Annotated in this window: 187 protein-coding genes and 15 pseudogenes (1 of these 202 cut by a window edge); 92 read left to right on the forward strand and 110 right to left on the reverse strand. The window is 69.8% G+C overall.

The genetic code is table 11. The features are described from left to right. Positions 1-390: 390 nt before the first annotated feature. Both ACFYZB_RS22760 and ACFYZB_RS22765 read right to left on the reverse strand, forming a co-directional pair. On the reverse strand, positions 391-1,122 hold the full coding sequence (locus ACFYZB_RS22760; RefSeq protein ID WP_388761479.1) for an AMP-binding protein: 732 nt from the start codon (positions 1,120-1,122) through the stop codon (positions 391-393). A gap of 488 nt (positions 1,123-1,610) precedes the next feature. After that, a pseudogene (locus ACFYZB_RS22765) lies at positions 1,611-1,772 on the reverse strand (IS5/IS1182 family transposase); the annotation flags it as partial. On the opposite strand from ACFYZB_RS22765, the pseudogene ACFYZB_RS22770 reads away from it, so the two are divergent. The 3 genes and pseudogenes from ACFYZB_RS22770 to ACFYZB_RS22780 all read left to right on the forward strand — a co-directional run. Beyond that, a pseudogene (locus tag ACFYZB_RS22770) lies at positions 1,773-2,052 on the forward strand (LacI family transcriptional regulator); the annotation flags it as partial. A gap of 1,237 nt (positions 2,053-3,289) precedes the next feature. Beyond that, a complete protein-coding gene (locus ACFYZB_RS22775; protein ID WP_388761481.1) occupies positions 3,290-3,847 on the forward strand; it encodes a hypothetical protein in 558 nt (185 codons plus the stop codon). A gap of 56 nt (positions 3,848-3,903) precedes the next feature. Further along, positions 3,904-4,365, forward strand: a complete 462-nt coding sequence (locus ACFYZB_RS22780; RefSeq protein ID WP_388761484.1) for a hypothetical protein — start codon at positions 3,904-3,906, stop codon at positions 4,363-4,365. 1,057 nt (positions 4,366-5,422) lie between these two features. Here the strand turns inward: ACFYZB_RS22780 and ACFYZB_RS22785 are convergent. Then, positions 5,423-5,938: an EF-hand domain-containing protein gene (locus ACFYZB_RS22785; RefSeq protein WP_388761486.1), complete on the reverse strand. Its 516-nt coding sequence runs from the start codon at positions 5,936-5,938 to the stop codon at positions 5,423-5,425. 240 nt (positions 5,939-6,178) lie between these two features. Between ACFYZB_RS22785 and ACFYZB_RS22790 the strand changes: the two genes are divergently transcribed. Further along, positions 6,179-6,712, forward strand: coding sequence for a hypothetical protein (locus ACFYZB_RS22790; RefSeq protein WP_388761488.1), 534 nt, complete (start codon positions 6,179-6,181; stop codon positions 6,710-6,712). 571 nt (positions 6,713-7,283) lie between these two features. Here the strand turns inward: ACFYZB_RS22790 and ACFYZB_RS22795 are convergent. Together ACFYZB_RS22795 and ACFYZB_RS22800 are read right to left on the reverse strand one after the other, a co-directional pair. Next, positions 7,284-7,661, reverse strand: coding sequence for an STAS domain-containing protein (locus tag ACFYZB_RS22795; protein WP_388761491.1), 378 nt, complete (start codon positions 7,659-7,661; stop codon positions 7,284-7,286). 709 nt (positions 7,662-8,370) lie between these two features. Then, positions 8,371-8,592: a CarD family transcriptional regulator gene (locus tag ACFYZB_RS22800; protein ID WP_381143138.1), complete on the reverse strand. Its 222-nt coding sequence runs from the start codon at positions 8,590-8,592 to the stop codon at positions 8,371-8,373. Positions 8,593-9,003: 411 nt separating this feature from the next. Between ACFYZB_RS22800 and ACFYZB_RS22805 the strand changes: the two genes are divergently transcribed. Next, positions 9,004-9,417: a hypothetical protein gene (locus tag ACFYZB_RS22805; RefSeq protein WP_388761493.1), complete on the forward strand. Its 414-nt coding sequence runs from the start codon at positions 9,004-9,006 to the stop codon at positions 9,415-9,417. A gap of 390 nt (positions 9,418-9,807) precedes the next feature. On the opposite strand, the gene ACFYZB_RS22810 is transcribed toward ACFYZB_RS22805, so the two are convergent. Further along, entirely contained in the window at positions 9,808-10,122 is a 315-nt protein-coding gene (locus ACFYZB_RS22810; protein WP_388761496.1) for a hypothetical protein, read from the reverse strand. A gap of 272 nt (positions 10,123-10,394) precedes the next feature. On the opposite strand from ACFYZB_RS22810, the gene ACFYZB_RS22815 reads away from it, so the two are divergent. After that, the gene (locus tag ACFYZB_RS22815; RefSeq protein ID WP_388761499.1) at positions 10,395-10,934 is read left to right on the forward strand and encodes a hypothetical protein; all 540 of its coding nucleotides are present in this window, start codon (positions 10,395-10,397) and stop codon (positions 10,932-10,934) included. A gap of 283 nt (positions 10,935-11,217) precedes the next feature. Here the strand turns inward: ACFYZB_RS22815 and ACFYZB_RS22820 are convergent, their stop codons facing one another. The 7 genes from ACFYZB_RS22820 to ACFYZB_RS22850 form a co-directional block, all read right to left on the reverse strand. Then, positions 11,218-12,138, reverse strand: coding sequence for an IS3 family transposase (locus ACFYZB_RS22820; protein WP_388761501.1), 921 nt, complete (start codon positions 12,136-12,138; stop codon positions 11,218-11,220). Next, complete coding sequence (locus tag ACFYZB_RS22825) at positions 12,135-12,443, reverse strand: transposase (RefSeq protein WP_388761504.1); 309 nt, start codon at positions 12,441-12,443, stop codon at positions 12,135-12,137. The genes ACFYZB_RS22820 and ACFYZB_RS22825 overlap by 4 nt, the downstream gene beginning before the upstream one ends. 226 nt (positions 12,444-12,669) lie before the next feature. After that, positions 12,670-13,941 carry a TIGR02679 family protein gene (locus ACFYZB_RS22830; RefSeq protein ID WP_388761507.1) on the reverse strand — a complete coding sequence of 424 codons (1,272 nt, stop codon included), beginning with the start codon at positions 13,939-13,941 and terminating at the stop codon, positions 12,670-12,672. Further along, positions 13,938-18,176, reverse strand: a complete 4,239-nt coding sequence (locus ACFYZB_RS22835) for a TIGR02680 family protein (protein ID WP_388761510.1) — start codon at positions 18,174-18,176, stop codon at positions 13,938-13,940. Before ACFYZB_RS22835 ends, ACFYZB_RS22830 begins: the two co-directional genes overlap by 4 nt. Next, positions 18,173-19,498 (reverse strand): TIGR02678 family protein, encoded by a 1,326-nt coding sequence (locus tag ACFYZB_RS22840; RefSeq protein ID WP_388761512.1) that lies wholly within the window; start codon positions 19,496-19,498, stop codon positions 18,173-18,175. Before ACFYZB_RS22840 ends, ACFYZB_RS22835 begins: the two co-directional genes overlap by 4 nt. After that, positions 19,495-21,135 carry a TIGR02677 family protein gene (locus ACFYZB_RS22845; RefSeq protein ID WP_388761515.1) on the reverse strand — a complete coding sequence of 547 codons (1,641 nt, stop codon included), beginning with the start codon at positions 21,133-21,135 and terminating at the stop codon, positions 19,495-19,497. The genes ACFYZB_RS22840 and ACFYZB_RS22845 overlap by 4 nt, the downstream gene beginning before the upstream one ends. Before the next feature lie 233 nt (positions 21,136-21,368). Continuing rightward, positions 21,369-22,007, reverse strand: coding sequence for a hypothetical protein (locus tag ACFYZB_RS22850; RefSeq protein ID WP_388762096.1), 639 nt, complete (start codon positions 22,005-22,007; stop codon positions 21,369-21,371). Positions 22,008-22,281: 274 nt separating this feature from the next. Between ACFYZB_RS22850 and ACFYZB_RS22855 the strand changes: the two are divergent. Next, a pseudogene (locus tag ACFYZB_RS22855) lies at positions 22,282-22,643 on the forward strand (TerD family protein); the annotation flags it as partial. Between the two features lie 21 nt (positions 22,644-22,664). Here ACFYZB_RS22855 and ACFYZB_RS22860 read toward each other — a convergent pair. Then, positions 22,665-22,931, reverse strand: coding sequence for a GlsB/YeaQ/YmgE family stress response membrane protein (locus ACFYZB_RS22860; protein WP_069779704.1), 267 nt, complete (start codon positions 22,929-22,931; stop codon positions 22,665-22,667). A gap of 234 nt (positions 22,932-23,165) precedes the next feature. Between ACFYZB_RS22860 and ACFYZB_RS22865 the strand changes: the two genes are divergently transcribed. The 5 genes from ACFYZB_RS22865 (at position 23,166) to ACFYZB_RS22885 (ending at position 29,448) form a co-directional block, all read left to right on the forward strand. After that, positions 23,166-24,242 carry a TerD family protein gene (locus ACFYZB_RS22865; RefSeq protein WP_388761519.1) on the forward strand — a complete coding sequence of 359 codons (1,077 nt, stop codon included), beginning with the start codon at positions 23,166-23,168 and terminating at the stop codon, positions 24,240-24,242. Positions 24,243-24,341: 99 nt separating this feature from the next. Continuing rightward, on the forward strand, positions 24,342-24,704 hold the full coding sequence (locus ACFYZB_RS22870; protein ID WP_351215127.1) for a metalloregulator ArsR/SmtB family transcription factor: 363 nt from the start codon (positions 24,342-24,344) through the stop codon (positions 24,702-24,704). Beyond that, entirely contained in the window at positions 24,697-27,399 is a 2,703-nt protein-coding gene (gene mgtA, locus ACFYZB_RS22875; protein ID WP_388761522.1) for a magnesium-translocating P-type ATPase, read from the forward strand. The genes ACFYZB_RS22870 and mgtA overlap by 8 nt, the downstream gene beginning before the upstream one ends. 54 nt (positions 27,400-27,453) lie before the next feature. After that, the gene (locus ACFYZB_RS22880) at positions 27,454-28,131 is read left to right on the forward strand and encodes a lytic transglycosylase domain-containing protein (protein ID WP_388761525.1); all 678 of its coding nucleotides are present in this window, start codon (positions 27,454-27,456) and stop codon (positions 28,129-28,131) included. Positions 28,132-28,671: 540 nt separating this feature from the next. After that, a complete protein-coding gene (locus ACFYZB_RS22885) occupies positions 28,672-29,448 on the forward strand; it encodes a hypothetical protein (RefSeq protein ID WP_388761528.1) in 777 nt (258 codons plus the stop codon). A gap of 48 nt (positions 29,449-29,496) precedes the next feature. Here ACFYZB_RS22885 and ACFYZB_RS22890 read toward each other — a convergent pair whose 3' ends face one another. From ACFYZB_RS22890 to ACFYZB_RS22900, 3 genes are all read right to left on the reverse strand, one after another. Then, the gene (locus ACFYZB_RS22890) at positions 29,497-29,916 is read right to left on the reverse strand and encodes an STAS domain-containing protein (RefSeq protein ID WP_388761531.1); all 420 of its coding nucleotides are present in this window, start codon (positions 29,914-29,916) and stop codon (positions 29,497-29,499) included. An 844-nt stretch (positions 29,917-30,760) separates the two neighbouring features. Further along, positions 30,761-31,027, reverse strand: a complete 267-nt coding sequence (locus tag ACFYZB_RS22895; RefSeq protein WP_388761534.1) for a hypothetical protein — start codon at positions 31,025-31,027, stop codon at positions 30,761-30,763. Positions 31,028-31,229: 202 nt separating this feature from the next. Then, positions 31,230-32,384, reverse strand: a complete 1,155-nt coding sequence (locus tag ACFYZB_RS22900) for a pentapeptide repeat-containing protein (RefSeq protein WP_388761537.1) — start codon at positions 32,382-32,384, stop codon at positions 31,230-31,232. Positions 32,385-32,483: 99 nt separating this feature from the next. Between ACFYZB_RS22900 and ACFYZB_RS22905 the strand changes: the two genes are divergently transcribed. Further along, complete coding sequence (locus ACFYZB_RS22905) at positions 32,484-33,461, forward strand: transposase family protein (RefSeq protein WP_388761539.1); 978 nt, start codon at positions 32,484-32,486, stop codon at positions 33,459-33,461. A gap of 96 nt (positions 33,462-33,557) precedes the next feature. Here ACFYZB_RS22905 and ACFYZB_RS22910 read toward each other — a convergent pair whose 3' ends face one another. Next, positions 33,558-35,273: an LCP family protein gene (locus tag ACFYZB_RS22910; protein ID WP_388761542.1), complete on the reverse strand. Its 1,716-nt coding sequence runs from the start codon at positions 35,271-35,273 to the stop codon at positions 33,558-33,560. Positions 35,274-35,615: 342 nt separating this feature from the next. After that, complete coding sequence (locus ACFYZB_RS22915) at positions 35,616-37,016, reverse strand: LCP family protein (protein WP_388761545.1); 1,401 nt, start codon at positions 37,014-37,016, stop codon at positions 35,616-35,618. Between the two features lie 618 nt (positions 37,017-37,634). Here ACFYZB_RS22915 and ACFYZB_RS22920 point away from each other — a divergent pair. Further along, a complete protein-coding gene (locus tag ACFYZB_RS22920; RefSeq protein ID WP_351215147.1) occupies positions 37,635-38,555 on the forward strand; it encodes an undecaprenyl-diphosphate phosphatase in 921 nt (306 codons plus the stop codon). Positions 38,556-38,571: 16 nt separating this feature from the next. On the opposite strand, the gene ACFYZB_RS22925 is transcribed toward ACFYZB_RS22920, so the two are convergent. Continuing rightward, positions 38,572-40,062 (reverse strand): LCP family protein, encoded by a 1,491-nt coding sequence (locus tag ACFYZB_RS22925; RefSeq protein WP_388761548.1) that lies wholly within the window; start codon positions 40,060-40,062, stop codon positions 38,572-38,574. Between the two features lie 162 nt (positions 40,063-40,224). On the opposite strand from ACFYZB_RS22925, the gene tatA reads away from it, so the two are divergent. Then, entirely contained in the window at positions 40,225-40,515 is a 291-nt protein-coding gene (tatA, locus tag ACFYZB_RS22930) for a Sec-independent protein translocase subunit TatA (protein ID WP_388761551.1), read from the forward strand. Positions 40,516-40,661: 146 nt separating this feature from the next. Here the strand turns inward: tatA and ACFYZB_RS22935 are convergent, their stop codons facing one another. After that, on the reverse strand, positions 40,662-41,096 hold the full coding sequence (locus ACFYZB_RS22935; RefSeq protein ID WP_388761554.1) for a sec-independent translocase: 435 nt from the start codon (positions 41,094-41,096) through the stop codon (positions 40,662-40,664). Between the two features lie 158 nt (positions 41,097-41,254). Between ACFYZB_RS22935 and ACFYZB_RS22940 the strand changes: the two genes are divergently transcribed. Next, a complete protein-coding gene (locus ACFYZB_RS22940; RefSeq protein WP_351218367.1) occupies positions 41,255-41,830 on the forward strand; it encodes a TerD family protein in 576 nt (191 codons plus the stop codon). Positions 41,831-41,902: 72 nt separating this feature from the next. On the opposite strand, the gene ACFYZB_RS22945 is transcribed toward ACFYZB_RS22940, so the two are convergent. The 5 genes from ACFYZB_RS22945 to ACFYZB_RS22965 all read right to left on the reverse strand — a co-directional run bounded on the left by ACFYZB_RS22945 (position 41,903) and on the right by ACFYZB_RS22965 (position 46,456). Then, positions 41,903-42,391, reverse strand: coding sequence for a hypothetical protein (locus tag ACFYZB_RS22945; protein WP_388761557.1), 489 nt, complete (start codon positions 42,389-42,391; stop codon positions 41,903-41,905). Positions 42,392-43,062: 671 nt separating this feature from the next. Continuing rightward, positions 43,063-43,677 carry a TetR/AcrR family transcriptional regulator gene (locus tag ACFYZB_RS22950; RefSeq protein ID WP_351218371.1) on the reverse strand — a complete coding sequence of 205 codons (615 nt, stop codon included), beginning with the start codon at positions 43,675-43,677 and terminating at the stop codon, positions 43,063-43,065. 67 nt (positions 43,678-43,744) lie between these two features. Next, positions 43,745-44,626 (reverse strand): SDR family NAD(P)-dependent oxidoreductase, encoded by an 882-nt coding sequence (locus ACFYZB_RS22955; protein WP_351218373.1) that lies wholly within the window; start codon positions 44,624-44,626, stop codon positions 43,745-43,747. A gap of 6 nt (positions 44,627-44,632) precedes the next feature. Further along, positions 44,633-45,517, reverse strand: a complete 885-nt coding sequence (locus ACFYZB_RS22960) for a short-chain dehydrogenase/reductase (protein ID WP_388761560.1) — start codon at positions 45,515-45,517, stop codon at positions 44,633-44,635. Between the two features lie 12 nt (positions 45,518-45,529). After that, positions 45,530-46,456, reverse strand: coding sequence for an alpha/beta fold hydrolase (locus ACFYZB_RS22965; protein ID WP_351218377.1), 927 nt, complete (start codon positions 46,454-46,456; stop codon positions 45,530-45,532). A 336-nt stretch (positions 46,457-46,792) separates the two neighbouring features. Between ACFYZB_RS22965 and ACFYZB_RS22970 the strand changes: the two are divergent. After that, positions 46,793-47,129 (forward strand): annotated as a pseudogene (locus ACFYZB_RS22970) (transposase); the annotation flags it as partial. A 15-nt stretch (positions 47,130-47,144) separates the two neighbouring features. Here ACFYZB_RS22970 and ACFYZB_RS22975 read toward each other — a convergent pair. From ACFYZB_RS22975 to ACFYZB_RS22985, 3 genes and pseudogenes are all read right to left on the reverse strand, one after another. Beyond that, complete coding sequence (locus ACFYZB_RS22975) at positions 47,145-47,573, reverse strand: hypothetical protein (protein WP_388761563.1); 429 nt, start codon at positions 47,571-47,573, stop codon at positions 47,145-47,147. Further along, positions 47,570-48,399 (reverse strand): annotated as a pseudogene (locus tag ACFYZB_RS22980) (IS5 family transposase). Before ACFYZB_RS22980 ends, ACFYZB_RS22975 begins: the two are co-directional and overlap by 4 nt. 88 nt (positions 48,400-48,487) lie before the next feature. Next, positions 48,488-48,619 carry a hypothetical protein gene (locus ACFYZB_RS22985; protein WP_388761565.1) on the reverse strand — a complete coding sequence of 44 codons (132 nt, stop codon included), beginning with the start codon at positions 48,617-48,619 and terminating at the stop codon, positions 48,488-48,490. Positions 48,620-48,738: 119 nt separating this feature from the next. Here ACFYZB_RS22985 and ACFYZB_RS22990 point away from each other — a divergent pair. Further along, positions 48,739-48,939 (forward strand): annotated as a pseudogene (locus tag ACFYZB_RS22990) (hypothetical protein); the annotation flags it as partial. 486 nt (positions 48,940-49,425) lie between these two features. Here the strand turns inward: ACFYZB_RS22990 and ACFYZB_RS22995 are convergent. Continuing rightward, positions 49,426-49,770 (reverse strand): annotated as a pseudogene (locus ACFYZB_RS22995) (MerR family transcriptional regulator). Positions 49,771-50,407: 637 nt separating this feature from the next. Between ACFYZB_RS22995 and ACFYZB_RS23000 the strand changes: the two are divergent. Beyond that, positions 50,408-50,782 carry a hypothetical protein gene (locus tag ACFYZB_RS23000; protein WP_351218385.1) on the forward strand — a complete coding sequence of 125 codons (375 nt, stop codon included), beginning with the start codon at positions 50,408-50,410 and terminating at the stop codon, positions 50,780-50,782. A 127-nt stretch (positions 50,783-50,909) separates the two neighbouring features. On the opposite strand, the gene ACFYZB_RS23005 is transcribed toward ACFYZB_RS23000, so the two are convergent. The 4 genes and pseudogenes from ACFYZB_RS23005 to ACFYZB_RS23020 form a co-directional block, all read right to left on the reverse strand. Continuing rightward, a complete protein-coding gene (locus ACFYZB_RS23005; RefSeq protein WP_351216175.1) occupies positions 50,910-51,224 on the reverse strand; it encodes an SCO5918 family protein in 315 nt (104 codons plus the stop codon). A gap of 61 nt (positions 51,225-51,285) precedes the next feature. Continuing rightward, positions 51,286-51,537, reverse strand: coding sequence for a CBS domain-containing protein (locus ACFYZB_RS23010; RefSeq protein ID WP_388761568.1), 252 nt, complete (start codon positions 51,535-51,537; stop codon positions 51,286-51,288). A 198-nt stretch (positions 51,538-51,735) separates the two neighbouring features. Continuing rightward, positions 51,736-52,586 (reverse strand): annotated as a pseudogene (locus ACFYZB_RS23015) (helicase-related protein); the annotation flags it as partial. A gap of 204 nt (positions 52,587-52,790) precedes the next feature. Continuing rightward, positions 52,791-53,195 carry a nuclear transport factor 2 family protein gene (locus tag ACFYZB_RS23020; protein ID WP_351216176.1) on the reverse strand — a complete coding sequence of 135 codons (405 nt, stop codon included), beginning with the start codon at positions 53,193-53,195 and terminating at the stop codon, positions 52,791-52,793. 992 nt (positions 53,196-54,187) lie between these two features. On the opposite strand from ACFYZB_RS23020, the gene ACFYZB_RS23025 reads away from it, so the two are divergent. Continuing rightward, positions 54,188-54,877, forward strand: coding sequence for a GAF and ANTAR domain-containing protein (locus ACFYZB_RS23025; protein WP_388761571.1), 690 nt, complete (start codon positions 54,188-54,190; stop codon positions 54,875-54,877). A 110-nt stretch (positions 54,878-54,987) separates the two neighbouring features. Here ACFYZB_RS23025 and ACFYZB_RS23030 read toward each other — a convergent pair whose 3' ends face one another. After that, positions 54,988-56,184: a PP2C family protein-serine/threonine phosphatase gene (locus ACFYZB_RS23030; RefSeq protein WP_388761574.1), complete on the reverse strand. Its 1,197-nt coding sequence runs from the start codon at positions 56,182-56,184 to the stop codon at positions 54,988-54,990. A gap of 179 nt (positions 56,185-56,363) precedes the next feature. Between ACFYZB_RS23030 and ACFYZB_RS23035 the strand changes: the two genes are divergently transcribed. The 3 genes from ACFYZB_RS23035 to ACFYZB_RS23045 all read left to right on the forward strand — a co-directional run bounded on the left by ACFYZB_RS23035 (position 56,364) and on the right by ACFYZB_RS23045 (position 60,087). Continuing rightward, entirely contained in the window at positions 56,364-56,942 is a 579-nt protein-coding gene (locus ACFYZB_RS23035; protein ID WP_388761577.1) for a hypothetical protein, read from the forward strand. Positions 56,943-57,089: 147 nt separating this feature from the next. Beyond that, the gene (locus ACFYZB_RS23040) at positions 57,090-58,637 is read left to right on the forward strand and encodes an SDR family oxidoreductase (protein ID WP_388761580.1); all 1,548 of its coding nucleotides are present in this window, start codon (positions 57,090-57,092) and stop codon (positions 58,635-58,637) included. Positions 58,638-58,710: 73 nt separating this feature from the next. After that, positions 58,711-60,087: a cryptochrome/photolyase family protein gene (locus ACFYZB_RS23045; RefSeq protein ID WP_388761583.1), complete on the forward strand. Its 1,377-nt coding sequence runs from the start codon at positions 58,711-58,713 to the stop codon at positions 60,085-60,087. 94 nt (positions 60,088-60,181) lie between these two features. On the opposite strand, the gene ACFYZB_RS23050 is transcribed toward ACFYZB_RS23045, so the two are convergent. Together ACFYZB_RS23050 and ACFYZB_RS23055 are read right to left on the reverse strand one after the other, a co-directional pair. Then, positions 60,182-60,421: a hypothetical protein gene (locus ACFYZB_RS23050; RefSeq protein ID WP_388761586.1), complete on the reverse strand. Its 240-nt coding sequence runs from the start codon at positions 60,419-60,421 to the stop codon at positions 60,182-60,184. Positions 60,422-60,481: 60 nt separating this feature from the next. Further along, complete coding sequence (locus ACFYZB_RS23055; RefSeq protein WP_388761589.1) at positions 60,482-61,456, reverse strand: L-threonylcarbamoyladenylate synthase; 975 nt, start codon at positions 61,454-61,456, stop codon at positions 60,482-60,484. Positions 61,457-61,546: 90 nt separating this feature from the next. On the opposite strand from ACFYZB_RS23055, the pseudogene ACFYZB_RS23060 reads away from it, so the two are divergent. Further along, positions 61,547-61,851, forward strand: a pseudogene (locus tag ACFYZB_RS23060) (transposase); the annotation flags it as partial. Between the two features lie 77 nt (positions 61,852-61,928). Here the strand turns inward: ACFYZB_RS23060 and ACFYZB_RS23065 are convergent. Next, on the reverse strand, positions 61,929-62,786 hold the full coding sequence (locus ACFYZB_RS23065; RefSeq protein ID WP_388761592.1) for an SDR family oxidoreductase: 858 nt from the start codon (positions 62,784-62,786) through the stop codon (positions 61,929-61,931). A gap of 666 nt (positions 62,787-63,452) precedes the next feature. Between ACFYZB_RS23065 and ACFYZB_RS23070 the strand changes: the two genes are divergently transcribed. After that, complete coding sequence (locus ACFYZB_RS23070; RefSeq protein WP_388761595.1) at positions 63,453-63,719, forward strand: hypothetical protein; 267 nt, start codon at positions 63,453-63,455, stop codon at positions 63,717-63,719. 469 nt (positions 63,720-64,188) lie between these two features. Here ACFYZB_RS23070 and katG read toward each other — a convergent pair whose 3' ends face one another. From katG to ACFYZB_RS23085, 3 genes are all read right to left on the reverse strand, one after another. Then, positions 64,189-66,381 carry a catalase/peroxidase HPI gene (katG, locus tag ACFYZB_RS23075; RefSeq protein WP_351216203.1) on the reverse strand — a complete coding sequence of 731 codons (2,193 nt, stop codon included), beginning with the start codon at positions 66,379-66,381 and terminating at the stop codon, positions 64,189-64,191. 315 nt (positions 66,382-66,696) lie between these two features. Beyond that, the gene (locus ACFYZB_RS23080) at positions 66,697-68,403 is read right to left on the reverse strand and encodes an alpha-keto acid decarboxylase family protein (RefSeq protein WP_388761598.1); all 1,707 of its coding nucleotides are present in this window, start codon (positions 68,401-68,403) and stop codon (positions 66,697-66,699) included. Positions 68,404-68,628: 225 nt separating this feature from the next. Then, positions 68,629-69,066, reverse strand: a complete 438-nt coding sequence (locus ACFYZB_RS23085; RefSeq protein WP_388761601.1) for a hypothetical protein — start codon at positions 69,064-69,066, stop codon at positions 68,629-68,631. Between the two features lie 703 nt (positions 69,067-69,769). On the opposite strand from ACFYZB_RS23085, the gene ACFYZB_RS23090 reads away from it, so the two are divergent. The 5 genes from ACFYZB_RS23090 to ACFYZB_RS23110 all read left to right on the forward strand — a co-directional run bounded on the left by ACFYZB_RS23090 (position 69,770) and on the right by ACFYZB_RS23110 (position 74,576). Next, positions 69,770-69,988 carry a ferredoxin gene (locus ACFYZB_RS23090; protein WP_031168355.1) on the forward strand — a complete coding sequence of 73 codons (219 nt, stop codon included), beginning with the start codon at positions 69,770-69,772 and terminating at the stop codon, positions 69,986-69,988. Next, positions 69,985-71,388 carry an NAD(P)/FAD-dependent oxidoreductase gene (locus ACFYZB_RS23095; RefSeq protein WP_388761604.1) on the forward strand — a complete coding sequence of 468 codons (1,404 nt, stop codon included), beginning with the start codon at positions 69,985-69,987 and terminating at the stop codon, positions 71,386-71,388. The genes ACFYZB_RS23090 and ACFYZB_RS23095 overlap by 4 nt, the downstream gene beginning before the upstream one ends. 60 nt (positions 71,389-71,448) lie before the next feature. Then, positions 71,449-72,723, forward strand: a complete 1,275-nt coding sequence (locus tag ACFYZB_RS23100) for a cytochrome P450 (RefSeq protein ID WP_388761607.1) — start codon at positions 71,449-71,451, stop codon at positions 72,721-72,723. 23 nt (positions 72,724-72,746) lie between these two features. Continuing rightward, complete coding sequence (locus tag ACFYZB_RS23105) at positions 72,747-73,793, forward strand: NAD(P)-dependent alcohol dehydrogenase (RefSeq protein WP_388761610.1); 1,047 nt, start codon at positions 72,747-72,749, stop codon at positions 73,791-73,793. Between the two features lie 105 nt (positions 73,794-73,898). Then, a complete protein-coding gene (locus ACFYZB_RS23110; protein ID WP_388761613.1) occupies positions 73,899-74,576 on the forward strand; it encodes an HdeD family acid-resistance protein in 678 nt (225 codons plus the stop codon). Between the two features lie 513 nt (positions 74,577-75,089). Here the strand turns inward: ACFYZB_RS23110 and ACFYZB_RS23115 are convergent. Both ACFYZB_RS23115 and ACFYZB_RS23120 read right to left on the reverse strand, forming a co-directional pair. After that, a complete protein-coding gene (locus ACFYZB_RS23115) occupies positions 75,090-77,408 on the reverse strand; it encodes a SpoIIE family protein phosphatase (RefSeq protein WP_388761616.1) in 2,319 nt (772 codons plus the stop codon). Between the two features lie 212 nt (positions 77,409-77,620). Continuing rightward, positions 77,621-80,095 (reverse strand): SpoIIE family protein phosphatase, encoded by a 2,475-nt coding sequence (locus ACFYZB_RS23120; protein WP_388761619.1) that lies wholly within the window; start codon positions 80,093-80,095, stop codon positions 77,621-77,623. Positions 80,096-80,473: 378 nt separating this feature from the next. Here ACFYZB_RS23120 and ACFYZB_RS23125 point away from each other — a divergent pair, with 378 nt between their 5' ends. Further along, entirely contained in the window at positions 80,474-81,109 is a 636-nt protein-coding gene (locus ACFYZB_RS23125; protein ID WP_388761622.1) for a TetR/AcrR family transcriptional regulator, read from the forward strand. Positions 81,110-81,390: 281 nt separating this feature from the next. Here ACFYZB_RS23125 and ACFYZB_RS23130 read toward each other — a convergent pair whose 3' ends face one another. After that, complete coding sequence (locus ACFYZB_RS23130; RefSeq protein ID WP_388762080.1) at positions 81,391-81,465, reverse strand: ferredoxin; 75 nt, start codon at positions 81,463-81,465, stop codon at positions 81,391-81,393. 226 nt (positions 81,466-81,691) lie between these two features. On the opposite strand from ACFYZB_RS23130, the gene ACFYZB_RS23135 reads away from it, so the two are divergent. Both ACFYZB_RS23135 and ACFYZB_RS23140 read left to right on the forward strand, forming a co-directional pair. Continuing rightward, on the forward strand, positions 81,692-83,845 hold the full coding sequence (locus ACFYZB_RS23135) for a SpoIIE family protein phosphatase (protein WP_388761625.1): 2,154 nt from the start codon (positions 81,692-81,694) through the stop codon (positions 83,843-83,845). Between the two features lie 192 nt (positions 83,846-84,037). Beyond that, entirely contained in the window at positions 84,038-85,453 is a 1,416-nt protein-coding gene (locus ACFYZB_RS23140) for a hypothetical protein (protein ID WP_388761628.1), read from the forward strand. A gap of 848 nt (positions 85,454-86,301) precedes the next feature. On the opposite strand, the gene ACFYZB_RS23145 is transcribed toward ACFYZB_RS23140, so the two are convergent. Further along, entirely contained in the window at positions 86,302-86,766 is a 465-nt protein-coding gene (locus ACFYZB_RS23145) for a hypothetical protein (RefSeq protein WP_388761631.1), read from the reverse strand. Positions 86,767-87,136: 370 nt separating this feature from the next. Here ACFYZB_RS23145 and ACFYZB_RS23150 point away from each other — a divergent pair, with 370 nt between their 5' ends. The 16 genes from ACFYZB_RS23150 (at position 87,137) to ACFYZB_RS23225 (ending at position 102,471) form a co-directional block, all read left to right on the forward strand. Then, a complete protein-coding gene (locus ACFYZB_RS23150; protein WP_388761634.1) occupies positions 87,137-87,814 on the forward strand; it encodes a response regulator transcription factor in 678 nt (225 codons plus the stop codon). 352 nt (positions 87,815-88,166) lie between these two features. Next, positions 88,167-89,633 carry an FAD-dependent monooxygenase gene (locus tag ACFYZB_RS23155; RefSeq protein WP_388761636.1) on the forward strand — a complete coding sequence of 489 codons (1,467 nt, stop codon included), beginning with the start codon at positions 88,167-88,169 and terminating at the stop codon, positions 89,631-89,633. A gap of 30 nt (positions 89,634-89,663) precedes the next feature. After that, positions 89,664-89,993, forward strand: a complete 330-nt coding sequence (locus ACFYZB_RS23160; protein WP_388761640.1) for a TcmI family type II polyketide cyclase — start codon at positions 89,664-89,666, stop codon at positions 89,991-89,993. Next, positions 89,990-91,261 carry a beta-ketoacyl-[acyl-carrier-protein] synthase family protein gene (locus tag ACFYZB_RS23165; protein ID WP_388761643.1) on the forward strand — a complete coding sequence of 424 codons (1,272 nt, stop codon included), beginning with the start codon at positions 89,990-89,992 and terminating at the stop codon, positions 91,259-91,261. Before ACFYZB_RS23160 ends, ACFYZB_RS23165 begins: the two co-directional genes overlap by 4 nt. Then, positions 91,258-92,475, forward strand: a complete 1,218-nt coding sequence (locus ACFYZB_RS23170; RefSeq protein ID WP_388761646.1) for a ketosynthase chain-length factor — start codon at positions 91,258-91,260, stop codon at positions 92,473-92,475. The genes ACFYZB_RS23165 and ACFYZB_RS23170 overlap by 4 nt, the downstream gene beginning before the upstream one ends. 43 nt (positions 92,476-92,518) lie before the next feature. Continuing rightward, positions 92,519-92,788 (forward strand): acyl carrier protein, encoded by a 270-nt coding sequence (locus tag ACFYZB_RS23175; RefSeq protein ID WP_388761649.1) that lies wholly within the window; start codon positions 92,519-92,521, stop codon positions 92,786-92,788. A gap of 46 nt (positions 92,789-92,834) precedes the next feature. Further along, complete coding sequence (gene fabG / locus ACFYZB_RS23180; protein WP_388761652.1) at positions 92,835-93,620, forward strand: 3-oxoacyl-ACP reductase FabG; 786 nt, start codon at positions 92,835-92,837, stop codon at positions 93,618-93,620. Positions 93,621-93,657: 37 nt separating this feature from the next. Next, positions 93,658-94,602, forward strand: a complete 945-nt coding sequence (locus ACFYZB_RS23185; RefSeq protein ID WP_388761655.1) for an aromatase/cyclase — start codon at positions 93,658-93,660, stop codon at positions 94,600-94,602. 2 nt (positions 94,603-94,604) lie between these two features. Further along, positions 94,605-96,071: an FAD-dependent monooxygenase gene (locus tag ACFYZB_RS23190; RefSeq protein ID WP_388761657.1), complete on the forward strand. Its 1,467-nt coding sequence runs from the start codon at positions 94,605-94,607 to the stop codon at positions 96,069-96,071. Between the two features lie 33 nt (positions 96,072-96,104). Beyond that, positions 96,105-96,866 (forward strand): SDR family oxidoreductase, encoded by a 762-nt coding sequence (locus ACFYZB_RS23195; RefSeq protein ID WP_388761660.1) that lies wholly within the window; start codon positions 96,105-96,107, stop codon positions 96,864-96,866. Positions 96,867-96,901: 35 nt separating this feature from the next. Next, positions 96,902-97,222: a VOC family protein gene (locus ACFYZB_RS23200; RefSeq protein WP_388761663.1), complete on the forward strand. Its 321-nt coding sequence runs from the start codon at positions 96,902-96,904 to the stop codon at positions 97,220-97,222. A 33-nt stretch (positions 97,223-97,255) separates the two neighbouring features. Further along, on the forward strand, positions 97,256-98,392 hold the full coding sequence (locus ACFYZB_RS23205) for a glycosyltransferase (RefSeq protein WP_388761665.1): 1,137 nt from the start codon (positions 97,256-97,258) through the stop codon (positions 98,390-98,392). 43 nt (positions 98,393-98,435) lie between these two features. Continuing rightward, positions 98,436-98,843 carry a cobalamin B12-binding domain-containing protein gene (locus ACFYZB_RS23210; RefSeq protein WP_388761667.1) on the forward strand — a complete coding sequence of 136 codons (408 nt, stop codon included), beginning with the start codon at positions 98,436-98,438 and terminating at the stop codon, positions 98,841-98,843. 75 nt (positions 98,844-98,918) lie between these two features. Continuing rightward, a complete protein-coding gene (locus tag ACFYZB_RS23215; protein WP_388761669.1) occupies positions 98,919-100,088 on the forward strand; it encodes a nucleotide disphospho-sugar-binding domain-containing protein in 1,170 nt (389 codons plus the stop codon). A gap of 26 nt (positions 100,089-100,114) precedes the next feature. Then, entirely contained in the window at positions 100,115-101,512 is a 1,398-nt protein-coding gene (locus tag ACFYZB_RS23220) for an NDP-hexose 2,3-dehydratase family protein (protein WP_388761672.1), read from the forward strand. Continuing rightward, the gene (locus tag ACFYZB_RS23225; protein WP_388761675.1) at positions 101,509-102,471 is read left to right on the forward strand and encodes a Gfo/Idh/MocA family protein; all 963 of its coding nucleotides are present in this window, start codon (positions 101,509-101,511) and stop codon (positions 102,469-102,471) included. Before ACFYZB_RS23220 ends, ACFYZB_RS23225 begins: the two co-directional genes overlap by 4 nt. A gap of 14 nt (positions 102,472-102,485) precedes the next feature. Here the strand turns inward: ACFYZB_RS23225 and ACFYZB_RS23230 are convergent, their stop codons facing one another. Beyond that, a complete protein-coding gene (locus tag ACFYZB_RS23230) occupies positions 102,486-103,079 on the reverse strand; it encodes a TetR/AcrR family transcriptional regulator (protein WP_388761678.1) in 594 nt (197 codons plus the stop codon). 122 nt (positions 103,080-103,201) lie between these two features. Between ACFYZB_RS23230 and ACFYZB_RS23235 the strand changes: the two genes are divergently transcribed. The 17 genes from ACFYZB_RS23235 (at position 103,202) to ACFYZB_RS23315 (ending at position 121,329) form a co-directional block, all read left to right on the forward strand. Next, positions 103,202-104,800: an MDR family MFS transporter gene (locus tag ACFYZB_RS23235; RefSeq protein ID WP_388761681.1), complete on the forward strand. Its 1,599-nt coding sequence runs from the start codon at positions 103,202-103,204 to the stop codon at positions 104,798-104,800. Positions 104,801-104,847: 47 nt separating this feature from the next. Beyond that, a complete protein-coding gene (locus ACFYZB_RS23240) occupies positions 104,848-105,429 on the forward strand; it encodes a dTDP-4-dehydrorhamnose 3,5-epimerase family protein (RefSeq protein ID WP_388761684.1) in 582 nt (193 codons plus the stop codon). A 394-nt stretch (positions 105,430-105,823) separates the two neighbouring features. Beyond that, positions 105,824-107,005, forward strand: coding sequence for a nucleotide disphospho-sugar-binding domain-containing protein (locus ACFYZB_RS23245; protein ID WP_388761687.1), 1,182 nt, complete (start codon positions 105,824-105,826; stop codon positions 107,003-107,005). Between the two features lie 64 nt (positions 107,006-107,069). After that, positions 107,070-108,137 carry a glucose-1-phosphate thymidylyltransferase gene (locus tag ACFYZB_RS23250; protein WP_388761690.1) on the forward strand — a complete coding sequence of 356 codons (1,068 nt, stop codon included), beginning with the start codon at positions 107,070-107,072 and terminating at the stop codon, positions 108,135-108,137. After that, positions 108,134-109,114 (forward strand): dTDP-glucose 4,6-dehydratase, encoded by a 981-nt coding sequence (rfbB, locus tag ACFYZB_RS23255; RefSeq protein ID WP_388761693.1) that lies wholly within the window; start codon positions 108,134-108,136, stop codon positions 109,112-109,114. Before ACFYZB_RS23250 ends, rfbB begins: the two co-directional genes overlap by 4 nt. Beyond that, positions 109,111-110,079, forward strand: a complete 969-nt coding sequence (locus ACFYZB_RS23260; protein ID WP_388761696.1) for an NAD-dependent epimerase/dehydratase family protein — start codon at positions 109,111-109,113, stop codon at positions 110,077-110,079. The genes rfbB and ACFYZB_RS23260 overlap by 4 nt, the downstream gene beginning before the upstream one ends. Before the next feature lie 28 nt (positions 110,080-110,107). Then, entirely contained in the window at positions 110,108-111,415 is a 1,308-nt protein-coding gene (rfbH, locus tag ACFYZB_RS23265) for a lipopolysaccharide biosynthesis protein RfbH (protein WP_388761699.1), read from the forward strand. 31 nt (positions 111,416-111,446) lie between these two features. Next, positions 111,447-112,202 carry an NAD-dependent epimerase/dehydratase family protein gene (locus ACFYZB_RS23270; RefSeq protein ID WP_388761703.1) on the forward strand — a complete coding sequence of 252 codons (756 nt, stop codon included), beginning with the start codon at positions 111,447-111,449 and terminating at the stop codon, positions 112,200-112,202. Between the two features lie 35 nt (positions 112,203-112,237). Continuing rightward, positions 112,238-113,491, forward strand: coding sequence for an activator-dependent family glycosyltransferase (locus ACFYZB_RS23275; RefSeq protein WP_388761706.1), 1,254 nt, complete (start codon positions 112,238-112,240; stop codon positions 113,489-113,491). 30 nt (positions 113,492-113,521) lie between these two features. Beyond that, positions 113,522-114,106, forward strand: a complete 585-nt coding sequence (locus ACFYZB_RS23280) for an NADPH-dependent FMN reductase (RefSeq protein ID WP_388761709.1) — start codon at positions 113,522-113,524, stop codon at positions 114,104-114,106. Next, a complete protein-coding gene (locus ACFYZB_RS23285; RefSeq protein ID WP_388761712.1) occupies positions 114,103-115,248 on the forward strand; it encodes an acyl-CoA dehydrogenase family protein in 1,146 nt (381 codons plus the stop codon). Before ACFYZB_RS23280 ends, ACFYZB_RS23285 begins: the two co-directional genes overlap by 4 nt. Further along, on the forward strand, positions 115,249-115,986 hold the full coding sequence (locus tag ACFYZB_RS23290) for a 4'-phosphopantetheinyl transferase family protein (protein ID WP_388761715.1): 738 nt from the start codon (positions 115,249-115,251) through the stop codon (positions 115,984-115,986). Between the two features lie 140 nt (positions 115,987-116,126). After that, positions 116,127-117,104: a ketoacyl-ACP synthase III family protein gene (locus ACFYZB_RS23295; RefSeq protein ID WP_388761717.1), complete on the forward strand. Its 978-nt coding sequence runs from the start codon at positions 116,127-116,129 to the stop codon at positions 117,102-117,104. Further along, entirely contained in the window at positions 117,101-117,745 is a 645-nt protein-coding gene (locus ACFYZB_RS23300; RefSeq protein ID WP_388761720.1) for a hypothetical protein, read from the forward strand. The genes ACFYZB_RS23295 and ACFYZB_RS23300 overlap by 4 nt, the downstream gene beginning before the upstream one ends. Then, the gene (locus tag ACFYZB_RS23305; protein ID WP_388761723.1) at positions 117,732-119,429 is read left to right on the forward strand and encodes a GH3 auxin-responsive promoter family protein; all 1,698 of its coding nucleotides are present in this window, start codon (positions 117,732-117,734) and stop codon (positions 119,427-119,429) included. The genes ACFYZB_RS23300 and ACFYZB_RS23305 overlap by 14 nt, the downstream gene beginning before the upstream one ends. Further along, positions 119,426-120,601, forward strand: coding sequence for a hypothetical protein (locus ACFYZB_RS23310; RefSeq protein WP_388761726.1), 1,176 nt, complete (start codon positions 119,426-119,428; stop codon positions 120,599-120,601). Before ACFYZB_RS23305 ends, ACFYZB_RS23310 begins: the two co-directional genes overlap by 4 nt. Beyond that, positions 120,601-121,329 (forward strand): DUF6182 family protein, encoded by a 729-nt coding sequence (locus ACFYZB_RS23315; protein ID WP_388761729.1) that lies wholly within the window; start codon positions 120,601-120,603, stop codon positions 121,327-121,329. The genes ACFYZB_RS23310 and ACFYZB_RS23315 overlap by 1 nt, the downstream gene beginning before the upstream one ends. A gap of 158 nt (positions 121,330-121,487) precedes the next feature. Here ACFYZB_RS23315 and ACFYZB_RS23320 read toward each other — a convergent pair whose 3' ends face one another. The 5 genes from ACFYZB_RS23320 to ACFYZB_RS23340 all read right to left on the reverse strand — a co-directional run bounded on the left by ACFYZB_RS23320 (position 121,488) and on the right by ACFYZB_RS23340 (position 125,498). Continuing rightward, the gene (locus ACFYZB_RS23320) at positions 121,488-122,906 is read right to left on the reverse strand and encodes an aldehyde dehydrogenase family protein (RefSeq protein WP_388761732.1); all 1,419 of its coding nucleotides are present in this window, start codon (positions 122,904-122,906) and stop codon (positions 121,488-121,490) included. 77 nt (positions 122,907-122,983) lie between these two features. Further along, on the reverse strand, positions 122,984-124,138 hold the full coding sequence (locus ACFYZB_RS23325; protein WP_388761735.1) for an MAB_1171c family putative transporter: 1,155 nt from the start codon (positions 124,136-124,138) through the stop codon (positions 122,984-122,986). After that, complete coding sequence (locus ACFYZB_RS23330) at positions 124,131-124,640, reverse strand: regulator component (RefSeq protein WP_388761738.1); 510 nt, start codon at positions 124,638-124,640, stop codon at positions 124,131-124,133. The genes ACFYZB_RS23325 and ACFYZB_RS23330 overlap by 8 nt, the downstream gene beginning before the upstream one ends. Continuing rightward, positions 124,637-124,927, reverse strand: a complete 291-nt coding sequence (locus ACFYZB_RS23335; protein WP_388761741.1) for a hypothetical protein — start codon at positions 124,925-124,927, stop codon at positions 124,637-124,639. Before ACFYZB_RS23335 ends, ACFYZB_RS23330 begins: the two co-directional genes overlap by 4 nt. A gap of 277 nt (positions 124,928-125,204) precedes the next feature. Continuing rightward, a complete protein-coding gene (locus tag ACFYZB_RS23340; RefSeq protein WP_388761744.1) occupies positions 125,205-125,498 on the reverse strand; it encodes a hypothetical protein in 294 nt (97 codons plus the stop codon). A gap of 135 nt (positions 125,499-125,633) precedes the next feature. Between ACFYZB_RS23340 and ACFYZB_RS23345 the strand changes: the two are divergent. Further along, positions 125,634-125,879, forward strand: a pseudogene (locus tag ACFYZB_RS23345) (SDR family NAD(P)-dependent oxidoreductase); the annotation flags it as partial. Positions 125,880-126,011: 132 nt separating this feature from the next. On the opposite strand, the gene ACFYZB_RS23350 reads toward ACFYZB_RS23345, so the two are convergent. From ACFYZB_RS23350 to ACFYZB_RS23360, 3 genes are all read right to left on the reverse strand, one after another. Continuing rightward, on the reverse strand, positions 126,012-126,467 hold the full coding sequence (locus ACFYZB_RS23350; RefSeq protein WP_388761747.1) for a DUF6884 domain-containing protein: 456 nt from the start codon (positions 126,465-126,467) through the stop codon (positions 126,012-126,014). A 353-nt stretch (positions 126,468-126,820) separates the two neighbouring features. Then, positions 126,821-128,281, reverse strand: a complete 1,461-nt coding sequence (locus ACFYZB_RS23355; protein ID WP_388761750.1) for an MFS transporter — start codon at positions 128,279-128,281, stop codon at positions 126,821-126,823. Positions 128,282-128,552: 271 nt separating this feature from the next. After that, on the reverse strand, positions 128,553-129,281 hold the full coding sequence (locus ACFYZB_RS23360; protein ID WP_388761753.1) for a DNA-3-methyladenine glycosylase: 729 nt from the start codon (positions 129,279-129,281) through the stop codon (positions 128,553-128,555). 230 nt (positions 129,282-129,511) lie between these two features. On the opposite strand from ACFYZB_RS23360, the gene ACFYZB_RS23365 reads away from it, so the two are divergent. Continuing rightward, positions 129,512-129,688, forward strand: a complete 177-nt coding sequence (locus tag ACFYZB_RS23365) for a hypothetical protein (protein WP_388761756.1) — start codon at positions 129,512-129,514, stop codon at positions 129,686-129,688. 72 nt (positions 129,689-129,760) lie between these two features. On the opposite strand, the gene ACFYZB_RS23370 is transcribed toward ACFYZB_RS23365, so the two are convergent. Continuing rightward, entirely contained in the window at positions 129,761-130,765 is a 1,005-nt protein-coding gene (locus tag ACFYZB_RS23370; protein ID WP_388761759.1) for a GlxA family transcriptional regulator, read from the reverse strand. A gap of 569 nt (positions 130,766-131,334) precedes the next feature. On the opposite strand from ACFYZB_RS23370, the gene ACFYZB_RS23375 reads away from it, so the two are divergent. Beyond that, positions 131,335-132,414, forward strand: coding sequence for a TDT family transporter (locus ACFYZB_RS23375; protein WP_388761762.1), 1,080 nt, complete (start codon positions 131,335-131,337; stop codon positions 132,412-132,414). A 115-nt stretch (positions 132,415-132,529) separates the two neighbouring features. Here the strand turns inward: ACFYZB_RS23375 and ACFYZB_RS23380 are convergent, their stop codons facing one another. From ACFYZB_RS23380 to ACFYZB_RS23395, 4 genes and pseudogenes are all read right to left on the reverse strand, one after another. After that, on the reverse strand, positions 132,530-134,062 hold the full coding sequence (locus ACFYZB_RS23380; RefSeq protein ID WP_388761765.1) for a DUF488 family protein: 1,533 nt from the start codon (positions 134,060-134,062) through the stop codon (positions 132,530-132,532). 219 nt (positions 134,063-134,281) lie between these two features. Then, a pseudogene (locus tag ACFYZB_RS23385) lies at positions 134,282-134,650 on the reverse strand (1-deoxy-D-xylulose-5-phosphate synthase); the annotation flags it as partial. Beyond that, a complete protein-coding gene (locus tag ACFYZB_RS23390) occupies positions 134,644-134,790 on the reverse strand; it encodes a 1-deoxy-D-xylulose-5-phosphate synthase N-terminal domain-containing protein (protein WP_388761769.1) in 147 nt (48 codons plus the stop codon). The gene ACFYZB_RS23390 and the pseudogene ACFYZB_RS23385, both read right to left, overlap by 7 nt. Before the next feature lie 67 nt (positions 134,791-134,857). Next, complete coding sequence (locus ACFYZB_RS23395; protein WP_388761772.1) at positions 134,858-137,602, reverse strand: multifunctional oxoglutarate decarboxylase/oxoglutarate dehydrogenase thiamine pyrophosphate-binding subunit/dihydrolipoyllysine-residue succinyltransferase subunit; 2,745 nt, start codon at positions 137,600-137,602, stop codon at positions 134,858-134,860. 380 nt (positions 137,603-137,982) lie between these two features. Here ACFYZB_RS23395 and ACFYZB_RS23400 point away from each other — a divergent pair, with 380 nt between their 5' ends. Next, complete coding sequence (locus ACFYZB_RS23400) at positions 137,983-138,399, forward strand: MarR family transcriptional regulator (protein WP_388761775.1); 417 nt, start codon at positions 137,983-137,985, stop codon at positions 138,397-138,399. Between the two features lie 369 nt (positions 138,400-138,768). Beyond that, positions 138,769-139,157, forward strand: a pseudogene (locus tag ACFYZB_RS23405) (MOSC domain-containing protein); the annotation flags it as partial. Positions 139,158-139,804: 647 nt separating this feature from the next. Here the strand turns inward: ACFYZB_RS23405 and ACFYZB_RS23410 are convergent. The 8 genes from ACFYZB_RS23410 to ACFYZB_RS23445 form a co-directional block, all read right to left on the reverse strand. After that, a complete protein-coding gene (locus ACFYZB_RS23410) occupies positions 139,805-140,683 on the reverse strand; it encodes an ABC transporter substrate-binding protein (protein WP_388761779.1) in 879 nt (292 codons plus the stop codon). 58 nt (positions 140,684-140,741) lie between these two features. Next, entirely contained in the window at positions 140,742-141,497 is a 756-nt protein-coding gene (locus ACFYZB_RS23415) for an SDR family oxidoreductase (RefSeq protein ID WP_351207782.1), read from the reverse strand. Next, positions 141,494-142,183 (reverse strand): TetR/AcrR family transcriptional regulator, encoded by a 690-nt coding sequence (locus ACFYZB_RS23420; protein WP_388761782.1) that lies wholly within the window; start codon positions 142,181-142,183, stop codon positions 141,494-141,496. The genes ACFYZB_RS23415 and ACFYZB_RS23420 overlap by 4 nt, the downstream gene beginning before the upstream one ends. A gap of 80 nt (positions 142,184-142,263) precedes the next feature. Then, positions 142,264-144,441 (reverse strand): SpoIIE family protein phosphatase, encoded by a 2,178-nt coding sequence (locus ACFYZB_RS23425; protein ID WP_388761785.1) that lies wholly within the window; start codon positions 144,439-144,441, stop codon positions 142,264-142,266. A 101-nt stretch (positions 144,442-144,542) separates the two neighbouring features. Continuing rightward, positions 144,543-145,745, reverse strand: a complete 1,203-nt coding sequence (locus ACFYZB_RS23430; RefSeq protein WP_388761788.1) for a thiolase family protein — start codon at positions 145,743-145,745, stop codon at positions 144,543-144,545. Then, entirely contained in the window at positions 145,742-146,386 is a 645-nt protein-coding gene (locus ACFYZB_RS23435; RefSeq protein ID WP_388761791.1) for a CoA transferase subunit B, read from the reverse strand. Before ACFYZB_RS23435 ends, ACFYZB_RS23430 begins: the two co-directional genes overlap by 4 nt. Then, complete coding sequence (locus tag ACFYZB_RS23440; protein ID WP_388761794.1) at positions 146,386-147,141, reverse strand: CoA transferase subunit A; 756 nt, start codon at positions 147,139-147,141, stop codon at positions 146,386-146,388. The genes ACFYZB_RS23435 and ACFYZB_RS23440 overlap by 1 nt, the downstream gene beginning before the upstream one ends. 149 nt (positions 147,142-147,290) lie before the next feature. Then, positions 147,291-148,151 (reverse strand): DMT family transporter, encoded by an 861-nt coding sequence (locus ACFYZB_RS23445; protein WP_388761797.1) that lies wholly within the window; start codon positions 148,149-148,151, stop codon positions 147,291-147,293. Between the two features lie 515 nt (positions 148,152-148,666). Between ACFYZB_RS23445 and ACFYZB_RS23450 the strand changes: the two genes are divergently transcribed. From ACFYZB_RS23450 to ACFYZB_RS23465, 4 genes are all read left to right on the forward strand, one after another. Continuing rightward, positions 148,667-149,800, forward strand: a complete 1,134-nt coding sequence (locus ACFYZB_RS23450; protein WP_388761800.1) for a maleylacetate reductase — start codon at positions 148,667-148,669, stop codon at positions 149,798-149,800. After that, positions 149,793-150,662 carry a dioxygenase gene (locus ACFYZB_RS23455; protein ID WP_388761803.1) on the forward strand — a complete coding sequence of 290 codons (870 nt, stop codon included), beginning with the start codon at positions 149,793-149,795 and terminating at the stop codon, positions 150,660-150,662. The genes ACFYZB_RS23450 and ACFYZB_RS23455 overlap by 8 nt, the downstream gene beginning before the upstream one ends. A gap of 106 nt (positions 150,663-150,768) precedes the next feature. Continuing rightward, complete coding sequence (locus ACFYZB_RS23460; protein WP_388761806.1) at positions 150,769-151,257, forward strand: flavin reductase family protein; 489 nt, start codon at positions 150,769-150,771, stop codon at positions 151,255-151,257. 133 nt (positions 151,258-151,390) lie between these two features. Then, positions 151,391-153,604 (forward strand): AAA family ATPase, encoded by a 2,214-nt coding sequence (locus ACFYZB_RS23465; protein ID WP_388761808.1) that lies wholly within the window; start codon positions 151,391-151,393, stop codon positions 153,602-153,604. A 19-nt stretch (positions 153,605-153,623) separates the two neighbouring features. Here the strand turns inward: ACFYZB_RS23465 and ACFYZB_RS23470 are convergent, their stop codons facing one another. After that, on the reverse strand, positions 153,624-155,159 hold the full coding sequence (locus ACFYZB_RS23470) for a 4-hydroxyphenylacetate 3-hydroxylase family protein (RefSeq protein WP_388761811.1): 1,536 nt from the start codon (positions 155,157-155,159) through the stop codon (positions 153,624-153,626). 158 nt (positions 155,160-155,317) lie between these two features. On the opposite strand from ACFYZB_RS23470, the gene ACFYZB_RS23475 reads away from it, so the two are divergent. Beyond that, a complete protein-coding gene (locus tag ACFYZB_RS23475; protein WP_388761814.1) occupies positions 155,318-158,170 on the forward strand; it encodes an AAA family ATPase in 2,853 nt (950 codons plus the stop codon). A 353-nt stretch (positions 158,171-158,523) separates the two neighbouring features. Then, positions 158,524-158,619 (forward strand): annotated as a pseudogene (locus ACFYZB_RS23480) (nitroreductase family protein); the annotation flags it as partial. Between the two features lie 37 nt (positions 158,620-158,656). Here ACFYZB_RS23480 and ACFYZB_RS23485 read toward each other — a convergent pair. Both ACFYZB_RS23485 and ACFYZB_RS23490 read right to left on the reverse strand, forming a co-directional pair. Then, the gene (locus ACFYZB_RS23485; protein WP_388761817.1) at positions 158,657-159,172 is read right to left on the reverse strand and encodes a hypothetical protein; all 516 of its coding nucleotides are present in this window, start codon (positions 159,170-159,172) and stop codon (positions 158,657-158,659) included. A 141-nt stretch (positions 159,173-159,313) separates the two neighbouring features. After that, positions 159,314-159,592, reverse strand: coding sequence for a hypothetical protein (locus tag ACFYZB_RS23490; protein WP_388761819.1), 279 nt, complete (start codon positions 159,590-159,592; stop codon positions 159,314-159,316). A gap of 314 nt (positions 159,593-159,906) precedes the next feature. Between ACFYZB_RS23490 and ACFYZB_RS23495 the strand changes: the two genes are divergently transcribed. Together ACFYZB_RS23495 and ACFYZB_RS23500 are read left to right on the forward strand one after the other, a co-directional pair. Continuing rightward, positions 159,907-160,695: an alpha/beta hydrolase family protein gene (locus ACFYZB_RS23495; RefSeq protein WP_388761822.1), complete on the forward strand. Its 789-nt coding sequence runs from the start codon at positions 159,907-159,909 to the stop codon at positions 160,693-160,695. Positions 160,696-160,756: 61 nt separating this feature from the next. Then, complete coding sequence (locus tag ACFYZB_RS23500; protein WP_388762083.1) at positions 160,757-162,331, forward strand: FMN-binding glutamate synthase family protein; 1,575 nt, start codon at positions 160,757-160,759, stop codon at positions 162,329-162,331. Positions 162,332-162,502: 171 nt separating this feature from the next. Here ACFYZB_RS23500 and ACFYZB_RS23505 read toward each other — a convergent pair. Continuing rightward, a pseudogene (locus ACFYZB_RS23505) lies at positions 162,503-162,886 on the reverse strand (transposase family protein); the annotation flags it as partial. Positions 162,887-163,040: 154 nt separating this feature from the next. Between ACFYZB_RS23505 and ACFYZB_RS23510 the strand changes: the two are divergent. Then, positions 163,041-163,982 carry a tetratricopeptide repeat protein gene (locus tag ACFYZB_RS23510; RefSeq protein ID WP_388761825.1) on the forward strand — a complete coding sequence of 314 codons (942 nt, stop codon included), beginning with the start codon at positions 163,041-163,043 and terminating at the stop codon, positions 163,980-163,982. A gap of 797 nt (positions 163,983-164,779) precedes the next feature. On the opposite strand, the gene ACFYZB_RS23515 is transcribed toward ACFYZB_RS23510, so the two are convergent. The 3 genes from ACFYZB_RS23515 to ACFYZB_RS23525 form a co-directional block, all read right to left on the reverse strand. Beyond that, positions 164,780-164,962, reverse strand: coding sequence for a hypothetical protein (locus ACFYZB_RS23515; protein WP_388761828.1), 183 nt, complete (start codon positions 164,960-164,962; stop codon positions 164,780-164,782). A gap of 1,090 nt (positions 164,963-166,052) precedes the next feature. After that, on the reverse strand, positions 166,053-166,454 hold the full coding sequence (locus tag ACFYZB_RS23520; RefSeq protein ID WP_388761831.1) for an NAD(P)H-binding protein: 402 nt from the start codon (positions 166,452-166,454) through the stop codon (positions 166,053-166,055). A 395-nt stretch (positions 166,455-166,849) separates the two neighbouring features. Continuing rightward, complete coding sequence (locus tag ACFYZB_RS23525; protein WP_285555029.1) at positions 166,850-167,440, reverse strand: TetR/AcrR family transcriptional regulator; 591 nt, start codon at positions 167,438-167,440, stop codon at positions 166,850-166,852. Positions 167,441-167,525: 85 nt separating this feature from the next. Here ACFYZB_RS23525 and ACFYZB_RS23530 point away from each other — a divergent pair, with 85 nt between their 5' ends. After that, positions 167,526-168,425: an alpha/beta fold hydrolase gene (locus tag ACFYZB_RS23530; protein WP_388761835.1), complete on the forward strand. Its 900-nt coding sequence runs from the start codon at positions 167,526-167,528 to the stop codon at positions 168,423-168,425. A 67-nt stretch (positions 168,426-168,492) separates the two neighbouring features. Here ACFYZB_RS23530 and ACFYZB_RS23535 read toward each other — a convergent pair whose 3' ends face one another. Together ACFYZB_RS23535 and ACFYZB_RS23540 are read right to left on the reverse strand one after the other, a co-directional pair. Next, positions 168,493-168,753, reverse strand: a complete 261-nt coding sequence (locus ACFYZB_RS23535; RefSeq protein WP_388761837.1) for a hypothetical protein — start codon at positions 168,751-168,753, stop codon at positions 168,493-168,495. Positions 168,754-169,334: 581 nt separating this feature from the next. Further along, the gene (locus ACFYZB_RS23540) at positions 169,335-170,744 is read right to left on the reverse strand and encodes a carboxypeptidase regulatory-like domain-containing protein (RefSeq protein ID WP_388761840.1); all 1,410 of its coding nucleotides are present in this window, start codon (positions 170,742-170,744) and stop codon (positions 169,335-169,337) included. A 256-nt stretch (positions 170,745-171,000) separates the two neighbouring features. Here ACFYZB_RS23540 and ACFYZB_RS23545 point away from each other — a divergent pair, with 256 nt between their 5' ends. Then, the gene (locus tag ACFYZB_RS23545) at positions 171,001-171,570 is read left to right on the forward strand and encodes a TetR family transcriptional regulator (RefSeq protein WP_351207737.1); all 570 of its coding nucleotides are present in this window, start codon (positions 171,001-171,003) and stop codon (positions 171,568-171,570) included. 220 nt (positions 171,571-171,790) lie between these two features. On the opposite strand, the gene ACFYZB_RS23550 is transcribed toward ACFYZB_RS23545, so the two are convergent. The 7 genes from ACFYZB_RS23550 to ACFYZB_RS23580 all read right to left on the reverse strand — a co-directional run bounded on the left by ACFYZB_RS23550 (position 171,791) and on the right by ACFYZB_RS23580 (position 182,022). Next, on the reverse strand, positions 171,791-172,372 hold the full coding sequence (locus ACFYZB_RS23550; RefSeq protein WP_388761843.1) for a hypothetical protein: 582 nt from the start codon (positions 172,370-172,372) through the stop codon (positions 171,791-171,793). A 245-nt stretch (positions 172,373-172,617) separates the two neighbouring features. Continuing rightward, complete coding sequence (locus tag ACFYZB_RS23555; protein WP_388761846.1) at positions 172,618-173,301, reverse strand: TetR/AcrR family transcriptional regulator; 684 nt, start codon at positions 173,299-173,301, stop codon at positions 172,618-172,620. Positions 173,302-173,342: 41 nt separating this feature from the next. Beyond that, positions 173,343-175,046, reverse strand: a complete 1,704-nt coding sequence (locus ACFYZB_RS23560) for an allophanate hydrolase (RefSeq protein ID WP_388762085.1) — start codon at positions 175,044-175,046, stop codon at positions 173,343-173,345. A gap of 5 nt (positions 175,047-175,051) precedes the next feature. Then, a complete protein-coding gene (uca, locus tag ACFYZB_RS23565; protein ID WP_388761849.1) occupies positions 175,052-178,645 on the reverse strand; it encodes an urea carboxylase in 3,594 nt (1,197 codons plus the stop codon). Next, positions 178,642-179,442, reverse strand: a complete 801-nt coding sequence (locus ACFYZB_RS23570) for an urea amidolyase associated protein UAAP2 (protein WP_388761852.1) — start codon at positions 179,440-179,442, stop codon at positions 178,642-178,644. Before ACFYZB_RS23570 ends, uca begins: the two co-directional genes overlap by 4 nt. 1 nt (position 179,443) lies before the next feature. Continuing rightward, positions 179,444-180,355, reverse strand: a complete 912-nt coding sequence (locus tag ACFYZB_RS23575) for an urea amidolyase associated protein UAAP1 (RefSeq protein ID WP_388761855.1) — start codon at positions 180,353-180,355, stop codon at positions 179,444-179,446. A gap of 62 nt (positions 180,356-180,417) precedes the next feature. After that, a complete protein-coding gene (locus ACFYZB_RS23580) occupies positions 180,418-182,022 on the reverse strand; it encodes an amino acid permease (protein WP_388761858.1) in 1,605 nt (534 codons plus the stop codon). A 545-nt stretch (positions 182,023-182,567) separates the two neighbouring features. On the opposite strand from ACFYZB_RS23580, the gene ACFYZB_RS23585 reads away from it, so the two are divergent. The 3 genes from ACFYZB_RS23585 (at position 182,568) to ACFYZB_RS23595 (ending at position 184,629) form a co-directional block, all read left to right on the forward strand. Continuing rightward, the gene (locus tag ACFYZB_RS23585; protein ID WP_388761861.1) at positions 182,568-182,810 is read left to right on the forward strand and encodes a hypothetical protein; all 243 of its coding nucleotides are present in this window, start codon (positions 182,568-182,570) and stop codon (positions 182,808-182,810) included. 1 nt (position 182,811) lies between these two features. After that, complete coding sequence (locus tag ACFYZB_RS23590) at positions 182,812-183,309, forward strand: hypothetical protein (RefSeq protein ID WP_388761863.1); 498 nt, start codon at positions 182,812-182,814, stop codon at positions 183,307-183,309. Positions 183,310-183,519: 210 nt separating this feature from the next. After that, positions 183,520-184,629: a hypothetical protein gene (locus tag ACFYZB_RS23595; protein ID WP_388761866.1), complete on the forward strand. Its 1,110-nt coding sequence runs from the start codon at positions 183,520-183,522 to the stop codon at positions 184,627-184,629. A gap of 99 nt (positions 184,630-184,728) precedes the next feature. Here ACFYZB_RS23595 and ACFYZB_RS23600 read toward each other — a convergent pair whose 3' ends face one another. The 3 genes from ACFYZB_RS23600 to ACFYZB_RS23610 form a co-directional block, all read right to left on the reverse strand. After that, positions 184,729-184,962: a hypothetical protein gene (locus ACFYZB_RS23600; RefSeq protein WP_388761868.1), complete on the reverse strand. Its 234-nt coding sequence runs from the start codon at positions 184,960-184,962 to the stop codon at positions 184,729-184,731. A 213-nt stretch (positions 184,963-185,175) separates the two neighbouring features. After that, positions 185,176-186,435 carry an MFS transporter gene (locus ACFYZB_RS23605; RefSeq protein ID WP_388761870.1) on the reverse strand — a complete coding sequence of 420 codons (1,260 nt, stop codon included), beginning with the start codon at positions 186,433-186,435 and terminating at the stop codon, positions 185,176-185,178. 167 nt (positions 186,436-186,602) lie between these two features. Next, positions 186,603-187,190: a rhodanese-like domain-containing protein gene (locus tag ACFYZB_RS23610; RefSeq protein ID WP_388761873.1), complete on the reverse strand. Its 588-nt coding sequence runs from the start codon at positions 187,188-187,190 to the stop codon at positions 186,603-186,605. 99 nt (positions 187,191-187,289) lie between these two features. Between ACFYZB_RS23610 and ACFYZB_RS23615 the strand changes: the two genes are divergently transcribed. Beyond that, on the forward strand, positions 187,290-187,577 hold the full coding sequence (locus tag ACFYZB_RS23615) for a metal-sensitive transcriptional regulator (RefSeq protein ID WP_362124633.1): 288 nt from the start codon (positions 187,290-187,292) through the stop codon (positions 187,575-187,577). A gap of 9 nt (positions 187,578-187,586) precedes the next feature. On the opposite strand, the gene ACFYZB_RS23620 is transcribed toward ACFYZB_RS23615, so the two are convergent. The 8 genes from ACFYZB_RS23620 to ACFYZB_RS23655 form a co-directional block, all read right to left on the reverse strand. Then, on the reverse strand, positions 187,587-188,333 hold the full coding sequence (locus ACFYZB_RS23620) for a sulfite exporter TauE/SafE family protein (protein WP_388761877.1): 747 nt from the start codon (positions 188,331-188,333) through the stop codon (positions 187,587-187,589). Beyond that, entirely contained in the window at positions 188,330-188,719 is a 390-nt protein-coding gene (locus tag ACFYZB_RS23625; protein WP_388761880.1) for a rhodanese-like domain-containing protein, read from the reverse strand. The genes ACFYZB_RS23620 and ACFYZB_RS23625 overlap by 4 nt, the downstream gene beginning before the upstream one ends. 38 nt (positions 188,720-188,757) lie before the next feature. Continuing rightward, a complete protein-coding gene (locus tag ACFYZB_RS23630) occupies positions 188,758-190,122 on the reverse strand; it encodes a rhodanese-like domain-containing protein (protein ID WP_388761883.1) in 1,365 nt (454 codons plus the stop codon). Positions 190,123-190,714: 592 nt separating this feature from the next. Further along, positions 190,715-191,605 (reverse strand): bile acid:sodium symporter family protein, encoded by an 891-nt coding sequence (locus ACFYZB_RS23635; protein ID WP_388761885.1) that lies wholly within the window; start codon positions 191,603-191,605, stop codon positions 190,715-190,717. Between the two features lie 607 nt (positions 191,606-192,212). Further along, positions 192,213-192,689, reverse strand: a complete 477-nt coding sequence (locus ACFYZB_RS23640; protein ID WP_388761888.1) for a GAP family protein — start codon at positions 192,687-192,689, stop codon at positions 192,213-192,215. Positions 192,690-192,935: 246 nt separating this feature from the next. Further along, entirely contained in the window at positions 192,936-194,642 is a 1,707-nt protein-coding gene (locus tag ACFYZB_RS23645) for an alpha/beta hydrolase (RefSeq protein ID WP_388761891.1), read from the reverse strand. A gap of 140 nt (positions 194,643-194,782) precedes the next feature. After that, positions 194,783-195,499 (reverse strand): CPBP family intramembrane glutamic endopeptidase, encoded by a 717-nt coding sequence (locus ACFYZB_RS23650; protein ID WP_388761894.1) that lies wholly within the window; start codon positions 195,497-195,499, stop codon positions 194,783-194,785. Positions 195,500-195,970: 471 nt separating this feature from the next. Continuing rightward, the gene (locus ACFYZB_RS23655) at positions 195,971-197,305 is read right to left on the reverse strand and encodes a diacylglycerol/lipid kinase family protein (RefSeq protein WP_388761897.1); all 1,335 of its coding nucleotides are present in this window, start codon (positions 197,303-197,305) and stop codon (positions 195,971-195,973) included. Positions 197,306-197,853: 548 nt separating this feature from the next. Between ACFYZB_RS23655 and ACFYZB_RS23660 the strand changes: the two genes are divergently transcribed. After that, complete coding sequence (locus ACFYZB_RS23660) at positions 197,854-197,991, forward strand: hypothetical protein (RefSeq protein WP_388761900.1); 138 nt, start codon at positions 197,854-197,856, stop codon at positions 197,989-197,991. A gap of 456 nt (positions 197,992-198,447) precedes the next feature. Here the strand turns inward: ACFYZB_RS23660 and ACFYZB_RS23665 are convergent, their stop codons facing one another. The 16 genes and pseudogenes from ACFYZB_RS23665 to ACFYZB_RS23740 form a co-directional block, all read right to left on the reverse strand. Next, positions 198,448-199,059: a GAF domain-containing protein gene (locus ACFYZB_RS23665; RefSeq protein WP_388761903.1), complete on the reverse strand. Its 612-nt coding sequence runs from the start codon at positions 199,057-199,059 to the stop codon at positions 198,448-198,450. Continuing rightward, positions 199,025-199,645, reverse strand: coding sequence for an ATP/GTP-binding protein (locus ACFYZB_RS23670; RefSeq protein ID WP_351207693.1), 621 nt, complete (start codon positions 199,643-199,645; stop codon positions 199,025-199,027). Before ACFYZB_RS23670 ends, ACFYZB_RS23665 begins: the two co-directional genes overlap by 35 nt. Further along, positions 199,623-200,009, reverse strand: a complete 387-nt coding sequence (locus ACFYZB_RS23675) for a DUF742 domain-containing protein (protein WP_388761906.1) — start codon at positions 200,007-200,009, stop codon at positions 199,623-199,625. Before ACFYZB_RS23675 ends, ACFYZB_RS23670 begins: the two co-directional genes overlap by 23 nt. A 3-nt stretch (positions 200,010-200,012) precedes the next feature. After that, positions 200,013-200,405 carry a roadblock/LC7 domain-containing protein gene (locus ACFYZB_RS23680; protein WP_276108296.1) on the reverse strand — a complete coding sequence of 131 codons (393 nt, stop codon included), beginning with the start codon at positions 200,403-200,405 and terminating at the stop codon, positions 200,013-200,015. A 74-nt stretch (positions 200,406-200,479) separates the two neighbouring features. After that, entirely contained in the window at positions 200,480-202,003 is a 1,524-nt protein-coding gene (locus ACFYZB_RS23685) for an ATP-binding protein (protein WP_388761909.1), read from the reverse strand. A gap of 537 nt (positions 202,004-202,540) precedes the next feature. After that, positions 202,541-205,855, reverse strand: a complete 3,315-nt coding sequence (locus tag ACFYZB_RS23690; protein WP_388761911.1) for a choice-of-anchor D domain-containing protein — start codon at positions 205,853-205,855, stop codon at positions 202,541-202,543. A gap of 601 nt (positions 205,856-206,456) precedes the next feature. Then, positions 206,457-207,116 carry a zinc ribbon domain-containing protein gene (locus tag ACFYZB_RS23695; RefSeq protein WP_388761914.1) on the reverse strand — a complete coding sequence of 220 codons (660 nt, stop codon included), beginning with the start codon at positions 207,114-207,116 and terminating at the stop codon, positions 206,457-206,459. A 125-nt stretch (positions 207,117-207,241) separates the two neighbouring features. After that, positions 207,242-207,376 carry a hypothetical protein gene (locus tag ACFYZB_RS23700; protein ID WP_388761916.1) on the reverse strand — a complete coding sequence of 45 codons (135 nt, stop codon included), beginning with the start codon at positions 207,374-207,376 and terminating at the stop codon, positions 207,242-207,244. Between the two features lie 228 nt (positions 207,377-207,604). Then, entirely contained in the window at positions 207,605-209,356 is a 1,752-nt protein-coding gene (locus ACFYZB_RS23705) for a cellulase family glycosylhydrolase (protein WP_388761918.1), read from the reverse strand. Between the two features lie 47 nt (positions 209,357-209,403). Beyond that, the gene (locus ACFYZB_RS23710; RefSeq protein WP_388761921.1) at positions 209,404-210,915 is read right to left on the reverse strand and encodes a glycoside hydrolase family 43 protein; all 1,512 of its coding nucleotides are present in this window, start codon (positions 210,913-210,915) and stop codon (positions 209,404-209,406) included. Between the two features lie 85 nt (positions 210,916-211,000). Continuing rightward, positions 211,001-212,716 carry a cellulose binding domain-containing protein gene (locus tag ACFYZB_RS23715; RefSeq protein ID WP_388761924.1) on the reverse strand — a complete coding sequence of 572 codons (1,716 nt, stop codon included), beginning with the start codon at positions 212,714-212,716 and terminating at the stop codon, positions 211,001-211,003. A 1,207-nt stretch (positions 212,717-213,923) separates the two neighbouring features. Next, on the reverse strand, positions 213,924-215,909 hold the full coding sequence (locus ACFYZB_RS23720) for a beta-galactosidase (protein WP_388761927.1): 1,986 nt from the start codon (positions 215,907-215,909) through the stop codon (positions 213,924-213,926). Positions 215,910-215,936: 27 nt separating this feature from the next. Continuing rightward, positions 215,937-216,964, reverse strand: a pseudogene (locus ACFYZB_RS23725) (LacI family DNA-binding transcriptional regulator). 95 nt (positions 216,965-217,059) lie between these two features. Then, positions 217,060-218,034 carry a carbohydrate ABC transporter permease gene (locus ACFYZB_RS23730; RefSeq protein ID WP_351207670.1) on the reverse strand — a complete coding sequence of 325 codons (975 nt, stop codon included), beginning with the start codon at positions 218,032-218,034 and terminating at the stop codon, positions 217,060-217,062. Continuing rightward, entirely contained in the window at positions 218,031-218,978 is a 948-nt protein-coding gene (locus ACFYZB_RS23735; protein WP_388761929.1) for an ABC transporter permease, read from the reverse strand. The genes ACFYZB_RS23730 and ACFYZB_RS23735 overlap by 4 nt, the downstream gene beginning before the upstream one ends. Beyond that, on the reverse strand, positions 218,975-220,654 hold the full coding sequence (locus tag ACFYZB_RS23740) for a Tat pathway signal sequence domain protein (RefSeq protein ID WP_388761932.1): 1,680 nt from the start codon (positions 220,652-220,654) through the stop codon (positions 218,975-218,977). Before ACFYZB_RS23740 ends, ACFYZB_RS23735 begins: the two co-directional genes overlap by 4 nt. A gap of 221 nt (positions 220,655-220,875) precedes the next feature. Here ACFYZB_RS23740 and ACFYZB_RS23745 point away from each other — a divergent pair, with 221 nt between their 5' ends. From ACFYZB_RS23745 to ACFYZB_RS23765, 5 genes are all read left to right on the forward strand, one after another. Further along, positions 220,876-223,722: a glycoside hydrolase family 3 C-terminal domain-containing protein gene (locus ACFYZB_RS23745; protein WP_388762088.1), complete on the forward strand. Its 2,847-nt coding sequence runs from the start codon at positions 220,876-220,878 to the stop codon at positions 223,720-223,722. 145 nt (positions 223,723-223,867) lie between these two features. Continuing rightward, positions 223,868-224,911, forward strand: a complete 1,044-nt coding sequence (locus ACFYZB_RS23750) for an acetylxylan esterase (protein WP_388761934.1) — start codon at positions 223,868-223,870, stop codon at positions 224,909-224,911. Positions 224,912-224,952: 41 nt separating this feature from the next. After that, complete coding sequence (locus ACFYZB_RS23755) at positions 224,953-226,353, forward strand: GH1 family beta-glucosidase (RefSeq protein WP_388761937.1); 1,401 nt, start codon at positions 224,953-224,955, stop codon at positions 226,351-226,353. Beyond that, complete coding sequence (yicI, locus tag ACFYZB_RS23760) at positions 226,350-228,632, forward strand: alpha-xylosidase (protein WP_388761940.1); 2,283 nt, start codon at positions 226,350-226,352, stop codon at positions 228,630-228,632. The genes ACFYZB_RS23755 and yicI overlap by 4 nt, the downstream gene beginning before the upstream one ends. Before the next feature lie 397 nt (positions 228,633-229,029). Beyond that, positions 229,030-230,686, forward strand: partial view of a TIM-barrel domain-containing protein gene (locus ACFYZB_RS23765; protein ID WP_388761943.1) — the 5' portion only. The gene runs 326 nt beyond the window's last position; the window shows 1,657 of its 1,983 coding nt (coding positions 1-1,657); the start codon lies at positions 229,030-229,032; its stop codon lies beyond the right edge, outside the window.

Genomic DNA, 230,686 nt, shown 5'->3' on the forward strand with positions numbered 1-230,686 from the left:
GCCAGTTCCCTGCGGATCGCGATGATGTGCATCGGGGGGAAGATCCCGGTGCGGCGGTAGTAGTCGCGCTCCACGGCCTCGTAGTCGGGGAACAGTCGGGCGACCTTCGGGGAGCCGTCCAGCACGGCCTGCGGTACGTCGACGGAGATCAGTGCGTCGATCTCGCCGGATTCGAGCATGGTGCTCAGGGCCGAGCAGGTCAGGACAACGGCAGTACCATGAGGCTGGTAGCGGCTCCAACGGCAGTTGGGCGGGGAAAGAGATGGAACAGTCTGAGCCCATCGCGCCGGGTTCAAAACGTCTTCCCCCCGCAGTGCTGGATAGAGAACAGCTAGTGGTTTCGGCGGCCAAGAGCGTTGTCGGCGAACTGGGCGCGTCGGCTGCGGCGATCTACCTCAAAGTGCCGGGCACCTCGGATCTGCATGCTGCTCTCGTGACCGTCACGGGAGTCGGAGCGACGGCAAGGAACGAGGCCGCTTGGGCTCCGCTGCCTACGGTTCTCGGCGGCGGGATCTCGGCAGTGACTGCGGTCAGCCTCTCGGCCGTGATGGCGCACGCTCCCGCATCACGGCCGGCCGCGATGGAGCAGTTATGAGTGAGGTTGCCGTGCGTCAGCTCGGACCCTTTCGGCTCGCCTGTGGTGCCCGAGGTGTCGAGCACCACGGCGGTGTCGTTCTCGTGCCGGTCGGCCATGTCCGAGGCGGAGGGTCCGGACGCAGGGAGTTCATCGAAGCCGCCGGCGTCGACGACGACCGCTTCGGCACCGGCCTGTTGTGCACCGGCCCGTGCCTCGTCGGCGAAGTCGTGCCAGGCGAACAGCAGCCGGGCCCCCGAGTCACCGAGGTGGTAGGCGACCTCGCTGGACTTCAGCAGAAAGTTCATAGGGACGACGACGCCACCGGCCCGGAGCACACCGAAGTAGGCGAACGCGAACTCCGGCGTGTCGGTCAGCATGAGCCCGACATGGTCTCCCGGCCGCACGCCGCGGTTGCGAAGCATTGCGGCCACACGGGCAGTGCGCTGGTCGAGCGTGCGATAGGTGACGATGTCGTCCCCGAGCCGCAGCGCAGTTCGGTCCGGATATACCCGGGCGCTGTTCACCACATGCGATGCGAGGTTCATGCCGGATCCAACTCCTCAGCGCCCTGGGCACTTCGGCCATACAGGCTGGAGCGCTCGAAGGAGCTTCCGGCGCGGCCCCTGCCTTTCATGGAACCAGGAACGGATCCCCGCCCGGAGCAGCCTCCAAGCCGGGGACTCGTCCTCCCGGTCTTCCGTGCGATGCCCCGCGGCGCCGGCCCGCCCGAGCCTGCTCGAAAGAGCTTTTCTCGGGCTGACGCTACGCGCGGCGCCGGTGCCATGCCACCGCACAGCGGCACCGGCGGCATCAGTAGGAACTCATCCAGCGTTCGAGGCGAGGGGTCCGTGAAGTGGGCCGAGGGCGTCGTGATCGGGGCGCGTCGTTTCTACTACTCCTGTCGCCTACTCCTGGTCGCCCTCCCGCCGCCAGGGGCGGCGGGAGGGCGCGAGATCTTCGACGCACGCACGAACAGACCGCTGTGGTCCCAGGCGCCTGCGGCGCCTCTCAGAGGTCGTTTTTTCCCGATGTTTCATCCCGGAATTGGTGTTTTACCCCGTGGTGTCGGGTCGCGCGAGGAGATGGTGGCTTCGCCGGTGAGGCGGCGGGCCATCAGGTCGGTCATGGCGAGGTGGATCACAGCTTCGGAGCGGGCGGGCAGGGTCTCGTAGTCGCGGGCCAGGCGGCGGTGGATGCCAAGCGCGCTGAGGCCTGCTGGGTGCCGATCGCTCCGGGGCTGACACCGCACGGGCTCCGTCACACTCACAAGACCCTCATGAGGGAAGTGGGGACCCCGCCGAAGCTCATGGACGAACCGCATGGGCCACGAGGACGGCTCCGTGCAGTCCCGCCATGACTACATCACGGCCGGGATGCGGAAGGTATTGATGAGCGCGCTCACTGAGATGCGGGAGGCGTTGGAAGCACGTCGGGCGATGAGTCCCGGCTCGCCGGTGGCTGTCCTGGACGCGTTGTCTTCTAGTCCACGGCAGGCACGTAAACGCCCCAGACCAGCGGTTTCCCATTGGTCTGGGGCTGCTGCCTGTCTCGATTACGAGGAGGGCGCCGTCGGAGAGGTCGGCGATGGCGACGGCTTCTTCGTCCCCGTCATTGTCGGCGATGGGGACGCAGTCTTCGTCATCGTCACTGTGGGTGATGGCGACGGCTTCTTCGTCATCGTCACTGTCGGCGACGGCTTGTTCGGCTTGGTCACTGAAGCAGTCGGTGAGGGCTTCTTCGTCGGCTTGGCCGTTCCTGTCGACGTGCAGACCTTGTGGCCTTGGACCCAGACGCGCTTTTTGTGCTGGCCCTTTCCCTTGTCTTCCCAGTGCCCATTCACCCAGTGGCACTTGGGTTTGGCTGGAGTGGCGTGCGTGCTCACATCAGCGGAGTGTTGCGCGGTAGCGACTCCAGCCGCTCCGCTGAGCGCCAGGACGGGCACCGCTATTGCCGCAACTGCAGCCGCTCTCCCGCGAGTTCGCATGGCAGCTCCTTCTCGCCTTTGGGTTTCCAGTCCCTGCCCACCCCTCCGGTTCAAGGCTGACACGACGCGAAATACCTCGCAAATTCTGACAAAAACGCCCATGTTCCCAAGGTGTCGACGAGGTGAATCCTCTCTGTGCGAGCCGGTGCGGCCGTCACGTCTCTGGGCAGAACTTGCTCCGTGTACTACAGCCGGAGATCTTTTGAAGGGGCCCGCGTGCTGTCGTTGACCGGGTGTGATGGCAAGTGTGACGGCTGCGTAGATAGCCGGGTGCGATGCTGAACTGGCCGCGGTGGCTCGTTCGTTGCGATACTCGCTCAACCGGCCGGAGCCTCGGGGTGTTCGCTCGCGCAGTTCGTTTGGGGCTGCTGGCGGAGCTGCCGAAGGAGAACAACTGGACGGTGTCGGAGCGCCCCCATCGACCCTCAAGATCTCCGGCTGTAGTGCTTGCTGCTGCCCAGGTGAGCGCTCAAAGGTATCTCGCCACCGCAGTGTCCGCTTCGGCGCTGCGTGGGCCGTACCACCCAAGGTGTGTCCAGGTCTGTCCTCCGTCACCCGGCACGGCCACTTCGTTGGCTGAAAAATCGAACACATGCATGAATTTGGCCATGCGACTGTTTCCCGCTGCCGCCGTTGGGTGGCGCACTGAACCCCGTTTTGGCCGCTATACCAGGGGTACGCGGGGCCTAAGTGGTACATAACGGGCAAGTCAAGGGGGCTCGGCCGCAATGTCAACAGGGACGCTTCTAGCGATCATCATCCCCGTCGTAGTGGTGATCGCTCTCGCTGCGACGGCGGCCTGCTTCTTCATGCGCCGCCGCCACCTGCGCGAACGCTTCGGACCCGAGTACGAACGAACAGTCGAGGGCGCCGACAACAGATTGGCCGCCGAGCGCGAGCTCAGTGCACGTGAGAGGCGCCATGACTCCCTCGACATCAAGCCGCTGCCCAGCAGCGTGCGAGAACGGTACGCCCGGGACTGGACGAGCGTGCAGGACGAGTTCGTGGATCGGCCCAACGATGCCGTGCATGACGCCGACCGTCTGGTCACTTCTCTGATGCACGAGCGCGGCTACCCGACCGGGGAATTCGAGCAGCGCGTGAAGGATCTTTCAGTCGAGCACGGCCGCACGCTCGAGCATTATCGGGCCGCCCACGAGATCGACACGCTCAGCACCCAGCACAAGGCCACAACCGAGCAACTACGCGGCGCCATGGTGCATTACCGCGAGCTCTTCGACGAGCTGCTCTCCGACGGTGGTCAACCTCGCCACGCCCGGGCCTGAACCCGCTCACCACCGCAATGCCGACAGATCCCGAAGGACGAAGGGACGGAGGAGACATGGAACGCGAACACGCATCGGGCCCCGAGAGGGAACTGTCTACCGAAGACCTGGCCCAGCCCCGCGCCGGCACCGGGGGTGAACCGCGGGCGCAGTCCGAGGCGCCCGTCTACCCCGGCGAGAGCACAGCCCCGCCTCAAGAGACTGCCGAAGGGCAGGGGCGTGCGGCTGCCGCAGCACCGGGCGACGAGACTCTTCACCTCCTCGCGCCGGAGGAAGAGGAGCATCTCCGCGAACGGTGGCAGGAGATCCAAAACGAGTTCGTCGACGACCCCCAAGATGCCGTACACACGGCCGACTCCCTGGTCGCCGACGTCATGCAGCAGCTGGCCGAGACGTTCGCCGAGCAGAAGCACGAGCTGGAAGGCCAGTGGAACCGGGGCGAGCAGGCGGACACCGAAGATCTGCGTAGGGCCCTGCAGCACTACCGCTCGTTCTTCAACCGCCTGCTCACCGCATGACGGAACCCGGCCCCCGGCGGCTCCTCTTGCGTTCACGGCGGACAACCGGAAGCTGAGTCATGTCGCCGCGCCTGCCACGGTCGCTCGGATGTCGAGGACCGCATCTGCTCCTGTAGTTGGTGCAGCGGCGACGGCCTAGCTGCGCCACCACCCTTCCCAGCTCCCATCCCGTACGCCGCCGACCCACACACCGTGGAGCGGGCGTGGTTCCTGGCGCCCAGGTGGAGCGCGCGGCCGGGAAGCGCGCCCGGCGGAACGGAGCGCAGCCCGGGCTTGATGAGGTGGAGCAACCTGCAACAGATCTCCGGCGTGAACTGCCGCCGCTGTCGTGGATGCGTTGCTCAGGCCTCGTAGGTAGGCACAGGTCTGGAGACGATTTCCAAGATCTTCTCCAGGATTTCTCCAGAGAGCCTCCCGGAAACAGGTCAGGCCCGACGCTGATCTCTCAGCACCGGGCCTGACCTGGTGTTTCTCTGTCGGGGTGGCGGGATTTGAACCCACGACCTCTTCGTCCCGAGGCAACTTGGGCGGGCGCCCGACCTTGGACCGGTGCGCTTCTCACCCGCGGCGACAGTCCATGGGCGTTCGCGGTTGTCCGCCGTTGTGGGCGGGCACTCACCTTCCCCCACGGCGGTGTCGTAGGGCTCGGTTAAGTTGCCTGCATGGTTGACAGGGATCCGCTTGTGCCGGCACTCACCGGCCTGCTCGCCGACGTCATGTGGTGATTGGACAGCTGCGGGGACGAGGAAGTGGATCCCGACTCCGCGGTGAAGATGATGGAGAGCGTGGGCTGGGTGCTCCTGCAACTGCCCTCGGGCCAACGCCAACGGCTCTTGCAGGTGCTCGCGGACCTGGCCGTGAGGGAAAGCAACTTGGGTGAGCGCCGGACCATGGGCTGGTGACCCGCTCACCTGTGCTGATGGTCCGCAGGCGTCCGTGCTTGTTCGCCGAGGTGCATCAGCGTTGTCACGTAGTTAGACACGTACCCCTCCTCCCGCTGGCGCCATCTCGGGGAGCTGGGTTTTTGCTGGTCGGGGCCGCGCTCCCGTGCACCCGCCTAATACAGGGCATCGCCCATGGGGGACGTGTCGCCGATGACGTAGGAGCGGATCGACGCCAGGTACTCATCACGACCCACCCGGCCGTCGCCGTCGGCATCCAGTGCTTTGAATGCGGCAGCAGCGTTTCCGGGTGCATTGTTCAGTGCGGTGCGCAGCATCGTGAATGCGGCCTTGTCCAGGGCGCCGTCCCCGTCGGCGTCTGCGAGGTCGAACAGTGCACCCAGTGCGAATCGGCAGATGTTGTCGAACTTGTCGGCGCCGACCCATGCGTCGTATTCCTCGAAGGTCAGCTTCCCGTCGCCGTTCGCGTCCATCGCCCCCCATGCCTTGTGGGCTTGTCCGCGGGCGGCGACGACGAGCGGGTCGTCCTCCGAGCGTCCCGTGGCCTGGACGGCCCGGTCGACCCGGGAGAGGTAGTCGTGCGCCGAGATGACCCCGTCCCCGTCCGCGTCCATCATGGCGAAGATACGCCCTCTCGCGACGGTGGCGGCTGCAACGGTGGTACGGCCCACTAGAGATCTCCTCCTGCTCGTTTCCTACTCGACGAGGACTCGTCCGGCGCTTGCTACCCGCCGTGTTCCAAGTTCCATGCGACCGCAGCCGAACCTAAGAAGTCCGGCGGGAGTACCAGCGCGCGTGACCGCGCACAGATCGAGGCGTGCGCGGTCACGCACTCTGAGACGCGGGGTGCGGGATGCGCCCCTGGGTAGGCCAATGGCCGTTAGCGATAGCAAGACGTATCGGGAGGGAACATGTTCGGTAGGCGTGGTGTCGCAGTGGCCCTGGGGTCTGTGGTGCTGGCGGGTTCGTCGTTGGTGTGGGCGCCGGCCGGTCAGGCCATGACGGGTGAGGAGGGGAGCGTCGGCTGCATCGGGCACAGTGAAAGCCGTTACGACCCCCCGCTCACGCTCCTGGCTCGGCCGACCCATGTTCACGCGGACATCACGTACACCTGCGGTGCCCACGGCCGGACCGTCCCCGCTACCGGCTCCTTCAACTCGGACGCACCAGCGGCCTCCTGCGTCGCGGTGTCCGGCGGGAGCGGGACGGAAACCGTCCGGTATGCCGACGGTGGCAGGTCGCAGATCGCCTACGACAGCGCCACGACCGTCCGCGTCGCGGGGGTCCTGGTCGTGATTCAGCGAGGCCGGGTCGTCGAGGGACGTGACCAAGGACATCCCGTACAGCGGACTATCACCGGGCTGCCCCGCGAACTGCCCACGGAATGCCTCACGTCCGGCCTCCAGGGTGGCGGCAACGAGGTTCAACTGGAGATTGAGCCGTAGCGTCGAGGCCAGCGGTCAGTGTGGAACCCTGATTCCAAGGCGGCCTGACAACTAGCGGTGGCCGTGGCTAACCCCGCGTCCGCCTCGCATCCCAAGGTGAACAGATACCGGACTGGCCAGACCCGCTAACGCCCACGCCGCCTGGCTATCACGTGATCCGCCGGACAGGTCCTGCCTAGTCGCTACTCATGGTGCGGAGTGGTGCGTAGCCCGCCCACTGGTCAAGACAATAAGGAACCCCCGGGTCTCCGACCTGGGGGTTTCACGTGGGACGGGTGACGAGAATCGAACTCGCGCTCTCAGCTTGGGAAGCTGAGGTGAGCCCTGGCTTGCCATGGATCTGACCTGCGGAACAGGTGCCTCGACGTCTGGTGGCCGGTCCGTTGATTCCCCGGTGTTCCCCGCGGTTCCCCGTGCGACCTGGCACGTGTCTGGCACGACCTCTTCGTCCCGAACTATGGGCATGGTGGTCGCTGAGGTCGATCGGGCACGTCAGCTGGTTGCTTGGGGTGGCGGCGGTCGGTCCTGGCCGCAGAGGTTGCTGTACCCCCGTGCTGTACGGGGCGCTTCCTTACGATGCGGTGGCTTCCTCGACTGAGTCTCGAACATCAAGTACAGAGCCGGCCCCGGTCAGTTCGAGCACTCTCAGAAGCTGAGGCGCCGGCTCAGCCACACGCAACGCGGTCATGGGACGGACGCGGAGTAGCAGGTTCAAGAAGGTTGAATCTGCAAAGGTTACCCGGGAGGCGTCCACCACGACCTTGGAGTACTTTTCCGACGCGTCTTCCAAGGCCTCAGCCAACGGCGCGATGTTCTGCATGTCGTAGTGGCCGTGCGCGACGATCATCCACGCACCGTCCCACTCGTACTGAAGAACTGCAGCTGACTCCGGAACAGGCCCATTGACCTGCTCCTTCGACTGTTCGCTGGTTGCGTCTGCCGGACTCACGTTCTCAGTATGGAGGCCTGGTGGGGCAAGCTGAAGCCCGGAAGATTAAAGATCGAGAGGCCTCAGCGGGCGAAACCGGACCCCTACACACCAGCTATTGGGCCTGGCCTCATCCTTATCAGGTCGATCACAGCCCCCGTGAAGACTGGAAAGCTCCCAGCCTGACGCCCCCCGTCGACCGCTGGGGACTGCTCTCGTCCGGCCGCGTTCGCCGATGTGGGTGTCAGCCGTTGGTGTCACCAGGTGCACTCTTTCCAAGTCTGTTGGCGCCTAGCCAAGGCGCGTACAGGGCCGTTCACCTGCGTTCATGGGTGGCCTGACTACGGGAAGGACCCGGCACACGGTCTCGTCCGAACGACGGTAACGGGGCTGAATGAGAGGGAAACTGAGACGGCCGCACTCTTCACCGCAGCACGGGAGACGGCCCGCGGCCAGTTGGCCGGAGCCGCCGTCATTCGTGGACCTAAGCGGCCTTGGGCCGCGCCGCACGTAGGCCCGAGGCGGGCTCCTGTACGTCGAGTGGCAGGGTCTCGTCTTCCCGGAAGTCAGGGGCCTGGAAAGGGTTAGTCGTCGGAGGCGGCGATGCTGCAGTGGCGCAGCGGGGTTGCCCTTCCAGGGCGGAAAACAGCGACGTCACGTCGATGAGAGGACTCTCTTTCGTTACAGGTCTCTGAAGGGGCCTGGTGTGCCGTGACCGGGCACAGCGGTCCTACAGCTTGGTCATCTTGGCGTACGGGCTCAAGATCCGCATTTGCGCCGAGCGGAAATCCACGAGCGCCGCGACTCCGTCCTCGATGCCGACTACTCGGCCGAGGCCGTACATGTCGTGTGTGACCTGGTCGCCCACGGCGAAGTGCTTGGGAGCCGGTGTGACCGGGGCCTTGAAGGGGCTGGTAGGCAAATGACGCTTCGGCGCAGCAGGCTTTGTCATGACTCAATATGAGCCTACGTCTATACCCGTTCGCTGTGGCCGTCGGCACAGATCCGGACGGGAACAACCGTCTCATGCCGCTGACCTGGTGGTTTGAGACCTGGTGAGGCGAAACTGGACCGTAGGTCCCCAATCACTGACCGTGGCTGACCCGCCGCATACGTCGCCATCGACCTGCACCGACGTGGGTTTGTGCGTCAAGCGGGTTTTGTTCGCCTGGTTAAGGAGCGCCGTCCGCGATGTGCCCCTTCCGCGTCACTCGTCTGCGCTGTCGGGGGCGACGGCGAGCAGTAGTCCGCCGAGGCTGGAGGTGACACCAGGGGGGCGCAATGTCGGTCCGCAAGCCCGACCCTATGTCGGAAACGCGGCGCCACAGACACACATTGCTGACGGAGGGAAAGGGCGCGCCCCATGTCACAGCACAATGCGAGGGGGTCGGGGGCCACCTGGGTGGCCAGGCTGGCGGGAGCTCTGCTGTGCCTCGCGGTGGCCGTCATCCATGTCAAGGATCAAGGCGGCGTCACGACGACGAGGGACCCTCACTACATCGGTGTGGCCTATCACGTCCTGGAGATCGCTGCCGTCGTCGCTGCTGCGCTGCTTCTCGTCGGTCTCGTCCGACCGGGGTGGCTGCTGGCGGCCGGGGTCGCCGTGGGCCCCCTGCTGGGATACATCCTTTCCAGGGGCCCGGGACTGCCCGACTACAGCGACGACGTCGGCAACTGGACGGAACCGCTCGGGCTGGTCAGTCTGGCCGTTGAAGGGGCCCTCCTGCTGCTGTCGGTCCTGCTCTTTGCGCAACGCCTGCGTCGGAGGAACTACTAGCGCTGCGCCGAGTGACCTTGGTAAGGGCGGACCGCCAGCCGACAGGGACGGTGCCCCCGCGAGGCCAAAACTCTGAGGCCGGTGCTCATCCTTATCAGGTCGATCACGTGTCTCCGGGGCAGGTCCACCAGCTGCGTGCCTCGATCCGGAGTCCGCGGCCCTCCCTGGCTGACCGCCGCCGTTCGCTACTGTTGGTGTCAGGCGTTGGTGTCAGCTTCAGCCGATGACCTTGACGAATGCAAGATCTCCGAGCTTAGGCATGGCGCTGCCAGTGTCGCAGATCCAATTGGGTGACCTGTGGCTGTCGGCCGCTACGACTGCCGTTACGTAGTCGTCGTCACCGGTCGCCAGTGAGCGGCCTCGGACGGCCCAGAGACGGCCCAGCGAAGATCACTCGTCGGCCGCCAGCCACTCATCGAGCCGCACCTTGACCTGGTGGTGGGCGGCGTGCCAGATGACCTCCCCACTGACGAAGGCCCCGAGGGCCGGGAGGTCCATCCCGTGCGGCATGGCCGTGATCTCGGCCAGCGCTATGGCGTTCGGCACGCTGTCTATACGTATGAAGACCCCGAAGCGCTGGCGACCGATGACCTCGCCGATGATCCGGGCCTCGACGGGCAGAGCCGCGACGGTTGCCTCCCAGCTCTCCCGCACCAAGTCCGCGGCCGGCACTTCAGGGCCCGTGGGCCAGGCGTACTCATCCATCGGTAGATCATGACGCCCTGGAACCGGTGCTTAGAAGATGCGGGCATGCCCTGCAGGCCCGGCCCGGCGGCTCCCCGTCACCTCCGAGACGAGCTGCCGGCGGCCGTCGCCGTCCGTGGGCGTTGCCGTCAGCATTGCCGTCATTGCCCTGCGCCTAGGAGCTGGGCCCGACAGTCTTGGTGATGTTCTGGCACGCGGTCTGTTGACGCCGCGCTCCATACGGCGTTGGATCTTCCCTGCCCGTGCGGGTGTACGGGTAGAGAGCTGGGACGATGACCGAGGACGCCAGACCCGGGCTGATAAGGGTGGTGTACTTCCAGCAGACGTGCGCATTGATGATGGGCGGCGGCGCGGTACTGTCCGAAGGGTTGCTCCTGATCTTGATCGGTACGGCTCACCGGTTGGAGACCCTCCTGGTGGGAGCAGTTGCGGTGGCTCTTGTGTCCCTGGTCCTACTGCTGCTGCGCTTCCGTCTCCGCGCCCGGCTTCGCCGCACGTACGAGCATGCCGTGCGGATCGACAGCGCCGAAGAACAACCGCATACCGGCCAGGACGCGGCGCAGCGGCTGTCGCTACGGCGCACGGCCGGATTCGTGGGTGGAGCGGTCTGTTGGATGATGCTCATCGGCCTGGCATCGCATCAGCTGATGCCGCCGCTCATGCTGGTTCCGGTGGCCGTGGCCCAGTGGGCGCAGTCCCGGGCGACCGCGAAATGGGAGCGGGTGAACGGGGCAGATCTGTGGCAGACCGTGCCCGGGCTGCTGGGTGCCCGAGGCCCGGTGTTTCGTGTGCCGGCAGAGCGCGGTATTTGAAGCCACGGCCTTAGCTTGACGTTTATCGTCCGGGGTCGAACACGGCCTCGAACTTGCTGACGTCTTCGTCTGAGTGTCTGACGTGAGAGCGGCCTTCGCCTGATCCTGTGCTCCGTCACAGAGGCACTTGACCAGTACGAAGGCCGTAGCAATGAGTCTGCTGCAGCGGGATGTCCCGCGGGATGCGTTTGCCGAACTGTCATGCTTCCGGTCGGAGTTCTATGCCTGCCTGATCCAGCGGCCCGACGCCTTTGAGGTTCCCCCGCTGTGTGGGAGTGGCTGACTAGCTGGTCAGGGCGGGTTGACGTGGTTTCAGGTTCACTTGTTCGGCCGCTGCCTGGCTGGCGTAGTGCTTCACCTCGAACTCGATCGGGCTGAGGTAGCCGAGGCGTTTCTGGATGCGGCGGGGGTTATAGAAGCCGTCGATGTACTCGAAGAGCGCGAGGTTCGCTTCGGCCCTGGTCGCGAAGACCCGGCCGCGGATGCACTCGGTCTTGATCACCATCCATAGGTTCTCCGCCAGGGCGTTGTCGAACGAGTCGCCGACCGAGCCCATGGACGCCTGGATCCCGGCCCTGACCAGGCGTGTTGTCAGCTTCACAGAGGTGTATTGGGTGCCGTGGTCCGCGTGGTGAACAAGCTCACCGGGCGCGACTTCGCGGCTGGCCAGGGCATACTCCAGCGAGGTCAGGACCAGGTCCGCGTCCGCACGGGCGGAGGTTTCCCAGGCCACGACCCGGCGGGAGAACGCGTCGCGGATCGCGGAGAGCCACAGCGGGCCCTCCAAAGTCGCGATCATGGTCAGGTCGGTGACCCACAACCGGTTCGGCACGTTCGCGGTGAAGTCGCGTTGCACCAGGTCAGGAGCGGGATCGGCGTCCGGGTCACGTCGGGTGAAGCCCTTGCCCCGGCGGGGGCTGATTCCGGCGAGGCCGGCCTGGCGCATGAGCCGTTCGACGCGCTTGCGGCCGACGCGGACACCCTCACGCTTGAGGACGGCATGCACGCGGGGCGAGCCGTAGATCCCGCCGGACTCGGCGTGGACCTGCCGAATCATGCCCGTCAACTCGGCGTCCCGGCGGCGGTGTTCGCACGGCTCCTTCTCGGCCTGGCGCCAGCGGTAGTAGGTGGAGGTGGGGATGTTCAGTTCCCGGAGTACAGGCTCGACCCCCAGATGCGGGTGCTCGTCGACGAGCACCGTCACCTGGGCCGGGTCGGGTCGAGCTGGGCCGCGAAAAAAGCGGAAGCCGTCCGCAGGACCTCGTTCGCCCGCTTGAGCTGGGCATTCTCCTTCCGCAGAGCCGCCAGCTCCTCCCGTTCGGCGGTGGTGAGCATGTCGTCCCGCTCGCCGGCGTCGGCCTCGGCCTGTCGGATCCAGTTGCGCAGGGCCTCGTGGTGCACGCCGAGATCCTCGGCCATGCGGCGGATGACGGGCTTCGGCTCGGCGGCGCGGTACATCCGCACCGCACGCTCACGCAACCCCAACGGATATTTCCTCGGGGCAGGCATCGTCAGATCTCCTCTCACGAGATCTATCTGACCCGCTGTCACCCCTCCTCGCATCTCGGGGGAAGCTCACTTGTTCGAGCTGGGTGACGCCTTGCTGTGTTCGGACGGCCCGGTGAAGACGCTGGTCGAACTGTCCTTGGCAGGGGCTCGGGGAGCGGGACGGCTCCCAGACGGCTCCCAGCACCGGGACTCCTCCCTCAGCACCTGCGCATGTCCCGCGGCGTTCCTACGTCTGACCCAACAGGTCGTCCACCAGAAGGTCGAGGGTGATCTCCTCATGGAGCGCGACCCCGAGAGAGGTCATGGCAGGGGCGAGGCCGGGGTCCCAGGCCGCGCTGACGGGCTGGCCGTCGAGCGGCAGCTGAGGGATTCCCTCGGCCTGGCTTCGAGCGGCCAGGTGCTCGTAGTCCTCGGCGCCCATGCGCCATGGCTGGGCTTCGTAACGGCGGATGATCCGGTTGGCCAGAGCGATGCCCGGCCAGTCGAAGTCGCCGTGGTACGCGAAGCGGCAGCCGGTGGTGGCGAGAGCGTCGAGGAGTGTGAGCACCACGGTGGCGGCGCTGCCGGACGTGCACACCAATGGCCGGACGCAGGCAGCGTCCGCCGCAGCTTCCACCACGCGCGGATTCTCACAGATGTGGACCACTTCTCCGGCAGGTAGTCTCAGCTGGAGGTCGTGAAGATCGCGCGGCGTGAGGTGGGCTTCGGCGTGATGGTCTGCCCGCTCCCGCAGGGCCTGCTCCCGCCAGCCCCCGCCGACGGGCCGCAGCCCGTAGGTCAGCACTGTGCTGGAGACTTCGTCCGGTGTGACGGACACCAGCCGCCACAGCGCACGTCGGCTGGCCGCGTCACCGGGGAACTCAGTGCTGTGGGCGAGGGCGATACCGCGTTGGACGAGGCGTGCGAGCCAGGTGCCGTCGTCCAGGCCGTGTGCGGACCCGGTCGCCATGGCGGCGAGTTCTCCTCGGCCTCGGCTGCCACCCGCCTCCGGGCCGAGCAGTACGGAGAGGACCTGGACAGCCTGCTGAATCGTGCGTACCGCCGTTTCGGGTGTCACTCCTGTCGGTACGCCGGTGCGGCGCAGCAGGTCGTACCACCGGCCGGTCCACTCCTGGCCGACGAGCGGAGAGGTGTCCAGCGCGGAGGCGAGCGACGACCAGACGTGCTCGCGCCGTGCCGCGATACCCGCGCGGACGGCACGGCGGTCGGTGAGCGGAGGCCCGAGTTCCTCCAAGACGTCTCTGAGCCCGAGTCCGGCCGCCGAGGCGCGCAGCCGGGTGTCGAGTGCATCGAGGCGCACAGTTGCGACAGCACCCGTGACGGGTTTGCCCAGCAGGAGCGAAAGGTCGGTGCGTTCTTGGGCGCTCACTGAGGTCAGCCGGACGGAACCGGTGGCCTGCACGCCATTGCTTTCCAGGCGCTTGCGTACCGCTTCCCAAAGCCGGGTGAGCCCGGGACCGGCCAGCCAGTCCCGTGTCGCCGTGGGCAGTTTGCTCATACGGACACCAGCCGCCGGTGCCGACCGTTCCAGGTGTAGTGCAGGGTGGCCACCCCGCGCACATGGGGATCGCGGAGGCACTCGTAGATGTGCAGGGACGGCACCTCCGGCCAGTTGCCCATGAGCCGTTCGCTGGTGAGGACGAAGTCGAGATCGAGGTCGACGAGGATGCGTCCCAGCCTCCCGTGGGTGGGTTCGTCGACCTTGGCGAAGGCGTCGTCGAGCAGGATCAGCCGCGGGGCGTGGGGTGCGGACTCGGCGAGGCTGGTGAAGTGGGCGGCGGCCGCGGCGAAGAGAACGAGGTAGGAGAGCACTCGCTGCTCGCCCTGGCTGAGCCCGGTGCGGCCGGTCAGTTTCCGCCTGCGTCCCGGGGCGGCGTCCTCGACCACGAAGGTGTGGAAGCGGAACCAATCACGGTAGTCGAGCGCGGTCCGCAGATGGGCGGCATAACCGGCTGAGGGATCGGCCCGTCGGGCATCCTCGATTCGGCGGTGCAGCACCTCGCGGAGCTGCTCGGTCTGCTCACGGGTGCGCAGGCTTGACGGACTGCGCAGCAGCTCGACAGCCGCCCGCACGTCTGCGTCGACGTCCTCGTCCAGCTTCCACAGCAGTTCCACGCCGAGACCGTGGGAGGTGCGTACGGTCCGCAGGGTGTCGTTGAGAGCCGCGACCAGGTTCGCCGCAGTGATGACCTGGGCCGAGAGATGGTCGCCGAGCTCGCCGGTCAGGAACCGCTGGAATACCTCACGTTCGCGCTCGGTGAGCCGTCCCCGGGCCTCTGCCGCTTGGACAGCGATCCGCTCACCCACGGCCGCGACATCGTGGGAACCGTGGTCGTCGATCAGGCGGCACACCTTGATGCCGTCGCGTTCCTCCAGTTGCGCGTCGTAGCCGCCGGCCAGCTGGTCGCGCAGTTCGGTGTGCCGGTTGAGCAGGGTGCTGTCCGAGACCTCGCCCTTCGGACGGCCGAGGGTCTGTTCCACGGCGTCGGCCAGTGTCCGCAGTGCCCGCAGACGGCTGCGGACGTCCGAGCCGGGATCGTCCGCCACGTCCTCGGGCAGTGAGGATCGGTCCAGCCCGGCGCCGCGCACCACCTCCGGCCGGCCGAGTGCGCCGCGAAGTGCGCTGCCGGTTGCGATGACCGCCGTCTCCTGCGCGGCCAGGTCCTCGCGCAGACGCTTCTCCTCCTCTTCTGCACGCACGCGCCGGTCGTGAAGGTCGTCGCGGGCCCGCTGTGCCGCCGGAAGGGCCTGGGCGGCGTGCGCGATGCGCTGTCTGGTTTCCTGCTCGCGAGTGAGGATCTCTTCTTCGGTTGCCCCGATGGCCTCCTCGCGGGTGCGTAGGTCCTGTTGCGCGGTACGCAGCCCGCTGAGGCGAAGCCGGTAGTTCTCCTCCGCGGCCAGGCGATCTCTATGGGCGCGTTCGTATCGCTCGGCATCGGCGTGATGGGTGCCGAGCCGCTCGCCCGTGCTGCCGATCGCTCGGTGAAGATGCCCGATGCCGGTGAGAAGGGCAGCCAGCGCGGCGCGTACGCGTTCCAGCTCGGCGGGGTCGCTGGGCAGGTCGTGGGCGGTGGCGGTGGCGTCAGCCTCGGCGCGGGCGGCTACGGCGAGGGCGCGGGCCTCCTCGGCCAGCCGTGCTGCGCGGGTGGCCTTGGCGGTCAGGTCCCGCAGTCTCCTCTCGTCCGACTCGGCTCTGCTCCAGGCGTCGGCGAGACCGCGTGCCTGGGGGAAATCCTGCCCCGCGAGCCTGAGGGCCCGACGCTGGGCGTCGGCCTCGGTGAGTTCGTGACGGGCGTCGGCCAGCCGCTGCTCCGTCTGCGTGAGCCGCTGTTCCAGCTCGGCGAGGATGCGCCGTCGGGTCTCGGCGCGTACGGCGGCTCCCACGTACTCGGCGTCATTCTTGTGGTGTCGGCCGCTGAGGATGCCGAGGCGCCAGCTTCCGTCGTAGTACACCGCGTCATGAGCGGCCGTGTCCGCAGCCGGTGCGAGCGCGATGGCGGCCAGCAGATGTTCCACCTGCTCGGACGTGACACCGCAGGCCGGCTGGGGTGCTGGGCGCAGGACCGAGGCGAGGGTCGGCCCGTCCGGCAGCGCGGGGCCGGGACGCAGCAGAGTGTCACGGGTGCCGGGATCGACAAGAGCGCCGTTCGCGCCGACCCACGCGTCCAGGATTCCGCTGGCTTCCAGCGCTGCTTCCAGACCGGCCCGGTGCGCGGGGCTCACATCATTCGCGAAGTCCACCAGCCGATAGAAAGGCGCTCCGGTGCCCGGTGTCCTTTCGGCGATGCGGTGGTGGGGGACCGGCGGCTCGGGATCGGTACGTCGCTCCCAGTCACGCTTCTGACTCGCCAGGCGGCCGAGTTCCTCATCTAGCCGGCCGACGGTGAGTGCGAGGGCGTCGCGGCGTCTGGTGAGTTCCTCGCTGTACGGCTCCAGTGCGGCATGGGCGGCTTGCCACGCCTGGCCGTCGATGTCGGGCGGGAGCGTGCGGTCCGCGAACGGGGCGTCGGCGGAGCTCTCGCAGGCGACCGTGGTGTGGACGGTGTCCAGGGGCGGGCAGCCGGACCCGACGGCGGCCCGCGTGCGTGTTACCCACTTGACGACCCGGCGGGCATAGGCACCGCTCTCCTCGGCGACCTTCTCGCGGTCGGCATCGAGACGGCTGGCGGCCTCTTCCGCCTCGCCTTCCAGCCGTTCGCGCTCGGTGTCGGCCTGCGCCGCCCGGCTTCGGGACTCCTCTGCCCGTGCGGTGAGACGCGTCACCTCCTGGACCATCCGGGTTCGATTCTTCGCGACCGTCTCGGCGCCCTCCAGCTGTCCCAGCCAGGACCGCAGTCCGTCCTGCACCGCGGCCGCGTCCACGCGGACGACCGACCGATGCTGCACGGTGTGCGTCTCCCCGTCCGGAGCGGTCAGCTTCGTCTCGACAGCCTGGGAGCGGAGCGTGCGGGGCAGGGCTACTGCCTCGCCGAGATAGCCGGCGGGAAGCCCGGCCTTCTCCGCCTGCGTCAGCAGTTCCCGGTGTTCAGTGCCCAGTTCGGCGAGCCGGCTGCCGAGGTGCTCGACACCGTCGGCCAACCGCTCGGCCGCGCCCTCCTCTGCGCCGTGTGCGTTGCTGAGGGCGGTGAAGGCGGCCACGGCGGCGGTGTGCAGCGCCTCGACCGTGCTGCGGCGCTCCGACAGTTCGCGCAGGCTGCGGTAGGCGTGGCTGGCGTGCAGGGCGGCGAGGTCGGTCCGGGCGGCTTCTTCCTCTTCGCGCAGGGTTTCCAGCCGGGCCTCCGACTCCTCCTCCCGCGTCCTCAGTTCGCTGGTCCGCTGTGTGGCGCCTCCGGCCGCCCGGCGTCGCTGCGCGAGGATCTCCAGCTCCTGGCTCACTGCCTGCGCGGACGCGCGCAGGACTCCGGACAAGTAGCCGCGGTAACTGGTGAGGAAGGTGCGCAGCGCCGTATCGGTGCGCTCCAGTCGGCCGAGTTCGTCGCGTACGGCGTCGAGGTCGTGGAGGTTGCGCGCGACCTTCTCGACCACGTCCTCGTCGAGTCCCGGCAGGGTCTCGCTCAGCAGGGAGGCGAGTCCACCGTGCTCGATGCGGTCCCCGACCGTGGGCCGCCGCAGCCGGTGGAGGAGCTGGGTGAGGTTGCGGTAGCGGGTTGCGTCGGTGATGCCGAACAGTTCCCGAGCCACCCGCGAGCGGTGGAGGACCGCGCGGTCGGTGATGTTGTCGAAGCCGATGATCTCCTTGAGCCGGTCGACCGGCAGGGGCTTTCCGCCCTCGACCAGGTGCAGGTCCTCACCGACGCGCAGCGGAGTGACGAAGAACGTCGGCAGCGCCTTCTGTGTCGACTTCGAGGCGCGGATGGCGGCGCCGAGTGTGACGTGGCGGTGGTCACCGCCGTCGGTCGTGCCCCGGAACTCCACCCACAGGTAGCCGAGACGGTTGGTCTGCTCGAACCCGTCCAGCATCAGCCAGGCGAGGGTGGTCCTGCCGGTGCCTGTCGCGTCCAGTGCCCGTGAGTCGCCGTCCAGCAGATACGGGAGCAGCATTTCCAAGGCTTTGGACTTGCCCGCGCCGTTCTTGCCACGCAGCAGCAGCCGTCCGTCGCCGAAGGCGAACTCCTGCTCGTCGTACTGCCAGACGTTCTGGATGCCCGCGCGGTGCAGCCGGAAGCGGGTGCCGGCGGTCGTGGTGGGGCCGGAACGCGGCAGTGGGACGAGGCCACGCGCATCGGTGGTCACAGCGGCAACTCCTCCTGAATGTCGGTGCCCTTGCCGACTGCGGTGGCCGGGCGCACGGTCACGTGGGTGGCATAGCGTGCCGCCGCGGCCAGCAGCACCCAGCCGTCACTGCCAGGACGCGCCCCACGAACATCGGTCACGGTGCGCCCCTCCGGTGCCTCTTCGGCGTATCCCTCCGGCAGGCCCTCTCCCTCGGCACGCAGCCGGCCGGCGCGGGCCATCAGCCGCATGTGGGCCAGCAGGTCCAGCGCGGCCTCCCGTAGGGCGGAGAGGTCCTCCAGGTAACCGCGCTGCCAGTTGCTGCGCTGTCCGTACTCGGCGACCAGTTCAGCCAGCAGCTCGTCCACGAGGCCGTCCGGGACAGCCACGCCGATGACGAGCGTCCCTCCGGTCGCCGGGTGTCCGGGCTCCTGCGGCCGAAGTCGCCCCACGAGCCGTTCCACCAGCAGCAACGCGGCCTGGGCGACCGTCCCGGTACCCGGCAGGTGCAGATCCGTCAGCTCGTCCTCTGGATCCACCAGCGCCACCCCCTCGCCGCGGATCTCCATCTCCAGGCCCAGAAGTTCGGAGAACGCCTGCGCTTCCCGGCGCTGCCGGGTGCGCAACCAGTCGCGTTCGGCGTCGGTCAGCTCGTCCAGGTAGACGACGGGTGTCTCGACGAGCATCCGACGCACATAGGTGCGAGGTCCGCCGAACCCCGGGTCCGCTGCCCGCCGGACCAGGTCGGCGCCGTCACGGGCCTGGGCGAGCGGGCCGGCGACGACGACGCGGGCCAGTTCGCGGTCCACTGTGATCAGGGCCTCTCCGCCCGCATCCTGCGCGAGAGCGGCCACATGGCCCTCGGTCTCGATGAGGACGCCCCACTCGACCAACAGGCGCAGAGCCGCTACCAAGGTCCGTTTCCCGGCCGCCCTACCTGTCTCCTCCAGCTCGATCTCGGCGTCGGCCGCGGCGGCCCTGATGTCGGCCACCAGCTGTGACAGCAGCAGTTGTTCGGGGGCGGTCACCAGCACGGACAGGGCAAGCGCGAGACAGGCGTAGGTGTGCGGGGTGAAGGGGGTACCGGCGGCGCGCTCCAGGCGGCGGCCCGCGCCTGCTCCCAGCCCCGCCTTGAAGAGCCGGGCGTATGAGCTGTCGACCAGCAGGCGGTAGCCGAGCACCTGCTGGAACCGCTTGCCCAGCCAGTCGGCATGCCTGCGGATCAGCGGGAAGAGGTCGGCGTGCGGGCCGTCCGAGGTGACCAGCGGATGGGCGAGCAGCAGCCGGGCGGCGCTGCGGCGCTCGGCGGCCAGGGCCACGTCGTGTGTCGAAGGGAGGGTCATGACACGCTCACCTCCGCATCGCCGTCGGCCACGTCGGAGGAGGTACGGCCGACGTCCAGCTCCAGGTCGTCCAGCAGCAGGTCGCCGTCGACCGAGTGCAAGACGCACCGGGCGCCCGCCGTGCGTCGCACGGTGAGCCGGATGCCCAGCTCGGCGTCCTCGCTGTGCGCCTGGTCGAGGTCGAATTCCGTCGCGCCCACCCCGTCCGTGTCGGCGCGACGCCTCAACTGCGCATTCCCGAGTGCGGTGGCCAGCAGCTCCAGGAGCAGACCGAGCGCTGCAGAGGTGAGACGCACCTCGGCGAACCGTCCTGAGGCACTGCGCAGTTCGTCCGCCGCCGCTGCCCTGGCCGCCGCCCGCTCACGGGCTGCGTCCCGCAGCCGCCTTTTCTGCGCGGAGTGGTCCTCCACCGCGGACGTCCGGCCCCGCTGGGCGCGGCTGCCCCTTTCCCGCAGGGCCACCGGCACCTCGACGACCGGCCCGGTCCACCAGCTCGTGTAGGCGGGCACCACCTCGTCGGTGGCCGGGGGTATGCCCAGATGACGGGCGCCGTACAGCCCGAAGGCGGCGACGGCGATGTCATGCGCGTCCTGCGGCGCCGCTTCCTCGAACCACCGGGCCAGCCGAAGCAGTTCCTTGCGCCGTGACATCTCCCCGGTGGCCGACCGCAGCATCCGCTTGGCATTGGCGAGCAGCGACTGCAACGCGCGCAGGGTGGCGTCCCGCAGGTGAGCGACCTGGCTGCACTGCCCGTCGGTGTCGCTGAACCAGCCGCGCAGGCCCTCCCAGTCCGCGAACTCGCGCCCACGGCTGCGCTGCACCCGTGTCTCCAGGCGGCCGTCGCCCTGCGGTGACAGGCCGGTGAGCCCCTGTGCGTGAGCGTCCAGCCGGGCCAGCAGACCCGGGACGTGCGGCCACAGCGTGTCCAATGCCGCCGAGATCCGGGGCGCGCGGAACGCCACGTCTTCAGTGATCGCCTCGACGTAGTCGAGGAGCAGCACCTTGAAGCCCTGGTACTCGGCGCTGTCCAGGTCGTACCGGGCCAGAACCTGGCCGAGGTAGGCGTAGAAGTCCCGGATGGAATCCGCGAACTCGGTGAACTGCACGAACAGCGTGCTGACCCGCTCCAGCCCGTCCTGCGGTTCGATGCCGCCGGGCGCGGTCACGAGCTCGGCCAGCTCCCTGAGCCCGCGCTCGACCAGGGCGAGCAGCTCGTTGCTCACCTCCCGGGCGGCGTCCGCCTCGGCCAGGACGCCATCGGCGTCCCGCTGGATGCGCTCGCCCAACTTCGACAACTGATAGCGGGCCCGGGACCGCTGGTACTCGCTGATGCTGGACGCCTTGACCGTGTGGCTGCTGCGCAGCAGGTTGCCCCATCGCACCAGCTGTTCCAGCCGGACGGTGAGAGTGTCGGCGTCGAGCCCGGCGGCAGGGCCCCCGGCCTGGCGGAGCTTCGCCAGGACGTCCGGGACGGCCAGGTCCGCCAGCAGGGTCCCGCAGAAGACCCGCATGATCGCCAGGTGCTCCAGCCGCTCGGGCGCGCTGAGGTAGGTGTAGGCGTCCAGCCGGCGGCGCGCTTCGTACTGGACATCCTGCGTTGCGGCGTTTTGCGCTGCGCCGGGCGCGGGTGCCTCCATGCCTGCGAGATTACGCGGCGCGTCCGGCCGCCGCCGGTGTGTGGCCGAAAATGCCACGGACACCGTCAGGCAACGGCTCTGCTCCCGCTCACGAACCGGATTCGGCTACTCCCGTCGGCGATCGGCCATGTCAGGCACTGTGGGCCGCAGTCTGGGGCTGGGGGAGGCCCCTGGTGCTGAGCTGGCCGGGCCCGGTCTCCAGGGTTGGGGGAGTCAGACACATCTTGCGCTGATCATTCAGCCTTGGGCGCCCTCAACCATGTCTCGAAGTCGCTCAGGTACTCGCCCATGGCCCCGAGAGACATCGGCGACGACTCGTACTGCGCTGAGAGGTTGACCTCGTACAGCTTGTAGGCGGGCTCAGTCTCGCGTGCCGCAGCCCACGCAGCCGACAGTGCTCGGACAGCGCGCTCGCGGTCGCCGGCTTCCACATCGGCGACGACGGTCGTCGTCGTGCCGTCGCCGAGACGGACATCGGTCTCGACTCCGTCAACGCTGCCGCTGTCGCCCCTCACGTCCTCGGTCCTGGTGATGACGCCCGTAGCCGTCGCCCCGCGGTCGTGCAGGATTTGCTGGTCGCCGGCCCATGCGCCAAACGTGACGCCGCTGAACAAGCCGCCGAACACGACGACAATGCCGAGGAAGCAGACCACAGCCCTCCATTTTCCGATCCGGTCGTCCCGGTGCCCCTTGGCGTATCGGAACATCAGCACAGGCAGGCCGAGATAGACCGGCAGGCACCCGAATATGAGAAAGGTGAGGAGGTCGTGGTACCCCTCGCGCCATACGAACAGCACGAACCATTGAGACAACAGCGAAAGCCCCAACGGGACGGTTGCCGCCGCAGTGCACGACACTGCCCACAGCAGCACCCGCGCCGCCCTCCGTTTCAAGGTGCTCCCATCCAGTCAGCTTGACCGACATCTGGGACATCCACAAGATTCCGCCCACCCGGAACCCGTCATGCGTCACTCCTCGACCTGGTCACAGCCAGGCTGCTCGGCCCGGCTCTTCGGCGTATCCGGCTCCGCCAGTGACAACTGTCGACGCTCGGCACGGCTGCGATACGACATCGTCACGCGGTACCCACATGGTGGCGGGCTGACGCCCAAGGAGCAGGAGAAGCGCGAGCGGGTGCGCTTTGGTGATGACGGATCCGTACGACACCTCGGAGACAACCTCACCGGTGGCAGCGGCGCCGGAGGAGATGACGAGGTCAATCCTGGTCGACCTCGCCCGAGTCCCCGCCCACGTCGACCAGATCGTCTTCCCGGTCAACTCGTTCACCGGGCAGACCTTCGCTGAGGTGCAGGATGCCTTCTGTCGTCTGGTCGACGAGCGGAACGGGGAACTCGCCCGCTACGCGCTCAGCGGAGGCGGCACGTACACCGCCCGGATCATGGCCAAGCTCCATCGGGAGTGAATTGGCTGGCAGTTGGGCCATCGGTGAGCCTGCCGCCGGGCGTACGTTCCAGGATCTGCTGCCCGCGATTGCCGTCCATCTGTGACCGGCAATCGCGGCGCCCGGGTCAGTCCCGCGAGTTGCCGAACAGGATGCGGTAACCGATGAGCAGCACCAAGGATCCGGCGATCGCTGCGCCCCATGTGTAGAGGTCGAAGAAGTGCTTCTCGACCGAGCGGTGGAGGAAGTGGGCGGAGAGCCAGCCGCCGATGAAGGATCCCGCGATGCCGATGAGAGTGGTGCCGATCAGCCCGCCCGGGTCCCGGCCGGGCAGCAGGATCTTGGCGATCCCTCCGGCGAACAGGCCGAGGATGATCCAGCCGATGATGCCCACTTCGTTGTCCTCCAGTCGGGTCGGGTCGGGCGGGGTCCGCCGGACGCCGGTGCTTCGGATTGCTTGTTTGCGCAAGCCTATGGATCGATGCGAGGACCGGCCAGCGCTTGTGGTGACTGGTGATGAGTCGTTGTGGTGCTGTCACTGGCTCATGACATTGCGCAAGCCGGGAACTGGAAGGCGTGGGTTCACGTTGATGACGACGGGAAGCGGAAGCAGCTGCGGAGGACGTGCATGAGTGTGTCCCTGACCAAGGGCGGCAACGTGTCGCTCAGCAAGCAGGCTCCCGGCCTGACTGCGGTGACGGTCGGGCTGGGCTGGCAGGCGGGCACCGGCTATGAACTGGACGCCAGCGCGCTGCTGTGCGACCAGTCGGGCAAGGTGCTGTCCGAGGAGCATTTCGTTTTCTTCAACAACCTGACCAGCCCCGACGGTTCGGTCTGCCATGTCGGCAGTGGCAGCCCCGCGGGCGCGGACGACCAGCAGATCCATGTCGACCTCACGCGGGTCTCCGCCCAGGTCGAGAAGATCGCCTTCCCGGTCTCCCTCTACGAGGGGGCTTCCCGCGGCCAGACTTTCGGGCAGGTGCGCCGGGCACACATCCGCGTCGTCGACCGGGACAGCGGCACTGAACTGGTCCGCTACGACCTCGCGGCCGGTGGCCTGTCGAGCGAGACCGCGTTGGTCTTCGGCGAGCTGTATCGGCACGGCGCGGAGTGGAAGTTCCGCGCCGTCGGCCAGGGTTACGCCTCCGGTCTCGCCGGCATCGCCACCGACTACGGGGTGGATGTCCTGCGCGAGACGGCCCCTGCCGATCCGGTCCCGGTCACCCCGCCGCCGGTGCCGCCGACGTCCACGGCACCGCCGCCGACCGTTGTCTCCTCACCTGCCCCGGCGCTCGCAGGATCCCCGCAATCCTCAGGGAGTTCTTCCGTGACGTGCTTCTTCGACCCCAACCACCGCCCGGGCATGACGACCGTGACCTGGTCCCCGCAGTGGGGCGTGCCCCGGCCGGTGCAGGCGTGCGGCGGCTGCGCCCAGCGGTTGCAGACCACGGCGCCGCCGTTCTACGCGCCCCCGCAGCAGGGGTATCCGCAGGCGACGGCACCGCAGGGTTATCCGCAGCAGCAGGGGTACGGACAGCCGTACCAGGACCACCACGACCACCAGCAGCAGGGCGGCGGCCGCCGGTTCGGTGCGGGCGCGCTCATCGGTGCCGGTGCGGCGGGTCTCATCGGCGGCGCGCTGCTGAACGAGGCGTTCGACGACGACGAGCCGGACGTGGTGGTCAACAACTACTACGAGGACTGATCCACTGCCCTCTCGGTGCGGGAATGCCCGGCATTCGGCCGCCTACACTGAGTGGGCACACGGGTGTTGGCTGTGTAGAGGTCTGGACGGGAGAGGACTGTGACGGAGAACGTCAGTGGTTTCGAGGATCCGTCCGCCGAGGTTCTCGCCCAGGCGGCCGCGGCCTTCGGACTGCTCGCCTCGGCAGCCCGGCTGCATCTGATGTGGGCGCTGTCGCAGGGCGAGAGCGACGTCACGCATCTCGCCGACCGGGTCGGCGGAGCACTGCCCGCCGTCAGCCAGCATCTGGCCAAGCTGAAGCTGGCCGGGCTCGTGAACTCCCGCCGGGAGGGCCGACGGCAGGTGTACTACATCGGTGACCCGGAGGTCGTCACCGTGGTGCGGGTGATGGTCGGGCAGCTGACGGCACGTTCGCAGCATGCCCTCGCGCCGGTGCGTGAGCTGCGCGGGACCGGTGGCTGAGACCACCGCGGCCCCGGGGCGGGAGGCCGAGCCGCCTGGCCCGTCGGCCGTATGCGCCCCCCGAGGAGGGGCTTCGCCGGATCTGTCTGCGCCGACCGTGTTGGAGACCTTGCGGCGGCTGGACAGCGGGCCGCGCGGGCTGACCGAGGCACAGGCCGAGGAACGGCTGGCCCGGCTGGGGGAGAACACTGGGCCCGCCTGGCGCGCGGCCTCCTGGCCACGGCTGTTCCTGAGAAGCCTGTGCGACCCGTTCACCGCGGTGCTGGCCTGCCTCGGACTGGTCTCGGCAGCCGTCCTCGCCTGGAACACCGCCTCGGTGATCCTGCTGCTCGTCGTGGTGAGCTGCGTCCTGCGGGCCTCCGGGGAACACCGGGCCGACCACTCCACGGCCGCACTGCGCGAACTGGTCGCCACGACCGCCACTGTGCTCCGGCGGCCCGACGAGGAGGCAGCCCCGGCGGCCCGCGAGGTACCCGTGGCCGAGCTGGCCCCCGGCGATGTGATCCGGCTGGGGGCAGGCGACCTGGTGCCGGCGGATGTGCGCCTGCTGCGGGCGAGCGGCCTGACCGTGCACCAGGCGGCGCTGACCGGGGAATCCGCACCCGTCGCCAAATCCGCCGACGACCTGCCTCGCGCGGCCGGCGGCGGGCTGTTTGCGCAGCCGCAGCTCTGCTTCCAGGGCACCAGCGTGGCCTCCGGCAGTGCCACCGCGGTCATCACCGCGACCGGCGCGCACACCCGGTTCGCCGCGGCGCACGAGCGCAGGACCGGCCGGCCGGAGGCGAGCGCCTTCGAGCGTTCCGTCCACGGCATCTCCTGGATCCTGATCCGGTTCATGCTGCTCACCCCGCCGCTGGTGCTGATGGCGAACGCGGCGCTGCGCGACCGCGGCCTGGAGACGCTGCCGTTCGCCGTGGCGGTGGCGGTCGGTCTGACTCCGGAGATGCTGCCGGTCCTCGTGACCCTCTGCCTCGCCCGTGGGGCCTCGCTGCTGGCCCGCACGCACGGTGTGATCGTCAAGCGGCTGCCGGCCCTGCACGACGTCGGCGCCGTCGACGTGCTGTGCCTGGACAAGACCGGCACCCTCACCCAGGACCGGCCCGTCGCCGACCGCGCCCTCGGCCCGGACGGCCGGGACGATCCCGAAGTCCTGCACTGGGCCGCCGTCAACGCCTGGTGGACCCTCCAGCTCGCCGACCTGCCCGAACCCGACGCCCTCGACGAGGCGATCCTGGACGCCGTCGACGAAGACGAGCTCACGGCGTACGACGGAGTCGCGGCCGTGCCCTTCGCCCCGGACCACCGCCTCGCCCTGGCGGTCGTGCGCACCCCCGGCCGCCTCGGCATGCACACCCTGGTCGTCAAGGGAGACGTCGAGGCCGTACTCGACCGCTGCACCCTCCCGGACGACGAGCGGGAACGGCTGCGCGCCCTCGCTGCACGGCAGGCCGACGGCGGGGTGCGCGTCTTGGCGGTCGCCACCGGGGAACGCTCCTCCCGCTGGCGCGACTACACGCTGACCGATGCACGCGGACTGACCTTCCAAGGCCTGATCACCCTACGGGACGAACTCGCGCCCACCGCCGCCGACGCCCTGAAGGTCCTCACCAACCGGGGTGTCACCGTCAAGATCCTCACGGGCGACCATCCCGGAACGGCGGTCCGTGCCTGCCTCGACCTGGGCATCGTCGTGACCGATGACGCCGTGCTCACCGCCGACGCCATCGACCACCTCACGGACGCCGAACTCGCCGCGGTCGCCGCCCGCACGACCGTCTTCGCGCGCTGCACCCCGGAACACAAGGTCCGGATCACCGAGGCCCTGCGCACCGCCGGACACACCGTCGGCTTCCTCGGCGACGGGGTCAACGACCTGCCCGCACTGCACACCGCCGACGTCGGCATCGCCCCCCGCAATGCCGCCGACGTCGCCCGGGAAGCCGCGGACGTGGTGCTCGCCGAGAAGGACCTCACCGCGATCGCGCACGCCGTCGCCGCGGGCCGGCACGCAGGCGGCAACATCGTCACCTACCTGCGCACCACACTCTCGTCCAACCTCGGCAACGTCCTCGCCATGCTCTCCGCCGGTCTGCTGCTGCCCTTCCTGCCGATGCTCCCGGCCCAGGTCCTGCTGCAGAACCTGTGCTTCGACGCCGCCCAGCTCACTTTCGCCCACAACCGTCCCGACACCGCCTCCCTGCGCCGGCCGACCGTGCTTGACCCACGGGACCTGCTGCGCTTCATCACCGGCTTCGGGACGCTCAACGCCGTCGCAGACCTCGCCACTTTCGGTGTTCTCGCGCTCGTGGTGCACGGGCCGGGGAGGGGGTTGGACGAGGCGGTGTTCCACTCCGGCTGGTTCACGGAGAACCTGGTCACCCAGGCCCTGGTCATGGTGCTGCTGCGCTCCGGCCGCCGTACGGCCCCATTCCGCAGGCCGGGACCGGTCGCCTGGGCCGCGCTGGCCCTGGCCGTCATCGGCCTGGCGCTTCCCCCCTCACCGCTGGGCTCGATGCTCGGCCTGACCGCCCTGCCGGCCGTGTACTACCTGCTGCTCACCGCTGTCCTGATCCTCTACGCCGCAGGTCTGCAGGTGGCCAGGGCTCGCTTCGAGCGCGATGGCGGCGGCGGTTCTGCTCCGGTGGGCCGACCCGGTCGATCGACGGTGCCCGGCGCCGGTTCACGCCTGTCTTAGGCTCCCTGCTGTACAAGGCTGTCAACCGAAGGCGGGGCACGAGGAAGGCGCGCTATGACAGAGTCCGGAGCCCCGAAACGCCGACGGTGGCTGCTCGTGCTGGTCTTCGCCCTGGTCGTGTACATCATCGTGCGCGCGGCCGACACCCCGCAGGGCAATCCGCCGCCCCATGGGAAGACGTCCGTCTCCCCATCGAGCCCGTCGGCCGGCTCCCCTGCTTCCTCCCCCTCGCCGGCGACCTCGTCGTACGACCCCGCCGACTACGCCGCCCAGGTCCGTACCCGGGCCCGTCAAGCCGGTGTGAGCGCCCAGCTGGTGATGGCGATCCTCTACAACGAGGCGTACAAGCCGCATGACCCGTCCTTCGAGCGGGTCTGGCAGAAGTACAAGCCGGACGCGGCCTTCGGCATCGCCAACATGCACCGCGCCACCTTCGACGAGGTCAAGAAGGACCGGGACTTCGCAGGCCGCCGCTGGGAGGAACTGCCGGACGACCGTGACCTCGCCGTCGAGGCCGAAGCCTGGTACCTGCATGACCTGTCGGCCCAGCTGCCGGCCCACTGGACCGCCCCCTACAAGAGGAACGACCTGCTGGCCCTCGGGTACAACACCGGCACGGGCAACATGCTCGCCTTCGCCCACGGTGCGACCCCGGACAGCCAGGCCCGCTCGTACCTGGACCGGCTGCATGCGAACTGGTCCAAGGCGGGAAAGGCTGTGGAGACATCCTGAGGCGCCTGGCTTGCGGAGTTGCGCAATAATCGAAGTTCCGTGGGGACCGCCCCCTGTATCGGGGGAAGGAAGGGCTGCATGCCGCGCGGGGAGTACCGGCGAGTGCGTGAGGCGAACCTGCGGCTGGGCGCTGCCGTGGCCGAGGTCGAGGGACTCTATTCGGCGTTACTGAGGGCCAGTTCTTCCGAACGCCGCCGAAGGCTGCAGACGGAACTGGCGCGGGCTGCCGGCCGTCTCGCCGATCTGGCGGCTTCACCACCGCAGACCCGCTCCTCGTCCGTTGGCGTGCGGCGGTCACGGTGGGGACGCAGACGGGCACTGGCCGAGCGCGGTGCCGCGTGGATCACAGCGCGGTTCGGACAGAATCCCCGCTGAACTCGGCCTTCAGCGCAGCCGGTCGAACATGCCAGGGTTCCTGGTTCGGGACGGTGCCTTGTCCGGCGTCCGGCAACTGGTACAGGCGTTGTGCGTCCGGCTCCTGGGCGGTCGAAGTAGTTGCTTGCTTGCGTAATGCAGCAAGGGTCTGTCGAGAATGGGCCCATGACCACCCATGACAACCCGCACCCTGGCCCCGAGCACTGGACCGAGCTCCTGCACATCCGCCTGGAACGGATCGAGGGCCTGCTCGCTCCGGCCGAGCAGGCATCCGAGTCCGAGCGTCCCGCGTGGCAGCGGCACACCCGTGGCGAGCAGCGCTGGGCGGTGATGGCCGCGCTGCTGGTGGCCGTCTGGGTGCAGTGGATGCTGCCGGAACGACTCAGCATCCACCCGCACTGGCTGCTGCCCGCCCTTGAACTGGGCATGATGGCGGCGCTGTGGGTGGCCCATCCGCACCGGCGGATCGAGTACCGCTCCCGTCTGCTGCGCGCACTGGGCCTGCTGCTGGCCGCCGCGGTCAGCCTCGCCAACGGCTGGTCCGCCGTCATCCTGGTACGCGACCTGCTGCACGGCACCGAGGGCTCCAACGCCGCGGCGCTGCTGACGACCGGCGGCGGCATCTGGCTGACCAACATCATCGCCTTCAGCCTCTGGTACTGGGAGTGGGACCGAGGCGGCCCGGTGGCCCGCGCCCTGGGCACGCACCAGCACCCGGACTTCCTTTTCCCCCAGATGCAGCAGGAGGGCATCGCGCCCGACGACTGGGAGCCGCAGTACATGGACTACCTCTATGTGGCCCTCACCAACGCCACGGCCTTCAGCCCCACCGACACCATGCCGCTGTCCCGCTGGGCGAAACTGCTGATGTCCACCCAGTCCACGATCTCGCTGCTGACCCTGGCGCTGGTCATCGCGCGCGCGGTCGGGGTCCTGCAGTGACCCCGGCAGAATGAGCCACGGCACGTGCCATCAGGCGCTCGTCTGGCATTACTCGCCGTCCGGCATGGCCCCTTCGCGGATGTCGAGCAGGTGGGTCAGACCCAGTCGGTCGAATGTGTTGCGGGCCTGGGCGCTTGCGTGGGTGACGATCACCTTGGTGCCGTGTTGTTGGGCGGCACGCAGCACGGGGAGGAACGCCTTGCCGCCCTCTCTGTCAAGGAAGGTGACCCGTTGGAGGTCGATCTCCAGAGTACGGGGAGTCGGGCGGAGGGAATTGCGCAGGTTGTCGGCGACACGGCCGGCGTTCTTGGATGTGATCTCTCCAGAGAGTCGGACGACGGCGTGAGCCGGGTCCTGGGCGACATGGTGTGTGCGTCGCTTGCGTCGATGCAGCAGGCGCAGCACACGGTGGCGTGCGGCTTCTCGAAACCCGCGGATGTGCGGCTTGGGGGTGGGGGATTCCGGCATCGGGACTCCAGATCAACGGCAGTGGGAGGACCCCCAGTCCTTTAACAGTTGCGCAATCGGGGAACTAAATAAACTCAATCCTTCGGTTGTACGTCGATGTGGTCGATCCGCAGAGGTTGTGGACGGTGACGCTGTGATGCGCGGGGGACAGAGGCAGGAGACTGAATCTCCTGAGGCAGAGATCGACGTGACGTTCGGGCGCGTCTTGGACAAGGCCCTGAAGTCGCAGCAGGTCACGGACGCACTGGGGCGCTCCGGAGCGGTTCTCAACCGTGAGCAGCTGCGTACTCGGGCCCTCCAGGCGCGGGCCGGGATCGCCGGCGCCGCAGCCATCGAGTACCGGACGTTCCTCCAAGCCAGGGCAGCGGCGGCCGCGACGAGTGGGCAGCGGGATGCGAGCGGTGCCCGGGGGCCGAGGCCCAAGGCAGTGGCGGGCTGCTTCCGGTGCTGGCGGTGCTCGTGCCCAGTCTGGCGGCGTTTCGGCGGCTGTCTTCCTCGTGATCGGGTACGGCCTGCGGGTGTTCGGAGGCGCCCCTACCTCAGCGGCGGACTGATCACTGCCGGGCTGATCGCCGCCGCTGTGACCGCCGGCGGGCTGATCGGGGACTTCGTCTACGTGCTCGTGGCGGCGGCACGCAATCGATCGGACGGTCAGGGGGGTGCGCTGGACGGTACGGCGCCGGAGCTGACAAGGAGGCGGGAAGAGTGGGAACTGGCTCTGCTTGAGCGTGGTGTCGTGCCGTTCCTGCTGGGGCGCCCGGAGGAAGCAGGCGGCGCGGAACGGGGAGGTCGCCAGGCTCGCTGATCCGAGCATGCCATCTCTGACAGACCGACTGACAGCGATCTACGTGCCGCTCTGAACCCGCAGGGTGATCCGGTCCGTGTCGTACAGGACCCATCGCGGAGCCGCCACGCCTGACAGCCGCAGCCGGCAGGCGGTGACGCCTTCGCGGCTCGTCCACCATCCGGTGACGGATCCCGGCCACGGCCACCCGGCCTCGTCGTACACCTCGACCGGCTGATACGCATCCCGCGCCTCGTCATGCGGCGGCAGTGGACATCCTCGCGCCAGTTCCTCGAGCACGCCTTCCGCAGTAGTCGTCTCCCGCACGGCCCCGGTCCTCCCCCATCGCCTTCATGGACGGTTCCATCATTGCGCAAGCGACGATGTGTTCGCTAACGACCTTGGGAGCGATATCAGCTCTCGGATCTGCCTGGCGGCCTGGGGCTCTGCGCGATCAGGGCGCCGCTGAGGAGGAGTGACGCCGGTCAGGCGGATCGCGGTCGCCGCAGTCTTGACCGGCGCGTCTTGGTCAGGGAGTGGACCTCAGCGGCGGTGCCTGCCACGTCATCCCGGGCGGCTGGAGTAGGGGCGAGGGCTCGGGTCCGGGGTCATCCGTGACGACGACTCCGGCGGCCGTGTGGTCGAAGTCGGCGGGCCAGCGGGTGTGCTCACTGGCCAGGGCGCCGGTCAGGCGTGCTTCGACAAGGTTGGCGGTGCTCAAGTCGGTGCCGCGCAAGTCGGCCATGCGGAGGTCGGCGCGGTGGAAGACCGCGCCGTGGGCGTCGGCCTTACGCAGGTTTGCTTCGCGCAGGTCGGTCTCGGTGAAGTCGGCGTCACGCAAGTCGGTTCCGACCAGCTTCGCGGCCCTTAGGTCGGCCAGGATGCAGCGGGCCCGGCGGAGAATCGCAGTGGTGAGGTCGGCGTGCCGCAGGTTGACCGAGACCAGGGACGCCTGGGTCAGATTGGCGTGGTACAGGCCCGCCGCCTCCATGCAAGCGCGGTCGAAGTTGACCTCGGGGAACCACAGTCCGTCGCAGTCGGCCCGGCGCAAGTCGGTGATGCTGAGATTGACCCAGGACTGCTCCCGGTGCTGGCACAGCACGCCGAGCGCGGTCAGCGCCACTTGGGCATCGGCGGCACGGGTCTCCAGGGGTGCGATGTCGTTGATGGGCACGTCTGCCGCCGGTGATTCCGGCCCGGCGGGTGGCCAGGGCAGGTGTGTACGCAGATACGCGGCCTGGATGGAGATGATGGCCTCCCGGTCGCGGGCGGACTGCTCCGCGATCCGCAACAGCGCGTGCAACCCGCCGATGCGCACATCCAGCTTGTCGCTGCCGAGCTGGTCGACGGCCCGGCTGAATCGGTCGGTGACGTAGCCCTCCTGGGTGGCGCGCAAACCGTCCTGACTCACCCGCAGTTGCCGCCAGGTGGCGTACGCGCCGAAGAGCACGACCAGGCCGCCGACCACCTGCAGAAGCGTCGTACGGACATCGTTCACCGCCGTCAGTCGATCCTGCGCGGCGATTCTCGCCCCGGCGAGATCGTGGTCGACCACCACCCCCGGCAGTACGACGAACAGCGTGCCCAGAATGACCAGTCCCGCCCCGGCCAGCAGGCCTGCGGCTACACGACGCCTGACCAGCCCGTCGTGCCATGCCCGCCGCCCGCGGTCTGGTTCCCCCATCTCCATGGGCATGGGAGCCTAGGCGCCGCTCAGAAGACGATCAAGAGTGCTGTGCCACTGGCCCGTAACATGAGAACGGCCGTACTGGTTGGGTGAGTTGTGAGGCTTACCTGGGCCCGTGCGGCCTGTTCCCATCCTGCGCTGTCCGGCATCTCTCGCGCACACTTCGGCGAGTTACTCAAAGAACTCGCGCGCCGGTGGCAGGCCGCGCGCGAGGCGGCGCTGCACGAGCGGCGTGGCGGAGACCGGAGGCGAGCGGCCGGCGCCGGACCCAAGCAGTACCTGGTCTTCGTCGACCGGCTCCTGGTCACACTGGTCCACCTGCGGCTCGGGATCCCGCACGCCGCGCTGGCTGAACTCTACGGAGTGGACCGCTCCACCGTATCCGGAGCGATCCGCGAGGTCCGCCCGCTGCTGGCGACCCGCGGTTTCGCCGTCCCCGACCGGCCGGGGGTGCGGCTGCGGACGCTGGAGGACCTGTTCGCCTACGCCGACGCGGAGGGCGTTGACCTGCGCATCGACGGCACCGAAGTTCAGGTCCGCCGCCCCCGCGCCCACCGCCCCGGCCGCAGGGCGTTCATCTCCGGCAAGAAGAAGCAGAACACCATCAAGACCACCACCTTTAGTGACCCGCAGGGCCGCACCCTGTTCAGCGGTGTGGTCCGGCCGGGCCGGATGCACGACCAGACCGCTGTGCGCACTGAGGGCATCGCCGAACAGTTCCACCGGAACCCCAAAGTCAAGGCCGAAGTCGACGAGGGCTACCGAGGCCTGGCCAACGAGTTTCCCGGCCAGGTCAGCGCCCCGCCGAAGAAGCCGAAGGACGACGCGCCGCTGGGCGAGCACCACGCCTGGCGCGAGCAGCGACGCCGCCAGTCCTCCGCGCGGATCTGCGTGGAGCACACCAACGCCGAGTACAAGCAGTGGCGGCCCCTGCAGCGGTTCACCGGCCGCCGCGAGACCTACGCCGAGACCCACCTCGCGATCGCAGCCCTGGTCTCTGACCGCTCCGCCCGGCGGGCGACCCGCCGCAAGTCGAGCACGGAACTGGTGCTCGCCCGGCAGGCCGCCTGCTGATCACCCACCAGCCAACCCGCCAGGCCAACGCCCCGAACTCAATCGCTCCCAAGGTTGTAAGAGTGGCGAGATGAACACTTGTGGCGATGAGTGGTTTCAGGCGTCGGAGTCGGGCTGGTTGCGGGCAGCGGCGTATGCCTGGGCGGGGGTCATGCTGACGCCGTTGAGGGAGACGGTCCTGTAGGGACTGACCTGGGCGCAGCTCTTGGACTGGTCGGCCGTCTGGGCGTGGGCGTTGGAGACCGCGGCGTGGGTGTCGGCGGGGGCGGGGGAGGAAGCGCCGGTGCTGCCGCTGTTGCTGGGGTAGCTGGTGCCGCTCGGCCAGTCGCTGCCGATGACCAGCGTCAAGCCGCTGCCGCTGCCCTGCTTGAGGTGCGAGGAGGGCAGGCCCAGGGCGCCGGCCACCGCCTGGGCTTCCGGCTTCTGGCCGGTGCCGTAGGTGAGTGTGGTGGTGGCCGCGGTGGCGGGGGCGTTGGCCGTGGTGGTGCCCTGGCTGAAGCCCTTGTCCGTCAGGGCGCCGGCCAGATGGGAGGCACGGCCGCCGACGGTGGTGCCGTTCTCGATGGTCACGGCGATCTGGGAGGGGTGGACGGCCGGGGCGGTGGCGGAGGCCGCTGCGGATTTCTTGCCCGAACCGGTGGTCAGCGACTGGTCATTGGCGATGCTCGCGAACAGCGACTTCGCCCCCGCACCCGGGACGACCCGGTCCTTGTTGTTCGGATCGGGGGCGGTCTGCATGGTGGCGAACGTGATCCGCTTGGAGGGAACCTTGTCCAGGTCGGAGGCCAGCCCCACCAGCTTGCTGACGCTGCCCAGGCCGTCATCGACGGTGAGGGCCTTGGTCGCGGCATCGGCGAGGTCGTAGACCTTCGTGGGGTCGGTGAGGGTGCCGGCACTCTTGAACTTGCGGATCATCGCGCCGAGGAACAGGTGCTGGGAGACGGTACGGCCGAGGTCGCTGCCGTCGCCGAAGCCGTGCCGGGAGCGGACGAACTCCAGGGCCGCGACGCCCTTGAGGGTGTGGTCGCCCTTGGACAATTTCAGGTGCGAGTAGGTGTCGTAGACGTTGTCGCTGACGCACACGTCGACGCCGCCGACCGCGTCGGACATGCTGACCACGCCGGAGAAGTCGAGCTTGATGAAGTGGTCGATGGGGATTCCGGTGAGCTGGTGGATGGTGGCCACCTGGCAGGCCGGGCCGTATGAGAGAGCGCTGTTGATCTGGCCGTAGTAGCCGGACGTGGACTGCTTCGACGTGGGGTCGGTGCAGGCCGGCACGTTGGTCATGGTGTCGCGAGGGATGCTCATCACGGTGGCGTTGGAGCGGTCGGCGGCTATGTGGACGACCATCTCCACGTCGGCGTTGCCGTTGCCGGTCTGCACGCCGGTCTTGGAGCAGCCGCCGCCGAGCTTGCAGTCGGCGGCGCTGGTGCGGCCGTCCGATCCCATCACCAGGATGTTGATCGGCGTGCGGCCGAAGGCGTCCGCCTTTTCGCTGCCGCCCTTGCCGTCGAGCGCGATGCTGTTGATGTTGCCGTTCAGGTGCTCGTAGAACCACCAGCCGGCACCGGCCGTCACCAGGACCAGGACGGCCAGGCATGTCCCGGCGATCCGCAGCACCCGCCTGCCCCGGCGCGTCGGCCGGACGCGGCGGCGTGAGTTTCCACGGCCGGAGGACCGGGACGCGGCCCGTGCCGCCGCCCGGCCGCCGGGCGGGCGCCCGTCTGCGGGCTGGTCGGTGCGCTGGCGGGGCACCTGGGCGGTGCGGCGGCGTGGGGCGCGGCCAGTGGAGCCGTCCCGCAGGTCACTCATGTCACACTCCCAGGAACGCTCGGGCCCGGCATTCCCTCGGGGTGTGCGGCCAGCGGTCTGCGGCCGGTCCGTCGGATGAAGTGGGGCTGCACCTCGATTGCGTGGTTGCGCAATCTAGCAAACATCCGGGCTGCTCCTCACCCGGCGTGTCTCGGTTCACAGGTGCCGGATTCGTTCTGTGTCCGCACGGTCACGTGGCGTGTCGCAACGCCAGGCTCGGCACCCTTCCGGGTTCGGTCTCTGGGGAGAACGTGCTACGTGGCGTCGAAGGTTCCGCCTCACTCATGTCCTGCGGGTGAGATCCGCCTCGGAAGCCCGGTCGTCACTGGGTTCCGCACCCACTCATCCGTACGAGAGGTCGGAGCAGGGCGAGTCGTCCGCGGAGCGGGTGTTCGAGGTCACCGGCGTGTGCGGGGGTGAGGCCGGCTGGGCGGAGGCGGCGTAGGTCTGCCCCAGGACCACGGTGATGCCTCCTCTGGTGAGAGCTTGCAGCTGGGCGCCGGGGAAGAGCCGGGCGACCTGCTCTGCCTGGGTCCTGAGGGCCGGGGCGTACTGGATGAGCGTGACGGTCTGGTCCCGGTGGGTGCCGGTGCCGGTGCCGGTGACGGCGAAGCCGTGGCGGGTCAGTGTGCGCGCCGCGGTGGAGGCGAGTCCGCTGGTGTGGGTGGCGTTGTGGACCACCACGGTGATCCCGTTTCCCGAGACCACCGGCTCAGCGCTCGGCGGGTGGCTGGTTGCCCGGCTTTCGGGCCCGGCAATGCCGGCGTTCCCGTCATCAAGGGGGCGGTTGGCCTTCAGTGCCGCCCACAACTTGTCGGCGTCCGGATGGACAAGGGCGACGCGGGCGCGGTCGTAGCGCCACGGGACGGTGACGAACTTGGTGTGGTGCAGGTCGATGTCCTTCAGTGACATGACGAAAGAGATCAGCTTGTCCGCCGTTCCCAGGCCGGAGTCGACGGTCAGCGACTTGGTGGCGGCCTCCGCCAGGGGCAGCAGGTTGGCCGGAGTGAGCCCGGCGCTCTTCACTTTCTTGATCAGGCCGGCCACGAACGCCTGCTGCCGCTTGATGCGCCCGATGTCGGAGCCGTCCCCGATGCCGTGCCGGATCCGCACGTAGTCCAGGGCCTGCTTCCCGGACAGGGTCTGCTCGCCCTTGTGGAGGAGAAGCCGGCCGCGGGTGGCGCGGCCCGGGCTGAGATCCTTCTGGTAGATGTCCTGCGGCACGCACGCGGGCACCCCGCCGACCGCCTCGGTCATCTGCGCGAAGCCTTTGAAGTCGATGACGATCGTGTGGTCCACGCGCAGCCCGGTGAGCCGCTCGACGGTGTTCTGGGTGCAGGCGGGGTTGCCCCTCGTGGTCTGGCCGACGGAATAGGCGGAGTTGAACATGGCGTCGGCCCGTGTCTGCGTCCAGGATCCGTCCGGGAGCTGGCAGGGCGGGATCGTGACCAGCGCATCACGCGGGATCGACACGGCGAGGGCGTGCCGGTGGTCGGCATAGATGTGCAGGAGGAACGCGGTGTCGGAGCGGCCGATGTCGTGCTTGCTCCCGCCGCCCAGCGCGTTGTTGCCGTTGACGCGTCCGTCGGAGCCGATGACGAGGACGTTCTCCCCACTGCCCGTCGCTCTGGGACGGTTGCTGGAGAGGCCGTCACCGTCGAAGGTCTTGATGCTCCCGTTCAGGGTCACATGGATGCAGCCGAGCCCCGCAGTGACCAGGATCAGCAGAGAGAGGCCGCTCATGGCCAGCCTCCGGAGCCGGCCGTCACGCCTGCGTTTGCGTACGGGAGTCCGTGAGCGCCTGCGGTGGGACGGAGGAGGCGCGGTTACGCGGTGGCCGTGCTGCCACCGCGCCGGTGCCTGGTGGCTGATGGGCATGCGCGGGCCCCTCCTGCGCCGGGTTCTTGGTAAGCCATATGCGGAGGCATGGCTCATATCGCCCCAAGTTCCACATTTGCGCAATATAGCAACCAATAGGGGCGGTGAGACGCTTCGGCTCCGTGCATATCTAGAACACGGCGAATTCCGCCGGCTCACCGCGCCTTCCGGCGTGCGGTCGCGTTCGGTCCGGGTGTCCGATGGCGCCCACACTGAGTGGGCACGCGGGTCTCGTCCGCTGCCGCCGTGAGGGCCGGCGGCAGATCTACCCCATCGATGACCCCGCCGTCCGCCGTCGCCCTCGTCATCCAGCTGATGGCCGGCCAGCTCGTCGGACCATCCAAGCCTGGGAGAAGACGGTGAGACGCCGATTCCCGATGTGGCCTGCATTTTCCCGCGTGTAGTAGCTTCTGCCTGCCAGAGTCGCTGTGACCGGTGCCTGCGGCTCCGGCCTCGCGTGCATGTCGAGTCAAAGGCCAGTCAATGTCCGTTCTGACCTATCCCGAAGCCGTGGGCGTCGGCCTGCTGCAAGGCGTCACCGAGCTGTTTCCCGTCTCCAGCCTGGGGCACAGCATCCTGATACCAGCTCTCCTGGGCGGGCACTGGAAGCACGATCTGGACGTCTCCGCCGACGGCTCCCTGTACCTCAATGAGCTTGTCGGTCTCCATCTGGCCACGGCGCTCGCGCTGGTCGTCTACTTCTGGCGCGACTGGGTCCGCGTCATCCGGGGCCTCGCGACGTCCATCACGCAGCGCCGGATCGAGACCGTTGACCAGCGGCTCGCCTGGCTGATCGTCACCGCGTGCGTCCCGGTCGCGGTCGCCGGTGTCGCGCTCGACAAGGTGTTCCGTACGACGCTGGGCAAGCCCGTCCCGACGGCGATCTTCCTGGCGCTCAACGGCATCGTCCTCTTCGTCACCGAGCAACTGCGGCGCGGCGGGACCGGCCGCAGGCGGGCCGGGGCCGCCGTCGCCCCAGGCGAGGAGCATCTGTCGGAGGAGGAGCAGTCGGACCTGCGGATCACCAGGATGACGATCCGGCAGGCCGTGACGATCGGAGCGGCCCAGATCCTCGCCCTCTTCCCCGGCATCAGCCGCTCGGGCTCGACCATCAGCGCGGGCATCTTCAAGGGCCTGGGCCACGAGGACTCCGCACGCTTCGCGTTCCTGCTCGCCACTCCGGTGATCGGCGGCGCCGCCCTGCTGAAGCTGCCGCCGCTGCTCGGTTCACAGGGCAACGGCCTGCGCGGTCCGCTGCTGGCGGGAAGCGTGGCCGCGTTCGTGGCGGCCTACCTCGCCACGCGCTTCCTTGTCCGCTACTTCGAGAACCGCACCCTCATCCCGTTCGCCATCTACTGCTCGGTGGCCGGACTCGGCAGCCTCGCCTACTTCACTCTCGCGTAACCGCGTAACCGCCTCATCAACAACCCGAACCGTAGGACAGGTTGGAGCACAGGTCGTCGTCCGCCGAGCGGGCGTCAGCCGTCACCGAGCTGGGTACGGCGGCCGGGGTCGCCGAGGCGGAAGAACCCGCTGCGGCGTATGAGCTGCCCAGGACGACGTTGATGCCCGATCCGCCGATGAAATCGAGCCGGGCGCCGGGAAAGAGCCGGGCCACCGACTCGGCTTGTGGCTTCAGATAGGCGCCGTACTCGATGACGGTGGTGGAGTCCTCCTTGCTGCCCGACGTCGCGGTGCCGGTGACAGTGAAACCGTGCTCCGTGAGCGACGAGACAGCCTTGGACGTGAGGCTGCCGATGGTGGTGCCGTTGTAGACGGCGACGCTGATACCAGTGCCCGACACGCTCCCGGTGGGCCTGGGCGATGCGGATGCGTGGTCCTGGGCCTGCTTCCTTCCACCGGCGTCCTTGCCGTCGATGGTGCGGTCCGCCTTGAGCGCCGCCCACAGATTGGAGGCATCCGGCTCGACGACGGCGACACGCTCGCCAGCGTACCGCCAGGGGAGGGTGACGAACTTCGTGTTGTGCAGGTCGATGTCCCTCAGCGACATGGCGAAGGAGAGGAGTTTGTTCGCCGTGCCCAGTCCGGGGTCGACCGTGAGTGACTTCGTGGCGGCGTCGGCCAGCGGCAGCAGGTTGGTGGGGGTGATCCCGTCGCTCTTGACCTTCTTGATGAGGCTGGAGAGGAAGGCTTGCTGCCGTTTGATCCGCCCTATGTCGGAACCGTCACCGAGACCGTGCCGTATACGGACGTAGTCCAGAGCCTGCTGTCCGGAGACCTTCTGCTCGCCCTTCTTGAACAGCAGGCTGCCCCGCGTTGCGCGGTTGGGGTCGAGGTCCTTCTCGTAGACGTCCTGCGGCAGGCAGACCTGCACCCCGCCGACCGCGCTGGTCAGTGCGGCGAAGCCCTTGAAGTCCACGACCACGGTGTGGTCGACGCGCAGGCCGGTGAGCTGTTCGACGGTGTTCTGGGTGCAGGCCGGATTGCCCTTGTCTGTCTGCCCAACGGAGAACGCCGCGTTGAACATGGCGTCGGTCTGCGTCTTCGTCCAGGAGCCGTCCGGCAGTCTGCACGGCGGGATGGTCACCATGGTATCGCGCGGGATGGAGACGGCGAGGGCGTGCTGGTGGTCGGCGTAGATGTGCAGCAGGATCGCGGTATCGGAACGGCCGATATCGTTCGTGTCGCCGCCGCCGAGTGAGCTGTTGCCGTCGTTGCGCGCATCTGTTCCGATCACCAGTACGTTCTCGCTGCTGGACGGGCCGGCCGCGGGGCGGTGCCTGGACAGGCCGCCCGCGTCGAAAATGTGGATGCCGCTGTTCAGCTTCAGGTAGATCCAGCCCAGGCCCACCGCGCCGATCACCACGACGACCAGCGCGATGAGCAGCATTATTCGCCACGGGCCGCGCTTGCGGCCCCGCGCTGTCCTGCCATCCCTGGTCGTGGTCATCCGGGCGCCCCCATCCGTCCGCTTCATACAAAGGGGACGACTGGCCCTAGCCAATGGTTGTACAGTTGCGCAACGTGGCAATTATGACGGAGGGTATGCCGCCCTGCCCGGTCCGCGCCGCCGCCCGGAGAAGGAGCCGTTCGGCGAAGAGATGGGGGTCGGATGCTTGGTAACGGGCTGGAGCCCTGGCAGCTGCTGATCGTGGCCATCGTCATCATCCTGGTGCTCGGTTCCAAGAAGCTGCCCGACACGACCCGAGGGCTGGGCAGGTCGATGCGCATCCTCAAGCCCGAGGCCAAGGCCCCGGAGGATGAGGGGGCGGCGCGGTCCACCACCGCTTCAACCGAGGGTACGACGCCGCCCTCGACCAAGCCCGTCGACCGCGTCCTGCGGGCTGTTCCCAACGATTCCAGCGCAGCGCGTCCGGCCGCCGACAGGCGCCGAGTGCGCTGAGCCCCTCGTCGTCGGCTCGTCAGGTGCTGATCGCGACGAGGCCGTCGCCCACAGCGGCTCGCTCTGCACCCAGAAGCCGCGGCCATAGGTGCACACGGCCCCGGCATACGTGCCGCTGGACGGAACGGCCGCGTCGCAGTCGCCGCTCAGGTGGCGTCGGGATCGAACGCCGTGTACGTGTCCGGTCCGGTCGCTGCCTCCTTCGACAAGGGCGTCCGTCCCCCGGTCGTCGGCGCCGTGTTCTCTTCGGCCCTCGCCGCACCGCGCACCGCGTCGGCGACTTCCGACAGCTCCGCCCTCGGGTCCAGCGCGCCACGGATCTCGTCGATCCCGAGGCCCTCGCCATCGAGAACATGTTTGCGGATGAACGTCTTGGGGTGCAGATCCTCGAACTCGAAGTCCTTGAACTGCGGCCCCAGTTCAGAGCGGACCTCCTGTTTGGCGCTGTCGGAGAACTCCCGCACCTTGCGCAGGAACCCGACCACGTTCTGGATGATCTCCGGCAGCTTGTCCGGGCCGAAGAGCAGTACGACCAGGACCCCCAGCGTCAGGAGATCCAAGGCGCTGATGTTGGGGAACATCCGATACCCTCGCCTTCGCCTTCGCCTCGCCCGGCCCGCCCCATGCGGCACCTACGCCGGAAATACTTTAGGCGTTGCGCAACCATAGGAACTATGGCAGGGCACCCTTCGTTGCATCTGGTGACCGTAAGGACAGTTCAGAACTGAGAGGACGAGTCGTGGGTATTTCCCTGGCCAAGGGCGGCAACGTGTCGCTGAGCAAGGAAGCGCCGGGCCTCACCGCGGTGGAGATCGGTCTGGGGTGGGACGTCCGTACCACCACGGGCGTGGACTACGACCTGGACGCCTCTGCGCTGCTGCTGAACGCGTCCGGCAAGGTGGCCTCCGACCAGCACTTCATCTTCTACAACAACCTCCGCAGCCCCGACGGCTCGGTCGAACACACTGGCGACAACCTCACCGGTGAGGGTGAGGGTGACGACGAGGTGATCAAGGTCAACCTCGCCGCCGTACCCGTCGACGTGGACAGGATCGTCTTCCCGGTCTCCATCCATGAGGCGGACGCACGCGGGCAGAGCTTCGGCCAGGTGGGCAACGCCTACATCCGGGTGGTCAACCAGGCAGGCGGCCAGGAGATCGCCCGCTACGACCTGTCCGAGGACGCCTCCACCGAAACCGCGATGGTCTTCGGCGAGCTGTACCGGTACGGCGGTGAATGGAAGTTCCGGGCGGTCGGCCAGGGCTACGCCTCGGGCCTGCGCGGGATCGCGGCCGACTTCGGGGTCAACGTCTGAGAAGAAGGAATCGCCAAGGAATCGCCAGGGATGCGCTGCCCAGCGCGGCCCTGGTGGCCGCCCTCGGGCAAATCACTCACGACGCTGCGGCCGATCGCTGCGACTCCGGTCGGTCCGCCGGCCCGCTCGTCCTGCGGCGGACCAGGCACGCGGTTCCCCACACGACGACAGCCGCACCGATATCAACGATCGTCCGGGCGGCGGCGGCCGATCTCGCGGCGAGCTCGACGGCGCAGCCTGCCGCCCCCAGCCGCCGAACCAATCGTCGATCAGCTCCAGGCCGAGTGCGACGAGCCATGCGTGGGTGGAGAGATGCCGTACCGGTAGGTTGGCCCAGGTTTCGGCAGTGCCAGTTCCCACGGCGTAGTAGACGCGTTCGTTGGGGCCGTCGTAGAGCACCGGACCGACCGCCGCACCGGTGGTCCGCAGGTGGGCCAGGGCCAGGAAGCCGATGTCCGCAGGGGTTCGTACGATGTCCCAGCCCTCGCCGACTCGGGGCAGGCGCAGCCCAGCCACGTGGGCGACCATGGGCGCACTTCGCAGGGCATCACGAACGGACATCACGTACCCCTTGGCACAGGCGGCCGGTGGCCGCTCCCTGTGATGACGCGGGGGCAGACAACGGCCTGGTGGAGCGGACCACGATCAGACGGGTGCCTGTGGGCGCTATCTGCCGCACCCGATCGGCGGCCATGCGCTTTGGGCCGAGGTGACTGAAGGCAGGCACAACGGTGCCATAAATGTCTGGCAGCTCCAGCGCGTCCAGGAGTCCGACGAAGGCGGCCGAGCGGACCACCGTCGGCTCCCGGTCCGTGAAGACGCCGCACAGCGCCAACTCGTGCTCCCGACAGTACTCAGAGGGCGGGATGTGAGCTGATGTCCGTTTCGTCGTTGTGGATGAAGTAGCCTTCGCCTGACGACTTCGGACGTGGCAGGTGAACAGCCCCGGCTCTGGCTCGGTCAGGATGTGGCGCCCGGTCAGGCGCCCAGGTCCATCGCCTCGCACACGCCCCGTGCCCGCAATCGCCTGTGGTCTGCAGGTGGGCATCGTCTACGCGTCTGGTCGAGTCTGGGCACCACCCTCATCGTGCTCGTCGGCGCATTGTTCCTAAACGAACCGTTGACACTGGCCAAGGTGACCGGGGTCGCCCTGGTGATCGCGGGGGTCGTGATCCTCAACCTCGGCGGTGCGCATTCACCGGCTCCGGGCACAGGTCGGCCCCGGGCGGACTTCAGCGGGCGAGCAGTCCGCGGAGAACCACCCTTTCCACAGCTGTGACGAGTTCCGTCAATTGGGAGGCGTCAGCGCGGAGTCGGTCCGCGCGCCAGGAGAGGCCGAGAACGCCGTTCATGGCCGCCCACAACGCGGTGGCGGTGGTGACGGGATCGAGGTCGGCGGCGAGCGAGCCGTCGGCCACCCCGTCGGCCAGGGCGGCGGCGAGTTTGGCGTTCTGCTCGTCGACGAGCGCGGCGACCCGTTCCAGGGCCGCGGGTTCGTGCGGCGGCTCGGCCAGCAGGCGGAACTGGTGCGGGCGCTCGGCGGCGAAGCGGACGTACGCGGCCGAGGCGGCCCTGATGCGTTCCACGGGGGTGCCCGGGGCAGCGTAGGCGTCGTCCATGTAGGTCCGGTTGTCCTCGAGTGCCCGCTCGGCAACGGCGATGAGAACGGCCGCGCGGCCGCCCACTCGGTTGTACACCGTCTGCACGGCGACATCCGCGCGCTCGGCGATGCCTTCCAAGGTGACCGCGTCGGGGCCTCCGGAGGCCAGCAGCTCCTCGGCGGCGTCGACGATGGCCGCACGGGTTGCGGCGGCCCGACGTGTCGTGCGTGTGACCTTGATTGTCATGGTCTTCGCTACTTTACGAGGTGCTCGAACGGCCGGACCCCCTGGGCCGCTTCCTTCTGCCCGGAATTCAGCGGGAACCGGCCTGGTGGCGCTCATGCACCGCCGGGTCGTGCCAGCCCGACGCCGAGGCGAGGCCGAGGGCGCGCTGGACCGTCTGAGAGCGGAAACCGACACGTTCGAGTATCGGCCGGAACAGACCGGGAGCGTTCGCGGTCAGGGTGAGGGACCTGGAGACGACGACGCGGTCCGCACGGCGCTCGATGCCGCGGACGATACCGGCGATGACCTTCTCCAGCGGCACCATCTTCCACAACCCCTTGGAGTTGCCGCCCCAGAGGGCGTGGCCGGCCGGGTCCGCGGTCACGTCGTCCATCATCGGAGTGCGGAAGAACGTGGGGTGGGCGCTGCCGACACCGACACCCAGGTGGCGAACCTCCAGGCGAAGGCTGTCGCACAGCGCCCACACGCCGGCCTTGCTCGCGGTGTAGGAGATCTGGAGCGGCGAGTGCACGAAGGCGGCCATGGACGAGACGGCGAGCAGGTAGCCCTCGTGGCGTTGCACGTGGGGGAGTGCGGCACGGAAGGTGCGCCAGACCCCGTTGAGATTGACGTCGATGACACGTTCGTAGGCCGACGGGTCGATGGTCGCCATCGGGGCCATGGTGTCGATCCCGGCGCCTGCGATGACGATGTCGAGGCGCCCGAAGTGCGTGGCGGCCTCGTCCATGGCTTGCTGCAGGCCGGCGAGGTCGCGTACGTCGGCGTGCCAGCCACGGGCGACCGTTTCGTCTCCCAGGTCCTGGGCTTGGGCCGTGGTGGCCGCGAGGCTGAGGTCGAGCAGCGCGAGGTTGGCACCGCGCCCGCGCAGAGCCCGGGCGAGGGCGGCGCCCAGGCCGCCGGTGGAGCCAGTGAGGACGACGGTGCGCCCGGCCAGGTCGTAACGGGTCATGACGGCCTACCTCGGTGAGTCGGTCTGCGGGGACTTGCCTGTGGGGCCGACGGATTCCTCGAGTCGGCGCAGGAGTCGGCGCAGTTCGGGGTGGCGTTCGGCGATGAGATCGGTGACGGGGTTAAGGACGCCGCGCAGGGCGGAAAACGGTGCCCACCTGCGGGGGACCATGACACGGGCCGAGCGGTTCTCGATGCCGCGGACGACGGCGTCCGCGACGCGCGTGGGGGCGATGGCCTTGCCGAGCAGGGACGGGAAGGCGATCTCGCGCATGCGGGTGGTGATGTCGTTGCTTCCGAAGGCTGCTCCAGCGATGGGCGTGTGGACCCAGCCGGGGTAGAGCACCCCGGCGCTGGCGCCGTGGATGCCGAGTTCGGCGCGCAGGGCGCGGCCGAACTGCTCGACGCCGGCCTTCGACATGGCGTAGGGGGCGTTGGTCATGCCGTTGAAGTAGGCGTACACCGAAGCGGTGACCAGGACGTGCCCGCGCGCCGCGATGACGTGCGGCAGTGCGGCGCGAACGGTGCGCCAGACGCCCAGCAAGTCCACTTCGACGACGCGCTCGAACATGGCCGGGTCGACGGTAGCGATCGTCGCAGGCGGATCGGCCGCGATCCCCGCGTTGGCGAAGACGACATCCAGGCCGCCGAACCGGTCGACCGTACGGTCCACCGCGTCGGCCAGTGCGGCGCTGTCGGTGACATCCACCGACAGCGCCAGTGTCCTGTCGCCGCCGAGTTCGCGGGCGAGGGCCGATGTGGCGTCGATGCCCCGGTCGGCGAGGACCACGTTGGCTCCGCGCGAGTGCAGCGTGCGGGCGGTGGCCGCACCGATGCCTCCGGCTGCGCCGGTGATGAAGACGGTCTTCCCCGAAATCGGGTAGGTGGGCATCTCGGACCTCTTTCAGGGTGTCGTGGGTCCCGGGGCTTCACCGGGTGAGGACCCGATGGGGACGTGCCGCGCCAGGAAGGCGAGCTGGTCCGTGACAACGCGTTCGAAGGGCTCGCCGAGGTAGATGTCGAAGTGGCCGTCGGGGTAGAGGCGGATCTCGCCGCGCGGGGCCCTGCGGGCATGGCGCAGGGTCGGCCGTGCGGGGGCCACGCTGTCGTTCTCGCATACGCAGAACAGCACCGGGCATGCGATCTTCGCGGTCCGGCGGCCCGGCCGGTAGCGGAGGATGTCCAGGGCGAACCGCGCCGCAACCTGGTTAGAGAAGGGCGCGTCGTTGGGCACGAGGGCCAGGTAGCCGGGCTCGGCGTCCGCAGCCGTCATCAACGCGGCGGATCCGGGCGGCCCCGCCGTCGCGACCATGACGGGAGGGCGCCCAAGGCGGGCGCCGACCACGTCACGGACCGCGCGGGCCATCACCTTCACCGAGGTGTCCGGGCGCATCGCCAGGGCAGAGGCGACACCGTCGGTGAACAGGCCCTGGGCGATGACGGCGGCGACGGCCGGGTCCTGGGCGGCTGTCGCCAGGACATGGCCGCCGCCGAAAGAGGTGCCCCACAGCACCACGCGCCGGGGATCGGTCTCCTGCCGGGAGCGGGCGAAGGCCACAGCCGCCTGCCAGTCCTGAAGCTGTCGGCGGATGCTCAGGAGCTGGCGGGGCTGGCTCCCGCTGGCGCCGAAGTGTCGGTAGTCGAAGACCAGGCAGGCGTATCCCGCGGCGGTGAAACGCTCGGCATAGGCGTCCAGCCGCATCTCGCGGACCCCACCGAGACCGTGTGCCATGACCACCACGGGACGCCGACCCCCGCCCTCGGGCAGGTACAGCCAGGCGTGACACTCGTCCGGCCCTGAAGGAAACGTCACATTCAATCGGTCGGTCATCGGACCTCCGTAACACGGCTCGCATCGTTGGGCTCGCGGGATATTTGGAAGTACTTCTAACGTTGGAAGTTAATCCAATATTGCGGGACTGTAAAGCAAGTCGGCGGCAACGAACACGTCACGTCTCCGCTGGGTCCTGAGCCACGCCCTACGTCAGCGCCGCGCTGACCGACCGGTCGGCGAAAGGGACGATGACCGGCGGAACAGCGAGGCCGGCGTGCTCCTCGGAGACGGGGCCGGCATGTCCTTGGCGGACGTCGCGACGCGCATGCGACCCGAACGCTGTCGGCCCACAGGGCGGTCGGTGGTCTAGGCAAAGAACGGCCGACGGTCCGAGTGCGCTTCCACGGCCTCGACCTGGACGCCGAGGGCAGCATGTTGCTGTCGCGGCGTGTGGCCAACGACGAGCCCGAGCTGCTCACGTTCATCGGCGCTGTCTTGGCCCTGGCGGACGGAAGCCTGGTGACCTGGGCGATCGACATGACCGGCGGGCGAACCGGCGTTGCTGCTCGCCCTCCTGCGCAACCACGGCCAGGAGCTCCTCTACCTGCCTGGCCACCTGGTGAACCGGGCCGCCGACGGTTACCGCGGCGAGGGCAAGACCGACGCCCGGGACGCGTATGTCATCGCGGACCAGGCCCGAATGCGCCGTGATCTGCGGCCGATCCGCTCGGCCCTCGCCTGACGACTACGGACATGGCAGGGTGAACAGCCCCGGTTCTGGCTCGGTCAGGATGTGGCGCCCGGTCAGGCGCTTGAGCTTCAAACGGACGTTGTTGATGTTGTTCGGAGCCGGGTCCAGGTCCATCGCCTCGCACACGCCCCGTGCCCGTAGCGGACCGTCTGCCTGGGCGAACACCGCCATGATCTCCTGGTAGGCCGCCCCGTCCGGCAGCTCCGGGGCGGACGCCGACGGCGCGGGCGGGCCGGGGTCGGGCAGTTCCAGCAGCGTCTTGCGGGTGATCCGCACTTCCTCGGCGGCCCGGCCGAGTTCGTCCAGCACGGCGGTGAGCCGCGTGATCTGCTCACGGGTCTCTTCGGCCTGCTCGGCGATCTCCCGCTCGCGCTCCTCCAGACGTACCAGCACCGCCCCCAGGGTCAGCTCCCCGCTGGTCATGCGCCGCGCCAGGAGGTCGCACTGCCGGTCAGCCGACGTGCCATCACGTCGCTTATCGCCCAGTAGACCCGGGACTCGGCCGAGGCAGGTCGGTGCTCGTAGTCGCGTACCAGCCGCCGGTGCAGCATCAAGGTCCCGTTCGTCTGCTCCACCCGCCAGCGGATCGGCTGCGGGACGAACCGGTCTCGGCCGGGTTGCGCTCGACGATTTCGACGTCGATGCCCACCCGCTGACCGTGGTCCACGACGGTCTTCTTGAACCCCTGATCCACCAGAGCCTTCGTCACGGTGCCGCCGCTACCGGCTGCGACCTTGTCGAGCAGAGCGGTGCCGAAGGCGTTGTCGTGGACGGAGGCGGCCAGCACCACCACGGCGATCACCAGACCCAGCACGTCCACGGCAAGCCCCCGCTTACGTCCCGGCACCTTCTTCGCCGCATCGCGTCCCGTCGTCTCGGCCGGCACCCCGGCCGCCGCGTGCAGGCTCTGGGTGTCGAGCACCAACAGGCTGGGGTCGGCTAATCGGCCCCTCTTCTCGCGGACCTGCCAGCGCAGAAGGTCGTGAATGACCTGGTCAATGCCATCGTCACGCCAGGTGTAGAAGTAGTACTTCATCGCCCCAGCAGGCGGCAGGTCGTGCGGAAGGTACTCCCACTGGCAGCCGGTCCGGGACTGGTAGAGCAGCGCGTTGACGATCTCCCGCATCGCGTAGCGGCCCTCATGTCCGCTGACGGAGGGGTGCTGGGCCTTCCATGCGGTGATCACCGGCTCGACCAGCGCCCAGCGTTCGTCGGATAAGTCGCTCTTGTAGGACTTGCGGTCGCTCACGCAGCCAGCTCAGCACGGCGCCAGCCCCGCGACCCGGCGGAGGCGGCAAGGCCACACGTTCAGGCGACGACAGAACGGACATCACCTTTCATTCCGCCCTCTCAGTGAGGCAGCCGATCAGCGCGGCGTGGCGGGCGAGGCCGCCGGTGGCGTGGCGCACGTAACCGAAGACCTGGGGCAAGGCGACGGAGCGGCGTTCCGTGATGAGTTCCTCGTCCATGCCCACAGCGTCGACTGACGCGAACGGCCTTGAAATGACCTGCCGTTGCACTTCCGTTGTACTTTCCGCCCCACGTCGTCACAGAGAGTGCTTCGATACATGACGGAGGGAGGTCATCCGTGGTCAGCGTGCAGCAATGGACCGGCCGGGAAGCGAGCGCCCTGTGGGCCGCGCTGCGCATGAGCACGCGCGCCTTCGCCGCACATCTCGGTGTGGCCCTACGCACGGTCGCGAAGGGGGAGAGCCTGGGTGCGGAGACCCAGCCTCGGCCCGACACGCAGGCCATCCTGGACACCGCGCTCGCCCGCGCAGACTCCGCTTAGGGCACACGGAGGGCATGCCGCGCCCAAATTGGCGTAGACAACGACAAACCCCAGGCCGCTGACCCGGGGTTTCTCTCTGGAGTGGGTGACGAGAATCGAACTCGCGCTCTCAGCTTGGGAAGCCACGGCGCTTGGAAGGTCGCATGGCGGCTGACCTGCGGGGGATGGGAGACGCCTGCGCCGTTGCACGGGCCGGTTGGCGCCGCTGGTGACCCCTGGTTGTCCGCTCTTATGGGCACGCTGTGGGCACGGCGCTGAAGGACGCCGACCGAGGCGCTTGCGCGAACGGGCTCTGCCCTTGGAGCCGCCGTCTCCGTCGACATGCCCGGGGACCCTTGGCGAGTGCACAGCCTTTCCGGCGGGGTGCGCGCCTCCCGGAGGCGAGGGCGGCGTCGGTTCGGCAGCAGCGGACCGGCGACTATCCGAGCCGTGCTCTGCTTCGGCCGCAAGACGGCGTTCCGGATACGGCACGCGCTCGGGTGTTCAGGCGGAGTCGGAGCCGGCACGGCCCGCCGATTCGCTGGCGGCACGACGGTACTCGGCGTTGATGCGCTGGGCTTCCTCGAGCTGGTCCTCGAGGATGACGATGCGGCACGCGGCCTCGATCGGAGTCCCCTTGTCGACGAGCTCCCGGACGCGCGGCGATCCGCAGTTGGTAGCGGGAGTACCGGCGGTGTCCTCCCTGCGAGCGGAGCGGAGTGATCAGACGAGCCTCACCGAGGGCCCGGAGGAAGGCCGGGGGGCGCCGAGCATCTCGGCTGCCCGGCCCATCGTGTACGCAGGGTAGTCGTCGTCCAGACGATCATTCAGGGGGTTGTCCGATGTCATGTCACCTCGTTGTGCAACGCGTCGAGGGGCCCTGGTGCGTACGGCACCAGGGCCCCGAAGGAAATTGAACGCCATCTGTCGGCCCTACTGCTGTGCCGACCTTCTGTTTCCGCTACCCGGCCCGGCAGCGGGGGTGCGGGGGGATCGCAGCTGCTTGACCGGGGGTCATCATCCATTCCGGGGTCTTGCGGTACCCGGCCGAGTGCTTCTCGGGCCGGGCGATCCTGATGGCGTCTGCTTCTCCGTTCCTTTCTGAACCAACCGTTGAGTGAACCGGTACTGCTGTTGGCAGCTCCTCGACGTCCGAGCCGCCCAGTGCGGCTCTCAGTCCCGTCACCGTTCTGGGAACACTCTGGCTTCGAGGCTCGAGAGCCGCACTGACCTGCGTACTTCGTATTCAGCCACCCGCCAGTTCGTGTCTGGCGGGTCTCGTCGACCGTGTCTACGAGAAGAAGCGTACCCACGTCAGGAACGAAAATCTACTCATGTGAAAGTAGGTTTCACCCTCCTGGCGGAGAAAGAAGTCTGCTGCGATCGGGCCTCACCGGTTGGCGGAAGCCGCCTCCTGCCGAGCGCGCAACTGCTTCAGCCCCACGGGCGGTTCCTGATACAGGTGGGCCGAATAAGCTGTGCTGTCATGTCGAACCCTGATGAGCTGCTCGTCGCCATCTCCGCCGCGGTGGAGTCGGAGCGAAGCAATCAGATGTCGCTGACCGTGGTCGTCGGCGGCGCCGTCATCACCGGCCGGTTGGCCCCGGAGGCCGTGTGGAGGGAGCGGGTGGCGGAGGTCCTGAAGGACTCGGACCGTCTCGGCCCGTTCTCGGACGTCTTTGCGCGCGGTCCGCGAGGGAACCGGCCCGATCGCGGCGAGGCGCCCACGCATCTGCACTTTCATCTCGCCCGGATCCTGCAGGGCAGCCTCGGCATCCCGGAGACGGGCGGCATGTACCGAGTCGCGATCAAGGACGTCAGCGCATGGACCGTAGGAGATTTCATCCACTTCGACCGGTGAGACGCTGCCTCCACCCCGGTGCCCGGCCGGCGCTTTCCGAGCGGACGGCGACACAGCGGCGGGGGCCCTGCCGACGCGCGTCGGCAGGGCCCCCACCGGAATCCTGAGGGCGGTCTCCCGCCCGTCCTCACACGGCCACGGGGCCGGTGCCGCATGCGGACGCGGTTTGGAGGAGAGTGGGTCCACCCTCGCCCACGGGCGCGCCCCCGGGGCGGTCGTGGCAGGTGAAGCCGAGACGCGTCATGGCCCGCACGACCTCGCCGGCGGTGAAGTCACGCGGGTCCTGTCGCGTGATGACCTGGCCCACCTGCTTGACGGGGTAGCGGCGGCGGCCGATGGTCATGGACGCTCCCGTGACGAGCTCTGGCCTGACGCCCTTCAACGAGGCCAGAACCCCGGTCCTGGTGAGGTCGAACGGGTACCGGGCGATGACACAGCGCATGGTGCCTCACAGGGGAGAAGTCGCGGGGAGAAGGAGAACGGGCCGCCCGGGGCGAGACGGATTAGCACGCGAGGGCGGGTACGCCCGGACCGCGGCCGTACTCACCGATGCCGCCCGAGCGGCGGCCGGGTGAGGGCAGGGGTACGTCGAGGACGTCCCGCAGACGGATCCGGTCCGTGTACGTGGAACTGTCGCGGAGAACGGCGAGCCGGACCAGGGTGATCAGAGCTGTGCTCTGGTCGTCCTCGTCGCACACGGTCAGGTACTCGGCCCGGGCACTCGCCATGACGGCCAGAGCCACCTCGACGGTCATGTCGTCACATACCCGAGGCCCGTGCCCTTCGCGGTCGTTCACCACGGACACGAGGGTAGGGTCCGGCCTGCGGTACTGCATCCGTGCTGGCATCAAGGGTGTCTCCTTCGGTAAGGGCTGGTCGGCTTGGCGGCCTTCGGCCCCGGGGGACCACGGCGGCTTCCGGGAGGCCAACGGGGCTCCGGGGACTGCGCCGGCCTAAGCAGCCGAGTCGTTGCCGGGCCGCCGCTGTGCCCGTCGGCGCACCCTGGCGCCGACGGGTCGGCCCTGGCCGGTGCGGCCCTGGCGGTCTTGGGACGGCGAAGACGTGCGACGGGTGCGTTCCACGACAGGCACGGTGATGACCACAGCGACCCCGGAGGGCGCTTGGGCGCCTGTGATGCGGCTCAGCTCCTCCTCGCTCGAGCGGACGGTGGTGATGCGCGGGCTGATGCCGGCTGAGGCCATCAGCCGGGTCATGCCGCGGCGTTGGCCGGGGGTCACCAGGGCGACGACGCTGCCGGACTCCCCGGCGCGGGCCGTACGACCGCCACGGTGCAGATAGTCCATGTGGTCGCTGCGCGGATCCACGTTGACGACCGGGGCGAGGCTGTCGACGTGGATGCCGCGGGCCGCGACGTTGGCAGCCACCAGGACGGTGACGTGACCGTCCTTGAACTGCGCCAGGGGCCGGGTGCGCTGCGGCTGGGACCGGCCACCGTGCAGGGCCGCGGCGCGGACACCGCTGCTCAGCAGGTGCTTGGTCAGCCGGTCCACGGCGTGCTTAGTGTCCAGGAACATGATGACCCGGCCGTCCCGGGCCGCAGTCTCGGTGGTCGTGCGGTGCTTGTCCGCGTCGTGCACGTGGAGTACGTGGTGCTCCATCGTGGCGACGGCACCGGCCGACGGGTCGACGGAGTGCACCACCGGGTCGGTCAGGTAGCCGCGACCAGCAGGTGGACGTTGCGGTCCAGGGTGGCCGAGAACAACATCCGCCGGCCCTCAGGACGCACTTGGTCGAGCAGGGCGGTGACCTGGGGCATGAAGCCCATGTCGGTCATCTGGTCGGCGGGGCGTGGAGGCGCGTTCGCCCACCTGCACTGGTTTCGCCGCGGGCGGATCCGCTGGGAGATCCACGACGACATGCATGAAGCCTTCCTCGCCTTGGCATGTGTGCTCACTGCTGGAGGCGCTTGAAATCATCCCAAGAGGACTTCTTGGGACTTCAGCAAAGCGACAGGCCGGTCACCCGGTTGACTCGAGGCGGCCACGAATCAGGCTCCGGCGATGGTCCGGCCAGGCATCCCCTCCGCGAGCGCGACCCGCCAGGCCGGCGCGCCGAAGGGGTCGGCGAAGTACTGCGTCTCGTGCACCACGTGCTGGTCAGCGAATTCCATGATGCTCACCGAGTACGAAGGCACACCGTCGTAGGTGATGAGGCATTCGCTCACCCACAGATTCGCATGGCCGGTGATCCGCTGGACGGTGAAGTGTCGGTCAGCCGGGTGGCCGCCACGTTGCGCGGAGATCGTCGCGCGGCCCCGGAACCGCTCCCCTGACTGCGGGTAGTCCAGGATCGCGTCCGTGGCGTAGATGGCGTGCTCGGCTTCGGTGTCCCCGCGTTCCGAGGCCCGCCAGTGCTCCTCGATCGCGGCCCTCGTCCGAAACTCGGCATCCATGGCACCGCCCTTCCGTAGCGGTGCCAGCCTAGACAGTCCGGGCCGCAACCAGCCGGGGCCGGGCGGACACGGCTGCCAATTCCTCCCTTTGGCCGGACCAGACGGCTGACCTGGCGTTTCTGTCTGGAGCGGGTGACGAGAATCGAACTCGCGCTCTCAGCTTGGGAAGGTGAGGTTCTGAACGCGCAAGTCGAAGGCGAATAAACAGCGCGGGCAGATAGCCGATCTGCAAACCGCCGATGATGGGACGGGTCCCGGCCGCCAGCAGGTCGAGAACGGTGAGCTCGCCGTGGTCTTCACGGCTGTCACGTCGCCGAGACCGACTCGCATTCCCTCGGATCGAGGGCGAGGGATGCCCGGCTCGGGCGCGACCAACCACCGAAGGGACGCCTCGTTCCACGCGGGCTCGGACGGTTCCGCAGTGAGCAGTGGGTCGTACGCCGGAAGGTCGGTGACGGAGGATGACAAGACATGCGTGAACGCGTCATCCCCCGTCACCCCTCGTCATCTGCCCTGGTCAGGTACTGAGCGCTGAGTCTGGTCCTGCTGCGGCATCGGGGCCGCACGGTGGCCCGACTTAGGGTGAGACCCGTGCACAGGATGACCAGGCGGTGCATGGAGTGGCTGTCTGCGGCGGCGGAAATCCGGTCGAGTGCCGGCAGGTGTGGGCTGCCGATCCGCGGTGCCCGCGTTGCTGCCGACTGCGCCGGGCTCCCTCGACGGGTTCCACCGGCATGCTTTGGGGAACGGCGGCCTCGGCCTCGTCGCTGGTGAGGTCGTGAAACCGCACTGGCGAGCCCGGCGTGAAGACGATGGCCTCCGCCTGCCGGCGCGGCGTGATCACCCCCAGGGCGGTCAGCTCGTACACACCGCCGGTGTGCCGGTCATGCAGGGCCACTCGCCGCTCGCACGTGGACCGTGGTCCTCGGGGGTCGTTTCCGCGGGGAAAGCGGGTAGGTGTCACTCTGCCAAGGGTGGCGACAGGGGATGACATGGACTGGCGTGTGTTCGCACAGCAGGTGGCGACCATGGCGCGTGATCTGCTGGCCCAGGATTCGGTGGATGAAACGCTGGAGCGGATCACCGGGTCCGCCACCGAGCTGGTCGAGGGCTGCGACGCCGCCGGTGTTCTGATTCTGCACGGCAAGCGCGTGGAGTCTCTCGCCCCGACGGACCGGCTCGTCGTCGACAGCGACCAGCTGCAGGAGCGCCTGCAGGAAGGCCCGTGTTTCGACGCGGCCCGCACACGCTTAAGAGAGCGGGTGTTCCGCATCGCCGACTTCGCCGCCGAGCATCAGCGCTGGCCCTCCTACGCGCCCCCTGCCCGGGAGCTGGGACTCGGCAGCATGATGGGCTTCCTGCTGTTCACCGAGGACGAGGATCTCGGTGCACTGAACCTCTACTCCCGTCGGCCCGGGGCGTTCACCGAGGCCAGTGAGACGGCTGGCTGGCTGCTGGCCTCCCATGCCGCGGTCGCCTTCTCCAGCGCTCGCACCCACGCCCAGATGGAACAGGCCGTCGCTACCCGACATGTCATCGGGGAGGCCATGGGCATCCTCATGGGCAGCCACCATCTCACCCAGGACCAGGCGTTCGACGTCTTGCGCCGATACTCCCAGGAGAACAACGTCAAGCTCCGCGAGGTCGCCCGCCAGGTGTGCGAAAAGGGCAGTCTGTCCTGACCACGGTGAGGCGGCTTCCCCGGCACGGCCGCTGAACAGGGGGTGCCTGAGCCCGGCCCGCACCCAGGGGAGCGTTGCCGACCCAGCAGATCCGTGCAGGTCGAGGCGTGTCAGCTGTCGGCGCCGGCGTCGCTGTGGCGTCGGCCGGAGCCGCCGTGCCAGTCCAGGACCATGATGGTGGCGTCGTCCGGCATAGAGCCGCCGCACGCGTCGTGGACCGCACCGGTCAGAGCGCGGACCACTGTGCGGGGGTGTTCGGCGCGGGTGTCATGGATGCGGGCGGGCAGGTCGACACCGGCCGAGCAGCGCTCCGTCATGCCGTCGGTGATCAGCACCAGGCGGTCGCCCGGCTCGAGGTCGAACCGCTGCACCTCGTAGGTGACCGGAGCGGGAACCCCGAATGGCAGGTCGACCTTGACGGCAAGCTCCTCCAGCCGTGCCCCGCGCGCCCGCAGCGGCCAGGGGTGACCGGCATTGACCAGCTCACATTCGCCCGTCCCCAGGGTGACGCAGAGCAGCTGGCCGGTGGTCATGCCGCGGGCGTGTTCGGTGATCGCCTCGTGGGCGGCATGCGCCTGGCCGAGGACACCTTCAGCGGCGCGGCGGGCTCGGCGCAGGGCATTGACCGTGAGCGTGGCCAGCATGGCGGAAGCGGTGTCATGCCCCATCGCGTCAGTGATCGACAGATACAGCCTGTCCTGGTTGAGGGCGTAGTCGTAGGTGTCACCGCCGATGTCGTCGGCCGGGACCAGACCGCAGGCCAGGGTGAACTGGGCCGCCTCGCAGCAGCAGGCCGAGGGCAGCAGCTGGTGCTGGATCTCCGCGGCAAGACTCACAGCAGTGGTGCGCCGGCCCCAGTGGTAGAGATCCGTGAAGCGGCGGTCGGTGACCACGATGTATGCGAGCGCGTGCGCTGCGTGCGCGACCGCGTCGCAGACCGTTTCGTCCGCGCGCGGCACGACCAGGTCCAGTACACCGATGCAGTCGCCCCGGTTCGTCACCGGCACCACCATCCGGCACCCGCCCTCCCCGTCGTCCTCCTGGTGCGGGCGCTGGCTGCGCAGGACCCGGTCATAGACGCTGCCCGCCAGCTCGACTCTCTCCGCCACGCCGCGCGCCCGCGCCGCCGTACCGGCTCTGGGCAGGCGTACGGCTTCCTGCCCGATCAGGTCGACGAACAGGAACGACACCTCTGTCGCCGAGAACCGTTTCTCCAGGCTCCGGGCGACCACATCCACTGACTCCACCGGCGCGGCGTCTTCCGCGGCCCGCAGCACCTCGTCCAAGTCCAGGCTCTTACCAGCCACCGAACCACCTCCCCGGTCCACCCGCCCCGAGTTCCCCCAGCCCGCCTGCGAACGCGCCACCAGGGACCGGACGCACCAGGGCCCCGGAACCGGATAACGCCCGCACGAAGGCATATGCGGTGTGACATCGGGAAACTCAGGACTCGGACACCCTTGAGGACGCGCGGAGGGAGCAGGACATGAGCCAGGTCAGGACAGATTCGTCGGATCTTCCGCAGCCGTTCCGGGCGGTCGGCTCCGGGCTGCGCCGCCTGCCCGGAGCCGAGCAGGTGAGCAAGGTCGGCGACAGCGCGCTGGAGTGGATCGGAGCGATCTCTCCGCGCGGTCGGCGGATGGCGGTCTACACCGGAGCCGGAGTGCTCGGCGTCGCCGGGGTGGTGGAATGGCCCGTGGCTCTCGCCGGCGCGGCCGTGGCGTGGCTGACCCAGCCGGGCCACCGAGGAGGCACGCCGGGGGAGGCGGCCCAGGCCGGCAGGGCCGGAAACGCCGAGAACGACATGCAGGGCGGTAGCCGGCCCGCTGCGGCCGACGCCGACCTTGCCCTCACGGACTCCACCGACACCTTGTCGCGGCACTACGGTGCCGGCGACAGGCTCGCTCCCTCCCACTTTCACCACGAGAGCCACCCGCACGAGCAACCCGCCAAGGTCGGCGACTCTGCCACGGCATCGGCGCTGAAGCAGGTCGCGGAAGCCTCGGCACACCGCCGGGAACCGGGCTCGTCCAGCGGTCACTCGTCAGAAGACCAAGCCTTGTAGTTGGCCGTGGCGGACGCTGAGGGAACGCGTGTCAGTCGTGTGGCGGCTGCTGGAAGGCGGCTGCGTCCAGGAACGTGGTGTACGGGTTCGACCTGATCCGGGGCCCTGCTCCGGCGTTGGGACGAGGCGAGCACAGGGACGGTACCCGTGGCGGACGAGGCGACCAGGACGACGACCGGGGACGGGGCGACGGCTCACGAGGCACCGACCTGTCTGGTTACCGGCGCGAGCGGCTACATCGGCGGTCGGCTCGTGCCCGAGCTGCTGGGCGCCGGGTACCGGGTACGCTGCCTGGCGCGCACGCCGGGCAAGCTGCGGGACCATCCGTGGGCCGGCCGGGCGCAGGTCGTCCAGGGCGACGTCCTCGACGCCGCATCGGTGGCACGGGCGATGGACGGCGTGGACGTGGCCTACTACCTGGTGCACGCGCTCGGCACCGGCCGCGACTTCGAACAGACCGACCGCGAAGCGGCCCGCGTCTTCGGCGAGCAGGCCCGCCGGGCCGGAGTTCGCCGCCTCGTCTACCTCGGCGGGCTGACCCCCGAAGGGGTTGCCGAGTCGCATCTCTCCCCCCACCTGCGTTCCCGCGCCGAGGTGGGCCGCATCCTGCTCGACTCGGGTGTGCCGACCGCCGTCCTGCGCGCCGCCGTCATCATCGGTTCCGGCTCAGCCAGTTTCGAGATGCTGCGCTACCTCACCGAGCGGCTGCCGGCGATGGTCACCCCGCGCTGGGTGCACACCCGTATCCAGCCCATCGCTGTGCGGGACGTCCTGCGCGTCCTGGTGGGCTGCTCCCGTCTGCCCGCCGACGTCAGCCGTGCCTTCGACATCGGCGGCCCGGAGGTGCTCACCTACCGGGAGATGATGCAGCGGTACGCCGCCGTCGCAGGGCTGCCCCGGCGGCTCATCGTGCCCGTGCCCGTGCTGACGCCCGGACTGTCAAGTCAGTGGGTCGGCCTGGTGACCCCGGTGCCGGCCTCGATCGCCCGCCCGCTCACGGAGTCCCTGCGCCACGAAGTGGTCTGCCGGGAGCGGGACATCGAGCGGTACCTGCCCAGCCCACCCGGCCATCCGCTCGGCTTCGACCAGGCAGTCGCCCTTGCGTTGCAGCGCGTCCGGGAAGCCCAGGTCGTCACGCGCTGGTCCTCGGCTTCCGTGCCGGGCGCCCCCAGCGACCCGCTGCCGACCGACCCGGACTGGGCAGGCGGCAGCCTGTACGCCGACATCCGCGAACGCGAGACGGATGCGGCGCCAAAGGCTCTGTGGCAGGTCATCGAGGGCATCGGCGGTGAGAACGGCTGGTACTCCTTTCCACTGGCCTGGGCCGTGCGCGGCTGGCTCGACCGCCTCGTCGGCGGCGTCGGCCTGCGCCGGGGCCGGCGGGACGCCCGGCGGCTGCGGGTGGGCGACTCGCTGGACTTCTGGCGCGTGGAGGAGATCGAGCGCGGCCGGTTGCTGCGGCTGCGCGCCGAGATGCGGCTGCCGGGTCTGGCCTGGCTGGAGATGCGTGTGGACGGCAACGGCGGCGGACCTGTCCGATACCGGCAGCGGGCGCTGTTCCACCCGCGCGGACTGCTGGGTCACCTGTACTGGTGGAGTGTCTCTCCCTTCCACGCGGTCGTCTTCGGAGGCATGGCGCGTAACATCGTCCGCGCCGCCGCCCGCGTCCAGCACGGCCATGCCCCGCACAGCTGAGCCCCGCACGACCGGCCGCACCGCTTCCGGGAGCGCAGCGCCGCCGCAGGACAGTGGAGAGAAGCTGAAGCCCATGCGCGTCTCGGTCGTCCTGCTCACCTCCGACCTGCGCCTGCACGACCACCCGCCGCTGCACGCGGCGCTGAGGTCCGCGGACGCGGTCGTCCCGCTCTTCGTGCGCGACCTGGCCGTCGAAGCCGCCGGTTTCGCCACGCCGAACCGCAGCGCCTTCCTCGCGGACTGCCTGGCCGACCTGGACGCCTCCCTGCGCGAGCGCGGCGGACGCCTCGTGGTGCGCTCCGGCGACCTGGTGGAGGAGGTGTGCCGTACGGTACGGGAGGCGGACGCCGACGAGGTGTACATGGCGGCGGCGCACAGCGCCTTCGCCACGCGCCGGGAGGACCGGCTCCGGCAGGCCCTGGAGTCCGGCGGCCGCCGCCTGTTCGTCCACGACGCGGTCACCGTGGCCGTGGCGCCCGGCGAGGTGACCCCCTCCTCGTCGGACCACTTCGCCGTCTTCACGCCGTACTACCGGCACTGGGCACAGGCGGGCCTGCGCACGGCTGTGGCCGCACCGCGCCGCGTGCACGTGCCCGACCAGGTGAACGGCGAGCCGGTGCCCGCCCGTGGTGAGGTCACCGGGGTTTCGCCCGCCCTGCCGCCCGGCGGAGAGACCGAGGGCCGCAAGCGGGTGACCGCCTACTGGCGGCACGGCCTGGACACCTACGACGACACCCGGGACGACCTGGCCGCCGACACCACCTCCCGGCTCTCCGCGCACCTGCATTTCGGTACCCTTTCCCCGGTGGAACTGGTGCACCGGGCCCGCCGCCGCGGCGGACCGGGCGCCGAGGCGCTGGTACGGCAGCTCGCCTGGCGCGACTTCCACCGTCAGGTGCTCGCCGCCCGACCGGGCGCCGCCCAGGCCGACTACCGCACCAAAGGCGACCGTTGGCGCACCGAGCGCACGGCGCAGGCCGACATCGAGGCGTGGCGGGAAGGCCGTACCGGCTACCCGGTGATCGACGCCGCGATGCGGCAACTGCGCCACGAGGGCTGGATGCACAACCGGGCCCGGCTGCTGACCGCGAGCTTCCTGGCCAAGACGCTCTACGTCGACTGGCGCATCGGCGCCGCCCACTTCCTGCACTGGCTGGTCGACGGTGACATCGCCAACAACCAGCTCAACTGGCAGTGGGTGGCCGGTACCGGGACCGACACCCGGCCCAACCGGGTCCTCAACCCCGTCGTCCAGGCCAAGCGGTACGACCCCGAAGGCACCTACGTCCACCGCTGGGTGCCCGAGCTGAGGAACATCGACGCGCCTGCAGTGCACGAGCCGTGGAAGCTGCCCGGAGCGGACCGTGACGCGCTCGACTACCCCGGCCCGATCGTGGACCTGTCCGAGGGCCTGGACAGGTTCCGCCGGGCCCGCGACCGGCAGGAGTGACCAAGGCCGACCGGGACCGGCGGCCCGGCGCCCGGCTCGGCCGTCTTCGCCCCGGCGAGGTCGCACACCGCTGGCGACGCCATGGAGATGATCATCAGCCAGCCTGTTCCTCAAGTCGGCTGAGGGGTCCGTCGAAGATGTGCTCGCGAGCGACCTGTCCCTTGGCCGCCGCGTCGTCTCGCTGGCGTTCGAGGGTGGGCCGGAACTCGATCGTGGTGGCGAAGAACGTGCAGGACTCGCAGATCGATTCGAAGTGGCAGTCCATCTCGACGGGGCGAGCGCAGTAGCCGTTGCCGAGCATCCTGCGGTGCATCTCCCGCCGAAGCTTGGCCATCTCCGTGCCCTCGGCATCGGCCGGCAGCTGGCGCCAGTAAAGGAACGGCGTCGGTGCTGATCACTCGGTGGGCCGGGGTCCTGCGGCGCGGCGCAGCCGGTTGGCGATCGCCACTCCCAGCCCCTCCTCCACCGGCAACGAAGCCACGATGAGGTCGCACCCCTGCTGGTCCAGCTCACGCAGGAACCCGTACAGCCCGCGCGCGTAGGCGCCCATCGAAGAGGGGACCGCCACCACGGCGTGCACCTTCACCGCAGGGTCGGCGAAGGAGGCAGGCAGAAAGACGCCCACCCGGTGCCCCAGATCCTGCGCCCGCTCCGCCTCGGCGACGACCTTCTCCGGCTCGACGAGGACGACTCGCGCCCGCGGCGCGTAGTGCGACGGATGCTGGCCCGGCACACGGACGCGGCTGGTGGAGGGGACCGCCGGCGGGCGCCCCAGCACCGCTTCGAGGTCCTCTCGCGTCACCCCGCCCGGCCGAAGGATGCTCGGGATCTCGCCGGTGACGTCGACGATGGTCGACTCGACGCCGACCTCGCAGGGGCCGCCGTCCAGCACGAAGTCGACCGCCTCGCCGAGCTCGGCACGGACGTGGTCGGCGGTGGTGGGGCTGACCGAGCCGAAGCGGTTGGCGGACGGGGCCGTGACACCGCCGCCGAAGGCCGACAGCAGCGCGAGGGCGACGGGGTGGTCGGGCACGCGCACGGCCACCGTCTCCAGGCCACCCGTCGCTTCGAGGGGCACACGGGGACCGCGCTGCAGGACCAGCGTGAGCGGGCCCGGCCAGAAGTGTTCGGCCAGCAGGCGCGCCGCCTGGGGAACGTCCTTCACCCAGTCGTCCAGCTGCTCCGCGCCGCCGATGTGGACGATCAGCGGGTGGGACGGCGGACGTCCCTTGACTTGGAAAATGCGCGCAACGGCGGTGGGATCCTCGGCATTGGCGCCCAGACCGTAGACCGTCTCGGTCGGAAGCGCCACCAGCCCTCCGGCACGCAGCACCTCGGCCGCCTTCGCGATATCACTGGTCCTTGCCATCACCCTCGCCATCCTAGGAGCACAACGCACCGGCGACGGTACGGCCTTGCCGCAGCGGGAGCCCCACCTGCGCGAGGGCTGGGCGACCAGGTGGAGGCCGCGGCCGTGCTCGTCGAGTGTGCGGGGATGGCGGGGGCGGTGATCGGTGCTGCTCCGGGCGAGCACTCGGAGGCGCGCACGACCTGGCGCAACGGCCACCGGGAGAGGCTGCTGACCACCCAGGCCGGCGATCTGGACCTGAAGATCCCGGAAGTGCGGACCGGGTCATTCTTCCCGTCAAAGCACTCGGTGCTGACTCCGGGATCTCCAAGTGCGAGCTGTCGCGGATCTGCGGTGAACTCGACGCCGCACTCGACGCCTTCAAGGAACGGCCGCTCGACGGTAGCCGAACCCCCGGGCCCTGGCACGGCACAGGACGGGTGCTGATCGCTATGGCGTGCCCGCGACCTGGGGGCTCAGCGGCCGTTGATCCTCAGCCGAAGTCCTTTGCGTGGTCGCGGGCCCACTGCTCAAAGCTGTGGCCGGGCCGGCCCAGCACACTCCGCACAGTCGGCGTACACGGCGACCCGCCGGTCGCGGCCAAGGCGAGGAACTGCAAGATCGCCTCGACAGTGGCCGGGTCGGAGAAGCGACCGTAGTGCTCGCGGGCCTGGTCCGGGGACAATTCCTCGATACGCAGGGTCCTGCCGATTACCTGCCCGATCTGCTCCACCTGGCGGCGCTGCGATATCAGTTCGGGTCCTGTCAGCACGGCCGCGGTCGAAGGAGCGGTCTCCACCGCATCCTCGGCGCCGACGCCCAGTGCCGTGACCGCGACGGCGGCGACGTCGCGTTCGTGGACCGGCGCCGTGACGGCGTCGGGGTGGACCAGCCGTACCGTGCCGCTCGACCTGATCGACTCCGCCCAGCGCAGGCTGTTACTGGCCAGGACCAGGGGCCGCACCGGCGTCCAGGGCAGGCCGGCGGCTGACAGTGTGTCCTCGACGGCACGGTGCTCCTGGGCGATGGCGTTGTGCTCCATGTCCGGCAGCAGAACACTGCCGGAGGAGAGCAGCACGACGCGTTCAAGGCCCGCCTCGGCGGCCACCGCGGCAAAGCCTTCGGCACTGGCCGGCGGGGCGTAGAGAAACACCCGGCGCACGCCGTCGAGTGCGGGGCGCAGCGTGTCGGGCCGGGTGAGGTCGGCGGTCACGACTTCGGCCGCGGCCGGCAGGTCGGCACCAGCCCGCGGGTCGCGCACCGAGGCACGAACTGGTTCGTCGGCAGCGAGCAGCTGGTCGACGACATGGCGACCGACGCCACCTCGGGCTCCGATGACCAGAGTGGTCATGATGTGCTTCCTCTCGCAAGATCAGCCCCGGCGAGGGTGAGCACAGGGACGTCGGCGATCCGCGGGACGACCAGGAGCCGGTCACAGCCCGGCTGATGTGCAACGCGGTGCCACAGGGCGCTCAACCTCGACCGGATGCATTCCGGTACTCGCGCCTCAGGGCCACCGCAGTGACTGGCGAAGCGTTCCGACGCCTCACTTCGCCTGCAGGAACCGTAGCACTGCCGCGTCGCGAACACGGCCCCACGGCGAACCGAGCGAGCGGGACGTATCCCCTGCGGTGCCACGGCTCGGGGGCGGCGCCGAGCACGGCCGTGCCGGACCCGGCGGCCTGCAGCGGTCAACATCGATGACACAGGCACCAAGGCCTGTCCGCCGCCACCTCACACGGGATCTTTGCTGGCCTGAAAAATCGAACACATGCTTGAATTTGGTCATGCGATCGTTTCCCGAGGACCTTGCACAGGCGCAGCAGGCGTGGAGTGCCACCTACCGGCAGCTTGCCGAGCGGCCCGGCCGTACGGAGTTGCGCCGGCGTCTGTACCGGCTGTCGGCTCAGCTGTTCTTTCATCCCTACTGGCAGCAGCAGCGCCCAGGCCCTGAGGCGTGGCGGGAACTGCGTGATCTGGGACGCTCGGACGGGGGCGTGAGTGAGCGGCTTCATCGATGACGCGCTGGAATGCGGGGCCGCATGTGCCGGATGGTCCTGAAGGCGTGTACGGCGCGATTCGCGTGATCGTGCATCCGCCGTCGCCCACGGGTGGTCGGCGCGTGCGCGTGGACGGCGAGATCCTCGGCCTGGCCCACAGCGTGGTCGACGTCGCGGAGTTCCTGCGCCGAGCCGGGCTGGAGATTGACCCGGCGGAGGTAGTAGGGGCCCCGTGGATCGACTGGCGCGGAGTAGGGCCGGAGTGCTGGGGCCCGGTGACGTGATGCCCTGGGCGGATCGCACCGGGGCCGTCACCTTCCGGCCCCAGCCCAAGCACAGCGAGCCGCCACAATCCAGCAGGGCAAGCCGAGTGCAGAGGCCGCTACGGAGGCCCCGAGGTGTTCCCGGGCAGGAACGTGCTGGGGGCTGTGCAGGGCGCCACCCCAGCCTTCATCACGACGTTCACCCCTCCGAATTGGGACCTGCGGGCGCTCGCGCAGCCTGGAAGATGCCGAAACGCTGCAGCACACCGCCCGCACCGCGCCGCCGGGTGGACAGAGCGACCACCTGGACATCGGGGCGTCGGACCGGGTGGTCAGGACTACCGGCCTGTGGCGCAGCTTCTCCTTCGCCCCTGGATGACACCCGGTCATCGCCTGGCCCCGCTCGGAAGGTTCGCTTCGCGGCTCCACGGCTCGCCTGCGGCATGGGCCCGGCCCGGTCGGCCGACGAGGGCCGACCGGGACGTCGGGCTCAGGTGAGGTCGAACCGGTCGAGATTCATCACCTTGTTCCACGCTGCCACGAAGTCACGTACGAACTTCTCTCCCGCGTCCTGGCACGCGTAGACCTCCGATACGGCTCGGAGCTGGGAATTCGCACCGAAGATCAGGTCGACGGCGGTGGCGGTCCACTTGACCTCGCCGGTGGCGCGATCCCGGCCTTCGAACACGTTCTCGTCCGTGGCCGACGCCTTCCACTCCGTGCCCATGTCGAGCAGGTTGACGAAGAAGTCGTTGGTCAGGATTCCCGGCCGGCGGGTGAAGACTCCGTGGGGGGACCCTTTGAAGCCGGTGTTCAGGGCCCGCATGCCGCCGATCAGCACCGTCATCTCGGGCGCGGTCAGCGTCAGCAGGTTGGCGCGGTCCAGCATGAGGGTCTCCGGCGACAGTTTCTCGCCCGCCGGAAGGTAGTTGCGGAAGGCATCCGCCCTGGGCTCCAGCACGGCGAACGACGCCGCGTCGGTCTGCTCCTGCGAGGCGTCCGTACGCCCCGGTGCGAACGGAACCGTGACGTCGTAGCCGGCGTCCCTCGCGGCCTGCTCGACGGCCGCGCACCCGCCGAGGACGATCAGGTCGGCGAGGGAGACGCGCGTTCCGCCGGTCTGGGAGAGGTTGAAATCCTGCTGGATCCGCTCGAGCGTGCGGAGTACCTCGGTCACCTCGGGAAGGTCGTTGAGCTCCCAGTCCTTCTGCGGCGCGAGCCGGATGCGTGCACCGTTCGCCCCGCCGCGCTTGTCGGTGCCGCGGAAGCTCGCCGCCGACGCCCAGGCGGTGGTGACCAGTTGGGGGACGGAAAGGCCCGAGGCGATGATCCTGCCCTTGAGGGCGGCGATGTCCTCGTCCCCGACCAGTTCGTGATCGACGTCCGGAACGGGGTCCTGCCACAGCTGCGGCTCGGGAATCCACGGGCCGAGGTAACGCGAGACGGGGCCCATGTCGCGGTGCAGCAGTTTGTACCACGCCTTGCCGAACGCCACCGCGAGTTCGTCCGGGTTCTCGTGGAACCTCTTCGTGATCGGGCCGTAGACCGGGTCCACCTTCAGCGCGAGGTCCGTCGTCAGCATCATGGGGGCGTGCCGCTTCGAGGGATCATGGGCGTCGGGTACGGCGCTCCTGGCCGCGGGATCCGTCGGAGTCCACTGGTGGGCGCCGGCGGGGCTGCTCGTCAGCTCCCACTCGTACTCGTAGAGATTGTCCAGGTACCCGTTGTCCCACTTGGTCGGCTCGGTGGTCCATGCGCCCTCCAGACCGCTGGTGAGCGTGTGGGGTCCCGTGCCACTGCCGTAGGTGTTCCGCCAGCCGAGGCCCTGCTGCTCGAGGGGGGCGGCCTCGGGTTCCGGGCCGATGTAACTGGGTTCGACCGCGCCATGACATTTGCCGAAGGTGTGGCCGCCGACGATGAGTGCGACCGTCTCCTCGTCGTTCATCGCCATGCGTCCGAACGTCTCCCGGATGTCCACGGCGGCGGCCAATGGGTCCGGGTTTCCGTTGGGCCCCTCCGGATTGACGTAGATCAGTCCCATCTGCACGGCGGCGAAAGGACCGGTGAGTTCCCTGTCGCCGCTGTAGCGCTCGTCTCCGAGCCATGTGTCCTCGGGCCCCCAGAAGATCTCCTCGGGTTCCCAGATGTCTTCTCGCCCGAAACCGAACCCGAACGTCTTGAATCCCATGGATTCCATGGCGCAGTTTCCGGCGAAGACCAGAAGGTCGGCCCAGGAGATTTTCCGGCCGTACTTCTGTTTGACCGGCCACAGCAGACGGCGCGCCTTGTCCAGGCTCGCGTTGTCCGGCCAGCTGTTGAGGGGGGCGAAGCGCTGTGCGCCGCTGCCGCCACCGCCGCGGCCGTCCGCGATGCGGTACGTTCCCGCGGCATGCCAGCTCATCCGGATGAAGAGCGGCCCGTAGTGACCGTAGTCGGCAGGCCACCAGTCCTGGGATGTCGTCATCACCTCGAAGACGTCACGCTTCAGTGCGTCGACGTCGAGGGTCGCGAACTCTTTCGCGTAGTCGAAGTCCTCGTCCATCGGGTTGGCTCGGGGCGAGTGCTGGTGGAGAACCTGAAGATCCAGCTGATTCGGCCACCAGTCCCGGTTCGTCCTGGGCCGTCGAATCGGTGTGGGCGTCGGTGAAGGGATTGCCGGATTCTCGCTTTCACTGCCGGACATGCCCGTCCTTCTTTCTGTCTCGGTGCTCTGACTGGAAAAGCGTTGTCCCCGCGTCCGTATGGTCGCGCACCGCAGACCACACCTCTATGAAACACGCAGAGCACCCCGCAGGGCAGACGTGAGAGAAGGGGCGGCCTTTTTGCTCCTCTGTCGTAGGGGATTCGGCAAGACCTGGGAATGGGGTTCAGGGTCAGCTGAAGACCACGGTTCGGTTGCCGTGGATCAGGACGTGGCCCTGGCAGTGCCAGGTGCCCAGGGCCGGGGGAAACCGGTCCGGCTGCTTGGCCGATCATCCCGGCGACCAAACCCGGGGAGTCAGGCCGGCCCGAGCTGTGCGTTGTCGCGGTGCTGCGGGCCGCGAGGCCCGTAGTCGATGTCCGCGCCGGTGTTGCTGCTGGTCATGACCGCGGCGGGAGCGTCGTAGGGATCCATGACCGCCTCGATGAAGATCAGCGTGTCATTGGGCGCGCTGAGGGCCTCCGCCAGGTCCGCGGGAGTCCTGACGACGAACGACCGCGCCGTGGTGTCTGGGCGGAGCACTCTCGGCAGATCCGCGTAGGCCCAGGTCGCGATGTCGTTGTACTGCTCGGTTTTGCCGAGGTAACCGCGTTCGATGGTGTATCCGCCGTTGTTGATCAGGAAGATCACCGGCTTGTGGTCGTGCCGCAGGATGGTCGACAGCTCCTGCGCGGTCAGCTGGAACGAGCCGTCGCCCAGGAACAGCAGGTGGCGACGGTCCGGTGCTGCGGTCAGTGTTCCGAGCAGTGCTGCGACCGAGTAGCCGATCGAGCCCCAGTTGATCGATCCGACGAAGGTGCAGTCCGGTGGCAGCCGCAGGCCGAGGAGGGCGTACGACGTGCCGTTGTCGAGGAGGAGCACGTCCCCGGGCCGGAGGTAGTCCTGGATCGCCTGCCAGTACGCGGCCTGCGTCAGGTTGGTGGAGTCGCCGGCACGGGGTCCTGCCGCCGTAGCCCCCCGCTGTGGTACACCGCGGCTCGCGACCTGCGGAACGGTGTCCCGTACGCCGCGGATGACCTCATTCAGCGTCACCGCCTGGTAGTTGTCATCGCCGATGTCCACCGAGTGGCTGCGGGCGCGGATCGTGTCGGCGGGCAGCGAGGCGGTGAAGTCGCCCGTCGTCACCTCGATCGGCCGGTAGCCGATGGAGAGCAGGCAGTCGCAGTTCTCGATCGCCGCGCGCACGTGCGGCTCGCTTGCCCGGCCGTTGTAGACGCCCACGTAGAAGGGGAACGTTTCGTCGATGACCGCCTTGGCTGTGCTGATCACTGCTACGGGGAGCTGCATCTTCTCGGCCAGCCCCATGAGGTCGGCTGCCACGCCGAACCGGTCCGCGTCCAGATCCACCAGGACCGCCGGTGACTCGGCGGCGGACAGGTGGGCTGCGATTGCGGTGACGCACGACCGCAGCCGTTCCGGGTCGCTGGGCGGTTGCGCGAGCACCAGCGGGGCCTCGGGAACCTCGATGTCGAGGTAGGCGATGTCGGAAGGCAACTCAACGTACACCGGGAGCTTTTCCCGCCACGCGGTGAGGATCAGCCTGTCGATCTCGGTGACCGCGTTGTGCGGGGTCAGTCGCGCCTGCGCGGCGGTCACCTGCGCGTAGGCGCCGAGGAAACGGTCCCACGTGCCGTCGGCCATCGTGTGGTGCATCCCCAGGCCGCGATCGATGGACTTGAGCGGTATGGACCCGCAGATACAGACCACCGGCACGTGCTCGCTGTAGGAGCCGGCGACCCCGTTGATCGCGCTCAGGGCGCCGACGGCGTTCGTCACGAGCAGTGCGCCCATGCCGTTCAGCCGGGCATAGCCGTCCGCTGCGTAGGACGCGTTCAGCTCACTGCAGTTACCGACCCATTTCAGCGTGCCCGTGTCCTGGAGCTGCTGCAGCAGTTCGAGGTTGAAGTCACCGGGGACGCCGAAGAGGTGGCCGACGCCGGCCTCCTCCAGACGCCGGAGCAGGAAGTCGCCGATCGTCATCCATCGGCTCGGGCTGGTGGACATCGCCTGTGCCTCCGCATCGCCGATATCGTCTCCGCCGGAAGCGGGAGCGGCTCATATCCATTCTGTGGTGAGAGATGGTTGGGGGCCTCTGGGGGCGTTCACGCTTCCACTTGCGGGCATATCAGCCAGGGAGTTGCGGGCGGACTCGTACGCCGGTCCCTGTGGTGGCGCAAGGACACGCTGCAACGGCAAGACCGCGGGGGTCTTCTCCTGGGGGAACCTGTCTCACCGGTCACCGTGGTTCCGGTCGAAGTGGTCCCAGCCGCCGTAGTTCCGGTCACCGTGGTTCTCGCCGTGGCGGTCCCAGTCCCGGCCGTCGTGCTCGTAGCGGTTCCAGCTGTGCCGGTACGACCTGTCGGACTTCCACCCGCGTCCCTCGTCGCTCCAGTAGCAGCGACCGTCGCGGCTGTGCCAGGACGAGTCGGTGACACGCTCGTCGTGGTGCCAGCCGCGGTTCTCGTCCCAGCAGTAGCCCTGCTCGATCAGGTAGCCGATGCCGTGGTCCCAACGGTAGTCGGCGGGGTTGACGCCGACGGCCGGCCGCTGGACGTGGGCGGCGGAGGGAGTCGCGGCCGAAGCGGTGCCCCCGGCACCGATGACGGCGACACCCGCGATCGCCACGGAGGAAACAGCGACAGCGATCCGCTTCGTGAGCTTCTTCATGATCTTTCCTTCCGGTTGGCGCGATCTGCACCAACGCCTTCTCGTGCAGGCGGTGTGTAGCGCCTGGACCTTGTTCGATCCAGCGCTTCCATACGCTGTATGGAAGCATCTCTCAAGGATTACCATACGACGTATGGAAATGTCGCAGGCGGGGACGGTGACACGCACCACACGCCGCGAGGTCACCGGAGCGCGTGGTCGACGCTGGTGATCGGGCCCCACCAGGTGTGATCAGCGACTTGGGCCGGATCGGTTGGCCGAGGCCCGTGTTGTATCCGCAAACCATCGTGATCAGGTGGCAGTTTGCTCGCGGACCTGCTCTCCGGCAGCCACTGACCTGCAGGCACCCGTCAATGACCAAGAGCTGCCCCGTCCTCGAGACGTGCTGGGCCCTGAACGGCGGTTTGCGATCGCCGGAAGGCGGCGTGAGCATTTTTCTAGGGGCGCAACGGCCGGGCCAAGCCTTGAATGCCGGCGCCATGGGAGGAGGGACGCGCCCTTCGCGCTGCGACACTCCGACAGACGTCACCCGTGAAGCGGCGGCGCAGCGAAAAAGACCGGACCTGCTCGGCCGGTGTTCCGGGCTGACGGGTTGAACACCCGCGGTCGGCTCACCTGGCAGACGGCCTGAACCCCGCCACAGCCGCATGACCGTGTCGTGGTCGCCGCCGTGGGCGGTCGGCAGAGCGGAAGGAGTCTGCCCATGCGCATCGTCGTGGACCTGAATCGCTGCCAGGGATACGCACAGTGCGTGTATCTGGCGCACGAGGTCTTCAGGTTGAACGGTCAGGAGGCGCTCACCTATGAGCCGAACCCTGATGACCAGCGGCGCCTGCAGGTCGAGCGAGCCGCTGCGGCGTGCCCGGTGCAGGCGATCGTGATCGACCGCTTGGACGGCGAGGAGCGGGGCGAGACGTCATGACCTTGCGGGCAACGGTCGCGGAGCTGGTCCGCGAGTTCCGGGCCAGCGGCCGGATCGTCATCGTGGGTGCTTCTCTGGCCGGGCTGCGGGCCGCGGAGACTCTGCGCGAGGAGGGCTTCACCGGTTCTCTGACCATCATCGGGGACGAGCCGTACGAGCCGTATGACCGTCCGCCGCTGTCCAAGCAGGTGCTCAAGGGCTGGGTGCCGGCCGACCACACCAAGCTGCCCCGCATGCGGGAAGTGGATGCCGACTGGCGACTCGGGGTGGCTGCCATCGGGCTGGATCGGGCCGCCAAGCAGGTGCGCCTGGCGGATGGTGAGCAGGTCCCGTACGACCGGTTGCTGATCGCCACGGGCACCCGCGCGCGGCAGTGGCCCAACCCGGCCGAGGCCGCCCTGCACGGGGTCCACACGATTCGCTCGCGCGATGATGCGGAGCAGTTGCAGAAGGAGCTGGCCGAGCCGCCGTCGCATGTGTTGGTCATCGGCGCCGGGTTCATCGGCTCGGAAGTGGCCTCTGTCTGCCGGGAACTGGACATCCCGGTGACCGTCGTCGAGCGGGGTTCGGCGCCGCTGGTCGGCGCGCTCGGCGGGGTGATCGGGGAGATCGCCGCGCAGCTGCAGCGCGATCACGGCGTGGACCTGCGCTGCGGGCTGGGCGTGTCGTCGCTGGAGGGCGACTCCGGCGGGCACGTGCGGCGTGCTCGGCTTTCGGACGGTTCGACCGTCGACGCCGATGTGGTGGTGGCTTCGCTGGGGTCGATCCGCAACGTGGAATGGTTGGAGGGCTCCGGACTGGCGGCCGGTTTCTGGGGCGTCGGATGCGACGCCGGCGGACGGGCCTTCGACATCAACGGCGTGGTCACCGACAGCATCTTCGTGGCAGGGGATGTGGCACGCGCGCCGCATGTGCTCTACGAGTATCAGTTCCTGGCGATGGAGCACTGGGACAACGCGGTGCTCGGCGCGGAGGCCGCGGCCCACAACATGGTGAACCTCGAACCCCACTACCGCCCGCATCTGCTGCTGCCCGGCTTCTGGTCCGGTCAGTTCGGCGTGAACATCAAGTCCGTCGGCGTGCCGCCTTTCGGCGACGAGATCGTCTTCACCCAGGGATCCGTCGAGGAACGCCACTTCGCCGCCGCCTACGGTCACGGGGGCCGCATCGTCGCGGCCGTCACCTTCGATCACGGCAAGTGGCTGGAGTACTACGGGAAGCTGATCGAGCAGTCCGGGCCGTTCCCGCCTCCCCCTCCGGGATGGGACCAACCGCCCGACGCCAAGCCGATGCCGGCCGAGTTTCCGGACCCGAGGGTCCCGACGGCGATCCCCGACGTCGTCCTGACCGGCCACGCCCCGAGCGAGCGGACGGCCGAGTTCCGGCCGCGACATCGCTGACCCGACCGCCGACCGGGCGGATGAGCGGACAGCACCGACAGGAAGAAGGAGGGGAGCCTCGTGGTCGAGGAAACCCCCTGGCAGCAGGCCCTGCGCTACACCAACCGCGCCAACCCGTACCCCTTCTACGAGGAGCTGCGCAAGACACCGGTGGCGCGGCAGCCGGACGGCACTTATGTCGTCAGCACCTACCGGGAGATCGTCACGCTGCTCCACGACCCCCGGGTCAGTTCGGATCCACGCAAGTGCCCCGTTCCGGCCGCCACCCCGGCCGAGGGAGCGGCGGAGGCGGAGGCCGAGCCGATCACGGAGGCGGTCGTCTCCTTGGAGCCGAACATCATCACCCAGGATCCCCCCGAGCACGATAGGGACCGCCGGACGATGATGCCGCACTTCGTCGGCCCGCCCCAGGCGCCTCACCTGATCTCCGACCTGGAACCCGGCATCCGCCGCCTCGTGGACGGCCTCCTGGACGGAATGAGGGGCAAGACCCGGATCGACGCCGTCGACGACTTCGCCTACCCCCTGCCGGTGACGGTGATCTGCAAGGTCCTGGGCGTGCCACTGGAGGACGAGCCACGCTTCCACCACTGGATCGAAACGGCCCTGGACGCCCTGGACTTCGGCCCCGAAGCCGCCTCCGAAGAGATCCGGAGCCGACTGGCCGGGGCCCGGCAGGCCGTGCAGGACTTCGGGCAGTTCGCAGCCGAGCTGCTCGACCGGTACGCCGACCAACCCGGCCCGGGCATGCTCTCCGCCTTGGTCAACGAGGACGGCCCGGAAGGACGGATGTCCAAGGGCGTCCTCGCGAGCAACGCCCTGCTCCTGATCTTCGCGGGACACGAAACCACGGTCAACCTGATCGCCCACAGCGTCCTCACCCTGCTGAGGCACCCCGACGCGCTGGAGCAGCTGCGCCGCCGACCCGAGCTGATCGTGCCCGCGGTGGAGGAACTGCTGCGCTTCGAGTCGTCGGTGCAGTTCTGGCACACCCGCTCCGCCCTGGAAGACATCGACATCGCCGGCACCACCATCCCGAAGGGTGCGCCGATCTTCCTGGCGTACGGCTCGGCCAACCGCGACCCGGAACGGTTCACCGACCCCGATGAACTCGATCTCGAGCGCCGCGACAACCAGCACCTCGGATTCAGCCAGGGCATCCACTTCTGCTTCGGCGCTCCGCTCGCCCGACTCGAGGTCCAGGTCGCGGTCGGCGAATTCGTCCGCCGGGTGGAGAACCCCCGGCTCGTCGAGGACCCGCCGCCGTACCGGCACAACCAGATCTTCCGCGGGCCGCGGCACGTCCTGGTCGACATCGACGGGATCCGCGACTGAGCGCGTGTGTGTGAGGGATCGCAATGCGGGCTTTTCAACTGGTCGGGTGGCGGCATCCGCCGGAGCTGCGCGAGGTGCCGGTTCCCGAGCCCGGACCGGGGCAGGTGCTGGTGAAGGTCGCGGGTGCCGGTGCGTGCCACTCCGATCTGCACATCATGGAGGCACCCGGGCCACCACTCGGGCTCGTCACCGAACTGCCCTTCACCCTCGGCCACGAGAACGCGGGATGGGTGGAACGGCTGGGAGCGGGCGTCACCGGATTCACGCCCGGGGACCCGGTGATCGTCTATGGCGCCTGGGGCTGCGGGGTGTGTGCCAACTGCCGCCAGGGCCTGGAGAACTACTGCCAGAACCTCGGCGGTCAGGGCCCCGGCCTTGGAGGCGGTCACGACGGCGGCATGGCCGAGTACCTGCTCGTCCCGGCGCCGCGGTACCTGATTCCGCTCGGCACCCTCGACCCCCGCCAGGCCGCCCCGCTCAGCGACGCCGGACTGACCAGCTATCACGCCGTCAAACGGTCGCTGCACCTGCTGGGACCGGGGTCGACCGCGGTCGTGATCGGGGCGGGCGGTCTGGGTCAGATGACCATCCAGATCCTGCGCGCGCTCACCACGGCGACGACCGTCGTCGCCGTGGACACCGACGCCGGCAAGCTGGAAACCGCCAGGCGCATGGGAGCCGACGAGGCGCTTCTCTCGGGCGACGAGGCGATTACGCGCATCAAGGACCTGACGGGACAGCTGGGCGCTGAGCTCGTGCTGGACATGGTCGGCATCGACCCGACTCTGCGGATGGCCGCTCAGGTGGCCAGGGTGCTCGGCCACCTGACCATCGTCGGCCTCGGCGGCGGAGCCCTGCCCGTCAACTTCACCAGCCCGCCGCACGAGTGCTCGGTCGCCTCGCCTTACTGGGGCACCCTCCCCGAACTGATGGAAGTGATCACCCTCGCCCAGCAGGAAAAGATCAGGATGCTGGTCGAGCCCTTCCCAATGGAACGCGCCGCCGAGGCGTACCAGCTCCTGCACGACGGCAAGATCCAAGGACGCGCCGTCATCACCCCTCACGCATGAGTACCGACGCCAACGCGACCGATACGCGCATGCGGGGTGGTCGGGTGATGACGGACATGCACTCCACTGACGCGACAACGCTGCTCCAAGAAGGAGACAGGCGCCATGACATCTCCCACCGATTCTCCGGGCCCCGTTCCCCCGCGCGGCACCGAGCCAGAAGAGAGGCCCCTGGGCGAAGGCATGGCCGCCCTGGCGAACATGGGCTGGCAGATCCTGCTCACGATGGGCCTCGCCACCATCGCCCTGGGTGTCATCGCCCTGGTCTGGCCGGGCGCGACGCTGCGCGTCGTCGGCATTCTCTTCGGCGTCTACCTACTGGCGACCGGCGTCTTCCAACTCGCCGCCGCCTTCGGCACCCACGTCCCACGGCACCTTCGCGTCCTGCACTTCATCACCGGTGCGGCCTCCATCCTGCTGGGACTGATCTGCTTCCGGGGCACCCTTGAGTCGATCCTGCTGCTCGCCCTGTGGATCGGCTTCGGCTGGCTGCTGCGAGGCACCCTGGAGACGGTCGCGGCGGCCTCCGCGCCGGCCATGCCGGGGCGCGGCTGGCACGTCGCCTTCGGGATCGTCGGAGCTCTGGCCGGCATCGTGATGATCGTCATGCCGTTCGCCTCGATCGCGACACTCACCCTGGTGGTGGGCGTCATGGCCATCATCGTGGGCCTGACCGAGGTGGTCCGCGCCATCAGGACGCGCGTCGAGATCGGTCATCTCGCTTCGGGCACGGCCACCCAGCGGCGTCCTCTGTTCCACGCGCGTCCGCACCCTCAGCACTGACCGACTGGAAGCGGTGAGCGGCGTTCGGGTCAGTCGGTGTGACGGCCATGAGGCCGTCCGACGAGAACATCTGGGCTCACCGCGGCGGTCGGCGGCTAGGGCTGCCGATGCGGGCGGCCAGCATCCCCGAGAACGCCGACCGGTCCGACGCCGCCGAATAGGCAGCGAGGAGTTGTCCCAGGTCGGAGACTCCGCCTTTCGCCGTCAGGTGATGGCATGCTTTCTCGGCAACGGACCGGGCGGAGCAGTATGTGGGTCTTGAGTGGCGTTTGGGTGGCTCGCCGTCGACTTGCTCAGCGCCGGAAGCCGACTCCGTCGCCCTGACGGAGCACAGGTGGGCGGCGCGGGCGCCCGCGGGGAACGTCGGTGAGCCGCTGGAGACTGGCGGATCGTGTTTTGCCAGGTCAGGCCGAACGTTCCTACGGATCCTCCCACCAGGTACCGAAGCAACGTGAGGGGATGTTGCACCGTCATCCGCTGCCGTACCACCTCACAGCCACGAACAAGCTCCCATCAGCACGAGCGCTCAATGGGCTGCTCGGCCCAGATCGTCTTGCGGTCCTGAGCATGGCGGCAGCCCCAGCGCTCGGCGAGTTGAGCGACGAGAAACAGGCCGCGCCCTCCCTCGTCGGTGGTGCGGGCGCGGCGCAGGCGGGGCTGGGCGCTGTTGGAGTCGGTGACCTCGCAAACCAGCACATTATGGCGGATCAGCCGCAGCTCGGCCGGTGGGTGACCGTAGCGGATCGCGTTGGTCACCAGTTCGCTGACGATGAGCTCGGTGGTGAAGACGAGGTCTTCCAGCCCCCACCTGGTGAGTTGGCGGGTTGCCCATTCACGGGCCTGGGAGACGGCGGCCGGATCGGCCGGGATCTCCCAGTGAGCAGTGTCCTCCGCCGGCACGGCGCGGGTGCGGGCCAACAGCAGGGTCGCCTCGTCGCGCCGCGTCTGGTTTTGCAGGTTGGCGAGGACGGCCCGGCTGGTCGCGTCCAGAGCGCGGTCCGGACGGCAGGACGCGGCGAGGGCGTCCTCCAGGCACTGGAGCCCTTGGTCGATGTCGCGGTCGCTCCGTTGGATCAGGCCGTCGGTGCAGAGCGCGAGGACGCTGCCCGGCTCGATCTCGATCGTGGTGGTCTCGTACGGCATGCCGCCTATGGCGAGTGGCGGCCCGGGGCAGATGTCGACGGTCTCGGCGGTCCCGTCGGGCCGGACCAGGACGGGTGGCGGGTGGCCGGCACTGGCCATGGCGCAGCGCCGGGTGACCGGGTCGTACACCGCGTACAGGCATGTGGCGCCGAGGACGTCGTGGTGGTCAGGTGGGGCTTCGGCCACGAGGCGCTGGACCAGGTCCGCGATTCGGGTGAGCAGCTCGTCCGGTTCGAGTTCGAGGTCGGCGAGGGTCTGGATGGCGGTGCGCAGACGGCCCATGGTGGCGGTTGCGGGCATGCCGTGGCCGATCACGTCCCCGGCGACGAGGGCCAGCCGGAGAGAAGGCAGCGCGATGGCGTCGTACCAGTCGCCGCGGACTTCCGCTCCGCCGCCTGTGGCCAGATAGCTACCGGCGGTCTCGGCGGCCGCAGTGTCGGTCGTGGCCGGCGGAAGAAGGCGCTGCTGCAGCGCCACGGCCGCCCGGTGTTCCCGCGTGTAACGGCGGGCGTTGTCGACGGCGAGCGCCGCCCCCGAGGCGATCTGCGTCATGAGATTCGCTTCGTCCTCGGTGAACGGTTCGGACCGGCCGAAGCGCCAGACCGATATGCCGCCGAGTGTGAGGCCGCGGGCGTGCAACGGTGCCAACAGCACCGAGTGGCCTCCTTGGGGGATGACGAACTCGACGAGTTGCGGATCGCCGAGTGCAGCACCGTAGTCGTCCGCGCCGAGGACGAGGGTCTCGCCCAGCTGGAAGTCGTGCAGGAGCGGGTGGTCTGGAAAGGGCGGGAAGAGGTTGCCCCGCTTCGTACGGGCAGTCCACACCGTGGCGGCCGGCGCCAGCGCCGCGGTGCGCAGACCAAGATCTCCACCGCCCAGCTGCTTCGGCGGCTCCTCCCCGTCGAACACGGACTGTGCAAGGTCGACGGTGACGAGATCCCCGAAAGCGGGCACGAGCACGTCCGCAAGTGCTCGTGCAGTGCGCACGACGTCCAGGAAACCCCCCACACGCTCGGCCACCTCACGGGTGAGGTCCAGATGACGGCGAGCCCGCACATCGGGGCTGTCAACGTACATGGCCGCGACCCCTGTGGGACGTCCTCGCGCGTCCTCCAGACGGAAGGCGGACAGCGACAGGGCCCGCCGCTGCTCCGGATCGTGCCGCCAGCTCACGTGCTGGCTCCTGCAGATCACCGGGGCGCCCGTCTGCAGCACCTGGCGCAGTACTGCCTCGAGGTTCTCTGCATCCTCGGCACAGAGCACGTCGCACAGCCGAGTACCGGGCTGTACTCGACGGCCGTCGGGAGTGTCCAGCGTGGCGTTCGTCTGCACTGTGGTCAGATCCGTGTCGTGCAGAGCGATGGTGACCCGGCTCTGTGAGGACAGTGCGCGCAGGAGTGCTGCGCCCTGCTCGTGGTGGACGACGTGGTGGGCAGGCGCCGCCAGGACAAGGAACTCCGCGGGGCCTTCCATCGCAGAGATCCGGAAGGTGACATCGATGGTGCCGCCGGACCGGTGCCGCAGCCGCGCCTGGCCGCATGCCGGCATCTCCGCGACAGCGCGCAGTTCGTCGGGGAGTTCGGTCACCAGGTCCTGTACGGGGCGGCCGCACACCTCTTCGGCCGGGAATCCCGTCAGGTGTGTTGCGGTCCCCGTCCACCGCAGCACCGTGCCCCGGTGATCGAGCACGGCGGCCGCCACGCCGTCGAACGGGTACGGCCTGTCGTTTGCGCCAGGACCTGGCACGAGCCTCGGGCCTTGGCCTTCATGCGGCGAATCGTTGTTCTCGACGTCTTCGGTGCCCATGTTCGTACCTTCTCTTTCGGAGACCGCGTCCCGGCAGATCGGCATCCTCGGGCGGTTGCTGACCAGCCGGGTGGCCAGTGCCGCCGCTCGAAGCGTCACCGTGCGGCGACTGTGGGGGGCAGGTCCTGTTCGGCCCAGACGACCTTGCCGTCCGAGGCGGAGCGCGAGCCCCACCTGCGGGACAGGTGAGCGATGAGGACGAGACCGCGACCGTTCTCGTCGAAAGCGCTCGGATGCCGAGGGCGTGGGTGGCTGGTGCTGGTGTCGGAGACCTCGCAGGTCAAAACCTGATGCTGGATGAGCCGTAGGCGGACCGGACCGCCGCCGTAGCGGATGGCGTTGGTGACCAGTTCGCTGACGATCAGCTCTACGGTGGCCTTGAGATGCTCCATCCCCCATGCGCTGAGCTGACGGGCGGCCAGGTGCCGGGCGGTTCGTACGGCGGCTGGCTCGTTCGGCAGGTCCCAGGACGCGACCCGGGCCGGCTGAAGTGCGCGGGTCCGCGCAAGGAGCAAGGTGACGTCGTCGGAGTGCCTCCGTGCCGGCAAGGTCTCGACCACTTCAGAGCACAGGTCCTCCAGGGAACGGCCCGATTGTGCCAAGGCCGCGCCCAGGCGGCCCATGCCGACATCGAGGTCGTCGTCGCGGGACTCGACCAGGCCGTCGGTGTAGAAGGCGAGGACACTTCCTTCGGGCAGTTCCAGTTCCACGGACTCGAAGGCGAGCACCCCGAGGCCGAGGCCGAGCGGGGCACCGGCGGGCATGTCGGGGAAGGCGGCATGACCCTGCGGGTCAATGATCGCGGGCGGGGGGTGCCCGGCCCGCGCCATCGCGCACCGCCGGGTGACCGGGTCGTAGACGGCGTACAGACAGGTGGCGCCCACCAGTGCGGCGACCTGGTCTGGGTCGTTGGTGTCTTCCTCGATTTCGTCGTTCAGCCGCCGGACCGTGTCATCGAGGTGCGCCAGCAGTTCGTCGGGCGGCAGGTCCAGGTCCGCGAGCGTGCGCACGGCGGTGCGGAGTCTGCCCATGGTCGCCGCGGCGTTGATGCCGTGGCCGACCACATCGCCGACGACGAGGGCCACCCGGGCACCGGACAGCTCGATCACATCGAACCAGTCGCCCCCCACACCGCGGTCCATGTCGGCCGGCGCATAGCGCGAGGCGACCTCGACGGCGGCGCCACCTCGCACACGGTGGGGGAGGAGGTCGCGCTGGAGGGTGAGGGCTGCGGCGCGTTCGCGCGCGTACTGCAGGGCGTTGTCCAGGCACAGCGCGGCCCGGGTGACGAGTTCCTCGGCGAGCAGCAGGTCGTCCTCCTGGAACGGCTTCGGCTCCTCGGAGCGGCTGAAAAGCGCCAGTCCCAGCACACAGCGCCGCGCCCGGATGGGTACGACCATCAAGGAGTGGACCCCGCTGTCACGGACCTTCTGCGCTCGCGTGGGGTCGTGGTCGACCCACGGGCCGAGATGAGCGTCCATGTCCAGCACCGGTACCAGGTGAGACCTGCCCGTGCGCAGCACGTGGGCGAAGGGCGAAGCCGGGTGGACGTGGACCACCTCTTCTCGCACCCACGGCAACTCCGGGACATGTGTGTCGATGGTGGCCAGACCGGCACGGCGGAGCAGTGGGGCGCGGCCGCTCGTCGTGCCGATCGGTGTCGAGGGCTCCAGGCCGAAGGGAACCGACTCCACGAGGTCGACGAGGGTGTGGTCGGCCAGCAGGGGCACGGTGAGGGCGGCCAGTTCCTGGCCGGTCTGCATGACGTCGAGGGTGCTGCCGATACGCGTGCTGGCTTCGCTGAGGATGGCAAGGCGTTCGCGTGCCCGCCGGTTGCCGGTGACGTCCACGCTCATGGCGCACACCCCCAGTGCCGTGCCGTCCGCGTCCTCGAGGCAGAAGAACGAGGCCGAGAACACGCGCTCCCGGCGCCTGTCCGCCGGCGGCCATGCCCGGTACTCGTGGACCATGGTGGCGCCGCTCTCCAGCACCTGCCGCATCACCACCTCGAGCGCTTCGGCCTCAAAACCGGGCAGCGAGTCCTTAAGGCGGCGTCCGAATCGGCGGTCACGAGGAATTCCGTCCTGGTGCTCCATGGCGTCGTTCACCCACGTGCAGCGCAGCTGCAGGTCACGAACGACGATGCCGATCGGTGCGTGGGTGAGCAGCGACTCGCGAAGCAGTCCGTTCACCGCTCCCGAGGAGAGCGCGCCTATGTCGGTCACCGATACCAGCCACCGATGGCTCCCGTTCTCTCCCCACAGCAACGAGACCCGCAGGGTCAAGTTGAGCGTATGGCCGTCGCGGTGGCGGACCGTCACGGTGCCGGACCAGCCGCCTTGGGCACGGCACTGCTCGGCGAGCGATACGGCCCTCGTGGCGTCATCGGAGGGCAGCAGTACGTGTGCCGCGGACCGGCCCACCACATCCCTGGCGGAGTATCCGACCAACTGCCGGGCGGCCTGCGTCCACCCGACCACCGTCCCCTCCGCATCGATCATGGCTATCGCCGCGTCGGGTGCCTCGCTCGGCCTCACCGGCTCGACGAGTTTCGATTGATTCGTATTCATTGCGGTTCATCCCTTCCTGCGCGTGGGTTCGGACAGTGTTGGCGTGCGGTGTGGTACGCCGATCCGCGGGACGGCAGCGGCGGCAGGCGAGCACGGTGTGTCGGATCAGGGCTCAGACCCTCCTTGTGGCGTGCTGGAGGGTGGGGTAATTCGCCCATGCAGTCGCTAAGGACTACAACCACGACATCCCTGTCCATGTTAGATTATTTCTGATGAAAGCATCATCCATGACAGCTTCATCGTCAAGGGAATCGCAGAATTGATCAAACAATCACATATGTAGGCGGGGTCACCTCAGGCTGAGGGGTGTCGACCGTGGGGCGGCCGGGCCTGTCAATGCAATGAGGAAATTGTCAGAACTGCTGCTATCTGGGGAGCGTGCCCATGTCAGTTCCACTCGGCAATCGATTCGAACGCCGTCGCACCGAGACCCGGCAGGCACTCGTCCGCGCGGCGCGGGAGATCCTGGCGGAGTCCGGCGACACCAGCGCCAGCATCCGGGCCATCGCGGAGCGCGCGGACGTCGGGTTCGGTTCCTTCTACAACCACTTCGGCTCCAAGCCGGAGCTGTTCGATGCGGCCGTCCACGATGCAATGGAGGAGTTCGGCCAAACCATCGACCAACGCCTGTACGGCGTCGACGATCCCGCCGAACGCCTCGCCGGGGGTCTGCGGCTCAGCGCGCTCCTGGCCGAGTCACACCCGGAGATCATGCGGATCCTGTGCCACAGCGACCTCGGCCGCATATGCGCCGGCAGCGGACTGGCTCCCCGTGTCAGGCGCGACCTGGAACAGGGCATCGCCGCAGGCCGCTTCACGGTACTCGACCCGGGCATCGCCCTGTCCGCGCTCAACGGCAGCCTGCTGGCGCTTCTGGAGCTGTGGTTCAGCAAGCCCGAGACCGATATCGAGCAGGCCGCAGCCACCATGGCCGAGATGCTCCTAAACATGCTCGGGCTCTGCCCGGCCGAGGCCCGCGAAGTCGCCCGGGGCCTCCTTCCCGCTGCCGCGTGACGCGCCACAAGGTCCGACCGCGCGCCGCGCGGTGGCGGACCGGGGACGACTGCGCACCGCTCGCAGAGCAGGTGAGAAGACCTCCTCGCGCAGCGCCTCCGCGGCCGTCAGCCCGGCCGGCGACGCGCCGACGATGACGATACGGACATGCCGCGGATCACCGGGCACCACCGCTCACCTCCTCATCGAGGAGGATGGCGTGGACCGGGCACGCCGCCGCGGCCTGGCGTACGCGCTCCAGCTGATCCTCGACAGCGGCTGGGCCGTACAGCAGGCGCCTCCTACCCGTGCAGCTGGAACACGTCCGGCACGAGGAAAACGCACTGTGCATGGCCTTGGCAGCAGGTGAGGTCCACGACGATCTGAGTCGTACGGGGGGCCTCTTCCTCGCTACGCCCGTGTCACATCGGGTGCTCGGCCGGCCGCTCCTTACCGCAGCAGCCCATGCGGCGGCTCCGCCCGGGCAGCATCATCGTGGGGGCGCGGGACCTCCCTGTCCACCCATGGCTTCGCAGGAGGCAGCAGACCCGCATCGCCCGGCCTATCCTGCAGAGAGGCGCACGACTTCGCGGAGCGTGTCGGATGGCCAGTGGCAGGGAACTGCAACCCGCTGCCCTCCAGGAGCTGCTGGATCAGATCGTGACCCGGACGGTGGCCGGCATGGGTGCGCACGCGGGGGCGCTCTTTTTGCTCGAGCCCGGCGGCGAAGTCCTGGTCCTCGACGCGAGCGTCGGGATGCCCACCGGGTTCGTCAGCCTGCTGCGTCGCCTACAGGTGGCCGGCGTAGCCGACAGCCCACTCGCCGAAGCGATTCTGCAGCGGCATCCGGTGTGGGTCGACTCCGGTGAAGAGTTCGCCCGCCGCTATCCCCAGCTGGCCCTCACCTTCCCGTTCGTGGGCGCCGTCGCGGCGGCCCCGCTCGTGGCCGGCTCCCGCGTGTGGGGCGTCATGCTGGTGCTGTTCTCTCAGAAATCGCCCGCGCCGGATGCGCGCGCACAGGGCCGGTTCACGACTGCGGCCCGCTGTATCGCCGTGCTGCTGCGGGACGCCGCCGAGGCCGGGCACAGCTTGCAGCCCGGGCTCTCGGCACGTCTGCTGCCGCCGGCGCCCGCGCATCCCTCGGCACCGGCTCACTCGCAGGCCGCAGCGGACTTCATAGCCGCTCTTCCCGAAGGGGCGTGCCGACTCGACGTGCGGGGGCGGATCACCTTCGTCGACCACACTGCGGCCGATCTGCTGGGCGAGAGCATCCCGCATCTGCTGGGCGCCCGGGTGTGGGAAGCCGTGCCGTGGCTGTCTCCCGCGTCGTACCGGCTGCGGTACCAGGCCGCAGTCGCGAGCCAGCTCCCGACGTCCTACACGGTGAACCAGCCTCGTACCGGCAGAGAACTGCTGTTCCAGCTCTACCCGGACCGCACCGGTGTGAGCCTGCGTATATCCGCTGCTACCGACGCCACCCACAGCCCAGATGAACTGGCCGTCGGTGCCGGGACGGCGCCCGGCCCCGCCGGCCTGGACGCCCACTACCACATGATGCGGCTCTCCGGCGGCCTGGCAGCGGCGGCCTCCGTCGACGAGGTCGTGGACCTGGTGGCCGGCCACCTTCTGGTGACCCTGCACGCGCAGGCCTTCGCCCTGCTGGTCGCGGAGGCGGGCCGGGTACGGGCCGTCGGCCACCATGGCTTCAGCCCTGAGCTGGTCGACCTTGTCGACCACGCCCCCCTCGCCTCCGACCTGCCGCTCCCCGGGCTGACCACCGGGGCACCGGTGTGGGGACTGCCCCAGGGGGTGCCGTCCTTCTTCGCCGACCGGGCCGAGCTCCGTGCGGCTTATCCCGAGAGCGCGGACATCGACGACGGTCTGGGTGCGTGGGCATGGCTGCCGCTCATGGCCTCCGGACAGTACTTCGGAGTCTGCGTGGTCGGCTACCGGCAACCCCGCTCCTTCACGTTGCAGGAGCGCGCCACCCTCACCGCCATCAGTGCCCTGATCTCCCAGTCCCTGGACCGCGCCCGGCAGTACGACGCGAAGCACCAGCTGGCGGAGGGCCTCCAGGCCGGCCTCTTGCCCCGTACGCTGCCGGCGATGCACGGCCTGGACGTGGCCGCCCGCTATCTGCCCGCCAGCCACGGCATGGAGGTGGGCGGCGACTTCTACGACCTGATCCGCCTGTCGGACACCGAAGCCGCCGCCGTCATCGGAGACGTGCAGGGCCACGGTGTCAGCGCCGCCGGCCTGATGGGCGAGGTGCGCACCGCGGTCCACGCCTACGCCGTGGCGGGCGCAACCTCGGGCGAAGTCCTGGCTCACACCAATCACTTGTTCAACGACCTCGACCCCGGCCTGCTCGCCAGCTGCCTGTACGCGCACATCGATCCGGTCCGCCACATAGCCCAGTTGTCCACTGCGGGCCACTGCCCGCCCCTGCTGCGCCGCCCCGACCTGCACACCGACATCCTGGCAGCACCGCCAGGTCCTCTGTTGGGCGTCGACCCCGCGGCGGAGTACCCCACCGCGGACATCCCGCTGCCGCCGGGCACCCTCCTGGTCCTCTACACCGACGGACTCATCGAAACCCCCGGCACGGACCACGACACCGCCCTCACCGGCCTGGCGGCGGTCCTCTCCGAAGCCACCGGCCCGCTGGACAACATCGCCGACACCCTTGTCGCTCATGCCCAGCCGTCGGGCGATCGTTCCGACGACACCGCTCTGCTGCTTCTGAAAGCCTGTTGAGGCGGACGGGCCGGAGCCGGATTGCTTTGTGGAACAAGCACCTGTTCCCCTGCCCGGACCTGGCGAGGTACTTGTCGAGGTCAAGGCCGCTGGCGGTCGTCTCTCCGACGTCCACCCGAGCGACGAAACTCTGACGGGTTCCTGCGCGAGAGCGCCACGGACTCCGCCCTGGGGGCGAGCCAGGTCCAGACCGTGCGACTGGGCGACGGGCCGGGTGACGACATGATCGGTCTCGCGCTCGACTGGCAGGCCCTGAACATCTCGGCCCAGGCGATCGGCGACGGCGTCAACGACATCGACTACTTCCCGCACGGCCTGACCACGTACAAGCTCTCCGAGGACGAGCCCACCCGGATCCCGAGCGCTCCGAGCGGCGGCACGTCGGCCGCGGCACCCCAGGCCGCAGCCAAGGCCACCCAGTTCCACGGCGACCAGATCCGCAGCGCGAGCCCACTGAAGGACCTCGGCATGCCGATCGGCACCGTCTCGGACCCGATCAAGATCCAGACGACGACTCCGGCAGCCAAGAAGCTGAGCATGGGGGCGGACAACGCGAAGGAGCTCGTCCCCGGCTACACCCCGCAGCAGATCCAGGCACGCCTGGGCCTGAAGGGTGACGGCACCGGTCAGACCATCGCGATCGTCGACGCCTACCACTACCCGACGGCGAAGGACGACCTGAACCACTTCTCCGCGCACTTCAACCTGCCGCAGACGTGCGACACGGTGAGCGCGGGGGCGGACTGCTTCGACTTCCAGCAGGCCTACGCGGACGGCACCCAGCCCGAGGCGGACACCGGCTGGAACGAGGAGGAGGCACTGGACATCGAGTGGGCGCACTCGGTCGCCCCGCACGCCAAGATTGTCCTGGTCGAGGCCGCGGACCCGACCATGGCCGGCCTGTCCCAGGCCGACGACGCCGCCGCGGCACTGCACCCGTCCGCCGTCAGCAACAGCTGGGGTGCAGGCGAGTTCTCCGAGCAGGGCTTCTACGACGGCCACTGCAAGCTGGCCGACTCGGTCTGCGTCCAGTCCACCGGGGACGCCGGCTACCCCGCCGGCTATTCCGCCACCAACCCCTACGTGCTGGCCATCGGGGGCACCACCCTCCAACTGGACGCAAACGGCAACACCGTGAGCGAGACGGCGTGGCACTCCACCGGCGGCGGCTTGAGCTACTTCGAGCCGCGCCCGGCGTACCAGGACGGCGTGCAGTCCTCGCCGCTGCGGGCCACACCGGACGTCAGTTTCGTGGCCGATCCCGTCACCGGCGTGCCGGTGTACCTGACGATGACCTACACGATGATCGCACCCCAGATCGGGGCGGACAGGCTCGTGCCGCCCACCTTCAGCCACACCGAATGGGTGGAGCCGCCTCGGCCGACCAGCTCCGGGCCACCGCCGGCAAGCCCCACCTGGCCTCGAACGGCCGGGACGGGGACACGGCACACACCGACGTCTATGCCCTCGGAAGCACCTACCTGCGGGACGTCATCTCCGGCTCCAACGGCGGCTGCGGCACGGAATGCACAGCCGGCCCCGGCTACGACACCGTCACCGGCCTCGGCTCGCCCGCTGCGGGTGTCGACGCGGCTCTGGCGGCCATGAAGTAGCAGCCATCCAGGCGCAGCACGTCGCCCCACCGCTGTGCGGCAGGGCGACGTGCTGTCAGGGGCGTCAGCGGGGACCTCTCGACATTCGACCTCATCCCATGTCGGCTGGCGGCGACTTGACGCAGCCCGTGTCACAGGCCGCATGTGTGACAACGCAAGGAGATCACATCTCGTCGAGCGAGCAAGCCTCCTCGTTTCCCGGGACTGCGACTAGGCACCCAGTGGCCAGGGCGACGCGTCCGGTTCCGGTGCGAACCATCCTCGCCACCATCGGTCTGGCGCCACCTGACTCAGCAATTGGGCATAAAGCCTGAACACCGCATGGCCCACGCCCTGGTCTGCGGGCGGAGTCGCCCCTGTGCCACCAAGACCGTATCGTCACCGGTCAACTCGCCCCTCGGACACTCCTTGTAGCGATACGGAATCGAGGGCCTCGACCTAACGGTGGCGGTCCTCCTTGCGTTGTCGTAGGTGATCGTGATGCCCAGGGGCTTTGTAGAGGGGCTCCTTCTTCGCGGTATCGGCGGCTTGGACATGTCGAGCGATGCCTCAGAGCCTCTCGGCAGCACGGCCAGCCCACGTCCCTGCTTATCGGGTCATCGGGCGAGACCAGCGTGGCGGCAGCCGTCACCGCTGGTGGTGATGGCGCCCACGGCGTGAGCTGCCGCGAAACAGAACGCAGTGCGACGACAGGGCTACGAGCTCAGGGGCTCAGGTGGCTGACGGCGTGACCCCGAAAGCCCCCACCTTGAAGGCGGTCGGCTGCGGGTCCCGAAGGTCGATTCCAGCTCGGACTGAACCCGGCGTACAGTCCGACTCGTCCGCCATCGGGGGCGCCGGGCGTCAGACGGCCGCGCTGCCGTCCCCTTCGTCGACCGGCGAGAGGCGCTCGAGCTTGCGGGCTTCGTTGACCATCACGAGCAGGGCGTCCAGCGCCTGCGCGGAGAGGCCGTCAGCCCTCAGGGCGATGCTGCGCACGCGTGCGTCACGCAGCGCGATGGCGACCCTGAGCTGGGCTTCGACCCGCTCGGCGACGTCGGTGTTGAGGAAGTACTCGGCTGGCACACCGAAGAACTGGGCCAGGACATTGAGCTGGTCGAGCGTCACGTTGCACTTCTTGCCGGTGGCCAGTTCCCACAGATAGGTGCCCGAGATGCTGCCACCGGTCGCCTCGCGGATCTCCTTCGCCAGCCTGGTGTAGCCGGGGCGCTTCCGCTCGTCCGGGTACATGGCGTTGATCAGCCTCTGGAGGCGGTCACCGAAACCCTCCACCAGCGGTCCTCCGGTGCGCGAGTCAGCAGTGGCCATGTCTCGCTCTCCCCTCCAGCATCAAGGCCGAATGCTCGACTCTGAGCACGGCCACGTTTTGGCACCAACTGTGCCAGACGGACTCTCTGTCCACAATAGTTGACAGCCCTTGCCAACTATGGCGTACGCTGCGGCATCCTGAAGGCCCGCTACAGCGGACCAGCAGCTGAAGGGATCGAGACTGGGGGCGGTCCCGTGGCAGAGCAGTACGCAGGTTGGGGGGGCACCGCCTCGCCCGGGACGGCGCAGGACCGTTCCGGCCATCCCGCGCTCTCCGTCGATCGCCCGTTCGCCGCTCGAACCCCGGCCGCGCGTCCGTCGGCTGAACGACCGATCGGCCGTTGTCGGGCATTGAGAGACGGGGGAGTCAATGCAAGTTCTTCTGGCGGAATCCGATGCCGACCATGCTGGTGCCCTGCAGCAGAGGCTTCGGCGTCATGGCTACGACGTCGGAATCGCGGCCAACGGTGTGGCGGCCCTGGAGGCGCACCAGGAGTACGACCTGATGCTGCTCGGGCTGGAGCTCATCGATGTCGACGGCCTTGAGATCTGCCGGGCGGTCCGTGCCTCCAGCGACATTCCCATCATCGCCTTCACGGCGCGAGACACCGAACTTGACCGAGTTCTGAGTCTGCAGGCCGGCTGCGACGATTGCCTGGCGAAGCCCTACGGATTCCGCGAACTGACCGCTCGGATCGAGGCGGTCATGCGACGTGCCCGGCATCGTCCGCCGAGCGTGCACCGAATTTCTCGCGGACCTTTGAGTATTGACCGGGAGAGCCGTGAAGTGTGCCTCAACGGACGCTCGATAGCGATGACCAGAAAAGAATTTGACCTGCTTTATCTGCTGGCTTCCCAGCCTCGGGCGGTGCTCTCCCGGGAGCGATTGATGACCGAGGTGTGGAAGGGCGCGAAGGGCGCCGCTGACATGGGCCGCCAGGTCAGCCGGACCCTTGACACGCACGTCAACATGGTGCGCCAGAAGCTCGGTGCCCCCGAATGGATCATCACCGTACGTGGTGTGGGATTCCGTTTCGGTAACTACTGATACTCGCTCTCGGGCCACCCCACCGCCGCCTCTCGAGGCAGCACGACGGCCGGGTCCGCCGCGCGTTCGCGTGGCGGACCCGGCCGTTGCGTTTTCCGCCCGCGCGCTGACCGATCCCGGCGGTGCCTCGCCGTCGTGTGACTCTCGACACAATTTTCGTTGCATTGACTTCCGGCTTGCCGGGCACTGCTGTTTTGACGTTTTCCTGACCAAAGCCTTTCGTGGCCCGGGATGCATCGATTGACTTTGCCCGGTTCAACGAACAATCTCTTCAACGGCTTCCATTGCGCGGTGTCCGGCACCTGCCGATCGATGTCCTAGTCAGGTACTTCAACAGCAGCCAGGGGGAAACGTGGATGCCTCAGTGATTGTGGTGGGAGCCGGCCCGGCGGGATTGATGCTGGCCGCTGAGCTGCGCTTGGGTGGCGCCGATGTAATCGTTCTGGAAAGGCATCTCCGGCGCACTGGAGAATCCCGTGGTCTGGGCTTCACCATCCGCACGATGGAGGTATTCGACCAGCGCGGCCTGCTGAACCGTTTCGGGAATATCGAGACCAGCGGCCAAGGCCACTTCGGCGGCATCCCGGTCGATTTCCACGAGCTGGACAGCAAGCACCTGGCGGCCAAGACGGTCCCCCAGTCGCGCACCGAGGAGGTGCTCGAGGACTGGTCCGTGGAATTGGGTGCCGACATCCGCCGCGGCCACGAGGTCCTCTCGCTGCACGACGACGGCGCGGGCGTCGAGGTCGAGGTCGCCGGTCCGGCCGGCGTGATCCGGCTGCGAGCCGGCTACCTGGTCGGCTGCGACGGCGGGCGCAGTCTGGTCCGCAAGGCCGCCGGCTTCGACTTCCCCGGGACGGCGGCGAGCCGCGAGCTGTTTCTCGCCGATGTCCGCGGCCTGGACCTCGAGCCGCGGATGATCGGTGAGACCCTGCCCGGCGGCATGGTGATGGTCGGCCCCTTCGGCGAGGGGATCCACCGGATCATCGTGGGTGAGCGCGACGCACCGCCCCGCCGGCGCGCCGAGCCGCCCGCCTACGCTGAGGTCGCCGCCGCCTGGCAGCGCCTGATGGGCACCGACATCTCGCATGGCGAACCGGTGTGGGTCAGCTCGTTCTCCGACGCGGCCCGCCAGGTGTCCGAATACCGCCGGGGCCGGGTGCTGGTGGCCGGTGACGCCGCGCACATCCACCTGCCGGCCGGTGGCCAGGGCATGAACACCAGCATCCAGGACGCGATGAACCTCGGCTGGAAGCTCGCCGCCGTGGCGCGCGGGGCTGCCGCGGCGGACCTGCTGGACACGTACCACACCGAGCGCCATCCGGTGGGACAGCGCCTGCTGATGAACACCCGGGCCCAGGGGCTGCTCATCCTCGGCGGTGACGAGTTCCAGCCGCTGCGCGACGTGCTCGGCGAACTGCTCTCATTCGACGGGGTCAACCGTCATCTGGCCGCCATGGTCAGCGGACTGGAGATCCGCTACGAGGTCGGCGCGGGCGGCCATCCCCTGCTGGGCCACAGGTTGCCGTCGCTTGAGCTCGACACCGCGGCGGGTCCCATCTGCGCCACCGAGCTGCTGCACCCGGCCAACGGCGTGCTGCTGGACCTCGCCGACGACCCCGCGCTGCGCAAGGAGGCCGAGCCCTGGTCCGACCGTGTCGACGTGTGCACCGCCGCGGTGCGCGGCCTCGCGGACGACAGCCCGCTCAAGGCCACCGCGGCCGTCCTGGTCCGCCCCGACGGGCACGTCGCCTGGACCCCGGAAAGCCACCTGGAGCTGCCGGCCGCCCTGCATCGGTGGTTCGGCCCCGCCCGATAGAAGGCCCAGCTCGAACGAAGGAGATTCTCTGTGCACAGCAACCTGATCGTCGCCCGGATGGACGTCGGTTCCAGCGACGAGGTGGCCCGGCTCTTCGGCGCGTTCGACGAGACCGACATGCCGCATCGCATGGGCACCCGGCGCCGCCAGCTGTTCGCCTACCGCGGCCTCTACTTCCACCTCCAGGACTTCGACGGCGAGCATGGCGGGGAGCACATAGAACAGGCCAAGGAGGACCCGCTCTTCGTGCAGGTCAGCCAGGACCTCAAGCCGTACATCCAGGCCTACGACCCCAGTACCTGGCGCTCGCCCTCGGACGCCATGGCCACGCGCTTCTACCACTGGCAGGCCCAGCGATGACCGGACGGCGTGTCGTGATCACCGGGGTCGGAGTGCTGGCCCCGGGCGGCATCGGGACCAAGAACTTCTGGGCGCTGCTCAGCGAGGGCCGGACCGCCACCCGCGGGATCACCTTCTTCGACCCCACCCCGTTCCGCTCCCGGGTCGCCGCCGAGGTCGACTTCGACCCGTACGAGCACGGGCTGCGGCCGCAGGAGATCCGCCGGAGCGACCGCGCCGGGCAGTTCGCGGTGGTGGCCGCCCGGGAGGCGGTGGCCGACAGCGGCCTGGAGCTGGACCAGCTGGACCCGCACCGGATGGGCGTCACCATCGGCAGCGCGGTCGGCGCCACGACCGGTCTCGACGAGGAGTACCGGGTGGTGAGCGACAGCGGCCGCCTCGACCTGGTCGACCACCGCTATGCCCCCAGGCACCTCTACAACTTCTTCGTGCCCAGCTCCTTCGCCAAGGAGGTCGCCTGGTCGGTAGGCGCGGAGGGTCCGGTGACCGTGGTCTCCACCGGGTGCACCTCCGGCCTGGACTCGGTCGGGCACGCGGTCGAGCTGATCCGCGACGGATCGGCCGACGTGATGATCGCCGGTGCGACCGACGCCCCGATCTCGCCGATCACCATGGCCTGCTTCGACGCGATCAAGGCGACCACCCCGCGCAACGACGACCCCGAGCACGCCTCCCGGCCCTTCGACGCCACCCGCAACGGATTCGTCCTCGGTGAGGGGGCGGCCGTCTTCGTCCTCGAGACGCTGGAGCACGCGCGGCAGCGCGGTGCCACGGTCTACGCCGAGATCGCGGGCTTCGCCACCCGCTGCAACGCCTTCCACATGACCGGGCTGCGCCCCGACGGCCGGGAGATGGCCGAGGCCATCCGTACCGCGCTGGACGAGGCCCGGCTCGACGCCGAGGACATCGACTACATCAACGCCCACGGCTCGGGCACCGTGCAGAACGACCGGCACGAGACCGCGGCGTTCAAGCGGAGTCTGGGCGAGCACGCCCGCCGGGTGCCGGTCAGCTCCATCAAGTCGATGGTCGGCCACTCGCTGGGCGCGATCGGTTCGATCGAGATCGCCGCCTCGGTGCTGGCGATCCGCAACAACGTCGTACCGCCGACCGCGAACCTGCACACCCCGGACCCGGAGTGCGACCTGGACTACGTGCCGCTCACCGCCCGGGACTGGCACACCGACACGGTGCTGACCGTGGGCAGCGGGTTCGGTGGATTCCAGAGCGCCATGGTGCTGACCGACGCCGACAGGAGCAGATCATGAGCAGCACATCCGTCGTCGTCACCGGGCTGGGTGTGACCGCTCCCAACGGGCTGGGCGCGAAGGAGTACTGGGCCGCCACCCGGGAGGGCCGCAGCGGCATCGGCCGGATCACCGCGTTCGACCCGAGCGACTACCCGGCCAGACTGGCCGGCCAGATCGACGGCTTTGTCGCCGCGGACCACCTGCCGAGCCGACTCCTGCCGCAGACGGACCGGATGACGCGGCTCGCGCTCACGGCCGCCGACTGGGCCCTCGCCGACGCCGGCGTGGATCCCCAGGCCCTGCCCGCCTACGACATGGGCGTGGTGACTGCCAGTTCTTCCGGCGGTTTCGAGTTCGGCCAGAAGGAACTGCAGAACCTGTGGGCCCGCGGGAGCCGGCACGTCAGCGCGTACCAGTCCTTCGCCTGGTTCTACGCGGTCAACACCGGCCAGATCTCCATCCGGAACGGTATGAAGGGTCCGAGCGGCGTCCTGGTCAGCGACCAGGCCGGGGGCCTCGACGCGATCGCCGTCGCCCGGCGGCAGATCCGCAAGGGCAGCCGGCTGATCGTCACGGGCGGTGTCGATGCCTCGATCTGCTCGTGGGGCTGGGTGGCACAACTCGCCGGCGAACGGCTGAGCACCAGCGAGGATGTCGAGCGGGCCTATGTCCCGTTCGACGATGCCGCCGCCGGGCATGTGCCCGGCGAAGGGGGAGCGCTGCTCGTCCTGGAGGCCGCCGACGCGGCGCGCGACCGCGGTGCGCAGATCTATGGCGAGATCGCCGGATACGCCGCCACCTTCGACCCGCGGCCCGGCAGCGGACGGGAGCCCGGGCTCCGCCGGTCGATCGAACTCGCCCTGGCGGACGCCGGCATGGGGCCGGACGAGGTCGACGTGGTGTTCGCGGACGCGGCCGCGCTGCCTGATCTGGACCGGATCGAGGCGGAGGCGATCACCGCGGTCTTCGGCCCGCACGGTGTGCCGGTCACCGCGCCCAAGACGATGACCGGGCGGCTCTACTCGGGAGCGGCACCGCTGGACGTGGCCTGCGCGCTGCTGGCCCTGCGCGAGGGTGTGATCCCACCGACCACCGGCACCACCCCCGACTCCGGCTACCAGCTCGACCTGGTCACCGGCAGTCCGCGCGAGACACCGCTTCGCACCGCGCTCGTACTCGCCCGCGGCTACGGCGGCTTCAACTCCGCCCTGGTCGTGCGCACCGCGCGCTGACCCGGTCCATCACCCACCTGAGAACCCACAACCAAGGAGCGACATGACTGCCCGGGAATTCACCCTGGAGGACCTCAAGCGGATCCTGCGCGACGCGGCCGGCACCGAGGAGGGGGTCGACCTCGAGGGCGAGATCCTCGACACCGAGCTGGAGGCACTCGGCTACGAGTCCCTCGCGCTCCTCGAGACCGCGGGCCGGATCGAGCGCGAGTACGACATCACCCTGGACGACTCCGTGGTGACCGACGCCAAGACCCCACGCGCACTGCTCGAGCTCGTGAACGAGCAGCTGCTGGCCACCGCCGCGGCCTGAGCCGGCGCCACCCACCACATCAGCCGACGCACCACCAGGAGGGGACATGCCGGACCACGGACAGCGGGTGGCTCTGGTCACCGGAGCCACCAGCGGAATCGGGCTGGAGGTGACACGCACCCTGGCCGGCCAGGGACACGCGGTGTTCATCTGCGCCCGCAGCGCCGAGAACGTCGCCGACACGGTCGAGACGCTGCGGGCCGAGGGCCTGACCGTCGAGGGCGCGGCCTGCGACGTCCGCGACCCGCAGGACATCCGCACGCTCGTGCAGGCGGCGGTGGACCGGCTGGGCACCGTCGACGTACTGGTCAACAACGCCGGCCGCAGCGGCGGCGGCGTCACCGCAGACATCGACGACGCGCTCTGGCTGGACGTCATCGCCACCAACCTCACCAGCGTCTTCATGATGACCCGTGAGGTGCTCAACACCGGCGGCATGCGGACCAAGGACCGCGGCCGGATCATCAACATCGCCTCCACCGCGGGCAAGCAGGGCGTGGTGCTGGGCGCGCCCTACTCCGCCTCGAAGCACGGCGTGGTCGGCTTCACCAAGGCGCTCGGCAATGAGCTGGCCCCGACCGGGATCACCGTCAACGCGGTGTGCCCCGGCTACGTGGAGACCCCGATGGCGCAGCGGGTCCGCCAGGGCTACGCGGCCGCGTTCGACACCACCGAGGACGCGGTTCTGGAGAAGTTCCAGGCCAAGATCCCGCTCGGCCGCTACTCGACCCCGCAGGAGGTGGCCGGCCTGGTCGGCTACCTGGCCTCGGACACCGCCGCGTCGATCACCTCCCAGGCGCTCAACGTTTGCGGCGGCCTCGGCAACTTCTGACCGGCAGTCCGCCGCGATCGACCCTAGGAGAACAGCAATGCCCCAGCAGACTCGCCGCGAGGCCGAGCACGAGATCATGGTCGCCGCCCCGGCCGAAGACGTCTACCGGCTGATCGCCGAGGTCGAGAACTGGCCCCGGATATTCCCGCCGACCGTTCACGTCGACCACGTGGAGCGCGTCCCGCAGGAGGAGGTCATCCGGATCTGGGCCACCGCAGGCGGCGTGGTCAAGAACTGGTCCTCGCGCCGCGCGCTGGACCCCGAGGCGCTGCGGATCGAGTTCCGTCAGGAGGTATCCGCGCCGCCGGTCGCCGCGATGGGCGGTGTCTGGATCGTCGAGCCGCTCTCGGCGACCGAGTCCCGCGTCCGACTGCGGCACGACTACCGCGCGGTCGACGACGACCCGCAGTCACTGGCGTGGATCGACGAGGCGGTCGACCGCAACAGCCGCTCGGAGCTGGCCGCCCTCAAGCACAACGTCGAACTGTCCACCGCCGCGGACGACCTGCTGTTCTCCTTCGAGGACACCGTGCAGGTCAACGGCTCGGCCAAGGATGTCTACGACTTCCTCAACGAGGCCCACCTGTGGTCCGAGCGACTCCCGCACGTGGCGACGGTCCGGCTCACCGAGGACACTCCCGGCGTGCAGACGCTGCGGATGGACACGCGCACGGTGGACGGCCACACGCACACCACCGAGTCGATCCGGGTGTGCTTCCCGGACGAACTGATCGTCTACAAGCAGACCACGCTGCCGGCGCTGATGACCCTGCACACCGGCCAGTGGCGGCTGGTGCCGAACGCGGACGGGGTGGCCGTCACCTCCCAGCACACGGTGGTTGTCAACCCGGAGAAGATCGCCGCCGTCCTGGGCGGCGACGCCGGGGTCGAGCAGGCCCGCACACACATCCGGACCGCGCTCAGCGCCAACAGCCGCGCCACCCTGGGACACGCCAAGTCCTACGCGGAGGGCCGGCGCTGACCATGGACACCCAGGTGATCGTGGTGGGCGCGGGCCCGGTTGGGCTGCTGCTCGCCGCGGAACTGCGGCTCGGCGGCGCGGCAACGGTCGTGCTGGAGCGGCTGGCCGCCCCGGCGACCGCCTCCCGGGCGTCGACCCTGCACGCGCGCACCATGGAGTTCTTCGACCAGCGCGGCCTGCTGGATGAGCTGGGCACACCCCCCAACGACCGTGCGGGACACTACGGCGGCTTGCCTCTTGACCTGGGCGGGCTGGACACGCGGTATGCGGGCCAGTGGAAAGTGCTCCAGGCACGCACCGAGGAGCTGCTGGCCGCCCGGGCCACCGCCCTGGGCGCCCGGATCCGGCGCGGTCACCTGGTCACCGAACTCTGCCAGCACCCCGACCACGTCGAGGTGCTGGCACAAGGCCCGGCCGGGCCGGTACGGCTCCGCGCCGCCCATCTGGTCGGGTGCGACGGAGAGGACAGCACGGTCCGGCGGCTGGCCGGCATCGACTTCCCCGGCTCCGCGGCCGACAAGGAGCTGCTGCGCGCCGACGTCGACGGCATCGACATCCCCGGGCGCCGCTTCGAACGCTTCCCCGCCGGGATGGCCGTCGCGGCCCGGCGCCCGGACGGCGTCACCCGGGTCATGGTGCACGAGTTCGCGGTCCGGGCGGCGCCTCGCACCGGGCCGCCCACGTTCGCCGAGGTGGCGGCCGCCTGGGCACGGGTGACCGGCGAGGACATCAGCCACGGCACCCCGCTGTGGGTCAACGCCTTCGACAACGCCTGCCGCCAGGCCGCCCGGTACCGCCAGGGCCGCGTCCTGCTGGCGGGGGACGCCGCCCACCAGCAGATGCCGGTCGGCGGACAGGCGCTGAACCTGGGCCTGCAGGATGCCGCCAACCTCGGCTGGAAGCTGGCCGCGCAGGTCCGCGGCTGGGCACCGGCCGGTCTGCTCGACAGCTACCACGACGAGCGACACCCGGTCGCCGAGCGAGTGTTGACCGGCATCACCGCGCAGTCTCAGATGCTGCTCGGCGGCCCGGAGGTGGACGGGCTGCGCGCCGTGTTCGCCGAACTGCTCACCCTGGACGGCGTGGCGCGGTACCTGGCGCGCAGTATCGCGGGCCTGGACGTCCGCTATCCGGTCGGTCCTGGAGACCATCCGCTGCTCGGGGCCCGGCTGCCCGGCTTCGAGCTGGTCACCGGTCAGCACCGCGAGAACGTCGCGCGTCTGCTGCGGACCGGCCGAGGTCTGCTGCTTGCGCTGGGCCGCGACCAGGCCCGCACCGCCCGGCTGGCCGCCGAACTGGCGCCCTGGGCCGACCGGGTGGACCTGGTGGCGGGCCGGCCCGCCACCCAAGCCGCCCTGGTGGACCACGACCTGCTGGTACGCCCGGACGGGCACGTGGTCTGGGCCGGCGTGCAGGGCGACCTGCGACCGGCGCTGCGCAGGTGGTTCGGCGCGCCCGCCGGCTACTGACCACCCCCATACACCCACGAGACGAGGACCACCATGCCCAAACTCACCGACAGGACTGCTCTGGTCACCGGCGCGAGCCGGGGCATCGGCCGGGCGATTGCCGAACGGCTGGCACAGGAGGGCGCGCTGGTCGCGGTGCACTACGGAACCAGGACGGAGGCAGCCGAGCAGGTGGTCGCCGACATCCGCGCCGCGGGTGGCCGCGCCTTCGCCGTGCAGGCCGAGCTGGGCCTGGCCGACGGCATCGACATCCTCTTCAAGAGCCTGGAGGCCCAGCTGGAGGAGCACGCCGGCAGCACGCGGCTGGACATCCTGGTGAACAACGCCGGCCTGATGGGCACCGCCCTGCCGGAGGACATCTCCGGCGAGTGGTTCGACCGGATGATGGCGGTCAACGCCAAGGCTCCGCTCTTCGTCATCCAGCGTGCCCTGAGTCTGATCCCGGACCACGGCCGGATCATCAACATCTCCTCCGGCCTCACGCGGTTCGCCGCCCCCGAGCAGGTCACCTACGCGATGACCAAGGGCGCTCTGGAACAGATCAGCCTGCATCTCGCCCGGCACCTGGGCAAGCGGCGGATCACCGTCAACACGGTGGCGCCCGGCAGCACCGACAACGGCAGCGAGCTGTTCCGGGTCCCGGAGGTCCGGGCGGCCATGTCGCAGCTGAGCGCCTTCGGGGAGGTCGCCGAGCCCACGGTGATCGCCGATGTGGTGGCCTTCCTGGCCTCCGCGGACGCGCGCTGGATCACCGGCGCCTTCGTCGACGCCAGCGGCGGCACGCTGCTCGGCTGAGACGCCGGCCGACTGCTATCGAGAGGACCTAACGCATGTTCGGCGAACTCACCGCCACCCTGATCAAGTGCGCCGACTTCGAGGCGATGCGCACCTTCTACCGCGACCGGCTCGGCCTGCCCACCGTGAAGGAGGGCGAGAACTGGATCGTGCTGGACACCGGCGAGGGACGCGAGCTGGTGCTGGGCGGTGACACCGGTGGGGACACCATCGCCCTCGCCTTCACCAAGGCGGACCTGGAGGCGGCCCGGGAGGAACTGGCCTCGGCCGGCCCCAGCGAGATAGAGCGGCACGACACCATGCACCGCTTCTTCGTTCGAGACCCCGACGGCAACACCATCCTGATCAACGACTGATCGGTCCGACTTCCCCTGCCCACTGGAAAGTTCATGAAGATACTGTTCATCGCCAGCGGCAGCCCGGCGACCGTGTTCGCGCTGGCCCCGCTTGCCACCGCCGCCCGTAACGCGGGCCACCAGGTATTCATGGGTGCGCTGGAGGACATGGTCCCCTACATCTCGGGGACCGGCCTGCCCGGCGTACCGGTCGCACCGGCTTCGGTGCGCCGCTTCGCCACCATGGACCGCGCCGGCAATCCGGTGCAGTTGCCCCGGACCCCGCTCGAGGAACTGGACTTCGCCGGCCGCTGGTTCGGCCGGATGGCCGCGGCGAGCATGCCGGCACTGCTGGATCTGGCGGAGCGCTGGCGCCCGGACCTCGTGGTTGGCGGCTCGATGTCGTTCGCGGCCGCGTTGCTTGCCGCCCGGCTCGGTGTGCCCTACGTCCGGCAGGCCTGGGACACCGGCGACGCCTGGCGCACCGACCCGGCCGCCGGCATCGAACTCCAGCCAGAACTCGCCGAGTTGGGACTGGAGACGCTGCCCGAGCCGGATCTGTTCGTCGACATCTGCCCGCCAGGCCTGCGCCCGTCGGACGCGCCGCCCGCCCAGCCGATGCGGTGGGTCCCGGCCAACGGGCAGCGCCCGCTGGAGCCGTGGATGTACACCCGCGGCGAGCGGCCACGGGTGGTCGTCACCTCCGGCAGCCGCCTGGTGCTCGCGCAGAAGACCGGATTCCTGCGCGATCTGGTGGCGCACCTCGCTCCGCTGGACGCGGAGATCGTGGTCGCCACCCTGGACGAGGTCGCCGAGGAACTGCGCGCGCAGCTGCCCGGCGTACGCGCCGGCTGGGTGCCGCTCGACGTCGTCGTGCCGACCAGCGACCTGGTCATTCACCACAGCGGCGGTGTCACCGCACTGACTGCGATGAACGCCGGGGTCCCGCAGCTGGTCGTGCCCCAGGGCGGCAACTTCATCGAGGCCGCGCAGCGGATCGCCGACTTCGGCGCCGCGATCAGCCTGATGCCCGGGCAGGAGACCGCCGCGGACGTGCGGAAGGCCGCTGAGGCGCTGCTCACCGTTCCGTCCTACCGCGAGCGGGCCGGTGAACTGGCGCGGGAGATCGCCGCCCTGCCCTCGGCCGCCGAGGTGGTCGGCACGCTCGAACAACTGACCGCCCGTCACTGAGGCGAGTCCACGCCCCGTAAGCCCATCCAGCCTGGAGGCAACCATGCAGCAGAACACTCCGATCCGCGTCGTCCTGGCCATGCCGGGGGCGGGCGGCGACGCGCCGCGGCCGCTGGTCGACGCGCTGAGCGAGGCCGGCGTCGAGACCATCACCGGACCGCTGGACACCGTCGAGCAGGTGGTGGAGGCCGTGATCGGCAAGGACGCCGACGCGGTATGCCTCTCCAGCGTGCAGGGCGAGCACCTCACACTGTTCGCCCGGCTCTTCGAGATCCTCCGCGAGCGGGGGAGCCGGGAGATCACCGTGTTCGGCGGCGGCATCATCCCGACGGCGGACGTGGTGCCGCTCAAGAAGCTCGGCGTCGCGGAGGTCTTCTCCGCCGGAACCTCCCTGCCGACCGTGGCCCGCTGGGTCAGGGAGAACGTCCCGCAGGCTGCGGGCGCCCAGTAGCGCCCCTCGTGTGGTGGGCCGCGTCCGCTTCGGCCCACCACACGCCACCGACCCGATCCCCGGCAGGAGAATCAGATGCGTGTCCTCTTGATCACCTCACCGGTGTCCACCCATCTCACCCCGCTCGTCCCGCTGGCTTGGGCGATCCGGGCGGCCGGCCACGAACTGCTCGTCGCCGGACGCGCGGACGTGATGGCTGCTGCCGCCTCGGCGGGCCTGAACGCCGTCGAGCTGGGCGGCCCGCTCAACGTCGACGAGTTGCTGGCCAAGCGGCTCGACCCGGGACGGCGCCCGCTGGAGTCCTGGGGGCGGCCGCAGCTGGAGCAGCTGTCCAACATCGGGAGGCTGTGGATGCCGCAGACTCTCGAGGTGCTACCCCGGTACCTGGAGGTGGCGCGGCGGTTCCGCCCCGACCTGATCATCGGTGACCCGCTCGAGTACCTCTCGCTGCTGCTCGGCGAAGAGCTCGAAGTGCCGGTGGTCCACCACCGCTGGGGAGTCGACCCGGTCTCCGGCCAGGCGCGCGCTGCCGGCCGGGACGGACTCCGGGAGGCCTACGAGCGCCTCGGCCTGACCGACCTGCCGTTCCCGGACCTGCTGCTCGACCCGTGCCCGCCCAGCCTTCAGCTGCCGGGAATCACGCCGGGCGCCCCGGTCCGCTTCGTGCCGTTCAACGGCAACGGCGTGATGCCCGAGTGGCTGCGCGACAGCCGGGGCGGCACAGCCGACCGCAGTCGGGTCGCGGTCTCGCTGGGCGGACGCACCATCGAGTACCACGGCGAAGGGCTGTTCCGCCACCTCGTGGAGGCCTTCGGCCAGATGCCCGAGGTGGAGGCCGTGGTGACGGTGCGGCGCCGGTATCACGACGTGCTGGGACCGATCCCCGCCAACGTGCGGCTGGTCGAGCCGCTCCCGCTGACCCTGCTGCTCGACTCGTGCTCGGCGGTGGTCCACCACGGCGGCGCGGGGACCGCGATGACCGCGTCCTTCTTCGGCCTGCCGCAGCTCGTGCTGCCGCAGCTGGCCGACCAGTTCTGGTACGGCGAGCGGGTGACCGAGGCCGGCGCCGGCCTCTTCCTGCACGACCCGGCCGAGCAGGACGACCCGGCCCGAGTGCGCACAGCCGTACGGGAATTGCTCGCCGAACCCCGCTACGCCAAGGCGGCCGCGGAACTGCGGGCCGAGATGGCCGGGATGCCCTCGCCCGCCCGCGTGGTCCGCGACCTCGAGCAGCTGACCCGATGACCAGCCACCCCAGGAGGAAACCCCCCATGCGACCCAGTCTCGCCGAGCCCGCCCGGCTGCGCCCCCGCGAGGACGCCACCCTCGCCGAGCGGCTCGCCCGCTCCGCCGCCACCGTCCGCGGCGCGCACTTGGCCACCGAGGACTTCGCCGACTGGCTGGCCGCCCGCGGCCGGGCGCACCGGTTCGAGGTCGACCGGATCCCGTTCGCCGAGTTGGAGGGCTGGTCCTTCGACGAGGCCACCGGCAACCTACGGCACCACAGTGGTCGCTTCTTCAGCGTCGAGGGCCTGCGGGTCACGGTCGGCGACGGTCCGGTCCGGCACTGGCAGCAGCCCATCATCAAGCAGCCCGAGGTGGGCATCCTCGGCATCCTGGTCAAGGAGTTCGACGGGGTGCTGCACCTGCTGATGCAGGCGAAGATGGAGCCGGGCAATCCGAACCTGCTGCAGCTGTCACCGACGGTGCAGGCCACCCGCAGCAACTACACCAAGGTGCACAAGGGCAGCGACGTGAAGTACATCGAGTACTTCACCGACCCGGCAAGCGGCCACGTGCTGGCCGACGTGCTGCAGTCCGAGCACGGCTCCTGGTTCTTCCGGAAGTCCAACCGCAACATGGTGGTCGAGGCGGTCGGGGAGGTCCCCGAGCACGAGGACTTCTGCTGGCTCACGCTCGGCCAGGTGAACGAGCTGCTGCACCGCGACAACGTGGTCAACATGGACTCGCGCACCGTGCTCTCCTGCATGCCGCTCGCGGACCCCCAGCCGCGGGCGCTGTCCTCGGACACCGAAGTGCTGTCCTGGTTCACCACCGAGCGCTCGCGCCACGACGTGTCGGCGGAGCGGGTGCCGCTCGCCTCGGTGCAGGGCTGGCGGCATGGTGAGCGGTCCATCGACCACGAGGACGGCCGCTACTTCCGCACCGTCGCGGTCCGGGTCCGGGCCGGCAGCCGGGAGGTCGGCAGCTGGACCCAGCCACTGTTCGAGCCGGTCGGACGCGGCGTGGCCGCCTTCCTGACCCGGACCGTCGACGGCGTGCGGCACGTCCTGGTCCACGCGCGGGTCGAGGGCGGCTTCCTCGACACGGTCGAGCTCGGTCCCACGGTCCAGACCACCGAGGGCAGCCACGCGCACCTGCCGCCCGAGGACCGACCGCCCTTCCTGGACGCGGTGCTTCACGCCGGGCCGGAGCGGATTCACTACGAGGCCGTGCACTCGGAGGAGGGCGGCCGGTTCCTGAACGCCGAGAGCCGCTATCTGATCGTCGAGGCGGACGAGCGGACGGCCGCGTCCGAACCGCCGGAGGGCTTCCGCTGGGTCACGCCCGGCCAGCTCACCTCGCTGGTCCGTCACGGTCGCTACGTCAACGTACAGGCGCGCACCCTGCTGGCCTGCCTCAACGCCACGGCGCTACCGGCCCGATGACTCCGTTGCGTCTGGGAGTCATGGGCTGCGCCGGGATCGCCCGCCGTCGGATGCTGCCCGCGATGGCCGCCGACGACCGGATCGAGCTCGTCGCGGTGGCCAGCCGGGACGGCCGCACCGCCGCTGAGACGAGCCGGCCGTACGGCTGCCGACCGGTCACCGGCTACGCCGAACTGCTCGCTCTGGCCGAGGTGGACGCGGTCTACATACCGCTGCCCGCCGCGCTGCACGCCGAGTGGGTGGCCGCGGCGTTGCGCGCGGGGAAGCACGTGCTGGCCGAGAAGCCGCTCACCACCGAGGCCGACCGGACCCGGGAGCTGGTCGAGTCGGCCGAGCGGCGCGGCCTGGTGCTGATGGAGAACGTGATGTTCGTCCATCATCCCCAGCACGAGTCGGTCCGGCGGCTGGTGGCCGACGGTGCCATCGGTGAACCACGCTCCTTCCACGCGGTGTTCACCATCCCGGCACTGCCGGCCGGCGACATCCGGCACCGTCCCGAACTCGGCGGCGGTGCGCTGTCGGATGTCGGCGTCTACCCGCTGCGGGCGGCCCTGCACTTTCTGGGGGACCGGCTGCGGGTGGTGGGTGCCGCCCTGGAGACCGTTGCCGGCCGGCAGGTGGAGACCGGCGGCGCGGTGCTGCTGCGCACACCCGAAGGCGCCGTCGCGCAGCTCGAGTTCGGTATGGAGCACGCCTACCGGTCCAGTTACGAGCTGGTCGGCAGCACCGGCCGGATCAGCGTGGAACGCGCCTTCACCCCGCCCGCCGACCACCGGCCGGTGCTCCGGCTGACCCGGCCCTCGGGCACCGAGGAGATCGAGCTGGCGGCCGCGGACCAGGTGGCGCTCACCCTCGCGGCGTTCACCGCGGCGGTGCGTGCCGGCGCCGGTCCGACAGCCGGGGACTGCCTGGCGCAGGCCGGGCTGCTGGACGCGGTGCGCCGCGCGGCGGGTCGCTGAGGCCCGCCGCCGGATCACCGGCTGCCCGCGTCCGCGGCGGCCAGCAGTTCCAGCCCGAGGTCCAGCAGGGCCTTGCGCTTCTCCTCCGCGTCGCCGGGCAGGGCGTAGAGCGAGAACGCGCCGAAATGCACCGTCATCAGCGCGCTGGAGGCCCGGACCTGGGCCTCCAGCGGCGCTTCGGGCAGGTAGATCAGCCGCGACAGTGCGGCCACCCGCTCGTTCAGCGTCTGACCGATGCTCAGCTTCCGCAGTGCCGACTGGTTCTCCTGCATCAACTGGAAGAGCGGGGCGGCGGCGGTGAGTGCCTCGCTGTACCGGGTGAGCAGCTCCTGCCGGGTCTGGAGGGTCGGGGGCTGCTGCTCACCCCAGGCGATCAGCTCGTCGATCGGTTCGCCCAGGCCCTCGGCGACGCTGACGAGGATGTCCTCCTTGGACCGGAAGTGGTAGTAGAGCGCGGCGTGGGTGACGCCCAGTTCCTCGGCGATCTCGCGCAGCGAGGTGGTCTCGTAGCCATGCTCGATGAAGTGCCGTAGCGCGATCTCCTGGATCTCCCGGCGGGTGTCTCTTCTGCGGTTGCGGGTGTTCGCCGCGGTCTGTCGGGTGGCCAATTCCGTTCGCGTCCTTCTTACTTGACGGTTGGTAAGTAAAGCCCCTACGTTCTCCACTGTACCCAACTAACCAACCGGCAAGTAAGTGGCTGCGGGGCGCGACCCCGCAGCCTGGAAGGGGCGTGGACGCCATCTCGCAGAACCCGACTCCGGCCGGCGTGCCGGTCCCGCCGCCGCCGACCCGCGCCACCTACGTCGTGATGGCCGCGGCGGTGCTGGCGATGCTGCTCGCCTCCCTCGACAGCCTGATCCTGGGCACCGCGATGCCCACCATCGTCGGCGACCTCGGCGGCCTCGACCATCTGTCCTGGGTGGCCTCCGGATACATGCTGGCCACCGCCGCCTCCACCCCGATCTGGGGCAAGCTCGGCGACATGTACGGGCGCAAGGGCTGTTTCCTCGGCTCGATCGGGATCTTTCTGCTCGGCTCCGCCCTGTGCGGCCTCGCCCAGTCGATGAACCAGCTCATCGGCCTGCGGGTCCTGCAGGGCCTCGGCGGCGGCGGCCTGATGGTCGGCGCGCTGTCGCTGATCGGCGAACTGGTCACGCCGCAGGCCCGAGGCAAGTTCCAGGCCATGGCCTCGGCCGTTATGGGGGCCGCCATGGTCGCCGGACCGCTGGTCGGCGGCTTCCTTACCGACCACCTCGGCTGGCGCTACTGCTTCTACGTCAACGTGCCGGTCGGGCTGGCTGCACTGGTGATGGTCGCCGTCGCGCTGCAGGTGCCCGCCCGGCGCACCGCCGGGCGGATCGACTACCTGGGAGCCGCCCTGCTGGCGACCGCGATCGCCGCCCTGGTGCTCATCACCACCTGGGGCGGCAGCAAGTACCACTGGGACTCGGCGGAGATCATCGGCCTCGCGGTGGTCGCCGTCGCTGCCACCGCCGCACTGATCGCGGTCGAGCGCCGGGCCGCCGAACCGGTGCTGCCGCTCGGCGTCTTCCGCAGCCGCAACTTCTGCTGGGCGAACGTCCTGGCATTCCTGGTCGGCTTCGTGATGGTCGCCGTGATGACGTTCCTGCCCATGTTCCAGCAGGCCGTGCAGGGCGCCTCGGCCACCAGCGCGGGCATCCTGATGCTGCCGCTGCTGCTGTCGATGGTGGCCGTCAACCTGTTCGCCGGCCAACTCATCTCCCGCAAGGGCAACTTCACCCTCTACGCGGCGATCGGCGCGTTCCTGATCGCCGCCGGGGTCTTCCTGTTCTCGCTGATGGACACCGGGACCGGCTCCGTCGTCACCGGCGCCTACATGGCCGTCTTCGGTGCAGGCCTGGGCTTCGCGATGCAGGTCACCCTCTCCGTGGGCATGGAGAGCGTGGAGCGCCGGCATCTCGGGGTGGCCTCCTCCACCGTCACCCTCTCCCGCACCCTCGGCGGCTCGTTCGGTGTCTCGCTGGCCGGTATCGTCTTCGCCGACCACATCAGCGCCGGTGCCCACCACGGCGGTCCCGGCGGTCGAGGCGGTCACGCCGCGCCCACCTCCGCCACACACCTGAGCGCCGACAGCCTGCGCGCGCTCCCGCCGGCCGCCCACAGGGCCTACGAGCACGCCGTCGCCGCCGGTACCCACCAGGTCTTCGTGTACGGCACGGTGGTCGGCGTGCTGGCCTTTCTGAGTGCCTGGTGCATCCGCACCCGCGGCCAGGTGGCGGCCGCTGCCGCGGCTGCCACCGCGGCGAAGGCGTCGACCACCGCCCAGCCGACCGGGGCGGCCCACTGACCGGACCGCCGCACGCGGGCACCCGGCAAAAGAAAGGGGGAAATGCCATGCAGATGGCCGAGACCAGTATTCCCGGCGTGTATGTGGTGGAGCCGAAGCTGCTCCTCGACGAGCGCGGCGCGTTCTTCGAGTCCCTTCGCACGGAGGAGCTCGGCCGCATTGTGGGCGAGCCATTCGTGCCACGCCAGATCAATTATTCGGTGTCCCGTCGCAACACCCTGCGCGGGCTGCACAGCGTGACCATTCCGCCGGGTCAGGCGAAGTTCGTCTCTTGCGTGCGCGGTGCGCTGCGGGATTTCGTGGTCGACCTCCGGGTCGGCTCGCCGACCTTCGGCACATACGAAAGCAACCTGCTGGACGACACATCGGGGCGAGCCGTCTACGTTCCCGAGGGCGTCGCGCACGGATTCCTCGCACTCAGCGACGACAGCTGCATCTGCTACGTGCTGTCCAGCGTCCATGTCCCCGGCACGCAGATCGACATCGATCCGCTGGACCAGGACCTCGCCATCCCGTGGGGATTCACCGAGCCGCCGATCATCTCGGACAAGGACAGGTCCGCTCCTTCGCTGGCCGACGCCCTGGCCGCCGGGGTCCTGGCCGACTGGCGGCCGCCGACGGCGGCTTGAGGCCATCGGCGGCCACGGCCGCCGACAGACGGTTCCCGTACACCCACCGTGCCCCGGTCGGGCCGGCCCCCACGAGGGGCGGATCCGGCCGGGGCACGGTGCTGTCCATGCCGTCACCGAAAGCCCCGGCGCGTGATCTCGGCCACACTTTGCAATGTGCTGACATTCCGCTTGCGGGGTGTTTTTGAATTGACCCGGTCCTGGCTTTGGCGTGACCTGAGCGGAAACCGGCTCCCTTGACGCCGGAGAAGACGGCACAGAGGATATTCGTGTTACGTCGAGGCGGTTGCGCGGGGAATACGCCCCCATTCATGTCAGTCCGAGAAATTCTTCGGCATACTCACCGCCGCCCGTTCCGCGGGAATTCAGATCCTATCCAGGACTGGGGAAACAGATGCGTGTTCTCTTCGTCGTCACGCCCGACGGCGGTCATCTGACGCCACTCGTGCCACTGGCCTGGGCGCTCCGCGGCGCGGGGCACGAGGTGCTGGTGGCCGGCCAGCCGGACGTGCTGGCCGCGGCCGCGGGCGCCGGGCTGAGTGCCGCGAGCGTGGGCGACCGGTTCGGGATGACCGATCTGATCCGCGGCTGGCTGCCGCACGGCCTCCGCCCGATCGAGTGCTGGGGCCACCCGTCGCGCAACGGCGACCCCGGCGACTTCGCCCGTTCCTGGGCGGCCCACAACGGGACGGTCCTGGACGCCTACCTCGGTCTCGCCCGGGCCTACCACCCGGACCTGATCGTGGCCGACGGCCTGGAGTACTGCTCCCTCATCATCGGCGCGCTGCTCGACGTCCCGGTCGTGCACCACCGTTGGGGGGTCGACCCGCTGACCGGCACCACCCGCGTCCAGGCGCGTGAGACCCACCGCGAGTTGCTCGACGCCGCCGGGGTCGCCGCGCTGCCCGATCCGGCCGTGATCCTGGACCCGTGCCCGCCGTCGCTGCAGCTGCCGGAGGCCGAACCGGGCACGCCGATCCGGCACGTGGACTCGCACGGCAACGGCACGCTACCCGACTGGCTGCGCCAGGAGTGGACCACGGCACGGCCGGGCACCGAACGCCGCCGGCGTGTGGTGGTCTCGCTGGGCCGCAACGTGCTGGCCCTCAACGGCGTCCCGCTGGCCCGCGGAATCCTGCGCGCCTTCGCCGAACTGCCCGGGGTCGAGGCGATCGCCGCCATCGGCAACGCCCACTGGGAGGAGATCGGCCCGGTACCGGAGAACGTCCGGCTGATCGATCCCACTCCTCTGAACCTGCTGCTCACCGACCACGACGTGGTCGTACACCATGGCGGGGCCGGCACCACCATGAGCGCCACCTGGCGCGGCCTGCCGCAACTCGTCCTGCCCCAGCTGGCCGACCAGTTCGCCCACGGCCGGCGGGTGACCGAGCTGGGCGCCGGCCTCGCCCTGGACGAGGCGCACCAGCAGAACGACCCCGCGCGGATCGGCGCGGCACTCACCGAGCTGCTGACCGACCCCGAATTCGCCAAGGCGGCCCGCGAACTGCGCCACGAGATGACGCGGATGCCCACACCGGCGGAGGTCGCGCGCGACCTGGAATCGCTGGCCTGACGCGCCGACAGCACCGCCGACCGGATCGCGCAACGCACTCCACACCCGTGAGGAGACCTCTTCCATGAAAGCTCTGGTCCTGGCAGGCGGGACGGGCACCCGTCTGCGGCCTTTCAGCTACTCCATGCCCAAGCAGCTCATTCCGGTGGCCAACCGGCCGGTCCTGGAACACGTGCTGGAATCCGTCCGCGACCTCGGCATCACCGAGATCGGCCTCATCGTCGGAGACCACGAGCCGCAGATCGCCGCGGTGCTCGGTGACGGCAGCCGGCTCGGCGTACGCCTGACCTACCTGCGCCAGGACGCCCCGCGGGGGCTCGCGCACACGGTCGCCATCGCCCGGGACTTCCTGGGCGACGACGACTTCGCGATGTACCTGGGCGACAACATGCTGCCCGAGGGCGTCGGGGACATCGCCGCCGACTTCCGGGCCGGCCGGCCCGCCGCCCAGGTCGTGGTGCACAAGGTCGCCGACCCGCGTGCCTTCGGCGTGGCCGAACTCGGCCCGGGGGGCGAGGTGCTGCGCCTGGTGGAGAAGCCCGCCGAACCGCGCAGCGACCTCGCGCTGATCGGCGTGTACTTCTTCACCCCCGCCATCCACGAGGCGGTCGCCGCGATCCGGCCCAGCGCCCGCGGCGAGCTGGAGATCACCGACGCCATCCAGTGGCTGGTGGAGTCCGGAGCCGACGTGCGGGCGCGCGAGTACCACGGCTACTGGAAGGACACCGGCCGCGTCGAGGACGTACTGGCCTGCAACCGCCGTCTGCTCGACGACCTGCGCCACGAGATCGCCGGGCAGGTCGACGAGGCGAGCGAACTGATCGGCCCGGTGGTCGTCGAGGCCGGCGCCAAGGTCACCGCCTCTCTGATCGAGGGTCCGGCGATCATCGGAGCGGGCAGCGTGGTCGACGCCGCGCACATCGGCCCGTACACCGCGCTGGGCCGCGACTGCCGGCTGTACGCCACGCACGTCGACGACTCGATCATCCTCGACGGCGCCGAGGTCTCCAGCGCCGGCCGGCTGAACGCCTCCCTGATCGGACGCGCGGCAACCGTCAACTCCGGCGACCGGGGCAGCGCGCACCACCGGCTGATCGTCGGCGATCACACCCACGTGGAGGTGGCAGCATGAGGCTCCTGGTCACCGGCGCGGCCGGTTTCATCGGATCGACCTACGTCCGCGCCCTGCTGGACGGCCGGTACCCCGGGTACGAGGAAGCCCGGGTCACCGTGCTCGACAAGCTCACGTACGCGGGCAACCGGGCCAACCTGCCGGCGCACCACCCCCGGCTGGAGTTCGTCCAGGGCGACATCTGCGACCTGCCGTTGCTGCTCGACCTGCTGCCCGGCCACGACGCGGTGGTGCACTTCGCGGCCGAGTCGCACGTGGACCGTTCGATCGAGGCCGCCGCCGACTTCGTGCGCACCAACGTGGCCGGCACCCAGAACGTCCTGGAAGCCTGCCTGCGCACCGGCGTCCAGCGGGTGGTGCACATCTCCACGGACGAGGTGTACGGCTCCATCGAGCAGGGATCCTGGACCGAGGACTGGCCACTGCTGCCCAACACCCCGTACGCCGCCTCCAAGGCGGGCTCGGACCTGGTGGCCCGCTCGTACTGGCGGACCCACGGCCTGGACGTGTCGATCACCCGCTGCTCGAACAACTACGGACCGTACCAGCACCCCGAGAAGCTCATCCCGCTGTTCATCACCAACCTGCTCAAGGGCGAGCAGGTGCCGCTCTACGGCGACGGCCGCAACATCCGCGAGTGGCTGCACGTGGACGACCACTGCCGGGGCATCCAGCTGGTGCTGACCCGTGGCCGGGCCGGCGAGGTCTACAACATCGGCGGTGGTAACGAGCGCACCAATCTCGCCATCACCCGCCAGTTGCTCGAACTCTGCGGCCAGGACGAGTCGCTGATCCGCCGGGTGGCCGACCGCAAGGGCCACGACCTGCGCTACTCGGTCGACGAGAGCAAGATCCGCGAGGAGCTGGGCTACGCCCCGCAGGTCTCCTTCGAGGACGGACTGGCCGCCACCGTCGCCTGGTACCGGGACAACCCGGACTGGTGGCTGCCGGTCAAGCACCCCGAGCAGGCGGCATGACGGCGCCCGCCCCCGGCCGGCCGATGGCCGGCCGCCGGGTCGTCGTCCTGGGCGGAAGCGGCTTCCTGGGGCGCCATCTGAGCCCTGCCTTCCAACGGGCCGGGGCCGACGTCCTCACCGTCTCCCGCACCGCGCCCATGCGGCGTCACCCGTCCCCCGGGGTGGCCGCGCTGGCGATGGACCTCACCGGTGCCGGCCCCGACAGGCTGGCGGCGTTCCTCGCCGATGCCGAGGCCGAACTGGTGGTCAACGCCGCGGGCGCGGTGTGGGGTGTCACCCAGGAGGAGATGCACCGGGCCAACGCCGAGCTGGTCGGCGACCTGGTCGAGGCGATGGCCGCTCTCCCGCGCCGACCGAGGCTGATCCAGCTCGGCACTGTGCACGAGTACGGCCCGGGCACGGTCGGCGGCGGGACCACCGAGTCGCACACCCCCGCTCCGGTCACGCCGTACGGCCGGGCCAAGCTGCTGGCCACCGATCGGGTGCTGGCGGCGGCCCGGTCCGGTGCCCTGGACGGCGTCGTACTGCGGATCGCGAACATCACCGGCCCCGGCACCCCGCCCGGCAGCCTGCTGGGTGGTCTCGCCGGGCGCCTCGCCCGGCTGCGCGAGGCGGGCGAGCCGAACCCGATGCTGGAGCTGGCTCCGTTGCGCGCCAGCCGTGACTTCGTCGACGTCCGCGACGTGGTCGACGCGGTGCTGGCCGTGGCCGCCGCACCGGCCGGTCTGGTCTCCGGTCAGATCATCAACATCGGCAGTGGCCGGGCCACACCGGTCCGGGGCGCCGTCGAGCGGTTGATCGCACACAGCGGGCTGGCCGTCCGGCTGGTCGAGCGGGAAGCCGACACCGCCCGCAGCGACACCGAATGGCAGCAGCTGGACATCGCCAAGGCCGCGCGCCTGCTGGGCTGGCGGCCCCGCCGTGACCTGGACAGCTCGCTCGGCGCGCTGGCCGCCGCCGTATGAGCACCGACACGAGAAGGACGGAATGGACATGAGTGACCTTCAGGAACAGGTGCTCGAGCAGGTACGGGACTACCACCGGGCACAGCCGGACGCCGGCCCGTTCGTACCCGGCGTGACCGAGATCTGGCCCTCCGGCGCGGTGCTGGACGAGGAGGACCGGATCGCGCTTGTCCGGGCCGCCCTCGAGATGCGAATCGCCGCCGGGCCGAACTCCCGGAAGTTCGAGTCGGCATTCGCCCGCAGGCTCAAGCGCCGTAAGGCGCACCTGACCAACTCCGGCTCCTCGGCGAATCTGCTCGCGGTCTCGGCACTGACCTCCCACCTGCTGGAGGACCGCAGGCTGACGCCGGGCGACGAGGTGATCACGGTCGCCGCCGGGTTCCCGACCACGGTCAACCCGATCCTGCAGAACGGCCTCGTCCCGGTCTTCGTCGACGTCGACCTCAGGACCTACAACACCACCGCCGACCGGGTCGCCCGCGCGATCGGCCCCAAAACCAGGGCGATCATCATCGCGCATGCACTCGGCAACCCGTTCGAGGTCACCGAGATCGCCCAACTGGCGGACGAACACGGGCTGTTCCTGATCGAGGACAACTGCGACGCGGTCGGCTCGACCTACGACGGGCAGCTCACCGGCTCGTTCGGCGACCTGGCCACCGTCAGCTTCTATCCGGCGCACCACCTGACGATGGGGGAGGGCGGTTGTGTGCTGACCTCCAACCTGGCGCTGGCCCGCATCGTGGAGTCGCTGCGTGACTGGGGCCGGGACTGCTGGTGCGAGCCCGGCGAGAACGACAAGTGCCTGAAGCGGTTCAAGTACCAGATGGGCACACTGCCGGCCGGCTACGACCACAAGTACATCTTCTCGCACGTCGGTTACAACCTGAAGGCGACCGACCTGCAGGCAGCGCTCGGTCTGACCCAGCTCGCCAGGCTCGACGAGTTCTGCGCGGCCCGGCGGCGCAACTGGCGCCGGCTGCGCGAAGGTCTGGACGGGGTGCCCGGCCTGCTGCTGCCCGAGCCCACCCGGCGCAGCGACCCCAGCTGGTTCGGCTTCGCGATCACCGTCGACCCCGAGGCCGCCTTCACCCGGGCCGGGCTGGTCGACTTCCTGGAGTCGCGGCGCATCGGCACCCGCCGGCTGTTCGCCGGCAACCTCACCCGGCACCCGGCCTACATCGGTCAACCGCACCGCATCGTCGGTGACCTGACGAACAGCGACATCATTACCGAACAGACCTTCTGGGTGGGCGTCTACCCGGCCCTGACCGACGAGATGCTCGACTACATCGTCTCCTCGATCAAGGAATACGTCGGCGCGTCGGGCGCCTGAGTCGCGACGGCCACCTCGAAGGGAGTCACCCATGCAGATCATCGGAAACGGCTTCATCGCCCGCAGTCTCCAGCCGATCGCCGGACGGTACCCCGACACCGTCGCCCTGGCGGCCGGGGTGTCCTGGGCCAGCGGCACCGCCGCCGCCGACTTCGAGCGGGAGGCCAGGCTGCTGCACGAGGTGGCCGCCTCCTGCCGGAGCACGGGCCGGCGCCTCCTCTTCTTCTCCACCGCCGCCACCGGCATGTACGGGCTGGTGGACGGGCCGGGCCGGGAGGACGTCCCCGTCGTCCCCTGCACCCCCTACGGCGCGCACAAGCTGGCGCTGGAGGAGCAGTTGCGCGCCTCGGGCGCGGACCACCTGGTGCTGCGGCTCGGGCACCTGGTCGGCCCCGGCCAGCCGGCTCACCAATTGCTGCCCGCCCTGGTCAGACAGATCCGCGACGGCGACGTGCGGATCCACCGTGACGCGGCCCGTGATCTGATCGACGTCGCCGACGTGGTCACCCTGATCGACCGGCTGCTGGCCCAGAGGCTCCAGGGCGAGATCGTCAACGTGGCCTCCGGGGTGGCCGTACCGGTGGAACGGATCGTCGACCGGCTGGAACAACGGCTCGGCCGCACCGCGCGCCACCAGTACGAGGACACCGGCAGCCATCACGTCATCGCCATCGACAAGCTGCGTTCCCTGGTCCCGGAAACCGACCGGTTGGGCTTCGGCCCGCACTACTACGAGCGGATCGTTGACGACTTCGCCGCCACGGTCGTCGCCGCGACCCCGTCCTGACGACCGGGCTTCACCGCCCGCCCTGGAGAATCCTGATGCGCGTCCTGTTCACCGTGTTTCCCGCCACGGCCCACATCCATCCGATCGTGCCGCTGGCCTGGGCCCTGCAGAACGCCGGCCACGACGTCCGGGTGGCCATCCACCCGGACGCCGTCGACCTGGTGACCGATGCGGGCCTGACCGCGATCCCACTCGGCAACCGGGAGATCCTCTCCAGCGTGGTCGAGTTCAACTCCAACCTCGATCTGCTCGACGGGCTGGACGACAGCCTTGCCCTGGACACCGACCGGGAGACCCCACGCTGGGAAGAGCAGTGGTACGGCCTCACCCAGGTGCTGTCCATGTTCACCCCCGTGCTCCAGGACCTGGTCTCCCTCACCGAGAGCTGGCGACCCGACCTGGTGCTCTGGGATCCGTTCTGCCCGGCCGCCGCGGTGGCCGCCCGGGTCAGCGGCGCCGCACAGGCCCGCATCCTGTGGGGCCAGGACAACATCGCCTGGCTGCGCGCCAAGTCCAGGCAGCAGCTGGCGTCCCGGGGCGCCACGCCGGGCCAGGACCCGGTCAACGCCCTGATGCGCCCGATGCTGAGCTGCTACGGCCTCGACTACGACGAGGAGCTGCTGCTCGGCCAGTGGACCATCGACCCGATGCCGTCGGGGATGCGGCTACCGCTCGACCTGCCCTACCAGCCGATGCGCCGGGTGCCGTACAACGGGGCGGCAGTCGTCCCCGACTGGCTGCTTGCCCGGGTGGACCGCCCGCGGGTGTGCCTCACCCTCGGGCTCGGCGGCCGGGGCCGGCAGCTCTTCCGGGAGAGCGGCGTCGGCTTCCCGGAGATCGTCGCCGCGCTCGCCGAGCTCGACATCGAGCTGGTCGCCACCATCGACGCCAAGCAGCGCGACCTGGTCACCACCGTGCCCGACAACGTTCGGCTGGTCGACTACGTCCCACTCGGCCAGCTGCTGCCCACCTGCTCGGCGATCATCCACCACGGCGGCGGCGGCACCTTCGCGGCGGCGGTGGCCCACCAGGTGCCACAGCTGATCACACCCATGCCGTTCTGGGGCGAGCACGTCACCGCGCGGTACGTCGCCGACCACGGTGCCGGACTGCTCATCCCGAGTGCCGAGTTGACGGCCGAGAACCTGCGCGACCAGCTGTCCCGCCTGTTGACGGAGCCCGCCTTCGGCAAGGGCGCGGCCGACCTGTACCAGGAGATGCGCGAGGCCCCGAGCCCGGCCGAACTGGTCCCGGTGCTGGAAGACCTGACCGCCGAGCACCGCCGCTGACCGCCAGACCATCGAAAGGAGAGAACCGTCATGTCCGAACCCCCCGCCCGCCTCGCCCTCATCGTGGGCAGCACCCGGACCGGCCGGCTGGGCCGCACGGTGGCCCACTGGTTCCTCGACCAGGCGACCGAGCTCGGATACCGGGACGTCGACGTCGTCGACCTCGCCGAGGCCGACCTGCCCGTGGTGATGCAGGACTTCGCGGCGACCTCGCGCCCCGCGGCGGTGGAGGCGCTCTCGGCCCGGCTCGCCGCCGCCGAGGCGTTCGTCGTGGTCACGCCCGAGTACAACCACAGTTTTCCCGCACCGCTGAAGAACGCCATCGACTGGTACCGCACAGAGTGGCACGCCAAGCCGGTCGGCTTCGTCTCCTACGGCGGGATCTCCGGAGGTCTGCGCGCGGTGGAGCAGCTGCGCCCGGTCTTCGCCGAGGTCCACGCGGTCACCGTGCGGGACAGCGTCAGCTTCCACCAGGCCTGGGAGCGGTTCGGCCCCGACGGCCGGCCGGTGGACCCGGTGGGATGCAACCAGGCCGCCAAGGCCATGCTCGACCAGCTCGACTGGTGGGCCCAGGCGCTCAACGAGGCCCGCGCCAAGCGGCCTTACACCTCATGACGACCCGAAAGGGGGACGCTGCCGTGCCGACCGCGCTGACCGAGGCGGCCGAGCGGGTCGCCCTGCTGGGCGGAGAGCACGCCGTCGCCTCGGAGCAGGCCCGCAGGCTGCACCCCGCGGTTGTCGACGCGATCCGTGCGGCCGGTTTCGCCCGGCACTTCGTGCCCCCCGAGCACGGGGGCACCGGCGGCGGCACGCTCGACCTGGTGCGGGCCCTGGACGTCGTCGGACGGCAGTGCGCAGCCGCCGCCTGGAGCGCCTCGATCGTCGCGGGCGTGGGCCGGATGGCGGGATTCCTGCCCGCGGCGGGACAGGCCCGGATCTGGGAGCACGGACCGGATACCCTCGTGGCCGGCTCACTCGCGCCGATCGGCCGGGCCGTGGAGAGCGCGGACGGCTGGCGGCTGTCGGGTACCTGGCCGTCCATCAGCGTGGCCGACCACTGCGACTGGGCCCTGGTCCGGGCCGTGGTCGGCGGCAGTGCGAAGCATGCCCGGGTGTTCGCCGTGCCCCGCGCCGACCTCCTGGTCAAGGACACCTGGACCAGCATCGGCATGTGCGGCACCGGCAGCAACACCGTGGTGATCGACGATGTCTTGGTCCCGCACGAGCTGAGCTTCCCCGGCGACGACCTGTTCAACGGCCGCCCCGACGCGGACCAGGCGTACCACCGGATCCCGCTCCAGGCGGTCAACGGCCTGCTGTTCGCCGCCCCCGCGCTGGGCGCGGCCCGCGGAGCTTACGCCCACTGGTCCGGCTACGCCGGCGAGAAGATCCGTAACTTGCCGGCAAAGCCGACGGGCCCGGGCCCCAGCCGCACGTTCTACGCCACCACGCTGGCCCGCTGCGCCGGGGAGATCGACAGCGCCGGGCTGCTGCTGGAGCGCGCCGCGGCGACAGCCGGGCAGGCCGCCGGGCCGAGCCCGCTGGAGGTGGCGCGCAACGCCCGCGACAGCGCACTGGCCGCCGAACTCCTGGTGACCGCGGTCAACCGGATGTTCAGCGCGGCGGGCACCAGTGGCCAGTCCACCACCAGCCCCCTGCAGCGCTTCTGGCGCGACGTCAACAGCGCCGTCACCCACGTCGGCCTCCAGTTCGAGCCGGCTGCCCTCGGGTACGCCGGGCCGGCCACGGAGCAGTAAATGGCGGCGGTGCCAACCGGCGACCCGGAGCGGCCGGGGGCGGAGCTGTGGCTGCTGTCGCCGGCCACCACGGAGCCGAGCCCACCGTCGCCGGCGCAGCTGGACGAGGCGGAGCGGCGCCGGGCCGCCCGCTTCGTGCGCGCCACCGACCGGGTGCTGTACACCACGGCACACGTCGCACTGCGCCGGCTGCTGGCCGAGCGGCTGGGCACCGCGCCCGAACTGGTCCGCCTCGGGCGGGACGCGTGCCCCGGCTGCGGCGGGCCGCACGGTCGCCCGGTGGTGCTGGACGCGCCGTTCCCCCTGCACTTCTCGCTCTCACACACCGACGGCCTGGTGCTGGTGGGCCTGGCCGCGGTGCCGCTGGGCGTCGACGCCCAGGTTCTGGCGGGCGACTCCCGGGTGGCGGCCTGTATGCCGGCCTTCCACCCCGAGGAGCAGGCGGAGCTGGCCCGGCTGGACCCTCCGGCCCGCCGGGCCGCCTTCACCCTGCTGTGGGCCCGCAAGGAGGCCCACCTCAAGGGGGTCGGCACCGGGCTGCTGCGGACCCAGCTCGCTGAGCATTACCACGGCTCCGGTGGCCCGGCCGCACCGGCCGGGCCTGCGGGCTGGACCGTCCTCGATGTTCCCTGCGGCCCCCGCCACCGCGCCGCCGTCGCGCTCCGCCGCACCGACCCCGGTCCGGTGACCGTCCGGTGGCTGGAGCCTCACCAGCCGGCGGCGCGCCGAGCCGCCTGATCTCCGTGGTCGCGGCCCCCACCATCGCCGCCGCCACTTTGCCACCACCTCGCCCCGAGAAGAGCTCACACATGCATTGGGATGACATTTACCTGCGAGCGTCGGCCACCCGGCTGGGACGGACCGAAGACGTTCAGGAGATGGTGGCGCAAGGGCGCTACCGAGCGGAGGAATACGCCGAGGACGGCTACCTGAGCGTCAGCGTGATCGACGACGAGGCCCCCGCCGACCTGGCGGTCGACGCGGCCCGCCGCGCCCTCGCCCGCTCGGGCGTCCCCCACTGGGCGGTGGAACTGGTCGTCCACTCCAGCGTGGGCTTCCAGGGGCTCGATCACTGGTCGCCGGCCGCCTACATCCAGCGGCACACCGTCGCCGGCCAGGCGGCCGCGGTGGAGATCAAGCAGGCGTCCAACGGCGGGCTGGCCGCGCTGGACCTGGCAGCCGCCTACCTGGCGGCCCGGCCGGGCCCCGCCGCAGCGTTGCTCACCACCGCCGACACCTACCAGCTGCCCGCCTTCGACCGCTACCGCTCGGACCAGGGCTGGGTGCGCGGCGACGGCGCCACGGCCCTGGTCCTCGGCCGCGAGCCGGGCCTGGCCCGCCTGCTGTCCACCAGCCTGGTCGGCGACTCCACGCACGAGGAGGCGCACCGCGGCGGCGAGACCTGGGCCAAGGCACCGGGCGAGCGCGGCTGGCCGGTGGACCTTCGCAGCCGCCGACGCGAGTACTTCCTCTCCGGGCACGAGCCCGCCGAGATCGGCGCGACCATCCTCAACGGGATCCGCCACGTCATGCAGACCGCGCTCAAGGACGCCGGGGCCGACGTGGACGACATCGCCCGGTTCGCGTTCGCTCACGCCGGCCGGCACGTCGCCCGGTGGGCCTTCGCCATGGACGAGTTCGGCATCGCGAACGACCGCACCACCCTGGACTGGGGCATGACGGTGGGTCACATCGGCGCCGGCGACCAGATTGCCGGCCTCACCCACCTGCTGGAGACGAACCAGGTCGTCCCGGGCGACCTGGTCATGCTGACCGGATTCGGTGCCGGACTCACCTTCGCCAGTGCGGTGCTGGAGATACAGCAGCGGCCCGACTGGGCCGAGGAGCGGCTGTGACCACCCGCCAACCGGAGTTCTTCGTCCTGCTCGGCCCCGACTACGCGGGAAAGTCCTCGGTGCTGTCCGAGCTGACACGCACCGGCGCACCGTGCCGGGTGGTCTCGACGGATGACGAGTTCACCGCGCCGGCCCACGCCCTGATCTCCCGGCTGCGCCGGGACGTGGTACGGGACGTGCTGCCCGCGCTCGGCCGAGACTACTCGCCGGAGTTCCTGGCGGGCCTGCTGCAGACGGCCGTGCTGCACCAGCGCGACCTGGTGCTCCGGGCCGCCCCGGGCGAGCCGGTGCTGGTCGACTCCTACTACTACAAGATCCTGGCCAAGTGCAGGCTGTCCGGCGTGCCCGACAACCCGATGTTCGACTGGTGGCGGTCGTTCCCTCAGCCGCGCCGCGTTCTGTTCCTGGACGTGACGCCGGAGAACGCCTGGCAGCGCAGCGGCCGGGGCGCGGCGGTCAATCCGCTGGAGCACTACGGACGGCAGGCGGACCGGCTGTCCTTCGAGACCTACCAGGCAGACCTGCGCAAGCTGCTGCACGAGGAGGTCCGACGGCTGCCGGTGACCGTGATCGAGCCGCGCGGCGACGTGGCACGCACCGCACGGGACGTACGAGAGGCGATGATCCGTGACGACGACTGAATCCTGGGGCGAACCCGATCGCGTCCGGCGCTACCGGGAGCGCGTGCTCGGCGAACGTGAGCACCTGCGCACCGCGTTCGCCGATCCGGCCGCACGCCAGCGCCAAGTGCTCGCCGAACTACTGGAGTTCAACAAGGACACCGAGTTCGGACGGGCGCACGGCTTCGGCCGGATCAGCTCGCTGGACGAGTACCGCAAGGCCGTTCCGGTGCACGACTACGCCGCGCTGGCGCCGCTGATCGAGCGGATGGCGGCCGGTGAGCACAACGTGCTGAGCGCCGACGACCCCGTCGTCTACTTCACCAGCAGCGGCACCACGGGCGCCCACAAGAAGATCCCGGTGACCTCGGCGTTCATGCGCACCACCTTCTTCCCGTTCTACTACGCCGCCTGGGCCCCGCTGATCGAGCACTTCCCGGACGTACTGGAGCGACCTGACGCTGTACTGAACCTCAAGCACGATCCGCTGAGCCTGCCGCCCACCACGGCCTCCGGATCCCCCCATGTCGGCGCCAGCCAGGTCGACTTCGGCGTCAAGTTCGGCGAACCGCTCGCCGCCGAGCCCGGCACCGGTGCGCCGTGGGCGACCGTGCCGGTGCCGGTCGCGCAGAACGACCACCTGGAGAAGACCTACCTGCGGCTGCGGCTCGCGGTGCAGAGCGATGTCCGCTGCGTCATAGGGATCAATCCTGCGATGGTGGCCGCACTGCCCTACCAGCTGAACCTGTGGCTGCCACGGATCGTCGAAGAGGTCCGCAATGGGACGCTCGGCGGCCTGCCGTACGGCAGACCCGACCCGGAGCGCGCCGCTGAGCTCGAGCGGTACGCCGAGCGGTACGGGGAACTGCGTCCGGCACACGTGTGGCCGCGGCTGAAGGCCCTGTTCTGCTGGACCACCGGGCTCGCCTCGCTCTATCTTCCCCGGCTGCGCGAGCAGTTCGGGACGGGCGTGACGGCATTGCCCGCTCCGGTGGCTGCCTCCGAGGGACCGGTCGCGGTTCCGCTCGACCGGCACGGTACGGCGGGCAGCGTGGTCGTGACCGCCTCGGTCTACGAGTTCGTGGACGCGGACGAGGACCTGGCGCCCGATGTGGCCACGCTGGGACTGCCGGACCTGGAGCCCGGACGCGACTACCACGTGGTGTTCAGCCACATAGGCGGGCTCTACCGCTACGCGGTCGGCGACGTGGTCCGGGTGGTCGACCGGATGGAGGGGGTGCCGCGACTGTCCTACGCCGGACGGGCGAACCGCTCCGATGCCGCGGGCGAGCGGCTCCGCGACGCCCAGGTGTTCCGCGCGCTGGCCGACGCGCTCGACACCACCGGGCTCGAGCTGCGCAACGTCGCCTGCCGGGTGAGGAAGGAGGCTGCGGCCGCCCCGCGGTACGAATTCGCGGTCGCGCCGCAGAGCCCTTGGCGGGCGGAGGAGGCCGCCCGCTTCGCGGACCGGCTCGACGCCGCCATCAGTGCCGAGGCCCCGCGCTACGGCGCCGCCCGTTCGGCGGGCCGGCTGGATGCCGCCACCGTGCGCACGGTGGACCGGGACGCCTTCGTGCGGGACTGGCAGGAGATCGTGGACAGTGGGGTCCGTCCCACCCAGGTCAAGGACCGGCTGTTCCGGCAGGACCCTGCGCACTGGGACCGCCTGGTGGACACCCCGACTGCCGAGCGGGGCGACGGATGAGCGTACTCGCGCAGACCGGGCAGCGGGCCGCCGCGCGGCCGACGGCGCCCGTCACGAACCGGCCGCGGCGCCGGGTGCTGCTGGCACCGGTCACGGTGACCCCCTCGAAGCCGCTGACACCCAGTCATCTCAAGGGCCTGCTGTGGACCGACGTGATGTACCGGGCGACCGCACACGTGGCGGACGTCGACTACCGGTACAGCCACACGACCTATCACTGCACCGAGCAGACCCTGGGCTTCTGGGAATTCCTCGACCGCGCCGCCGCTGACGTCGACCACGGCGCCCTCTCGGCGGAGCAGATCGGTGAACTCTACGTCCGTTACCGGGCAGAGCCGAACCGGGTGCCGGCAGACGCGCTGCGCCCCTATGCCGACGCCGTCGAACGGCACGGCTGGGTGCATCCGGCCGCCGAGCGGGTGCTGGATCTGTGGACCGCGCAGTACGCCCGGCTCGGCATGCACGACCCGGGGCTGACGACGCACCAGCCACCCGGCCTGGGCCTGGAGGAGACGATCGACCGGCTGTGCGCCATGAACCTCTGCCTCGACCTGCGTGCCATCGGCGGTCCGGTCTATCTCGACGGCACCCGGCACGGGCTGCCACTGCGGGTGATCGTCAGCGCCGACGGCCGTCCCAACTACCTGGCCTGCGCACTGCGGGAACTGGTGCCGCTCGCGCCGGAGTACGACGAGCTGGTACTGCTGTACGACGACGAGCTGGCGGCCGACTATGTGCTGCTCCAGCGCACGCTCGGCGCATGCGGCCCCGACGTCCGCCGGGTGGCCCTCGGCCGGGTGCCGATCGACGGCGTGGTCAGGTCCGCCCGCCACGGCGGCTGGCAAGGCCACACGGCTGGCGCCGTGCTGCGCACCCTCGGTCCCGATTACGAGGAGGCGGCGGTGCGGATCGGCGTCCGCCTCTACTTCATCGCGATGCTCGGTCCAGGATCCCAGCAGTCCTTCCGGTACGACCTGCTGCGGAAGGCCTGTGCCCGTGCCGACCGCTGGCTGGCGGACGGGCCGGCCGCCGATCCGCTGCCGGTCGCCGAACTGGTGTCCCGGCACCAGGGTGAGCACTGCTACGTCGACCCGTACCGGCTGACCACGGGGCTGCTCGGCCGGCACCGTTCCGCACCGGCCGGCGGACTGCTCTCGGCGGTGTATCTGTGATGCTGTCCCAAGAGCTGCTGCGCAACGTGCTGGCCGACCGGATCCGGTCCGCCCGGCCCGAACTGGGCGAGCGCTTCGACCTGGACTCACCGGCCGGGCAGCTCGGCGCGCAGGCAGAGATCACGGCGTACGAACCTGAGCGCGGCGCGGCGGCCGTCGCGGTGCTGTCCCGCTTCGACCTGACCTCATGGGTTCGTACCGCCGTCGTGTGCGCGCAGGCCCTGGACCCCGCGGCCGCTGCGGCCTGGCGGCGCGATTTCACCCGGACCGTCTTCCTGGCCGGGAACCCCCGGAACCTGGTGGACCGGTTCCGCTTCGACCACATCGCCGAGGACCTCGACACCGCCTGGCTCGGGCCGACCGAGGCTGCGGCATCCGAGCAACTGCGCCGACAGCTCAGGCTCTTCGACGGGCGCCGCGCGGTCACCGATCTGCTGACCCCGGGCGCGTCGGCGCCCGGTGCCACGGTCGGCCGGGACCTGTACGTCGCAACGGCCGGGGTGCCGGCCTCCGACTGCTTGATCCACGTCACTCATCTGGTCACAGAGGCCGTGTTGGATGGGCTGCTCACCTCGGGGGACCGCCTGATCGTACAGCCGCGGCCGTATCTGGAAAGCGGTCGGCAGGCGTTCGCAGCGCTGCGGGTCGGTGCGGCGGACGGCACCCGCCCGGGAATGCTGCGAGCCTATGCCGCGCTCGGCACGTCACCAGCCGTCAGGCCTTCCTGACAAGCCACCGGTGGAGCACGCAGCTCACACAGTTCTGGAGAGGCTCGAGTGCCGCGCGCCCGGCGCGCGGCACTCGACTCTCGCGAGGCCGCCTGCCCCGCAACTGTGCTGGGGCACCACACTGGACGTGAAAGGCAGGCGGCCTTGATTCAAGAAGGTCAGAGCTGAAGCGACTTGGTCTGCAGGAATTCCATGAGCCCGTGCTCACCGAGCTCTCGCCCGACACCCGACTGCTTGTAACCGCCGAAGGGCGCAAGCGGGTTGTAGGCGCCGCCGTTGACGGTCACTTGGCCACATGCCATCGAACGTGCGAAGGTGATCGCCTGCTTCTCGTCAGCTGCCCAGACGGACCCGGCAAGGCCGTAGTCGGAGTCATTGGCGATGCGCAGGGCATTCTCCTCGTCCTCGTACCTCATGAACGAGAGCACGGGACCGAAGATCTCCTCGCGAGCAATGCTCATGTCGGCGGTGACGTCAGCGAAGACCGTGGGACGGACGTAGTAGCCCTTGTCGCATCCGTCCGGGGCCTCAGGGCCACCCGCGACAAGACGGGCACCTTCTGCCAGGCCCTGTCGGATATGGTTGCGTACCTTCTCCTGTTGGGTGCTGCTCACCACCGGGCCCAGGCGGCAGTCGGAATCGGCCGGGTCACCGGGAGCAAAGGCAGCAATCTCCTCGACGGCAATCCGGACCGCCTCTTCATAGTCATCGGCGTGGACCAGCGTGCGCGTGAGCGCGTTGCAGGACTGCCCTGCGTTGCGAACGACGTCAGCGACATTGACGCGGACAGCCTGTGCGAGGTCCGCACCAGGAAGGATGACGTTTGCGGACTTGCCCCCGAGTTCAAGGGCCACACGCTTGACTGCGGCCCCGGCAACGGACCCGATGTGCTTGCCGACAGCTGTCGAACCCGTGAACGAGATCATGTCTACGCCGGGATGGCGCACCAGCGCCTCCCCAGCTTCGGTTCCCCTGCCGGTGACGAGGTTGAAGACCCCGGCAGGGAAGCCTGCGGCTGCCACGCACTCCGCGAACAACTGGGCCGACAGAGGAGTCAGCTCCGCGGGCTTGAGGACAACCGTGCAGCCCGCGGCGAGGGCGGGAACAACCTTGCACACAGCTTGGTGCAGCGGATAATTCCACGGAGTGATCGCACCGACTACGCCGACGGGCTCGAGCAGGACAAGCGAATTACCCACCCGCTTCTCGAAGGCGAATTCGGTCGCAAGCTTGCTGTGCAAGCGCGTCACGGTGACAGGTAGACCGGCCTGCACCCTACGGGAGAACCCGATCGGGGTGCCCATCTCAGCTGTGATGAGCGACCCCATCTGGTCCTGGCGGGCTGAGAGTTCGTCAGACAGCGTAGCCAGTAACTCGGCACGACGGGTGGGCGCTGTGGATGCCCACCCTGACAGTGCCGATCGAGCCGCATTGACCGCGGCGTCGATGTCCGCTGCAGAACCGGCCGGAACGGTCCCGATAATCTGCTCGTTGGCCGGGTTGACCACATCAATGACATCGGTTCCGACGGCAAGTTGCCAGTGCCCTGCGATGAACACCTCGTCGTGCGCAGTCACAAACATACTCCTTCATAGATCATTGGCGGCAGTGGAAACTTAGCCCTGGAAGCTGTACGCGCACCAGGTTGCACGGCCTAGGGGTGCACCGCGCTCGGCTGCTGTGGCATGGGCAGCGCATCACCCATCGACGGCCAATGCCGGGCGACTGCGAGGAGCAACGACGGGCTGCCGGTTTCGACCCCAGGGAGGGGACAGGGAGCAGACGGTGCTTGCCCGGCCAGCTTCGTTCTCCGGGCCAGTCCTATGGCCCCCGCGAGGGAGGCTGCATCGAGACCATCTGCGGAGGTGCCGGCTCGTTCGGCGTGTCTTCGCGCCTGCTCGTATGTTTCCGGCCGGACGTAGGACTGCAGGTCCAGAAGAGCGTCGTAGGTCTCGATGGTCTGACGGTGCGCCTGGAGTGTCAACGGGACGTGCGGCTTCAACACTTCCTTCAGCCGGGTCCGCTGCGGTTGCGCCAGAGCCGCGTTTGGCACGGCGGCCAGCAGATCCCTCCATAGTGGCCAGAGTACCCACGTCGTCCGCAAGGCCATTGCCATTCTGACGAAGGCGCTGCCAGCAGGTACCAGCAACAGGGCCGCGCGAAAGATTCCGTGGATATTGACAATGACCGACATGTAAGGAAGGGCGCCGGGTATGCGATCGTACAAATGAACCAGATAGAGTCCCCAGAAAACGACGGCAAAGATACATCCGACAGCGTATAGCCGCAGGGACCACGCGAGTTCGCGATCGTCTGTGCGCTGACTGTACTTCCAGCAGATGACGGTTGCGAGGCCGTCCGCAACCAAGTGTGCGCCGATGACGATGACCCAGTAAAGCGGTGACGGCGTTGCAGCTTCACCCGAGGAGGGAATAGCCGGACCCGGGTAGTCGCCGTGCAGGAAATCCATGACGACAAGAGCGAAGAGCATGACCGTAAAGTTCACCAAAACTACCAGGCGGAGACGGCGTCCGCTGGTCGAGTCGATGATGAACAGGAGTGAGAGCCCTCCACTCAAAACGCCGACAAGATTGCGAGCCACAGTGATTACGTGGGCACTCCCTGTGGCATTCACGGCCCAAGCAATTACTTGTGGCTGGAAAAGCGTAATTGCTACCGTCGCTGTCAACACAACGAGCCAGTGGCGGCGATGATGGCGTGAGCGTATGGCCGCTGTGGCGCGCCCGGCAAGCGATAGCCACAAGACGGCGACACTGCACCAACCGATGATCTTTGCCAGCTCATTCACCTTCGTTTAGCCCCAAAAATGCCCCGAGGCGGCCAAGAGGGCCCCTGGGTCGGACAGGCTTCCCGGTGCTCTGTAGGAGACTGGCTATCATTTCGGCTTCTTGTTCCTCGTTGGTCGTATAGCTGGTCCTGCCCATCAGACGCTTGATCATATGGGGCTGGAGGTCGCTCAGCATCTCACCGAACACGTTGCCATTCGATTCGACTCGATTATGGTCGCAGATTATGTGGGCGAGCTCGTGCAGGACTATATGATCCTGGTGAATGCGCGCTGTGCGAACCTCGTGGAATACGTAGTCTGCGTCGTCCGTACCGATCCACAAACCACACGCACCTGCGACAGCGGCCTGACTCGGCAGTTCTCGCAAAATCAATGGGCGCTCCCGCAGCTCCTCCACCCATCGACAGATCGCTTCGAACGAGTAGACCTTGGGTGCGTCCAGAGCGTCCAGAATCGATTGACATCGGCGGCTCAACAACGCGTAGTCGCTTGCCCCGTTCACCTTTTCTTCTCCGTACCCTTGTGGTCAGCACTGGTAGAGTCAGAGGCAGTATGACGGATTCTGTGCCGCATCGTATAGAAGACGGAATTGCCGTCGCCAGTGAGATTCAGCTGAGCGACGGCGGGATCCAGGATGGCGTACGCGTCCGGGGCCTTGGCCATGGCACGAGTGCCATCGGCCAGGTCCTGCGCCCTCGCGGCATGCCGCAACCCGCCCTCGCCGGCCGTCGGCCACCAGATGCCGGTCATGCCCCGGGCGATCTCGCGGGCCTTGTACGCGACGCTCACTGTCCGTCAGCCATCGCGGCCACAGCCTCGTGCATGCCGACCGTACGCCTTGCCGGTCAGGGTCTGTGCAAGGGCAACGCGTTCAGGGTGGAAGTGAGGTGCTGTTACTTCCAGGTCTGCGATCTCGTTGTCGAGTATCTCGCCCCCGTCACCCATGACTTGGCGTCTTCCCCCTCCGTTACTGCCCGGATGCTCGACTCTAACCGCCGTTCCCGTCTTCGCGGCCAGGAAGGCCCAATGAAGAAGTAAAGACGCATGAGTTGGTCGGTGAGTTCCCTCACAGCCCCTGCGACGCGTGGTGAGTGCAGCTCCAGACGCTCGGGCCGCGGGCATCGGCGCGGCCCTGCTGACCTGGGCCGGAGGCAGCCGACCGGTCCAGGGCGCGGCACACGATGTCTTCGCGCAGGTAGACGGTGCGCGGGTGCGTCAGGTCGGGATAGAGCGCGGCTTCTTCCTCTTTGAACTCGCAGCGGTGGTAGACGATGCGGCTGCGGATGGTGGCCGGTTGCATCTTGCGCCCGCACAGGATCCGGACCGATGGAGGCAGGGCTCTCGTGGTGATGGCGGACATCACCGATCAGCGCCAGGCCGCCGCCGCGGTGGGCACTGTGGTGGCCCAACTCGGCCGCCTGGACACCGTCGTCAACAAGCCGGCTTCATGGGTGTCGGGCAGATAGTGGACTCGCCGCTCGGAGAGTGGGAGCAGATGCTCGAGGTCAACGTTCAGGGCCTGCTCTACATCACTCACGCCGCGTTGCCGCATCTCCTGCGCGCTGCGGAGGACTCGCCGCGAGGCGTGGCGGACCTGGTCGACATCTGCTCCACGGCCGGTCGGGTCGCACGGCCCGGCACGGCTGTTCACAACCTGACGAAGTTCGGCGTCAACGGATTCACCGAGACCCTGCGGCAGGAGGTCATGCAGAAGCACGTGCGAGTGAGCGTGGTCGAGCCCGGCACCGTGGACACCGAGCTGAGCACCCATCTCCGCGACGGCGTGCGGCAGGCCATCGAGCGCTCCGCAGTCCCGATCGGGCCATGCGCCTCGACGCATGCCGGCGAGGCCTCGCGGCCGCCGCACGAAGTGTCATGTCAGAGGCAGTCCCCGTCCTTCGCGCAATGCTGCAAGCCGGGCCATTTGCTCACCCATGCCGCGTGCTCCGGCCAACGGCGTGTGGACGTGCGGCCAGACGGAGCGCACGAGGCTGATGTGTCGTGCACCGCCGAGGGCCACCACCGGGTCAAGGCCCACGATGTCACGCACGGTTGCCTGTTCCAGAAGGACCCGGTTCGTCACCGCGTCGGCTGCGCCATGAGGTGTGTCGTACGGCTCGATGACGTCGTCGAGGTCGAGGAGCCCGTGGCGTGCGGAGAGAATGAGCAGCAGGTCAGGATGCAGTGCGTCGGCCGCCTTGCGGCATGCCCGGTGGTAGGAGCCTACGTACATGTCTGCGGAGCGCGCGGGCGAGCCCAGTTTGCGGCTGCCGCACGGGATGACGACGAGTCGTGGCTTGACGTAGTCGAGATGGTCGTTCGTGGTCATGTCTGTTGTCCTGCCTGTGCGTGTGATGTGAGCACTACTGGTCGTGTGCCCGCCCGGCGTGTTCTGGTGGAGACCCGCCTGCGGGGCGGCCGAGCCGGGGGGATGACGGTGTCGGAGTGGAATTTCGAGAAGAACAAGGTCATGCCGGATGACGGGCTTGAGGCGTCCACGGGAGGGAGCAGGGGAGGCAGCCGATGGAAGCTCAGAGCCGGCAATGCCGCCGTTGCACGAACAGCCGGCGCACACTCGGCCTCTTCGAGTGGGGCCCACTATGTCCCCTGACACGCAGCGGCAGCACCATTCCGCCAGGCCCGCCGCGGCCGCAGACTCTCGCTTTCGCCGCCGGCGGCACGTCAGACCACGCGCTCCTCGGCGTTGGTCCTCACCGTCGGAGTCTCGGCCGGTGTCGGGCGGATTCCGGCGAAGCCTAGGAGCGCACCGAAGGCCGTCATGCCGGCGGCGATGGTGAAGCTGAAGGCGTAACCGTGCGCGGCGGCGGTCAACGGGTCGGCGCCCGCACGCCGCAGCACGGCGGCGTGGCCGGTGCCCAGTGAGACCAGGGCAGCCAGACCGATGGCGCTGCCGATCTGCATGGACGCATTGTTCATGCTGGTGGCGATGCCCGCGTCCTCACCGGTGGCGCCGTCCACTCCGGCGACAGTGGATCCGACGAGGACGAGTCCGCCTCCCAGCGGCACGAGGATCAGTCCGGGCAGTACGTCGGCCACATAGGTGCCGTGGCTGCTCAGCCCGGCAAGGAGGAGGTAGCCGACGGTGGTGACCGCAAGCCCTCCTCCGTTCAGGGCTCGCAGACCGAACCGGGGAAGGAGGCGTGGTGCCATCACGGTGGCGCTGAAGAGAATGACCAACCCGAACGGTACGAAGGCGAATCCGGTCGCCAGCGCGGAAAAGTGCAGTATGCGCTGGACATACAGGCTCAGTGAGAAGAAGAGGGTGGCGAAGCCGACGTAGTAGCAGATGCGAACGACGTTGGCGATGCTCCGGTTACGTGAGCGCAGGAATGCGAGGGGCACCAGAGGCTGGGCCACGCGGGCCTCCACCAGCACGAAACCGATCAAGCAGAGCACACCGAGCCCGACGCAGCCCACGACGGAGAACGAGAGCCATGCGTGGCTGTCCTTCGCCAGGAGGCCGAACACGACCAGGAGCAGACCGAGGGTGACCGTCACGGCGCCGAGGACGTCAGGCCGACCGCGCTTGGTGGCCCGGCTCTCGGAGACGAGCTTGAAGGTGGCGAGAAAGGCGAACGCGGCGATGGGCAGATTGATGAAGAAGATCCAACGCCAGCAGGCGATGGTGGTCAGGACGCCCGAGAGCACGACGCCCAGGGCCACACCAACTCCGGCCAGGCCACTCCAGATGGCCATGGCCCGTGCCCTTTCCTGCCGCTGTGTGAACAGCAGCGTCACCAGGGACAGTGCCGCCGGGCTCACGAGTGCCGCACCGACGCCCTGTACGAAGCGGCTGGCGATCAGTACACCGGCTTGCTGGGCCACTCCGGCGCTCGCCGACGACAGCGCGAAGATCGCCAAGCCGGTCAGGAAGAGGCGTCTGCGGCCGAGCAGATCGCCCAGGCGCCCGCCGAGCATCAGCAGCCCACCGTAGGTGACGGTGTAGCCGTTGACGACCCATGCCAGGCCGGTGGTCGTGAAGCCGAGATCGTGCTGGATGGGGGGCAGCGCAACATTGACCACGGTCACATCGAGGAGCAGCATCACCTGCACCAGGCAGATGATCCCGAGCGCGCGCCACCTGCGCGGATCCGGTTCGGGAGGGGGACTGATCGCAGTCATCACTGATCGCCTTCTGTTCGGTCGGGCCGCCGCCGTTCCCCCGGACGCCGTCTCAGGAGGCGAGGGCACGAGCCGGCCCGGCCCACGGACACTTCCTGAGCTGTTCAACGCGCAGGCGCCGGGTGTGCGTGGCCGCGGATAAGGACAGCGAAGGCGCACATTCGGTCTTCGCTGCGGGATCGGTACCGGAGCGAGCCTGAAACACCTTCGGGTGCCGCCGCCTCCGAGGAACGGCGTCGGCACCTGCGGTGTCCCGCGAGGGACGGAGGGGTCAGCCCTGCGCCCTCATCCCTCGGCGATACCCCGGGTGCGCCCGATAGGGGCTGACACTCGACTCGCCCAGCATCCAGAAGCGCCAGGGGTACGAAGCAGCAGAACCGCCCACCCCCGTCCGCGGCCCTCGACCGACCCGCGCGGACGAGACGCCCCCGGCGGGTTCCGCGAGGAACAACTCCGCCGCCTGGTCGCATGCTGACTGTCCGTCATGACGCAGATCGGCGATGCCCAACGCTCGCGCGAGGTTGGCCGGGCCGCGCGCCAGATCGCGCGCCCGTACCCCAGGCCCCCGGCGTTCTTGCGCGACGTCTGCTCCCTCCACGACGGTGCCGGCGCGGAGCAGCACCGAAGCGGGACGCCGCCCGGGTCCGCAGACGGCGTTCAGGCACCGATGCACCGCGTGCGTCCGGTACACATAGAAGGTCCCCGGGGCCCCGAACTCCGCTCGATTGGTCCGGTTCGGGCCTCGGAAGGCGTGCGAGGCAGGATCGTCCGGCCCCTCGTACGCCTCCACCTCGGTGATACGCACCGCCGTCACGCCGCGCTGCGAGCGCGAGACCACGAGAGCACCCAGGAGTTCGGGAGCCACTTCAAGGGCGGGCCGGTCGAAGAAGTGCTCGCGCAAAGCGGGCCGCCCTGCCGACGCCGCCCCTGGCTCATCGAACGCCCGCAATTGCTCGTGATCGGCCCCGCCCGCGCCCGGGACCGTCAGGTTCTCTGTCAAGCCGCTGCCTCCTGTTGAGATTCCGGGTCGCCGGATCCGGTGACCCCTCCGTCCCAGCGCTCTCCTTGCGTTGCTCCATGGCCGTAGAAGCTGCCGTGAGGCGCTCGGATACGGACGTTCGAGCCCCAGGGTGAGCGTTTCCGGGGCCGCGAGAAGATCGCGGCGCAACGCGGCATCCGGCCGACCGGCACTTCACCGTCCTGCGCATCACCGGCCAGGCGCATGTATGGGTGAGCGAATGCGTCATCACCTACGACGGTGCGCCTTCGTACTCGGTGAGCGTCATGGAATTCGCCGACCAGCAGGTCGTCCACGAGACGCGGTACTTCGCCGCTCCTCTCGGCAGGCCCGCGTGGCGGGCCGCGCTCGCGGAGCCGAGGCCGGGGCGAACCGTTGAGGATGCCTGATCGGCCTCGTCCGGCACGGCCGACGTGCCGGATCTCGGCGATTGCCCATGCGCGCCGGACACCTCCAGGGCATCAGGCAGGTTTGCCGTGGCCGGCGGTGTGCGTGGTGCGGAAGCGTGCTCGGTAGGCCCCCGGCGTGATGCCCAGGTTGCGCGTGAAGGCGCGGCGCAGCGACTCCGGTGACCCGAAGCCGGTGCGCCGGGCCACCGTGGCCATGGGGTCGTCGCTGTCTTCCAGCATCGCCTGGGCGGCCTCCATGCGGACCTGCTCGACGTAGCGGGCCGGGGTCGTGTGCATCTCGTCGTGGAAAAGGCGTGTCATGTGGCGGGTGCTCACACCTGCCCGCCGCGCCATGGCGGCGAGGGTGTGCGGGGCGGACGGGTCCTCGGCGACCGCGTCCAGGACCCGGCGCAGCATCTCCTGTCTCGCGCGCGGGGTGTGGGTGCGGACACTGAACTGGGACTGGCCGCCCGGCCGCTGCATGAACACGACCATGTCCTTGGCCACGGCGCGGGCGACGTCGGCGCCGAGGTGCTCCTCGACCAGGGCGAGCGAGAGATCGATGCCCGAGGTGACGCCTGCGGAGGTCATGATGTGGCCGTCGCGTACGAACAGGGCGTCCGCTTCCACGCTCACCTTCGGGTAGCGCAGGGCGAGCTGGTCGGCGAAGCGCCAGTGCGTGGTCGCCTTGCGTCCGTCGAGCAGTCCGGCCGCGGCGATGAGGAAGGCTCCGGTGCAGATGGACGCGGTGCGGCAACCATGTGCGTCGAGCGCCCTGATGGCGTCCAGCAGGGCGTCGTCCTTGATGAGGGAGGGCCATTCCGGGCCGCCGGGGATGATGACCACATCGCTGGCCGCCTGTACCTGCGCGGCAGCGAGGTCGACGCTTAGACCGGTGCCGGCTGCGGTGACCACGTCGGCGCCGTCGGGGGAGACCGTGCGTACGCGGTAGCGGCCGCCGAATTCGTTGGCTGTCGTGAACACCTCGATCGGGCCGGTGACGTCGAGCAGCCGTACGCCGGGGAAGACCAGCACGGTCACCAGGAGCGGCTTCCTGCCTGACGGCCTGTCCTTCATCGTGCGCCTCCCGGACGGACTGGGGCCCACATCGGAGGACACCATCATCCGCCCGGCGATGTTCTGCCGCTCCCGTGCCGATTGTCGTCCGCGTCCCTGCGGCATGCTGCTGCCTTCCGTGGTGTGGAACGAGGCATCGGGCTTCGGCGCCTCGCCCGTGTTTCAGCGGTCGCTTGCCGTCTCGTCATGGCCACAGGTGTGGCCACAACACGCTCGGACAAGGACATCGGGGCATCCGGCCGGCACCCGGCAACGGGCCTGCACGGTGCTCGATGTCCTGGTGTGAGGGCGTCATGGCGCGTGCTGTCCTGTGGCGGGAGCCGCGCTTCGCCATAGCGTCGAGGGCGCCAACGGGCCGACGGTCTCGGCCGCGTCCCTGAGCTGCTGGGTGTGGCCCGGCCAGTCGGCCGGCCCGTCACCGTGGCTGGTCGTGGACGGTGACGAATCCGACACCCCAAGAGAAGGCACTCCGCGCCGTGACACCCCACCCCAGTACCAGCCGAGCGGTCCCGTCCCAGGTCGGCCCGGCCACGAGAGCGTCCGCGGTCGGCTCGGCCCCGAGATCATCCGTGCATGTACGTGACCAGCCGGACGAGGGGAACGGCAGGGAGCGGGGCCGGCTCGGTCCCGGCTGGTTCGCCGCCGTCATGGGCAGCGGGATCGTCGCCGCCGCGGCCGCCACCCTGCCGCGCGGTTTCCCCGGGCTCGGCGAGGCCGCCACGGTGGTCTGGGCGGGGACCGCGCTGCTGCTGATCGTGCTCGCCGTCAGCTATATCGGGCAGCGGACGCTGCGGGCGCATGCCGGCGATCCGGTACTGGCCCAGTTCTTCGGGGCGCCCCCGATGGCTCTGCTCACCGTCGGGGCCGGGACGCTGCTGCTCGGCCGGCGGCTGATCGGGGAGCGTGCGGCGGTGGATGCGGACTGGGCGCTGTGGTCGGCCGGTACGGTGCTGGGTCTTGCCACCTCCTGCACGGTGCCGTATCTGATGGTCACGCGGCACCGTTTCACGCCGGACGCGGCGTTCGGCGGCTGGCTGCTACCGGTGGTGCCGCCGCTGGTCTCCGCCGCGACGGGCGCGCTGCTGATCCCGCGGGCGCCGGCCGGGCAGGTGCGGCTGGCCCTGCTGCTGTGCTGCTACTCGATGCTCGGGCTCGGGTTGGTCGCGGTCCTGCTGGTGCTGGCCATGGTCTACACCCGCCTGGTGCATCATGACGCGCCCGGCGGTGCGGTGGTGCCCACGATGTGGATCGGCGTGGGGGCGCTCGATCAGGCGGTGACGGCGCTGGGGACGCTGGCCACGGCGGCGCCGAGCGCGCTCCCCGCCCCGTACGCGCGCGGGAGTGGTGTCGTAGCGCTCCTGGGTGGGCTCGGGATCTGGGGCTTCGCCCTGCTGTGGCTGGTACTGGCCACGGCGCTGACCGTACGGGAAATCCGCAGAGGGCTGCCCTTCGCAGCCACCTGGTGGTCCTTCATCTTCCCCCTCGGTGCATGCGTCACCGCCACCAGCGCGCTCGCCGACCGTACCGGCTCGCAGCTGTTCGTCTGGATCGCCGTCGTCCTGTACGCCCTGCTCGTCGCCGCCTGGGCGGTCGTCGCCTGGCACTCCCTGCGCCATGCTGTCCGGCAGCGTGAGCGCGCCCGCAGCTGACAGGGCCCGTACAACTGACAGGGCCCGTGCAACGCTCCGCATGACACGGACGCGTCGCGCGAACCCGGCTGTCTGCCGACGGGCAGCCGGGTTCGCGCAGCACCGCAACACGTGCCTATGGCAGCGCCCCGGGTGCCGTCGAAGCCGTGCTCTGCGGGCGGGCCGTCTGCCCCGCACCGGCGGATCCGTGCGCGGTCGTGGGGCGGGCCCGGAGTCCGGCGGCCACCATGGCGGCGAACACGACAGCCCAGAACACCACGGCGATCCAGACCTCCCAGCGGCCCATGCTCGTCATCCACGAGGTTGCGGTCGCGCGTCCCAGCTCATGCGTGGTGACCGCATACATGCCGACCGGGAAGACGAGGTTCCACCAGCCGAGCTCGTAACGCAGCGGGATACGGCGCAGCGCGTGCCGCCAAACGCCCAGAGCCAGCAGGAGCGGGATCAGCCAGCTTGAGAACGCCCACAGGACGACGGACGTCCCGATGACGAACGGGCGCGACAACATCGTGGTGCCTGGATGGAGTGCGATCAGCCGGACTCCGGCGAGCACGGCGATCGCCGCCGCACCCATGAAGATCCATACGGACGTCATGAGGCCTTCCGGCTGCACCGGCCGGGCCAGCAGCCGGGCCAGGACCAGCGCGGCGGTCAGCAGGTACTGCATCAGGCCGACGGCCCAGCACACCACTGCCAGGACGGCCAGTGCGTGTCCCGGGGTCACCCGGGCCAGCGATGCCGCCGCGACCGCCACCGACTCCGATCCCACCGACCACAGGAACCAGGTGCCGTTCACCTGGTCGAGCGAGGGGCCCCGCTTCAGCGTGGTGATGAGCGCGAGCGGGATGCCGTAGTCCAGCACCACCCATCCCAGCGTTCCGAACGCCAGGAACGCCCCGGCGACCGCGGTGTGTCCGGCCGGCACAAAGCGAGCGGCCAGCACGTTCGAGGAGATCGCGAGGGTGAGGAACGCGAAGGCACGCGGTCCGAGGAGATCCGCGACGAACCGCTCACGCCTGCGCAGCAGCCGCCAGCCGTAGGCGGGCACCAGTACGGCATAACCGGCCAGGGCCACCCACAGCAGTACGGCGGAGGCGGTGTCGGCGCCGTTGACGTACAGGGCCGTGGAGACGATGCCGGTGCCCATCACGAACGCGAGTGCGCCGGGGTTCAGACTGGCCACCGCGGCGGAGACGGCCGCGCGGTGTCCGGGCGGCCGGGAACCGGGGGCGGTATGTCCGTGCTCGGGAAGGGCGGCATCCGGGCGCCGCTCATCGTGAGAGCCGGGTTCGGTGAGCCATTCGGCCAGGACCGCGGTATGGCTGTGGTCCATGTCCTGGGTGGATGTCAGCAGGGTGAGGCTGCGGTGTTGGGCCAGGTTGCGAAGCCGGGCAGCTGCGTATTTGTGCCGTTGATCGCCCAGCTCGATGAGATAGCGGCGGCGGAACTCACCGAACTGCTGGGGATGGTGGCCGTACCAGCGCTGCAGCTCGACGGATGGTGCGACCTCCCGCAGCCACTCGTCGAGCGGTGCGCCTTGCCGGCGCAGACCTTCCGGCCAGACCCGGTCGACCAGCACGCGCTCGCCGACCTCGCCGACCTCGCTTGGCGTCTGCTCGTCGATTCTGCGGCAGATGATCTCGCACATGACGCATCCTCCGGCCGCTTTCGCAGTAGATGCATTTTACTGGTATGCGAAATTCATTGCCTTTTGGGTGCGTGGATGGTGCAGGACCGGTGGGTACCGCGGTGACGGCTGCGCGGGCCAGGGTCTGGGTGACGGTGTGCGCGATCGCCTGAGCGGCCGGGCCTGCTTCCGCGAGGATCTCGGCCCGGGTGGCCTGCCAGGGAAACCCGTCCGCCACGCCCCCTGCTCGGCGCACAGCTCCGCCGCTTCGAGAGCGACCGAGGCCGTCGTTCCGACAGCGACCAGCAGGACACCGCCGCCGGGGGCCTGGCGCAGGACGTCGACCGCACCGGCGCGGCCGACCGCCGGGCCGACCGTGCCTCTCGGGTAGCGCAGGACCGTCGGCGCGTCGGTGATCGACACGGACTGCCGCAACTGCCTCCGCAGCGTGCGCGCATCGCGGGGAGCCCCGATACGCAGGCCGGGGACGGCTTGGAGCATCGCAAGATCCCACAGCCCGTTGTGGCCGGGTCCGTCGTCACCGGTGACTCCGGACCGGTCGAGGACCAGGGTCGCACCGAGCCGGTGCAGCGCGAGGTCCATCAGCACGTGGCCCCTTCCAGGGCTGCTTCCAGGGCGGTGATGTCGTGGCCGTCGACGGGTCCGAGGTAGTGCGGTCCCAGCTCGCAGAAGAGCGAGTGCGGCATCACGGCCTCCGCGCTGCCCCTGCGAGGCCCGCTTTCAGGCACTCCTTGCTGCCGTGCTGTCGACGGATACGCGCGGTGGGCAGCCGATGCGCACCGCGCGAGCCGCTGATCACTGGAAGGCCGATGTCACGAGAGCCTTCTGCTCGACGCCGTGCCGACGGGCCGAGCCGACCGCGGGCGCGGGCGCCTCGGGCCGGCTCACGCACTCCACAGCGCGCCGGGTCAGCCGGTGCAGACGCGGCGCGACGAACGACCACGCGCCCTGGTTCTCCGGCTCCTCCTGCACCCACCGCACGTCCGCGGCCGCGGGGAAACGGGCGAGTTCCGTCGCGAGTTCCTCGGCGGGGAACGGGTAGAGGCGCTCCACGCGGACGATCGCCGTGTCGGTCGTGCCCGCGGCGTGCCGGTGGGCGTCGAGGTCGTAGAAGACCTTGCCCGAGCACAGCAGCACGCGCGAGACACGGGCCGGGGCCGTCGTGTCGTCCGGCACGACCGGGCGGAAGCCGCCCTGGGTGAACTCGGCCAGGGTGGAGACGGCCGCCTTCGACCGCAGCATCGACTTCGGGGTGAAGACCACCAGTGGTCTGCGGCCGTCCAGCGCCTGCTGCCTGAGCAGATGGAAGTAGTTGCCCGGCAGGGAGGGCATGGCCACGGTCATGTTGTCCTGCGCGCACAGTTGCAGGAAGCGTTCGATCCGGGCGGAGGAGTGGTCCGGACCCTGGCCCTCCAGGCCGTGGGGCAGCAGTATGGTCACTGCGGAGCGCTGGCCCCACTTCTGCTCGGACGAGGCGATGTACTCGTCGACGACCGTCTGCGCGCCGTTGGCGAAGTCACCGAACTGGGCCTCCCACAGCACCAGGGCTTCCGGACGGGTCTGCGCATAGCCGTACTCGAAGGCCAGCGCCGCCAGTTCGGACAGCATCGAGTCGTACGGTGCGAAACTCGCGGCCTGCGGGCTGAGGGAGTTCAGCGGCGTGTGCTCCGCGCCGGTGCGCCGGTCGGTCAGTACGGCGTGGCGCTGGCCGAAGGTGCCGCGCCGGGAGTCCTGTCCGGCCAGCCGTACCGGGACGCCCTCCAGCAGCAGCGAACCGATCGCCAGTGTCTCCGCGGTGGCCCAGTCGACGGTGCCGGTGTCGAGCGTCGCCGTACGCCGGTGGAGCTGCGGCAGGACACGCGGGTGCACGGTGAAGCCCGGCGGCAGGTCGGTCTGCGATGCGATGACCTGACGGGCTGTCGCCTCGTCGATCGCGGTCGCCGTGCGCTGGGTGACCGCCTGTCCGGCGTCGGCGCAAGGAAGGTCTTCGGCCGGTGCGGGAGCGGGCAGCGCCCGGGTCTCGGCGAAGGCCCGTTCGAGGTGATCCTGGTAGTTGCGGCGGGCACTGTCCGCCTGCCGCTCGCCGATGTCCCCGCGGCCTATGAGGGCCGCGGCGTACAGCGTGCGCACCGAAGCCTTGGCGGCGATGCGTTCGTACATCATCGGCTGCGTGATGGACGGGTCGTCGACCTCGCTGTGCCCGTGGCGCCGGTAGCAGACCAGATCGACCACGACGTCCTTGTGGAACGTCTGGCGGTAGTCGAAGGCCATCCGTGCGACGCGGTCGACGGCTTCCGGGTCGTCGCCGTTGACGTGGAAGATCGGGGCCTCCACCATCCGTGCCACATGGGTGGCGTACGTGCTCGAACGGCCGCTGGCGGGCAGGGTGGTGAAGCCGACCTGGTTGTTGACGACCACGTGGACCGTCCCGCCCGTGCGGTAGCCCGGCAGTTGCGACATGTTCAGGGTCTCGGCGACCACGCCCTGGCCGGCGAAGGCCGCGTCGCCGTGGAGGACGACCGGCAGTACGGGGAAGGGCTCGCCCTGGTCCCCGGCCAGGTCCTGCTTGGCGCGCACCACGCCCTGGGCCACCGGCCCCACGATCTCCAGGTGCGAGGGGTTCGCCACGACCGAGACGGCGATGGTGCCGCCGTCCAGGGCACGGTAGGTGCCCTCCGCGCCGAGGTGGTACTTCACGTCCCCCGAGCCCTGGACCGACCGGATGTCCACCGCGTCCTCGAACTCGTCGAATATCTGGCCGTAGGACTTGCCGATGATGTTGGCCAGGACGTTGAGCCGGCCGCGGTGCGCCATCCCGATGACGGCTTCTTGGACACCGTCTTCGATGGCGCGGAGCAACAGGGCGTCGAGCAGCACGATGGCCGACTCGCCGCCTTCGAGCGAGTACCGCTTCTGGCCCACGTACTTGGTCTGCAGGAACGTCTCGAAGGCTTCCGCGGCCCCCAACCGGTAGAGGATCCGCAGCTGTCCGGCACGGTCCGGGCGGCGCTGCGGCCCCTCGACGCGCTGCTGGATCCAGTGGCGTTCCCGGGCGTCCTGGATGTGCATGTACTCGAACCCGGCGGTGCGGCAGTAGAACTCCCGCAAGGCGCCGAGCACTTCGTCGAGTGACATCGTGGCGCGCCCGGCGAACCCGTCCACGGCGAAGTCCTCCGCCCGGTCCGAGTCGTCAAGTCCGAACGCGGCGATGTCGAGCTCGGGATGTGCTGCGGCGGGCCGCGCCATGAGCGGGTCCGTTCCGGCCATCAGGTGCCCGCGCACGCGATACGCGTGGATGAGCGCCGCGACCCGTACCGCCTTGAGCGCCGCCTCGTCGGTGCCCTTGTGGTGTTGGGCTGCGGCGGTCGGTGAGGCCGCGGCGGCCGGGGACACCAGAGTGGCGAAGAAGTTCCTCCACGTCTGGTCGACCGAGCCGGGGTCGTGGAGGTAACGCCGTCGCTGCTCGTCCACGACCCATTCGTTGAGCCCGAAGTCCAGCCCGTGAGACGCTGCTCGAGCGGTGTCTGATTGCGACGCCATGGCGCGAACGCCTTCTTTCCTCTGCGAAGCCTTGGGATGGCGGACGCGGCTACGGCGGTCGTCCGCCTGCGTGTCAGGTGTTCGAGGACTTGGCAACCGTTGCGGAGACCGACCCGTTCGACCGCGTCGCAGTGACGACGCTAGGACGCCGGGAGTGCGGAGACGGATGGCCGGGCGCGCCACGACGGCCTCACATCAGGACATCGGACGGGTGACGGCCTGCTGCCTGCCCTCGTCGCACATTCGGAGTGCGGGCGGGTGACGCCGTCCTGATCCGAGGGCTTCGTGTCCGTCCGGTCCGGGACCGACGTCGTAGGGAATCTGGTTGTGATGCTACGGCCGCGGGCTTGTGGCCGGAGAACCGACCCCTGGGAAGAAACATGATCGACTACGATTTGTCGGACACCACGCGGTGGGAGGTTCCAGGGGTCCTGCGGACCTTGGGCCTGGTGCACGGTGAGTTGCGGGTGCGGCACGGTCTGTCGATCCATGACTACCTCATTCTCGGCACGCTCGCCGAGGCCGCGAGCGGATCTGTGCCCGTTGCCGAGCTGGCGGCGTTCCTCCAGGAGTCCGGGGACCGGATGTCCTACCTCCTCAGGGGTCTGCAGGCGGCCGGACTGATAGATCGCCGTCGTCGTGCCGGAGACCGCAGGACGGTCGAGGCCACCCTGACCGACGCAGGACGCTCCAGGTTCGCCGCCGCCGAGACGACCGCGCAGGTGCTGATGCGCCAGCACCTCGGTCCGGGACTGGACACCCAGGAGCCGTCCGGCCGATCGTGTGACGTCACTTGATCTGCTCGTTTTCCACGCCCACGGCTGTGGTCGGCGGACGGCACCTGGGCTCGCGGCTTGTGCGGCGAATCCAGCCCGTGGCCTACAGCGGGCGAGATCGACTGCGACGTCCTTGAGCAGCGTTTCCCCTTCCGGACCCCCGGGATCAGCAGGACGTCGCATGGCTCCCGGACATCATCGACCCGCACATCGGCGCCGAGGCGGGTCCCAGCGGAGGTGATCACGTCCGTAGTGACACATCCGCCTTCGGACGGCCTGCTGTCAGAAGGCACGCATACGATGGGACCTATGTGCGACTGAGCGCGCTTCTCGGCGAGGCACAGCCTCATGAGGGGGCTGCCCCGGCTACCGCCGCGCAGGAGGTCCACCATGGCGACGCTGTGGTCCGTCAACGTAGGACTGCCCAAGGATGTGCCCTGGCAGGGAAGGACCGTGCAACTGGAGCCTGGAAGGCCCCTGTCCAGGGCTCCCGCATGGTCCGGCGGCTGAACGTCGACGGAGACGGTCAAGGAGATCTGGCCGGGCACGGCGGCGAAATGCGAGCCGTCCTCGTCTACCAGCTGCAGTCCTACCAGTACTGGCAAAAACAGCTCGGACGCGACGACCTGACCTTCGGGATCTTCGGGGAGAACTTCACGGTCGACGGCCTGGCCGACAACGAAGTGTGCATCGGTGACCGGTACCGCATCGGCGAAGCGGAATTCGAAGTCTCCCAGCCCCGCGTCACCTGCTACCGGGTCGGCATGCGCCTGGGCGAAGTGTCGTCCTCGATCTGTGATCGGCCGACAAAGCGGGTGAGGAGCCGGCTGACCAGCCACGTAGCCGTGGTGAATCACACGCCGGACGCACACCCTCGATACCCGTGGCGGCCGTCTGTCCGCCGGCACCGAAACCGCGCAGGGCCGGCGTTCAGGACTGCATGAGCCTCGACCGCACCTCTCTGATGGGTTCCGCCGTTGAAGCGCGGGCGGCGCGGAGCCGACACCCGGCCAACGTCAGGCCGCTTTCGACCACCAGGGTGCGCCGGTCGTGTGCAGCGCGTCGTGGTAGTCCGCGGTGGCGCTCATGGCTGTGGTAGCCCGGCGCACCGGGTGCGGCTCACCCGAGTCGCTTCGCAGAGCGTTGCTACGGCAGCTGGCTGTGACACCTGGTGCGTTCCGGGCCACTTTCCGCACGACCGGCGTGGGCACTTCCGAGGCGGGCTCGGCGCATTCGGAGGTGTCGGTGCGGGACGCGGTCGGACCGTCATCCGACTACGAGTTGAGCGACCACATCCCTTGTGGTGCGACGCCTTCGACCACGTCGCACCGACAACGCCAAGGCGCCGGGAGAGCTCCGATGGATAGGATCACGTGCCATAACTGCCGTATAGGCGCCGCCGACGTCGCTCCACAGGTCCTGATGCCTAGGCTGTGGTGGCCGCAGTGTGGAAGAACTCGGCCGCGGTGACGCCGGCGGGAACGCCGAGTTCGGCGGCGACCGCGGTGATCGCCTGGTCGCCGACAGCGAGGTCGGCCTGGCCGTCCGTGGTGAAGTACGGCGCGATGAACGTGTCGTAGTGGGCTCGGGCTTCTTCCGCGGTCTGTCCGCCGAGGAATGTCTGCATGTGGCGCACCGTGGTGTCGGGGTCGTCGTGGATCACCTGAAGGGCGCGCCGGTGGGCTCGTACGACGGCCTGGACCGCGGGGTCGTCGGGCGCGATGTAGGTGGGGTCGACCGCCACGCCCACGGTGGGAATCTGGAAGTGGTCGCCGACCCAGGCCAGCACGTTCCAGCCGTGCTCGGCGGCCACCGCCTCCGGTGCCATGGTGCTGCCGACGTAGGCGGCGTCGATGCTGCCGTCGTTGAGCCGGCGCAGGTCCATGCCGTAGTCGCCGGGCGAGCGGACGATGGTCTTCACGTCGCGGTCCGGGTCGAGGCCGGCCTTTCGCAGCACGATCCGGGCGAATGCGCCGGGCGGGGTGTGCGGGGCGTGGACGGCCAGCCGCCGCCCGGCCAGGTCGGCCAGGGAGGTCAGGCCGGGGCGGGCGAGGAACCAGAACAGCGGGCGTTGGGTGTTGACACTGAGTGCGACCCACGGGGTGCCGTCCGTCAGTCGTGACAGCAGTGCCCGGCCGAGCCCGATGGTGGCGCAGCGGCGCAGCCGTTCCACGTCCCAGGTGCAGCCGTCGCGCAGTGCGACGTGGACACCCTCCTCGGCGTAGTAGTCCTGCTGGTCGGCGATGTAGGCGGCGAGTTCTTCGTGCAGGCCCCGTCCGACGTAGGCCAGGTCGATCGTGTGCATGAACGTCTTTCCTTGATTGTTTAAGGCTTCGGCCGCGTGTGCGGAGGTCAGCGGGGTGTCAGTACATGGCCAAGCCGCCGTTGACCGCGGCCGTGGTGCCGGTCATGAAGGAGTTGTCCTCGGCGGCGTAGAAGGCGACCGCTTGGGCGACGTCGGCCGGGTGAGCCAGGCGTCCCAAGGGGGTGGCGGCCACCTGCCGCTGCCTCGTCGCGTCGTCGAGCACGGCATCGGCGGTGCGGGACTCGACCGGGCCGGGCGAGACGACGTTGACCGTGATGCCCTGCGGGCCGAGTTCCTGGGCGAGATACCGGGCGAACTGCTCGAGTGCGGCCTTGGAAACGCCCAGCGCGATCATGCCCGCCCGAGGCAGGCGGCTGAGTCCGGTGCCGATGTAGATGAGGCGTCCCCACCCTCGTTCGGTCATCGTGGGCAGTACGGCTTTGGTGACCGCGAACGCCGCATGCATCTCGGCGTCGATCTTGCCGCCCAGTTCTTCCCACGTCATGTCCTGGAACGGCTTGACCGCATACGGGATGAGCGCGTTGTGCACGAGCACGTCGATGCCGCCCCAAGCCGCCTGGACCTGTCCGACCATGCTCTCGACGGCCGCCTCCTCGCGCACGTCGGCCTGCACGGCCATGGCCTGGCCGCCTGCGGCCTCGATGTCGGCCACGACCTCCTCGGCCGCCTTGGTGTTGCGGAGGTAGTTGACCACCACGCGCATTCCTCGCGCGGCCAGAAGTCGCGCCGTGGCCGCGCCGATTCCGCTGCTGGCCCCCGTCACCAATGCCACCCGGCCGGTTGTCCCGGTCATCGGCCCACCTCCTGCTCGTCGTCGCGGGCCGTCGGGATGACCGCCCGGGGTTGTTCGTCGTCGATGCCCTGGCCTGTCGGGCGGATCGCCCCGTACAGCACGGTGTCGACGGTCGCCCGCAGCAGATCGGCCGCGGTCCAGTCCAGATCGCGCGGCAACTCCGACATGAGCAGCCGCTCCAACGCGCCGCGGGTGATCTCACTCAGCAGCTCGGGCGGCGCCGGCAGCAAGCCCTGCTGGTGTCCCTCCCGGAACAGCTCGTCGAGCCGCTGGTAGACCACCGCGTCCACACGCTGCTCCACGTACTGGCGCAGCATCGCGTCGCCCCGCCCGGTCGCGAGCTGAGGCGCGCCGATCCGTCCGAGCTCACTGCCCGCCGCGATCAGGAACCGCTGCACCCGTACAGCGAACGGCTGCCCTGCTGCGTCCTCGGTCGCCGCCATCAGCGTGCGCTCCACCGCGGCGAACTGGCGGTCCAGCACCGCGGCCAGCAGGCTGCGCTTGTCCGGGAAATGGCGGTAGATCGTCTTCTTGCTCATCCCGAGCTCACGAGCGAGATCGTCCATGCTCACCCGCGCGAAACCCGACCCGAAGAACAGCCGGCCGGCCGCCTCCACGATCACGTCCGCACGCCGCTCGTCACTGGGGGAAACCGAAGAAACCGAATTAGTTTCCATGGTTCCCATCGTTGTCCTCGGTCCCTGCGCTGTCAAGGCATGCCGTGCGGCCGCAGTGCCTGCCGTGCAAGCTCAGCCGGGGGCGCGCGCTATCCGGTGGTGGCAAGCCCGATGAGCAGCAGGGCGATGTCGTCCGTCCGGGGCGCGGTCTGCCGTGCATGGTCGATCAGGGTCGTGGCGAGCCGGTCCATGGGCTGGGCCGAGGCGCGGGCGAGCTGGGTGGCGAGCCCTGACATGGCGTCGTCCATGTCGACCCCGGGAGTCTCGACGAGGCCGTCGGTGTACAGGGCGAGGACGGTGCCGGGGGTCAGCGGGATCTCGGTGGCGGGATAGTCCGCGTCGGGGTCGATGCCGAGCAGCACGCCGGGTCGGAGCGGAAGGACCTCGGCGTGGCCGTCCGGGCGACGCAGAACGGGCGGGGGATGGCCGGCGGTGGCGAGGACGGCTCGGCTGTGTGCGAGGTCGAGATGGGCGTAGAGGCAACTGACGAAGCGGCCCGGGTCCATGGCGACCAGTTGGCGGTTGGCCTGTGCGAGGGCCTGTGACGGCGTGGCCCCGGAGGCGGCGTGCGAGCGGATGGCGGGGCGCACCCGGCCCATGAGCGCGGCGGCGTTGACGTTGTGGCCCTGGACGTCTCCGATGACCGCGGCGGCGGTGCTGTCGTCGACCCGGACGAGGTCGTAGAAGTCGCCGCCGATGTCCATGCCGCGGACGCTGGGCAGATAGCGGGCCGCCACATCCAGTCCGGGAAGGTCGGGCAGCGAGTCGGGGAGCAGGGCCGCCTGCAGGGTCTTGGCGAGTTCGTTGCTGGTGTCGTACAGGCGCGCCCGTTCCAGCGCCTGCGCGATCAGTCCCGCGAGCGCGATGAAGACGACCCGCTGCTGGTCGGGAAAGGGGTGGGGCCGGTCGAAGGCGAACACGCACGAGCCCACCGGACGCCCGGAGGCGATCAGCGGCAGAAACACCCAGGCATGCAGACCCTTCTGGTGCGGGGCGGGCGGGTAGGCCCGGGACAGCTCGTCGAAGGAGGCGAAGAAGCTGGGCACGCCCGTGGCGAGGACCCGGACCGCGGGTGCCGGGTGGGTCAGCGGCATGCCGTCGAAGTGTTCGAGCAGCGAGGGGTTGTAGCCGCTGCGGCCGATGACCCGCATTCTGCCGTCCTCGGCTGCGAGCAGGGCGACGGTCCGGGCTCCGAACGCCGGCAGCATCTCCTCGGTGACCAGATCGACCACGTCCGAGACGCCCACGGTTTCGGAGAGGGCGGCGGCCAGGTGCAGTACCCGGTAGACCTCGCCGAGGCGGATCGGCTCGCCCTGGAACGTTTCCGTCCCGGTGGGCGCCGGCTGCGAGTCTCCGCCCGGACCGGTCGGCGATATGCGGACGCTCACCCCCGAGTCGTCGGGGTAGAGCTCGAACGCGAGCCACTGGTCCGGTGGGTGCATGGCGGTGTAATAGCCGGGCTTCCGGCTGACCACGGTGGCGCGGAAGTGGTCCTCGAAGGCCGGGTCGGTGTGCCCGGGCAAGGACTGCCAGGGACGCGTGCCGATCAGATCGTCGGGGCTGCTCGCGCCCAGCAGGGCGGCGGCGGTGGCGCTGACGTAGGTGAACCTGCCCTCGAGGTCGAGGGAGCAACTGCCCCAGGGCAGCCGCTCGACGAGGTCGGCCGCGGCGAGCGCCTCGGCCGGCCCCCGCTTGCGAGCGGGCGACTGCACCAGGGTGCGGGGTGTGGGTCCCGGACCGAGGGCATGGCCAGTGCCGGCGGCGTCGCGCAGGAACCGTCCCAGACGCCGACCGGCGGCACGGACCCGTTCAGGGCTCGGGCCGTCGGCACGGGTGGAGCCGGCGCCGGGCCAGAACAGCAGCAGTGCGCCCCAGACCGTCGTGCCGGTGAGGAGCGGCGCCGCGGCCACCGCATGGTGGTAGGGCAGGGCGATCGCCGTGCGCGGGTAGCGACGGGCGAGCTCCTCCGGGTCGCCGAGCCAGACGAGCCGCCGCTCGCGCACCGCATCGGTCACGGGAAAGCGGCTCGACAGCGGGACCCCGAACCAGGGCGCGAGATACTCCGCCGGCATCCCTGCGGTCACCTCCAGCCGCAGGGTCTGCCCGTCGGACGCCAGCAGGAAGACCGCTCCCGCGTGTACGCCCGTGTCGCGCACGGCGAGCTCCAGCAGCCGGTCCAGCTCGGCACGGCGCAGGGACCCGGCGGGCGGCGAAGGGGGGCGGGGCCCCTCGGGCTGCGCCGTGCCGCCTTCCCGCATGGCGCACATACCAGTACCGTACGTCCGCACCTGCCGACCCCGCGCGGAAGCCGCTGCCGATCCCGGTCCCGGACGCTGTTCCCCACGACGGTCTGCTCGTCCCGTGCGTGTCAGCGTTCGAGGACGAGGGCGAGTCCCTGGCCCACGCCGATGCAGAGGGTGGCCACGCCGGTGCCGGTGCCGCGGCGGGCGAGCTGGTGGGCGACGGTGCCGGCCAGGCGGGCGCCGGAGGCGCCGAGGGGGTGGCCGAGCGCGATCGCGCCGCCCTGCGGGTTGAGGATCGCCGTGTCGAACTCGGGCCACTCGGCGAGGCAGCCGAGGACCTGGGCGGCGAAGGCCTCGTTCAGCTCCAGTACGTCGAGGTCGGCGAAGGTCCGGCCGGCTTTGGCCAGGGCCCGGTGCACGGCTTCGACGGGGGCGAGGCCGAAGTAGTCGGGGTCGATCGCGGACACTCCGGTCGCACAGACGCGGGCCAGCGGCTCGCGGCCGATGGCGTTCACGCCCTCCTCGTCGGCCAGCAGCAGGGCGGCGGCTCCGTCGTTGAGCGGGGAGGCGTTACCAGCCGTCACTGTGCCGTCTTTGGTGCGGAAGGCCGGCTTCAGCTTCGCCATCGCGGCGAGGGAGACGTCGGGGCGTACGCACTCGTCGGCCGCGAACAGCTGGGGGTCCCCCTTGCGCTGCGGGACGGGGACGGCCGCCAACTCGGCTTCGAACAGGCCCTCTTCCTGGGCGGCGGCGGCCTTCTGGTGGCTGTGCAGGGCGAAACCGTCCTGCTGCTCTCGGCTGATCCCGTGCTTTTCGGCGATCAGCTCGGCCGACTCCCCCAGAGGGATGGTCCATTGCGGGTTCATCGCCGGGTTCACCATCCGCCAGCCCAGCGTGGTGGAGCACAGCTCGGCGTGGGCCGCCGGGAACGGCCTGTCGTTCTTGGGCAGCACGTAGGGGGCGCGGGTCATGGACTCGACGCCGCCGGCGATGGCGATGGAGGCGTCGCCGACGGCGATGGCGCGGGCGGCCTGGATCACGGCTTCGAGTCCGGAGGCGCACAACCGGTTGACCGTCGCCCCGGGCACGCTCGTGGGCAGGCCGGCGAGCAGCGCCGCCATGCGGGCGACGTTGCGGTTCTCCTCGCCGGCGCCGTTGGCGTTGCCGAAGTACACGTCCTCGATGCGCTTGGGATCCAACTGGGGTATGCGGGCGAGGAGTTCGCGGACGACCTGGGCGGCCAGGTCGTCGGGGCGTACGGAGGCCAGGCCGCCGTTGTAGCGTCCGATCGGCGTGCGCACGGCGTCGACGATGTAAACGGGGTTCATAGGAGGCCCTCCGTGACGGTCAGCTTGGCGTCGGTCCTGGCGATGATCTCCTCGACGTCGACGGCCGGCGCGCACTCGACCAGCACAAGCCCCTCGTCGGTGACGTCGAGGACACCGAGGTCGGTGATGATCCGGTTCACGCAGCGCCTCCCGGTCAGCGGCAGCGCGCACTCGGTGAGGATCTTCGGCGAGCCGTCCTTGGCGGTGTGCGTCATGACGACGATGACCGTGCGGGCACCGTGGACCAGGTCCATGGCGCCGCCGATCCCCGTGATCATCTTTCCGGGGATCGCCCAGTTCGCCAGGTCTCCCTGCGCGGAGACCTGCATGGCACCCAGCACCGCGACGTCGATGTGGCCGCCGCGGATCATCGAGAATGACAGCGCCGAGTCGAAGAAGGAAGCACCTGGCAGGACCGTGACGGTCTCCTTCCCGGCGTTGATGAGATCCGGGTCGACCTCGTCCTCACCCGGGTAGGGGCCGGTGCCCAGGATGCCGTTCTCCGACTCCAGGATCACCTCCACCCCTGGCGGCAGGTAGTTCGGGATCAGCGTGGGCAGGCCGATGCCGAGATTGACGTACTGGCCGTCGCACAGCTCACGCGCGGCGCGGGCAGCCATCTCCTCACGGGTCCAGGCCATCAGCTGCTCACCGTCCGCCGCTCGATCTTCTTGTCGGCCGCCTGCTCCGGGGTAAGGACCAGCACCCGCTGGACGAAGATGCCGGGCAGATGCACCGCGTCCGGCTCGATCTCGCCGGGCTCGACCAGTTCCTCCACCTCCGCGATCGTGACCTTGCCGGCCATGGCCGCGAGGGGGTTGAAGTTGCGGGCGGACTTGCGGAACACCAGGTTTCCGTGCCGGTCGCCCTTCGCGGCCCGCACCAGCGCGAAATCGGTGCGGATGCCGTGCTCAAGCACGTACTCGGTGCCGTCGAAGTCCCGCACCTCCTTGGCCGGCGAGGCCAGCGTGACCCCGCCGGAGCCGTCGTAGCGCCAGGGCAGTCCGCCCTCGGCGACCTGCGTGCCCACCCCGGCCGGGGTGTAGAACGCGGGAATGCCGGCACCCCCGGCGCGCAGCCGTTCGGCGAGCGTGCCCTGCGGGATCAGCTCCACCTCCAGCTCCCCGGCCAGGTACTGCCGCGCGAATTCCTTGTTCGCCCCGACATACGATCCCGTCACCCGTCCGATCCGGCCCGCCGAGAGCAGTACCGCCAGGCCCGAATCCATGGCCCCGCAGTTGTTCGAGACGACCGACAACCCGCCGACGCCCCGCTCGTACAGTGCCTGGATCAGCACGTTCGGCACGCCACTCAACCCGAACCCACCCACGGCCAACGACGCGCCATCCGGCACATCCGCCACGGCCTCCAGGGCCGTATTGACCAATTTGTCCATGTGCTTCGGATCCTCACATGCTCGCGTGAATTTTGGAGACCTGATTCCACGGTCCGAGGTCACGGTTCACTTGGCCATCCCGCAGATCGGCGATATTGGCTGCGATCGCAGGGTTGTGCCGCCGGCCTTTGTTGCACCGAACCGGTATTTCACGTCATTGCGGGAATGAGATGCTGACGTGACAGGCGGGTCACCCCATACGCCACCAGCGCGAGCCCGAATACCTGCAGGGTCAGCCACCAGCCACCACGGAGCCTTTCCCCGTAGAGCGTGACACCGAGAGTCAGGCTCACCAGTGTGTCGCCGAGGGTCAGGGCCGGCTGGGAGGCGACCAGTGGTCCGGACTGCATGGCGTTCTCCAGCAGGAACAGGGCGCACACGCCGAGAGCGGCGAACGCATAGGTCTGCCATGCGGCGAAGAAGGCACTCATGCCCTGGCGGCTGAGGATGACGGTCGAGGACTTCATGAGCGCGGCAGTGAGGGAGTAGGAGACGGCAGCGGCCGACCCCAGGCATGCGGCGCGGCCAGGGCCGTTGGGCAGCTTGACCGCGACGCTGCACAGCACCGCCACGGCGAGCAGGCAGCAGGTTCCCACCGCCGTCCACCGGGCCGCAGGGACCCGGGGAGTGCCACCGGTCGGCGCTGCCGCGAACAGCGCCAGGCCAAGGCCGACGGCGATTCCGGCTACGGGCAGCCAGCCGGCCCTGGGCAACGGGCGCCCGAAGACGACGCTTGCGAGCAGCAGCACGAACGGCAACTCCAGCATGAAGAGCGGCTGCACGATCGCCAACGCACCGGTGGCCAGCGCGGCGCCCTGGAACATCGCCGAGAGGACGACCCCGCCTATGCCGAGCAGCCAGACCGGGGTGCGCAGCAGGTCCCACATGAGGCCGATGCGCAGAGCGTTGGACTGCGGGACGAGGATGGCGGCCCGGCGCTGCATCACCGTTCCCAGAGCGTTGGTTGCAGCTGCGAGGAGAGCGAAGATCGGCGACAGCACGGTCAGCATCGTTGTCTCCTGTCGGCTAGTGCATTGATCGATGATCGATCGCTCTGGGTCGTTCAGTGCCCTGCGAGAAGATCTCGCGCCCTCCGGCCCGGGGCTGTCCCGGACGCCGGGTCGGAGGGCTGTCAATGGGTGGGCAATGCGCTCCTGGAACACCGATGGCCCCTGCGTGCATCCCGTCTGCCGCCGTCGTCCCGGGTGACCTCGATCACCAGCCGTGGATCAGGTGCGTGCCGGGCTGCCGGCACCTGGCCCGGGAAGCGCACGAAAAGCGCCCGGATTCCAGGCATATGCTGCTTGGCAGACTTCCGGATCCACCATCCCAGTTCCTGGGCACCCCCGGCATCCCGTAGATGGGTGATATCCGTCGAGAGCCGGAGGCCCGCGCGCGGCGCCTGTCCCACGAACAAGGTATTTCACCGCCGGCGCTCGTTATCCCCCGCGGATTCCGTTGACCCCCGTCATTCAAGCATCGAGAGTTTTGTTTCCAAGCAGACGGCGGGACTGGGGAAATACTCATGAAGACATTCGTGCATCGGGGACAGATCACCAAGGTGGTCTTCGGCAGCGGTACGCGCAGCCGTATCCCTGAAGAGGCTGATGCCCTCGGATGCCGTCGGGTTCTCATCCTGTGCACACCCGGTCAAGCGGGCCAGGCAGCGGAGGTACACGACGTACTGGGTACGGCGGCGGTGGGAACCTTCACGGAAGCTGCTCCGCACACCCCCGTCGAGGTCACGCAGAACGCGGTCGCGTATGCCAGGACCGTGGGGGCGGACTCGGTCCTCGCCATCGGCGGTGGCTCGACGATCGGCCTCGGCAAGGCGATCGCCCTGCGGACCGGGCTGCCACAGCTGGCGCTGCCCACCACGTACGCCGGCTCGGAGATGACGCCGATCCTCGGAGAGACCGAAGGGCGCCGGAAGACGACCCGCCGACTGCCGGAAGTGCTGCCGAAGACCGTGGTGTACGACGTCGACCTGACGTTCACGTTTCCCGCGGCGGCCTCGGTGGTCAGCGGCATCAACGCGATGGCGCACGCCGTGGAGGCCCTCTACGCACAGGACCGGGACCCGCTCGCCTTCCTGATGGCCGGTGAAGCGCTCGAATCCCTCATCCGCTCCCTCCCGGTCGTCGCGCAACGTCCCGACGACCGCGAGGCGCGGGCCGACGCCCTGCACGGGGCATGGCTGGCCGGCACGTGCCTGGGCACGGTGGGCATGGCCCTGCATCACAAGGTGTGCCATGTGCTGGGCGGCACGTTCGGGCTTCCGCACGCCGAAACCCACGCTGTCGTCCTGCCGCACGTGGTCGCCTACAACGCACCGGCGGCGCCCGAGGCCATGGCACGCATCGCGAAGGCACTGTCGGCGGTTGATGCCGCCGGCGGACTCTTCGACTTCGCGGGAAGGCTCGGCGCCCCCCGGGCACTGCGGGACCTCGGCATGCCGGAATCGGGCATCGAGCAGGCGGCCGAACTCATCGTGCGCGACGGCTACTGGAACCCGCGACCGGTCGAACGGACGGCGGTACGCGCCCTCCTGGCCCGCGCCTGGGCAGGGCAGCAGCCGTGCACATCACCCGGCGACGGACATCCCCGGACCATGTCCGCGACCCACCACCCAACCACCACGGGAGCGCGTCATGCGTGATCTGACCAGCGACACCATCACCGAGGCCGCGATCTCGACCATGCGGAACACCAAGGACTCCCGCGTCGCCGAGATCCTGGAATCACTGGTGCGGCACCTGCACGACTTCGTCCGCGACGTCGAACTGACGCAGGACGAATGGGCCCGGGGAATCGACTTCCTGACGCGCACCGGGCAGACGTGCACCCCGACGCGTCAGGAGTTCATCCTGCTGTCCGACGTGCTCGGCGTCACCATGCTGGTCGACGCCCTGACCAACCGACGCTCCAGCCAGGCCACGGAGAACAGCGTGCTGGGCCCGTACTTCAGGGAGGACAGGCCGCAGCAGGCCGACGCCGCCGACATCTCCGGAGGTCTGCCCGGTACCCCGCTGTTCTTCGAGGGACGGGTCGTGGACCACGAGGGAGCGCCGGTCGCAGATGCGGCGGTGGACGTCTGGCACAGCGACTCGGACGGCCACTACGACATCGAGGTACCCGGCCTGGACGAGCCGGCCATGCGCGCGCTGTTCCGCACCGACGGGACAGGGCACTTCGGCTTCCGTTCCATTCGCCCGTCCAGCTACCCGATCCCCGGTGACGGCCCGGTCGGCGAACTCATGAGCGCGACCAGCAGGTCGCTCATGCGCCCCGCCCATGTGCACCTGCTGATCGAGGCTTCGGGGTTCCAGCGCGTGACCACCATGCTCTTCCCCTCGGACGACCCGTACCTGGACACCGATCCGGTGTTCGGCGTCAGGCAGTCGCTGATCGAGCGCTACGACACGTACGCGGCCGACTCCGGGCCCTACCGCGGAACGACCGAGGTCCCGTACACCCTGCTGCGCCACACCTTCGTCCTCGAACCCCTCGTCACGGACTGATCCCCACGGCGCCACCACGACGAGAGCCGGTCATCCACCAGGACGGCCGACGCCGAACACTCCATCACACCGCGGGGTTCGGCCCCGCATTCACGGAGGTCCTCAGATGAGTGAAACCCTCGACAAAGTCTTCGGCTTCCGCGCCACGATGAGCCGACTCGCCACAGGCGTCAGCGTGATCACCACACGCTCGGGCAGCACGGCCATCGGCATGACGGCGAGCGCCGTCTCCGCGCTGTCCCTCGAACCGCTCCAACTGCTCGTGTGCATCGGCAACCAGCTGTACACGCGAACCGCGATCGCGGAGCACGGTCGCTTCGCCGTCAACGTCCTCGGCGAGGACAGCGAGCACCTCGCGCGAAACTTCGCCGTTTCCAAGCCGGACAAGTTCGCGGGTGTGGAGATCATCGACGACCACGGCGTGCCGGTGCTGAAGGACGCCATCGCGGCTGTCGTGTGCGACGTCGCCGCGGCACTGCCCGGCGGCGATCACACCATCTTCGTGGGCGACGTCCGCCACTTCGAACACCGGGTGGAAGGCCGGCCGCTGCTCCACTTCGGCGGAGACTTCGGCACGCTCAGGCCTCCCTGCTAGCGCCGGTGACAGCGGCCCGACGGAGGCTGCCGTACCCCTGCCCCGGTCCACTACGGCCCCCGGCGTCCGGCTCCTGCAGGCGAGCCGGACGCCGGGGGCTCAGCTCGTCCCGACGAACTCCACCGAAGGTGCCATGACCAGCTCCGTGCCGACCTTCAAGCTGCGTCCTGCGGACCAGCCCCCGCACCTGCTGACCCGCCCCCGGCTGCTGCGCCGGCTGGACGCGTCGACCGAGCCCGTGGTGGTGGTCTCCGCGCCCGCCGGTGCCGGAAAGACGGTGCTCCTGACCGAGTGGGCGCGAAGTCTCGCAACGCGTGGCGCGTGCGCCTGGCTCAGCCTGGACGCGTACGACAACGCCCCGGGCCGGCTCTGGACCGGCATCCTGCGGGCGTTGCAGCACGTACGACCGGAACTGCCCGACCACCCCCAAAGCGGCGAGTGGACACTCGACGCGTGGCTCGAGGAGATCCTGCCGAGCCTCGTGACCGGACTGGACGGACAGGGACCGCTCGCGCTGATCCTCGACGGAGTGGAATCGATCACGGACGTCGACGCGGTCCGCAGCCTCTCGGACTTCCTGACAAGGCTTCCACAGGGCTTTCGCATCGTTCTGTCGACCCGTCACGTACCGGGTGGACCCGTACCGACGCTGCGCGTTCGGGGCGCGGTCGCGGAACTCGACCAGCACGACCTGGCCTTCACCCCCGAGGAGGCGCACGCCGTGCTCACCGATCTGCTCGGGTCCGCTCCGGCCCCGGACACGTCGAGCGCGCTGTACGAGGCCACCGAGGGGTGGGCGGCGGGAGTGTGCATCATGGGCCGTACCCTCGCCCGCGACGACGCCGATACGAAGGCCGGCCTGGCCCGTGGCAGGCGAGCGGTCACCGAATACCTGGCCGCCGAAGTGCTCCACCGGCTCACCACCGAACAGCGCCGGTTCCTGCTCCGCACCAGTGTGCTCGACGAGCTGAGCGCCGGGCCGTGCCGGGCCCTCGCCGGGGACCGGGCGGGCGTACTGCTGCGTGAGCTCGCACGGACCGTCCAACTGCTCGTACCCGTCGCCGCAGATCCCTCGGCATACCGGCGTCACCGCGCACTGTCCGCGCTGCTCTGCGACCTCCTCGGATCCGAAGAGCCGGAGACCGCCGTACCGTTGCACCGATCGGCGGCTCGGTGGTACTCACGGCATGGCGAGACGACCGCGGCCGTACGGCACTGGGTGCGGGGCGGTGACGAGGCCGCCGCCGTCGCGTCGATACTCCAGGACTGGGAACAGGCGATCTCGGCAGGCCGCAGCCGGGAGGTCGCGGGGTGGCTTGACCTCTTGCCGCCCCGCACGGTCGCCGCCGACGCAAGACTGTGCGTGGTGGCGGCGATGGCGGCTCTCTCGAGGGGCGCTCCGGAAACGGCCCGGCGCTGGCTGGACGTGGTCCGGCTCAGGGAGCCGGGAGCGGAGACGGTCGGCGAGGGCAGCACGGTGTCCGATGCGGCAGCCGTCGCCCAGGCCGTGGCCTGCTGGCTCCAGGGGGAGATCCTGACCGGTGACCGACTCGCCGAAACCGTCTACGCCGGCACCGTCCCGTTGACTTCCTGGCGTGCCCTGGCCTGTACGGCCCGCGGTACCGCTCTGCTGTGGACCTCGCGGTACGAGGAGGCCGAGGCGCTGCTCGGCGAGGCGACCCGTGACGCGCATGCCGCCGGGCACGGCCTGACGCTCGTCCGCGCGCTGGGCCTGCGGGCGCTGTGCGCCCTGCTGGCCGGACGCCATGGGCCGGCGCGCATGCTGAGCGACGAAGCCCTGGACGCGGCCGGGGCGGCCGGCCTGCAGCGGCACTTCGTCGCGGCGCCCGCCTACATCGGCAGGGCCGGCCTGCTCCTCGATGAGGGACGGGCCGACGAGGCCGAACGGACCCTGGCCGATGCGGAAGCGGCGCTGGCGGACTCGTCCGGGACCGGCAGCGAACCCCAGATGCACGCCTGGTACCACGTCACACGGGCACGACTTGCCACTGCTCGGCACAACACGGCCGCCGCAGGGGAGGCCCGTGCGGCGGCCGAGCGGGCAGCGGCCCGGTGCGAGTCACCAGGAGCACTGACGAAACTGCTCGGGCGAGTCGGCGAGGACACCGTCGTGCCGCTGGTCGTGTCCGGCCCCCAGGAGCTGTCGCTCGGGGAGCGCCGGGTGCTCCGCGCCCTGTGCGGTCCGCTGACACTGCGTGAGATCGCCGCCGAGTTCTATGTGTCCCACAACACCGTCAAGACACAGGTACGGGCGATCTTCCGCAAACTCGGCGCACACGACCGGAGCGCAGCGGTCGCCAGGGCCCGGGAGTGCGGCATGCTCTGACCCGGGCCCCGGCATCCTGCTACGAGGCCTTCTGACGAGAGGCGTCCTGGCGTCGGGCGTAGTCCGCCTGGGCCAGGTACGCGGTCTCCTGCTCCCCGTCGCTGCTCACGTTCTCGATGCCGCAGACCTTGCGCGCGAGGTCCGCCATGCTGCCGGTCGGGGACATCTCGGCACGCTTCATCGTGAGGCTTCGAATGGCCAGCAGGGGTGTGCCGTTGAAGTTCTCGAAGGTGCTGATGCGGTCGCCCCAGTCGGACAGGAACATGTCGCGGATCACGCGGCTGATCTTCAGCCGGTCGTGCGGCCTGCCGACCGGTCCGGTCTGCAGCGCCGCCAGCCACGGCCGCAGTTCGGGCCGCTCCCACTGCCCCTCGGTGGGATAGATGAGCGCGGCACGACCGGACAGGTCGATGAGCTCGTGGGTCAGGTCGGTGATGTGCTCGATGTAGTACGCCCGCCCGAAGTCGAACATCAGGACGTTCGGCTTGTAGATGCCGCCGGGAGTGAAGAACCCTTCGTCCTCCGAGGCGATCACATGCGCCTTGAGTGTCTGGAGGAAGCCGGCGAACCGGGCGATCCGGGCCTGGACGGGGGGCAGTTGGTAGGTGCCGATGTGCTCGGTGATCAGCAGGGCCAGACCGAGCATGAGCTCGGCCTTCACCATGGCACGCACCAGCGAGTGGTAGTGCAGCCAGTCGAAGACGCGCTGCGGGTACAGCGAGGCGTGCTCGGGGTTGCCGATGTGGAAGACGCGGTTCCAGGGGATGAGCACGTCCTCGAACACGATGATGCTGTCCAACTCGTCACCCTGCGAGGCGAGCGGGTGCTCCACCTCCTCGCCGTCGCGGACGTTGCTCTCGCGGCAGATGATGGTGACCCCGGGGGTGTTGGGCTTCACCGCCCCGTAGATGATCTGCTCCGACACGATGCCGGGGCGGTAGAAGACGCCGATGTGGATCCAGTCCCCGAAGGCCGCGCCGGTGCTGATCGCCTTCACACCCCGCACGGTGATGCCCTCGTCCGAGGTGGCGACCACCCGCAGCGCGGGGGACTGGGCCTGTGCGGAATCGCGCGAGCGGTCCGCCTGCGGGTCGACGAAGGCCGGCGTCGCGTTGAGGTCGCCGTCCCGCATCACGTTCCAGAAGTCGAGGATCCCCCCGGTGAGGTCCCGCCCGTCGGTCCCGACGGACTGGCTGCTCCAGGGCTCGGGGTCGTCGACGTAGGTCAGCAGGACGTAGTTGTTGACGTCCGGTGTGCGCGGGATCGCACCGCCGCCCAGTTCCCGCTGCACCGTCTCCATGTAGCGCCGCTTGCGCAGCAGATCGTCCTTGGAGCGGTGCTGGAACCATGTCATGGACCGCCGGACACCGTCCTCGTCCACGAACGTCATGACGTCCTCGAGGTCCGGGCGGTGGTGCAGATCGTAGAAGTCGGCGATGCTCCGGGCGTACGCCCTCGTCCTGGGGTGCGTGGCCACGTTGTCGACGAGCTCGTCACCCACCCACACCGTGCGGCCGTCATTCAGCGCCGCCAGATATTCCTTGCCTGTACGCACGTCATGTTCCTCTCGGGGGCAACAGATCTGGATGCCCGGAACCATGCGTCGCGACGGGGTGAGCGGACGGCGCGGAACCGACAATCACCCGGGTGAAAGCGCCGGGCACACGGAAACCGGCGTTGAGGTGGATGTGGCCGTGCGGCATGCTGGGCCCCATGCGCAGCACAGACCCCGCGGGCGACCGGCCCGGTGGGCGGGGGAACCAGGCCATGAACGGGCTGCGCCTCAGGGGACGGGTCCGCGAGATGGCCGCACTCCGTGAGGCCCTGGACGCGGTGCGTGGCGGACGGGGCGCCTGCGTCGTCGTGGAAGGCGCACCCGGTGTCGGCAAGAGCCGGCTGCTCGCGGAGCTGGACGATCTGGCACGGCGGTCCGGGTTCGACGTGGTGTCCGTACGGGCCGACGAACTCGACCAGTACGCCGCCGGAGCCGCCCTGCAGTCCGCCCTGCAGCTCTCCGACGGTTCCGAACGAGCGGCCGCGGCCACCGACGACCAGCGGCTGTGGCTGCTGGACAGCATCACGGACGCCCTGGAGGACCGTGCCCAGCGCGCCCCGGTGGCCGTGCTGGTGGACGATGCGCAGTGGGCGGATCCGGCCACGCTCCTGGTGCTGCGCACCCTGCCCCGGAGACTGGCGGCCTCGCGGATCCTGTGGGTGCTGGCGGTACGGTCGGAGACCGAGCGGCCGACCGTTGCCAGGGTGAGGGAGGACCTCGAACGCCTCGGGGCCCGGTGGCTGACCCTCGGCCCCCTGCCGCAGCAGGAGCTGCAGCACATCGCGGCCGACGTCCTCGGGGCCAGACCGTCACCCGGGCTGGCCCGGCTTCTGGGGGGAGTCGCGGGCAATCCGTTCCTGGCGATCGAACTGGTGCGCGCCTTCGCCGACGCGGACGCCGTCAAAGTGGAGGCGGGCGTGGCGAGCCTGCTGCACGACGGCATTCCCGTCGGCTTCCGGCGGAGCGTCGCCGCGCGTCTGGACCGGCTCCCGGAGGATGCCGTGCGCCTGCTCCAGATCGGGTCCGTCCTCGGCCGGGAGTTCGATCTCGGTACGGCCGCCCGCATGCTCGGCAGGCAGGCCGGCAGCCTGCTGTCGGGCGTCGAGGCGGCGCTGAACGCCGGTCTGCTCTCCGGCGACGGGCCGCGACTGGCGTTCCGCCACGACCTCATGCGGCAGGCCGTCCACGAGAATCTGGCGCCGGCCGTACGGACCGCTCTGCACCGGGAGGCCGCCGACATTCTGCGTGGCATCGGGGCACGATCGGCCGAGGTGGCCTGGCACGTCGTCCTGTCGGGCGGACCGGTCGACGACGACGCCGTGACCACATTGACCACCGCGGTGCGGGAACTGTCCTCGTCGGCCCCTGACGCGGCCGCGGACCTGGCCCAGCAGATCGCCGGACTGCTGCCCCTGCACGACCGGCGGCGCATCGCCCTGCTGACCGACGCCGCCGAGTACCTCGGCCGGACCCGCCGGGTGCACCAGGCGCTCAACCTGGTCGACGCCACCCTGTCGGACCGGCTGGAGCCGCTCCAGGAGGCGCGTCTGCGCCTGGTGGCCGCCGAGATCCACCAGGCCGCGGGGGACGACGCCGCCGCGATGACGCATCTCCAGCAGGCCCTGGCCCTTCCCGGGCTGCCGGCCGACCTGCGGGTCCGACTGCTCAAGACCAAGGCGACGGGCCACGTGTACCTCGGGGACATCACCGCTGCCGAGCAGACCGACGTCGGACTGGTCGAGGCCTCCTACCGCAGCGAGGACCCGGCCGTCGTCGTCAGCGCCATGGTGTTCCAGTCGCAGACGTTCTTCTACCGTGGGCGTCTCGCCCGCGCCCTCGAGCTCGCCGAGGAGGCCACGGCACGCGCCGGCACGGAGTCCGGCGTACTCCACCTGCGGCCGCCGCGGATTCCCGCGCTGTGGCTGGCCACGGTGCTGACCGCCACCGACCGGCTCGCGGACACCGAGCGGGTGCTGCGGGAGGGGCAGCGCGAAGCGGAGGCGCTGGGCCTGGGCTGGTCACTTCCCCACTGGCATGCGAGCCGTGCCTGCGCGCTGTTCGAACAGGGGGCGCTGGACGACGCGGCGGTGGAGGCCGAGTCCAGTCTGATGGTGGCCGACGAACTCGAGATCACCCAGCTGAATCCCCAGGCCCTCTCTGTGCTGGCGTTGGTGGAGATCAGACGCGGTGACCTCGCCAAAGCCAGGGAGCAGCTCCGTGCCGCCGAAGCCGGTTCCGGCACGAGTACCCAGAGGTTCGGCCTGTGGGTCTCGCTCGCGCGCGCCTGCCTGGCCCGCTCGGAGGGCCGGGACGCCGCAGCGGCAGCGGCGCTGGGCGGCAGCCTCACGGACGCCGAGCCGACACATCTGCTTGCGGTGCCGCCGTCCCACTGGCCGGGGATCGCGCGCATGGCGCTCCGCGGCGAGGACCGGTCACTCGCGCAGGCCGTGTCCGACGCGTTGCGCACCCTCGCCGAACAGGACGACAGCCAGCAGATCATCGGGACCGTCCGTGCCCATGTGGACGGCCTGCTCCACGACGACCGGGGTGCACTTGAGTCCGCCGTCACCGGTTACCGGAGCACCGGAAGGCGGCTGGCCCTGGCCGCGGTCTGCGAGGACCTCGGGGATCTCGTGGCCGCGTCGGGCGACACCACGTCGGCGATCCCGTACTTCGAAGAGGCGGGTGAGCTGGCGTCGGCTTCCGGAGCCCTGCGCGATCACGAACGGATCATGCGGCGCCTCAGACAGTTCGGCGTGCGCACAGCTGCCCCACGGCACCACACGACCGGCGCACCGGGATGGGAGAGCCTGACCGAGTCCGAGCGGAAGCTCATTCCGCTCGTCGTGGAGGGCCTGACCAACCGGGCCATCGCCGACCGGCTGTACGTGTCCGTGCACACCGTCAACACGCACATGAAGCACATCTTCACCAAGCTCGGCATCAACACACGCGTCGAGCTGACCCGGCTGGCGATCGAACGGGGCGGCCTCTCCGACGGGGCACACTGAGCGACGCCTGCGGCGGCGGGGCGCGGCGGCGAGGATCCCGTGAACGCGCGATGCCGGCGCCCGACGCACGGGTGATGCTGGTCGCGACGGCGCCACAGGCACGGCGCCGTCGGCGATCCGATCACAAGCGGACGGCTGAGCCCGGAGAGCGACCGGGCCGCTTACCAGGCGCTCGAGAAGGGCTCGTCGGGACGACCACGACGGCTGTCTATCTGCTCGCTGCGAGTGCCCAGCTCCTCTGCTTCGCAGTCCGCCGCATCACCTAGATGCCAAAGCCGTACAACCGTAAGAGGTTCACCATGTCACTCGCACTCGACCCCGTAGCCCAGGACCTTCTGTTCCGGGAGCATTCTGTTCTCGCCGTCGTCAACATCGGCAGGCCGGGCGAGAATGCCTGGTTCCCGCGCTCCCCACGCCTGACATACGCCCAAGTGGTCACGACCATCTGATCCACTGCCAGGCATCTGCGCTCCGGAACCCCTCCGGTCATCCACGCGTCCGCAGGCCCGGGGGGAGGGCCTCCCCCTCCGGGACCGGTTCCGTCGAGCTCCCGGCGGTGTCGCCGATGGCGGTGTGCGCGGGCGGCCACGGCAGCAGGGCGATCAGGGAGTGTGCCCGATGGATGAGGAAGGCGGCGAGCGGCAGTTCGGTGACCAGGGCAAGGCCCCCCGCCATCCAGACGTCCTCAGTTCCGGCGTCGAGCGAGATGTCGAACCAGGTGTCGCAGATCAGCAGGACCGCTGTGGCGTGCGCGTACAGAATGACCGAACGGCTGCGGCGCCAGGCCAGGAACGCCGTGGAAGCCAACGCCATGATGAGCAGCACGTCGAATCCGACCCAGGTCAGGCGCCACTCGTGCACGCGGTGGGACGGCGGCAGCGTCAGACCCAGTATCACGGTCCACGGTATGAGACAGGCGGCGCACGTGGCGAGCAGCTCTACGGTGTGCCTCCTGCGGCGGTCCGGCGTGAGGTCGCGGCGGCCGGTATGTTCCTTGGTCACTTTCGGTCCGTCCTCGCGCACTTCCTCCGACACCGGCAGGTTTCCCGGATTACACATGGGCACAGCCGTACACGTCGTTCCGGATATTCCCGCGGCGTCCCACCGAACCTCTCGGGTCGCGGGCGGTGCCGGTGTCACCCACTACGGGCGTGCCAACCCGAACGTCTTCAGCTGCTCCCAGATCCACGGGTAGAAGCGGTCGTACGTGGAACGGTCCCAGACGTGTCCGCGATGTCCGTCGTGGTGCCCACCGACGGTTCCCGTCTCGGCCACCGCACCCGCTCGGGCAGGGACGCGCGCGTCGGCCGGAAGAGCAGCCGCGTTCGCGGAACCCCCCGCGACGAGGAGGGTGCCTCCGGCGAATGCCAGTGCGGCGGCGGTGGTCGCCATACGCCGTACGAGCTTGTTCTTGGTACGCAAAACAATCACTCCCTGGATTCCGGAGAGCAGAAACTGCCAACTCGGCCAGTTTCGATCAGGAAGGTGCGTAGTGCATCGCATGATCTAGTGATTGACTGCTGCCCAGCTGGAGCCATGCTGCAGGTACGTATTGTGGGCTTGAGCCGAGACCTGGCAGTCACATGAATCGCTAGATTGCGCGATGTTCTCAGTTCCTTTCCGGTCCACTCTGCCCAGAGAGCTGACATCGCTCGAGTTCTCTTGACTCGGCGGTCGTCTGCAGAAGAAAAGTGGCACACGAAACCAGATCGGGGTCGGGGGCGTGGAGGGCCGGGATGTCCAGGCGCAGTAGCAAAATCGAGTTCGTAGGCTCGCAGGGCGTCCCGCTCGTGGCACGCCTGGACCTGCCGGAGGGGACGCCTTGGGCGTACGCCGTATTCGCCCCCTGCTTCACATGCGGCAAGGACTGGTTGGCAGCCGCTCGGATCTGCCGGGAGCTGGCCGAACGCGGAATCGCGGTCCTCAGTGTGGACTTCGCCGGCATCGGCGAGTCCGGGGGTGACTTCGCCGCCGGTACGTTCAGTTCCGATGTGGACGATCTCGTGCGTGCCGCCGACCACCTGCGTGAGCACTTCACGGCTCCGTCGATCCTCATCGGGCATTCGCTGGGCGGTGCAGCCGTGCTGGCCGCCGCACACCGGATACCCGAGACGGCGGCGGTGGCCACGATCGCTGCGCCGGCGGACCCGGAGCACGTCGTGCGCACTTTCGGTGGCAGGCGGGACGAGATCGAGCGGCACGGGGAGGCCGAGGTGAGTCTCGGAGGCCGCGTGTTCCACATCCGTCGGGAATTCCTCGACGACATCGCCGCGCAGCCTCAGGCCGAGCGCATCCGCCGGCTGCGTCACGCGCTCCTGGTGCTGCACTCGCCGATCGACGAGACGGTGGGTGTGGAGAACGCCCAGCAGATTCTCGAGGCGGCACGGCACCCCAAGTCCTTCGTAGCGATCGACGGTGCCGACCATCTGCTCACCGATCGTGCCGACGCCCGCTATGTCGCGACGATGCTGGCCGCATGGGCCGGGCGTTACGCCCGCGGTTCGGTCCAGGCCGGGCCGGCGTGACGAAATTCGCACACGCCGAGCTGATCGGCTGGAGCAGGAGTAGGTTTCACAGGTGATTAGAATTTCAGCGATCGCATTTATCGGAGCCCTGGCAGTCACATTCGGAGCCTTCGCGTCGACCGTGTCTCCCTGGTGGTGGATAGCCGCCTTGCTGTGCACGGCGTTGGCGAGTGTGGGTGCCTATGATCTCCTCCAAAAGCGCCACTCGGTACTGCGCAACTACCCCGTGCTGGGACATGTGCGCTTCATGCTGGAGTCGATCCGGCCGGAGTTGCAGCAGTATTTCATCGAGCGCAATTACGACGGCCGTCCCTACGACCGGGATGTGCGCAGTCTCGTCTATCAGCGCGCCAAGGGCCTGGAGGCGGAGCAACCGTTCGGGACCGAACGGAACGTCTATGCCGAAGGCTACGAGTACTTCGAGTCGTCGATGAGGCCACGCCCGGTGCCGTCGGAGCAGCCGAGGATCCGCATCGGCGGTCCGGACTGCACCAAGCCCTACGACATGTCGTTGTTCAATGTCTCGGCGATGAGTTTCGGCTCGCTGTCCGCCAATGCCATCCTCGCCCTGAACCGGGGCGCCGCCCTCGGGGGATTCGCTCACGACACCGGTGAGGGCGGCCTGTCGGAGTACCATCTGCGTCACGGTGGCGACCTGGTGTGGGAGATCGGCACCGGATACTTCGGCTGCCGCACCGCGGACGGCCGTTTCGACCGGGCGCGGTTCGCCGACAAGGCCGCTCACGACAGCGTGAAGTGCGTGTCCCTGAAGCTGTCCCAGGGAGCCAAGCCCGGCATCGGAGGAGTGCTGCCCGGGGAGAAGGTCACCGCCGAGATAGCCCGGGTACGCGAAGTCCCCGAAGGTCGGACCGTCATCTCGCCCCCGTACCACGAGGTTTTCAGTACCCCACGGGAACTGATCCGGTTCATCGCCGAGATGCGCGAGCTGTCCGGGGGCAAGCCGGTCGGCTTCAAGCTCTGTGTGGGCTCCCGGCGCGAGTTCCTGGCGGTGTGCAAGGCCATGATCGAAGAGGGCACCGCGCCCGATTTCATCATCGTCGACGGAGCGGAGGGCGGCACCGGAGCCGCCCCGCTGGAGTTCGCCGACCATCTGGGCAGCCCCCTCACCGAGGGCCTCATCACGGTCCACAACGCTCTGGTCGGCGCCGGCCTGCGGGACCGGATCAGGATCGGCGCCAGCGGCAAGGTGGCCACCGGAGCCGACATCGTCAAGCGCATGGTGCAGGGCGCCGACTTCACCAATGCGGCTCGCGCCATGATGTTCGCGATCGGCTGCATCCAGGCGCAGAGCTGCCACACCAACACCTGCCCCGCCGGAGTCGCCACACAAGACCCGCGCCGCGCCCGCGCGTTGCACGTCGACGACAAGTCGGTCCGGGTCCAGCGCTTCCAGTCCGCCACGGTGAACAGCTCCCTGAAGATCATCGCCTCTCTGGGCGTGAACGGACCGGCCGAGCTGCGCCCGCACATGCTGCGACGGCGCGTGGATCCGGTCACGGTCCGCTCCTACGCGGAGCTCTATGAATGGCTGGACCCGGGGCAGTTGCTGATCGAGCCGCCGGAGTCCTGGGCGGTGGACTGGAAGGCCGCAGATCCTGATCGCTTCGCCGCTTGACTGGTCTTGCCACGGTGAGCGGGCGGGGTGCGCCATCGACGCCGTCACTCCGCCGCTCTACGCCGTGCCCAAGTCGCAGCCCGTGCACGGCCCGCGCATCGACCACGTCCTCGCCCAGGCCCCGCCCGAGGCATGGCAGCATCAGTCGGCAGGTGCGGGAGCCAAGGGCGAACGGTAATTCTTGGACTGCTCGGCGACTGTGTGGTCGCGGGTGGGCACCAGGGTGCCGTCCACAATGAGCACGGCGTCCTTGCGAAACCGCTTGCGCGGCCGGAGCGCGAGCAGGGGACCGAGATGCCCGATGACGCGGTCGGCCGCGGACTTTGAGATCCCGAACAGCGGGGCGAGCTGCCGCAGTGTCAGGTTCGTGCGCCAGTAGGCGGCGACCAACAGAACCCGGTCCTCCAACAGCAGCCGCCCCCAGGGCCGGCCCTTGCGGACCGGGTCCGCGCCCTCACGCCGCAGCGCGGTGATCAGCCTGCGGAACTGGCGCGGGCCCAGCCCGGTGAACGGGGCTATCCAGGACGGGTCCGACGCCGCAATCACTCCTGCCACAACAAGATCATGGCATCGTGTCCAACGGGCCATGGGGGCGGCTGGCAGACGGCCGGATCAGGGATACTCTCGGACGATGGCGAATCGGGCGGTAGCAGCTGGAGTAGGTCTCGCGCGGGTGATGGCGCACTGCGGGGGCAGCCCAGCGGCAGCCGTGCACTATCTGGCGGGTGCCATCGCCTCCGCGCCTGAGAACCCCGAGCCCTATACGGTTCTTGCCGAGTTGTGGAGCGACAAGCCGTCGGAACTGGCCGAAGCCGTTCGGGGTGCCGACTCCTTGAGGACGGTACTGGTGCAGTCGTACATCAGCTTCCTTGAGGGGGACATGAACGGCGCGGCGCTGGCGATCGGATCGGTCACGGGTGTGCGACCCGACATCGCATGGGCCAAAGCCCCCTGGTTCAGCGATGCACGATTCCTCGGTGAGGTGAGTGCGGATGCGCTGGCCGAGGCCGCAATGCGGACGATGGACTACGGCCGTGATCTGGACACCGAAAGCATGCGGGAACGATTTCGGCCCTGGTTCGAAGCCATCGACGTTGTCGCTGCCCGCCAGCCGTTGCCGGAGGCGTTGGCCAAGATGGCGATCCTGCTGCGGGCATGCGGTCTCACCGATGCGTCGTTTGCCCTCTGCGACCAGGCAGACTCCGTTGAGCCGATCATGCTGACGGAAGTTGTGCGAGCGGGCACGTGGCGCAAGCTGGGTGATCTTCACCAGACAGTGGCGGCGTTCGAGCGCGCTCTTGCCCTGGAACCGGCCAACTGGTCCCTCTACCTCGACCTGGCCGATGTGCGTGCTGAGCAGGGCGACTTCACCTCTGCGGTCCAGCTAATCGATCAGGGGATGAGATACGAGCCGGCTGAGCTCTCACTCCGCGCGGCCGGGGCTGCCTACCGGGCACGACTGACCGGCTCGCCTGCCGATCTGAGCGAACTCATCGAACTGGCGCCGAACCTGCAGAACGACTCGTACCGGGATCTGCTGATTGATCACGCGTGTGCTGGTCCCGCGCTGCCTGCTGAGCTCGTGGCTGCGGCCCGCAGCATCCAGGAACAGATGAGGCTCCACTCCTCCACGAGCAGCAGTGCCAGCTAGGAAGTGCCCAGCAGCCAGCCTCGGAGCCCCAGCGCACGAAGATCCACCTGCTGCAGTCGAAGATCAGTTACGGGACAAGTCTTAGATAGCTCTGACTGGCTCACCGTTACTGCACCATCCCCGGTTTGGCGCTGCCATGCTGGGCCGTGGCGGACGATGTTCAGCGGGAATCCTCCGCGAGCTCAAATTTCCATCTGCCGATGGAGTCACAGTGCAGGCACCGTATTTCGGTCCAAGCCTGGTCAAGAATGAGGTGATTGCGTCGTCCACGTTCGGCGGGTGTCTCCGCCCGTTCGGCTGCGATCCGCCGAGCCTGTTGCTGGTCCCTGGCGTTGTCGACCAGGTAGAAGCACCGAATTATACGATCGGGGGCAATGTGGTAGCGGAATCCGATCAACCAGATGACGGTGTCAGTCATTGTCGGCTCATCAGCTTCAACGAGGGGATGGGGGAATAGCATTTTCTGTCAGCGATTCTCCTGGCCGACTGCCAGCCACGCTGAAAGCCAGGGCTCCAGCCCATCGGTGAATGTTTGGCCTGCCTCATACTTCGGAGAGTCGAGATCGGTGGTGGCGCACTCCGGGATGCGCGTGTGACAAGACGAGGAAGGTGGGGACCCAGCTGGCGTAGAGCTCAGGGCACTGTCAGTGCTGCTCATCGTGCAAAACACCCCCGACTTGTGAGTTTCGTGGACGTTCAATGCCCTGGCGCGGCACGGGTCCTGGGTGGCGAGTCCGACGGGGCAGGCGTTGGTGTGGCAGCTGGGGCGAGGAGTTCGCGTTGACGGACGCTCAGGGTCAGTTGACGTCTCCGAGCTCCGTGAGCTGGTCCCAGACCCAGGGGTAGAACCGGTCGAAGCGGTCGTAGGCGTAGCGGCCGCAGTGCCCGTCCGAGGGGTTCCCGTGGTGGCGGTAGCTCTCACTCCCGACTCCGCCGTACCCGCCGTGGTTCCAGCCGGTGGCTCCCGTCCCCGCAACCACATTTGATTGGGTGGGAGTGGGCGTGTCTGCCGGAAAAGCGGCCGCACTCGCGGAACCGCCGACAGCGAAGAGAGCACCTGTGGCGACTGCAAGGGAAGCAGTCGCGATCCCGATGCGATGTGCGAGCTTTTCCATGATCATTTCCCCTTGTGTTATCGATCGCTGACAGGAATCACTATGGATCGGAAAAGGGCGGGGAACATCGCACGATCGAGTGATTGGTCGGCGTGCGACCCGCCGCCCTTCTTCAGGGCGTCCCTTTCGGGCTTGACCGCAGAAAGATCGACCCAGGGCGGTAAGGAGGAGTTACTCGCAACAGGGGAGGGAACGGCCGGACCGATCACCAGATCATGTGATGCGCCTCCGTTCCTTGCCGTGCCATTCTGGCCAGGCAGAAAACCAGTGGCCACATTCCTCTCGCCCGCGCGGATGTCGGGTGTGTCCGGCAGGTCTTGCGGGCCTGGAGTGCGGGCGACGGCCGGCTCGCTGTCCGGGCCGTCAAGGACTCCGAGTCGCCGGTAGGAACCGAGCCCTCCGCACGAAGGAACGGCCGCAGATGAGCGATCAGACGAAAGTGATGGTCCTGGGAGTGATCGCACTTGTCCTCGGTGTCAGCCTTGTTCTCGTACTGCAGCATGGCTGCACGCACTGATGGACATCGCTCCCGAGGCTCGGCCGGGCCTTCCCGAGGGGCCGCATTGGGTGTACGCCGTATTCGCCCCTGCTTTTTACGTGCCGCAGGGACTGGTTGGCGGCCATCCTGAGGCCGCACCTTCGACCGTGGACTCCCGCCCCATGCACCGCCGAACGACCGCCTCACCACACGGGGCACCGTCTTAGCTTCGCTTCCGTCTCAACTCAGCGGTACCCCGGGCGGTGTTCGGCGCGGGCCACCAGGCTGCGTTCGAGAACGGGATCGCCGGTTGGCCGGTGAGTCGAGGCACCACGTCGGTGACCACGGAAACCTCGCCCCTCTCGATCGCCTGATACCACGAGATCCAGGTCTCGATCTGTTCCCCGCTCATGCCCAGTCGCCATCGCCGTCCTCATGGGTGACGAAGGCGGCCCGGCCAGTCGTCGCAGGACCCGCTCACGACAAATTGCTCGTTGGCGAGGGCCGCAGGCGTCGACGTGTAGAAGCCCGCCCGGAGCACTGTGTGGCGCTGACGAGGGACACATACAGGACCCGGCCCACGCCGACCGCGATCGCGGCCTCGACCGCAGTGGCGTGTTCTTCCAGCCGACGACCCGTACGGTGTCCGGAGACCAGGATGAGGGTCGACGCGCCATCGAGCGCCCTGCGCATGTCGGCGGCGTCGGCGTAGGCGGCCGGACCGCGTCGCCGGGCGCCTGGCAGTTCGGGCACGCGGTCGGGACTACGTCCGCCGAGGAGTTGCGGGACGCCGTGGCCGGCGAGTCGGGCCGCGATCCGGCTGCCGAGCGCACCGGTCACCCCGGTGACCGCCACCGTGGCGTGATTCTTGTCAGACATGTGTTTCGCTCCAGCCCGGGCCGCTGCCGATCCCGGCATTCTCGTTTTCCGCATACGTCCAGCAAAGACAGCGATGGTTTCCGTCGCATCCGCCGGCCGTGCGGTGGGCGTGGCCCCGACACGGACTTTTCTAGCGGGCTCACGGTTGTCCGGTATCGGCGCGTGGGCACCGGACGACAATCGCCGGCCAACGGGCAACACGGTGGCACGACGGAGCCCTGCACGTCGGCGCAGGTCACCGCCGTGCAGGGCTCCGTGATGCGTATTTCCGTCACTCCCAGAGGGACGACTCCTCCAACCCGCCAAGGTTGACGCCGGCTGCATCAGCCATCTGTCTTGCCCCTCCGAACATTGAGAAGCGCCTATGACTCTCAGACAGAAAATTGATATGCCAGCTATCCGACCGGTCTCAGCGCCCGCGCGAGCGCGTCGACGGTCACCCCGACGATCGCCCGGAGTTGCTCCGGGCTCGACCCGGCCCTACCCATCACCGCGAGAGACTGGTTCACGGCCGCTATGTGTACGGCGAAGTCCTCGGCGTTCTCGTCGGACATTCCGCCGGCCTTCAGCGCGGTGCGCAGGCGCGGGCGCTGGAGGCCGAACAACTCTTTGACATGCTCTGCGACGCTCGGGCTCAGCGCCGGACTCGCCATGACCGACTGGGCCATCAGGCATCCGTCGGGCACGGCGGGGTCGGCGATGCGCCGCAGGGTGACATCGAAGAACGCACGGACGGCGGCGACGGGGTCCTCGGCCGCGCACGAGAGGGCGGCGTCGAACTTGTCGCCGTAGCGCGTGGCGTAGCGATCCAGGCAGCGAAGGAAGAGCGCGTCCTTGTCGCCGAGCGAGGAGTAGATGGAGCTGCGGTTCAGGCCGGTCGCCCGGGACAGGTCGTCGAGCGAGGTGTCGGCGTAGCCGGAGCGCCAGAACTGGATCATCGCGGCGTCGAGCACCGTGTCCATGTCGAACTGCTTCTTGCCTGCCATGCGGCCCATCCTCCCATCTTGAACTGACCAGTTCAAGATGTGCTAGCGTCGAATCACGGTCCACCCGCCTCGATGGAGGATTCCCATGACCAACCCCGTCCCCGCCCTGCCCCTGCATGACCTGGCCGGATTCACGCACCGCTGGGTCGACGCCGACGGCGTCCGCCTGCACGCCGTCGAAGGCGGTCGGCCGGACGGACCGGCCGTCGTCCTGCTCACCGGGTTCCCGCAAACGTGGTGGGCCTGGCGAAAGGTCATGCCTGCTCTCGCCGATCGGTTCCGGGTCATAGCGATCGACCGGCCGGGCCAAGGCAATTCCGAGCATCCGGAGCTCAGCTACGACACGCACACGGTCGCCGCGCACATCCAGGCCGCCGTGAACGCTCTCGGCGTGCGGGACTACTGGCTCGCCGGGCACGACATCGGCGCCTGGGTCGCCTTCTCCCTCGCCCTGAACTACGAGAGCCGACTGCACGGGGTCGCGCTGCTCGACGCCGGAATTCCCGGTATCACCATGCCGGAAGCGATCCCCCTCGACCCGACTCTGGCGTTCAAGACCTGGCACTTCGCGTTCCACGTGGTGCCCGATCTTCCCGAGACGCTGATAGCCGGCCGCGAGCGGGAGTACATCCGCTGGTTCCTGAAGACCAAGTCCCTCGCGCCCGACGCGTTCGAGGAAGCAGAGCTCGACCACTACGGCGCGGCCCTCGCCGTCGATGGCGGCCTGCGCGCCGGCCTCGCCTACTACCGCGACGCCGCCGAGTCCGCGCGCAAGAACCGCGCGGCACTCGAGCAACGGCGACTGACCGCGCCCGTCCTCGGAATCTCCAGCAGCCACGGCTCGATCCCGGATATGGCGGCCTCCATCAGCCCGTGGGCCGAGAACGTGACCGGCGTCATCGTGCCCGACGCCGGTCACTACATCCCCGAGGAGCAGCCCGAGGCCGTCGCCGCCGCCCTCACCGACTTCTTCAGCGGCCGTTAGTGCTCTAGCAGGAGGGCGATCCCCATTGCCGTCGGGGGCCCGTCAGTTACGGGCCCGCCCCGCGCGCCTACGGACGTGCCGTGAACCGCCCGTCGCCCCGCTTGTGCAGCCAGCCCCGGGCGGCGAGCTTGGTCATCTTCGCCCGCAAAGGTTCCAGCTTGCCGTGTACCGAGGCGTCCAGCCCCAGCTGCTCGCCGACCGCCCTGACCTGCACCGGGCCGTCCGCCTCCCGCACGATCGCCAGGATCTTGCGGTAGTCGCCGGGCAGCCCGCCCTCGTCGGCCGTGTCGCCGCGGTGCGGGATGAGCAGGACTGCCCGCCCGGCCACCTTCGCCGATGCCGGAGCGACAGCCCGGCGTCGGCCCGGGCCTGCTCGGCCAGGCGGTTCAACACTCCGCTCCGCGATCGCCCGTTCGTGCCGCTCGACCTGCCTCCTGGAGTTGCTTGCCCAACTTTTCGGCGAGAGCGTCCAGTTCGCTCCGGCGGGCGGTGATCCGCTGCCGCTCCTGCATCCTCCGCCCCCTCCCGCGTTCTCACGGCGTGCCGACCTGCTGACGGATCGTAGGCGGGGGCCGGTCGTGGGCGCAGCCGAACCCGGCATCCCGCCAGAGCCGGACCTGCCCGATGATCTACACCATGGTCATCGGCCGCCGACCGCCACGAATACCCGACTCGCCCTTCACACCAGACCCGTGACCTGCGACTTCACGATGCACACCGCTCAATGGCGAACCGGGCGAACCGTCCGCAGCGACGCGTACACACGCGATCAGATCATCTCGCTGGCTGAGAACGCATCAGCCCTGCCGTGCGGTGGCGGCGACTTCCCGGGAAACCAAGATCGTCTCGGTGTGCATCGAGCAGGGCGCATCAACCACGTCGGCCCCGGCCGGCGCCATCCGTGTGGTCTCAGGAGCCGTGTCTCGCGTGTCCGAGATCGAGACGTTGAGCGCCCGCGCGGACGGACGTCCCGTCGCGCCGGTCGTGCAGGGTGAAGTCGGCCCGGACGGCCACACCGGACTGCAGCAGTTTCTGGTGGACGAGGGGGTCTCGGCCCGGGTGCGAGACGACGACGCTGATGTATCCCTCGGGCAGACCGGTCACGGCGTACTCGCCCCGTGCGTTCGTCGTGGTCCGCACCAACTGCCGGCCGCCGGTGTCCATGACGGTCACCGCGGCATGGCGGACGGGCTGCTGTTCGCCGTCGCGGACGGTGCCCTCCAGCATCGGCAACGGCTCGCCGAAGTGGTGCGGGTGGACCGGTAGTGCCGTGGGTGCGGGCGCCTCCACGGAGGGGTCCTCCACCGGCGGTTCGGGAATGTCCTGCTGCTCGTCCTCCGCTCCCCGTCGTACGGCCATGCGGTGGTGCCGCCACGCGTCCAGGCCCAGCAGCGCCAGTCCCGCGGTGATCCACGCGCACAGCACGAGGACCGGCTTCAGCACTCCCACATGGTCGAAGTACAGGACTCCCCGCAGGCCGTCGACCGCGTTGCCCAGCGGCATGACGGCGTGCAGGTCCTGGAAGAACCCCGGCAGCAGCTGGACGGGGACCAGGCCGCTGGAGGGGACGCTCAGCACGACGTACAGGCCCAGACCCGCCAGCGGGAAGAAGCGCTTGACGAAGGGCGCCATGCCGAGGGAGAACGTGGCCACGGCCGTGGTGAGCAGGAAGGCGATCGCCAGGGCCGCGGGGTCGTTGGGGAAGAAGCCCAGTCCCACCCCGACGAGGAAACCCACGGCGCTGAAGAGGGCGGCGACGCCCGCGATCGTGATCAGCTTCGTGCGCCGGTTGAAGGTCACCGCCCGCAGCAGGGTCGTGGCGAGTATGTAGCCGGGGACGTTCCAGGCGATCCCGAAGTAGACCAGGGTCGCGCCGGACCCGTCCTTGCTGACGGTGGGGGCTACGTCCGTGGCGGTGAGCTTCTGGTGGTTGTGCGCCGCGAGCTGGGTGAAGCCCTTGGTCAGCGCCTGATCGAGGGACGCGCCGTTGGCCCCGGCCACGTACAGCACGGCATGTCTGCCCTTGGTGGCGAAGCCGGCCACGGCGTCCCGGTCCAGCACCGCCCGGCGGGCTTCCCGGGCGTCTGTGACGGCGGTGACGTCGAACCCGCCGGGATGCTGCCGCTGCAGGGCGGTGTCGACGGTGCGTTCCACCGCGGGATCGGCGATCACGATCTTGGCGTGCTGGGGCTGGGGCTGGTGAAAGGCCATGGGGAAGCAGAAGAGCAGGCCGAGGAAGAGCACTGCCGGGATCGTGAGGGTCTCGACGAGGACTCTGGCCACGGATATGCCCCGGGGGCGCTCGATCCGGTGTTTCACAGGACCACCCCTTGGCCGCCACGGCGGGCCGTGCCGCAGAGCCCGCGGGGCACACGGCCGACCGTATGCCCGGTCACCCCGTGGCCGCCTCTCCGGTACCGGTGGTCCTTCACTGTTCGCGGTCCAACCAGTTTCATCGGCGCCCCTCTCGGCTGTGCCGCGCCTGACCGTCGCCATGGCGCCACTCGATTAACGTACCGATCGGCACATCTACGTCTTCCTGGACCTTACGCGTACCGGTCGGTACAGTCAAAGAGTGCCTCGCCCCGTCAACACCGAGAAGCGCGCCGAGCTGCTGAAGCAGGTGGTGCACCACCTCCAGCAGCACGGCGTCGCGCAGATGTCGCTGAGTCCGCTCGCCGAGTCGATCGGCACCACCAAGCGCATGCTTCTGTACTACTTCGGCAGCCGTGAGAACCTGCTGGCCCAGGCGCTGGCCGCCAGCCGTCCCGATGCGCACGCGATGTTCGACGACGTCCGCGACAGCGCGGGGCTGCGCAAGGCGGCTCATACCCTGTGGGAGGCGATGACCGTCGGGGAGCAGTCCGGGCCGGTCCGCATGCTGCTGCAACTGCTCAGCCTGGCCGCGACCGATCCCGGGCAGTACGGCGACATCGCCGCCGAGACCGTGGAGGTCATGATCGGCCCCATCGCCGCGGCTTACGTGCGGCTGGGGCACCCGCCGCAGCAGGCGCGGACAGCGGCCACGCTCCTCGTCTCCGGCCTGCGCGGTCTGTGTCAGGACCGCTTGGTGACCCATGACGTCGCCCGTACCGACGCGGCCGCTCACCGACTCATCAGGGACGCAGTCGCGGCGGCCGACTGAGCCTGCGCCCCGACCACTTCGGGGTCTCGATATCACCCTTGCACTCGCGAACTCTCATGGAGCGCCGGGTCCAGGCCTGCCGCCACGAACTCCTGGACCGGGCGAAATATTCGGCAGCCGCGCACCACGCCCTCGCCAACTACACCTTACTGGCGCGGGAGTTGCTGGCGGCCCACCGAGAAAGGTCCTCACACATGAGGGGATTGACACGTCGCCAGAGTCAGAAGCCGTTGACAGCCCGAGCGTGCAGGTCCCGTACGCCATCCTCGTCGAGTCCCAGCTGGGCGGCGAGGTCTGTCCAGGGCACCCCCCACTCGCAAGCCCACCTGACGGCGGCCAGCTGGTGCGCCTCCGCATCCGACATTATCTTGCGGAGCAGTCGCAGCGCGGCGATCGGCTGCTGCGCGGTCACTTCTCGAAGGGCGAGGTTCTGCTCCGCCCAGCGGATCGTGTGCCATGCCGGTACGGCTGCGCCGCGCACGGCCGTGACGTGCTGCTGCCACAGTTGACGGACCGGTGCGGCGGCATCCTCGGGCACGGTCCAGCCGCTGTGCCCGTCCCCGGTCGTGGGCTCGAGGCTGCCGGGCACTGGCACGTTGTCGCCGCGCCATCCGCACGCGCACAGCGGATTGAGGTGGTCGATCCGCGGGTCGCGAACCTCGGGCTGCCCTCCTTCGTCCGCATGCTCGTCTCCGTCGAACAACACCGCGCCGGCCCGGAAGGTGAAGCGGATCCCGTCCGCCAAGGCGCCGCGGGCGGAACCCTCGTGCCCCTCCACGCTCCCGCTCTCGTGCTCCCACATGGTCCGGGCGTCCCTCCGTCTGCTCCGCGCAACCTCGTCGGACCGGATACTAGGCCCTGAAGCCGACGGGTCTCGGGGTGTTGTCCAGGGGCCCGTGGATGGTGGTTTGGCCGGACATGACGACGGCCGCCCCCGCATCACCCCACGCGTGCCGCCGCGGACGCGCAGGCAGACAGACACCGAGGGCCCGGTGAAGGCTGAGCCGCTGCCTGGCGGCGCTGGAGGGTGTGCGGTGGGCCCGCCGGTCAGTCGAGGCTGCTCAGCAGCCTTCGGCCCTCCTCCCGGGCGGCGGCCACCGCCGGCTCCCCGAGCCCGCACAGGCGCAGGCACGACGACGCGATGGCTTCGGTGTCAGCCGCATCCGGCTCGCGGGAGCGCCGTATCTGGATGACGACCTCCACCAGCTGGATCAGTAGTTCGCCGAGCCGCTCGGCGGGCAGGCCGCGCGCGACGTCCTCGCTCGCCGCCAGGGCGCCCAGCGTGCCGTAGCTCGACTGCAGACGGCCCCGCTCGGCCCGGAAGGCGTCGAACCGCTCGGCCCGCACTTCCGGCAGCAGATAGAGCGTGCCGATGTTGAACGGAGTGCGGGAGAGGGTGCGTACGTCCATGGCGGCCACGGCGTAGAGTGCGGCGGCCGCATCCGCATGCTCGGGCACCAGGGCCCGGATCCGGTCCACCATCTGCAGACTGGGCCGCACGGACGTAGCCAGCAGCTCGGCGAGGATCTCCTCCTTGGTGGCGAAGTGGTAGTACAGCGAGGCCTGCCTGATGCCGACCCGCTCGGCGATCATGCGGGTGCTGGTGCTGGTGATCCCATGGTCGACGAAGAGCTCCCCGGCGGCGTCGAGGATCTGTTCCCGGGCGGAGGTGCCGGGGTCGGACGGCGGCGTGTGCCGGGGCCTGCCTTGACGGGGACGCGTCGTCGTCATGGTCCCATCCTGCCACCAGGTGTCCGCCCCGCGGCCTCCGGTCACGCGGACGCCGTGTACGCCCGCCAGCCACCGAAGCGGGTGATGTCGCGCGTGCCCTCGACGGCGTACGGCTCGACGAGGAAGCCGCAGACCTGCCGCCCGTCGGCCAGTTCGACGGTGCCGATGGTCATCGGCGCGGGCACGGCGGCGGTCAACGCCCCGAACCCGGAAGCCGACAGTCGCCAGATCTCGCCTTCGATTCCCATGCCCACGTCGCCGCCTGACGCCGTGGCGTGCCCCGCCCCGGCGCCGGCGTCCCGCCCGCCCTCGGTGACCCGGAGCAGGCCGGGCTTGGGCACCTCGGTGGCCAGGGCGTACAGCCGGTAGCCGTCTGCGGTGCGGGCCGGGCCGACCAATGTGGCGCCTGCCTGCACCAACTGGGCATTGAGGGGCTGACCGGTGAGGTGGGCGCCGACCACGAACAGGTCGAGCCCGGGGTTGGCGAACCGCTCGGCCAGCGCGGCCAGGGCGCGGTCGGAGAAGGCCGGTCCGGTGAACATCACACCGAACGGCAGGCCGTCCACGAACCCGGCGGGAACGGCGAGCGAGGCGCAGTCCAGCAGGTTGGCGAAGTTGGTGAACCGTCCCAACCGGGCGTTGGCGCCGACCGGGTCGGCCGCCACCTCGTCGAGGGTGGGATGCCAGGTGGTGGTCGGCGTCAGGAGAGCCGTACAGCCGTCGAGCACCGCGCGTCCGGCGGCGCCGAGCGCGGCGAGCCTGGCGGCGTCGGCGGCCCAGTCGGCGGCGGTCTTCTCCCGGCCTGCCAGCACGATGGCGGCGACGGTCGGATCGAGGCCCGCCCCGATCAGGTCGCGGTGCTTCTCCAGATGCGCGCCCACGGCGGCGTACCGCTCGGCGACGAACGCGCCGCCGTACAGCAGTTCCGCGGCCTGAAGCAGCGGGGTGACGTCGGTTTCGACGATCTTCGCCCCGGTGCTCGCCATGCGGGCGACGGCGGCGTCGAAGGCTTCGCGCCAGCCGTCGGCCATGCCGTTCAGATGCTCCCCGGCCGGTACGGCGATCCGCGGGCGCGCGGGGGGCGGCGGAAGCTGGGTGCCGGTGCGGGAGAGCGGATCGGCCGGATCGGCGCCTTCGACGAACTCCGCGGCGGTGCGGGCGAGTTGCAGGTCGCGGGCGAAGACGGTCACGCAGTCGAGGGTGTAGCAGGCGGGGACCACCCCGGTCACGGGCACCAGGCCCTTGGTGGGCTTGACGCCGACGATCCCGTTGAGGGCGGCGGGCACCCGCCCGGAGCCGGCCGTGTCGGTGCCGAGCGCGATGTCGGCGATGCCCAGCGCCACCGCGACGGCGGATCCGGAGGACGACCCGCCGGAGATACGGGCCGCGTCCCAGGCGTTGCGCACCGCGCCGTAGGGGCTGCGGGTGCCGACCAGGCCGGTGGCGAACTGGTCCAGGTTGGTCTTGCCGAGCACCACCGCGCCGGCCGCGCGCAGCCGTGCCACGGCGGGCGCGTCGGCCCGCGGCTCGTAGGCGTACGACGGGGCGCCCGCGGTGGTGGGGAGGCCGGCCACGTCGATGTTGTCCTTGACGGCCACCACCAGGCCGGCCAGCGGCAGCGCCGGGTCGATGCCGGCCGCCTCGGCGAGCACCTCCTCGCGCGGCCTGAGGCTGATCCAGATCTCGGGCCGGCCGGCGCCCTCGATGCGGTCGTAGGCGGCCTGGACGCGGGCGGCCGGTGCCATGGCGTTCATGCCCGCACCGCCGCGAGGATCTGGCCGGGGGCGACCTGCTCACCGGGCTTGACGTAGATCTCCAGCAGGGTCCCGGCGGCGGGGGCGTTCACGGTGGACTCCATTTTCATCGCCTCCAGGGAGAGGATCGCATCGCCGCTCGCGATGGTGCCGCCCGGCTCGGCGGCGATCTGCCAGACGGTGGCGGTGTACGGCGCGGTGACCGGGACCGCCCCGTCCGGCAGGGTGACGGCAGCAGTGGCGGTCACGGGTTCGGGATCGTCGTCACGGTCGAACTCTCCGGCGGCTCGCCAGCGTTGCTTCTCGGCCTCGAAGGCGGTGCTCTGCCGCCGGCGGAACGCGGCGATCGAGTCGGCCTCCGCGGTCAGGAAGGCGTTGTACTCGGCGATGGAGAAGGTGCCCTCCTCGGTCGGGAAGTCACCGCGCCCGGCGTCGGTCTCGGCCCGCAGTTCGAGCAGTTCCTCCGCGGTGACGGGATACCACTCGATGCGGTCGAAGAAGCGCAGCGCCCACGGCGAGTCCTGGAACAGGCCGCCCTTGCGGAACCGGTTCCAGATCTGCACGGTGCGGCCGACGAACTGGTAGCCGCCGGGGCCTTCCATGCCGTAGATGCACAGGTAGGCGCCGCCGATGCCGACGGAGTTCTCCGCGGTCCAGGTGCGGGCCGGGTTGTACTTGGTGGTCACCAGGCGGTGCCGCGGGTCGAGCGGGGTGGCGACGGGGGCGCCGAGATAGACGTCGCCGAGGCCGAGCACCAGGTAGGAGGCGTCGAAAACGGTGCGGTAGACGTCGTCGGCGGTCCCAAGGCCGTTGACCCGGCGGATGAACTCGATGTTCCACGGGCACCACGGGGCGTCGTCGCGGACCCCGGCCATGTACCGCTCGATGGCGAGCCGGGTCGCCGGGTCGTCCCAGCTGAGCGGCAGCCGCACCGTGCGGGAGGGGACCACCAGTTCGTCGCTGGGCGGGACCTCGTCCTCCAGCTCGCGCAGCAGGGCGGTGAGATCACGGGCCTTCAGCCGGCGGGCGTCGGTGTGGATCTGGAGGGAGCGGATGCCCGGGGTGACGTCGAGGACGCCGTCGGGCGCGTGCGCGGCGAGGGTCTCCTGCAGGGCGTGGACGCGCATCCTCAGGCCGAGGTCGAGCACCATGGGGCCGTACTCGACCAGGACGTTGTCGTCGCCGTCCCGGCGGTAGGTGACGGCGGGGCGGGCATCGGTGGCCTCCAGGCGCCCGAGAACGCCGTCGTCGCCGTCTCCGCCCGTGCTGATCAGCGTGGGGGAGGAGCGGCGGGCATCCAGGGCGGCCGCCTCGGCTTCCCTGACCGGCACGAAGCGGACGGTGTCGCCGGGGCGGAGCTGGCCGAGCTTCCACAGTTCGCCGCTGGCGACCACCGCGGGGCAGACGAACCCGCCGAGGGACGGCCCGTCGGGGCCCAGGATGATCGGCGTGTCGCCGGTGAAGTCCAGGGCACCCACCGCGTACGGAGTGTCGTGGATGTTGGAGGGGTGCAGCCCGGCCTCACCGCCGTCCTGGCGCGCCCACCGCGGCTTGGGACCGATCAGGCGGACGCCGGTGCGGGCCGAGTTGTGGTGGACCTTGTAGTCCGTGGCGTAGAGGGTGTCGATGTCCTCGCGGGTGAAGAACTCGGGCGCCGCGTGCGGTCCTTCGGTGACACCGATCTGCCAGTGCGAGGTGATCGCCGGCCGGCGCTCGGTCGGGGTGGGGCCGCCGCCGGCGGTCGGCGAAGTTCCGGGCCGCAGTACGTCTCCGGCGCGCAGCGCCCGACCGGCGTGCCCGCCGAAGCCGCCGAGGGTGAACGTGGAGGCGCTGCCCAGGTACTCGGGTACGTCGATGCCGCCCCGGACGGCCACGTAGCTGCGCAGTCCCGGCCCCCGGCAGGCACCGAGCACCAGGGTGGCGCCGGCCGCGACCGTGACCGGCTCCCACAGGGCTACCGGGCTGCCGTCGACCGTGACCGGGACGGGAGCGCCGGTGACGGCGACCACGGTGTCGGCCGAGAAGCGCAGACTCAGCCCGCCCGCGGTGACCTCCAGGCCAGGGGCCTGCGCCGGGTTGCCGACGGCCAGGTTGGCCTCGGCGAAGGAGACGGCGTCGAAGGGGCCGCTCGGCGGCACGCCCACGTGCCAGTGGCCGAGCCGGCCCGGGAGGTCCTGGACGGTGGTCATCGCGCCCGGCACCAGGACGTCGATGCGCGGATCGGGGTCGACGGTGGTGGCGAGCGTGCTGGTGCTGTGCACGGCCTCGCGCACCTCGCCCCGCGAGGTCAGCTCGCGCAGCAGGCCCAGGTTGGTGACGATGCCGTCGACCCGGCTCGCGGCCAGGGCCCGGCCGAGCACGTCGAACGCGGCCTCCCGGGTGGGACCCTTCGCGATCACCTTGGCGAGCATGGGGTCGTAGTACGGCGAGACCTCCAGCCCCGTTTCGGCGAAGCCGTCGACGCGCACGCCGGGCATGGTGTCGGCGCCCTGGCCGGGGAAGACCGCCCGGGTGATCAGGCCCGGGGACGGCAGCGAGTCCTTGCCGGGGTCCTCGGCGTAGACGCGGGCCTCCACGGCATGCCCGGCGGGCGTCCACTCCCGCTCGAACACCGCGTCCTCGACCCAGCCGTCGCGGGCCAGGGCGAGCATCAGTTCGACGAGGTCGACACCGTACGCCTCCTCGGTCACCGGGTGCTCGACCTGGAGGCGGGTGTTGACCTCCAGGAAGGCGGCCTCCTCGCGCACGGGGTCGTAGACGAACTCCACGGTCCCCGCGCCCCGGTAGCCGACCGAGGCGAGCAGCCGGCGCGAGGAGTCGTGCAGCAGTGCCCGCACATGAGCAGGCAGGGCCGGGGCCGGGGCCTCCTCGATCACCTTCTGGTTGCGGCGCTGCAACGAGCAGTCCCGGTCGCCGAGGACGGCGATCCGGCCGGTGCCGTCGCCGAAGACCTGCACCTCGACATGGCGGGCGGGGCGCACGAGGCGCTCCAGGAACACCCCGGCGGACCCGAAGTTGGACTCCGCGAGCGCCGCGACGCGCGCGAAGGCCCCGCGTACCTCGTCGGCGGTGGCGCAGGCCTGCATGCCGATGCCGCCGCCACCGCCGGTGGCCTTGACCATCACGGGCAGCCCGATGGAGAAGGCCGCGGTGACGGCCTCCTCGGCGCTCGCGAGCAACTCCGTCCCGGCCAGCAGCGGCACTCCGGCGGCCTTGGCCAGGGCGCGCGCGGTGTGCTTCTCACCGAAGGCCGTGATCTGGTCGGCGGTCGGTCCCGCGAAACGCAGACCGGCCTCCTCCACGGCACGGGCGAAGACGGTGTTCTCGGAGAGGAAGCCGTAGCCGGGGTGGATGATGCCCGCGCCATGGGCGAGGGCGGCCTCGATGATCGCCTCCCCGCGCAGATACGACGCGCGGGCGGGCGCCGGACCGAGGCGGACCGCGTGATCGGCCTCGCGGACGTGCGGGGCGGCCCGGTCGGCGTCGGAGAAGACGGCGACGGTGCCCAGACCCATCCTCCTGGCGGTGCGGATCACACGGCGGGCTATCTCACCGCGGTTGGCGACGAGAACGGCGGTGGGGCGGATCACGCGCCCTCCTTCGCGGTGCGAGCGGCGTCCGCGGACCGTGCGTCGACGTCGTCCGGTGCCGGCTCCACGACGATCATCCGCAGCGGGGTGGGGTTGAAGTCGTTGCACGGGTTGTTCATCTGCGGGCAGTTGGACACCATCACCAGCACGTCCGTCTCGGCGCGCACCGCGACCCGGCGGCCCGGCGCCGACATGCCGTCCACGATGCCCAGCGCGCCGTCCGCCTCGACGGGCACGTTCATGAACCAGTTGAGGTTGGAGACGATGTCCCGCACCCCGAGGCCACGCCGCCCGGCCTCGGTGAGGAAGTTCTCACGGCAGCCGTGCTGGAACATCACATGATGGCCGTAGCGCAGGGTGTTGGACTCCTTGCCGCACGCGCCGCCGATGGTGTCCTGGCGGTCGACCTCGTTGGCGACGACGGTCATCAACGGGCGGCCCTCGTTGCTGCGCAGCACGGTGCCGGTGCGCACATAGGCGTTGCCCTGCCAGGCCAGGGTGTCGGGGACGCTGTAGCGCTCCTCGGGATCGTCGGCGCTGTAGATCAGACAGTCGGCCGACTGGTTGCCGCCGACGTCGACGATCGTCAGGACGTGCCCCGTCCGCACCACCGCCGACCAGGGCGCGTTGGGGGCCACCGTCTCGTCCAGGACGACTTCGCCCTCGACCAGGCTCGCACCCCAGTCCAGGGGGGAGCCCTCCGCGTACACGGCGCCCACGGGGACGGTGGAGGCGACTGTGCCGCCGGCGGCGGTTCGGTAGTTGACGGGCGTGGTCTCGGTCCGTGTGGTCGCCATGTCACAGCCCCCGGGCTTCGCAGTAGTCGACGGTGTTGAGGTACGCCCGGTGCAATTCCGGAGTCGCCGTGAACCGCGGCTCGCCGGGGCCGGTCGGGGCACCACGCCAGGCGTGCACCCGCAGTGGGCCGACCACATAGCCGGGACGAGGATCCAGTGGGTGGGCGACATTCGCGACCAGCACCAGCAGGGGCATCTCCGCGACGAGTTCGACATGTGTGCCCGCCCCTGCGCTGCCCTGCCAGGTCAGGGTGCCGTCCCCTTCGACGCGTACGCCCTGGAAGAAGGACAGGCTGGGTGGCAGGTCGCGCCGGGTCAGACCGTGCTTGGCGGCCGCCTTGAGGAAGAGCCCGCGGCCGGACGGCGACGGCCCCTCAGGGCGGGCGTCACCGTACTTGCGCTCGTTCCAGGCGTCGGTGGTGGTGCCGCAGAAGGCGTCGTGCCGCCCGGAGGAGTCACCGCTGACCACGGCCAGGACCCGGCCGTCCCCGGAGAGCAGCGGATGGTCCTGGCCCGGATACGCCTGCCACGGCACCTTCTGGGTGTCGGCGACGTTCAGCCGCTCCACCGGCTCCAGGGCGTTGAAGAGCAGCAGGTGGGCGCAGGCGTCACCGCTCGGGTCGTCGAAGCGCAGCCGCGTACCGCGAGCAAGGATCTTGTGCGTGTAGCCGCCGGGCGCCACCGTCTCCGCCCACACCAGGGCGGCCGGGTCCACACCCGGCGGGCAGTACGGGCTGTCCGACGCCGGAAGGTACGGCATCCACGCGCCGGCCTGCCCGCCCTGGGCGCGGGCGTCGTCGCGGGCGCTTCGGACGCTGTCGGTCAGGTGCAGATCACGGGCGCGGGCGGGAGCCTGCCCGGTCGCGTAGCGGCCGTGCTGCGGTACGGCCGTCGGGCTCTCGGTGGTGGTCATGGATGTCCCGTCGTCGCTTCGTCGGTACGTCATCGATGCGTCCCCTCGCGTCACACGGGCCCTCAGGCGGGCTCCGCGACGGCCTGCGTGTCCAGGGGCGGCTCGATGTGCGTGTGCGGTACGTGCCTCAGCTCGATACGGCGGTGCAGCCGGCGGGCGAGGAAGTAACCGGCACCGGCGGCGAGGCTGAGCCCGATGAACAGCGGGGCGCTCCACCGCAGCCACCAGGTGTCGCCGGTGAGGTCGTAGATCTCCGCACGGGGCCAGATCAGGTTGACCGTCATGCCGGCCTGGTAGAGCACGGCGAGCGCGTTGACCGCCACTCCCCACCGGCCCAGCGAGAACAGGGGCCGGCCGGTCTCGTCGACGCCCGCCGGCAGCCCCCCGCTGCCCCTTCGCCGGATCCGGGTGACCAGCAGGGGCACCGTCACGCCCAGATAGGCCAGGTACAGCAGGGCGATGCAGAGGCTGGACAGGGCGGTGAAGATGGCCGACTGGCGGATGTTGACCACGAGTGCGATCGCGGCGCCGACGCCCACCACGATCGACGTGATGATCGGCGTACCGGTGCGGGCCGAGACCTTGCCGAGGTGCCGGTGGAAGGGCAGGGCGCCTTCGCGCGCCATGGAGTACATCATCCGCGCCCCGGAGGTCTGCACGGCCAGGGTGCACGCGAACACCGCGACCGCCACGCAGCACAGCAGCAGGCGGCCCAGAACCCCGCCGAGCCGGTCGGTGAGCACCCAGGACAGACCACCGGCTGCCAGCTTTCCGTCGGTCAGGCTGCGCGCCGCCATCAGCCCCGACAGGATCAGCAAGGCGCCGCCGACACCCGAGGTGGTCAAGGCCCGCAGAATGGTCCGGGGAGTGGTTCGGCGCGGGCTGTGGGTCTCCTCCGCCAGCTCGCCGGCCGAGTCGAAGCCGACCATCACGTACGCCGCCATCAGTGAGGACGCGAGGAAGGCCCCGAAGTAGCCGCCGTGGCCGGCCCAGCCGGTGGGGTGGGCCACCACCTGCGGACCCCGCTCGGGCAGGAAGAAGAGGATCAGCACCAGCGCCAGCACGCCGATGATCTCGACCGTGACGCCGAAGCTGGTGGCGGCGGCCATCTGGCGGATTCCCAGGATGTTCACCACCGTCGTGATCACCAGCAGAACGCATCCCAGCAGGACCGCGTTCTGCGCACCGGTCGGGGAGCCCACCGACGGATCGGCACCCGGCCCGCCGACGATCTGGAAACCGGACCAGATACCGGGCAGCACCGCCTGTGCCGCGATCGCGGCCGCCGCGACCGTGAGTATCTGCCCGATGATCATGATCCAGCCGACGAACCAGCCCGTCGTCGTGCCGGCCAGCCGGCTCGACCACTGGTAGATCGCCCCGGATATGGGCCAGCGCGCGGCCAGTTCGGCGAAACACAGCGCGACGAGCAGTTGGCCCGCGAAGACCAGCGGCCAGGTCCAGAAGAACGCCGCGCCGCCGAGACCGAAGCCCAGGCCGAACAGCTGGAAGACGGTGGTGAGGATCGACACGAAGGAGAACCCCGCGGCGAACGACGCGAAGCTGCCTACGCCGCGGCGGAGTTCCTGCTGGTAGCCGAAGAGGGCGTGGCCGGTCGTGCCACCGCCGACAGGGCCCTGCGCAGGGGGGAGTTCGGGCCGGCTCATCGCCGCACCTCCGATCGGTCGACAGATACCTGTCGCTTGATAGGTATTGCGATCGTCGGCCGGACCGGTCTCACGCCCGAGTCGGGGAAGTTAACTTCGTGTATCTGCGGACGCGCCTCGGATATGTCTGTGCGGCAGCACGTTGCGGTGTCCTCGCAGCGGATTCTCCCGCGCGAGACACAGGACCAGTTCTCGGCGCCGGCGCGGCAGCGCGCATGACGTCGCGGTGGCCAAGAGTGGTGTTGGCGCGGTCGACGAGGTCGTGGTCGGTGCGCTGGCGGTTCCAGACCTGCCGACCGGTGTAGCGGGGGTTGGCGAGGATCGCCGTACGGTGTTCAGCACCCACCGCTGCCCTTCTCGGTGCGGGTTGCGGGCGGGCTCGGTGGCGGCCGGGCAGGGGATTCCGGCGTCGTCCAGGGCGCAGGAGGCGAACGCATCCGTGCCCGCGGCGCAGGGGCCAAGGACAAGCTGACCGACGCCGACAGGGGGCCTGGCCACCGTGCTCTACCTGCGCAAACTCGGCACCCGAGACCTGGTGGTACGCGTTGAACGGCTACCAGTACGACGTGAGCGGCGTGTCCACAACCGTTGACGGGAAGACGGTGGAAACGATCACGGTGAGTGTCTTCAAGCGGTACAACTGGGGCAATGTTGCAGGCGGCGAGCCGCGCAGCAACGTAGGCCCTGGCCACCTGATCGAACAGAACGACCTGGCACAGTTGAACGCGGACGGATTGGCCCAGGACTACAACGTCTGGGGCTCCTACAGTTACAACCTGGGCGGCTGACATGAGCGACTGGAACGCCCGCCGGACAGCGGGCGAGAGGTCCCTGGCCCGGCGTTCGGCGGGCGTGGCGATGACCGCGTTGGTGGTCCTGGCCGCGGCGGCCTGCCAGGGACAGCACAAGAGCTTCCCGGGGGCGCTCCAGGGCCAGGACACGGATGTCAGCGCGGCGGAGGTGTTTCACCACCATGGTGTCAAGACGCCGCCTTCGATGCGGAACCTGCGCTACTCCGCGCTGTCGTCGGATGACACCTACCCTCTGGTCGCGTTCTTCTCCGCCGACTGCGGGGACGTCCCGGGGTTCACTGCCCGAAGCTCACTGCGCCGGGTGTCCTACGCCCACACCGACACCTCCGACGTCGATGTCTTCGCCAAGCGCTTCGGCTGGGCTCGCCCGGCGCCGGGCGACAGCTGGTACAAGAGCGACTCCGGCCAGGATCAGACGGTGGAGGCACTGGTCCATCAAGCGGCAGGCAAGTGCACGGTGTACCTGACCGCGTAAGCGACGAACGTCCCGGGCCGCGCCACTCACCCTGGCGCGGCCCGCTGGCGTGCTCCGGCTCAAGGTTTCCACGGATGGGTTGGTCGGTTTCTCGTGTCTGTCGGGTCTGTGCTCGTCAATGGCTCTGTTGTGGTGTCGGTCGCAGCATCTTTGACGGCGATGCCGAGGACCGTTTGTCGTCGCACCGAGGCGTCCCCTGAAGGGAACGGCGTGCGCGCGGCCGTCATCGGTCCGGAATGCGCACTGATCGCCGTCGTCCTCCTCATCTACCTGAACCAGGTGTTGTTCACCGTGTACGTCGTGCGGATGCACGGCGGAGACGCGTCGTTCATAGCCCGGTATCTGCCCGACGGCTGGTTCGCGTTGGCCGATGGCAATCCGCTCGTTCGGTGGCTCGCGGAGCACTTCCCCGCACCGGAGATCCTGGCGCCGTCGGTGCTACGCGTGCAGGCATTCCTGGAGCTGCCGTTCGTGCTGCTCGCGTTCGTGACGGTGCTGCGGTGGCTGGACCGCGGTCTGTACCGGCGGGTGGCCCGCTCGCCGCTGATCCGGCTCGCGGCAGCCTCCTACACGGCGGTGTTCTGTGCCGCCGAGTGGGACCTGCGCAACCCCTACACGATCGAGGACATCGCCATCAGACTGGTCGCAGCAGTGGTGACGCCGCCCCTCATCGCTGCGCTCGGAGGTCGGGAACGCGAGGAACGTCTGCCGATTTCCACGTCGCGGCTTGTGCTGTTCGGTGTTTCGCTGTGGGGCCTGGGGTATTTGGTGCTGGTCGTCTACGACACCGCGCTGCTGTACAACCTGGGGAAGCTGGGGGCCGAGCTGCCGGGGGCCGTGGGGGCGTCGGCCGTGCTCGTGGCGGTGCGGGTGGCCGCGTCCAGGTTTCCCGGGCGTGCGGTCGCCGGCGCAGCGGTGACAATCGTCGGGAACGGGCTGCGTTGGGCGCTGGCGTTGTTCCTCATACCCGCCCTTGCGGTGCGCTACGGGGTGAATTTCGGCAGCCCGCTGCTGGCCGCGGCGGGCGGAGGGTGCGTGTTGCTGGTGGCCGCCGTACGCGCCCTGCGGGAAGGGCTAGGAGCTCGGAGCTCAGGCGGTCCGGCGCAGCTGTTCACGGTGGCAGGACAACTCGGTCTCGCCGCCGCCGCGGGGCTCGCTGCCGCGTACGGGGCCGTCCACTGGGTGACCGACACCTATTACGAGGCGGCCTTGCTGAGGGCGATGTGCGTATTCCTCATCACGGCGATCGCGGTCTGTGCTGCCACCGATGAGGGGCTGCGTATCATCCGGACGACCACCGCGCCCGGAGATGGGCCCTGACAGGTGAGGGCCCGTTTGCCACGGGTTGCAACGAACCGGGCTCACCACCGTGGACACCGGGTGGGAACGCGAGACAGCGAGTTGTGCACAGGCCCCGCTTCAAAAGGAGTCACCTCGGGGGTTTGGGGCTCTGCGGCGCTGTCTGCTTGCCGCGGTCGAGGAACACGCCGTTCCCGGGATCCGGAGCGTCGACACCTTCCCCGAGCGGAGGTCGTCGATGAACTCGGGGAGGCGGCCCTCGAGTTGTGCGCGTTCGGCGGTGACGAGGCCGCGGCCGCGTTGCCAGGTCGTCATGACGGTGAACACGGTCAGGCCGATGAGCAGCTTGGTCATGTTGGCCGCCACGAACAGCAGCCCACGAAGAGCACCACGGTCGCGCCGACGACGATCAGCCACAGGGGCGTACGCCACTTCGTCCGGGCGACGCAGAAAAACAGCAGGGTGGCGATGTGATGGTCCCGGTCACCGCCTTCTCATGGGCGAATCCAGGACTGCCGGAGCTTTCGCCGGTTCACCGGATGCATGCTGTCGGACCGTTGCCTGCACTCAGGTCTGAGGGTGGGTTTCGTACATGCGCACCGCCACTATCAGGCCCGAGGCGGCGGTGAGGGCGGCGACGGCCCAGATGGCGGCGGTCAGCCCGTAGGCGTCGGCGAGGGCGCCGGCCAGCAGGGCGCCGACGGCGAAGCCGCCGTCGCGCCAGAGGCGGTAGACGCCGACGGAGCGGGCGCGCCAGGCGGGGTGGGCGACGTCACCGATGGCGGCCAGCAGGGTCGGATAGACCAGGGCGGTGCCGACGCCGAGGAGGACAAGTGCGATGGCCCAGATGGGGAAGCTGGTGCCGGTTGCCACCATCGCGATGGCCGCGGCCTGGATCAGCATGCCGGCGGTGATCAGGTGTTTGCGGCCGATCCGGTCGGACCACCAGCCGGTGAACAGCTGCCCGAGCCCCCACACCGCCGGGTAGAGGGCGGCAAGGACGCCGATCGCGGCGACGGACAGGCCGTGGGCGGCGAAGAGGAGGGGGAAGATGCCCCAGGCGAGGGCGTCGTTGAGGTTGTTGACCATGCCGGCCTGGCTGGCGGCGGACAGGGCCTTGTCATGGAAGCTGGTGATCCGGGCGATCTGGCCGGTGGTCAGCTCGCCGTGGTGGTCGGGGTTCTTGGGTGCAGGGTGGCGGGCGGCCTCGGCGCGGGCGTGGCCCCTGGTCTCGCGGACGGCCAGGGTGGACAGGCCCAGGGCGAGGGCGGCGTAGGAGGCGCCGAGGAGGAAGGGGCCGGGCCGCAGCCCCCAATGGGCGGCGATGGCGCCGGTGGCCATGGCGGTGGCGGCCAGCGCGACGTAGCCGGAGGCTTCGTTGAAGCCCATGGCCAGGCCGCGCCGTTCCGGTCCGACCAGGTCGATCTTCATGATGACGGTGGTCGACCAGGTCAGGCCCTGGTTGACGCCGAGCAGGACGTTGGCCAGGACGATCCAGCCCCAGGCCGGCCCGAAGATCAGCAGTGCCGGCACCGGCAGCGCCACCAGCCAGCCGGCGACCAGCACGGGTTTGCGGCCATAGCGGTCGGAGAGGGTGCCGGCGAAGAAGTTCGTGATCGCCTTGGTGGCGCCGAAGGCCACGATGTAAGTCAGTGCGGCGGTGTAGGCGGTCAGGTGGAAGACGTCACGGGCCAGCAGCGGCAGGACAATGCGTTCCTGGCCGAGCATGCCGCCGACCAGGGCGTTGACGGCGACAAGCAGGGCGAACTGGGCGAGGTTGGCGCGCATCCCGAGCCGTACGCCGCTTGCCTCGGCTGCGATGGTCATGAGTCCTCCACGAGACGGTTGCCGGTGGCCCCACGGTGGCCAGGGCCGCCGATGAGGCCGGCAGCGAAGGCCCTGCTGCTCAGCCCGGTGCCGACGAGCGGCGGTGGGTGGACGTCGGTAAACCCCATCGGATCCTCCGGTTTCCGGACGGGACTGGTCGCTCCGGCTCAGCGGCCGCGCAGCGCGGCGAGCGTGGCGTCGAGGTCGGCTGCGCGGGGCCGGTTGTGCGGCAACTTGCCGAGCATGGCCGCCATACCGCAGGTGTCGGTGAGGGCGGAGAAGACGAGGCCGCCCGCGATGCCGGCGGAGAGCAGTTGGAAGGCCGGGTGCACGAGCAGGCCGAGGAGCAGCCCCAGGAGCACCACCGCTCCGGCGGTGAAGCGGACCTGCCGTTCCATGCTCCAGCGGGCCCGGGTGTCGCACGCGGCGGGCTGGTGCAGGTCATGCCCCTGCGCGGCCCACCCGGTGGTGCCGCCCGCGAGGGTGGCGGTCGGGATGCCCTGTTCGGCCAGGAGTTTGCAGGCGTTCTCCGAGCGGGCGCCGGAGGCGCACACCACGAGGACGTCTCCGCGCCCGGCCGCGTGCCGGATCTCGGGCAGTGCGCGGCGGATGTGGTCCAGGGGGATGTTGAGGGCGCCCGGGAGATGACCGGAGGCGTATTCGCCGGGGGCGCGGACGTCGATGACGGTGAGTTCGTGGAGTCGCTCTCGGGCCTGGTCGGTGCCGAGCGTGATGGGGGAGAGGGAGCTGGTCATGACAGCGGTGATCCTTGTCGTCTCTTGATGGTCGTCTGGTCGTCGCCGTCCCGAACCGGGACGTAGAGTACCCCTAGGGGTATAGGGAGAGGAGTGGTCGTGGAACTGGAGCTCGAGGGCACGTCCCTGAAGGCCGTGCTGAACCGGCTGCGCCGGGCGCAGGGGCAGATCTCCGGGGTGATCCGGATGATCGAGGAGGGGCGGGACTGCGAGGAGGTCGTCACGCAGCTGGCCGCGGCCTCGCGGGCGCTGGACCGGGCGGGTTTCGCGATCATCGCGACCGGGCTGCAGCAGTGCGTGGCGGACATCGAGTCGGGCAGGAAGAACGGGCAGGACGCGGAGGCGATGCGCGCACGGATGGAGAAGCTGTTCCTGTCACTGGCGTGAGGGCGGCCGTCACGCCACCGCGTCCACCAGCATGAAGCCGGCCACCGCGAGCAGGACGAGGGCGAACACGCGCTGCAGGGTGTCCCCGGGCAGCTTGGCCGACAGGCGTTTGCCGTCCCAGGCGCCGAGGATCGCCGCGCCGGCGAACGGTCCGATGACGGCCCAGTTCAGGCCGCTCGCCGTTCCGGCGCGCATGGCCAGCGCGGCGAGCGAGTTGATGGTGATGACCAGCAGACTGGTGCCCACCGCCGCCCGCATCCGCATGCCCAGGACGTTGACCAGTGCCGGTACGGCGAGGAAGCCGCCGCCCACGCCGAGCACGCCGGTGACCGCGCCGAGCCCGGCGCCTGCGGCCGCCGCCCGGACGGGCCGTACCGGTGCGGCGGTCCCCGGCGCCGGGCGGTGCCGCAACATGCGTATCGCGGCGACCGCCGCGACCACGGCGAAGGACACGGCCAGCGCGGCAGCCGGCAGGCGACCGGCGAGCGCCCCGCCCAGCATTGCCGGGCCGATTCCCGCGGCTGCGAACAGCAGCCCCGTACGCCAGCGGACCTGGCCGTCACGGGCATGCGCGGACAGCGCCGTGGCGGAGGTGACGGTGACGATGACCAGGCTCGCGGTGGTCGCCGCGACCGGGGTGAAACCCAGCAGGTAGATCAGGGCGGGCACGGCCAGCACACTGCCGCCGCCCCCGAGCGCGCCGAGGGCCAGACCGATGACGGCACCGGCGATCAGCGCGAGGATCACAGCACTCATGCGACGGTCCCGTCCCTGCCGTGCGCGTCCACCACCGGCAGTCCGGCAATGGCCCAGTCCCGCATGCCACCGATCACGTCGACGGCCTCCACGCCCCTGGCGAGCAGCATTTCGGCCGCCCGCTGCGAGCGGTTGCCCGAGCGGCAGATCACGACGACGGGCTGCCGGCTCTGTGCTTCGGCGGGCAGTCCGGCACCGGCGGCGAGCGCCGTCAGGGGCAGGTGTACGGCGCCGGGCGCGTGTCCGGCCTGCCACTCGTGGGGTTCGCGTACGTCGAGCAGCAGGGCGTCACCGCCCCGTCCGGCGGCATGGCCGGTGCGGATCGCGGCGTCCTGCACCGTCACCCGTCCCGGACTGCTTCCGGTGCGTCGAAAGAGGCTCGGCATGGTTCTCGCTCCTGTTCGTCCTCGGTTCTCCGGCCTGGTCATGGGGCGCCGACGGTGAGCCCGGCCGTCTCGGCCGAGGCGAAGGAGTCGTCCACGGCCACCACCTCCCGGCCTGCCGCATCCAGCAGGGACGCGGCGATGGCGGCGCGCATACCGCCCACACAGTGCACCCACACCTGACCGGCCGGCACCTCGCCGATACGGGAGTGCAGGGCATGGACGGGGATGTGGACAGATCCTTCGATGAAGCCGGCCGCCCGTTCGGAGGCCCGGCGGACGTCCAGGACGACGACGGCGTCCCCGGAGCGCGCCGCAAGGTCGGCGAAGGTGGCCCTGGGGAAGGAGGCGAGGGCCTCGCCGTCCCGTACCCAGTCGGCCGGCTCTCCGGTGGCCGCGGCGGCCGGCCGGTCGATGCCGACGCGGACCAGCTCGCGCTGGGCGGCGGCGAGCTGCTCGGGCGACTCGGCGAGCAGGGTCACCGGCTTGCCCCACGGGATCAGCCAGGCCAGGTAGGTGGCGAGCTGCCCCTCGGCCTCGAAATTGAAGGAACCCGCGAGGTGGCCCTCGGCGAAGGCGACACGGTTGCGCAGGTCGACCACCCACTCGCCGGCGGCCAGCCGGTCGGCGATCTCCTCGGCGTCGGCGACGGCGGGCGGAGTGAGGTCGACCGGCGCCGGTCCGCTGGCGTTGGCCGGACCCATGTGGGCGTAGTAGGCGGGGACGTCGTCCAGGCCGGCCAGCAGGTCCGCGACGAAGGCGTCCACGTCACGGGTGAGCGCCTCGTTGGCCGCCTTCTCCTTGCCGATCGTGGTGGACTCGCCCTCCGCCTGGGAGGAGGAGCAGAAGCTGCCGAAGCCGTGGGTGGGCAGTACTGCCGTCTCGTCGGGCAGCTCGGCGGCCAGCCGGTGCGCGGAGGCGTGCTGGGCGCGGGCGAGGTGCTCGGTCAGCCGCGGTTCGACCAGGTCGGGCCGGCCGACGGTGCCGATCAGCAGCGAGCCGCCGGTGAACACCGCGACCTCCGTGCCCTCCGCCTCCAGGACGTAGGAGGTGTGGTGCGGGGTATGGCCGGGGGTGGCGAGCGCCCGCAGAGCCAGTCCGGCGGTGACCTCGATCTCCCAGCGGTCACCGTCGTGCACGGCTACGCGTTCATAGGAGACGCGGGCCGCGGCGGGAACGAGATAGGCGGCCCCCGTGACCCGCGCCAGCTCAAGGCCGCCGGTGACGTAGTCGTTGTGGAGGTGCGTCTCGACCACGTGGGATATCCGCACGCCGCGCCGCGCCGCAGCCGCGATCACCTGCTCGATGTCACGTGGCGGATCGATCACCACTGCCGTCCGTTCGCCGCCCGCCAGATAGCTGCGGTTGCCGAGGCCGGCGATCTCAAGGGTGTCGATGAAGAACATGCGATGCTCCACTCCAATGAAGAGTTACCCCCCGGGGTATATGTCGACAATAACATTGATACCCCATGGGGTATTCCGGAGGGCGTGGAAAGCCCTGTGAAGCAGGTCCCAGCCGGCGCTTGACCCGGCTCATGGAGCATCGCTTTCCACAGGTGCTGGCACCTGTGGGGATCGGACCGGACAGCGCCGCCTGTGGAGTCCGGCGTCCGGGTACCCCGCCTCCGCGAAGGCCCCGATTGACCGCTCGGCTGACGGCGGGCCCCTCAGGTGCAGCCCCGTCCGAACCTCAGCCGACGACAGTCAGCTACGACGGTGAGGACGCCGACCGATCACGCGCGCGTATGCCTCAATGCACCCCCGTCGGCCTCGACCGCGCTGCCGGTGCCGTCGATCAGAGCACGCCACGACGGCTGGCCGTCCCGACGGTGCCGGAGCCCTCGGCTTGGGAAGCTCAGGTGATCTAGGGCTTGCTACGGGGTCGCGCTGCGGCGGAGGGCGCCGACGCCCGGTGGGCGGGTTCGTTGATTCCCCGCTGTTCCCCTGCTTCCCCGCAGGATCTGGCACCTGTCCGGCACAACTTCTTCGTCCCGAACTACTGGCTGCCAGTGTTCGGTCTGGTCCGTGGAGCGCTTCGCCTTCCGCTGAGAAGCGTGGCGATCGGGAGGGCTGCTGCCAGGCCGCTGAGCAGGACTCCGGCGAGGGCGCCCAGGACTGCGGGTTGGTCACCGAACGCGAGGCCGATTGCAGCCAGGGCGGGACCTGCGTTACGGATCGAGGCGACGCTACCCATAGTGGTGCGGCGCGTCGGCGGTCCTGTAGCCAGCAGTGTGCCGACGGCGAACGCAGCGACCGCCAGAAGGAATCCGGCGAGGAGGGCAAGTGAGCCGAGGAGGTTCACGACGTCTTGCCAGTTACCAAGCAGCATGCCCGCGAGCACGATCAGGAACGTGATGTTGGAGACTGCGGCTGCCGCGGGGTGCCATGACCGCGCCGTGTCCGGGGCGTAGTGGCTCATCAGCAGCCCGATGGCGAACGGTACGAGCTGCAACAGAGCCACGGTCCGGACGAGTGCCCCGACATCGAGGGAGACGTTCGTGCTGACGTCAGCGGCGGTGAGGATGCCGTTGGCAGTCGGCCCGAAAGTGAGGCTGCCGACGGAGGCGAGCAGTACCTGCATCGCTGCGCCCCCGACGACGTCGCCCTTCTGGATCATGGCCAGTTTCGCCCCGAAGGGACCGCCCGGAGAGGAAGCGACCAGGATGAGCGCGATGAAAGAGGTTGAGGGGAGACTGAGTAGCGCTCCGAGGCCCCACCCGATCAGCGGAATGACCACCATGTTGGCGATCAGTGCCAGCACAAGCAGCGGAACGTCGGAGAAGACGCCGCGCAGAGCCGGAACAGTGGCACCGAAGCCGGCGGCGAGCATCGTGGTCACGATGAAGATGACGGTCACGGCGTTGAGCACCAGGTGCAAGGTGTCCATCGAGCTCCCCTCAGGTGGTGCAGCACCCCGGACGGCGCCAGGGCAAACGTTGCCGTCCTGTCAGTCTTGGAGATCGCCGAGCCGGCGCAGGGCGCTCAGGCTCGGCAGGAAGCAGTACTCGCCTCGTCGGGTGAGACGAACCGGGGCAGCGAGGCAAGGCGGCGCCTCAACGGGCGCCGAGGAACGGTGAAGCCGACCTCCCCGTCTCCTCCCGCCTTTCCGTGGCTGGGACGGATCCATCTTCCCGCCCGATCGCTGGGCGCGCCCGCTGAGCGGCGGGCGACCGACATTCCCTCTGGTGGTGACAGCGGGCGGTCAGGCGTGGTCCGGCGAACGGCAGCGAGGCCAGGTCTCGGTAGCGGTCGGGTGCGGACGTCATCGGACGCCTCAGGTAGGGGCGCGAACCAGGAGGACAGCCGACCGTACAACAGCTGCAAAAGGTGCATTGAGTCTCGCGCGACACGCCCAGCGCACCTGCCCAGCCCGGACCGTGGGCCGACGCGACAGAATCGGGCGCCCCAGAGGTGCGGCAACGCCTGCGCGCCTCAGGTCAGATTGACGATCGCCTCGATGATGAATTTGGCGGACCTCACCACCAGCAGGCCGATCACGATCGCGGAGTTGTGCCTGGACAGTAGAGCCCCAGCGGGACCAGGACGCTCACGGAAGCCACGACGACGAACACGGCCAGTGCGACGGCTTTCACCCCGACACGGGAGACCACGCCGTCGACCGCGGCGATCGCTCCGACGGTCAACGCGAGGTTCGCGGGGTTCGCCCCGGACAGGGCGGCGGCGAGCCCCGCGCATCGGCCGGGCAAGAACTTGTCGACCTTGGCCATCCACGCCGACAGCTCGGCCGCCTCGCCGGGTCGTGGCCGGTCTCGCCACTGCTTGACGGCAAGCAGCGCGAACAACACCCCAGTGCGAGCGTGAGCCACAACGTCCACGTGGCTGGTGACGAAGGCGATCCCGTTGGCCCGACCGTGCGGCGTGGCGAGCATCACGACCAGCGCGATCATCGGCAGTGGGCTGATGGCCAGGCCGACGGCAGCGCTGAGCAGCTGACCGATCGCGCTACCCATGCGGCGTCGTCCTCTCTGCGTGTTACGCCGCTGAGTTCTGACGCCCCTGAGGGGATGCCCCCGGGAGGTTCAGCACTTCCGGCGAGGGCAATGAGGATCACCCGACAACGGGCTCACCCGTTATCTCACCTTGGGCACGAACCCCTGTCCACCACACCCGCAGACACCGTCGAGCCCCCCGCCAGGGTCAGAATCGGCGAAACCGAAGGGGATCAGCGACACCCCCACACCTCCTGCCTCGGGGCGTCACTCGCGGGCGATGATCTTCTTGAGATTGTCCAGGTCCTGGGCGGAGACGCCGGACGGCCGCAGGACCGTGTTCCAACCGTCCACGTACTCGGCCGTGTACGTGTGACCGTGGCCGGCCGGCACACCGGTGGAGAACGGCAGATCAGCGCTCACCTGCCAGAAGGTCACGAACGGGATCCAGACCATGCCCTTGAGCACGTCATGCCCGGGGGACTCGGCGAGCCAGTCGGGTCTGCTGAAGACGAGGTGCGGACTCCACCAGACGATCGGGTCGGACGGATGCAGCAGGTACAGGACCCGCGCGCCGTCCCAGGGCCGGCCTGAGGGTGGGATCGCCGCGCTCGGGTCGCTCGTGAAACGGACTGTCCGCCCGTGCTTGTAGACCGGCTGGATCTCGGGGCTGCCAGGGTCCCGGTGGTCGGTGAACTTGCGGAACAGCGGGCTGAAGTTGGTTGGGCCGACGAACAGCGCGCCCGCCGTACGGTTGGCAAGGTCGTTCTCTCCGCTGAACGCCGTCTCACCGCCGAAGGAGCCCAGGCTCTCACCTGCGACGAAGAGCCTCGGCCGGCTTGTCTGGGGCAGGCGCGACCAGACACCGTAGACCGCGTCGAACAGATCCCGGCCGGCCTCCCTGGCCTTGGACTGGTCCACCAGGTACGAGATCCACGAGGGGAGGTAGGAGTACTGGATCGCCACCGCCGCGGCGTCTCCGCCCGACAAATACTCGAACGAGTCGACCGACGCCGGGTCCACCCAGCCGCTCCCGGTCGTGGTCACCACCAGCAGGTTCTTCCGCCGGAACGCGCCGGCTCGGTCCAGGTCCGCGACCGCGAGCTCGGCCCGGGCCTCCGTGTCGCCCGCGGACCCCAGCCCGGCATAGGCGCGGATCGGCTCCATGGCCGGACGGTGGGTGAGCCGTGCGATGTCCCCCTGCGACGGTCCGGCCCCGACGAACCCGCGCCCCTGCCGCCCCAGCGAATCCCACGGCACGAGCGACCCCGGCCCGCCCGATCGAAGTGAGCTGGTGGGCTGGTGCGCCCCCTCGGGGGTGGCGCTGTCACGCGCCGAGAACACCTGATTGGCGAGAGCCACGGAACCCTGCAGCAGCAGGCCCGTGATGACCAGGTACGTCACGCCGGCTACCAGGAGCCAGCCGACCGTCCTTGCCGCGCGGCGCCCGATCCAGCGTCCGAGCAGGTCCGCCATCCAGCGGAATCCACCCCGGATACCCCGCCCGATGAGAAGGATCAGCCAGAACACCGCCACCGCGACGAATGGCGACAGGACGACCAGCCAAATGGTGTACTCGGTCACGCCCATCATGCGGCGGATCAGGTACTGCCAGTACTGCCCGAGCCCGAAGAACACGGTCAACAGCACGGCCGCGCCGATCAGCAACGCACGCCAGGACCAGGCCCGGGGCGGGCGCGGATCCCGGTCGGCGAGGGCCCGCCAGATCGACGCCAACAGCACTCCGACCGCGTAACCGATAGCGGCACTGATGCCCCACACCACGCCCTGGATGACACCGCCCCGGGGCAGCAGCGACGGCGTGAAGGACAGACAGGAGGCCACCAGCGCCCCCCAGCAGCCGGGAAGAGTCAAGGACCCGAGCTTCCGGTACTTCTTCGAGGAACTCGACTGTGCCGTCACCGTCTTGTCGGGCCCGTCGCTCGGGTCCGGGGACTCGTCGATCGTGTTCACAGCGGCGATCCATCAGTCGGGGGTGCGGCCCACGCACCCGTCCGGTTGGTCCGGACGGGACGTCAGCGGCCCTGCGGAACCGGGCTCTACCCATCGTCGCCCGAGGGTCGGCGCGGTGCCAGCCGTTCCCAGCTCGGTGGCTACCGCGTCCGTGCCAGCACGAACGCGGTCAGATAGCCCAGGGCGTTGGTGGCCCAGTGGAGTCCGATCGGTGCCAGCAGGCTGTCACTGCGGCGGCGCAGCTCGCAGAAGAGCACACCGGCAGCAGTGGTGAAGAGCACCGCACCGATGTCGGCCACGACAGCCCCGATCGGAGTGTGGCCGAAGACCGCGGTAAGTGCGGGCTTCTCCGTGGCCAGAGACAGGGAGGGCAGGACGTGCCACAGGCCGAACAGTACGGACGAGACCGCCATCGCGGCCAGAACGCCGCGGGAGCGCCGGATGAGCCCGTACAGCACCCCCCGGAAGGCGTACTCCTCCAGCAGCACGGTACCCAGCGGGACCGTCACGAACTTCCGCAGAGCCACCTCGCCCCCGGCCAGATGCCTGGTACGCGAGTCGGAGAAGAGTTCCCGCGTGAACGGCAGCAAGGCTCCGACCAGGTACACCGCTGCCACGATGCCGACGAGAGCCGACGCCCACTGCGCGCCGCGCCACAGCGTCCCCCTCCCCAGGCCCACGTCGTCCCGGGTCCCGCCGGCCCACCACACCATCAGGCTGAGCAGCAGGATCGCGACGACGGCGTTGGCCAGGCCCAGAGAGGGCAGGCGCCCGTTCTCAGCAAGGTTCACCAGGACCAGCACCGCCACCACTGACGGCAGAACGATCCTGGAGGACACCGGACGGCGAAGACGCATCAGAAACTCAGGCTACGGCGGCCGGGCCGCGGCCCGGCCGCCGGACACGGAAGGCACTTCCTGTTGGACCGGCATGGAGCGCCCAGACCGGCGAGCCGACTGGACTGATCGGGTGAGCGAGAGGTGCTGCCATCTGTACGCCTCACTCGTCGCTCCGTCAAAGAACCGCGGTGCGAGGAAAGCCACTCACCTGATGAGCGGGCGACCCCACCCGAACGGAGCGCAGACCTGCAGCACCTGCCGGCCGCGCTCGGCGGCCCGAGTATGCAGGGAGGCCATCCGATGCACCGAGGAGGTCTACGGAGTGAACCCGCCCGGCAACCGTCAGCGAACCCCTGAACACCCAGTGGGGAGATTCAACGAGCTTGAGCTGATCCTTGGTGCTGAGGTCGAAGAGTACGGTCCGGGCCGACAGTTCTCGGGCTACGCCGGCCGTGTCGCCAAGGCTGGTCGCATGCTGGAAAACGGCTTTCACCTCATGACCTCAGCGGCCTCGCGGCGACCGCTGGCCAAGCGCCGCAGCCTGGCCCAGTTCGCCGGAGGTTCCGGCTCGGGGATGCCCGGGCGGCTGCGTGGAACCCGAACGCGCAGCGCGCCCGGCCAGGTCGTGGAGGTCACCGGCGTCGACATTGTCACCGCCTCGCCGTCGACGCCGACCGGAATCTGCGCCGCATCTGCGGTGATCTCGATCTGTTGCGTGGTCAGCTCCGTGACCCCCTCGGCGCTGCTGCCGCGGAGCAGATCGATGGCCTGACCGGCGGTGCGCACCCTGACACCGATCACGCCGAGCACGCCGCCATCCAGCCGTGCACGGCGGCCAAGGCCGGCGATGTCATCTGTTCGATACGGATTGTTGGACACCAGCAGCGCCTGCGGCGCCTCGATCTGTGTGCCATTCACTTGGGCTGTCAGCCGCGCTCCGCGGTGACCTTGCAGCAGGTCCGGGAGCAGGTTCAGCGTCGTGCCAATCTTGTCGCCACGGTAGGCCGGGCTCTCCACGACCTCGGCGTAGGCGCCGAAGGAAGCGTTGTTGACGAACGGCTGCCCGTTGATCAACCCCAGGTCGACCCGCAACTCCACGCCGTCCGCCAGCGCGCCGAGGCAGGAGGCCGGGTCCTCCCGGTTCAGCCCCAGGTCCAGGGCGAAGTGATTGCGGGTGCCCGCGCTGATCACCACGAACGGTAGGCCGTGCTCGGCTGCGATGCCCGCTACGAGTGCCTGGGTGCCGTCACCGCCGGCCACCCCCAGCAGGTCAGCGCCGTTGGCCACCGCCCGCCGAGCTACCTCGGCCACATCAGTCGACCCGTCCAAGACGAACACCTCGGCGCCAAGGGCTTCGGCCTTGCGCTTGAGATCGAACTTCTCGACCTTCCCGCCGCCCGACTTCGGGTTCATGATCAGGTACGGATGCCGGGCCGGTGGCTGCGCCGCATACTCGGGCATGCGCCAGTCCGGCTGGTCCCTCTTCAGTGCCTGGCGCCCGGTCACGTCCGCGAGGAGCCAGACTCCCGCCGACACGACGGCCACCCACAGCACGCCGTTGACCGCGAAAATGACGGCCACCGCGATCGGCACCAGGACGTAGACCCCAAGCGACAGCCACCGCACGACGCCGCGCCGGGAGAGGAAGAAGTAGGCTGCCGCCACGCTCACGACCGCGGCAGCCAGGCCAACGGCGAACATGGCCAGGCTCTTCAGCTCGGCGAAGACCACCAGGATCACGATAGCCAGGCCTGCCAGCACGAAGCTGAGGCGCGCTAGCCACCGCTGGGCGGACGTACCCCGTGCGATCGCTGCGGACGTCATAGTCTTAGCGTCGCATGCGGACGGCTCCGGCGCCTCACCCAATCCGACTCGACGAAGAACACCCCCCTCACCCTATTCGCGCAGGTGAGCTGGCGTTTCGTGCAGGTAGGAAGGGGGGGAGGGGCGGGGGTCGAACCCTGCGGCGGTGGCGGCGTTGGAAGAGCCACGCGGTCCTGCATCCGCCTGTGGCGGGGTGTTGGTGCGGGAGTGGTTGACCGTGTGGTTGGGCACCCGGGTCACGGTGTGGGCCTCGACGCTGCGCGGCTATCAGGCGATCTGCGCCAACCACCTGATCCCGTATCTCGGGGCGGTGCCGCTGGCGGCCGCTGAGCGCCCGGCAGGTGGAGGCGATACCGGCGGGGAGCCGGCGCGTGATGTTGGGCCGTTCGGTCACGGACGCCACGGTGCAGCGAATTCATGCGACGTTGCGGACGGCGTTTTTCTGCGGTGCGCGAGGCGCTGGACGATGCGAACCCGGCGAAGGTGGTACGGCTGCCCCGGGTCCTCAGCGCAGCGCGGCGCACCTGTCGTTCGGCGACACGGAGGCGATGGTGCCGCAGGAGACGGGCCTGCGCGGGCTCTCCCCGGCACAGCTCCAGCAGATACTCGGCACGCTCGACCCGAACCGCGCGATCGAGATCGAGTGCGTCTATCTCGCCGCCTTCTTCGACTCAAGGGCAAAGTAGGGGACACCGGCACAGCACCCTGCTCGACGGACCCGACAAGAGGTACCCGGAGATCTCCTTCGACCGCTGACCAGGGCATCCGAAGCGCCGGCGCTGAGCGCTCTGTGCCCGGACATATTCAGTTCCGGTCAATCTGAACCCGTCGCCCAGTGGCCCAGGGGAAGGTGGTGACGACCCGTCGGCCCGATCCGGCCGACGCGGGCACCAACCTCGGGTCTCCCAGCACCAACTGACCACCTTTCGGAGGCTGGCACCGCGACGGCGGACGCTGGTCCGAAGGGCGAGCGACGGCAGCCGCCCGCACCCGGGGAGCCGGCCCCTGCACACCGCGGACATCAGGGCATCGCGAACGCCCGACCGCTGGGATCCCTTGGCCGAGGTTTTGGGCATGAGCACGGGGTGGACGGCCGCGCCGGGCACATTCCGGGGCGGCCGCGTGCGGGTTCGGAGCGCTGGTCATTTCCGACGGCGCGCCGAATCCTCCAGCCGTTCGACCAGTTCCGCAGCCATGGCCTTGATCGTTTCCAGCCCCGTACGCCCCCATGGGTGCGGGTCCTGGTCGACTACGCAGATCGTGCCGAGTACCACGCCGGTGCTGTCTATCAGCGGTGCGCCCAGGTAGGAGAGGACGCCGATCGCGTCGACCACGGGGTTACCGGCGAACCGCGGGAAGTCCCGGATGTCCTCCAGCACCAGCGCCCGGCGGCGCTTGACCACGTGCGGGCAGATGCCCATGTCGATGTCGCGGGGCATGACGCGGCCGGGCACCGGGTCCTCCAGCAACGGCGGTCCCACGTGGGCCGTGGTGTCCTGTGCGACGCTGTACAGCCCTGCGAAGTACTGGCGGTCGGCGTCGAGGAAGAAGTTGACCCCGGCGTAGCAGCCGCCGGTACGGTGTGCCAGCTTCCGTGCGAAGGCGTCGAGTTCCGTATCCGGACGGGCTTCGATGCCCAGCTCGCGCAGCCGCTCGGCTCGGGTACGCACCTGCGGGTCGTCCGGGGGAAGGAGCAGGTGGCGCAGGGCGATCCCGGACTCAGGCCCGGAGGAGTTGGTCGGTGTCGCTGCCATGGGAACTCCTTGTCGTGAGCAGATGCTGAATCAGTTCGAGCAGCACGCGGATGCCCGCACTCTGGACGCGGGCGTCGCACAGCACCACCGGCACCTCCTGCCTGAGGTCGAGAGCGGTCCGCACCTCCTCCGCGCCGTAGCGGTGGGCGCCGTCGAACTCGTTGACGGCAACGACGAAGGGGATGCCACGCCGCTCGAAGAAGTCCACCGCTGCGAAGGAGTGCTCCAGCCTGCGGGTGTCGGCGAGGACCACCGCCCCGAGCGCCCCCTCGGAGAGTTCGTCCCACATGAACCAGAAGCGTTCCTGCCCTGGCGTGCCGAACAAGTACAGGACGTGGGACGGACTGAGCGTGATCCGGCCGAAGTCGAGGGCCACCGTGGTGGTGGCCTTGTTCTCCACTCCGTCCAGTTGGTCCGTGGCCGCACTGACGGCGGTCAGTATCTCCTCGGTGCTCAGCGGCTCGATCTCGCTGAGCGCGTTGACGAAGGTCGTCTTTCCCACGCCGAACCCGCCGGCGACGAGCACCTTGATTCCGACCGGCAGGACTTGGGCGGGCAGCGGATCACAGTCGTTTGAGGAGGCCATCGCGTACCGCTTCCAGGAGATCTCGATCAGGTCGTGCGGAATGGTCCGGGGAAGGCGGGGGCGCATCACCTGCGACCACTGCGCCTCCCTCGGCCAGATCGGACAGCAGCACCTTGACCACGGCGGCGGGCACCTGCATCCGGGCCGCGACCTCGGCGACGCTCACAGGCCGCTCGCACAGCGCCAGCACCTGCGCATGGTCCAGTCCGAAGGCGCCCTGCGTCTGGGCGCCAGTGGCCCGCACCATGGTCACGAGCGTGAAGTGGGACGTGGCCCTGGTCCGGCCGTCGCTCACGGTGTAGGGACGGACCAGCCGTCCGACCGCCTCGTCGATCGGCGGTCCGTCTGGGAGGGCCGGCGTCATCGGTTACCCCACCGGGTGCCGGGGCGGTGTGGCCAGGTGCGGGCGCACGCTCTTCACCATCATCCCCATCTCGTAGCCCAGCACCGCTGCGTCCGCCTCGCGTCCGGCCAGCACCGCCAGCACCGCGCCGTGCCCGGCGGCCGAGACGAACAGCAGCGAGGTGCTGAGCTCGGTCACGATCTGTCGCACGTCACCGCCGTCGTCGAAGTGCCGGCCCGCGCTGCGCGCCAACGAGTACAGCCCACTGGCAAGGGCGGCCAACTGGTCCGCGGCGTCCTCGTCGAGTCCCTCCGCTGCCTTCACCAGCCCGTCAGAGGACAGCAACAAGGCACTTCGGGTGTGTGGCACCCGGTTCACCAGACCCGTCAACAGCCAGGAAAGGTCTTCGCTCGCCACGATCGTGTACTCCTCTTCGACGGAAGGAAACGGCTTGCTGGACGGGGCCCCGGGCCTTCGGGGCGGCTCGGCTGTCAGTGCGTCTCCGCTTCCTCGGCTCTGCGCAGTCCGGTCTGGAACGCGGCCATCAGGCCCGGGTCGTGTGCGGTGTCCTCGGCGGCACCGGCGCTGGGGACCTGGTGCGGCCGCTCGGCGCCGTGGTCCTGGCGGCGCCGCTGAGGCAGCCGCGGGCGGTCGTCCTCGCCGTCGGAGGGCAGCGGGGCGGGCTGGGTTCCGGAATCGGGCACGAGCGGCTCCGTAACGACGTTCACCACTGTCGCACGGGGGTCCGCCGTCTCGGGTTCCACCGGGTCCGGTGGCCCCGTGTCAGGGGCCGGGACGGTGTGGTGGACGGGCGCGGGAGCTGCGGGCTGCGGGCCGAGCAATGCTGTGGGCAGCACCATGACGGCCTGCGTGCCGCCGTAGACGTTGCTCAGCAACTGCACGGCGATGTCGTGCCGCTGAGCCAGGGCGGAGACCACGTACAAGCCGATCCGGCCGTCCTGCAGCAGCTCGCCGAGGGCGACCTTGTCGGGTGCACTCAAAACGGTGTTCATCTGGTTGCGCTCGGCCGGGGACATGCCCAGGCCCCGGTCCTCGACCTCGATCGCCACCCCCGCGGCGACGGGCTCCACCCGCACGTGCACGGTGGTCTGGGGTGGTGAGAAGACCGTCGCGTTCTCCAGCAGCTCGGCCAGCAGATGGACGACGTCGACCACGGCGTGGCCGCTGACCGTTCCCTCGATGGGCGGGACCAGTTTGACCCGGGCGTACTGGTCGATCTCTGCGACGGCGGAACGCAGCACGTCGGTCAGGCCGATGGGGCGGGTCCACTGGCGGTGGGTGTTCGCGCCGCCGAGCACGGCCAGGTTCTCGGCGTAGCGGCGGATCCGGGTGGACAGGTGATCCACCCGGAACAGCCCCTTGAGCAGGTCGGGGTCCTCGACCTCGTTCTCCAGGTTGTCCAGCAGGCCGATCTCGCGGTGCACCAGGGACTCCAGGCGGCGCGCCAGGTTGGCGAACACCTCGAACTGCTCCAGCCGGGAGTTGTGTTCGGTACCGACCGCACCGGCGGCGGTCTCCAGCAGGGCTGCCTCCGCCTCGTGCCGGGCCGCGGCGATCTCGAATCCGAGGCGGGAGAGTTCGTCCGGGCCGGTCTGCGGCGGCAGTTCCGGCCTGCGCCGCGCAGGCCGCTCCCCGGCCCGCAACCGGCGGCACAGCGACTCCAGTTCGGCCCTGCCCTCGGCTGTGGTACGGGTCAGCTCGGCCAGCTCGGTACGGTTCCGGTCGGCCGCGCGGGACAACTCCGCCCAGTGCTCGGTGACTGCTCGTGCCTCCGACGAAGCTCGTACACCCGCGATCCCGGACGCCACGGCGCCGATGAGGGCCAGGCCGGCGAAGACCGCGCCCTGCTCCGCCCGGTCCAGATGGCCATCGCTGACCAGCGCGGCGGCCACCGCACCGGCCATGGCGACCACGCCCGGCGGCAACACGGACCACAGCACCTGACGCCGCCTCAAGAACCGGCCCCGCGACTCGGCCGGCACACGGGCGGTCATGGGTGACACCTGCCGGTCGTCCGGCGGCGTGGAAGGATCAGGCATAACAGTCCCCGGACAGTACGATGATCGGACCGGGGGCGCACGTTACCGCTTAGCAGGACTCCGGTGTCAGCCCCTGGCGCGCACAGAGATCGAACCGTTGTCCTTCGACTTCGCTTTCGACGTGTCCGTCCCGGTCGTGAGTGGTGACACGGCCACTGCCACGGGGGACAGGACCACGCCTGCGGCCGTCACCATAAGCTGGTGCGGCTCGGCTCGCTGCTCGGCGGACACCTCGCGGAGGCGTGGGGCTGCGTTTGCTGTTGGCCGGGCCGGGGGCGCGGTCGTACGGATGGCCGTAGGCCGATGTGCTCTCGCCGGCAACGGGGTCGGCCGCTGCCGAGCCGCGATGGACTTGCGGCCACCGTCCATCTTCAGTCCCCGCAGACAGCAGTCGCCCTTGGCCCGCTGGTCCTTGCCCGGCCCCGAGGCGAACAGGTCCGCGCTACCATCAGAGGCGCGGTCCCTCACGCGGGGCCGCGCCTCCATTCTCGGTCAGATGAGCCAGTTGTAGATGTTCCAGCCGGAACCGATGGAGGTGCGGGCCAGGAAGGGCGCTGAGGTGTTGCCGGTGCCTCGGTACAGCCACAGGCCGCCCTTGGTGTCGCGGGCGACGAGGTCTGCTTTGCCGTCCCCGGTCAGGTCGGCGGTGCCGACGATGGAGTTGTAGGTGTTCCAGCCGTTGCCGATGGAGGTGCGGGCCAGGAAGGGCGCTGAGGCGTTGCCGGTGCCCCGGTACAGCCACAGGCGACCATTGCTGTCGCGGGCGACGAGGTCTGCTTTGCCGTCCCCGGTCAGGTCGGCGGTGCCGACGATGGAGTTGTAGGTGTTCCAGCCGTTGCCGATGGAGATGCGGGCCAGGAAGGGCGCTGAGGCGTTGCCGGTGCCCCGGTACAGCCACAGGCGACCATTGCTGTCGCGGGCGACGAGGTCCGCCTTGCCGTCCCGGGTCACGTCACGGGCGCCGACGATGGAGTTGTAGATGTTCCAACCGGAGCCGACCTGCTTCCGGGGCGCGAAGGGTGCCTTCGGGTTGCCGGTGCCCTGGTAGAACCACAGCGTGCCCTTGCTGTCACGGCCGACGGCGGTTCCGGTGCCGTCCGCCATCTCACCGCTGACACTGGTGACGATGTTGTAGGTGTTCCAGCCGGTTCCGATGGCGGCCCGGGCGGCCAGTGCCCCGGAGGGCACACCGGTGCCGCGGTACTGCCACAGCGTGCCGGAGTTGTCCCGTGCCAGCACGGTGCCCAGTTGCGACACCGGTGGCACACCGATGCCGGTGAGCGGCTCCAGTTGTGCCCCCTGTCCGGCGTCGCCGGTGACCTCGTACGTGGCCGACTGGTTGCCGCTCACGGTCGGGGCGAAGGTGACCGTCTGGCGGACACTCTGCTCGGGACCGATGACCAGGCCCTCGGCAAGTTGGTCGGCGCTGCTGAACGCGCCTGCCGGGGCCTTCGCCTTGGTGACGGTGACCGGGATGTTCCCCGTGTTCGTGATCGTGAAGGTCCGTGTGCTCGACGTGCCGCGGACCACCGCCCCGAACGAGAGAGTCGTCGGATTGAACACCAGGTGACCCTGGCCGCTGATCGCGTCGCCCTCGACCGGGATGGTGAGCGCACCACTGGTGCTGCTCAGCGTGATCGACGAGGAGTTCTGGCCGGTGGCCGTGGGCTCGTACCCCACCTGCAGGACGATCGAGCTCTGGGCCGGTATCACCGTCGGGTTCGCGGGGTCCGCGCTTGGCAGGTCGGCGGCCGTGAACGGTCCGTCGGGCGGGGTGACGGAGGTGATGGTCTCGGGGTCGGTGCCCGTGTTCGTCAGCTGGACGTTCGCGGTGGCCGTGGTCCCCGTGGGCTGGTTGTCGAAGGACACGCTGCCCGGGAACGCCGCCAGACCGGGCTTGGTACCGACGCCGTGCAGGCTCAGTTGGAAACTGCCGGCGTCGGTGGCCACGGTGAGCGTTCCGCTCCCGCCCAGGACCGCGGTCGGTGTGAAGGAGACGGGTATCGACAGCTGTCCGCCCGCCGGGATTGTCGAGGGCAGCGACGAGGTCTCCGCGGTGAACGGACCGTCGACGGTGACGCCCTTGATGCCGAGGGTCCGGGACGGGCTCTGGTTCTCCGTCAGGACGACGTCGGTGCTCGCGGAGCCGCCCACCGGCACGAGCCCGAACTCGACCGGTCCGCCCTTGAGCGGGCTGCCCACCGGGTTGCCGAAGGCGTAGACCTTGCCGTCCCGGGTGCCGACGAAGACCTGCCCGCCGTCGGTGGTCGGGGTGGCGAACTTCGGTGCGGTGCCGATCGGCGCGGACCAGACCAGCGGCAGGACGCCGTTCGCGTCGGGAACCGGGCCGTACGCGCGCAGCTGGGCGTTGGCGCCGCTGGACCCGCCCGACCAGACCACCCACACCAGGGCGCTGCCCGAGCGCGTTCCGTCGGAGGTCACCACGGGCGATCCGCTGGTGTAGGGGAAGGAGTCCTGGCTGGACCCGGCGACGGTCAGCGCGGGGTCGCCCGAGCCCGTCACGCCGCGGTGCAGCGCCACCAGCGAGCCACCGTTGCCGACGACGTAGACATAACCACCGTCACCGCCCCAGACCCCGGGGTGGCCCCACTGGCCCTTCAGCGGCCCGGTGATCCCCACCACGTCGTCGGTTCCGCCGGTGCCCTGCGAACTCCCGCCGAGGTCGTCGCGGTCCAACAGGAAGACTCGGCCGTCCTTGCCCTGCTGCACCAGCAGATGCGGGTGGGAGGCGGTGCCGAAGCTGTCCGGCAGGCCGACCGGCCCGCCGGAGGCCAGGTCCTTGTCCTGTTGGTCCAGGGTCGGCGCGTTGGACGGGCTGAAGAAGTCGGCGGCCTTCAGGCTCCGGTCGGCCTGCACCTGCAGCCGGACCACGGACTCCGCGAGAGTGCCGGGCGGGGCGCTGCCGGGGCCGGGCGCCGGGCTGACGCCGTTGCCGGTGGCGAGGAAGATCCTGCCGGGACCGTCCGAGACGAGTCCCCCGCCGGACTGCCAGATGCCGGCCCCGCTGTTGCTGGCGCCGGTCTCCGTCGCCCACATCGAGGTCACAGACGGGCTGGTGGTGCTGACACCGACCACATAGCCGCGATATGGCTTGGCGTCGCAGTGTCCGCCGAACGCCGCGTACACCACCCCGTCGAGCAGCAGCAGGCCCGGACGCTGCATCTGGTACGCGGGCAGGAAGGACTGCGTGGGGTCGTTGGAGGGGGTGCCCTGGATCGTCACGGGGAAGCCGGATTTCTCCACCCCTGTGACCGGATCGAGCGCGTGCATGTACCAGTGCGGGCTCAGGTGGGTGGGACCGTCGTCGACCTTGGTGGTCAGATAGACCGCGCCGCTGGCGGGGTCGTATACCGGGGTGGCGGTGCTGCCGATGGTCGGCACCAGATCGCCGCAGTTGAGGGTGGACGCGGGCCATGCGGGCCCGAAGCTGCGCTGCCACAGCACGGCTCCCGTGGCGCGGTCGAGGCCGTAGGCCTCGTTGTTCTCGGTGACCGCCACCACGGTGCCACCGACGACGATCGGCTGAGCGTATATCTGCCCGTCGAGCTGCGTGGGAGCCTTCCAGAGTTGCCCGAAGGAAGAGGAGCGCACGTCGGACGGGCCGAGATCCGGTTCACTCCTGTCCCAGCCGGTTCGGAGGGTGTCCACCGAGCCGGTCGTCTCACTCGCCTGCGCCTGAGAGATGCCCAGCCCGACCAGGCCTGCGGTCACCGCGGCGGTCAGGGCGAGCGCCGGGCCGCGCCACCGGGTGTGTCTGCGTCCGTGTGCATGTCTGGTGGCACCCACCACCGCATCGCTTTGTGACATCGCCAAGGAAACCCCCCTGAGTCCCCATCCCCGAAGGCCCCCACGCCCTCCCCGCGCGCCCCGGCGGCCTCCGCGATCGCGGAGCCTGCGCCACACGGGCCACAACCCGCGCATCCAATCACAGACCGGCGTCCGTGCCTACGGTTGTGAATATTTGATGCATGCGGTCCCGTCGCATACTCGCGCACGGTCGATGTGTCACCGCCTGACGAGGCATCGGGCGGTCACCGGGACAACGCGGTTGTTGATGGTGATCCTTTCTGCCTGAGGTGTGTTCGCGGTCAGGGTCCTGGCCAGGGGGTCGTAGGCGATCAAGATCTCTTGACTGCGGAGATGGGCGATCGCCTGGGCGGCCGTATGGCGTCCTTGCTCACCGCAGCCTGGCCGGGTTGATCCATGTGACCGGTGGCGATCGGAGTATCGTCCGCGCCCGCATGGAGGGGCGGGATCACGAAGTGATGGACATGTGTCACTCGCTGATGAGGGTGAAGCGGGCGGGTGCGGGGTCGGTCGGCAGGTCGGGGCGCCAGGCAGGCGTGTGCATCCACGCGTCCCGCGCACCCCACAGTCCGGAGTTGTGCTACTGCCGAGTGCCGCACCCCGGGCAGAAGGCCGCGCCGTCCGGCACGACGGCGGAGCAGGAGGCGCATGCGGTGGACTGGGCCAGGTGATAGCCGCAGCCGGAACAGAAAGCGGCGCCACGGGTCTCGGTGCGGCACTGCGGGCAGACCAGCTGCCGGGGCGTGGTGGGGTCGTACCCCTGCCCGGCCTGTTGACCCACGGCGTACGCCCGCTGCGAGGCCATGTCGTTCAGGCCGCGCTGCTGGGCCGCCATGGCCTCGGCCGCGGTGTCCGGGGCGCAGTTCAGGCACAGGCCCTGCGCCGCGTTCCAGCAGCGTCCGCAGACGTAGTGGGTGCATCGCGCACAGCGGTTGAAGTGTCCTTGCGCATTACCGATCGCCCGCTCGAAGGCCTTGTCGCGGGCGGGCCCCCAGCCGGCGCCCGCGAGTCCGTCGGCCGCGGAGGTGAGCCCGCCGCCGGCCCGGCCCAGCAGGCTCCAGGCCATGTCGACGCCCTTGCCCAGCCAGGTGGCGGCCCGCTCACCGGCGTACGGCTCGAAGGGTGAGCGCCAGGTGTCGTAGCAGCGGGAGCACGAGAACTCGAACTGGAAACCGGCCCCCGTACCGCTGCGCTCGCACAGGTCACGGTAGTTGTTGTTGAAGTAGATTTCGCTGCTCATGTGGTCCCCCCACGGTTCAGGCCATCGGCACACTGCCCTACGACGCCGGCGGAAGGCTACTGGTTCTCGCCATCAGCGAGGCATTCGGCCAACGGTAGGGCCGCCCGCCACAGCTCCGTCGGGTATCAACCGAGTGGGCCGGCGACGAACCCGGTGAAGCTGTGCTGCGAGACGAACTTCATGTGCGAGGGGTGCGGGGTGGTGAGCCAGCGCTCCACCTGCTTGATGCACGCGGCGGCGTAGCCGCGGGTGCGGGGCACCAGTGCCCCGTCACTTGACCGGCAGCTCCACGTCCTGCTGGGCGAGCGAGCCGGCCGATCCGCCGTCCGGCTCCGGCCGGGCCGTGCTGGAGGTCCTCATCGGCGGGGAACGCGACCCGCAGACGCTGGCGGAGCTGGCCAAGCGAAGACTCCGCAACGGTCGGATGATTCATCGGCACCCGAAGCCCCGGCTGCCGGGAGCGGCAGCCGGGGCGAGGGGGACTGCGGTCAGGAGGCGGTGCCGGTCACCGTGGTGCCGGACTTGGTCACGTGGTACGTGACGGTGGCGCCGGACCAGAAGTGGAAGGTGAGCGTCACCGGAGCGCCGTCCTTGAGCGACTTGAGGAAATCGGCCTTGACGGTGGTGGTGTTGGCGCTGTAGTCGGGGCCGTAGTTGGCGAACGACTGGAACGTGGTCCAGGAGGCCGGTCCGGCGGCGGTGCCGTCGGCGTAGGTGGACTCCACGTTGGCCATCAGGTCACCGTTGAACCGGGTCGGGATGGTGAGCCCGTCGGCGGTTCCGGTGGCGTCGGAGAGCACCGGCTTGTCGTACGAGCGCACGTTGAGCTGCCAGGGGACTCCGTCGGAGTACCGCACCCGGAGTGTCGCGTCGACGCCGTGGGCGCGGTTGCCGGCGAGCCGGGTGAGGGCGTCCGCGGTGAGCGTCAGATGGTCGCCGTCGAGGGTGTAGTCGCGGGAGGGGATCAGCCGGCGGTCGCCCTGCCAGAGCCCAGTGAACCTGAGGCCGTTGCGGTTCAGGGTGATGGTCTGTGCCGTGATGGGGCCGGACTTCGGCAGGAAGATGTTGTCGGTGGAGGCGGTGCCCGAGCGGGTGGTCCAGGACGCCTTGATCAGGGCTGCCAGCTCGGGGTCCCGCCACTGCATGGTGGAGCGGTTCAGGAAGTCGTTGGCGGCGTCCCAGACCGCGCTGATCATGCCGTTGGCCCGGGCCTCGTAGTTGACCGCCTCGAAGTACTTCAGCATCTCCCCGCGCTCGACGACGCCGGAGTAGGGCGAGGTGAGCAGGCCGTACTCGCCGAGGTAGACGGGGATGCCCTTGGCGACGAGGGTGTCGTGCACCCGGGCGAAGCCGTCGGTCAGGTCCTTCTGGGTCCTGGCGTCGAAGGTCGTGCCGCCTGCGATGTTCACGCTGAACGGATAGAAGCTGTAGTAGTGCACGGTCGCCACCAGGTTGCGGTCGTGCAGCGAGTTGATCGTCGTCGACAGGTCGTCGAGCCAGTGCTGGGCGGAGTTGGTCTCCTCCGAGGGCAGGACGAGCAGGCGGTCCCGGTTCCGCCCGCCGGAGTTGCGGACGATGCTGTGGAACGAGGTGTTGAGTTCTCGCAGGTACTGGGTCTTCTGGGCGTCGGTCGCGTTGGAGAACTGCGGCTCGTTGACGCTCTCCATGAGCAGCGTGCGCGGCTCGTCCTTGAAGGCGGTGGCGATCTGCTGCCAGGTCGAGTTGAACCGCGCCATGACGGTGTCGTGGTCGGTGGACATGTTCTCGATCCACTTCCACGAGTCGTGGTGGACGTTGATCTCGACGTAGAGGCCGTCCGCCAGCGCCAGGTCGACCACCTGCTTGACCCGCTTCATCCACACCGGGTCGATGGTGTAGGGGGCGGTGTCGGACTGGTGGGGGAACCAGGTGACAGGGATGCGGACGCTCCTGAAGCCCCGGGCCCGGAGGCCGTCGAAGGTCGCCTTGGTGGTGAGCGGGTTGCCCCAGGAGGTCTCGTCGGGGATGGCGTCCAGGGTGTTGCCGAGGTTCCAGCTGGGCTGCATCTGCGCCACGGCGGCCATCGGGTCGTGCGGGACCCTGGCCCCTGCCGCCTCGGCCGCGGACCGGGGCTGGTCGGCCGGTACGGCGGTGGCTGTGCCGCAGGCGAGGCTGCCGGCGGTGAACAGGGCCACCACGAGGCCGGCCGTCCGGTGGAGCCGGCGGCTGCGCGGGCGTGCGGTGTGCGGTGCGTCGTTCACGGCGTGTCCCTTTCGTGTGAACGGGTCGGAGCTCCCCTGACGGCTTGTCAGGGCAGCGGGAGGGGCTCGTAGTCGAACCGGTCGAAGTGGACGGTTCCGGCAGCGGCGTACATGCCGATGACCCGGCCGGTGAAGCCGCCGGCCACCTCGGTGGACAGGTAGCGGCCGTCGAGCGCGGCGAGTGCGGTGAAGGTGCCGTCCGGCTCCTCGATGCCGAAGGAGAGGGTGTCGGGCCCGGTCCGCGCGCCGCTCGGGGGCAGCGGAGCGATCTCGACACCCAGTACCACCGCTCCGGCGGCCACCGGACGAGCGGCGACCTCGGTGCGCAGCGAGCCGATCCGGGCGAGCACCCTCACCTCGCCGTCGGCCGCCTCGATCTCGTAGTGGTGCTCCTCGTCCAGGCGGACAGCGAGGCCGCCGCGGCCGCCGGTGGCGTCGACCAGGGTGCGGGCCCGGCAGGCGAGGTGCTGCTGGCGCCGGCCGACGAAGGCCGCGTCGTTCTCGTCCAAGGAGGCCCCCGCGGCGTGAAGGGTCAGCCAGCCGGGTCGTTCCTTCGTGGTGCACAGGTGCTCCGGCCGCTCGCGCAGCGAGATCCACCGGGGATGCAGCTCGGCCTGCTCGAAGTCGTCCCGGGTCGGTGCGGCGGGCGCGGGGTGCAGCGGCCAGGCCGGGGTGGGCAGTTCGGGGGTGACCTCGCCGACGACCGGCCAGCCGTCCACCCACTCGACCGGGGCGAGGAAGGTCTCCCGGCCGAGCACGTGCCAGCCCGGGGTGCCGCCGCGCGGCCGTACGCCGAGCAGCACCATCCACCAGGAGCCGTCGGGAGCCTGGACGAGATCGGCGTGCCCGGTGTTCTGGATCGGGCGGGCGGTGCTGCGGTGGGTCAGTACCGGGTTGGCCGGGCACGGCTCGAACGGGCCGGAGGGCGTGAGGCCGCGGGCGATGGACACGCCGTGGCCGCGCTCGGTGCCGCCCTCGGCGATCATCAGGTACCAGTACCCGCCGATGCGGTACAGGTGCGGGGCCTCGGGGGCCAGGGCGCCGGGGGTACCGGACCAGATCCGGTACGGCTCGCCGAGGGTCTCGCCGGTGGTCGGATCGATGCGGACCTGGGAGACGCCGGCGACGGTGCACCAGCAGGTGCCGTCCTCGTCCCAGGCGAGGTCCGGGTCGATCCCGGGGACTCCGGGCAGCCGGACGGGGTCGGACCACGGACCGGCCGGGTCGGTGGCGGTGAACAGCATGTTCCCGCCGTCGCCGACGTTGGTGACGATCAGCCAGAAGCGGCCGTCGTGGTGGCGCAGCGTCGGTGCGTAGATCCCTCCGGAGGAGGGCATGTCGCGCGGGAGGCGCAGCTGGCTCGGCCGGTCCAGGGCGTTGCCGATCTGCGTCCAGTTCACCAGGTCGCGGCTGTGGAAGACCGGGATGCCGGGGAAGTACTCGAAGCTGGAGCAGACGAGGTAGTAGTCGTCGCCCACGCGGCAGACGCTGGGGTCGGGGTGGAAGCCGGGAATCACCGGGTTGGGGACGGTGCCGGCGCGCTGGGACTGGTCTGACACGTGGTCGGTTCCTTTCGGAGGTCTGTGTTCGGTGGGTGGTGCCCCGGACCCTGGGGAGTCCGTGGGCACCACCGGCTCATCGGGTTCAGCCGATCGCGCAGGAGGCGCCGTTGAACCAGAAGGCGGACGGATCGGCGTCACTGCGGGACCAGGTGGCCCGGAAGCCCCACTGGACGCTCCCGCCCTGCGGGACGGTGGCGTCGTAGGACACGTTCGCGGCGTTGATGCTCGGACCGCTCTGTGACGCCGAGGCGTTCCAGCTGTTGGTGATGGTGTTGTCGCCGGGGAAGTTGAAACCGAGGTCCCAGCCGTTGACCTGACCGAGGCCGTTGTTGACGACGGTCACGTTGCCGACCATGACGCCCGACCACTCGTTCTTGTTGTAGACGACCCGGCAGGCCGCGTTGGTCGGGTGCATCTGCACGACCGTGATGCCGTAGGCGGGCACGGTCTGGGTGGTCGGGCTGCCGCTCTGGGTGGTGCCGATCGAGCGGGCGTTCTTGAGGTAGGAGTGGACGGTCGGGGTGGCGGAGGAAGGGGTGAACCCGGTGTAGGAGAGGTTCACCGTGGCGTCGTTGTTCGGGTCCTTGTTGATCAGCATGACGTCCACATCGCCGTTGGCGCGGCGGACGGCGTGCGCGGAGAGCAGCGAGGACGAGCTGGCGGCCTTGACCAGCGTGTCCCCAGGTGAGCCCAGCCTGCTGATCATCTGGATGCCGTAGTAGGCGGGGAAGGGGGTGTTGAGGGGCGGCTCGCAGCTGGAGGCGCTGGAGACCATGCCGCCGTCGTTGTAGTCGGCCGCGCCCTCGACGGTGGTCACCTTGCTGCAGTCGGTGCCGTTGCGCAGGTCCCACCAGTCGACGTTGAACGCGCCGTTCTCCAGCCAGGTGAGGTAGTTGTCCGGCGCGAACAGTCCGTTCGGGGAGGTGTCCAGGTAGGCCTGGGCGTTCGCCTCGGTCACCGCGATGCCGACGTTCGGGGCGTTGGATCCGGCGTACTGGTTGATCAGCGAGCGCACGGTGCCGGCGATGTTCGGGTTCTGGGCCTGCGGTTTGGTGAGCAGGTCGGCCGGGCTGGTGCTGGTGGGGTAGGCGTGCACGATGGCGAAGTCGATCTTTGAGCCGGCGATCGACAGGACGGTGTGGTTCCAGTCCATGGTGTCGCCCGGGCCGACGATGCCGTCCGGCCAGTAGCCGGGGGTGGTCAGGACGGCACCGATCTTGATGCTCGGGTCGGCCGCCTTCATCGCCGAGATGTACTGCAGCAGGTTGTCGGCGTAGGTGGTGGCGCTGTGGCTGCTGTGGGTGTCGTACTCCCATCCGCTGCCGTTGCTGTACTCGCCGTTGCCGTAGACCTCGTTGCCGACCTCCCAGTACTTGACGCCGTAGCCCTTGGTGACGTTGGCGTACTTGACCCAGGCGGCGGCCTCCTGCGGGGTGCCGGAGCCGTAGTTGGCGGTGATGATCGGCTGCGCTCCGGCGGCGCGCACGGTGCCCATGAAGGCGTCGAAGCCGGTGTTCGGGGCGACGTACGCACCGTCGTCGGCGGTGCCGGTCTGCCAGTGGTAGACGTCGGAGTGGCTGCCGCCGGGGTAACGGACGGTGTTGATGCCGGCCGTGCTGAGCAGGCCGGGGGTGGCGGCGGAGTTCATGTTGGCGTCGTAGACCGGGATGTTGACGCCGACGCCGGTGGCGGGGACGGTGGCGAGCTGCAGGGCGGCGTCGACCGACACCGACACGGAGTTCGCGGCGGCGGCGGGCGGTGCGACGGCGGCGATCGCGCCGGTTACCGCGAGTGACAATGCCGCCGCGACGGATATGACGCGATCATGACAGAGTCGGACGGGTGATCTCATTGCGTCTCTCCAGGGGGTGTGGGGGTGCGTGGTGTTCGGGTGGGGAATCGAACTCCCGCGAGCTGGACGGTGGAGCCCGGCGGGTTGCTTGGGGTCGGGCCCGGACGCGAAGTGTGTTCCGCACGGATGGGGGCCGGCGCGGTGGGGCGCGCGCGGTCGCACGGCGCACGATCAACTCCCCTCGGGAGAAGTCCTGGTGAGGCGGAGCAGGACGGCGGACGGTGCCGCCGGCGGGGTCAGGGTGAGTCCGGCGGTGTCCGGGTGCAGGACGGTGGCGGCCTGGCTGGACGACGGGTAGAGCACTCGACGCGGACGTCGGCACTGACCAGGTGGGGCAGGTCGAGATCCCGGATGGCCTCCGCGCCGTGGCGGCGCCAGGCGGTGACGTAGGTGGTGGTCGGGGCCAGGCGGGCAGCGCTTGCGGCAGGTCGGCGCGGATCGCCTGGTGGGCCGCCACCGCTTCGTAAACCAAGTCGCATGCCTCGGAGGAGAGTTCGGTGAGTCGGCCGGAGAGGTGGATGCGTCCGAGGAGCGCGTTGGCCATGGTGAGGGCGACTTCGTCGGGGGAGTCCTCGGGCAGCGGGTACGCCCAGACGGCACCCTGCTCGGGCGTGACGGCGGGAGTGGCGCGGCGGTAGTGGGTGAGGGCGGCGAAGGCACCGTCGGGCCCGCCGTCCGCGCAGAGGGCCAGAGCCACCGGCACGGTGCGGAACTCGGCGCCGGGCTCCAGCGGGTGGCGCAGGCCGTGGTCGGCGTCGTCAGGGCCGTACAGTGCCCGCCGTCCATCGACCGGCAGACCGCCTCGGCGGTCGGACCGGTCTCCGGCTCGTGGAGTTCGACGGTGAGCACGTGCCGGTCGCCGTCCCGGCTCGCGCGGTGGGAGCGGTGGCGCAGCCGCGCACCGGGGAGGGAGTCGATGAGGTGCCGGCCCGACCAGTGGCGGCCGAGGCCCGCGGTCGTCACCTCCACCAGCGGCAGCGGTGCGCCGGGGCGCGGACTGCTGGTCTTCTCGCCGGGTGCGCCGAGGCGGACCAGGCGGGGCGGGCCCGGCTCGCCCAGGGAGATCTCCGGCTCCAGGGCGTCGTGGCCCCAGCGGATCGTCTCGTGCGGGTCGGTCATGATGCCTTCCTCGATGGGGAGACGCGGCGGGAGGTCAGTGCGCGCGCAGGACCGCGCAGCCGCCGGGCGCCAGCTCGCTCAGCGGCCCGTCCGTGAGCAGGTCATGGCCCGGCCGGGGCAGCGGTACGGCCTCGGCGCGGTGGTTGAGCAGCAGGTGCCAGCCGCGGCCGTCCGGGGCGTGCCGGGTGACGGCTTCGACGCCCGTCGGCAGGCCCGGAAGCTCCGGGGGCACCCTGGCCTCCGTGAGCAGTCGGCCGACCAGGGCGGCGTAGCCGGATTCGTCGAGGCGGGTGGAGAGGTACCAGCCGTGGCCGGAGCCGAAGTCGTGGCGGGTGAGTGCCGGGCTGTCGGCGAGCATGCCGTGGGTGTAGGCGGCGAGCGCCTCGGCGCCCTCGGTGCGCAGGGATTCGCTCCAGGAGGTGGCCGTCGAGCCGTCGGAGAGCGTGATCTGCTCGTCCTGGCGCAGTGGGCGGTACTCCTCGACCCGGATGCCGAGCGCCTCGCGCAGCGGGGCGGCCGGGTAGCCGCCGAGCCGGGAGTGCAGGCGCTCGTCGACCATGCCGCTGAAGTGCTGCACGAGCAGGGTGCCGCCGGCGGCGACGTAGCGGCGCAGGTTCTCGGCGCCCGCGTCGGTGAGCAGGAACAGGGCGGGGGCGAGGACCAGCCGGTAGCGGCTCAGGTCGTGCTCGGGGTGGGCGAAGTCGACCGTCCGGCCGGTGTCCCAGAGCGCCCGGTGGGCGCGGCGCAGCGCGGCGAGGTAGTCGAGCTCGGACGACGGGAGCCCGTCGACGCGCATGGCCCACCAGGCGTCCGAGTCGTGCAGGACGGCGACCTCGGCCCGGACGGTGGAGCCGGCGAGTTCGCCGAGCCGGGCGACGGCCTCTCCGGCCGCCGTGACCTCGCGGAAGGTGCGGCTGTCCGGCCCGGCGTGCGGGACCATCGCCGAGTGCCACTGCTCGGCGCCGGCCCGGGACTGGCGCCACTGGAAGAACAGCGCGCCCTCCGAGCCGCGGGCGATGTGGGCGAGCGAGTGGCGCAGGATGTCCCCCGGCTCCTTGGCGAGGACGCGGCCGCCGGCGTAGACAGTGTTGGTGCCCTGTTCCATCAGCAGCCAGGGGGCGCCGCCGGCGATCGAGCGGGCCCGGTCGGCGTCGAAGGCGGCCTGGGCGGCGGCGTCGACGCCGGGTGCGCTGGGGTAGTGGTTGACGGAGACCACGTCGACCTCGCGGCCGAAGGCCCACAGGTCCAGGTTCTGGTAGCCGGGCAGCATGAGGTTGGTGGTGACGGGGCGATCGCTGCGGGCGCGGATCGCGTCGCGCTGCTCGCGGTAGGCGGCGAGGGTCTCGTCGGACCAGAAGCGGCTGAAGTCCAGCGTCTGGGCGGGGTTGTGGTGCCACTGGCTGGCTCGGGGCGGGAGGATCTGTTCCCACGAGGTGTAGTTCTGGCTCCAGAAGGCGGTGCCCCAGGCCTCGTTGAGGGCGTCGAGGGAGCCGTGGCGGGCGCGCAGCCAGACCCGGAAGGCGGCGGCGGTGTGGTCGCACAGGCAGAGGGTCACGTACTCGTTGTGGACGTGCCACAGGGCGAGCGCCGGGTGGTCGCCGTAGCGTTCGGCGAGGGCGGCGGCGATGCGGCGGGCGGCCCGGCGGTAGGCGGGGGCGGTGAGGCAGTAGGTGTCCCGGCTGCCGTGGGTCAGACGGGCGCCGTCGGGGCGGACCGGCAGGGCGTCCGGGTGGGCGAGGGTGAACCAGGGCGGCGGGGAGGCGGTGGGGGTGGCCAGGTCGACGGCGACGCCGGCCGCGTGGAGGCGGTCGAGGTGGGCGTCGAGCCAGGCGAAGTCGTACCGCCCCTCCTCGGGCTCCATCAGGGCCCAGGAGAACACGCCGACGGTGGCGAGGTTGACCCGCGCCCGGCGCATCAGCGCGTCGTCCTCCTTCCACACCTCCGCGTCCCACTGCTCGGGGTTGTAGTCCCCGCCGAAGGCGAGCCCGCCGAGGCGGTCGGTGAGCCGGCGGATGTCCATCGGGGAACCGTCCTTCCGGTCGTGGTGTCAACTGCGGCGCGGCACCGGGGCGGTGCTTTCGCGGACCACCAGCTCCGGTGGCAGCAAAAGGAGTTGGTCCTCCGGCCGGTCGCCCGCGCCGGTCGCGGCGATCCTCGCCATGACCTGGTCGACGGCGACCTGCCCGAGGTCCTTCTGGGAACCGGTCACCGAGGTGAGCCGGGGGGAGTGCTGCTCCGCCAGCGGATCGGGGCAGATGGCGAGCAGGGAGGTGTCCTCCGGCACGGTCCGTCCGGCGGCGCGCAGCAGGCTGAGCAGCGGGCCGATCGCGGCCTCGTTCTGCACGACGAGCCCCGTGGTGTCCGGGCGGTCCGCGAAGATGCGGGCCAGGGTGCCCGCGGTGCTCTCGTACGTGCCCTCGCACGGCCGGTGGAGGACGCGCAGACCGCGCTGCTCGGCGCGTTGGCGGAATCCGTTCAGGGTTCGCTCGGCGTAGCCGGCGTGGCGGCGGTAGACGCCGCTGCTGTAGCCGATGAAGGCGACGTCGCGGTGGCCGAGGTCGGCCAGGTGGTCTGCGCACAGGGCGCCCGCAGTGGCGAAGTCGTGGTCGACGCAGGAGAGTCCGGCGGGGTCGTCGGGCAGGCCGATGAGGGCGGCCGGGACCTCCTCGGCCTGCAGGACCGGGATCCGGTCGTCGTCCAGCCGGACGTCCATCAGGATGACCCCGTCGGCGAGTCCGGTGGCGGCGACCCGGCGGATGCCCTCGGGCCCTTCGTCGTTGGTGAGCAGCAGGACGTCGTAGCCGTGCTCGCGGCGGCCACGGTGACGGCAATGGCGATCTCCATCATGGTGGGTACGTGCACCTCGGGGTGGAGCGGCACCACCAGGGCGATGATGTGGGAGCGCTTGCCCGCGAGAGCCCGGGCACCCGCGTGGGGGTGGTAGCCGAGGTCCGTGACGGCCTGCTCGATGCGGGTCCTGGTCTCGTCGGAGATCGGGCGCTTGCCGCTCAGTGCGTAGCTGACCGTGCTGGACGAGACGCCGGCGTGCCTGGCCACATCGGCGAGTGTCACCATCGTTCTGCTTCCTTCTGTCGGTTCTGGGGAGCGGTCCCTGTCACGCGGCTGGGGAGGGGCGCGCGGGACCGCTCCCGTCTGCGGGAGTCCCGGGCTCAGCCCTTGATCGCGCCGGTGAGGACGCCGGTGCGCAGGTGCTTCTGCACGAACGGGTAGACGATCAGCAGCGGTACCAGGGTGAGGACCACGACCGCCATCTGCAGCGACAGCGGCGCGGTCTGCGCGTGGGTCGTGCCGAAGCCGGAGTTGACCGAGCCCGGCAGGCCGTTGCCCCGGTTGACGTAGGTGAGCAACACGTACTGCAGCGGCCACTTCTGACTGTCCGTCGGCATGTAGAGCATCACGTTGAAGAACGCGTTCCAGTAGCCCACGGCGTAGAACAGCGCGGTGACGGCGGTGACGGCGCGTGAGGTGGGCAGGACGACGGACCACAGGATCCGCCAGTCCCCTGCGCCGTCCATGCGGGCCGCGTCGATCAGTTCGGAGGAGGTCTCCTGGTAGAAGGCGCGCAGTACCAGGATGTTGAAGACGGAGACGGCGCTGGGCAGGATCAGCGCCCACCACTGGTCGTACCCGCCGAGTCCCGTGACGACCAGGAAGCTCGGGATCAGGCCGCCGCTGACGAACATCGTGGTGATCAGCAGCAGCAGGACGAAGCGGTGCCCGAGGGAGCGCGGCCGGGAGAGGCCGTAGGCGCACAGGATGGAGACGGCCATGGAGATCGCGGTGCCGACCACGGTGATGCCCAGGCTCACCATCAGTGCGGTGACGACCGTCGGGTCGCCGAGCATCTGGCGGTACGTCTCGGTGGTCAGGCCGTCCGGCCAGATCACCAGGCCGCCGGCCCGGTTGACGGCGCCGGGGGTGGAGAAGCTGGTCACCACGATGATCCAGAGCGGGACCAGGATGACGGCGAGCGTTGTGCCGAGCGTGAGCCCCTTGGCGGTCTGGCCGACGGCGGTGGGCGGCTCCTCCCAGGGTGGGCGGGCGGAGCGGGCCCGGCGGCGGGCGGCTGCTGCTGCCGTGCGGCGCTGCTCGCGCCGCGAACCGATGGTGAGTGCGTTGGTCATCTGCGATACAGCCCGTCCTCGCCGAAGGCGTGCGCCAGCCGGTTGGCGCCCCAGATGAGCAGGAGGGAGACCACGCTCTTGAAGAGCCCGGCCGCCGCGCCGTAGCTGTAGCCGCCGGTGGCGATGCCGTAGTAGAAGGAGAAGGTGTCCAGGACGTCCGCGGCCTCGTGGCCGACGGCGTCACGCTGGATCAGGAACTGCTCGAAGCCCACCGACAGCGCGTTGCCCAGGCGCAGGACCAGCATCAGCACGATCACGCCGCGCAGGCCCGGCAGCGTGATGTGCCACATCCGCCGGAACCGGCCCGCGCCGTCCGCCGCCGCAGCCTCGTACAGCTCGCTGTTGATCGCGCTCAGCGCCGCGAGGAAGACGATGATCCCCCAGCCCGCCTCCTTCCAGATCGCCTGGGAGGTGACCAGCAGCGCGAAGGTGTGCGGGTTGGTCATGATGTCCCAGGTCCCGATGTCGTGCCGGCGCAGGAACTGGTTGAGCACGCCGGCGCCGCCCAGCATCTGCTGGAAGATCGTGATCGCGAGCACCCACGAGAAGAAGTGCGGCAGGTAGACGACGGACTGGAAGATGTTGCGGATCCGCTCGCTCACCACGGAGTTGAGCAGCAGGGCCAGGGCGATCGGGACCGGGAAGAAGAGGACCAGCTGGACGAAGCTCAGATACAGCGTGTTCTTCATCGAGGCCCAGAACGCCGGGTCGCCGAACAGCTGCCGGAACTGATCGAAGCCGACCCAGTCGCTGTGCCACACCCCGACCAGCGGGTCGTACTCCTGGAAGGCGGTGAGGATGCCGAACAGCGGGACGTAGTTGAACACCAGGAGCAGGACGACCGCGGGCACCGTCATCAGCAGGAGCGACTTGTCGCGCCTCAGCCTGATCCGCCAGTTGAGCCGCGCGGGGCCGGCCGGGCGTTTTGGTGCTGCGGTGCTCATTGGCCGGTGCCGTACTTGTTGAGGACTTTGTCGGTCATCCACCGCTTGAGCCGCTCCCCGGGGCCGGACCGCCAGCTCGCGATGGCGTCCTGCACGTCGGAGACCTTCTTCTTGCCGTGGTAGCAGTCCTTGATGGTGTCCTCGACGCCCTGTGCGGCTGCGGCCGAGGCGATCGCCTGCGGCATGGTGAAGTTCATGCCCCAGAAGGCCGGCTTGGCGAGGTACTTGACGTTGGCGGCCTGCCAGGCGGCGTAGTCCTTGGTGACGATGTCGCCCCCCGGATTGCTGATGACGGAGGGGGGAGCGGCCAGGAACGGGTAGGTCGTCGCCTGGACGTCCTTCTTGCCCTCGTCCGTGAAGGTCGGCACGCCGTTCACGCGCTTGTGGTGCACGCCCTCGACACCGAAGTTGACCAGGGTGTACTCGGCCGTGCCGTAGGGAGCGGCGAGGTAGTTCGCGACGGAGAGCAGTTCCTCGATCTGAGCGGGCTTCAGATCGGCGTTGAGGTAGCTGATCATGCTGGCGGCGGTGCCCATCCAGATCACGGGCGTGCCCTTGCCGTCGCCGGTGATGGCGTTGAAGGCGCCGCGCCGGTAGTTCCGGTCCGCTGCGACGCCGGACTGGTGGTCGGCCAGATTCCAGGCGCCTCCTCCGCCACCCGCGATGAGTACCTTTCCGCTGTAGAAGCGGGTGGCTCCGTTGGCGACGTCACCGGCGAGGGCGTCGGGGTGTATGTAGCCGGAGGTGGCCAGGCGGTGGTGCCAGTCGAGGGCCTCCAGGAACTCCTGGGTCTCGTACTTGTGGACCAGCTTGCCGTTGTCGACCTTCCAGTTCTGGGGAGCGCCCCAGGCCGTGAAGAGGTAGGTCCACACGTCGTCGAAGGCCCACACGCCCCTCTTGGCGTCGGTCAGCTCCTTGCCGAGGTTCATCAGGTCGTCGGCGGACTTCACCTGGTCGGCCGTGATGCCCCGGGCATCGAGGACGTCCCGGCGGTAAAAGGTGGCGCCGGGGATGCAGAAGCTGGTGGAGAAGCAGGGGATGCCGTAGAGCTTGTCGCCCCAGACCCCCATCTGCCAGGCGCCGGAGGGGATGGCGGCCAGGTTGGGGTACTTCTTGACCCTGTCGCCTGACAGGTACGGGGTCAGGTCCGCGAGCTGGGTGCCGATCAGCTCGCCGGTGTTGAAGTTGTTGTTCCACCAGGACGGCAGGTTGATCCAGTCCGGCAGCTTCTTGGCGGCGGTCATCGTCGGAACGATGGTGTCGTAGTGGGTGCCGTCGGCCGGCTTGATCGTGAGGTTGACACCCAGGGCCTTGTTCATGGCCTGGTAGAAGGAGTTGCCGGCCGGCGGGACGGTGCCCCACAGCGGCGTCACGGCCGAGTAGCTGCCGCCCTTGCCCGGAACGCCGGAGACGCTGGCGACCGGGGAGGCCGGGTAGGAGAGGAAGCCGGGGTCCGTCGCAGTGCCGTCGCCGCCGGTGACGGAGGGGATGTCGGGCTTGATGACGGTGCTGGGCACGTAGGCGGGCAGGGCCGCCTTCAGGCCCTGCGCGGTGTTCGCACCGGTCTTGTGTTGCGTGCTGCCGCCGCAGGCGGACAGCAGGGGTGTCATCGCGGCGGCTCCCGCGACCGTGGCGGCGGTACTCAGGAAGCTCCTGCGGTTCAAGCCGGATCTCATGGTGGCGTGGCCCCTCTCCGTCGAAACGCGGTCGAAGCGTCGAAGCGCTTGAATATTTCGGCGACACTAACGACGCGTTACCCATTGGGCAAGAGGCTGAACAAATGCAAAATCCAAGTGACCTGGGGAGTTGACACTCTCGTTGGAGCGTGCCAGCGTCGAAGCGCTTCGATTACGACCGCCGAGCCCAGTCCGCCCGAGGGGTATTCCACGTGAGTTCCGTGCCCGCGTCCGCAGCCGGCCTGCCCGACTTCCGCCATCCCGCGCTGCCACTGCGCAAGCGCGTCGACGACCTGCTCGAACGGCTGACGCTCGACGAGCGGATCGCGATGCTGCACCAGTACGCGCCTGCCGTCCCGCGCCTCGGCGTCGCCGCATTCCGCACCGGCAGCGAGGCCCTGCACGGGGTGTCCTGGCTGGGTGAGGCGACGGTCTTCCCACAAGCCGTCGGACTCGGCGCCAGCTGGGACGAGGACCTGGTGCGCGAGGTCGCCGAGGCGGTCTCGACCGAGCTGCGGGCCTTCCACCACCACCGCCCGCCGGCGGTCGGCGGCCCGGAGCGCGGAGCCAACTCGCTGCAGGCCTGGGCCCCCGTGCTCAACCTGCTGCGCGACCCGCGCTGGGGGCGCAACGAGGAGGGCTACTCCGAGGACCCGGTGCACACCGCGCGGGTCGGCGAGGCGTTCTGCAACGGGCTCTCCGGCGACCATCCGACTTACCTGCGTTCTGCCCCGGTGCTCAAGCACTTCCTCGCCTACAACAACGAGGACGACCGCTGCACCACCTCCTCCGGACTGCGCCCGCGCGTGCTCCAGGAGTACGACCTGGCCGCCTTCCGGCCCGTCGTCGCCTCCGGCGCCGCGACCGGTGCGATGGCCGCCTACAACCTGGTCAACGGCCGTCCCTGCCACGTCAGTCCGCTCATCGAGGCGGAACTGCGCCGCTGGGCCGAGCCGACCGGCCACGAGCTGTTCGTGGTCAGCGACGCCGAGGCACCCTCCAACCTGGTCGACCCGGAGCACTACTTCGACGACCACGCCGAGTCCCACGCGGCCGCGCTCAAGGCCGGCATCGACAGCTTCACCGACCACGGCGAGGACAGCGGGACCCCGGTCGGCCGACTGCGCGAGGCGCTGGAGCGCGGCCTGATCGACGAGGCCGACGTGGACCGCGCCGTTCGCCGGCAGCTCGAACTACGCTTCCGCCTGGGTGAGTTCGACCCCGAACTGGACCCGTATGCGGGCACCGGCCCCGAGGTGATCGACAGCCCCGAGCACCGCGCCCTGGCCCGCAGGGCCGCGACCGAGTCGACGGTGCTGCTCAAGAACGACGGCCTGCTTCCGCTCGACCCGGCCCGCACACCGCGGATCGCCGTCATCGGCCCGCTCGCCGACACCCTCTTCGAGGACTGGTACAGCGGCACCATGCCGTACCGGGTGAGTATCGCCACCGGCCTCGCCGCGGCCCTCGGCGCCCACGGCGGCGAGATCGTCCCGGTGGAGGGCTCCGACCGGATCACCCTGCGCTCGCGCACCACGGGCGAACTGCTCGGCAAGACCGCCTTCGACCTGACCGACTGGGGCGGCGGCGCCTCGACGCTGCGCGCCGCCGACACCGGCCGCTACCTGAGTCTTCAGGACGACGACGCCCTGGCCGCCGATCAGGACACCATCAAGAGCTGGTTCGTCAAGGAGACCTTCCGGCTCGAACCGGCCGGCCCCGACACCGTGCTGCTGCGCTCCGTGTTCACCGGACGCTACGCCGCCGTGGACCGGGCCGACGGCCGGGTCACCCTCACCGCCGAGACCGCGGAGGAGGCCGAGCACTGGCAGCGCGAGTTGGTGCGCGACGGCATCGCCGAGGCGCGGGCGGCCGCCGAAACGGCGGATGTCGCCGTGGTCGTCCTCGGCAACCACCCGATGATCAACGGCCGCGAGACCGAGGACCGCGCGGACATCGACCTGCCCGAGCGGCAGGAGGAACTGCTGCGCGCCGTCGCGGCCGTCCGCCCGGACACCGCCCTGGTCGTGATGAGCAGCTACCCCTACGCCCTCGACTGGGCCGACGAACACCTGCCCGCCGTGGTGTGGACCTCCCACGGCGGGCAGGAGACCGGCAACGCGCTGGCCGCCGTGCTGCTCGGCGAGGCCGAGCCCGCCGGCCGCCTGCCACAGACCTGGTACCGGGGCGACGACCCGCTGCCCGCACCGCTCGACTACGACATCATCAAGGCCGGCTGGACCTACCAGTACCACCGCTCCGTACCCCTCTACCCCTTCGGCCACGGGCTGTCCTACACCGACTTCGCCCACCGCGACCTGCGCCTGTCGCACCCGTCGATCGGCCAGGACGGCTCGGTCGAGGCCACCGTGACCCTGGAGAACGGCGGAGCGCGGCCCGGCAGCGAGGTGGTCCAGGTCTACGTCCGCGCCCTGGAGGCCCGTTACGAGGCACCCCGGCTGCGCCTGGCCGACTTCCGCAAGGTCCGGCTGGAGCCGGGGGAGAGCCGCGAGCTGACCTTCCGGCTGTCGGCCGAGCAGCTCGCCCACTGGTCCGTCGCCACCGGGGACTTCGCCGTCGACCCCGGCCGCTACGAGGTGATCGTCGCCCGCAGCGCCGACCACCCGGTGCTCATCGCGCCGCTCACCGTGACCGGGACGCCCGCCGCACCCCGGCCGGGCGTCGCACACCGGATCCTGGCCGTCGACTTCGACGACTACGAGGACGCCACCATCGTCGACGCCACCCGCTCCGACGGCGACGCCGTCACGCCCACCGATCCCGCCCAGCCCGCGAGGCTCCTCTTCCGCGAGGTCGACCTCTCCGGCGCCCGCACGATCGAGGTCGAGACCGCCCGCGAGGGCACCGGCACGGGCGGGGCGCGGCTCGAAGTCCGCTCCGGCGGCCGGGTGCTGGCCGCGATCGAGGTGCCCGTGACCGGCGACCGCTACGCATGGACCAGCACCACCGCCGAGCTCGCCGCCCCGCTCCACGGCGTGCACGACCTGAGCCTGACCCTGCACGGCGACTTCCGGCTGACCGCCTTCCGCTTCGGCGGGGCCGGCTGAGGCCTCCCACCCCACAGACCGGTGGTCCGCCTATGAGGGGGGCGGACCACCTTCCCCTCCCCTCCCTGCCCGGCCTGCGCGCCGGAAGACCCGCCCGCTGCCGCATCCGTTCCGACCCGTCACCCGCCGCCCGGAGGCGGCCCCCATGTCGCTGCTGACGCCCCACCACCTCACCTCGTCCTCGCAACACCCGGAGGAATCCCCCGTGCCGCTCACCGACTTCGGACTCGACGAACTCGCCGGCTATCAGCCCGAGTCGAGCATTCCGCAGGATTTCGACGAGTTCTGGCGGCGCACCCTCGCCGAGGCCCGCTCGCACGGTGGGGTGGTCAAGACCGAACTCGTCACCGCGCAGTACGGACTGCGCACCGTCGAGGTCGATGACGTACGGTTCCCCGGCTGGAACGGCGAGCCGGTGGCCGCCTGGCTGCTGCGCCCGCGCGGCGTGGAGGGCCCGCTGCCGGTCGTCGTCACGTACATGGGCTACTGCGGCGGCCGCGGACTACCGACCGAACATCTGTTCTGGCCTGCCGTCGGCTACGCCCAGCTCGTCGTGGACAGCCGGGGACAGGGCCACGACACCCCGGACCAGACCATGGGCGACGGCACCCAGTGGGTCGAGGGCTTCATGACCCGCGGCATCGACTCCCCGGACAACTACTACTACCGGCGCCTGATCACCGACTGCGTGCGCGCCGTGGACGCCGTCGCAGAGCTGCCCGGTCTCGACGCCAACCGGATCGTGGTGGCCGGCGGCAGCCAGGGCGGCGGCCTGGCCCTCGCCGTCGCCGGGCTCACCGGGGACCGGGTGGCCGCGGTGATGCCGGACGTCCCGTTCCTGTGCCACTACCGCCAGGGCGCGCAGATGTCCCTGGACGGGCCGTACCAGGAGCTCGTCAAGTATCTGCGCTGGCACAGTCGGCACCGCTTGCAGCCGACCTTCGCCACCCTCGACTACTTCGACGGCGTCCACTTCGCCCAGCGGGCCACCGCACCTGCCCTGTTCAGCGTCGGCCTGATGGACCCGATCTGCCCGCCCCGGACGGTCTACGCGGCCTTCAACCACTACGCGGGAGAGGACCGCACCATGACCGTCTGGCCCTTCGCCGACCACGCCGGCGGCTGCGGCTCCAACCCGCCCGTCCAGCTGTCCTGGCTGCGTGACCGCGGGCTGGCACCGGAGCTGTGACCGCCGTTCCCGATCACCGAGAGAACAGTGAGGTGCGCCGCATGAGCAGGTTGGCCTTCCCTGAACTGCCACCCGGCTTCCGGTTCGGTGCCGCCACCGCCGCGTACCAGATCGAGGGCGCCCACGACGAGGACGGCCGCGGCCCCTCCATCTGGGACACCTACAGCCACAGCCCGGGCCGTACCCTCGGCGGCGCCACCGGCGACACCGCCTGCGACCACTACCACCGCTACCCGGAGGACGTCGCCCTGCTCCGCGGACTCGGCGTCGACGGCTACCGCTTCTCGATCTCCTGGCCGCGCCTGCTGCGCGACGGCACCGGTGCGGTCAACCGGAAGGGCCTGGACTTCTACGACCGGCTGATCGACGAACTGCTCGCCGCCGGAATCGCGCCCGCCGCCACCCTCTACCACTGGGACCTGCCCCAGGCCCTGGAAGACCGCGGCGGCTGGCGCGTCCGGGAGACCACCGAGGCCTTCACGGAGTACGCGGCCCTCGCCGCCGAGCACTACGGCGACCGGGTGGAGCGCTGGATCACGCTCAACGAGCCGTTCTGCTCCGCCTTCGTCGGCTACGCCGAGGGCCGGCACGCGCCCGGCGCCCGGGAGGGCCGCGGGGCCCTGGCGGGCGCCCACCACCTGCTGGTCGCCCATGGCCTGGCCGTGCGGGAGCTGCGTGCCGCCGGCGCCCGCGAGGTCGGCATCACGCTCAACCTCGACCGGCTGCACGCCGCCTCCGACCGCAGCGAGGACCTCGCCGCCCTGCGCCGGGCCGAGGTGCTGCACAACGAGGTCTGGACGGAGCCGCTGTTCGCCGGGCGCTACCCCGAGCACGAGGCCGAGACCTGGGAGGGACTGGCCGACGGCCCCTGGCGCCGGCCGGGGGACCTGCAACTGATCGGCGCACCCATGGACTTCGTCGGCATCAACTTCTACCGGCCGGTCACCGTCGAGGCCGCCCCCCACCGCGAGGACGACCCCGAACTGCGCACCGCCGTGGACATCGGCGTCGCCGAGCCGAACCCGTACGGCACCCGGCTCACCACCATGGGCTGGCCCGTCGTCCCGTCCGCGCTCACCGAACTGCTCTGCGGACTCCACGCCCGCTACCCGCAGCTCCCGCCGGTCTGGATCACCGAGAACGGCTCCGCCGAGGACGACACCGTCGCCCCCGACGGCCTCGTCCACGACGCGGAACGGATCGACTACCTGGCCGACCACCTCACCGCCGTCGCCGACGCCATCGCGGCCGGCGTCGACGTGCGCGGCTACTACGTCTGGTCCCTGCTGGACAACTTCGAGTGGGCCCGCGGCTACGAGCAACGCTTCGGCCTGGTCCGCGTCGACTACGACACCCTGACCCGAACCCCCAAGGACAGTTACCACTGGTACCGGGGCCTGATCACCGCGCACCGCGCGCGGACGGAGGAAGCTGCCCGATGAAGTTCACCGACGGCTACTGGCTGATGCGCCCCGGCGTCACCGCGCGCTACGCCACCGAGGTCGCCGACGTCCGCACCGGCGAGGACCGGATGACCCTCTACACGCCCGTCAAGCACGTGCGCGGCCGCGGTGACACGCTCAACAGCCCGCTGCTGACGGTCGAGTGCTGGTCACCGGCCGAGGGCGTGATCGGCGTGCGCACGACGCACCACGCCGGATCGGTGCGCCGCGGGCCGGAGTTCGCGCTGCTCGGTGCGGAGCCGGGGGCCGGAAAGGTGCACCGCGAGGGCGAGGTGGTGCAGCTCAGCTCCGGAGAACTGACGCTGCGGGTCGACACCTCCCAGCCGTGGCGGCTGGAGTTCACCGCCGGGGGCCGGGTGCTGACCTCCGTGGGTGAGCGCGGCACCGGCTTCGTCACCGACGCCGACGGCCGTCACCACATGCTCGGCCGGCTCTCCCTGGGAGTAGGCGAGTTGGTGTACGGGCTGGGGGAGCGGTTCACCCCGTTCGTCAGGAACGGGCAGACGGTGGACATCTGGCAGTCCGACGGCGGCACCAGCAGCGAACAGGCCTACAAGAACATCCCGTTCCACCTGACCAACCGGGGCTACGGCGTCTTCGTCAACCACCCGGGCAAGGTCAGCTACGAGGTCGGCTCGGAGTCGGTCGGGCAGGTGCAGTTCAGCGTCGAGGACCAGTCGCTGGAGTACTTCATCGTCCACGGCCCGACCCCGAAGCAGATCCTGGCCCGCTACACCGCGCTCACCGGCCGCCCCGCACTGCCCCCGGCCTGGGCGCTGGGCCTGTGGCTGACCACGTCCTTCACCACCGACTACGACGAGGCCACCGTCAACCGCTTCGTCGGCGGCATGGCCGAGCGCGGCATCCCGCTGAGCGTCTTCCACCTCGACTGCTTCTGGATGCGCGAGTACCAGTGGTGCGACTTCGACTGGGACTCCGACACCTTCCCCGACCCGGCGGGCATGCTGGCCCGGCTCAAGGAGCAGGGCCTGCGGATCTCCGCCTGGGTCAACCCCTACATCGCGCAGAAGTCCCCGCTGTTCGAGGAGGGCATGCGCGAGGGTTACCTGGTGCGTCGCCCGGACGGCACCGTCTGGCAGTGGGACCTGTGGCAGCCCGGCATGGCACTGGTGGACTTCACCAACCCGGCCGCCCGCGCCTGGTACACCGGCAAGCTGCGCACACTTCTCGCGCAGGGCGTGGACTGCTTCAAGACCGACTTCGGCGAGCGCATCCCCACCGACGTCGTCTGGCACGACGGCTCCGACCCGGAGTTGATGCACAACTACTACACCCACCTGTACAACCGGGCCGTCTTCGAGCTGCTGCGCGCCGAGCGCGGCGAGGGCGAGGCGCTGCTCTTCGCCCGCTCCGCCACCGCCGGCGGCCAGCAGTACCCGGTGCACTGGGGCGGCGACTGCGAATCGCACTTCAACGCCATGGCCGAGTCACTGCGCGGCGGACTCTCCCTCGGTCTGTCCGGGTTCGGCTTCTGGAGCCACGACATCGGCGGCTTCGAGGGCACCCCCACCCCCACCGTCTTCAAACGCTGGACGCAATTCGGCCTGCTCTCCTCGCACAGCCGCCTGCACGGCAGCAAGTCCTACCGGGTGCCGTGGGACTACGGCGAGGAGGCCGTCGAGGTCACCCGCGAGTTCACCCTCCTCAAGCACCGCCTCGCCCCCTACCTGCAGCGCGCCGCCCAGCAGGCGCACACCACCGGAGTCCCGGTGATGCGCGCCATGGCGCTGGAGTTCCCCGAGGACCCCGCCGCCGCCACGCTCGACCGGCAGTACCTCCTCGGCGACGACCTGCTCGTCGCCCCCGTCTTCACCGACGACGGCACGGTCGAGTACTACGTGCCCGAGGGGACGTGGACCAACTTCCTGACGGGGAATCAGATCACTGGCCCGCGCTGGGTGCGCGAACAGCACGGCTTCCACACCCTGCCGCTGCTCGCCCGCCCCGACTCCGTCATCCCCCTCGCCGCCGACGACCAACACCCGGTCTCCGCCTGGGCCGAGGGCGTGGAACTGCGGGTCCACGCCTTCGCCGACGGCGCCGAGCGCACCGTGGTGATCCCGCGCAGCGACGGCCCCGGCCGGACCGCCGTCTTCCACCTGCGCCGCGAGGGCGGCCTGCTGCGGGTGACCACCGACAGCCCGCACCCCTGGCAGCTGCGCATCGGCGGCCCGGACGGCGTCCTGCACGTCAGCCCGCCCGGCACCGCGGAGGCCGAGCTGCCCTGCCCGGAGTGAGGCCGGCCCCCGGACGCGAGGCCCCGCGCGCCCCCGCAAGGGCGTGCGGGGGCCTTGTCCCCTCCAAACCTGGCACCCGGAGGTGCTCGTGCAGAGCCGCACCAAACGTCACCTCACGCCCGCCGCGCTCGACGCCCTGCTACGCACCTCCGTCGGCATCGGGTGCCGTCCGGAGCACGAGCTGACCGACGGCAGGTTCAACAGCGCCTACCGCGTGCTGCTGGACCGAGTTGGTATCCCTCGCCTTCGGCGGTGGCACCGGCCCGGACAGCGACCTCGCCGCCGGTTACACCGCAGCAGGCGGCAGCCTGGACTGTGCTGCGGAAAGCACATACGACGCCGATGATCGGCGACCGGCTGTCCTCACGCGCAACTTGAGAAGAACAGAGGAATCACCTTGCCCTACATCGTCCGCGCCGGTGGTCTGGAACGGCACACCGCCGCAGAGATTCTCCGCATCGAGCCCTGGGGACCGGACGCCGTCCGGGTGCGGGCCTCGTCCGGGACCGTCGACCCCGCAGCCCCCGGTGCGCTGGAGAGCCCCTCGCCCGCCCCGCAGGCCGAACTGTCCGTATCGGACGACGGCTGTGCCCGCCTGGTCAACGGCCGCCTTGTGGTCGAGGCCTCGGCGGACGGCCGGCTGAGGTTCAGCCACGCCGTCTCGGGCCGCGAACTCCTCGCCGACAAGGGCCTGTACGGGCCACCCGGCGGCCCTCGCGTCCACGCGGCGGGCGGCCGGACGGAACAGCACTTCGAGGCGTACGACGGTGAACGGCTGCACGGCCTGGGGCAGAACCCCAACGGGCGCCTGGACCAGAAGGGTTGCGTGATCGACCTCGTCCAGAGCAACACCGTGGCGGCCGTCCCCTTCCTGCACTCCTCGCGCGGCTACGGACTGCTGTGGAACAACCCCGCCACCGGCCGAGTCGAACTGGGCGCCGACACCACCCGGTGGACCGCCGACGCCGGCGGGCGCATCGACTACTGGATCACCGCCGGCGACACCCCGGCCCAGATCCTGGACTGCTACACCCGGGCCACCGGACGCCCGCCGCTCCTGCCCGAGTGGGCTTCCGGCTTCTGGCAGTCGAAGCTCCGCTACCGCACCCGGGACGAACTCCTGGCGGTGGCACGGCAGTACAAGGAGCGCGGACTGCCGCTGTCCGTCATCGTCTGCGACTTCTTCCACTGGCCGAGGATGGGCGACTGGCGTTTCGAGGAGAGCGAGTGGCCCGATCCCGCCGCCATGGTCAAGGAGCTGACGGACCTCGGGGTGAAACTCGCCGTCTCGGTGTGGCCCACCGTCGAGCCCGGCAGTGAGACACACGACGAACTGCGCTCGGCCGGGCACCTGGTACGGGACGCGGACGGCGGCCTGCTCACCTTCCCGTGGCCGTCCCGGTACAGCGGGGATGCGCTCATCCGCCCGATGGCGTACTACGACGCCACCCACCCCGGAGCACGCGCCGCGCTGTGGCAGCGGCTGAACGACAACTACCGTTCGCTGGGCGTGGCGTGCTTCTGGCTGGACGCCTGCGAGCCCGACCTGCCCCGGGACCGCGCCGACCGCGCCGTCTACGCGGCCGGGCCGGCCGCCGAGGTCGCGAACCTCTACCCCGTGCTGCACGCCCGCGCAGTGGCCGACGGCCTGCGCGCGGCGGGCGAGGACCGGCCGCTGTCGCTGGTCCGCTCCGCCTGGGCGGGCAGTCAGGCCCACGGGGCCTTGCTGTGGTCCGGTGACATCCCCACCACCTTCGCCTCCCTCGGGCGCCAGATCAGGGCCGGCCTGAACGTCGCGATGAGCGGCATCCCCTGGTGGAACACCGACATCGGCGGCTTCTTCGGCGGCGACCCGGACGACCCCGCTTACCGCGAGCTGCTGATCCGCTGGTTCCAGTACGGGACCTTCTGCCCCGTCATGCGACTTCACGGGGACCGCAAGCCCAACCACCCCAGCTTCTCCGCGGACATGACCGGCGGGCCGAACGAGGCCTGGTCGTACGGGGAGGAGGCGTACGGCATCCTCCGCGACCACCTGTTGCTGCGCGAGCGCC

The sequence above is a fragment of the Streptomyces sp. NPDC001852 genome (genome assembly GCF_042891825.1).
Lineage (GTDB): Bacteria > Actinomycetota > Actinomycetes > Streptomycetales > Streptomycetaceae > Streptomyces.

Excerpts from the sequence above, each read along its gene's own strand:
- ACFYZB_RS23570 (WP_388761852.1), bottom strand. The coding sequence starts at position 179,442 with ATGGCGACCACACGGACCGAGACCACGCCCGTCAACTACCGAACCGCC.
- ACFYZB_RS23110 (WP_388761613.1), top strand. The coding sequence starts at position 73,899 with ATGACATCTCCCACCGATTCTCCGGGCCCCGTTCCCCCGCGCGGCACC.
- ACFYZB_RS23310 (WP_388761726.1), top strand. The coding sequence starts at position 119,426 with ATGAGCGTACTCGCGCAGACCGGGCAGCGGGCCGCCGCGCGGCCGACG.
- ACFYZB_RS23425 (WP_388761785.1), bottom strand. The coding sequence starts at position 144,441 with ATGTGCGCCATGCGGGAAGGCGGCACGGCGCAGCCCGAGGGGCCCCGC.
- ACFYZB_RS22925 (WP_388761548.1), bottom strand. The coding sequence starts at position 40,062 with ATGACCACGACCAGGGATGGCAGGACAGCGCGGGGCCGCAAGCGCGGC.
- ACFYZB_RS23580 (WP_388761858.1), bottom strand. The coding sequence starts at position 182,022 with ATGAGCCGGCCCGAACTCCCCCCTGCGCAGGGCCCTGTCGGCGGTGGC.
- ACFYZB_RS23730 (WP_351207670.1), bottom strand. The coding sequence starts at position 218,034 with ATGACCAACGCACTCACCATCGGTTCGCGGCGCGAGCAGCGCCGCACG.
- ACFYZB_RS23635 (WP_388761885.1), bottom strand. The coding sequence starts at position 191,605 with ATGGACACCTTGCACCTGGTGCTCAACGCCGTGACCGTCATCTTCATC.
- ACFYZB_RS23475 (WP_388761814.1), top strand. The coding sequence starts at position 155,318 with ATGCGCAGCACAGACCCCGCGGGCGACCGGCCCGGTGGGCGGGGGAAC.
- ACFYZB_RS23185 (WP_388761655.1), top strand. The coding sequence starts at position 93,658 with ATGCCCCAGCAGACTCGCCGCGAGGCCGAGCACGAGATCATGGTCGCC.
- ACFYZB_RS23370 (WP_388761759.1), bottom strand. The coding sequence starts at position 130,765 with ATGAAGGACAGGCCGTCAGGCAGGAAGCCGCTCCTGGTGACCGTGCTG.
- ACFYZB_RS23445 (WP_388761797.1), bottom strand. The coding sequence starts at position 148,151 with ATGCTGACCGTGCTGTCGCCGATCTTCGCTCTCCTCGCAGCTGCAACC.
- ACFYZB_RS23010 (WP_388761568.1), bottom strand. The coding sequence starts at position 51,537 with ATGACCGTCGAGGTGGCTCTGGCCGTCATGGCGAGTGCCCGGGCCGAG.
- ACFYZB_RS23145 (WP_388761631.1), bottom strand. The coding sequence starts at position 86,766 with ATGGCCACTGCTGACTCGCGCACCGGAGGACCGCTGGTGGAGGGTTTC.
- ACFYZB_RS22845 (WP_388761515.1), bottom strand. The coding sequence starts at position 21,135 with ATGGAGGCACCCGCGCCCGGCGCAGCGCAAAACGCCGCAACGCAGGAT.
- ACFYZB_RS23080 (WP_388761598.1), bottom strand. The coding sequence starts at position 68,403 with ATGTCCACCAGCCCGAGCCGATGGATGACGATCGGCGACTTCCTGCTC.
- ACFYZB_RS22955 (WP_351218373.1), bottom strand. The coding sequence starts at position 44,626 with ATGACCCGTTACGACCTGGCCGGGCGCACCGTCGTCCTCACTGGCTCC.
- ACFYZB_RS22805 (WP_388761493.1), top strand. The coding sequence starts at position 9,004 with ATGTCACAGCACAATGCGAGGGGGTCGGGGGCCACCTGGGTGGCCAGG.
- ACFYZB_RS23025 (WP_388761571.1), top strand. The coding sequence starts at position 54,188 with ATGGACTGGCGTGTGTTCGCACAGCAGGTGGCGACCATGGCGCGTGAT.
- ACFYZB_RS23610 (WP_388761873.1), bottom strand. The coding sequence starts at position 187,190 with ATGACCAGCTCCCTCTCCCCCATCACGCTCGGCACCGACCAGGCCCGA.
- ACFYZB_RS22890 (WP_388761531.1), bottom strand. The coding sequence starts at position 29,916 with ATGCCGGAATCCCCCACCCCCAAGCCGCACATCCGCGGGTTTCGAGAA.
- ACFYZB_RS23355 (WP_388761750.1), bottom strand. The coding sequence starts at position 128,281 with ATGACTGCGATCAGTCCCCCTCCCGAACCGGATCCGCGCAGGTGGCGC.
- ACFYZB_RS23105 (WP_388761610.1), top strand. The coding sequence starts at position 72,747 with ATGCGGGCTTTTCAACTGGTCGGGTGGCGGCATCCGCCGGAGCTGCGC.
- tatA (WP_388761551.1), top strand. The coding sequence starts at position 40,225 with ATGCTTGGTAACGGGCTGGAGCCCTGGCAGCTGCTGATCGTGGCCATC.
- fabG (WP_388761652.1), top strand. The coding sequence starts at position 92,835 with ATGCCGGACCACGGACAGCGGGTGGCTCTGGTCACCGGAGCCACCAGC.
- ACFYZB_RS22960 (WP_388761560.1), bottom strand. The coding sequence starts at position 45,517 with ATGCCCACCTACCCGATTTCGGGGAAGACCGTCTTCATCACCGGCGCA.
- ACFYZB_RS23200 (WP_388761663.1), top strand. The coding sequence starts at position 96,902 with ATGTTCGGCGAACTCACCGCCACCCTGATCAAGTGCGCCGACTTCGAG.
- ACFYZB_RS23400 (WP_388761775.1), top strand. The coding sequence starts at position 137,983 with ATGATCGACTACGATTTGTCGGACACCACGCGGTGGGAGGTTCCAGGG.
- ACFYZB_RS23260 (WP_388761696.1), top strand. The coding sequence starts at position 109,111 with ATGACGGCGCCCGCCCCCGGCCGGCCGATGGCCGGCCGCCGGGTCGTC.
- ACFYZB_RS23350 (WP_388761747.1), bottom strand. The coding sequence starts at position 126,467 with ATGACCACGAACGACCATCTCGACTACGTCAAGCCACGACTCGTCGTC.
- ACFYZB_RS23530 (WP_388761835.1), top strand. The coding sequence starts at position 167,526 with ATGACCAACCCCGTCCCCGCCCTGCCCCTGCATGACCTGGCCGGATTC.
- ACFYZB_RS23665 (WP_388761903.1), bottom strand. The coding sequence starts at position 199,059 with ATGGCAGCGACACCGACCAACTCCTCCGGGCCTGAGTCCGGGATCGCC.
- ACFYZB_RS23285 (WP_388761712.1), top strand. The coding sequence starts at position 114,103 with ATGACGACCCGAAAGGGGGACGCTGCCGTGCCGACCGCGCTGACCGAG.
- ACFYZB_RS23440 (WP_388761794.1), bottom strand. The coding sequence starts at position 147,141 with ATGGACAAATTGGTCAATACGGCCCTGGAGGCCGTGGCGGATGTGCCG.
- ACFYZB_RS23630 (WP_388761883.1), bottom strand. The coding sequence starts at position 190,122 with ATGTTCTTCATCGACACCCTTGAGATCGCCGGCCTCGGCAACCGCAGC.
- ACFYZB_RS23590 (WP_388761863.1), top strand. The coding sequence starts at position 182,812 with ATGAGCGACTGGAACGCCCGCCGGACAGCGGGCGAGAGGTCCCTGGCC.
- ACFYZB_RS23170 (WP_388761646.1), top strand. The coding sequence starts at position 91,258 with ATGAGCAGCACATCCGTCGTCGTCACCGGGCTGGGTGTGACCGCTCCC.
- ACFYZB_RS22920 (WP_351215147.1), top strand. The coding sequence starts at position 37,635 with ATGTCCGTTCTGACCTATCCCGAAGCCGTGGGCGTCGGCCTGCTGCAA.
- ACFYZB_RS22975 (WP_388761563.1), bottom strand. The coding sequence starts at position 47,573 with ATGACCAGCGGGGAGCTGACCCTGGGGGCGGTGCTGGTACGTCTGGAG.
- ACFYZB_RS23600 (WP_388761868.1), bottom strand. The coding sequence starts at position 184,962 with ATGACCAAGCTGCTCATCGGCCTGACCGTGTTCACCGTCATGACGACC.
- ACFYZB_RS23045 (WP_388761583.1), top strand. The coding sequence starts at position 58,711 with ATGCGCGTCTCGGTCGTCCTGCTCACCTCCGACCTGCGCCTGCACGAC.
- ACFYZB_RS23395 (WP_388761772.1), bottom strand. The coding sequence starts at position 137,602 with ATGGCGTCGCAATCAGACACCGCTCGAGCAGCGTCTCACGGGCTGGAC.
- ACFYZB_RS23410 (WP_388761779.1), bottom strand. The coding sequence starts at position 140,683 with ATGCACACGATCGACCTGGCCTACGTCGGACGGGGCCTGCACGAAGAA.
- ACFYZB_RS23120 (WP_388761619.1), bottom strand. The coding sequence starts at position 80,095 with ATGAATACGAATCAATCGAAACTCGTCGAGCCGGTGAGGCCGAGCGAG.
- ACFYZB_RS23135 (WP_388761625.1), top strand. The coding sequence starts at position 81,692 with ATGGCCAGTGGCAGGGAACTGCAACCCGCTGCCCTCCAGGAGCTGCTG.
- katG (WP_351216203.1), bottom strand. The coding sequence starts at position 66,381 with ATGTCCGGCAGTGAAAGCGAGAATCCGGCAATCCCTTCACCGACGCCC.
- ACFYZB_RS23035 (WP_388761577.1), top strand. The coding sequence starts at position 56,364 with ATGAGCCAGGTCAGGACAGATTCGTCGGATCTTCCGCAGCCGTTCCGG.
- ACFYZB_RS23070 (WP_388761595.1), top strand. The coding sequence starts at position 63,453 with ATGACGCGCTGGAATGCGGGGCCGCATGTGCCGGATGGTCCTGAAGGC.
- ACFYZB_RS23640 (WP_388761888.1), bottom strand. The coding sequence starts at position 192,689 with ATGGGTAGCGCGATCGGTCAGCTGCTCAGCGCTGCCGTCGGCCTGGCC.
- rfbB (WP_388761693.1), top strand. The coding sequence starts at position 108,134 with ATGAGGCTCCTGGTCACCGGCGCGGCCGGTTTCATCGGATCGACCTAC.
- ACFYZB_RS22815 (WP_388761499.1), top strand. The coding sequence starts at position 10,395 with ATGACCGAGGACGCCAGACCCGGGCTGATAAGGGTGGTGTACTTCCAG.
- ACFYZB_RS23240 (WP_388761684.1), top strand. The coding sequence starts at position 104,848 with ATGCAGATGGCCGAGACCAGTATTCCCGGCGTGTATGTGGTGGAGCCG.
- ACFYZB_RS22865 (WP_388761519.1), top strand. The coding sequence starts at position 23,166 with ATGAGTGTGTCCCTGACCAAGGGCGGCAACGTGTCGCTCAGCAAGCAG.
- ACFYZB_RS23625 (WP_388761880.1), bottom strand. The coding sequence starts at position 188,719 with ATGCCGAGCCTCTTTCGACGCACCGGAAGCAGTCCGGGACGGGTGACG.
- ACFYZB_RS23695 (WP_388761914.1), bottom strand. The coding sequence starts at position 207,116 with ATGAGCAGCGAAATCTACTTCAACAACAACTACCGTGACCTGTGCGAG.
- ACFYZB_RS22885 (WP_388761528.1), top strand. The coding sequence starts at position 28,672 with ATGACCACCCATGACAACCCGCACCCTGGCCCCGAGCACTGGACCGAG.
- ACFYZB_RS23460 (WP_388761806.1), top strand. The coding sequence starts at position 150,769 with ATGAGTGAAACCCTCGACAAAGTCTTCGGCTTCCGCGCCACGATGAGC.
- ACFYZB_RS23735 (WP_388761929.1), bottom strand. The coding sequence starts at position 218,978 with ATGAGCACCGCAGCACCAAAACGCCCGGCCGGCCCCGCGCGGCTCAAC.
- ACFYZB_RS23270 (WP_388761703.1), top strand. The coding sequence starts at position 111,447 with ATGCAGATCATCGGAAACGGCTTCATCGCCCGCAGTCTCCAGCCGATC.
- ACFYZB_RS23175 (WP_388761649.1), top strand. The coding sequence starts at position 92,519 with ATGACTGCCCGGGAATTCACCCTGGAGGACCTCAAGCGGATCCTGCGC.
- ACFYZB_RS22790 (WP_388761488.1), top strand. The coding sequence starts at position 6,179 with ATGTTCGGTAGGCGTGGTGTCGCAGTGGCCCTGGGGTCTGTGGTGCTG.
- ACFYZB_RS23430 (WP_388761788.1), bottom strand. The coding sequence starts at position 145,745 with ATGAACCCCGTTTACATCGTCGACGCCGTGCGCACGCCGATCGGACGC.
- ACFYZB_RS23525 (WP_285555029.1), bottom strand. The coding sequence starts at position 167,440 with ATGGCAGGCAAGAAGCAGTTCGACATGGACACGGTGCTCGACGCCGCG.
- ACFYZB_RS23295 (WP_388761717.1), top strand. The coding sequence starts at position 116,127 with ATGGTGGCGCAAGGGCGCTACCGAGCGGAGGAATACGCCGAGGACGGC.
- ACFYZB_RS22840 (WP_388761512.1), bottom strand. The coding sequence starts at position 19,498 with ATGACCCTCCCTTCGACACACGACGTGGCCCTGGCCGCCGAGCGCCGC.
- ACFYZB_RS23450 (WP_388761800.1), top strand. The coding sequence starts at position 148,667 with ATGAAGACATTCGTGCATCGGGGACAGATCACCAAGGTGGTCTTCGGC.
- ACFYZB_RS23250 (WP_388761690.1), top strand. The coding sequence starts at position 107,070 with ATGAAAGCTCTGGTCCTGGCAGGCGGGACGGGCACCCGTCTGCGGCCT.
- ACFYZB_RS22935 (WP_388761554.1), bottom strand. The coding sequence starts at position 41,096 with ATGTTCCCCAACATCAGCGCCTTGGATCTCCTGACGCTGGGGGTCCTG.
- ACFYZB_RS23005 (WP_351216175.1), bottom strand. The coding sequence starts at position 51,224 with ATGCGCTGTGTCATCGCCCGGTACCCGTTCGACCTCACCAGGACCGGG.
- ACFYZB_RS23095 (WP_388761604.1), top strand. The coding sequence starts at position 69,985 with ATGACCTTGCGGGCAACGGTCGCGGAGCTGGTCCGCGAGTTCCGGGCC.
- ACFYZB_RS22945 (WP_388761557.1), bottom strand. The coding sequence starts at position 42,391 with ATGTCCGTTCGTGATGCCCTGCGAAGTGCGCCCATGGTCGCCCACGTG.
- ACFYZB_RS23605 (WP_388761870.1), bottom strand. The coding sequence starts at position 186,435 with ATGACCATCGCAGCCGAGGCAAGCGGCGTACGGCTCGGGATGCGCGCC.
- ACFYZB_RS23550 (WP_388761843.1), bottom strand. The coding sequence starts at position 172,372 with ATGTGGGAGCACGAGAGCGGGAGCGTGGAGGGGCACGAGGGTTCCGCC.
- ACFYZB_RS23555 (WP_388761846.1), bottom strand. The coding sequence starts at position 173,301 with ATGACGACGACGCGTCCCCGTCAAGGCAGGCCCCGGCACACGCCGCCG.
- ACFYZB_RS23660 (WP_388761900.1), top strand. The coding sequence starts at position 197,854 with ATGGTGCCGCAGGAGACGGGCCTGCGCGGGCTCTCCCCGGCACAGCTC.
- ACFYZB_RS23495 (WP_388761822.1), top strand. The coding sequence starts at position 159,907 with ATGTCCAGGCGCAGTAGCAAAATCGAGTTCGTAGGCTCGCAGGGCGTC.
- ACFYZB_RS23290 (WP_388761715.1), top strand. The coding sequence starts at position 115,249 with ATGGCGGCGGTGCCAACCGGCGACCCGGAGCGGCCGGGGGCGGAGCTG.
- ACFYZB_RS23210 (WP_388761667.1), top strand. The coding sequence starts at position 98,436 with ATGCAGCAGAACACTCCGATCCGCGTCGTCCTGGCCATGCCGGGGGCG.
- ACFYZB_RS23420 (WP_388761782.1), bottom strand. The coding sequence starts at position 142,183 with ATGGGAACCATGGAAACTAATTCGGTTTCTTCGGTTTCCCCCAGTGAC.
- ACFYZB_RS23225 (WP_388761675.1), top strand. The coding sequence starts at position 101,509 with ATGACTCCGTTGCGTCTGGGAGTCATGGGCTGCGCCGGGATCGCCCGC.
- ACFYZB_RS23675 (WP_388761906.1), bottom strand. The coding sequence starts at position 200,009 with ATGACGCCGGCCCTCCCAGACGGACCGCCGATCGACGAGGCGGTCGGA.
- ACFYZB_RS23085 (WP_388761601.1), bottom strand. The coding sequence starts at position 69,066 with ATGAAGAAGCTCACGAAGCGGATCGCTGTCGCTGTTTCCTCCGTGGCG.
- ACFYZB_RS23050 (WP_388761586.1), bottom strand. The coding sequence starts at position 60,421 with ATGGCCAAGCTTCGGCGGGAGATGCACCGCAGGATGCTCGGCAACGGC.
- ACFYZB_RS23280 (WP_388761709.1), top strand. The coding sequence starts at position 113,522 with ATGTCCGAACCCCCCGCCCGCCTCGCCCTCATCGTGGGCAGCACCCGG.
- ACFYZB_RS23575 (WP_388761855.1), bottom strand. The coding sequence starts at position 180,355 with ATGACCACCACCGAGAGCCCGACGGCCGTACCGCAGCACGGCCGCTAC.
- ACFYZB_RS22780 (WP_388761484.1), top strand. The coding sequence starts at position 3,904 with ATGGAACGCGAACACGCATCGGGCCCCGAGAGGGAACTGTCTACCGAA.
- ACFYZB_RS23275 (WP_388761706.1), top strand. The coding sequence starts at position 112,238 with ATGCGCGTCCTGTTCACCGTGTTTCCCGCCACGGCCCACATCCATCCG.
- ACFYZB_RS22830 (WP_388761507.1), bottom strand. The coding sequence starts at position 13,941 with ATGAGCAAACTGCCCACGGCGACACGGGACTGGCTGGCCGGTCCCGGG.
- ACFYZB_RS23090 (WP_031168355.1), top strand. The coding sequence starts at position 69,770 with ATGCGCATCGTCGTGGACCTGAATCGCTGCCAGGGATACGCACAGTGC.
- rfbH (WP_388761699.1), top strand. The coding sequence starts at position 110,108 with ATGAGTGACCTTCAGGAACAGGTGCTCGAGCAGGTACGGGACTACCAC.
- ACFYZB_RS23220 (WP_388761672.1), top strand. The coding sequence starts at position 100,115 with ATGCGACCCAGTCTCGCCGAGCCCGCCCGGCTGCGCCCCCGCGAGGAC.
- ACFYZB_RS23205 (WP_388761665.1), top strand. The coding sequence starts at position 97,256 with ATGAAGATACTGTTCATCGCCAGCGGCAGCCCGGCGACCGTGTTCGCG.
- ACFYZB_RS23750 (WP_388761934.1), top strand. The coding sequence starts at position 223,868 with ATGTCGCTGCTGACGCCCCACCACCTCACCTCGTCCTCGCAACACCCG.
- ACFYZB_RS22965 (WP_351218377.1), bottom strand. The coding sequence starts at position 46,456 with ATGACCGACCGATTGAATGTGACGTTTCCTTCAGGGCCGGACGAGTGT.
- ACFYZB_RS22900 (WP_388761537.1), bottom strand. The coding sequence starts at position 32,384 with ATGGGGGAACCAGACCGCGGGCGGCGGGCATGGCACGACGGGCTGGTC.
- ACFYZB_RS23165 (WP_388761643.1), top strand. The coding sequence starts at position 89,990 with ATGACCGGACGGCGTGTCGTGATCACCGGGGTCGGAGTGCTGGCCCCG.
- ACFYZB_RS22915 (WP_388761545.1), bottom strand. The coding sequence starts at position 37,016 with ATGAGCGGCCTCTCTCTGCTGATCCTGGTCACTGCGGGGCTCGGCTGC.
- ACFYZB_RS23245 (WP_388761687.1), top strand. The coding sequence starts at position 105,824 with ATGCGTGTTCTCTTCGTCGTCACGCCCGACGGCGGTCATCTGACGCCA.
- ACFYZB_RS22775 (WP_388761481.1), top strand. The coding sequence starts at position 3,290 with ATGTCAACAGGGACGCTTCTAGCGATCATCATCCCCGTCGTAGTGGTG.
- ACFYZB_RS23215 (WP_388761669.1), top strand. The coding sequence starts at position 98,919 with ATGCGTGTCCTCTTGATCACCTCACCGGTGTCCACCCATCTCACCCCG.
- ACFYZB_RS23740 (WP_388761932.1), bottom strand. The coding sequence starts at position 220,654 with ATGAGATCCGGCTTGAACCGCAGGAGCTTCCTGAGTACCGCCGCCACG.
- ACFYZB_RS23415 (WP_351207782.1), bottom strand. The coding sequence starts at position 141,497 with ATGACCGGGACAACCGGCCGGGTGGCATTGGTGACGGGGGCCAGCAGC.
- ACFYZB_RS22810 (WP_388761496.1), bottom strand. The coding sequence starts at position 10,122 with ATGGATGAGTACGCCTGGCCCACGGGCCCTGAAGTGCCGGCCGCGGAC.
- ACFYZB_RS23315 (WP_388761729.1), top strand. The coding sequence starts at position 120,601 with ATGCTGTCCCAAGAGCTGCTGCGCAACGTGCTGGCCGACCGGATCCGG.
- ACFYZB_RS23455 (WP_388761803.1), top strand. The coding sequence starts at position 149,793 with ATGCGTGATCTGACCAGCGACACCATCACCGAGGCCGCGATCTCGACC.
- ACFYZB_RS23340 (WP_388761744.1), bottom strand. The coding sequence starts at position 125,498 with ATGTCCGCCATCACCACGAGAGCCCTGCCTCCATCGGTCCGGATCCTG.
- ACFYZB_RS23150 (WP_388761634.1), top strand. The coding sequence starts at position 87,137 with ATGCAAGTTCTTCTGGCGGAATCCGATGCCGACCATGCTGGTGCCCTG.
- ACFYZB_RS23520 (WP_388761831.1), bottom strand. The coding sequence starts at position 166,454 with ATGTCTGACAAGAATCACGCCACGGTGGCGGTCACCGGGGTGACCGGT.
- ACFYZB_RS23620 (WP_388761877.1), bottom strand. The coding sequence starts at position 188,333 with ATGAGTGCTGTGATCCTCGCGCTGATCGCCGGTGCCGTCATCGGTCTG.
- ACFYZB_RS23195 (WP_388761660.1), top strand. The coding sequence starts at position 96,105 with ATGCCCAAACTCACCGACAGGACTGCTCTGGTCACCGGCGCGAGCCGG.
- ACFYZB_RS23685 (WP_388761909.1), bottom strand. The coding sequence starts at position 202,003 with ATGACCGCCCGTGTGCCGGCCGAGTCGCGGGGCCGGTTCTTGAGGCGG.
- ACFYZB_RS23755 (WP_388761937.1), top strand. The coding sequence starts at position 224,953 with ATGAGCAGGTTGGCCTTCCCTGAACTGCCACCCGGCTTCCGGTTCGGT.
- ACFYZB_RS23670 (WP_351207693.1), bottom strand. The coding sequence starts at position 199,645 with ATGGCCTCCTCAAACGACTGTGATCCGCTGCCCGCCCAAGTCCTGCCG.
- ACFYZB_RS23465 (WP_388761808.1), top strand. The coding sequence starts at position 151,391 with ATGACCAGCTCCGTGCCGACCTTCAAGCTGCGTCCTGCGGACCAGCCC.
- ACFYZB_RS23380 (WP_388761765.1), bottom strand. The coding sequence starts at position 134,062 with ATGTGCGAGATCATCTGCCGCAGAATCGACGAGCAGACGCCAAGCGAG.
- ACFYZB_RS23720 (WP_388761927.1), bottom strand. The coding sequence starts at position 215,909 with ATGGACATCCGCCGGCTCACCGACCGCCTCGGCGGGCTCGCCTTCGGC.
- ACFYZB_RS23560 (WP_388762085.1), bottom strand. The coding sequence starts at position 175,046 with ATGGCACCGGCCGCCCGCGTCCAGGCCGCCTACGACCGCATCGAGGGC.
- ACFYZB_RS23655 (WP_388761897.1), bottom strand. The coding sequence starts at position 197,305 with ATGACGTCCGCAGCGATCGCACGGGGTACGTCCGCCCAGCGGTGGCTA.
- ACFYZB_RS23650 (WP_388761894.1), bottom strand. The coding sequence starts at position 195,499 with ATGCGTCTTCGCCGTCCGGTGTCCTCCAGGATCGTTCTGCCGTCAGTG.
- ACFYZB_RS23055 (WP_388761589.1), bottom strand. The coding sequence starts at position 61,456 with ATGGCAAGGACCAGTGATATCGCGAAGGCGGCCGAGGTGCTGCGTGCC.
- yicI (WP_388761940.1), top strand. The coding sequence starts at position 226,350 with ATGAAGTTCACCGACGGCTACTGGCTGATGCGCCCCGGCGTCACCGCG.
- ACFYZB_RS22800 (WP_381143138.1), bottom strand. The coding sequence starts at position 8,592 with ATGACAAAGCCTGCTGCGCCGAAGCGTCATTTGCCTACCAGCCCCTTC.
- ACFYZB_RS22985 (WP_388761565.1), bottom strand. The coding sequence starts at position 48,619 with ATGGACGAGGAACTCATCACGGAACGCCGCTCCGTCGCCTTGCCCCAG.
- ACFYZB_RS23020 (WP_351216176.1), bottom strand. The coding sequence starts at position 53,195 with ATGGATGCCGAGTTTCGGACGAGGGCCGCGATCGAGGAGCACTGGCGG.
- ACFYZB_RS22825 (WP_388761504.1), bottom strand. The coding sequence starts at position 12,443 with ATGCCTGCCCCGAGGAAATATCCGTTGGGGTTGCGTGAGCGTGCGGTG.
- ACFYZB_RS22760 (WP_388761479.1), bottom strand. The coding sequence starts at position 1,122 with ATGAACCTCGCATCGCATGTGGTGAACAGCGCCCGGGTATATCCGGAC.
- ACFYZB_RS22910 (WP_388761542.1), bottom strand. The coding sequence starts at position 35,273 with ATGAGTGACCTGCGGGACGGCTCCACTGGCCGCGCCCCACGCCGCCGC.
- ACFYZB_RS23000 (WP_351218385.1), top strand. The coding sequence starts at position 50,408 with ATGTCGAACCCTGATGAGCTGCTCGTCGCCATCTCCGCCGCGGTGGAG.
- ACFYZB_RS23065 (WP_388761592.1), bottom strand. The coding sequence starts at position 62,786 with ATGACCACTCTGGTCATCGGAGCCCGAGGTGGCGTCGGTCGCCATGTC.
- ACFYZB_RS22880 (WP_388761525.1), top strand. The coding sequence starts at position 27,454 with ATGACAGAGTCCGGAGCCCCGAAACGCCGACGGTGGCTGCTCGTGCTG.
- ACFYZB_RS23190 (WP_388761657.1), top strand. The coding sequence starts at position 94,605 with ATGGACACCCAGGTGATCGTGGTGGGCGCGGGCCCGGTTGGGCTGCTG.
- ACFYZB_RS22950 (WP_351218371.1), bottom strand. The coding sequence starts at position 43,677 with ATGACAATCAAGGTCACACGCACGACACGTCGGGCCGCCGCAACCCGT.
- ACFYZB_RS23435 (WP_388761791.1), bottom strand. The coding sequence starts at position 146,386 with ATGGCCTGGACCCGTGAGGAGATGGCTGCCCGCGCCGCGCGTGAGCTG.